The organism is Streptomyces sp. RKAG290, from assembly GCF_023701695.1.
Taxonomy (GTDB): Bacteria; Actinomycetota; Actinomycetes; order Streptomycetales; family Streptomycetaceae; genus Streptomyces.
In genome coordinates, this window is sequence record NZ_JAJOZC010000001.1 from 2,698,078 (window position 1) to 2,926,293 (window position 228,216).

Genomic DNA, 228,216 nt, shown 5'->3' on the forward strand with positions numbered 1-228,216 from the left:
CTCACCGCGGCGGCTGTCGCCGCGGTCGGTTTCCTGGCCTACCAGGCATCGGCGAACGTCCCCGACACACTCAACCCCAGGGCGACGTCGTCGAGCAGCGCCTCGGTCGCGGGCGGCCATGCCAAGCCGGAGGCCAAGAGGGACCCGCTCGCGGTTCCGGCGGCCTCGGGCATGGGCGTGCGGGTGGTGTACGCGCTGAGTGACCGGCGGGTCTGGCTGGTCGACGCCAAGGGCAGGTCGAAGCGGACCTTCAAGGTCATGCCCAGTGCGGTGCGCGCGCTGCCGGGTACGTACCAGGTGACTTCGCGCTCCGGCACGGTCACGGGCTCCGACGGGGTGCCGATCGAGCACGTGGTCCGGTTCGCGACGACGAACGACATCGCCATCGGCTTCAGCGCCGCGCAGGACGGCTCCATGCAGAGCCCGGACCCGACGGCGAAGGCGGGCGGCGTACGGATGGCCCGTGCGGACGGCAACGCGGTCTGGACGTTCGCGACGGTGGGCGTGAAGGTGGTCGTGGTCCCGTAGCCCGGGGGCCCCGAGATCAAGCCCGTCCGGCGATTGAGGACGTCCGTGACCCGAGCCCGGATCGGGCACACAGAGGCCACATCAAGCCCGTCCGGCGATTGAGGGCGGCGGGCAGGCCACCGCCGCGGCTCAGGCGCGGCGGGGGCCGGACGGTGCGCTGCCTCGTGGGGGAGCCGCGGCGGAGCCGGGTCGCGCGGCACCCGGCGGTGTGGACACCGCGTTCGCCGCCGCACCCGCCGCCAGCAGGTCGCTCATCGATACCGCCCGCGGCGGCCGCACTTCACTCTCGGATGTAGGCATGGACGCCTCCTGGGACTCCGGTGGAAGGCACGGTTAGGTACACCTAACCTGTTCTCGCCCTCCATGTCACCACGCCCGCACCGCCCCGCGCAACAATTTGCCGACACCATGTCGGAAACGAGGCGGGTATCAGGCCCCGGCCACCGCCCACGGCCCCCAGGACTCCGCACCCAGTCCGGCCCACCTCTCCCCCAGGCCCACCAGCGTCACCGCGCGCCGCTCGTCGTCCGTGTCGCCGACCGCGCGGTGGATGAGCACCCGGAGCCGGTCGTCCGCCAGCTCCTCGACCTTGCCGTCGCCCCACTCGACGACCACCACCGACTCCGGCAGCGACACGTCGAGGTCCAGGTCCTCCATCTCGTCGAGCCCGCCGCCCAGGCGGTACGCGTCGACATGGACCAGCGCCGGGCCGTCGCCGAGCGGCGGATGGACGCGGGCGATCACGAAGGTGGGGGACGTGACGGCGCCGCGCACCCCCAGGCCCTCGCCGAGGCCGCGGGTCAGGGTCGTCTTTCCGGCGCCGAGCTCGCCGGTGAGCATCACCAGGTCGCCGGGGCGCAGCACGCCGGCGAGCCGACGGCCCAGGGCCTGCATCTGTTCGGGGGACTCGACGGCCAGGTTCACGGTGACGGCGCCGGGTGTGGTCCCCTGCGCGGCGCCTTCGGCGACCTCAGCCGCCGGGCTGTTGTGCGGTGCTTCCATGCCCGCCAACGTTAGAGGATTCCGGTACGGCTCCCGCCCTCACCAACAGGTCCGCCAGCCGGTCCGTCACCGTCTCCGGGTGCTCCAGCATCACCAGGTGGCCGGCGTCGGGGACGATGACCAGCTCCGCGTCGGGCAGCTGGTCCGCGATCGCCTCGCTGTGCGAACTGGGCGTCACCAGGTCCTTGTCGCCCGCCAGGATCAGCACCGGGAGGTCCCGGAACGCGGGCAGCGCGGCGCTCTTGTCGTGGTCGGTGAACGCCGGGTAGAACTCGGCGACCACGTCGATCGGCGTGGACTCGATGAGCCGTTCGGCGAACCGTTCGACCGCCGGGTCCACGTCACGCGAACCGAACGAGTACCGCTTGATCAGCCCGGCGAACAGGTCCGCGGTCGCCCGCCGCCCCCGCTCCACCAGTTCCGCCTGCGAGCCCAGCGCCTTCAGCACGCCGGGCAGCACCCGCCGTACCGCGTTCACGCCCGCCACCGGCAGCCCGAAGTTGACCTCGCCGAGCTTCCCGCTCGACGTACCGACGAAGGCGACGGCCGCGACCCGGTCGCGGATCAGCTCCGGGTACTGGTCGGCGAGCGCCATGATCGTCATACCGCCCATGGAGTGCCCGACCAGCACCACCGGGCCCTGTGGCGCGGCCGCGTCGATCACGGCGGCGAGGTCACGGCCGAGCTGGTCGATGCCGACGTGGACCCCCTTCGCCTGCGCCCGGCCGCGCTCCGAGCGGCCGTGGCTGCGCTGGTCCCAGTGGACCGTGCGCACCAGGCCGCGCAGGGCCGCGCGCTGGAAGTGCCAGGAGTCCTGGCTGAGGCAGTAGCCGTGGCTGAAGATCACCGTCACCGGGGCCGGGGCCTTGCGCCCGAACAGGCGGCGCCTGCGCGGGCCGGCCGCGGCTCCGGGGGGCGTACCGCCGGCGCCCGCGCCGCTGCCGGGTTCGACCTCGTCGATCTCGTAGTACAGCTCGGTGCCGTCGTCGGCCGTGGCCCGGCCCGGCAGCCCGCGCAGCGAGCCGTACGGTCCGGTGGCGTCCAGCGCCAGCCTGGCCCGCTTGCGCATGCCCCGGCCGACCGTCAGCCGCTCGACGGCGACCCCGGCCGCCGCGCCTGCGGCGATCACACCTATGGCGGCCCCGGCGACCCCCGCCCGGCGCCAGCCGGCCGCCGAAGCGGCCGCCGCCATCGCGTCCCCCGCGCTGATCTCGCTCACCGTGCCGCGCTCCTCGTGGGTCGTGTCCTTCAGGTCAGGGCTGGTCTGATCTCAAGTGAACTCGACCGATCAGATTCGGTCTCATTCGGTCAACTCGGAACATGTTCAGATCGTGCCTGGTCAAGGTTGCTTCCTCGGTCAGGACTCGGCCGGTTCGCCGTCCGCGGTTGCGCCGGGCGCTTCGTCGTCCCGGTAGACGCGCGGCACCCGGCCGCCGATCCGGGTGACGATCTCGTACGCGATCGTGTCGGCCGCCTGCGCCCAGTCCTCGGCGCTCGGTTCGCCCCGGTCCCCCGGGCCGAACAGCACGGCGTCGCTGCCCTCCTCGACCACGTCCCCGTCGAGGTCGACGACGAACTGGTCCATGGCCACCCGGCCGGCGACCGTCCGCCGGACCCCGCCGACCAGGACCGGACCGCGGCCCGAGGCGTGGCGCGGGATGCCGTCCGCGTAGCCCAGGGGCACCAGGCCGAGCGTGGTCTCGCGGGACGTCGTGTAGTGGTGCCCGTAGCTGACGCCGTGGCCGGCCGGGACCTGCTTGACCAGGGCGACCGACGCCGCGAGCGTCATGACCGGCCGCAGGCCGAAATCGGCCGGGGTGCCGAGCTCGGGGCTGGGCGAGATGCCGTACATGGCGATCCCGGTGCGCACCAGGTCGAAGTGCGACTCGGGGACGGTCAGCGTCGCCGGGGAATTGGCGATGTGGCGCACCTCGGGCTCGATGCCGGCCTTCCGCGCGTGCGCCAGCATGTCGTCGAACAGGTCCAGCTGGGCGGCGATGGAGGGGTGTCCGGGCTCGTCCGCGCAGGCGAAGTGGGACCAGAGGCCGGTGATCCGGACGGTGCCCGCCTCCTCGGCGGTGCGGGCGGCGGCGACGAGTGCGGGCCAGTCGGCGGGCTGGCAGCCGTTGCGGCCGAGGCCGGTGTCGGCCTTGAGCTGCACGCGGGCCGGGCGGCCGGCCGCCGCGGCTGCCGCGGTCACCTCGCGCAGCGCCCACATCCCGCTCACCGACACGTCGATGTCGGCCTCGATCGCCTCGCGCCAGGGCCCGCCCGGCGTCCACAGCCAGCACATCATCCGGCCGCCGAGCCCCGCCGCGCGCAGGGCGAGCGCCTCCTGCGGCGTGGCGGTGCCGAGCCAGGTGGCGCCCGCTTCGAGCGCGGCGCGGGCACAGGGCACCGCGCCGTGCCCGTACGCGTCGGACTTGACCACGGCCATCAGCTGCGCACCGGTCGCCCGGGCACGCAGCGCACGCACGTTGGCGCGGAGTGCGGCGAGGTCGATCTCGGCACGGGCTCGCAAGGACGCTGTCTCGTTCATCGCGCCCAGTGTCTCAGAGCCGTACGACACGGCCCCCGGGTACCGGTCGTGGCAGGGCGCGCCGCTCCGGCGCGCGGGAGCGGCGGGGGTCACCGGCGCCGCCCGTCCGGATCATGCCGGGCTCGCTCGCGCACCCGGCGTGGTCCGGACGGAGGATCCTCAGCCGTGGCGCAGCTCGTGTGCCAGATGGTCGACGAGGACCGGCACATGGCTGTGCGGGACGTCCTTGACGGCCGTGACCAGCGTCACCGGGCCGCCGTCGCGGACCAGCGCCACCAGTTCGCCGACCGCGGCGGCGTGCACGGGGTCGGCCAGCTCGGCGCGGTAGCGGTCGACGAAGTCGTCGTAGCGGGTGTCCGAGCGGTCCTCGTGGTACCAGGTACGCAGCTCGTTCGACGGGGTCAGCTCCTTGAGCCACCTGTCGATCGCGGCACGTTCCTTGGCGACGCCGCGCGGCCAGAGGCGGTCGACCAGGACGCGGGTGCCGTCACCGTCCTCCTGCGGGTCGTACACCCGGCGTACGCGCACGTCATCGTTGCTGCCCACGACCGATCACTTCCTCGCTGCCGCCGCCCGCGCCTGCGCTCCCAGCATCACTCAGGCCCGTACGTCCCGCCATGCCGCCCCGATCGCCTCCGCCACGTCCTGCGCGGCGACCGGGGAGCCCTGCGAGGCGTGCCGGGCCGCGAGGCCGTGGAGGTAGGCGCCGGCCGACGCGGCGTCGCGCGGTGCGAGGCCCGCGGCGAGCAGGGAGCCGGTCAGCCCGGAGAGGACGTCGCCGCTGCCCGCGGTGGCCAGCCAGGACGTGCCGGTCGGGTTGACCCGCACGGGGGTGTGCGGGTCGTCGGTGGCGATCAGGGTCGTCGACCCCTTGAGCAGGACGGTGGCCCGGAACCGGGTGGCGAGTTCGCGCACGGCCGCGAGCCGCCCCGCCTCGACCTCCTCGCGCGGGACGCCGAGCAGCGCGGCGGCCTCGCCGGCGTGCGGGGTGAGGACGGTGGGTGCGGTGCGCGCCCGTACGACGGCGGCGTCCAGCAGCCGCAGCCCGTCCGCGTCGACCAGCACCGCGACATCGGCGGCCAGCACGTCGGAGACCGCCTCGACGGCCTCCGTACCGTCGCCGAGCCCCGGCCCGACGACCCACGCCTGCACGCGCCCGGCCTTCGACGGCGGGCCGGCGTGCACCAGGGTCTCCGGATGCCGCGCGATGACGGCGTCGGCGCCCGGTCCGACGTACCGCACCGCGCCCGCCCCGCCGCGCAACGCCCCGGCGACGGCCAGCACCGCAGCACCCGGGTAGCGCGCCGACCCGGCGACGATGCCGACGACACCGCGCCGGTACTTGTCGCTCTCGGCGCCCGGCACGGGCAGCAGCGCCGCCACGTCCGCGTACTGCAGCGCCTCCAGGTCGGGCACGTCCGGCAGTTCGGCGCCGAGCCCGATGTCGACGAGGTGCAGCGCGCCGGCCCGTTCAGCCGCGGGGTCGACGAGCAGGCCCGGCTTGTACGCCCCGAAGGTGACGGTCGCGTCCGCGCGCACCGCGGCGCCCCGCACCTCGCCGGTGTCCGCCTCGACGCCGCTGGGCAGGTCGACGGCGACGACGGGCGCCCCGCGCTCCGCGTAGTGCTCCACCAGTTCGGCCGCCTCCGGCCGCAGTCCGCCGAGTCCGCCGATGCCGGTGATGCCGTCGACGACGAGGTCGATCCGCCCGCCCCAGTCGCGGTGCCGGCCCCCTGCCGGGGTCTCACCGGCGTCCACCACCCGGCCGCCCGCCGCGCGCAGCGCCGCGCTCCCGCCCTCGTGGGCCCGGCCGGGCGAGACCCGCACGGCCACCACACCGGCGCCGCGCCGGGCCAGCCGGGCGCCCGCGTAGAGGGCGTCGCCGCCGTTGTCGCCGCTGCCGACGAGCAGGACGACCCGGGAGCCGTACACCCGGCCGGCGCGGCGCAGCAGGTCGGCGCAGGCCGCCGCGAGTCCGGCGGCGGCGCGCTGCATCAGCGCGCCCTCCGGCAGCCGTGCCATGAGGGCCTGTTCGGCGGCCCGTACGGTCTCAACGCTGTACGCAGTACGCATGGCTCCAACGTACGCAGGGGAACGCGCCCTCGGCACGCGGACGTGCTCAGCCCTCCGCGATCACCACCGCCGACGCCACCCCCGCGTCGTGGCTCAGCGACACGTGCCACTGCCGGACGCCCAGCTCGGCCGCGCGCGCGGCGACCGTGCCGCGGACCCGCAGCCGGGGCTGCCCGGTCTCCTCGACGTACACCTCGGCGTCCGTCCACAGCAGCCCGGCGGGCGCGCCGAGCGCCTTGGCCAGGGCCTCCTTCGCGGCGAACCGGGCGGCCAGCGAGGCGATCCCGCGCCGCTCACCGCCGGGCAGCAGCAACTCCTGCTCCACAAAGAGGCGTTGGGCCATCTGCGGCGTGCGTTCCAGCGCCGCGTCGAACCGCTCGATCTCCGCCACATCGATCCCGACCCCGATGATCACGTACGTACCCTCACTGCTCGCTCACGGCTTACTCCACGGTGACGGACTTCGCCAGGTTGCGCGGCTGGTCCACCTCGTTGCCGCGGGCCGTCGCCAGCTCGCAGGCGAAGACCTGCAACGGCACGGTCGCGACCAGCGGCTGAAGCAGCGTAGGCGTTGCGGGGATCCGGATCAGGTGGTCGGCGTACGGGACGACGTCCTCGTCACCCTCCTCCGCGATGACGACGGTGAGGGCGCCGCGGGCCCGGATCTCCTGGATGTTCGACACGATCTTGCCGTGCAGCACCGAGCGCCCGGCGGGCGAGGGCACCACGACGACGACCGGCAGACCGTCCTCGATCAGCGCGATCGGACCGTGCTTGAGCTCCCCGGCGGCGAACCCCTCGGCGTGCATGTACGCGAGTTCCTTGAGCTTCAACGCGCCTTCCAGCGCCACCGGGTAGCCGACGTGCCGGCCGAGGAAGAGCACGGTGTCGTGCCCGGCCAGCGAACGCGCCAGCGCCCGCACCGGCTCCATGGTCTCCAGGACCCGTTCGACCGAGGCGGAGATCTCCGAGAGCTGGCGGATGACGGTACGGATCTCGTCGCCCCACTTGGTCCCGCGGATCTGGCCGAGGTACAGGGCCACGAGATAGCAGGCGACGAGCTGGGTCAGGAACGCCTTGGTCGAGGCGACGGCGACCTCGGGCCCGGCGTGCGTGTAGAGCACCGCGTCGGACTCCCGCGGGATGGTCGACCCGTTCGTGTTGCAGATGGCCAGCACCTTCGCGCCCTGCTCGCGGGCGTGCCGCAGCGCCATCAGGGTGTCCATCGTCTCGCCGGACTGCGAGATGGCGATGACGAGGGTCCGCTGGTCCAGGATCGGGTCCCGGTAGCGGAACTCGCTGGCGAGCTCGGTCTCGCAGGGGATGCGGGTCCAGTGCTCGATGGCGTACTTGGCGATCATCCCGGCGTGGAACGCGGTCCCGCAGGCGACGATCACCACCTTGTCGACCTCGCGGAGTTCGCCGGGCGTGATCCGCACCTCGTCGAGGTGGAGCGTGCCCTCCGGGTCGATCCGGCCGAGGAGGGTGTCCGTGACGGCCTTGGGCTGTTCGGCGATCTCCTTGAGCATGAAGGAGGCGTAGCCGCCCTTCTCGGCGGCGGATGCGTCCCAGTCCACGTGGTACGGCCGGACCTCGGCGGGCAGCCCGTCGAACCCGGTGACGACCACCCCTTCCCGGCGCAGCTCGACCACCTGGTCCTGGCCCAGTTCGATCGCGGACCGGGTGTGCGCGATGAACGCGGCGACGTCGGAGGCGAGGAACGCCTCGCCCTCCCCCACGCCCACCACGAGGGGCGAGTTCCGCCGGGCCCCGACCACCACGTCGGGCGCGTCCGCGAACACGGCCACCAGCGTGAACGCCCCTTCGAGCCGCCGGCAGACCTGGCGCATCGCGTCGGCCGGGTCCGGGTTGCCCGAGTACGCCTCGGCGAGGAGGTGGGCGACGACCTCGGTGTCGGTCTCGGACACCAGGTCGTGGCCGCGCCTGCCCAGTTCGGAGCGCAGGGCGGCGAAGTTCTCGATGATCCCGTTGTGCACGACGGCGACGCGTCCCGCGTTGTCCAGGTGCGGATGGGCGTTGACGTCGGTGGGCCCGCCGTGGGTCGCCCAGCGGGTGTGCCCGATCCCGGCGCTCCCGGCCGGCAGCGGTCGCTCGACCAGCACCTTCTCCAGATTGACGAGCTTCCCGGCCTTCTTGGCAGCGGCCAGCCCGCCGTCCACGAGGACGGCGATCCCGGCGGAGTCGTAACCCCGGTACTCCAGACGCTTGAGGCCCGCGACGACGACGTCCTGCGCCGACTGCCCACCGACGTACCCGACGATTCCGCACATAACGGTCCCTTCGTGTTCACCTACCCCTGTTCTTCGCATATTCGCAGAAGGTGCACCCAAATCAAGGCCCCGAACCGAGCCCGCTCTACAATCCGCCCGACCCGCCAAGCCCGTCCGGCGCCTCCTTCAAGCCCGTCCGGCGCCTTCCTTCAAGCCCGCCCGGCGCCTTCCTTCAAGCCCGTCCGGCGATTGAGGACACAGCGCCGCCGAAGGCGGCGCCATCCCGCCCCCGCGCCCGCCCGACTCGCCCCGCCTACCCCACCCGCACCGCCGCCTGCGGGACCGGCACCTCGGCGACCGGACGGGCCCGACCGGGTCCCCGTACCAGCACCAGCACCGCGACCCCCGCGACGACACCCACCACGCCGGCCACCACGGCCGCCGTGTTCAGACCGGAGGCGAACGCCGCCCGCAGCGCGTGCTCGGGCACGCCCGCAGCGCGCAGGGCCGGTGCCCCGCCGCCCGCGAGGGCGTGGGACCGGCCCTCGGTCAGCGTCTGACCCATCCGCGAGGTCAGCACCGTCCCGAACACGGCCACCCCGAAGGCGTATCCGAGCTGACGGAAGGTGTTGACCGCGCCGCCCGCCATGCCCGCCCGCTCCGGCGGAACGGCGGCGAGTGCGGCGCCCGCGAGAGCCGGGGAGACCAGGCCCGTGCCGATACCGGCGACGATCAGGCCGGGCAGCAGCGCCGGCCACGAGGAACCAGCCCCGAGCACCGCCTGGCCCAGCGTGCCGACGCCGATCAGTGCGAGCCCGACGCCGATGGTCAGCCTCGGCTGCACCCCGTGCAGCAGCCGGCCGCCGACGGCCGCCACCACGAACGCCGTCGCGGCCAGCGGAAGCACCGCCAGGCCGCCCTGGACCGGGCTCAGTCCGAGCACGGTCTGCAGCCAGATCGAGGTATACGGCAGGACGGCGAAGGCCGCCATGTTGTACGCGAGCGCCCCGGCCATCACGCCGACGAACCCCGACTTGCGGAACAACGACAGCTCCAGCAGCGGGTGTTCGACCCGCCGCTCCACCAGCACGAAGCAGAGCAGGGCCACCGCCCCGATCCCGAACGTGGCGAGCGTGCTCCCCGACGTCCACCCCTGGCTCCCGGCCCGTACGACCCCGTACGTCGCCGCCCCCGCGAACACCGCGAAGGCCGCGGTCCCCGCCCAGTCGATCCGCCGGCCCTGCGCCCCGCGCGACTCGGGCACGGTCCTGGCCGTCAGCCAGATCGCGGCCACGCTGACCGGCAGGTTCACGAAGAAGATCCAGCGCCATCCCGGCCCCTCGGTCAGCAGCCCGCCGACCACCGGCCCGATCGCCGCCGCGCCTCCGCTCACCGCGCCCCACAGTCCGAGCGCGACGGACCGCTCCTTGCCCTGGTAGACCGAGGCGAGCAGCGGCAGCGTGGTCGCGAACATCGCGGCGGCGCCCACCCCCTGCACCCCGCGCGCGGCCACCAGCGCCATCGGCGACGACGCGAGCCCGCAGGCCAGCGAGGCGACGGCGAAGAGCACGACGCCCGCGACATGGACCCGGCGCCTGCCCAGCCGGTCCGCGGCGGCGCCGATGCCGAGCAGCAGCGCGGCCAGCGCGAGCGCGTAGCCGTCGATGACCCACTGCAGGTCGGAGAGCGATGCGTCCAGCGCGCGTGCCATGTCGGGCAGCGCCACGATGACGATCGTGACGTCGAGCAGCAGCATGAACGTCCCGAGACAGACCGCGGTGAGCGGCCCCCACTTACGCATGTTTTTCTCCCTGTACGGCTTCGGCGTGGCCGGCGACCACTCCCGTACGATCGAACGCGTGCGACCGGAAAGCCCAGCCAGGAATCCCTGAGCGCCGGAATCCGACACGGAAGGGGCCTGTGGCCATGGAATCCAACGCGGGATACGACGCCCTCGACCTCCAGCTGCTGCACGCGCTGGAGGTGGACGCCCGCGCCCCCTTCAGCCGGATCGCCACCGTGCTCGGCGTCTCCGACCAGACGGTGGCGCGCCGGTTCCGCAGGCTGCAGACCGAGGCGGACCTGCGGGTGGTCGGCGTCCGCTGCGCCGCGGCCGAGGACTCGCTCGACCACTGGCTGCTGCGGGTGCGCTGCGCGCCCGAGGGTGCGATGGCCATCGCCGAAGCCCTGGCCAGACGCCCCGACACGTCCTGGATCGGTCTCACCTCGGGCGGTACGGAGGTGACGTGCACGGCCAACGCGCGCACCCGGGGCCACGCCGACGACCTGCTCATCGGCAAGCTGCCGCGCACCCCGCACATCGTCGACATCCGCGCGCACCAGCTGCTGCACCGCTTCTACGGCGGCCCGTCCGGCTGGCTCTCCAAGAGCGGCGCGCTCTCCCCCGGCCAGGCCGCCGCCCTCGCGCCCGCCCCGGCCCGGGAGAACCCGGGCCCGGCCGTGATCACCGCCGAGGACGAACCCCTGGTCGCCGCGCTGGAACAGGACGGCCGGGCCACCTACCCGGAGCTCCAGAAGGCGACCGGCCGCTCCGAGTCGGCGGTCAAGCGCCGCCTGGCCCAGCTCGTCGCCACGGGCGCGCTCTACGTCGACGTCGAGTTCGACTCGGACCAGCTCGGCTACCGCAACGTGAGCATGCTCTGCATCACCACGGCCCCCCGCGCCCTGCACACCGTGGGCGAGGAGCTCGCCACCCACCCGGAGGTCGCCTACGCGGCGGCCACCACCGGCCCGTCCAACCTGATGACGGTCGTGGTCACCCGCGACACGAGCCACCTGTACCGCTACCTGAGCGACCGCCTCGGCCGGCTGGACGGCGTCGAGCACGTGGAGACGATGCCGTTCCTGCGCCGCGTCAAGCAGCTGACGTACCGGCCGTTCCGGGGGTAGCGGGACGCGCCGATCGGTAAAGTAGGAATCGCTCATACTTTGAGCGGTTCCTACTTCAGGAGATCCCGTGGCCTTCACCGGACGGACTCGCGAATTGAGCATCCTCGGATCGTGGCTGGAGCGTGTGGTCTCGGGGACCGGTGGCAGCGCCGGGCAGGCGCTGGTGATCAAGGGCCGACGCCGGATCGGCAAGACCCGGCTGGTGCAGGAGTTCTGTGCCCGGTCGGGTCGCCCGTACGTCTTCTTCCAGGCGACCCGCAGCCAGCCCGCTCCCCTCGCGCGGCGCGCGCTGTTCGACGCGGTCGCCGGTGGTCAGGGAATGCGGGACCACGGGGCAGCGCTGGAACACGCGGCCGCCCCCGAAGAGTGGGTCCGCACGCTGGCCGCCGTGGCGGCCACCCTGCCCGCGCACGAGCCGGTGATCCTGGTGCTGGATGAAGTCCCCTGGCTGTCGGAGGCGGATCCGGGCTTCGACGCGGCGCTCAAAACGGCGTGGGACATGCATCTGTCCGCGAAGCCGGTGCTCCTGCTGCTGCTCGGCTCCGACCTGGCGATGATGAACCGGCTCACGTCCTACGACCATCCGTTCCACGGCCGGGCAGGCCAGTACACCGTAGGACCGCTCAGCCCTGCGGACGTGCAGGACTCCACCGGACTGGACGCCGGGGCGGCGCTCGACGCCTACCTCGTCACCGGGGGCTTCCCCGAAGTGGTCACCGGCTGGCGAACCGGCGAATCGGTCGCCGGCTACCTGGACCGTCAGGTCGAGGACCCGTCATCGGTCCTGCTCACGACGGGCGAGCGCTCTCTGGCGGCGGAGTTCCCTGCCCGCCTCCAGGCAGGCAGGGTGCTCAGGGCCATCGGTTCGGGCGAGCGGGCGTTCTCCGGCATCGCGGCAAGCACGGGAGGGGCGGACGGGCGTGCCCTGGCGCACGGCACGCTCGCCCCGATACTGACCGAACTCACCGAGGCGAAGCGGATCGTGGCTGCCGACCTCCCCCTGTCCACGCAGGCGGCTCCCAAGCTGAAGCGCTACCGCATTGCCGACACCTACCTGCGCTTCTGGCTGGCGCATCTGGAGGACGCCGTCGCGCAGGCGGAGAGAGGAAGGGGCGAGGTCTCGGCCGCACGCATTCAGCGCTCCTGGCCGTCGTGGCGGGGACGCGCCGTGGAACCGGTGATCAGGGAATCGCTGGCCCGCCAGGTCCCGGACGGCCTCTTCCCGCAGGTCACCGAGGTCGGCGGCTGGTGGAAACGGCAGAACAATCCGGAAGTCGACCTCATCGGCGCGGACGCGCAGCCGGTGGCGCGTCACGTCGCCTTCGTGGGATCGGTGAAATGGCGTGACGAGACACCCTTCGGAACGCGTGACCTCGCCGAACTCGTCGCGTCCGCACAGCAGGTACCGGGGGCGCAGGATGCGGCTCTGGTCGCCGTCAGCAGGCGCCCCCCGACGGGTGCGGCCACCGAGGGACTGACCGCTCACTGGGGCCCGGACGACATCATCGCCGCGTGGCGATGACCCGCGCGAAGGGCTCCGGGTACCCGCTCCCGGCGCCGGTCTCCCCCGAACCGTCGGAACCACCGCGACGCCCCTGATCATCTATGGCGGTACATGCGAGTCGCAGGGGGGCGCAGCCATGCGGAGTGACGACACGGGTGCCGAACGCAGGGGCAGGGGCGGGCCGTGGACCGCCGCCGGGGCCAATCTCCTGCTCGGGGTCTTCGCGATCTTTCCCGCCGTGTGCATCCACTGGCTGGTGACCCACTACCTGGCGAAGGACTGCGCGGCCACCGGCGGGGCCGGGTGCGACCAGGAGCCGGACATGCTCGGCTCCTTCTACCTGGAGGCCGCCGCGGCGAGCGGCCTCGCCGTCCTGGCCATGACAGTCGTGGTCGACTTCCTCATGCCGCGCCAGGAGGGCTGGCCCCTGCACACCTGGCTCGGGATGACGGTACTGATCCCCGTCCCCTTCTTCGCCGGTCTGGCGCTAGGCCGATTCTGAACGGACGGCCGGACGGACCGCCGGAAGGACCGCCGGAAAAACTTCGCGGACGATGTAGAGAACCGCTCGGCGGCCCCGTTCATGGGGTGAGAGCGTCGCAACGGCGCCGGAGAAACGACCGAGGAGTCCCCATGCCGAAGTTCATGCTGATGGTCAACCACGACGGCGGAGTGTTCGAGGAGCCGATGGACAAGTGGGCGCCCGGCGATGTGGCAGCGCACTTCAACTACTACGAGGCGCTCTCGAAGGAGCTGACCGAGAGCGGCGAGATGGTCTCCTTCACCGCCCTCGCCGACCCGAGCCAGGCCAAGATCGTACGGGCGGACGGCACCGCGGCCCCGATGGTGACGGACGGCCCGTTCGCCGAGTTCAAGGAGTTCCTGGCCGGGTTCAACGTCTTCGACGTCGAGTCCGAGGAGCGCGCCCTGGAGATCGCCGCCCGCATCTCCGCGGTCCCCGGTCCGGGCGGCGTACCGACCCAGCAGCCCGTCGAGGTCCGCCAGGTGATGACCGAGTCCGAGAGCGAACTCTGACCCGGCCCCGCCCCGTCATGCATCGAGGGCCTGCGGCGCGGATGCGCGCGGCAGGCCCTCGACGGCGGTGGGCGCGGTGGCCCGGCGGTCAGTTGGCCGACGCGTACGAGACGAAGTCGGCCCAGGCACCCGGGGTGAAGCCGAGTTCGGGACCGGGGATGTTCTTGGAGTCGCGGACGTGGATGGTGGTGGGGGCGGTGGCCACCTCTACGCACGAGGGGCCGTCGTTAGAGCTGTAGCTGCTCTTGAACCAAGTCAGCCCGGACAGGCCGCCGGCCATGGACGTGGCACTCATGTCTCTCCCAGCATTTTCTCGATGAAGGTCCGTGAGAGCCGAGGCGTGAGTGCCTGGGCCCGGATCATGCCGTAGCGCATCTCAAGGATCTGGACTTCCTTGGGGTCGCTGATCAGTCGGCTGGTGAGCTGGACCTCGTTGAGCCCAACAGCCGTGCCGTCACTCAGCTTAAGCACCCGGTGCGAACCTGCCAGTCCTGCGTGTTCTTCTGTCTCCGTGGGCATGACCTGGATTTCGATGTGGCGTAAAGCCCCCAGTTCCAGAAGGCGTTCGAGCTGACCGCGCAACACACTTCTGCCGCCGATCGGCCGCCTGAGCGTCGTCTCTTCCTGGACGAAGGTCAGCAGTGGAGCGGGACAGCGTTCGAGCGCTGCTTGCCTGGCCATACGAGCAGCCACCAGACGCTCGACCTGGTCCTCGGTATAGGCGGGACGTCGCTCCCTGTACAGAGCACGGGCGAAATCCTCGGTCTGAAGGAGGCCGTCGATCACATCGGTGTCGTACGCGCCCAGCTCCACCGCATCGGCCTCCAGCTTGGCCAGGTCACGGACCTTCTTCGGGTACCGCGCCTCCGCCACGTCCCGTTTCATCGCGGCGAGCTTGCCGCCCGCGCCCACGGCCTCGTCCGCGCGGTCCAGGAACTCCGGCTTCGGAATCCGCTTCCCGGCCTCCACCTTGTAGACCTGGTTCTCGCCGTACCCGATCGCCCCACCGAGCTCCGCCGCGCGTAAGCCCGCCGCCTCCCGCCAGAGCCGGATCTGCCGGCCCACCGCCGCGATCACCGCCCCTGACTCGTCCTCCGGTTCGACGTCCCATTCCGGGCCGTCCGTACCGTCGTTGACACCCATACGCCACCTGCCTCCGCCCGCCTCCGGCACCTCACCGCTGTACGCGTTGGACGCGTCCGTACAACCGCTGGACAGTCACCGTCCGTACACGCGTCGCTCCTGTTCAGCGTAGGCACGGGCGGCCACGCTGAGTGACGTGAATCGAGAAATCACCCAACCGCGTGCCCGCAGCGGCCAGTTCGCCGTCCAGCTCTCCGCGACCCGTCGGGGCGCCCGGCTCGCCCGGCTGCTGGCGACGGAGCAGCTCCGTTCGTGGGGGCTTCCGCTGGACGACGCGAGTCACGTCGTGGCCGAACTGGCGGCGAACGCCGCGCTGCACGGGTACGTGCCGGGGCGGGACTTCCGCGTCCTGCTGACGGTCTCCGGGGACACGCTCCGTATCGAGGTGACCGATGCCCGCGGTGACCGACTGCCCCGGCTCCAGGAGCGGACCGACGCGTCCGAGTGCGGGCGTGGGCTGCTGCTCGTCGAGGCGCTGGCCACCCGCTGGGGCGTCGCACAGGGGCCGTTCCCCCGGAAGACGGTCTGGGCGGAGATCGCGCTCACCGGATCGTGACAGGCGCGACCCGGCTGGGCGCGACCCGGTTGAGCGAGACCCGGCGGCGTGAGTCGCGGCCGACCGCGACGCGGCGGCCCACGACGTAAAAGGCTTTTAAGTCCTTCGGGAAGAAGAAACTTTCAAACCAGACCAAACCCCACCGGGGTGGACCTCAGCAGGCCCCCGCGCGCCGCGTGGGTGCCCGTCACTCACACGGGTGAGCTTGGCCAACTGGGCTGGATTTCGCCCCGGTTGCCTGGCATATGCTCACGAAACCAACTTCAGACATGAGACGGCCCCCGCCGGGACGGGAATCCCGAGCGAGGGCCTGACCAACGAGGAAGAAAGAACCTTCCCGATGGGTACCCAGAAGATTATCGCGCCCTCGCGCGCCCCGTCCGGCGGTGTGGTGCACGCCAACGCCCGCCACACCAGCCACTTCACCGTCGTGGGAAACCACCTCGCCCAGCACCGCGAGCTCTCGCTCGTGGCGATCGGGCTCGCCACGCACATCCAGTCGCTGCCCGCCGGGGCCAGGATCGGCATCAAGTGCATGGTCGAGCGCTTTCCGGAGAGCGAGGCCCGTATCGCGGGTGCCCTGCGCGAGCTGGAAGCCCACGGCTACCTGAAGCGCACCCGCGAACGCCTCCCGAACGGCCGCGTCGTCACGCACACCACGTCGTACAACCAGCCGTGCGCCACCCGAGCAGCACGCCCGACGCCAACTCCCGCCCCGGCAAAGGCCCCCGCTCCCGCCGCCATCCCGGCAGCCGCACCGGCACCGCCACCGGCACTCGCATCCGCACCCGCATCGGCTGCGAAACCGCCGTCACCTCCGTCACCTCCGGCTCCCCCGGCGCCGCCCCTCCCCCGGCCGCGGACCCCCGATCCTGAACTGCACCGGGCGGCCACCGCGCTCCTGCTCGGCCTGCGTCGGGAGGCGGCCGAGCTCGTGCTCTCCGAGGGGGACGTACGGATGCTGACCCCGGCCGTCGCCACCTGGCTGGAACGCGGAGCGGCCCCCGGGGCCGTCAGCCGGGCCCTCACGGCCGATCTCCCGGTCCCCCTGAAGTACCCGGGGAAACTCCTCGCGCACCGGCTGACCGTGCTGCTCCCGGCCGCCGTACCCGTCCACCGGGCGGTCCCCATGCAGAACTGCGACGACTGCGACCGTGCGTTCAGAGCGCCCGAGCCCGGCCGGTGCGGCGAGTGCCGTGCGGAGGCACCCGAGACACGGACCCTCGCCGTCATGGCCCGGTGACCGACCTCAGCCAGCCACCCGCGCGGGCCGTCTCGGTCACCGTGCGCAGGAGTTGGGCGACGGCAGGGCGTGCGGTGCGGCCCCTCGTCAGCAGGTGCAGTTCGATGGCCGCGCCCCCGGCCAGGGGCTTCCAGACCAGACCGGCGGGCAGGCTGGACGCGGCCGACTGGCCGACCACGGAGACCGCTTCCCCCCGCACCACCGGGGTGTGACCGGCATCGAACGACAGCGTGCGCAGCATCAGCTTCGGGCTGACGCCGGCGCGGCCGAGGATGTCGATGACCGCGTCGTAGTGCCCGGGGTTGGCCTCGCGCGGGTGGACCAGCAGGGTTTCGTCCGCCAGGTCGGCGGTGTCGACGACGGGCCGGGCGGCCAGCCGGTGGTCCGCCGCCATCAGCACGCCTTGCGGCTCCAGCCTCACGAGGGTCCGCACGAGCTCAGGCGTGGGTGGCGGACAGCGCACCAGGCCCGCATCGAGCGTGCCGTCGGCTACACCGGCCAGGATCTCCGCGGTGGACAGCAGATGTGTGGTGGCCGTCAGGCCCGGCAGGCGCTCGGCCAGGGCGGTGAGGAGCGCGGGGGCCGTCTCGTAACTCGTACTCATGCTGTACCCGAGGGCCAGCGTGCCGTGCTCGCCGCCCGCGAAGCCCCGCACATCGCGCCAGAGCCGGTCGGCGTCCTCGCACAGGGCGGTGCCCCGCTCGATCAGCACCCGGCCCGCCTCGGTGGGTTCGACGGAGTGGGTGTTCCGGTCGAGCAGCCGGACACCGAGGTCCTTCTCCAGTTCGCGGATCTGGCGGCTCAGCGCAGGCTGCGCGATGTGCAGCCGCTCGGCGGCGCGGGTGAAGTTACGTTCCTCGGCCACGGCCAAGAAGTAGCGCAGACGCCGGAGTTCTGACATGCGCAGCAGCTTACGAGCTGCTCCCACCAGCGGTGATGCCGGTCGGTTCTGGGCCGATCCAGAACAGGTCTTTCCCTCCCGGTACCGCCCCTTCATAGCCTTCAGGTGTCGGAGGAAAACCCCTCAGGAAAGGCCACCGGAGTCATGAACGACACCACCGCAACCACTACTGCCACTGCCACTGCCACTGCCAGGGAAGTCGTCTTCGACTACATGGACGCTCTCGCCTGGGGTGACTTGGACCGGCTGCGCTCCTTCTTCGACCCCGAGGCCACCTGGACGCTCGCCGGTGACCTGGCGGTCTCGGGCACCTGGACCGGGCCGGACGAGATCTTCGGAACCTTCGTGGCCGCGATGGTCGCCCGGCTGGTGCCGGAGTCGGTCGAGTTCGAGTTCGTGGGCCTGATCGCGGAGGGCGAGCGCGTCCTGGCGGAGTGGAAGACGCGGGCACTGGCCCGGTCGGGCGGCCGGTACGACCAGCACTGCCTGGCGGTGTTCACCGTACGCAACGGGCGGATCGCCACGGTCCGGGAGCACTTCGACACCCTGCACGCGCAGACCGTCGTCTTCGCCTGAACCCACCTGCCAGAAGTGCCGGAGCTTTCCCACCTGCCAGACCAGGAGACGCACGATGCGAGCCGTACTTCCCCACACCGACACAGGCACCGGCACCGGATCCGCCGGAACGGTCCGGCTCGGCGAGGCGCCCGATCCCGAACCCGCCGAGGACGAAGCGCTGATCTCGGTCGAGGCCTACTCCGTGAACCGCGGGGAGACGTTCCAGCTCGACGGCCGACTCGACCGGCGTTGGCCGGGCTGGCGTCCCGGCAAGGACGTCGCCGGGACGGTCGTCCGGGCCGCCGCCGACGGCACCGGCCCGGCGGCCGGAACCCGTGTGGTCGCCCATCCGCCCGCCTACGGATGGGCGGAGCGCGTCGCGGTCCCCGTGCACAGCGTCGCCGCACTCCCGGACAGCATCGACGCGGTGACCGCCGCCGCCCTCCCCCTCGCGGGAATCACCGCGCTCCGGCTGCTCCGGGCGGCGGGCCCGGTGGCCGGCCGACGGCTGCTGGTGACGGGGGCGAGCGGCGGGGTCGGCCACTACGTCACCGAGCTGGCGGCGTCCTCGGGCGCGGCGGTGACAGCGGTCAGCTCGACGCCGGAACGCGGCGCGCGGCTGCTGGACCTGGGCGCGGCCGACGTCGTGACGTCGCCGGCCGACGCCGAGGGCCCGTACGACATCGTCCTGGAATCCGTGGGCGGCACCTCGCTGCCCGCCGCCCTGGCCCGACTCGCACCGGGCGGCCTCCTGGTCTGGTTCGGCCAGGCGAGCCGTACCCCGGTCACGCTCGACTTCTTCGACTTCTTCAAGGGCCCGGTCCAGGCCCGCATCGCCCACTTCGACTACACCCGCGCGGACACGACGTACGCCGCCGACCTCGTCTCGCTGGTCCGCCTGGTGGCCGGGGGGCGCCTGCACCCGGAGATCGGCTCGGTGCGCGACTGGTCCCGCACGGCCGAGGTGATCGCGGACATCCGGGGGCGGCGGGTGCGGGGGAACGCCGTACTGACCGTGGGGTGAGGCACTGGCCGTGGGGTGAGGCGGCTGGCGATCGCCACGCGTGCCGACGGCCTGCCACAGGCCATGGCCGTCGGCACGCTCCGCTCAGTCCCCGTCGGCTCAGTTCACGTCGACGAAGTCGACGGAGGAGGTGGCGGCGCCCGTGGTGGACCACCCGCCGAAGCTCCAGCGCCAGTAGCCGTCGGCGGAAGCCGTCACGGTGGTCTTCAGCGCACCGGTGGCGCTCGACTTCACCGTCTTGACGGTGGAGTAGGCGGCGGCGCCCTTCTTGCGGAACTGCAGCTTGACCGACGCGTCGGCGACGCCGGTGTACGTGTGCTTCACCCAGTCGGCCCGCGTGAGGCTGCCGGTCACGGTGATCGGCTTGCCCTTCTTCACCGGCTCGGGCGCGGCGTTGACCGTGGCCTTCGCCCAGCGCCTGATCTGGGACCGGCCGGAGGTGGCCAGGTACTCCTCGGCCTTGAGCTGGCCGTTGGTCTTGAAGAGCCTCGCCGCGATACCGATCTTCCAGGTCGTCGCGTCGCTGTTCGAGTCCAGGCGGTAGCGCGGCTCGACGTACAGGTCGCCCTCGCAGTCCGCGACCCGGGCGCTCTTCTCGTAACAGGTGTAACTCGGGAAGAGCGCGTCGCTCTGCGCACCTTTCGCCGCCGTGCTGGTGCCGTGGTAGAGGAACGGCTCCGCGTCGTAGGCGAAGGGGTCGGCGGTGCTGTATCCGGCGGGGAGCGTGATCCGGAAGGTGACCGACGGCCTCTTCACCTCCGAGGTGCCGACGACGATGGGCTTGCCTCCGTTGACGACGATTCCGGACACCGTGATGCCCGTATCGGCGGCCTGCGCCGCCGGAGCCGTGAACGCCGAGAGGGCGAGTGCCCCCGCGAGTACGGTCACGGCGCCGGTTCTGCCTGTCTTCATGCGCACCTCGTTGCTGCGTAAGGGCTGTGGGACCCGCCGGCCCGGACCATGATCGGCCGATCGGCGGGGCGGCAGGCTACCACTGGCGGCCGGGCGGGCCGGCCGGCGGGCCCGGCCGTCCGGCACGTGACCGACCCCACCCCCCACTCCGTTCAAACTCCCGCAACAATGAACGTGTGATCACTTCGCCGACACGGAGCACGAACCGACGCGCCGAGCACGCCGCGACGCCGTACGTCGACCTCTCCCGAGCGGAGTGGAGCGCCCTGCGCGACAAGACGCCGCTGCCGCTGACCGCCGAAGAGGTGGAGCGGCTGCGCGGGCTCGGGGACGTCATCGACCTGGACGAGGTGCGGGACGTCTACCTGCCGCTCTCGCGGCTCCTCAATCTGTACGTGCAGGCCACGTCCGGGCTGCGGGGCGCCCTGAACACCTTCCTCGGGGACGCGGGCAACGGCCACGGCGCACAGCGCGGCACCCCGTTCGTCATAGGGGTCGCGGGCAGTGTCGCGGTCGGCAAGTCCACCAGCGCCCGCATCCTCCAGGCGCTGCTGGCCCGCTGGCCCGAGCACCCGCGGGTGGAGCTGGTGACCACGGACGGGTTCCTGCTGCCGATGAAGGAGCTCCACGCGCGCGGGCTGATGTCGCGCAAGGGCTTCCCCGAGTCCTACGACCGGCGCGCCCTCACCCGCTTCGTCGCCGACATCAAGGCCGGCAAGGACGAGGTCACGGCACCCGTCTACTCCCACCTGATCTACGACATCGTGCCCGGCGAGCGGCTCACCGTGCGGCGCCCCGACATCCTCATCGTCGAGGGGCTGAACGTGCTGCAGCCCGCACTGCCGGGCAAGGACGGCCGGACCAGGGTCGGGCTCGCCGACTACTTCGACTTCAGCGTGTACGTGGACGCGCGGCCCGAGGACATCGAGACCTGGTACCTCAACCGCTTCCGCAAGCTGCGCGCGACGGCGTTCCAGGACCCGTCCTCGTACTTCCGCAAGTACACCCAGGTCTCCGAGGCGGAGGCGATGGAGTACGCGGCGACGATGTGGCGGACCATCAACAAGCCCAATCTGGTGGAGAACGTCGCGCCGACCCGCGGCCGTGCCACGCTGGTGCTCCGCAAGGGCCGTGACCACAAGGTCCAGCGGCTGTCCCTGCGCAAGCTCTGAGGCTCGCAGGACCCCACCCCGAGGAGTGTCGTGCTGCATCTGCGCCTGATCGTCCCCACCGGCCGTACGGACGAGGTGGTGGACCTGGTGGAGCGGACCGTCGGCACCACCCACCTCGTCGTGATGCCCGGGGTGGCCCGCGACCCGGTGGGCGACGTGGTGCTGTGCGACGTGGCACGCGAGGCGGGTGACGAGCTGATCGGGTCCCTGCGGGGGCTCGGTATCGACGAGCACGGGTCGATCACCGTCGAGAACTCGGATCTGACGCTCTCCGCGCGCGCGGACCAGGCTGAGGAGGACGCACCGGGCGACGGCGCGGACGCGGTGCTGTGGGAGGAGCTGACGGAGGCGACCCACGAGGAGTCGACGTTCAGCGTCACCTACGTGTCATTCCTCGCGGTCGCGACGATGCTCGCGGCCTGCGGTGTGATGCTCGACAACGCGATCCTGATCGTGGGCGCGATGGCGGTGGGCCCGGAGTTCGGACCGCTGGCCGGGATCTCCACGGCCCTGGTGCAGCGCGCCCCGCGGCTGGTGTGGCGGTCGCTGTGGGCGCTGATCGGCGGGTTCGCCGTCGCGATGGTGCTGACGGCCGGTTTCGCCTGGCTGATGGACGTGCTCGGGCTGTTCACGGAGGCGATGATCGAGGCGGACCGGCCCAATACGGCGTTCGTCTGGCAGCCGGACTGGATGTCGTTCGTGGTGGCGTTCCTGGCGGGTATCGCCGGGACGCTCTCCCTCACCTCGGCGAAGTCCGGGGCGCTGATCGGTGTCGCGATCTCGGTGACGACCGTGCCGGCCGCGGCCAACGCGGCGGTGGCCTTCAGCTACAGCGACTACAGCCAGATGGTGGGCTCCACGCAGCAGCTGCTGGCGAACCTCGGCGGGATCGTGCTCGCGGGAACGCTGACCCTGCTGGCGCAGAAGGGGCTGTGGCGGCTGGCCCGGCGCCGGGGGACGCGCGTGCGGCCGCCTCGGGTGCCCGCGGACACCGGACGGGCCTGACGCGGGTGAGGGGGCGCGGCTTCACACCCGCGCCCCCTCACTTGCGTCAACGACTCACCTGCGACATCGGTTCACCTGCGTCAACGGTTCACCTGCGACACCGGCTCACCGGCGTCACCGCTCAGCCGAGCGCGGACTTCACGACGTCGGCCAGCCGTCCGGCGACCGCACGCGCCTGGTCGATGTCGGCAGCCTCGACCATGACCCGCACCAGCGGCTCCGTACCCGACTGGCGCAGCAGTACGCGACCGGTGGCGCCCAGCTCGCGCTCGGCCTCGGCGACGGCCGTGGCCAGCTCCGGTGAGGTCTGCACCCGGGACTTGTCGACGTCCGGCACGTTGATGAGCACCTGCGGCAGGCGCTGCATCACCCCGGCCAGATCGGCGAGCGTGCGGCCGGTGGCGGCGATCCGGGCCGCCAGCATCAGGCCGGTCAGCGTGCCGTCGCCGGTCGTGGCGTGGTCCAGGACGATGACGTGGCCGGACTGCTCGCCGCCCAGGGCGTAGCCCTCGGCCTTCATCGACTCCAGGACGTAGCGGTCGCCGACAGCGGTCTGGACGAGCGCGATGCCCTCCCGCTCCATGGCGATCTTGAAGCCGAGGTTCGACATCACGGTGCCGACCACGGTGTCCTTGCGCAGCTGGCCGGCGTCCCGCATGGCGAGGGCGAGGACGGCCAGGATCTGGTCGCCGTCGATCTCCTCGCCCGCGGCGTCCACGGCCAGGCAGCGGTCGGCGTCGCCGTCGTGCGCGATGCCGAGATCGGCGCCGTGCTCGACGACGGCGGCGCGGAGCAGCTCCAGGTGCGTGGAACCGCAGCCGTCGTTGATGTTCAGACCGTTCGGTTCGGCGCCGATCGTGACGATCTCGGCCCCGGCGCGGGCGAACGCCTCGGGCGAGACCCGGGCCGCGGCACCGTGCGCCTCGTCGAGGACGACCTTCAGGCCGTCGAGCCGGTTGGGGAGTACGCCGATGAGGTGAGCGACGTAGCGGTCGAAGCCCTCGGCGTAGTCACTGATCCGGCCCACCCCGGCACCCGTCGGACGGGCCCACGGCGCACCCGTGCGGTGCTGCTCGTAGACCGTCTCGATGCGGTCCTCCAGCTCGTCGGCGAGCTTGTGGCCGCCGCGGGCGAAGAACTTGACACCGTTGTCCGGCATGGCGTTGTGGCTGGCGGAGAGCATCACGCCGATGTCGGCGCCCAGGGCTCCGGTGAGGTAGGCCACGGCGGGCGTCGGCAGCACGCCGACGCGCAGGACGTCCACGCCCGCGCTGGCGAGGCCGGCCACCACGGCGGCCTCCAGGAACTCTCCGGAGGCGCGGGGGTCCCGGCCCACCACGGCCGTCGGCCGATGGCCCTCGAACGTGCCCGCCTCGGCCAGTACGTGCGCCGCTGCGACCGACAGTCCGAGCGCGAGCTCGGCCGTCAGGTCCGCATTGGCGACGCCGCGCACGCCGTCCGTGCCGAAGAGTCGTCCCACTGTTGTCCTCCGAAGGTGCTCCGAAACGCAAAAAAACAGACCAGGCAGTCAACGAGCCTATGAACGTCTTATGCCGTTATATGCCCGTGGCTGTCAATAAACGAACGCCCCGGCAGCACGAGGTGTGCCGCCGGGGCGAACGTGTAACGCGGATGAGCAGGCGGTTTAGCGCTTGCTGTACTGCGGGGCCTTACGGGCCTTCTTGAGACCGGCCTTCTTGCGCTCGACCGCACGGTCGTCACGGCAGAGGAAGCCGGCCTTCTTCAGCGTGGCGCGGTTGTTGTCCACGTCCGCCTCGTTGAGCGAGCGGGCCACGCCGAGGCGCAGGGCGCCGGCCTGACCGGAGACGCCGCCACCCGAGATGCGGGCGATGACGTCGTAGCGGCCGTCGAGCTCGAGCACCTTGAAGGGCTCGTTGACTTCCTGCTGGTGCACCTTGTTGGGGAAGTAGTCCTCAAGGGTGCGACCGTTGATCTTCCACTTGCCGGTGCCCGGAACGATCCGGACGCGGGCGATGGCGTTCTTGCGGCGGCCCAGGCCGGCCGCCGGCTGCGGGTCGCCGAAGCGGCCCGCGAGCGACTCGGAGGTGTACTCGCCCTCGACGGGCACCTCCGACTCGAAGGTGGTCACCTCGGCGAAGGTCTCTTCGCCCTCGGTGCCCTCGGTGCCCTCGACGGGCGTCTCAACAGTGGTCTCGGCCACGATTCTCCTCAGATCTTTCTTTACGTCTTTGGGGGGAGGCCGGAACTACTGCGCGACCTGGGTGATCTCGAACGGGACCGGCTGCTGCGCAGCGTGCGGGTGCTGGTCGCCCGCGTAGACCTTGAGCTTCGAGATCATCTGGCGACCCAGGGTGTTCTTGGGGATCATGCCCTTGATGGCCTTCTCGACAGCCTTCTCGGGGTTCTTCGCGAGCAGCTCGTCGTAACGAACCGAACGCAGACCGCCCGGGAACCCGGAGTGGCGGTACGCCATCTTCTGGGTCTTCTTGTTGCCGGAGAGGTGAACCTTCTCGGCGTTGATGATGATGACGAAGTCGCCCATGTCCATGTGGGGGCGTAGATCGCCTTGTGCTTGCCTCGGAGGAGGTTCGCAGCCGTGGTGGCAAGACGGCCCAGGACGATGTCCTCGGCGTCAATGATGTGCCACTGGCGAGTGACATCGCCGGGCTTGGGGCTGTACGTACGCACTTCGTAGCCTTCGCTTCTTCAGTGGATGGGGTCCAGACACACGGCACCCCTGAAGCGATATGCAGCTGGGGCTCACAATGCCGGGGACGCTGCCCGTATGCGAGCCACTGGTAACTGCTCCAGGGAACCTACGTAAGGGCCCTTCGCGTGAGAACGACGAAGCCAATACGTATAACAATCGTCGAGACTACCCGGCCCGCCCCGGACGGGTCAAAACGGGGCCCTTGGGCGGGCGGCAACGGGGTCCTGGCTCTGGCCCGGGCCCCCGGGCTGGGGGTTCCGTCCTCAATCGCCGGACGGGCTTGATGTGGTGCGGGTGCCCCGTGCGGGGTGCGCTGCCCGGGTGGTGGTGGTCCGGTGCCCCTCCGGGGCGTCTCCTCAAACGACGAACGTTCCGCCGCAACGCAAGGGGACCCGGGTATCTGTTCGTCGTCCTGCGGGGACTCCCCTGCACGGCCCCGAACCGGCCGTCCCGCGTCTGCGACGGTCATTGGGGCCGGTGTGCAGACGCGACCGATGCAGGGGTGGGGACGTGCAGGGGAGTCCCCGCAGGAAATGGCGTAGGACCCGGGTCCCTCGCGGACCCGGGTGAACACGCCATTTCTGAGGAGACGCCCCGGAGGGGCACCACCCCCACCCACCGGGCACAGCGCACCCCACGGGGGCACCCGCACCACTCAAGCCCGTCCGGCGATTGAGGACGGAACCCCGCGCAACGGGGACCCGGAACCCAAGGGCCCCGAACAACGGACCGCCAGGTCACCGCGCGCGTGACACCCGCCGCTCGTCCCACACCGGCTCCGCCGTCTCCCGGACGATTCCGTCCGAGCCGAAGACCAGATACCGGTCGAAGGACTTCGCGAACCAGCGGTCGTGCGTGACGGCCATCACCGTCCCGTCGTACACCTCAAGGCCGTCCTGGAGCGCCTCGGCCGACTCCAGGTCCAGGTTGTCGGTCGGCTCGTCCAGCAGCAGCGCGGTCGTGCCGGCCAGCTCCAGGAGCAGGATCTGGAAGCGGGCCTGCTGCCCGCCGGACAGCTTCTCGAAGGGCTGGTCGCCCTGCCGCTCCAGCTCGTACCGGCGCAGCACGGACATCGCACCGCCCCGGTCCTTGGCGTGCTCCGTCCACAGGATCTCGACGAGCGTCTTGCCGAGCAGCTCCGGATGGGCGTGGGTCTGCGCGAAGTGGCCGGCGACCACCCTCGCCCCCAGCTTCCACTCCCCCGTGTGCGCCACCGGCTCGCCCGCCAGCAGCCGCAGGAAGTGCGACTTGCCCGACCCGTTCGAACCGAGGACGGCGACCCGTTCCCCGTAGTAGATCTCCAGGTCGAACGGCTTCATCAGGCCGGTCAGCTCCAGGTTCTTGCAGGTCACCGCCCGCACCCCGGTCCGGCCACCGCTCAGCCGCATCCTGATGTCCTGCTCACGTGGCGGCTCCGGCGGCGCCCCCGCGTCCTCGAACTTCTTGAAGCGGGTTTGCATCGCGTGGTAGCGGTTGGCCATGTCGGGGCTGTTCGCCGCCTGCTGCCGCAGCCGCAGGACGAGCGCCTTCAGCCGGGCGTGCTCCTCCTGCCAGCGGCGCAGCAGCTCCTCGAAGCGTGCGAACCGCTCCTTGCGGGCTTCGTGATACGTGGCGAAGCCGCCACCGTGCACCCACACGTCGCTGCCGGCCGGGCTGGGCTCCACGCTGACGATCTTCTCGGCGGCCCGGGAGAGCAGCTCCCGGTCGTGGGAGACGAAGAGGACCGTCTTACGGGTCTCCTTCAGCTTCTCCTCCAGCCACCGCTTGCCGGGGACGTCCAGATAGTTGTCCGGCTCGTCGAGCAGCAGGACCTCGTCGGGCCCGCGCAGCAGCGCCTCCAGCACCAGCCGCTTCTGCTCACCGCCGGACAGCGTGCGTACCTCGCGGTACTGCGCCTTCTCGTACGGGATGCCGAGCGCGGCCGTGGTGCACATGTCCCAGACCGTCTCGGCCTCGTACCCGCGCACCTCCGCCCAGTCGCTGAGCGCCTGCGCGTACGCCATCTGCGCGGCCTCGTCGTCGACGGTGAGGATCAGCTCCTCGGCCCGGTCCACCGCCTGCGCGGCCTCACGGATACGGGGCTGGGCGACGGAGACGAGCAGGTCACGCACCGTGCGCTCGTCGCGCACCGAGCCGACGAACTGCTGCATCACGCCGAGCCCGCCGCTCACCGACACGGAGCCGCCGTGCGGCTGGAGCTCCCCGGCGATCAACCGCAGCAGCGTGGTCTTCCCGGCGCCGTTCGCCCCGACGAGGGCGACCACGGCACCGTCCGCGACGCGGAACGAAGCATCGCCGAGCAGCACCCGCCCGTCCGGTAGGTAGTACTCCAGATGGCCTGCTTCAAGATGTCCCATGCACAGCATTGTCACGGCCAGCGAAGCCCTGGCCCAACCGGATTAGGTTGCGTCTAGGATTCGCGGCATGAGCTTTGGGCAAGGGGGCCCTCCTGGGGGCCAGGGGACAGCGGGACTCCGGACTGGGCGGCGATGGCCGAGGAGTCCGCGGCACGGGCCAGGCGCAAGAAGTGGCTGATGATCGGCGGGGGCGCGCTGGCCACCGCCGCCGTCGCCGCGATCGTGGCGATCGCGGTCATCGTGACGAACAAGGACGACAACGCCGCCACCGCCGGGAAGAACGCGAGCGAGCTGCCGTCGGCGAGCGACCTGCCGAGCGAGACCGCCCAGCCGGAGCCGTCGTTCTCCTCGGTCGCGCCGCCGCCCCGCCGGACCCGAAGGACTACATATCCGACGTGAAGAAGGACCGGGCGCCCGTCACGGTCGACTCCTTCTTCCCCGGCAAGCAGCTGAAGATGGGCGACCGCGTCTACGCCAAGGCCGCGACGCACCGCACCACGAAGTGCGCCACGACCACGCAGGGCGCGCTCGGCTCGATCCTCGCGAACAACGGCTGCGACCAGGTCATCCGTGCCACGTACAGCCGCAGCGGCGTGGCGGTGACCGTCGGACTCGCGGTGTTCGAGACCGAGGCCCAGGCCAAGAAGGCGGCGCAGCAGGCCAGCGGCGGCCTGGCGTCGCTGAGCGGTTCGGGTGTGCCGACCTTCTGCCGCAACGGGACCTTCTGCCGCCGCACGGCCAACTCCTACGGCCGGTACGCCTACTTCACGGTCGGCGGCTTCACCAGCGGCAAGGACGTCACCAAGGCCGACAGGAACGTGTTCGCCGTCGGCGACGACCTGACGAACTTCACGTTCCGGCAGATCCGCCACCGCGGCGAGGTCCAGGCCTCGGCGGCAGCCACCGCGCCCGCCGCCTGACCCCGGACCGCAACCGCCGTCCCGCACCCGCTCGTCCCTCCGTTCAGACACTTCTTCCGGATGCGGAGGACCTGCCGCTGTGCGTCTTTCCTTCCTGGTCGCGTTCCTGCGCATCCTGCGCCACCGCGAGGCCATCGGCACCGACCTCGCGCCCGACGAGGCCGTGGTCCTGGACCCGCCGGACGCCTCGCTGCGCGCCGCCGTCGCCGCGGCGGTGGCCGGTGACCACGTCCCGGCCCGCGAGCTCCTCGCCGCCACCCGGGCGCACGCCCAGTGGGAGCGCAGGGACGCGTACGTGAGCCGGCTGGCCCGGACCGCGCTGCACCACGACGGCTGGCTGGACACCTGGCTGCAGGAGACTCCCGGGGACCCCGACGCGACCCTCGTCGTGGCCGACTTCCACGTCCACCAGGCCTGGAGGATACGGACGGACGCGCGGGCCAAGGACGTGGAACGCGACCAGTTCCAGGCCTTCTTCGCGCTGCTGGACGACGCCGTACCGGTGATCGGCGCCGCGGCCGACCTCAATCCCGCCGACCCGGTCCCCTGGCGCATCGCCCTCACCCAGGCCCGCGGCATCCAGGCCCCGCGCGAGGTCTTCGACACCTACCTCGCCGAGGCACAGGCCCGCGACCCGCACCACTTCGGCTGTCACGCCCAGGCCCTGCAGTACCTGTGCGCCAAGTGGCACGGCTCGCACGAGGAGATGTTCCGGTACGCGGAACGGGCGGCGGAGTCGGCACCGCCCGGCTCGATGCTGCACGCGCTGCCGCTCCAGGCGGCGCTGGAGTACCGGCTGTCCGAGCGGGACGAACCCGACCGCCCCGACCCGTACGGCCCCGAGGCCGAGGCGGCGATCAGCCGGGCGCTGGCCCTCTCCGACACCTACGGTGCGGGCGACCGCGAGGCGGCCGGCTTCCGCAACGAGCTGGCTCTGATGCTGATCATGGCGGAGCGGCCGGCGGAGGCGCTCGACGTGTTCCGCGCCATCGGTGTGCACGCCACCGAGTACCCGTGGAGCCGGCTCGGCGACCCCCGCACCGAATTCCTCGAAGCCCGCTCGGACGTCCGGCTCGACCTCGCCTCGCAGATCCCGTTCTTCGGCCGTCCGCCCGAGCAGCCGGCCACCGCCCCGGACTGGGCGGAGCTGGCCCCCGGGCCGTCGCCGTCGTTCCCGCACCGCAGGCCGAGGTCGCCCAGGCCGCCCTGATCTGCGGGTACTCCCTGCGGACGGCCCCGGCCGGGGAGGGCTGCAGCTATGTCGAGGTGGTCCCGGAGGCCGCTCACGGCCGGCGCTCGGTGCTGCTCCCGGAGGAGCCGCTGACCGCCGCGGCCGAGAACTTCACGACCGGCGAGAGCTGGCCGGCCCTGGTCCTGCACCGCACCCCCGAGCACAGCAGCGTCACCGCCCTGCACCAGGGCCGGCAGCTCGCGACGCACACCTGGGACACCGAGTCCCCCGCCCCCGACCACGCCGAGGTCCGGGCCACCGCCGCGAGGCTGGCGCACCTCTACGGGCTGGCGGACCCGCGCCCGCTGGCCCACATCCTGCGCTCCACCGGCGCCCCGGCCAGGCACCAGAGCGACCTGGTGACGGCCTTGGGCCTGCCGCCCGTCCCGCCGGGCTTCGGCGGGGACACCGAGATCCTCGCCTCGCTTCCAGGCGCCAGGGTGCAGGCCCGGCGCGGACTGCTGGCGGGGTTGCGCGACACTCTGTCGGCGGGCGGCGGCGACCATCCGGCCGAGCCCCGCGCCCCGCTCCCGCGCCGCTGGTGGCTGATCCGGATACTGTCGCTGCTGGTCCTCGCCCCGGCCACGGCTCTCGCCTGGTGGAGCCCGCAGGTCGGCTGGCTCCGCTCCTCGATGCTGAGCGCCGCGGCGCTGTACCTGGTGGCGGAGCTCACGGCCGCGGTGCGGCGACGGGGACACCCCGCGACCTGACCCGCCGTCCGGGCCCGCCAGGTCAGCAGCAGCCGGCCCCCGGCAGGGTCCGCACATTGCGGGCCTCCACGGCCCGTGCGGCCAGCAACTCATCGGCCGGGTACGCGACTTCCTCCAGCGTCAGCCCGTGCGGCCGCACCACGTGCACCCCGGGATCCCGTACCCGGGCCGCAAGCACCTCGGCCGGCCACGCCGCCGGACGCCGCCCGTCCCCCACGAACAGCGCGGCGCCGATCAGCGCCCGCACCATGTTGTGGCAGAACGCGTCGGCCTGCACGGTCGCCGTCATGATCCCGGAGGCTTCGTCCCGCACCCAACTCAGCTTCTGCAGCGTGCGGATGGTCGTCGCGCCCTCGCGCTTCTTGCAGTACGCGGCGAAGTCGTGCTCCCCGGTCATCCGCGCCGCCGCCTCGTTCATCGCGCCGACGTCCAACGGCCGGTCGTGCCAGAGCACATGACCGCGGATCAGCGGATCCACCCCACCGGGCCGGTCCGCCACCCGGTACGCGTACCTGCGCCACAGCGCCGAGAAGCGGGCGTTGAACCCTGCCGGTGCCTCCTCGATCCGCCGGATCCGTACATCGGGCGCCATCCGGCCGGCCATCCGCCGCAGCAGCTTCTCCGCGTGCTCGGCCCACACCTCGGCCGGCAGATCGACGTGCGCGACCTGACCACGGGCGTGCACTCCGGCATCGGTGCGCCCGGCCACGGCCAGGTCGTACGTGCGCGTGGACCTGGTCACGGTCCTCAGCGCATCCTCGATCTCCCCCTGGACGGTCCGCCGGCTGGTCTGCTTCGCCCAGCCCGAGAAGTCCTTGCCGTCGTACGCCAGGTCCAGCCGCACCCGTACGAAGCCGGGCTCCACCACGTCACTCACCAGCGAATCCTCTCAAGATCCCGCACAGCAGAACGGGCCCGCACCGCCCCGAAGGGTGATGCGGGCCCGTCCAGTGGTCTCAGAACGCTCAGGCGTCCTTGGACTCCGCGTCGGCGTCGGCCGGCTTGGCGTCCTCGACGGACTCGACCGGGGTCTCGTCCTTCTTCTGGGCGTCTTCCTTGACCGCGCGCTTCGTGGCGGCCTCGGCCTCACCGGTGGCAGCCTGCGCCACGGTCAGGGCCTCGACCAGCTCGATGACGGCCATCGGGGCGTTGTCGCCACGACGGTTGCCGATCTTGGTGATGCGGGTGTAACCACCGGGGCGGTTCTCGTACCGCGGGGCGATCTCGGTGAAGAGCGTGTGCACGATGCCCTTGTCCGTGATCGACTGCAGCACCAGGCGACGGTTGTGGATGTCGCCCTTCTTCGCCTTGGTGATGAAACGCTCGGCGACCGGACGCAGGCGGCGAGCCTTGGCCTCGGTCGTGGTGATGCGGCCGTGCTCGAACAGCGACTTCGCAAGGTTGTTGAGAAGAAGCTTCTCGTGCGCAGCGCTGCCGCCCAGACGGGCACCCTTGGCGGGCTGAGGCATGGTTTTTCTCCTTGTGTGCTGCACCGGCCGTATCAGGTACCGGTGTCAGTTCCCGTGCAGCGGTCGCCACACGGAAGTCCAGATGCCGGAAGACTTCTCCAGCCCGTCCGAGCCCAAATTCAAGCCCGCCCGAGCCAAAACCAAGCCCGCCCGAGCCGAAAATCAAGCCCGTCCGGCGATTGAGGACAATCCCCTCACGCCCGAGCCGAATATCAAGCCCGTCCGGCGATTGAGGACACCCCCTCGCGCACGAGCCGATCTCAAGCCCGTCCGGCGATTGAGGACAAAGCCCTCGCCCGGCCCGGGGCACCCAGCAGAACCGGGCACCCCAGCCGGAGGCGTACTAGTACTGCTCGGTCTCCACGAACCCGGCATCCGCATCGTCATCCGCACCAAAGGCGTCGGCGGCGGCGGTCGGGTCGAAGCCGGGAGGCGAGTCCTTCAGCGCCAGGCCCATACCGGCCAGCTTCGCCTTGACCTCGTCGATCGACTTCGCACCGAAGTTGCGGATGTCGAGCAGGTCGGCCTCGGAACGCGCCACGAGCTCACCCACGGAGTGGATGCCCTCGCGCTTGAGGCAGTTGTACGAGCGGACCGTGAGCTCCAGCTCCTCGATCGGCAGCGCCAGATCGGCAGCGAGCGCGGCGTCCGTCGGCGACGGGCCCATGTCGATGCCCTCGGCGTCGATGTTGAGCTCGCGCGCCAGACCGAACAGCTCGACCAGGGTCTTACCGGCCGACGCCATGGCGTCACGCGGACGCATGGCCTGCTTGGTCTCGACGTCGACGATCAGCTTGTCGAAGTCGGTGCGCTGCTCGACACGGGTCGCCTCGACCTTGTACGTGACCTTGAGCACCGGCGAGTAGATGGAGTCGACCGGAATACGGCCGATCTCCTGGCCCACCTGCTTGTTCTGGACGGCGGAGACGTAGCCGCGACCGCGCTCGACGGTCAGCTCCATCTCCAGCTTGCCCTTGCCGTTCAGCGTGGCCATGACGAGGTCCGGGTTGTGGACCTCGACACCGGCCGGCGGGGCGATGTCAGCAGCGGTGACCAGGCCGGGACCCTGCTTGCGCAGGTACATCACGACCGGCTCGTCGTGCTCCGAGGAGACGACCAGCTGCTTGATGTTGAGGATGAGGTCGGTGACGTCCTCCTTGACGCCCGGCACGGTGGTGAACTCGTGCAGGACACCGTCGATCCGGATGCTGGTGACAGCGGCACCGGGGATCGAGGAGAGGAGCGTACGGCGAAGAGAGTTGCCGAGCGTGTAGCCGAAGCCCGGCTCCAGCGGCTCGATGACGAACCGCGAGCGGAACTCGTCAACGACCTCTTCGGTCAGCGACGGACGCTGAGCGATAAGCATGTGTGAATCCTTCAGTCGTGGGCGACCACTATTTGACGCCCGACAGATGAAACAAGGATACGGGCGGCACACCCCCGTAGGGGGCATACCGCCCGTACCCACGCTACTGACGCACGGCCGTCACCGGCCGTGGCGAATCAGACGCGGCGACGCTTCGGCGGACGGCAGCCGTTGTGCGGCGTCGGGGTGACGTCCTGGATCGAACCGACCTCGAGGCCAGTGGCCTGGAGGGAGCGGATCGCGGTCTCGCGGCCGGAGCCCGGACCCTTCACGAAGACGTCGACCTTGCGCATGCCGTGCTCCTGCGCGCGGCGGGCGGCCGACTCGGCGGCCATCTGCGCGGCGAAGGGGGTGGACTTGCGCGAGCCCTTGAAGCCGACGTGGCCGGCGGAGGCCCAGGAGATCACGTTGCCCGAGGGGTCCGTGATCGAGACGATGGTGTTGTTGAACGTGCTCTTGATGTGCGCGTGGCCGTGAGCGACGTTCTTCTTTTCCTTGCGACGCACCTTCTTGGCTGCGCCCTGACGACCCTTGGGGGGCATGTCTTTACTCCAGATGGAGAGGGGAGGTGATCGGTCCTACAGCGAAGACCGCTGGATGCTGCGGATGCCCGGGGACCCGGACGTTCGCAGTGCGTCCGCTGAGGACTACTTCTTGCCCGGCTTCTTCTTACCGGCGATCGCGCGACGCGGACCCTTGCGGGTACGAGCGTTGGTGCTGGTGCGCTGGCCGTGGACCGGCAGACCGCGGCGGTGACGAATGCCCTGGTAGCAGCCGATCTCGATCTTGCGGCGGATGTCGCCCTGGATCTCGCGGCGGAGGTCACCCTCGGTGCGCAGGTTGGCGTCGACGTACTCGCGGATCTTGACGAGGTCCTCTTCGGCCAGGTCACGAACGCGGGTGTTCGGGTTCACGCCGGTGGTGGCGAGGATCTCCTTGGACCGGGTGCGCCCGATGCCGAAGACGTAGGTGAGGGCAACCTCCACGCGCTTTTCGCGCGGGATGTCAACACCTGAAACGCGTGCCATTCAATGGCTCCAGTTGTTATTTCGGGGGTCTTCCGCAGCGCCACTCCCGACCGCCGACCTCTCACTGGGAGAGGTGGTACGTCCGGGTCTCCGGCCCCGCCGGAGGTGTCGTCAGCCGTGGCTTGGACGGGCACTGCGTATGTACGTTTTCGTGCGTCGCGCGAAGTACTGCGAGATGCAGGGGGTCGTGCGTCAGCCCTGGCGCTGCTTGTGGCGCAGGTTGTCGCAGATGACCATGACCCGACCGTGACGGCGGATCACCTTGCACTTGTCGCAGATCTTCTTGACGCTCGGCTTGACCTTCATGGGATGTCAGGTTCTCCGGGTCAGTGCCAGCACCCCGCCGCAGCGGAATGTGGGCAAGATCTACTTGTAGCGGTAGACGATCCGGCCACGCGTCAGGTCGTACGGGGAGAGCTCCACGACGACCCGGTCGTCCGGGAGGATACGGATGTAGTGCATCCGCATCTTGCCGGAGATGTGCGCGAGGACCTTGTGACCGTTCTGGAGTTCCACCTTGAACATGGCGTTCGGGAGGGACTCGATCACGGTGCCCTCAATTTCGATGGCACCTTGCTTCTTGGCCACGCTTCGCCTTTCGAATCGGCTACCTTGATCGACTTTCGTCACTCGTATGCGGACACACGGATGCACGAGAGCCGACGAGTCAGTCTACGTCAGCGGACTCCAAAAGACGAATCCGTCAAGTTTGCCCACCGCGGGAGATCCTTAGACCTCCGGGCCCCTGCGAATCACCCCAAGGGGTCGGGAGCCGCCTCCACGCCATACTCCGCCAGCTTCGCGCGGCCGCAGTCCGGAGCGGTCAGCACCAGCGGTCCCTGCTCCGTGAGGGCGATGGAGTGCTCCCAGTGGGAGGACCAGCTGCCGTCGGTCGTGATGACCGTCCACTCGTCGGCCAGCACCTCGGTGCGGGCCGTGCCGAGGGAGACCATCGGCTCGATGGCGAGGCAGAGGCCCGGCACCAGCTTGATGCCCTTGCCGCGCTTGCGTGCGACGTAGTTCAGCACGTGCGGGTCCATGTGCATCTCGGTGCCGATGCCGTGGCCGCCGTAGTCCTCCACGATCCCGTACTTGCCGGTCGACGGGCGGGGCTGGCGGCGGATGTAGGACTCGATCGCCTTCGAGATGTCGACCAGGCGGTTGTTCACCTTCATGGCCGCGATGCCGGCCCACATCGACTCCTCGGTCACCCTGGAGAGCTCGACGAGCTCCGGAGCGTGACCGGTGCCGACGAAGGCCGTGTACGCGGCGTCGCCGTGCCAGCCGTCGATGATCGCGCCGGCGTCGATGGAGATGATGTCGCCGTCCTTGAGGACGGTCTTGTCGTCCGGGATGCCGTGCACGACGACCTCGTTGACCGAGGTGCAGATCGTCGCCGGGAACCCGCCGTAGCCGAGGAAGTTCGACTTGGCGCCGTGGTCGTCGATCACCTTGCGCGCGACCTGGTCCAGGTCCTGCGTGGTGGCGCCGGGCACCGCCGCCTCACGGGTGGCGGCGTGAATGGCAGCGACCACCAGCCCCGCCTCACGCATCTTCGCGATCTGCTCGGGGGTCTTGATCTGCACCATTGCGCGGCGCCTCTCTGCATGGACGGTGATGGGTGCGGCCGGACCCGCTACTCCACGATACGGCGCAAACAGTCGGCCGCGGCGCCCATGGGCGCCGCGGCCGACTGCACGACAAGTACTGCGGGTGTTCTCTCTCAGCCCTCGTCGGACTTCAGAGCCTCCATGGCCCGCTCGGTCACCTCGGTGACCTTGCCGAGCGCCGAGATGGTGACCACCAGGTCCTGCGCCCTGTAGTAGTCGATGATCGGCTCGGTCTGCGTGTGGTAGACCTCGAGCCGGGTACGGACCGTCTCTTCGCTGTCGTCGTCGCGCTGGTACAGCTCGCCGCCGCAGGTGTCGCAGACACCCTCGGTCTTCGGCGGGTTGTACGTCACGTGGAAGACGTGCGCGCTCTCGTTGCGGCAGATGCGGCGGCCCGCGATCCGCTTCACGACCTCGTCCTCGGGGACTTCGAGGTCGAGAACCGCGTCCAGCTTTACGCCCTCGTCCTTGAGCATCACATCGAGCGCGGCGGCCTGGCCCACGTTGCGCGGGAAGCCGTCGAGCAGGAAGCCGTTGACCGCGTCCGCCTGGGACATCCGGTCCTTGGCCATCCCGATCGTGACCTCGTCCGGCACCAGCTGCCCCGCGTCCATGTAGGCGCGGGCCTGCTTGCCAAGGTCAGTGCCCTGGCTGATGTTGGCGCGGAAGAGGTCGCCCGTGGAGATGTGCGGAATCGACAGGTTCTTGGCAAGGTACGCAGCCTGCGTTCCCTTGCCGGCACCCGGCGGGCCGACGAGGACGATTCGCATCAGCGGAGGAACCCTTCGTAATTGCGCTGCTGGAGCTGACTCTCGATCTGCTTCACGGTCTCCAGACCCACACCCACGATGATCAGGATGCTTGTCCCGCCGAACGGGAAGTTCTGGTTAGCGCCACCGAAGCCTGCCAACGCCATCGTCGGCACAAGAGCGATCAGACCCAGGTACAGCGAGCCCGGCCAAGTGATCCTGTTGAGCACGTAGCTCAGGTACTCGGCAGTAGGTCGACCAGCCCGGATACCCGGGACGAAGCCACCATACTTCTTCATGTTGTCGGCGACTTCCTCGGGGTTGAACGAGATCGCCACGTAGAAGAACGCGAAGAACACGATCAGCAGGAAGTACGCCGTCATGTAGTACGGGTGGTCACCCTTGACGAAGTGGCCCTGGATCCAGGTCGCCCAGCCCGCAGTGGAGTTGGAGAACTGGACGATCAGCGCCGGGATGTAGAGCAGCGAAGAAGCGAAGATGACGGGAATCACACCCGCCTGGTTGACCTTCAGCGGGATGTATGTGGACGTACCGCCATAAGACTTCCGGCCGATCATGCGCTTCGCGTACTGCACCGGGATGCGGCGCTGGGCCTGCTCCACGAAGACGACCAGGGCCACCATCACGAAACCGATCAGGATGACGGTGGCGAACTCGATCCAGCCGTCCGCGAGCTTGCCGCTGGTCTTGATGGCCCACAGGGCCCCGGGGAAGCTGGCGGCGATCGAGATGAACATCAGGATCGACATGCCGTTGCCGATGCCGCGGTCGGTGATGAGCTCACCGAGCCACATGACGGCGGCGGTGCCGGCGGTCATCGTGACGACCATCACGATCGTTGTGAAGATCGAGTGGTTGGGCACGATCTGGTCGGCGACGGGGCAGCCGCTGAACAGCGCGCCGCTGGTGGCCGTGGCCACCAGGCCGGTTCCCTGCAGGATGGCGAGTGCGACCGTCAGATAACGCGTGTACTGCGTGATCTTGGCCTGGCCGGACTGCCCCTCCTTCTTGAGTGCCTCGAGTCGGGGGATCACCACGGTCAGCAGCTGAAGAATGATGCTGGCCGTGATGTACGGCATGATGCCGAGCGCGAAGATCGTGATCTGCAGCAGTGCACCACCGCTGAACATGTTCACCAGGCCGAAGAGGCTGTTGTTGCCCTTGCTTGCCTGGTCAACACAGGTCTGGACGTTCTCGTAGCTCACACCGGGCACCGGGACGTGTGCCCCGAGCCGGTAGAGCACGATGATGCCGAGCGTGAAGAGCAGCTTCTTGCGCAGGTCGGGCGTCTTGAACGCCCGGGCGAACGCGGTGAGCACGGTGCCTCCTGCGACCCCCGCGCAATGCGTAGAGGTGACGGTCTTGAGGATCGACGAATACGTAACAGTCAAAGGTCCCCGGACGCATGCGCCCAGGGGTTACCACAGCAACGGACGCCACCTTACCGGCGTACATGCCCCCCTAGGAACGACCAACCGGGGATGCCCCATATGAGAGGCATCCCCGGTCGGATGTTCAGGCCACCGAATGGTCCGAGTTGTCTCAGACGAGCTCGGTGACGGTGCCGCCAGCGGCGGCAATCTTCTCCTTGGCGGAGCCGGAGACGGCGTCAACCGAAACCTGCAGTGCCACGGAGATCTCGCCCTGTCCGAGGACCTTGACGAGGTGGTTGTTGCGCACAGCGCCCTTGGCGACCAGACCGGCCACCGTGACCTCTCCACCCTCGGGGTAGAGCGTCGCGAGCTTGTCCAGGTTCACGACCTGGTACTCGGTGCGGAACGGGTTCTTGAAGCCCTTGAGCTTCGGGAGACGCATGTGGAGGGGCATCTGCCCACCCTCGAAGCGCTCCGGAACCTGGTAACGGGCCTTGGTGCCCTTGGTGCCACGTCCGGCGGTCTTACCCTTGGACGCCTCACCACGACCCACACGGGTCTTGGCGGTCTTGGCGCCCGGGGCAGGCCGGAGGTCGTGGGCCTTCAGCGGCTTGTTCTCCGCCATGTCAGTCGACCTCCTCAACCGTCACGAGGTGGCGGACGGTGTTAGCCATTCCGCGGAACTCGGGGCGGTCCTCCTTGACAACCACGTCGTGCAGGCGCTTGAGCCCGAGCGAACGCAGGGTGTCGCGGTGGTTCTGCTTGCTGCCGATGTACGACTTGGTCTGTGTGATCTTGAGGCGAGCCATCACATACCTGCCGCTCGAGCACGGAGCAGAGCGGCCGGGGCCACGTCCTCGAGGGGCAGACCGCGGCGAGCCGCGATCTCCTCGGGACGCTGCAGACCCTGAAGGGCCGCCACCGTCGCGTGCACAATGTTGATCGGGTTCGAAGAACCGAGCGACTTCGACAGGATGTCGTGAACGCCGGCGCACTCCAGAACGGCGCGCACCGGGCCACCCGCGATCACACCGGTACCGGGGGAAGCAGGCTTGAGCAGGACAACGCCCGCAGCCTTCTCGCCCTGGATCGGGTGAGGAATGGTGCCCTGGATACGCGGAACCTTGAAGAAGCTCTTCTTGGCCTCTTCAACGCCCTTGGCGATGGCCGCGGGAACTTCCTTGGCCTTGCCGTATCCGACACCGACGCTGCCGTCACCATCGCCCACCACGACCAGCGCGGTGAAGCTGAAGCGACGACCACCCTTCACGACCTTGGCGACGCGGTTGATCGCGACGACACGCTCGACGTACGCGGTCTTCTCGGCGGCGCTGGCGCCACCGTCACGGCCCTTCCGGTCCCGCCGCTCGCCGCCACCGGCACCGCTTCCGCGGCGCTGGGGTCCAGCCATTGGAATTACCTCTCTCTGTTACGTCCGCTGTGCGTAGGAACCGGGGCTTAGAACTTCAGCCCGGCTTCACGGGCGGCGTCAGCCAGAGCGGCAATCCGCCCGGCGTACTGGTTACCACCGCGGTCAAACACGACGGCCTCGACGCCTGCGGCCTTGGCGCGCTCGGCGACCAGGGCCCCGACCTGCTTGGCGAGGGCACTCTTGTCACCCTCGACGCCGCGGATGGAAGCGTCAAGCGTCGATGCCGACGCGAGCGTGTGGCCCGCGATGTCGTCGATGACCTGAGCAACCATGTGACGGTTCGAACGCGTCACAACCAAGCGCGGACGCTCGGGCGAACCGGAGATGTGCTTCCGGACGCGGATGTGGCGGCGCTTGAGGGCGGCACGCTTGTAGGCGTCGCCCTTGGCGATCTTTACACCGTATGCCATGGCTTACTTACCCGCCTTTCCGACCTTGCGGCGGATAACCTCGCCGGCGTACTTGACGCCCTTGGCCTTGTACGGGTCAGGCTTCCGCAGCTTGCGGATCTTCGCCGAGACCTCGCCGACCTTCTGCTTGTCGATGCCCTCGACACTGAACTTCGTGGGCGACTCGACCTTGAAGGTGATGCCTTCGGGGGCCTCGATCAGGATCGGGTGGCTGTAGCCCAGGGCGAACTCCAGATTGGAGCCCTTCGCCTGGACGCGGTAACCGACACCGCTGATCTCGAGCGCCTTGATGTATCCCTGGGTCACACCGGTGATCATGTTCGCCACCAGCGTGCGGGACAGGCCGTGAAGGGCCTTGTTCTGACGCTCGTCGTTCGGGCGGACGACGTTCAGAACGCCGTCCTCACCCTTGGTGACCTCGATCGGCGCGGCAACGGTGTGCGAGAGGGAACCCTTGGGGCCCTTCACCGCGACCGTACGGCCATCGATGGTGACGTCCACACCGGCGGGAACCTGGATGGGGAGCTTGCCGATTCGCGACATGAGCTTTTCCTCCGTTCCCGACTACCAGACGTAGGCGAGGACTTCCCCACCTACGCCCTTCTTGCTGGCCTGCTGGCCGGTCAGGAGACCGTGGGACGTGGAGATGATCGCCACGCCCAGGCCGCCGAGAACCTTCGGCAGATTGGTGGACTTTGCGTATACACGCAGACCCGGCTTCGAAATACGCTTGATGCCGGCAATCGAACGCTCGCGGTTCGGCCCGAACTTCAGGTCGAGAACGAGGCTCTTACCGACCTCGGCGTCCTCGACCTTCCAGCCGGTGATGAAGCCCTCCTGCTGGAGGATCTCCGCGATGTGCGACTTGATCTTGCTGTGCGGCATCTTGACGTCGTCGTGATACGCCGAGTTCGCGTTACGCAGACGCGTGAGCATGTCTGCGATGGGATCAGTCATGGTCATGAGTTGGCCTTCGGCCTCTCTCGCCGGGGTTTCCTGTATGCGCCATCCCTCTCCCCACTCAGTGGCGGGACGGGTGCGGTGCGGGGACCTACGGCGTAGTAAGTCGGTCTAGGGCGGCAGGCGCCCAACCCCACAAGCCTACGGCATGTGAGGACGGGCTCCTGCCGACCAGATACTTACCGAGAGTCTCCGGGTAATCCCAACGCCCAAGGGGCGAAGGAGAATTACCAGGAGCTCTTGGTCACGCCCGGCAGCTCGCCACGGTGAGCCATCTCACGAAGGCACACGCGGCACAGGCCGAACTTGCGGTAGACGGAGTGGGGCCGGCCGCAGCGCTGGCAGCGGGTGTACCCGCGGACGCCGAACTTCGGCTTGCGGGCGGCCTTAGCGATCAGGGACTTCTTCGCCACGGTCAGTTCTCCTTGAACGGGAAGCCGAGGTGACGAAGGAGGGCACGACCCTCGTCGTCATTGGTCGCCGTGGTGACCACGGTGATGTCCATGCCCCGGACCCGGTCGATCTTGTCCTGGTCGATCTCGTGGAACATGACCTGCTCCGTGAGACCGAAGGTGTAGTTGCCACGGCCGTCGAACTGCTTCGGCGACAGGCCACGGAAGTCACGGATACGCGGAAGCGCGAGCGACAGCGTACGGTCCAGGAACTCCCACATGCGGTCACCACGGAGGGTGACGTGGCAGCCGATCGGCTGCCCCTCGCGCAGCTTGAACTGCGCGATCGACTTGCGGGCCTTGGTGACGGCCGGCTTCTGGCCCGTGATCGTGGTGAGGTCGCGCACGGCGCCATCGATCAGCTTGGAGTCGCGGGCGGCGTCGCCCACACCCATGTTGACCACGATCTTGACCAGACCGGGGATCTGCATGACGTTCTCGTAGGAGAACTCCTCACGCAGCTTGCCGGCGATTTCCTCGCGGTAGCGCGTCTTGAGACGCGGCGCTGTGGTGGTAGTCATCAGATGTCCTCACCGGTGCGCTTGGCAACGCGGATCTTGTTGCCCTCGTCGTCAAAGCGGTAGCCGACGCGAGTAACGACCTTGTTGCCGTCCTTCTCAACAACCAGCTGCACGTTGCTGACGTGGACGGGCGCCTCGGTCGTCACAATGCCACCGGTCTGCGAACCGCGAGCGGTCTGACCGGCCTTCGTGTGCTTCTTGACCCGGTTGACACCCTCGACGAGGACGCGGTCCTGAGCAGGGTAGGCAACGATGACCTTGCCCTGCTTGCCCTTGTCCTTACCGGTGATGACCTGAACCAGGTCGCCCTTCTTGATCTTCATGCTTACAGCACCTCCGGCGCGAGCGAGATGATCTTCATGAACTTCTTCTCGCGCAGCTCACGGCCCACCGGGCCGAAGATACGGGTGCCGCGGGGGTCGCCGTCGTTCTTCAGAATGACGGCGGCGTTCTCGTCGAAGCGGATGTACGAGCCATCCTGACGGCGACGCTCCTTGACGGTGCGAACGATGACGGCCTTGACGACGTCACCCTTCTTCACGTTGCCACCGGGGATCGCGTCCTTGACGGTGGCGACGATGACGTCACCGATGCCCGCGTAGCGGCGACCCGAGCCACCGAGAACACGGATGGTGAGAATTTCCTTCGCACCCGTGTTGTCGGCGACGCGAAGTCGCGACTCCTGCTGGATCACGTCTATCTCCTGATCGTCTGCCGGTTCCCGGTGGGGAGCTCCGTAAGTGACTTACGAAGGCTCCCCACCGAGCCTGGCGGAACCTGCCTGAGGGGAATGCCCCTCAGGAATTACTTGGCCTTCTCGAGGATCTCGACGACGCGCCAACGCTTCGTGGCGGACAGCGGCCGGGTCTCCATGAGGATGACACGGTCGCCGACGCCGGCGGCGTTCTGCTCGTCGTGAGCCTTGAGCTTGTTCGTACGGCGGATGACCTTGCCGTACAGCGCGTGCTTGACGCGGTCCTCGACAGCGACGACGACGGTCTTGTCCATCTTGTCGCTGACGACCAGACCCTCACGGGTCTTACGGAAACCGCGGTCAGTGTTGGTCTCAGTCACAGTCTTCTCGCTCATCAGACGCTCTCCACCGTCTCGATACCGAGCTCGCGCTCACGCATCAGGGTGTAGATCCGGGCGATGTCCTTACGGACGGACTTGAGCCGGCCGTGGTTCTCGAGCTGTCCGGTCGCCGCCTGGAAACGGAGGTTGAACAGCTCTTCCTTGGCCTCGCGGAGCTTGTTGAGGAGCTCCTCGTTGCCCAGCTCGCGCAGCTCGGACGCCTTGGTACCGGCCGACATCACGACTCACCTGCCTCGCGCCGAACGATCCGGCACTTCATCGGAAGCTTGTGAGCAGCGCGGGTGAGCGCCTCACGAGCAATCTTCTCGTTCGGGTAGGACAGCTCGAACATCACCCGACCCGGCTTGACGTTCGCGATCCACCACTCGGGAGAACCCTTACCGGAACCCATGCGGGTCTCGGCAGGCTTCTTCGTCAGGGGCGGTCCGGGTAGATGTTGATCCAGACCTTGCCGCCACGCTTGATGTGACGGGTCATCGCGATACGAGCGGACTCGATCTGACGGTTCGTCACGTACGCCGGGGTCAGCGCCTGGATGCCGTACTCGCCGAACGCAACCTGCGTGCCACCCTTGGACATACCGCTGCGCTTCGGGTGGTGCTGCTTGCGGTGCTTGACCCTACGGGGGATCAGCATTTCGGTCAGGCCTCCGTTCCGGTGCTCTCAGCAGCCGGAGCAGCGGCGGGCGCCTCGGCCTTGGGGGCCTCGGCGGCCGGAGCCGACTGCTGCGGCTTGCGGCCGCGACCGCCACGCTCGCCACCACGGCCACCGCGGCCGGCCGGACGGTCAGCGCCGCCACGGGCCGGGCGGTTGCCCGCACGGGCAGCAGCGTTCTCGGCGCGGACCTCGGCGATGTTCTTGACGTCGCCCTTGTAGATCCAGACCTTCACACCGATGCGGCCGAAGGTCGTCTTGGCCTCGAAGAAGCCGTAGTCGACGTTCGCACGGAGGGTGTGCAGGGGCACGCGGCCCTCGCGGTAGAACTCCGAGCGGGACATCTCGGCGCCGCCGAGGCGACCGCCGCACTGGATCTTGATGCCCTTGGCGCCGGCCTTCATCGTGCTCTGCATGCTCTTACGCATGGCACGACGGAAGGAGACGCGGGAGGAGAGCTGCTCGGCGACGGCCTGGGCCACCAGCTGAGCGTCCACCTCGGGGTTCTTGACCTCGAGGATGTTCAGCTGGACCTGCTTGCCGGTCAGCTTCTCCAGCTCGCCACGGATGCGGTCGGCCTCGGCGCCGCGGCGGCCGATGACGATGCCCGGGCGGGCGGTGTGGATGTCAACGCGGACGCGGTCACGGGTGCGCTCGATCTCGACCTTCGAGATGCCGGCCCGCTCCATGCCCTTCGTCATCATGCGACGAATGGCAACGTCTTCCTTGACGTAGTCCTTGTACAGCTTGTCGGCGTACCAACGGGACTTGAAGTCCGTGGTAATGCCGAGCCGGAACCCATGCGGGTTAACCTTCTGGCCCATTACCGGGTTCCTTCCTTGCTGCTGACGACCACGGTGATGTGGCTGGTCCGCTTACGGATCCGGTAGGCACGGCCCTGAGCACGCGGACGGAACCGCTTCAGGGTCGGACCCTCGTCCACAAACGCCTCGCTGATGACCAGCGAAGAGGCGTCGGGGTGGTCGTAGTTGTGTGCAGCGTTGGCAATGGCGCTGTCAAGCACCTTGCCAACCGGCACGCTCGCGGCCTGCGGGGCGAAACGCAGGACCGCCTGAGCCTCCGTGGCATCCATGCCACGGATGAGGTCCACCACTCGGCGGGCCTTCATGGGCGTGACGCGGATGTACCGCGCCTGGGCCCTGGCTTCCATGGTTGTCCCTTCGGTGTGAGTCATAGTCGTTTCCACCCCGCGCTAGCGGCGCTTCGACTTCCGGTCGTCCTTGACGTGGCCGCGGAAGGTGCGAGTCGGCGAGAACTCGCCGAGCTTGTGGCCGACCATCGACTCGGTGACGAACACCGGGACGTGGATCTTGCCGTTGTGCACCGCGATGGTGTGACCCAGCATGGCCGGGATGATCATCGAGCGACGGGACCAGGTCTTGATGACGTTCTTGGTGCCGGCTTCGTTCTGTACGTCCACCTTCTTGACGAGGTGGCCGTCGACGAAGGGCCCCTTCTTGAGACTGCGCGGCATCTAAACCCGCTCCTAGCGCTTCTTGTTCGTCTTGCGGCGGCGGACGATGTACTTGCTCGATGCCTTCTTCGGCGAGCGAGTACGACCCTCCTTCTGACCCCACGGCGAGACCGGGTGACGTCCACCGGAGGTCTTGCCTTCACCACCACCGTGCGGGTGGTCGACCGGGTTCATCGCAACACCGCGGACGGACGGGCGAACGCCCTTCCAGCGCATGCGACCGGCCTTGCCCCAGTTGATGTTCGACTGCTCGGCGTTACCGACCTCACCGATCGTCGCGCGGCAGCGCGCGTCGACCAGGCGGATCTCACCCGACGGCATACGAAGGTGGGCCATGGTGCCCTCCTTCGCCAGCAGCTGCACGGAGGCACCCGCGGAACGGGCGAACTTCGCGCCGCCGCCGGGCCGCAGCTCGATGGCGTGGATGGTCGTACCGACCGGGATGTTGCGCAGCGCCAGGTTGTTACCGGGCTTGATGTCGGCGGCCGGGCCGTTCTCGACACGGTCGCCCTGCGTCAGGCCACGCGGCGCGATGATGTAGCGCTTCTCGCCGTCGGCGTAGTGCAGGAGCGCGATGCGCGCGGTGCGGTTCGGGTCGTACTCGATGTGCGCGACCTTGGCCGGCACGCCGTCCTTGTCGTGACGACGGAAGTCGATCACGCGGTAGGCGCGCTTGTGGCCACCACCCTGGTGGCGAACGGTCACACGACCGGTGTTGTTACGGCCGCCCTTGCTGTGCAGGGGGCGGACCAGCGACTTCTCCGGCGTGGACCGCGTGATCTCGACAAAGTCGGCGACGCTGGAGCCACGACGGCCCGGGGTCGTCGGCTTGTACTTGCGGATACCCATTTCTCAGTCCTCGTCCGATTCCGGACGACTCGACCTCCGTTAGGAGGTCGGGCCGCCGAAGATGTCGATTCGGTCGCCCTCAGCGAGGGTCACGATGGCGCGCTTGGTGTCAGCGCGCTTGCCGAAACCGGTCTTGGTGCGCTTGCGCTTACCCTGACGGTTGATCGTGTTGACCCCGGTGACCTTGACCGAGAAGACCGCTTCCACGGCCTGCTTGATCTGGGTCTTGTTGGAGCCGGGCGCGACGATGAACGTGTACTTGTTCTCGTCGAGCAGCGCGTAGCTCTTCTCCGAAACAACCGGCTTGACGAGAACGTCACGCGGGTCGGAGTAGGTCTTGCTGGTAACGGTCGCCTCACTCATCAGGCGTCGCTCCCTTCGGTCTCAGCGGTCTGGGGGCCAGACACGAAGGACTCGAAAGCGGCCTGGGTGAAGACCACGTCGTCAGAGACGATCACGTCGTACGTGTTCAGCTGGCCCGGGTCCAGGATGTGCACCTGGGGCAGGTTGCGAGCGGAGAGCCACGCGGCCTCGTCGCTGCGGTCGACGACCAGGAGCACGTTCTTGCGCTCCGAGATCTTGCCGAACAGCGTCTTGGCGGCCTTCGTGGAAACCGCAGCACCCTCGACCACGCCGGTGACGACGTGGATGCGGGAGTGACGCGCCCGGTCGGAGAGGGCACCGCGCAGGGCGGCGGCCTTCATCTTCTTCGGGGTGCGCTGCGAGTAGTCACGCGGCTGCGGGCCGTGGACGACGCCACCGCCGACGAACTGCGGCGCGCGGGTCGAACCCTGGCGCGCACGGCCGGTGCCCTTCTGGCGGTAAGGCTTGCGCCCACCACCGCGGACCTCGCCGCGACGCTTGGTCTTGTGCGTGCCCTGACGGGCAGCTGCCAGCTGAGCGACAACGACCTGGTGGATCAGCGGAACGCTGGTCTTCGCGTCGAAGATCTCCGCGGGGAGCTCGACGGTACCGGCCTTGTCGCCTGCCGGCGAAAGGATGTCAATGGTGCTCATTACCTCAAGCCCCCTTGGCCGCGGTACGGACCAGGACGAGGCCGCCGTTCGGACCGGGGACCGCGCCCTTGATGAGGAGCAGACCCTTCTCCGCGTCAACCGCGTGGATGGTCAGGTTCTGGGTGGTGACGCGCTCGTTGCCCATCCGGCCGGCCATGCGCATGCCCTTGAAGACACGCCCAGGGGTGGCGCAGCCACCGATCGAACCGGGGGAACGGTGCTTGCGCTGGACGCCGTGGCCGGCGCCGAGGCCCTTGAAGTTGTGACGCTTCATGACACCGGCGAAGCCCTTGCCCTTGCTCTTGCCCGTGACGTCAACCTTGACGCCGGACTCGAACACCTCGGCAGTGACCTCCTGGCCCAGCGTGTACTCGCTGGCGTCAGGGGTGCGGAGCTCCACCAGGTGGCGGCGCGGAGTCACGTCGGCCTTGGCGAAGTGGCCCTTGAGGGGCTTGTTCACCTTGCGCGGGTCGATCTCGCCGAAGGCGATCTGGACCGACTCGTAGCCGTCGCTGTCGTTCGTGCGGACCTGCGTCACGACGCACGGACCGGCCTTGACGACGGTCACCGGGACAACCCGGTTGTTCTCGTCCCAGACCTGGGTCATGCCGAGCTTCTCGCCCAGGACGCCCTTGATGTTCTTGCTCATCTCGGCCCGTCCCCTCAGAGCTTGATCTCGATGTCGACGCCAGCCGGCAGGTCGAGGCGCATCAGCGAGTCAACCGTCTTCGGCGTGGGGTCGAGAATGTCGATGAGGCGCTTGTGCGTGCGCATCTCGAAGTGCTCGCGAGAGTCCTTGTACTTGTGCGGCGACTTGATGACGCAGTACACGTTCTTCTCAGTGGGCAGCGGCACCGGGCCTGCGACCGACGCACCAGTGCGGGTCACCGTCTCGACGATCTTCTTCGCCGAGGAGTCGATGACCTCGTGGTCGTAGGCCTTGAGCCGGATGCGGATCTTCTGTCCCGCCATGGCTACTAGTAGTCCTGTCTCTCGTAACGCTCTGGAACCCGGGGTTCTGTTTACTCCGCCTCCGACCCACGCGGTCGGGCGTGTCGCATCCCCTCTACGAAAATCTCCCGAAGAAGATCCCAACCAAGGGGGTGCGGGCCTGAGACCGCGGATGCCGGGGGAGGAACCCCACCGGGTGCCTGGCCGGTGCCACACATACGCTTCCCGAAAGATTCCCGTACGTCCGGCCCGCATGGGGCCGACGAGTACTGTGGGACTCGCTTCCGGTCCTCCCGGCGGGAGGCGCGCAGCATTGACACTCAACCGAGCAACCTGGTCAGTGTGCCATACCGGGTGTGAGCCTGGCCAATCGGGCCGAGGATCCTACCCCCGGGGTGCGAGGGTCAAACGCGGGCGCGCATCCGCGGACCGTACCCCCCTCCCCCACCGGTAAATCCGGTCGTGTGCCGCTCGCCGCCGCCCCTAAAGTGACCGGCCGGGCACGGCATCGTCAGCGGGGGCAGACATCATGCGTACGCACTATCCGCGGACACCGCACCTTCCCTGGTCACCCGGGGCCACCTCGGACGACGTACGCCTCGCCGACCTCGCCGGACTGACCGGCACGGAGGTCGTGGTCACCGAGAAGCTGGACGGCGAGAACACCACCCTGTACGCCGACGGCCTGCACGCCCGCTCGCTCGACTCGGCGCACCACCCCTCCCGGGCGTGGGTGAAGGCGCTCCAGGGACGCGTCGGGCCCCGCATCCCGGCGGGCCGGCGGATCTGCGGCGAGAACGTGTTCGCCCGCCATTCGATCCCGTACGAGGACCTGGCGGGCCACTTCTACGGCTTCTCCGTCTGGGACGGGGACCGCTGCCTCGGCTGGGACCCGACCGTTGACTTCCTGCGGGACCTGGGCATTCCGACGCCACCGGTGCTGTGGCGCGGCGTGTTCGACAGGCGTGCGGAGCGGACGCTGCGGGCGCTGCGGCTGGACACCGGCCGCCAGGAGGGTTACGTCGTACGTCCCGCCGAGGACTTCCCGGCTGCCGCGTTCGGGCGGCGGGTGGCCAAGTGGGTGCGGCCCGGCCATGTCCGCACGGACACGCACTGGATGCACGCGGCCGTCGTCGAGAACGCGCTCGGGCCGTCCGCCGCCCTGTGGGCCGTGCGCTCGGGCGCCCCGGTCGACCCCGCCGCACTCGCCGCCGCCGTGGGGACCGGGCCGGGCGACGCGTCGGCCGCCCTCGCGACGGGCGACGCGCTGGACGCGCTCGGCCTGACCGGCGACGACCGGCTGACCGGCGCACTGGCAGCCCTGCTGCACCGCACCCCGCGGGCCGGGCTCGCACCCGCGCTGGCGGGGCCGCTCGGCATGCCGCTCGCCCGCCGGACCGCGGATCTCGTGGGGCTGGCCCCCCTGCTGCACCGCCCGTACCCGGACGAGGACCGGCGCGGCGGCCTGGCCCGGATGTCGCTCGCCGCCGGTCTGCCGGTGCTGCACGCGCTGGCCGGCGGGCTGGCCGACAGCCCCGGGGCCCGCGAACAGGTGGAGTGGTCGCAGCTGCACGCCCAGGAGGTGCGCGAACCGGACGGGCTGCGGGAGGGCTTCGCCGGCCTGGAGCCGGCCGCCGCCGACCGCTGCCTGGCGCAGGCCCGCGAGGCGTACGCCCTGGGCCGCGTCGGCACGGCCGAGGAAGCGGTCGCCGCGACCTGGCGGTGGCGGTCCGGTGACTACCCGCACCTGGTCCACCTGGTCGGCCCCTCGGGCAGCGGCAAGAGCACCTTCGGCCGCGGGCTGCCGGGCACCGACACCTACATCTCCCTGGACGACCTGCGCCTGGCCCGCGGCTCACGCGCCGACCAGAGCGCCAACCAGGAGGTCCTGCGCGAGGGGCTGCGCCGGCTGGAGGCCGCGCTCGTACCCGGCGCCACCGTGGTCTGGGACGCCACCTCGCTCAACGTGCACCAGCGCTCCCTGGTCCACGCGGCCGCCCACCGCGCCAACGCGCTGGTCACCCATGCCGTGGCCTGGGTCGGCGAGGACGAGCTGACCGCACGCAACGGCACGCGCAGCCACCCGGTGCCCCCGGAGGTGCTGACCGCCCAGCTGCGCCGGTTCGTGCCGCCCTACCCCGGCCAGGCGCACCGCACCTGGTACATCGGCACCAGCGGAACCGTGGAGGACCGGGCCTGATGCGCACGAGCGAGGAGATCTACCACCGGGTCCGTTGGGACGCGCGGTTCGACCCGGCGCGCTTCGTCCTGGGCGTGGCCCAGCGCGGCACCGACCCCAAGCGCGTGCCGCTGGACCGGTTCACCCCCGGCGGGGACATCCCCTGGCACCGGGTGCTGTTCTTCGAGGCGGACGGCGAGACGGTGTGGGACCGCTCCTCGGGCGTCGACCGGATCGACGCGACGGAGGCCGGCCGGGCCCGGACCCCGCGCCGGCTGCCGTCCCCGTACTTCACCTCCCGCACACCGCACGCCTTCTCCCCGGCGACAGGCACCTGGGAACCGGCCCCCACCGGGTCGCCGGGGACGTCCGCCGCGCTGACCGTGCTCACCTGGAACACCCTCTGGGACCGCTACGACAGCGACCGGATCGACACCGCCCGGCGCCGCCCCCTGCTCGTCGACGCCCTGTGTGCGGCGGACGCGGACGTCATCGCGCTCCAGGAGGTGGAACCCGCGCTCCTGGAGCTGCTGCTGCGGTCCGACCGGGTGCGCAGCCGGTACACGCTCGCCACCGACCCGGCCGGCCGGGACGTGCCGGACTGCGGTCTGCTGCTGCTCAGCAGGCTCCCCGTGCGCGAGGCGGGTCTGTACTCCCTCGGCCCGCACAAGGCGGTGACCGCGGCCGTCGTGGAGACGGCCGGGGGCCCTGTCACGGTGGCCGTGACCCATCTCAGCAGCGACCACTCCCCCGCATGCGCCGCCCGTCGGGACGCCGAACTCACGTCCCTGGCAACGGTGTTGGCCGGCGTCGAGGGCGAGCTGCTGCTCGTCGGCGATTTCAACGACGGCAGCGACCGGCCGCAGGAACGGCTGGCGATGACGGACGCGTGGCACGAGGTGCACGGCCCCGCCGACCGGACGCCGACCTTCGACCCGTCCGCCAACCCGCTGGCCGCCGTCTCCTCCCTGGCGGGCCGCGTCTCCCGGCTGGACCGGGTGCTGCTGCGCACGGACCGGCTGCGGGCCCGGACAGCGGCCCTGACCGGCGATGTGCCCGCGCCGGACGGTCTGTACATCTCCGACCACTACGGCGTACGGGTCGAGCTCGCCGCAGCCCCGGCCACCGCGTACGTCGACCTGGCCGCCGCCGGGCGCCTCGCGGACCAGGTCGCCGCAGCCCTCCCCGGCGCCCGGGTCCATGTCGTCGGCTCCCGGCGGACGGGGTGTGCGCTGCCCGATGCGGACCTGGACCTGGTGGCGGCGGTGCCCGGCCCGCCCGACCCGGCCCTGCTGCGGCAACGGCTGGCCGCCGCGCTGCCGGAGGTGCGGGAGTTCCGCGAGGTCACCGGCGCCCGGGTGCCGGGCCTGCGGTGGAGCGTGGACGGCCTCCGGGTGGACCTGGTCACCGTGGCGACCGGGGCGCTCCCCCCCCGCCGACGCGGTCTCCCGCCGCACCGCGCTGGGCGAGGCGGCGGCCGTCGCACTGAGCGCGGTGAGCGACGCCGACGCGGTGCTCACGGCGGCGGAGCCGCACCGGGACGCCTTCACGGCGCTCGCCCGGGACGTCAAGGCGTGGGCGCGGGCGCGGGGCATCGACTCCGCCCCGTGCGGCGGGCTGCCGGGACTGGCCTGGACCGTCCTCGCGGCCCGCACCGCGCACGAGGCGGGCCACCTGCCCCCGCTCGCACTGCTCCGGCACTTCTTCGCGACCTGGGCGGCGTGGGACTGGCGCGAGCCCGTGGGCCCGGTCCGGGCGGCCGCTCCCGATTCGGGCGGCTACGGCAAATCCGGAGATCACACGGCCGCCACCCGCCCCCTCACCGTGCTGACCCCGACCGCCCCGGTGCGTTCCTGCACCTCGCAGGTCACGCCCGCGGGCCGCGATCTCGTCAGCGCCGAGCTCTTCCGCGCCTGGGAGATCCTGGAGTCGGCGGGGGACGACACCGCGGTGCGCACCCAGCTGTGCGCACCGCCTGTGCTGCGCGAACGCCATGCGGCCTGGGCCCTTGCCGCCGTCGGCCCCGGCCCGGACGAGGGCCGGCTGCGCGGCCGCCTCCTGGCCCTGCTCGCCACCCTCACCGAGGCGGGCGCACCCGACGCCCACATCTGGCCGGGCCCGGTCACGGTCGGCGGCCGCACGGGTTACGCGATCGGCCTGGGTGCGACGCCGCCGGACGGGCCGCGGCTGGCGGAGATCGGGGCGGAGATCCTGCGGGGCATCCGGGACGCCTCACTCACCCCGGTGGGCCTGCCCGCGCTCCGGTCGGGCGGGGATTTGGCGTTCGCGGGCTGAGGGGGCGGCTTCGATCGCCGGGGACGGGGCGGAAGCGTGAGTGCTGGCTATTCAGCAGTGGCGTGGGCCACGAAGTCCGTCCACGTGTCCTCGCCGAAGGCGAGCTGCGGCCCTGGCGCGTTCTTGGAGTCGCGCACGCGCACCGTGCCGGAGACAGTCGCAACCTCGACGCAGTCGCCTTCGTTGCCGTTGCTGCTGTAGCTGCTCTTGAACCAGGCCGGCTCAGAAACGTCCTGCGCGGAAGTCCTGCGGATCATGTCTCTCCCAGCACTTGGTCGATGAGGGCCAGAGTCTCCCGAGGCGTGAGAGCCTCGGCCCGGATGATGCCGTACCGCAGTTCAAGGATACGGAGTTGCTTCGCATCGGTCACCCGGCGCCCGTTGAACGCCCCGTGCGAACGCCCCACTGCCGTGCCGTCCTTGAACTTGAGTACGTTGATGTCGCCGTCCATCCCCGGATGCGCCTCGCGGTGCGTGGGCATCACCTGGAGCGTCACGTTTCGCAACTGACCGACCTCCAGGAGCCTTTCGAGCTGTCGCCGCCACTCCGGTGTGCCACCGATCGGCCGCCTGAGTGCCGACTCCTCCTGCACGAAACTGAGAGCGGGTGCGGGCGTCCGTCCGAAGATCGACTGCCTGGCCATGCGCGCGGCCACCATCCGTCCCACTTCATCCTGCGAGTACGGCGGCTGGCGAGCCTCGAACAGCGCCCGCGCGTGGCCCGGAGTCTGCAACAGACCGTGCAGGCCGTGCGCCACATAGGCCGCAAGCTCGACCGCCCTCGCCTCCACCCCTGCCAGGTCCCGGACCTTCTTCGGGTACCGCACCTCCGCGACATCCCGCTTCATCGCGGCCAGCTTGCCGCCCGCGCCGAGCACCTCGTCCGCCCTGTCCAGGAACTCGGGCCGAGGGATACGCCGCCCGCCCTCGACCTTGTAGACCAGGTCCTCCCCGTAACCGATCGCGGCCCCGAACTCGCCGGCCCGCATCCCGGCCGCCTCCCGCCACGCCTTGATCTGGCGGCCCACCGCAGCCACCACCGCAACCCCCGACTCGTCATCAGGATCGACATCCCAGCCGGGCTCGTCCGCCCCGCCGTCACCCTGCTCCGTACCGACCCCGTCCACACTCATCCGTGCCCCACTTCCGACGTGCGTGCCCGTACTTCCTCAACCGCCCCCGTTCCCCGCACGTCACTCCGGACAGCCAGGACAGCACTGGACAAGCCCGGGACAAGTGACCGCGCGCGACGGCTCGGTCACCGGGTCGCGGGCGCCCGCGGCCCTCTCGGCCACGACCCGGTGAGCCGCGACGCGGCGGCCCACGACGTCTGAAGGCCTTTAAAGAACCTGGGGAAATTACCTAACCCGACCCCACCCGACCCGTCCTGACCTGCGTCACTCGCGCGGGTGAATTACGACAACTGGGCTGGATTTGAGGCGGGTTGGCTGGCATATGCTCGCCGCGACAACCACAGACAGGAGACGGCCCCCGGCGAGACGGCAAATCTCCACCGGGGGCCTGACCACGAGGAAGAGAACAGCTTCCTGATGGATACCCCGCAGATTACCGCGCCCCCGTGCGCCCAGCCCGGCTCCCCCGGCTCCCCGCCTGACGCCACACCGACATCCGGTGTCATCCACGTCAACGCCCGCCACACCTCCGGCTTCACGGTCATCGGCAACCACCTCGCCCAGCACCGCGACCTCTCCCTCGTCGCGATCGGGCTGGCCGCGCACATCCAGTCGCTGCCCACCGGGGCGAAGGTCGGCATCAAGACCCTCACCGCCCGCTTCCCAGAGAGCGAAGCCCGCATCGCGGCCGCACTGCGCGAACTGGAGGCCACGGGCTACCTGCACCGCAGTCGCGTACGCCTCCCGGACGGCCGGGTCGTCACCCGCACGGTCTCGTACAACCAGCCCGGCACCGACGCATCGACGACCACCACGGCAAAGCCCCGGCCCCAGCACCGCCGCAGTAGGCCGACAACCGCGCCACCCGCCAAACCGGCGCCGACGCCGACGCGCGCTCCAACCGCTCAGGCCCTCGCGCCCGAGCCCACCCCGGCACCGGAACCCACGGCACCTGAACCCTCACCCGTACCGACGCCCACGGCCCCCAGAGCAACACCCCCGCCACTCCCCCAGCCATACGCACCCACCCCGCCCCTCCACCGCACGGCCGCCGCTCTCCTCGCCGACCTCCGCCGCCATGCGCCCCAACTCACCCTCTCCGAGGGAGACATCAGCACCCTCACCCCCGGCGTCGCCGCCTGGTTGGAACGGGACGCGCACCCCGACACCATCCGCCACGCCCTCACCGCCGACCTCCCCGTCCCGCTGAAACACCCGGCGAGACTGCTCCGGCACCGGATCACGACCCGCCTGCCCCCACCACTGCCCGGCACCGAAGCCCTGGCACCACCACCGCGCCGCAAGATCGTCGTCATCCCGCTCCAGAACTGCGACACCTGCGAACGCGCCTTCCGCGCCACCGCCCCCGGACACTGCCGCGACTGCCGAACCGATCTTCTGGAGGCCGCCTAGCATGAACGTGACGACCCTTGCCTCCGGGCACAGACGAGGAGCGCGCGCGATGGCCTTCGCCCCAGACGACACAGGGCGGAACTCGGCCCGTTACCGGGCCATGCGCGAGATCGTGGCGCAGATGCAGGACAGCGTTCCCGGCAAGCTTGAGATCACCGGGGAAGGGATCGTGCACGACATGACGGCCCCGGGGCGTCCCCACGAGCTGACCACGGCCCGGGTGAGCCGTCGCCTGGAGAAACTGATGCCGGACGAGATCGTGGCGCACACGGGAACCCCGGACGTCGAGGAGGAACCGGCGGGCATCCTGCGCCACCCGGACGTCATGGTGATCGCCGAGGCCGACATGGAGGGGCAGGGGTCCTTCGATCCCCGCACACTCATCGCCGCCGTCGAGGTCGTGTCCCAGTCCAACCCGGACAACGACTGGGTGAGCAAGGTGCGTGATTACCCGCTCCTCGGCATCCCCGTCTACGCCATCTTCGACCCACGCTCGGGCACGGGCGCCGTCCTGTCCGACATCCACCCGACGCCGCAGGGTCCCCGCTACGCCACCCGCAAGGACTTCGTGTACGGCGAGGACGTCACCATCGCCGAGTGGACGATCCCCACAACCGACCTGCCCCGCTACGCGTAGCGCGGGCACCGGGCCCGAATCCCGGTTCTGGCAGACTCCCGTCATGCCTGTACGTACCACTCAAGCGTGGTCCCTGCGCCCCGCCACCCCCGCGGACCTTGAGGCCACGGCCGAGCTCCGGGCCGTCGTGATGCGCCCGGACCTGGTCCGCCTCGGCCGCTACGACGAGCACCGGGTGCGGCAGCGGCTGCGCGACTCCTACCTGCCCGAGCACACCTCGGTGATCGTCGTCGACGGCCGCTTCGGCGGCAGTGTCACGCTGCGGCCCTTCGAAAACGGCTGGTGCCTGGAGAGCTTCTTCGTCGACGAGGAACTCCAGGGCGGGGCATCGGCTCGGCCGTACTGGGCGCCCTGCTGGCCCGTACCGACGGCGAAGGCGTACCCGTCCGCCTCAACGTGCTCCAGGGCAGCTCGGCCCGGCGGCTGTACGAGCGGCACGGGTTCACCCTGGAGCGCGAGGACGCGGTCGACGTGTTCATGGTGCGCCGGCCGCCCCTAAGGGCTGTCCCGTAGCCACCACCTGAAACGAGAAGAAGGGCCCCCTCCCACCGCTTGCGCGATGGGAGGGGCCCTTCTCGGTGCTCTGTGCGGAGCTACCAGGTCAGACGATCAAGTAATTACTTGATGATCTTGGTGACCTGGCCGGCGCCCACGGTCCGGCCACCCTCACGGATGGCGAACTTCAGGCCCTCTTCCATGGCGACCGGCTGGATCAGCGCGACGTTCATGAGGGTGTTGTCACCCGGCATGACCATCTCGGTGCCCTCGGGGAGGGTCACAACGCCCGTAACGTCCGTGGTACGGAAGTAGAACTGCGGGCGGTAGTTGTTGAAGAAGGGGGTGTGACGGCCACCCTCGTCCTTCGACAGGATGTAGGACTGCGCCTGGAACTCGGTGTGCGGCGTGACCGAACCCGGCTTGATGATGACCTGGCCGCGCTCGACGTCCTCGCGCTTGATGCCACGGAGGAGCAGACCGACGTTCTCACCGGCCTGGCCCTCGTCGAGCAGCTTGCGGAACATCTCGATGCCGGTGACCGTGGTGGTGGTCTTCTCGGTCTTGATACCGACGATGTCGACGGTCTCGTTGACCTTCAGGACACCACGCTCGATACGACCGGTGACGACGGTGCCACGACCGGTGATCGTGAAGACGTCCTCGATCGGCATGAGGAACGGCTTCTCGACGTCACGCTCGGGCTGCGGGATGGACTCGTCGACGGCCTTCATCAGGTCGAGGACGGTCTGGCCCCACTCCTTGTCACCCTCAAGAGCCTTGAGCGCCGAGACCTTGACGACCGGAAGGTCGTCGCCCGGGAACTCGTACTCGGAGAGGAGCTCACGAACCTCGAGCTCGACGAGCTCCAGGATCTCCTCGTCGTCCACCATGTCGGCCTTGTTCAGCGCGACGACGATGTACGGAACGCCGACCTGGCGGGCCAGGAGCACGTGCTCCTTGGTCTGCGGCATCGGGCCGTCGGTCGCGGCGACGACGAGGATGGCGCCGTCCATCTGCGCCGCACCCGTGATCATGTTCTTGATGTAGTCGGCGTGACCCGGGCAGTCGACGTGCGCGTAGTGACGCGACTCCGTCTGGTACTCGACGTGCGCGATCGAGATGGTGATACCGCGCTGGCGCTCCTCAGGAGCCTTGTCGATCTGGTCGAAGGCCGAGGCCTCGTTCAGGTCCGGGTACGCGTCGTGCAGCACCTTGGTAATGGCGGCCGTGAGGGTCGTCTTACCGTGGTCGATGTGACCGATGGTGCCGATGTTGACGTGCGGCTTAGTCCGCTCGAACTTTGCCTTCGCCACTGGGTCCTCCTGCGGAGTGGTTCTGTACGCCTTGCTTCATCGGCGCCAGGTGATCTTTGCTGGGATGCCGGGGCCCGGGGGCATTCGGCGCATTGCTTGCGCGCTGCGTCAAATGCCCCACCGGGCTCCGGTGACAAGCCTAAAGCGTGAGCTCGGGAGAGTTACTCGCCCTTGGCCTTCGCGATGATCTCCTCGGCGACGTTCCGCGGAACCTCGGCGTAGGAGTCGAACTGCATCGAGTAGCTTGCGCGACCCGAGGTCTTGCTGCGGAGGTCTCCGACGTAGCCGAACATCTCCGAGAGGGGCACGAGGCCCTTCACGACGCGAGCGCCGCTGCGCTCCTCCATGGCCTGGATCTGGCCACGGCGGGAGTTGAGGTCGCCGATGACATCGCCCATGTAGTCCTCGGGCGTGGTGACCTCGACGGCCATCATCGGCTCAAGGAGCACGGGGGACGCCTTGCGGGCACCCTCCTTGAACGCCTGCGAACCGGCGATCTTGAAGGCGAGCTCCGAGGAGTCGACCTCGTGGTAACCACCGTCGAGAAGGGTGACGCGGACGCCGACCATCTCGTAACCGGCCAGGATGCCGAACTGCATGGCTTCCTGAGCACCCGCGTCCACCGAGGGGATGTACTCACGGGGGATGCGGCCACCGGTGACCTTGTTGACGAACTCGTAGGAGGCGTCGCCACCCTCGATGGGCTCAAGGGCGATCTGCACCTTCGCGAACTGGCCGGTACCACCAGTCTGCTTCTTGTGCGTGTAGTCGATACGCTCGACGGTCTTGCGGATCGTCTCGCGGTACGCGACCTGCGGCTTGCCGACGTTCGCCTCGACGCGGAACTCGCGCTTCATGCGGTCGACGAGCACCTCGAGGTGAAGCTCGCCCATACCACCGATGATGGTCTGGCCGGTCTCCTCGTCGGAGTGCACCTGGAAGGACGGGTCCTCCTCGGAGAGGCGCTGGATGGCTACACCCAGCTTCTCCTGGTCACCCTTGGACTTGGGCTCGATGGCGACCTGAATGACCGGCGCCGGGAAGTCCATGGACTCCAGGATGACCGGCTTCTTGTCGTCACACAGCGTCTCACCGGTGGTGGTCTGCTTCAGGCCCATGACGGCGATGATGTCACCGGCGCCCACCGACGCGATCTCCTCACGCTTGTTCGCGTGCATGCGGTAGATCTTGCCGATGCGCTCCTTCTTGCCCTTGACCGAGTTCAGCACCGCGGTGCCGGCCTCGAGGCGACCGGAGTAGATCCGGACGAAGGTGAGCTTGCCGAGGTGCGGGTCGCTGGCGATCTTGAACGCGAGACCGGAGAACGGCTCGTCGTCCGAGGGCCGGCGCTTGATGACGACCTCGGGGTCCTTGACGTCGTGGCCTTCGATGGCCTCGACGTCCAGGGGGAAGGCAGGTAGCGGACGACCGCGTCGAGCAGGGGCTGAACGCCCTTGTTCTTGAACGCGGTGCCACAGAACACCGGGGTGACCGTGACGGAGTCGGCGGTCCCCTTCGACGCGAGGGTGATCCGACGGATCGCCTCGTGCAGCTGGTCCTGGGTGGGCTCGACGCCCTCCAGGTACAGCTCCATCATCTCGTCGTCGTTCTCGGAGACGGCCTCAAGGAGCTTGCCGCGCCATTCCTCGGCAGCCTCGATGTGGGTGTCCGGGATGTCGACGGTGTCGTACATCTCGCCCTTGACGGCCTCTTCGGGCCACACGAAGGCCTTCATCGACACGAGGTCGACGACGCCCTTGAAGTCGGCCTCGGCGCCGATGGGGAGCTGCATGACGAGCGGGACCGCACCAAGGCGGTCGACGATCATGTCGACACAACGGTGGAACTCGGCGCCGGTGCGGTCGAGCTTGTTGACGAAGCAGATACGCGGAACGCCGTAGCGGTCCGCCTGACGCCAGACGGTCTCGGACTGCGGCTCGACGCCGGCCACACCGTCGAACACGGTGACGGCACCGTCGAGGACGCGGAGCGAACGCTCCACCTCGACGGTGAAGTCGACGTGACCCGGGGTGTCGATGATGTTGATGGTGTGGTCAACATCATTGAGCGGCCAGTGACAGGTCGTCGCGGCCGACGTGATCGTGATGCCGCGCTCCTGCTCCTGCTCCATCCAGTCCATCGTGGCTGCGCCGTCGTGGACTTCACCGATCTTGTAGCTCACACCGGTGTAGAAGAGGATCCGCTCGGTGGTGGTCGTCTTCCCCGCGTCGATGTGGGCCATGATCCCGATGTTGCGGACCTTGGCCAGGTCAAGCGAAGTGGTGGCCATAAGGCTCAATCTTCTCTCGGTCTCGATGGGGTGAGCGACTACCAGCGGTAGTGCGCGAAGGCCTTGTTCGACTCGGCCATCTTGTGGGTGTCCTCGCGCTTCTTGACAGCAGCGCCAAGACCGTTGGAGGCGTCGAGCAGCTCGTTCATGAGCCGCTCGGTCATCGTCTTCTCACGACGGGCACGGGAGTAACCGACGACCCAGCGCAGCGCGAGGGTGGCGGCACGACCGGGCTTGACCTCGATCGGCACCTGGTAGGTGGCGCCACCGACACGGCGGGACTTGACCTCGAGCGAGGGCTTGACGTTCTCAAGCGCGCGCTTCAGCGTGATGACCGGGTCAGCGCCGGTCTTCTCGCGGAGGCCTTCCATGGCGCCGTACACGATCCGCTCGGCGGTGGAACGCTTGCCGTTGAGCAGGATCTTGTTGATCAGCGAGGTGACAAGAGGAGAACCATAGACCGGGTCAATGATGACCGGGCGCTTCGGGGCGGGGCCCTTACGAGGCATTCTTACTTCTCCTTCTTGGCGCCGTAGCGGCTGCGGGCCTGCTTGCGGTTCTTGACACCCTGGGTGTCAAGGGAGCCGCGGATGATCTTGTAACGAACACCCGGCAGGTCCTTCACACGGCCACCACGCACGAGCACGATGGAGTGCTCCTGCAGGTTGTGTCCCTCACCCGGGATGTAGGCCGTGACCTCGATGCCGGAAGTCAGGCGCACACGTGCGACCTTCCGGAGCGCGGAGTTCGGCTTCTTCGGGGTGGTCGTGAACACACGCGTGCAGACGCCGCGGCGCTGGGGAGAACCCTCGAGCGCGGGCGTCTTGTTCTTCTCGACCTTGTCCTGCCGGCCCTTCCGGACCAGCTGCTGAATCGTAGGCACTACTTCTCCGGTTTCTGTGTGCCGTCGGTGAAACTAACCTGGAACATCGCCGACCCACGCGGTCGGGTGTGTCGAATGCTGCGGGCCACTGCCCTGAAGCGGTGGAAGCGCAGATCACGGTGGCCAAAGACGGACTCGCCGTGCGGTTGAGGACACGCACACGAGCCCAGGCACACCCCAGGCACAAGGTCTGAGCGTACCTACCTCATCGACTCCGGTCAAAACAAATGCTGTCCGCCGCGACACGCCGGGCCCGGCGCCCGGCTTGTCCTGACCCGTACGGGATGCCTCGGAGCCCCGTACAGGGCTCTCAGCGCCCTCAGGCGGTGCTTCACCACCGTACGCCTCACCCGGCCGGAGTGACGCATCGCACGCCGGAGGGCGGCCACCCCATGTACGGGATGACCGCCCTCCGGTCGTATCAAGCGACTCGCTTACTGGTTGTACGGACCGTAGTCGTAGTCCTCCAGCGGGACGGCCTGGCCGGAGCCGGTGCCGAACGGCGAGTAGTCGATGTCGTCGTAGCCGACGGCCGAGTACATCGCGGCCTTGGCCTCCTCGGTCGGCTCGACCCGGATGTTGCGGTAGCGGGACAGACCCGTACCGGCCGGGATGAGCTTACCGATGATGACGTTCTCCTTGAGGCCGATCAGGGAGTCGGACTTGGCGTTGATCGCCGCGTCCGTCAGGACCCTGGTCGTCTCCTGGAAGGAAGCCGCGGACAGCCACGACTCCGTCGCCAGCGAGGCCTTGGTGATACCCATCAGCTGCGGTCGGCCGGAGGCGGGGTGACCGCTCTCCTGGACCACACGACGGTTCTCGGTCTCGAACTTCGAGCGCTCGACGAGCTCGCCCGGCAGCAGCTCCGCGTCGCCGGACTCGATGATCGTCACACGGCGCAGCATCTGCCGGATGATGATCTCGATGTGCTTGTCGTGGATCGACACACCCTGCGAGTTGTAGACCTTCTGGACCTCGCCGACCAGGTGGACCTGGACCGCGCGCTGACCGAGGATCCGCAGCACGTCGTGCGGGTTGGTGGCACCCACGGTGAGCTTCTGGCCCACCTCGACGCGGTCGCCCTCGCCGACCAGCAGACGGGCGCGCTTGGAGATCGGGAAGGGGATCTCGTCGCTCCCGTCGTCCGGGGTGACGACGAGCTTCTTGGTCTTCTCGGTCTCCTCGATCCGGACCCGGCCTGCGGACTCCGAGATCGGGGCGACACCCTTGGGCGTACGGGCTTCGAAGAGCTCGACGACTCGGGGCAGACCCTGGGTGATGTCGTCACCGGCCACACCACCGGTGTGGAAGGTACGCATCGTCAGCTGGGTACCGGGCTCACCGATGGACTGGGCGGCGATGATGCCGACCGCCTCACCGATGTCGACCAGCTTGCCGGTGGCGAGCGAGCGTCCGTAGCAGAAGGCACAGGTGCCGACCGCGGACTCACAGGTCAGGACCGAGCGGGTCTTGACCTCCTCGACGCCGGCGCCCACCAGGGCGTCGATCAGGACGTCACCGAGGTCGACGTTGGCAGGCGCGATGACCTTGCCGTCGATGACGACGTCCTCGGCGAGCATGCGGGCGTAGACCGAGGTCTCGACGTCCTCCGTCTTGCGGAGCACGCCGTCGGCGCCCTTGACCGCGATCTTCAGCTTGAGGCCGCGGTCTGTGCCGCAGTCCTCCTCGCGAATGATCACGTCCTGCGAGACGTCCACCAGACGACGGGTCAGGTAACCCGAGTCGGCGGTACGCAGGGCGGTGTCCGCCAGACCCTTACGGGCACCGTGCGTGGAGATGAAGTACTCCAGGACGGTGAGGCCCTCACGGAAGGACGCCTTGATGGGACGAGGAATCGTCTCGTTCTTGGCGTTGGACACCAGACCACGCATACCGGCGATCTGACGCATCTGCATCATGTTTCCTCGGGCACCCGAGTCAACCATCATGAAGATGGGGTTCGTCTTGGGGAAGTTCGCGTTCATCGCCTCGGCAACCTCGTTGGTCGCCTTGGTCCAGATCGCGATGAGCTCCTGCGTGCGCTCGTCCTTGGTGATCAGACCGCGCTCGTACTGCTTCTGGACCTTCTCGTCCTGGTCCTCGTAGCCCTTGACGATGGCCTTCTTGGCCTCGGGCACGACGATGTCCGAAACGGCGACGGTGACGCCGGAACGGGTGGCCCAGTGGAAGCCCGCCGCCTTCAGGTTGTCGAGCGTCGCCGCCACGATGACCTTGGGGTAGCGCTCGGCGAGGTCGTTGACGATCTCGGAGAGCTGCTTCTTGCCGACCGAGTAGTCGACGAACGGGTAGTCCTCGGGCAGCAGCTCGTTGAAGAGCGCGCGGCCCAGGCTGGTGCGCAGCCGGAAAGTGTCACCCGGCTGGTACTCGGGCTCGCCCTCCTCGGCGACCGGCGGCACCCAGCCACGCGGCGGGATGGTGCCCACCGGGAAGCGGATGTCGACGGGCGACTGGAGCGCCAGCTCGCCGGCGTCGAACGCCATGATCGCCTCGGCCGTGGAGCCGAACGCGCGGCCCTCGCCCTTGGTGTCACGGAGCTCGCCGTCGGTGGTCAGGAAGAACAGACCCAGCACCATGTCCTGGGTCGGCATGGTGACGGGACGACCGTCGGCCGGCTTCAGGATGTTGTTCGAGGACAGCATCAGGATGCGGGCCTCGGCCTGCGCCTCCGCGGAGAGCGGCAGGTGCACGGCCATCTGGTCACCGTCGAAGTCCGCGTTGAACGCGGTGCAGACGAGCGGGTGGATCTGGATGGCCTTGCCCTCGACCAGCTGCGGCTCGAAGGCCTGGATGCCCAGGCGGTGCAGGGTGGGTGCACGGTTCAGCAGCACCGGGTGCTCGGCGATGACCTCTTCGAGGACGTCGTACACGACGGTGCGGCCACGCTCGACCATGCGCTTGGCCGACTTGATGTTCTGCGCGTGGTTCAGGTCCACCAGGCGCTTCATCACGAACGGCTTGAAGAGCTCCAGCGCCATGGCCTTCGGCAGACCGCACTGGTGCAGCTTGAGCTGCGGGCCGACGACGATCACGGAACGCGCGGAGTAGTCCACACGCTTGCCGAGAAGGTTCTGACGGAATCGACCCTGCTTGCCCTTCAGCATGTCGCTGAGGGACTTGAGCGGGCGGTTACCGGGACCGGTGACCGGGCGACCGCGGCGGCCGTTGTCGAACAGCGCGTCGACGGCCTCCTGCAGCATCCGCTTCTCGTTGTTCACGATGATCTCGGGGGCACCGAGGTCAAGGAGACGCTTGAGGCGGTTGTTGCGGTTGATCACGCGGCGGTACAGGTCGTTCAGGTCGGAGGTCGCGAAGCGGCCACCGTCCAGCTGCACCATCGGACGCAGGTCCGGCGGGATGACCGGCACGCAGTCGAGCACCATGCCCTTGGGCTTGTTGCTGGTCTGCAGGAACGCGGAGACGACCTTGAGGCGCTTGAGCGCACGGGTCTTCTTCTGGCCCTTGCCGGTACGGATGATCTCGCGGAGGCGCTCGGCCTCCTCGTCGAGGTCGAACGACTCGAGGCGCTTCTGCAGAGCAGCGGCACCCATGCAGCCGTCGAAGTACGTGCCGAAGCGGTCACGCAGCTCGCGGTAGAGCAGCTCGTCGCCCTCGAGGTCCTGGACCTTGAGGTTCTTGAAGCGGCTCCACACCTCGTCGAGGCGGTCGATCTCGCGCTGCGCACGGTCGCGCAGCTGCTTCATCTCGCGCTCGGCACCTTCGCGCACCTTGCGGCGCACGTCGGCCTTGGCGCCCTCGGCCTCGAGCTCGCCGAGGTCGGTCTCGAGCTTCTTGGCGCGGTTCTCGAGGTCCGAGTCACGACGGTTCTCGACCTGCTGGCGCTCGACGGAGACGTGCGCCTCCAGCGACGGGAGGTCGCGGGTACGGCGCTCCTCGTCGACGAACGTGATCATGTACGCGGCGAAGTAGATGACCTTCTCGAGGTCCTTCGGCGCGAGGTCCAGCAGGTAGCCCAGTCGCGACGGGACGCCCTTGAAGTACCAGATGTGGGTGACGGGAGCGGCAAGCTCGATGTGGCCCATGCGCTCACGGCGCACCTTGGCGCGAGTTACCTCGACGCCACAGCGCTCACAGATGATGCCCTTGAATCGGACACGCTTGTACTTGCCGCAGTAGCACTCCCAGTCCCGGGTCGGACCGAAGATCTTCTCGCAGAAGAGTCCGTCCTTTTCGGGCTTGAGCGTGCGGTAGTTGATGGTCTCCGGCTTCTTCACTTCGCCGTGGGACCAGGTCCGGATGTCGTCCGCGGTGGCAAGGCCGATCCGCAGCTCGTCGAAGAAGTTGACGTCGAGCACTTGTCGTCAATCCCTCTTTCGGGGGTTCGAGCCCCCTCGCTTCACGCGAGAAATCGGGGCACTTCAGCAATGGTCTGAACGGGTCCGGGGAGAGCCGGCCGGATCACAGGGATCCGGCCGGCCAACCCGTCAGACCTCTTCGACGCTGCTCGGCTCGCGCCGGGACAGGTCGATTCCGAGCTCCTCCGCCGCGCGGAAGACGTCCTCGTCCGTGTCGCGCATCTCGATGGACATGCCGTCCGAGGACAGCACCTCCACGTTGAGGCAGAGCGACTGCATTTCCTTGATGAGCACCTTGAAGGACTCGGGAATGCCGGGCTCGGGGATGTTCTCGCCCTTGACGATGGCCTCGTAGACCTTCACGCGGCCGGTCACGTCGTCGGACTTGATCGTCAGCAGCTCCTGGAGGGCGTAAGCGGCGCCATAAGCTTCAAGGGCCCACACCTCCATTTCACCGAAGCGCTGTCCACCGAACTGTGCCTTACCACCCAGCGGCTGCTGGGTGATCATGGAGTACGGACCCGTCGAACGAGCGTGGAGCTTGTCGTCGACGAGGTGGTGGAGCTTGAGGATGTACATGAAGCCGACCGAGACCGGCTCGGGGAACGGCTCGCCGGAGCGGCCGTCGAACAGGTTGGCCTTGCCCGAGGGCTGGACCAGCCGGTCGCCGTCGCGGTTCGGGATCGTGGCCTGGAAGAGGCCGGTGATCTCGTCCTCGCGGGCACCGTCGAAGACCGGGGTCGCGACGTTGGTGCCGGGGGCGACCTGGTCGGCGCCGATGGCCTGCAGGCGCTTGGCCCACTCGTCACCGAGGCCGGAGACGTCCCAGCCGCGGCTGGCGAGCCAGCCGAGGTGGATCTCCAGGACCTGTCCCGGGTTCATTCGGGACGGGACACCCAGCGGGTTGAGGATGATGTCGACCGGGGTGCCGTCCTCCAGGAACGGCATGTCCTCGATCGGCAGGATCTTCGAGATGACGCCCTTGTTGCCGTGACGGCCGGCGAGCTTGTCACCATCGGTGATCTTGCGCTTCTGCGCGACGTAGACGCGGACCAGCTGGTTCACGCCCGGCGGCAGCTCGTCGCCCTCTTCGCGGTCGAAGACGCGGACGCCGATGATCTTGCCGATCTCGCCGTGCGGCACCTTCAGCGAGGTGTCGCGCACCTCGCGCGCCTTCTCACCGAAGATCGCGCGGAGCAGGCGCTCCTCGGGGGTCAGCTCGGTCTCGCCCTTGGGCGTGACCTTGCCGACGAGGATGTCACCGGCCGTGACCTCGGCACCGATACGGATGATGCCGCGCTCGTCGAGGTCCGCGAGGACCTCTTCGGAGACGTTCGGGATGTCCCGGGTGATCTCCTCCGGGCCGAGCTTGGTGTCACGGGCGTCGACCTCGTGCTCCTCGATGTGGATCGAGGAGAGGACGTCGTCCTGCACGAGGCGCTGCGAAAGAATGATCGCGTCCTCGTAGTTGTGACCCTCCCACGGCATGAACGCCACGAGCAGGTTCTTACCGAGGGCCATCTCACCGTTCTCGGTGGCCGGACCGTCGGCGAGCACCTGCTCGGCGACCACCCGGTCGCCTTCGGCGACGACGACCTTCTGGTTGACCGAGGTGCCCTGGTTGGAGCGCATGAACTTCGCGATCCGGTACGTGGTGTACGTGCCGTCGTCGTTGGTCACGGTGATGTAGTCCGCGGAGACCTCCTGGACCACACCGTCCTTCTCGGCCTTCAGCACGTCACCGGCGTCGGTGGCGCAGCGGTACTCCATGCCGGTGCCGACGAGCGGGGCCTCCGACTTGATCAGCGGCACCGCCTGACGCATCATGTTCGCGCCCATGAGGGCACGGTTGGCGTCGTCGTGCTCCAGGAACGGGATCATCGCGGTGGCGACGGACACCATCTGGCGCGGCGAGACGTCCATGTAGTCGACTTCGGTGCCGGGCACGTAGTCGACCTCTCCGCCACGACGGCGGACCAGGACGCGGGGCTCGGTGAAGCGCAGTTCCTCGGAGAGCGTCGCGTTCGCCTGGGCGATGACGTAACGGTCTTCCTCGTCGGCCGTGATGTAGTCGACCTCGTCGGTGACCTGGCCGTCGACGACCTTGCGGTACGGCGTCTCGATGAAACCGAACGCGTTGACGCGTCCGTACGAGGCGAGCGAACCGATCAGACCGATGTTCGGGCCTTCAGGGGTCTCGATCGGGCACATGCGTCCGTAGTGGGACGGGTGCACGTCACGGACCTCGAAGCCGGCCCGCTCACGGGAGAGACCACCCGGGCCAAGCGCCGACAGGCGGCGCTTGTGGGTGAGACCCGACAGCGGGTTGTTCTGGTCCATGAACTGCGACAGCTGGCTGGTGCCGAAGAACTCCTTGATGGAGGCGACGACCGGCCGGATGTTGATCAGGGTCTGCGGCGTGATCGCCTCGACGTCCTGGGTCGTCATGCGCTCACGCACGACGCGCTCCATACGAGCCAGACCCGTACGGACCTGGTTCTGGATGAGCTCGCCGACGTTACGCAGACGACGGTTGCCGAAGTGGTCGATGTCGTCGGTCTCGACGACGATCGAACGGCCGGACTCGCCGACGGTCTCGGTCTCCCCGGCGTGCAGCTTCACCAGGTACTTGATGGTCGCGATGATGTCGTCGCTGGTGAGGACACCGGCGTCGAGCGGCTCATCCGCGCCGAGCTTCTTGTTCACCTTGTAGCGGCCGACCTTCGCGAGGTCGTAGCGCTTCGGGTTGAAGTAGAGGTTCTCGAGCAGCGTCTGAGCAGCCTCGCGCGTCGGCGGCTCGCCGGGACGCAGCTTGCGGTAGATGTCGAGCAGCGCGTCGTCCTGGCCCTGGGTGTGGTCCTTCTCCAGGGTGGCGCGCATGGACTCGTACTCGCCGAACTCCTCGAGGATCTGCTCGGTCGTCCAACCGAGAGCCTTCAGGAGAACAGTGACGGACTGCTTGCGCTTGCGGTCGATGCGGACACCGACCATGTCGCGCTTGTCGATCTCCATCTCCAGCCAGGCACCCCGGGAAGGGATGATCTTGGAGGAGAAGATGTCCTTGTCGGACGTCTTGTCGATCGACGAGTCGAAGTAGACACCCGGCGAGCGGACCAGCTGCGACACCACGACACGCTCGGTGCCGTTGATGACGAAGGTGCCCTTGTTGGTCATGAGCGGGAAATCGCCCATGAAGACCGTCTGGGACTTGATCTCGCCGGTCTCGTTGTTGGTGAACTCGGCCGTGACGAAGAGCGGGGCGGCGAACGTGAAGTCGCGCTCCTTGCACTCGTCGATCGAGTTCTTCGAGGGCTCGAAGCGGTGGTCGCGGAACGTAAGCGACATCGACCCGGAGAAGTCCTCGATCGGTGAAATCTCCTCGAAGATCTCCTCCAGGCCGGACTTGGTGGGGACGTCTTGTCCACTGTCCAGAGCAGCCTCGACGCGAGCCTTCCAGGCGGCATTACCGAGGAGCCAGTCAAAGCTCTCGGTCTGCAGCGCGAGGAGGTTCGGAACCTCGAGGGGCTCCTTGATCTTTGCAAAAGAGATGCGCAGCGGGGCGGTGCTGGCGCCGTTGTTCGTATTCGCGGTCGAGGCGTTGCGCGAGGCGGCCAAGAGGGGGTCCTTCCGAGGGCTCGGACTCACTACGCGCGTACCGGTCCCAAACTGGACACATGGGGAGTAGCCCTTCTCAGGGATGCTCGGTCCACGGCGTACAAGATTGGGTATGCCCCTGGTGACGGGCAGGAGGCAGCTAACAGGCAGCGCAAAGGGTCAGTGTAGCCAAGCGGCACACTGATGTCCAGTCGGGGTTCTCAGAGACCCACGTTGCTTGCAACAGCTGTTCTCAACACCTATGTCTAGCCCTGCATAGCCCTGCATGAGCTGCGCTCTTCTTTACTGCCCTCTTCGCCGTCGATCCATGCCTCGGATCCGGATCGATGTGGCGACGCGCTTTGAGAATTGCGCGCCTCGTGCGGTTCGTCAAGGCCCCCCAGCCGGGTCAAGGCCCCGGGACCCGGATACGCCGCCCCCGCACGCCTGTCCGCACTCCTTACGAGAGGCGCACGGCGAAGATCACCATACTCGTCGGCACGGGAAGAGCAAGGCACCCGCCACGGGTACGCCGAAAGGCGACCACCCGAACGGGTGATCGCCTTTCGCGATGTGACGTCCGTGCCTCGCGGCACGGGGTCCAGACGAGTCAGAAGACTCGCAGGGTCACTTGACCTCGACGGAGGCGCCGGCGGCCTTGAGGGACTCGGCAGCCTTGTCAGCGGCCTCCTTGGCGACCTTCTCGAGGACGGGCTTCGGGGCGCCGTCCACGAGGTCCTTGGCCTCCTTGAGGCCCAGCGAGGTCAGCTCACGCACGACCTTGATGACCTGGATCTTCTTCTCGCCGGCACCCGTGAGGACGACGTCGAACTCGTCCTGCTCCTCGGGAGCGTCAGCGACGGCACCCGGGCCGGCCGGGCCGGCAACGGCGACCGCGGCGGCGGCGGTGACGTCGAACTTCTCCTCGAACGCCTTGACGAACTCGGAGAGCTCGATGAGGGTGAGCTCCTCGAACTGGGCGAGCAGGTCTTCCTGGCTGAGCTTCGCCATGATGGGCGATCCTTCCACTAATTCGGCTGGTGCCGGGTGTATATGAAGGCGGGCGTACGTTCGACCCGCTGCGACCGTCGCCCTAGCGGGCGGCGATCAATGTGCGAGCCGAATTACTCGGCACCGCCCTGCTCGGCCTTCTTGGCACGAAGCGCCTCCGCGGTGCGGACGAACTTCGACGGCAGAGCCTGGAAGAGCTGCGCAGTCTGCGTCTGCTTGCCCTTCATGGCACCGGCCAGCTTGGCGAGCAGAACCTCGCGGGACTCGAGGTCCGCGAGCTTCTTGATCTCATCGGCGGACAGCGCCTTACCGTCAAGGACACCGCCCTTGATGATGAGGTTGGGGTTGTCCTTGGCGAAGTCACGAAGACCCTTCGCCGACTCCACCGGGTCACCGGTGACGAAGGCAACCGCCGTCGGACCTGCGAACAGGTCGTCCAGCGTGTCGATCCCGGCCTCGTTGGCCGCAATCTTGGTCAGCGTGTTCTTCACCACGGCGTACTGGGCGTTCTCACCGAGCGAACGGCGCAGCTGCTTGAGCTGTGCCACGGTGAGACCCCGGTACTCGGTCAGCACGGCGGCGTTCGAGCTGCGGAACTGCTCCGCGAGCTCGGCTACCGCGGCAGCCTTGTCGGGCCTTGCCATGAGCGTCGGCCTCCTTCCGGGTGATGAGGACCGCTCAGAAGGGGCCGGGAAAGACGAAACGCCCCGGCACAGGTGCCAGGGCGTAGCTCGACCGCACGAAGTCCGGGAGCTTTCCACAGTCACCTGCGCAGGTCGTCCGTATTTTACGGATCCTTCGGTTGCCGTTCCCCCTTGCGGGAGTGCGACAACGACCAGCGGTCTTTGGCTTCTGCAGAAGAGTACGCGACCGGGGTCGCGCCGAGCAAATCCGTCCCTCTTCGTGCGCTGCGGGAGGTTTAGGACGCGCCCGCGGTCGCACCCTGCTGCTGCTTCAGCAGCTCCTTGAACTCGATCGTCTCGCCGGCCGGCGGCCGCTCGACCGAGACCTTGGTCCCGTAGTCGCTGTAGAACATGGTCGAGTTGAGCTCGCCGGTCTTCATCTGTCCGCGCTCGGTCTTCTTGACCAGCAGGTCGTTCCCGTCGACCCAGATGTCGATCTTCTCGGTCGTGATCCCGGCGTCGCCGAGCTGCTTCTTGAGCGCGGTGAGCTGCTCGGCGTCGAGCTTGGAGTTCTTGGCGGTCAGCTCAGCGACGTCGACCGTGCCGGAGTAGTGGGTGGCGGTGACTCCCCGGACGTTCTCCTTGCCGACCTTCTTCACGTCGCCGGAGGCCAGCAGCCCCTTCACGCCCTCGCCGGGGCTGGTGTTCTGCATCTGCTCCTGCATGGCGGCGCCCGAGGCTCCCCCGAGGGCGGCCAGCTCCTCGTAGGAGTAGCTGATCCAGTGCTTGCCGCCGGTCTGCTTGGCCAGGGCCGCGCCCATGTCCGCCGCGTAGCCGTCCTTGAAGTAGCGGGCCTGCATCGAGCCGTCGCTGCCGAGCTGCTTCATCGAGTCGGCCATGTCGCCGCCCGTGTACGTGATCTTCATGGCGCCGGTGATGCCGTCGGACCAGTCCAGGGCCCCCGACTGCTTCATGGCCATCGTCGAGCCCATGGTGGTGGTGCCCTCCACCTTGGCCGAGCTCGCCGCGCCGGTCTTCTTCTGCACGGTGAGCAGTGCGGCGACCGGGTCGGCGTTCACCACCGAGCCGCCGTGGCCGGCGCCCTTGCCGCTGTCGTCCTTGTCCGGTCCGCCGCAGGCCGCGACCGACGTCAACGCCGCGGCCACCGCCACACACAGACCCACGCGCCGTACGGTACTGGTCCTCATGTCCGCTCCCCACCCCTGATTCCGACTGCCGGAGCCCTCACGCTAGCCGACGGCTCCGACAGCCACTGGTCCGTACATACGAGGACGGGCCCCGCACCTCGAAAGGTTGCGGGGCCCGTCAATGTCACACGTGACGCGGCGTTCCGGTGAGCGCGAGGGCTCAGACGGAGGCCGGGTCCTCCTCGACGAGGAGGTTACGGGTGCGGTTGGAGTCCAGCGGGATGCCGGGGCCCATCGTGGTGGCCAGCGTGGCCTTCTTGATGTAGCGGCCCTTGGCGGCGGACGGCTTCAGACGGAGGATCTCGTCCAGCGCCGCTGCGTAGTTCTCCACCAGCTTGGTCTCGTCGAACGAGGTCTTGCCGATGATGAAGTGCAGGTTCGAGTGCTTGTCGACGCGGAACTCGATCTTGCCGCCCTTGATGTCGTTGACAGCCTTCACGACATCGGGGGTGACGGTGCCGGTCTTCGGGTTCGGCATCAGACCACGCGGACCGAGCACGCGGCCGAGGCGGCCGACCTTGCCCATGAGGTCCGGGGTCGCGACGACGGCGTCGAAGTCCAGACGGCCCTTCGCCACCTCGTCGATGAGCTCGTCGGCGCCGACGATGTCGGCGCCCGCGGCTTCCGCGGCCGCAGCACGGTCACCGGTCGCGAAGACCAGGACCCGGGCGGTCTTGCCGGTGCCGTGCGGGAGGTTCACGGTGCCACGGACCATCTGGTCGGCCTTGCGAGGGTCAACACCCAGGGCAAACGCGACCTCGACGGTGCTGTCGAACTTCGTGGAGGCGGTGTCCTTGGCGATACGGACGGCCTCGAGCGGGGCGTAGTTGCGCGCCCGGTCGATCTTGGCGTCCGCAGCGCGGAGGTTCTTGCTGCGCTTCACTTCTACTCCTGTGGTTTCAGAGTGTGGAGTCGTGGTGCGGACCAGCGCTTGGTCCTACCACTGAGGGGGTGGGGCTGAATCAGCCTTCGACCGTGATGCCCATGGAACGGGCGGTGCCGGCGATGATCTTCGACGCGGCGTCGAGGTCATTGGCGTTCAGGTCGGGGAGCTTCGTCGTGGCGATCTCGCGGACCTGGGCAGCCGTCAGCTTGGCAACCTTGGTCTTGTGCGGCTCGCCGGAGCCCTTGTCCACACCCGCGGCCTTGAGGATCAGCTTGGCGGCCGGCGGAGTCTTGGTGATGAAGGTGAAGGAACGGTCGTCGTAGACCGTGATCTCCACCGGCACGACCATGCCACGCTGCGACTCGGTCGCGGCGTTGTAGGCCTTGCAGAACTCCATGATGTTGACGCCGTGCTGGCCCAGTGCGGGGCCGACCGGCGGTGCCGGGTTGGCCGCACCGGCGTTGATCTGGAGCTTGATAAGCCCCGTGACCTTCTTCTTCTTGGGAGGCATGTGCTCTCTCCGGGTCCTAGTGAGAGTTTTCGCCGTCATCCGGTCATCCGGATGCAGGCATACCGCACAACGATAACGGGTATAGCTGCGCGACCAAAAACCGAGCAGGTCAGACCGGCTTTGACAGCCGTTCTGACCTGCTCGGTAGGCATGTGTCCAGAAGCTGGTGGGCGCCCGCTCGGGGCAGCCGCTAGTTCTTCTGGATCTGGTCGAAGCTGAGCTCGACCGGCGTCTCGCGGCCGAAGATCTCGACGAGGCCCTTGACCTTCTTCGAGTCGGCGTTGATCTCGTTGATCGTCGCCTGCAGCGTCGCGAACGGGCCGTCGGTGACGGTGACGGAGTCGCCCACCTCGAAGTCCAGCACCTGGACCTCGACCTTGCGGGACGGAGCCGGCTTGCCCTCGGCCTCGGCGGCCTCACGGGCGGCCTTCTCCTCGGCCTCCGGCGCGAGCATCTTGACGATCTCGTCCAGGGTCAGCGGGTACGGGTCGTAGGCGTTGCCCACGAAGCCGGTGACACCGGGGGTGTTGCGCACGACGCCCCAGGACTCGTTCGTCAGGTCCATGCGCACCAGGACGTAACCCGGGAGCTTGTTCTGCCGGACGTTCTTGCGCTCGCCGTTCTTGATCTGGACGATTTCCTCCTCAGGCACCTCGGCCTGATAGATGAACTCCTCCACGTTCAGCGAGACGGCGCGCTGCTCCAGGTTGGCCTTCACACGCTTCTCGTAGCCGGCGTACGTGTGGATGACGTACCACTCGCCCGGCAGGCCGCGCAGTTCCTCGCGCAGCGCCGTGACGGCGTCGACGGGGGCGGCCGGCTCGGCCTCTTCCTCGGCCTCGTCGGCGGACGCGTCCGCCTCGGCGGCCTCGTCGTCGGCGGTCTCGATCTCGGCCTCGACCTCGGCGTCGTCGGCGGCTGCGATCTCGGCCTCGACCTCGGCGTCATCGGTAGCCACGGCCTCGTCGGCGGACTCGGTGTGCACTGCGGCCTGCTCGGCGGGCTCGCCCGCGGCGGCGTCGGCAGCTTCAGCCTGGTCCGGCTCCACAGCGTCCGCCGCCTCGACGATGTCGAGCTCGTCCTCGGCGGACTCGAAGGCGCCCGCCGTCGGCTCGACGGCGTCGTTCAGGTTCGGGTCAGACACGGTGGCTGCTTCTTCCTGGATACAAATGGGTGGAACATGCGAAAGGGGCGCCCATGAGGCGCCCTCCGCGGGATCAGCCGAAGACGTACTTGATGACCCGCTGGAATCCGAAGTCAATCACGGTAACAAGACCGATCATGACAACTACGAACACAATCACCACGGAGGTGTATGTCGTCAGCTGGTTGCGAGTCGGCCAGACCACCTTGCGGAGCTCGGCCACGATCTGGCGGTAGAAGAGCGCGAGACGGCCCAGAGGGCCCTTCTTGCCGCGCTTACCGCCCTTCCGGGTCTTCTTCTTCGACTCGGGGACTTCATCCTCGGCATCAGGCATGTCGATGGAGCCCACGGCGTCCGTCACGCTTCTCACCTGATTCCGGGTCATGGCCGTGCCGCGCCCGGTGGAGCCGCACGGCGATGCATTGAAGTACGTACATGCGCACACATCCTGGCGAAGGAGTGTGTAGCAGGGCCGGAGGGACTTGAACCCCCAACCGCTGGTTTTGGAGACCAGTGCTCTACCAATTGAGCTACGACCCTTTGTGGTTTCCACCAACCTACCGCATGTTCCCGGATGCCCCGGGTGCAGGAACGGTGCGGCTGGTGAAGGCCAACGACAGGTGAGTGTACGTGCTCAGCGGCCCGGCGTCGAACAGATAGCTCCCGACCGTTCTTGTCGGATGCTGTCCGGTTGTCTGTCCGCATGCTGTCCAAGTGCTGTCCGGTCCCTGAAACCCCTGTGCCGCCGGGGAATACGGTCTGGGAGCATGGGGGGCATGAGCGCTGCTACTTCTCCCTCCGAGCGCCGGGTCTCCGCCCGCATCGGTGCAATCTCCGAGTCCGCCACCCTCGCCGTCGACGCCAAGGCCAAGGCCCTCAAGGCCGCCGGCCGTCCGGTGATCGGCTTCGGTGCCGGCGAACCCGACTTCCCGACCCCCGGCTACGTCGTCGATGCCGCGGTCGAGGCCTGCCGCAACCCGAAGTACCACCGCTACACCCCGGCAGGCGGGCTCCCCGAGCTCAAGGCCGCCATTGCAGAGAAGACGCTGCGCGACTCCGGCTACGAGGTCGACGCCTCCCAGATCCTGGTGACCAACGGCGGCAAGCAGGCCATCTACGAGGCCTTCGCCGCGATCCTCGACCCGGGCGACGAGGTCATCGTCCCGGCGCCGTACTGGACCACCTACCCCGAGTCGATCCGCCTCGCCGGCGGCGTCCCGGTGGACGTCGTCGCCGACGAGACCACCGGCTACCGCGTCTCCGTGGAGCAGCTGGAGGCGGCCCGTACCGAGCGTACGAAGGTCGTCCTCTTCGTCTCCCCGTCCAACCCGACGGGTGCGGTCTACAGCGAGGCCGACGCCGAGGCGATCGGCCGCTGGGCCGTCGAGCACGGCCTGTGGGTGATGACCGACGAGATCTACGAGCACCTGGTCTACGGGGACGCGAAGTTCACCTCGCTCCCCGCGATCGTGCCCGAGCTGCGGGACAAGTGCATCGTGGTCAACGGAGTCGCCAAGACGTATGCGATGACCGGCTGGCGCGTGGGCTGGATCGTCGGCCCCAAGGACGTCGTGAAGGCCGCGACCAACCTGCAGTCGCACGCCACGTCCAACGTCTCCAACGTCGCCCAGATCGCCGCGCTGGCCGCCGTCTCCGGGAACCTGGACGCGGTCGCCGAGATGCGCACCGCCTTCGACCGGCGCCGGCAGACCATCGTGCGGATGCTCAACGAGATCGACGGCGTGCTGTGCCCGGTGCCCGAGGGCGCGTTCTACGCGTACCCCTCGGTGAAGGACCTGCTCGGCAAGGAGATCCGCGGCAAGCGTCCGGCCACCTCGGTCGAGCTGGCCGCGCTGATCCTGGACGAGGCCGAGGTCGCGGTCGTACCGGGCGAGGCCTTCGGTACGCCGGGCTACCTGCGCCTGTCCTACGCGCTGGGCGACGACGACCTCGTCGAGGGCGTCTCGCGGCTCCAGAAGCTGCTGGGCGAGGCCAAGGCGTAGTCGTACCCGCCGACCAGTGAGCGACCCCCGGCTTCGGCCGGGGGTCGCTTTCTCGTTCGCTTTCCTGTTCGGTGGGCAACTCGATGGGGAAAGCGGCTACCGCGACACCCGGTCGGTGCGGCAGGATCTTGGAATGGAGCGTGATGTACGGCTGTTGCCCAAGGCCCACCTGCACTTGCATTTCACCGGGTCGATGCGGCCCACGACGCTGCTCGAACTCGCCGACAAGTACGGTGTGCGGCTGCCGGAGGCGCTGACCGGCGGCGAGCCTCCGCAGCTGCGCGCGACGGACGAGCGCGGCTGGTTCCGCTTCCAGCGGCTCTACGACATCGCCAGATCCTGCCTGCGGTCGCCGGAGGACATCCAGCGGCTGGTGCGCGAGGCCGCCCAGGAGGACGTGTCGGACGGCTCGGGCTGGCTGGAGATCCAGGTCGACCCCACCTCGTACGCGCCGCTGCTCGGCGGCTCATCCCGGCGATCGAGATCATCCTGGACGCGGTGGACAGCGCGTCGCGCGAGACCGGGCTGCCGATCCGGCTGGTCATCGCGGCGAACCGGATGAAGCACCCGCTGGACGCCAGGACCCTGGCGCGGCTCGCGGTGCGGTACGCGGACCGGGGCGTCGTCGGATTCGGCCTCTCCAACGACGAGCGGCGCGGCATGGCCCGCGACTTCGACCGTGCCTTCGCCATCGCCAGGGAGGGCGGCCTGCTGGCGGCCCCGCACGGCGGTGAGCTGTCCGGGCCTTCGAGTGTCCGCGACTGCCTGGACGACCTGGACGCGTCCCGGGTCGGGCACGGCGTACGGGCCGCCGAGGACCCGCGGCTGCTGCGCATGCTGGCGGAGCGCGGGATCACGTGCGAGGTGTGCCCGGCGTCGAACGTGGCGCTCGGCGTCTACGAGAAGCCGTCCGACGTACCGTTGCGCACCCTGTTCGAGGCCGGTGTGCCGATGGCGCTCGGCGCGGACGACCCGCTGCTCTTCGGCTCCCGGCTGGCCGCGCAGTACGACCTGGTGCGGCGCCATCACGCGTTCACGGACGAGGAGCTGGCGGAGCTGGCGCGCCAGTCGGTGCGGGGTTCGGCGGCGCCGGACGCGGTGCGGGCGGAGCTCCTGGCGGGCGTGGACGACTGGCTGGCCAAGCCGGTGGACTGACGTCGCCGGTCCGGTGGACGCCGAGGCGGACCGGGTCGGGTGACCGCCGGCCGGGCCCGGCCCGCTATCCGATCCCGCGCAGCAGCGCCCGGGCCACTGACGCGGCGAACTCGTCGAGCGACTGCGGCGGCCGCCCGTCCTCGGTGGCCTCGTAGGCGAATGCCCGCTGTGCGCACGCCCCCAGCAGCAGGGAAGCGGCCGCGTACGTGTCGGCGTCGGCCCGCACCCGGCCTGCGGACTGCTCGGCGCGCAGATACGCGTCCACGCCACGGATCGGCTGGTGGGGGCCGGTGCCCAGCTCCCGCATCACCGCGTTGTGACGGCTCTTGAGCCTCGGCTCGGCATACAGGGATGCCGCGATCGGGAAGCTCTGCTCGTAGAACAGGGCTGCCTCGTGGGCGATCTCGGTGAGGTTCTGCTCAACCGTCCGCTCCCCCTCCCCCGGGTGGGCGATCAGCCGCTTCAGGATTCCGTCGACCTTGGGGAGCCGTTCCTTCAGCACCACCACGAACAGTTCCTCCTTGCTCGGGAAGTGCTTGTAGAGCGCGGCCTCCGAGCAGCCGGCGGCCTTGGCGATCTCCTTGGTGGTGGCCCGGGCCAGGCCGATGGTGAGCATCAGCTGGTGGGCGGCGTCGATGATGCGGGCGCGGGCCGGCTTCTGCTCCATGTGCACTCCAACGAAGCTTGACGAGAGGTGAGTATCCGCTCACTCTAGAGGTGAGTGAATACTTACCCACCAGAGGAGGGTGCCGCAATGAGACTCACAGTGTTCGGCGCGACAGGCGGTATCGGGCAGGAGATCGTCCGCCAGGCAGTGGCGGCGGGTCACGACGTGACGGCGGTGGTGCGTGATCCGGCGCGGCTGCCGGTCCCGCTCTCCGACGTGACGGTCCACACGGCGGCCCGGATCGATGACCCGGAGGCGCTGCGCGAGGCGGTCGCGGGCAGGGACGCGGTGCTCTCGGGCCTGGGCTCACGGGGCCGGAAGGCCGGCGGGGTCGCCGAGCGGCTGACCCGCGGCGTGCTGGCGGCGATGGAGGCCGAAGGGGCCCGGCGGCTGCTCGTGGTGAGCGCGGCCCCGGTCGCGCCGAAGCCGGCGGACGACCCGCTGCTCGACCGCATGATGCTTTCGGCGATCGGCGCGATCCTCAAGGAGGTCTACGCGGACCTCACCGCGATGGAGGCCGCACTCGCCGCATCCGCGACGGACTGGACGTCCGTACGGCCCCCGAAGCTCACCAACGGGCCGCTGACCGGTACGTACCGGACGGTCCACGGCAGCAATCCGCGCAGCGGCCGGTCCATCTCCCGGGCCGATGTGGCGCACGCGATGCTGGCGCTGATCGACGACCCTGCGGCGGTGAAGCAGGGCGTGGGTGTGGCGTACTGAGGGGCGGCCCCGTGCCGGCTCCCCTACAGGGCCACGCCCACGGTCACCGGTTCGTTGACGAGGGTGACACCGAAGGCCTCGTGGACCCCGGCGACGACCTCGCGGGCCAGGGCCAGCAGGTCCTCGGTGCTCGCGGCGCCCCGGTTGGTGAGGGCGAGGGTGTGCTTGGTGGAGATGCGGGCCGGACCGGTGCCGTACCCCTTGGTGAATCCGGCCCGGTCGATGAGCCAGGCCGCCGAGGTCTTGGTGCCTCCCTCGCCCGAAGGGAAGGCGGGGGGCGTCACGTCAGGTCCGAGCCGGTCCGTCACCCGGGCGAGGAACGCCTCGAACTGCTCCCGGTCCAGGATCGGGTTGGTGAAGAACGAGCCGGCCGACCAGGTGTCGTGGTCCTCCGGGTCGAGGACCATGCCCTTGCCGGCCCGCAGCCTCAGCACGGTCTCGCGAGCGGCCGCGGCGCGCACGCGCTCGCCCTCCTGGACGCCCATGGCGTGGGCCGTTTCGGGGTACTTGAGGGGCGCGGACAGACCGCCCGCCTCTTCCAGCTCGAAGCGGACACGCAGCACCACGAACCGGTCGGGCTCGGCCTTGAAGCGGCTGTGCCGGTAGGAGAAGGCGCACTCGGAGTTCGGGATGGTGACCGTCTCGTGGGTGTGCCGGTCGTAGGCGACGACCTCCGTGATGGTGGACGACACCTCCTGCCCGTACGCCCCGACGTTCTGGATCGGTGTCGCGCCGGCGGAGCCCGGAATCCCGGCCAGGCATTCGAGCCCGGCCAGGCCGGCCTCCACGCTGCGGGTGACGGCGTCCGTCCACACCTCTCCGGCGGCCAGTTCGAGCGTCGTGCCGTCGAGCACGAAGCCCTTGGTCGCGATGCGCAGGGCGGTGCCGTCGAAGCCCTTGTCGCCGATGACCAGATTGCTGCCGCCGCCGATGACCAGCAGCGGGGTGCCGCTGTCGTCGGCCGCGCGCACGGCCTCGACCACTTCGGCGTCGGTCGTCGCGGTGAGGAGGCGGGTGGCGGGGCCGCCGAGCCGGAAGGTGGTCAGGGGGGCGAGGGGCGCGTCGTGGAGTTCCTGCACGGGGACAAGAGTACGGTCCGCTCCCCCGCCGTCATGGCGGGGCCGCGGACCGTATCGGCGTGACATTCCCTCAGGCGGATACAGGGACCCGCACCTCGGCCAGGTCGGCCTCCTGCGCCGGCGTGCTGCGGCGGCGCGGGATCAGCAGCGCGACCAGCGCGGCGAGCGCCACCACTCCGGCGCCGATCCAGACCGCGGGAACGGTCCCGTCCGTGAAGGACTGCGCGGTGCGGTACCCGCCCTGCGAGGAGAAGACCGTGGCCAGCACGGCGACCCCGAGGGCGCCGCCGACCTCGCGGAGCGCGTTGTTGGCGCCGGAGGCGATGCCCTGTTCGCCGGGGCGGACGCTGGACATCACCAGGCTGGCCGCGGGGGCGAAGTACAGGGCCATGCCGACGCCGCCGACGATCAGGCCGGGCAGCTGCGAGGCGTAGGAGGCGTCGGGCGCGAGGGCCATGGCGAACAGGCCGAGACCGGCGGCCTGGAGGGCGAGCCCGGTCACGACCACCGGGCGGCCGCCGAAGCGGTCGGCGAGTATCCCGGCGATGGGCGCCACCAGCATCGGCATCCCCGTCCAGGGCAGCATCCGCAGACCGGCCTCGGTGGGCGAGTAGCCCAGGACACCCTGGAGGTACTGACTGAGCAGGAAGATCGAACCGAACATCCCGAAGAACATCAGCAGGCTGGCCATGTTGATCCCGAAGAACGCCCGGTCCTTGAACAGGCGCATGGGCAGCATCGGGTTCTTGGCGTGGAAGCCGTGGTGGACGAACCCGCCGATGAGGGCGCTGCCGGCGATCAGGGCCGTCAGGATGGTGGGGCTGGTCCAGCCGTCGGAGTTGGCGTTGACCAGGCCGTAGACGATCCCGAAGAGCCCGCCGCTGACCAGGAGGGTGCCGGGCACGTCGAGCCGGGAGTCGGGTGCGTACGACTCGGCCAGGCGCAGTCGGGCGAGCGGGAGCAGGAGCAGACCGATCGGGACGTTCAGCCAGAAGATCCACTGCCAGGACAGGTGCTCGGTGAGGCTCCCGCCGATCAGCGGGCCGCTGGCCACCGCCAGTCCGGTCGCGGCCCCGAAGATGCCCAGCGCGGCGCCCCGGCGGGCGGGCGGCACGGCGGCCGTGAGCAGGGTGAGCGTCAGCGGCATCATGATCGCCGCGCCCACACCCTGGACCGCGCGGAAGGCGATGAGTTCGTTGATCCCGGGCGAGAGGGCGGCCGCGGCGGACGCGCCGGTGAAGACGCCGAGCCCGATGGTGAAGAGCCGGCGCCGGCCGAACCTGTCACCGAGGGAGGCGCCGAACATCAGCAGCACGGCGAAGGTGAGGGTGTACGCGTTCACCGTCCACACGAGCTCTTCCGGTTCGCCGCCCAGGCTCTCGCGGATGGACGGCAGGGCGGTGGTGACGACGAGGTTGTCGAGCGCCGCCATGAAGCCGGCCACGCTGGTGATGACTAGGGCCCAGACCGCTCCCGAGCGGCCTTTCGTGTGCTGGTCCACTGCTCCCCCTGGGGGTTAGTTATTGATGACTAACTTTTCTGGGCAGAAAACTGGGCCGAACCCGGCCCGGGTGGCGCCGGTCAGACGGGCGGCCTGGCCGAGTCGTAGAACCTGGACCAGATCCGGTGTTCCGCCGGGTAGCCGAGCGAGGTCAGGGTGTTGACGAGCATGCCGTAGGCGAGGAACGTGGTCGCCTCGTTGGGATCGGCACCGAGCGTGAGGGCGATGTCGTCGAACATCTGCAACCAGCCGGCCCGCAGCGTCTCACCGAACTCGTGATCCCCGGCCGCCTCCGCCGCCGCGACGGCCGCGTACATCTGCATCTGCATCAGCAGCCGGTCGGGGTCGTCAATGATCAGGCGCTGATAAGCCGCGGCCATCGCATGCAGCGCCTCATCACCTTCGAGCCCTTCCGCGGCATCCGCGAAGACCTTGCGGGTGTCCACCAGGCAGCGCTCGGCGGCAGCCAGGAACATGGCCTGCTTGTTGGAGAAGAGACGGAAGAGATAGGGCTGCGAGACACCCACCCGCCTGGCGATCGCCTCGGTGGACGTGGCGTTGTACCCGCCACGGGCGAATTCGGTGATCGCCGCACGGATGACGCTCTCGCGCCGCTCGTCTGCACTCATCCTTGCCATGCGGCTAAGTTAGTACTCAATCACTAACTTAGCAAGCGGTGTGCTGCCACTGCCCAGGAGTACGACCTCCGGGGGCATGCCGACCGTCCAGAAGCACGACCCCCGGGGGACGTAACCCCGCCCCCCGGGGCCTGCTCCCGCCGACGCGTAAGGGGCACAGCCCCATGGACCATGCCCCTTACGCGAGTACTCCACGGCGTCAGCCGAGCTGCACCACGGCGCGGGACATGCCCAGCACCTTCTTGTCGTCGCTCATCACCGTCAGGTCGACCCGCACCCGCTTGTCGTCCAGCAGGACGGCCACCTTGCCGCTGACCTCGATCAGCGTGCCCTTGTCGTCGTTGGGCACGACGACCGGCTTGGTGAACCGCACGCCGTACTCGACGACCGCGCCCGGATCGCCGGCCCAGTCGGTGACCACCCGGATCGCCTCGGCCATCGTGAACATGCCGTGCGCGATCACGTCCGGCAGTCCGACCTCGCGGGCGAACTTCTCGTTCCAGTGGATCGGGTTGAAGTCACCGGAGGCGCCGGCGTACTGCACCAGCGTCGCCCGGGTGACCGGGAAGGACTGCGCCGGCAGCTCCGTACCGACCTCGACCGACTCGTAAGACACCTTCGCCGTCATCACGCCTCCTCGGCGCCGCGCGCCACCAGCTTCGTCCACGCCGTCACGACATGCTCGCCGGACTCGTCGTGGACCTCGCCGCGGACGTCCAGGATGTCGTTGCCCGCCATGGACTTGACGGCCTCGATCGTCGAGGTGACCGTCAGCCGGTCCCCCGCCCGCACCGGACGGACGTACTCGAACCGCTGGTCGCCGTGCACGACCCGGCTGTAGTCCAGGCCCAGCTGGGGGTCCTGCACGACCTGCCCCGCGGCCTTGAAGGTGATCGAGAAGACGAACGTGGGCGGCGCGATCACATCGCTGTGACCGAGGGCCCTGGCCGCCTCGGGGTCGACGTACGCGGGATTGGCGTCGCCCACCGCCTCGGCGAACTCTCGGATCTTCTCCCGGCCGACCTCGTACGGCGGGGTGGGCGGATAGGTCCGCCCCACGAAGGACTGGTCGAGCGCCATGAGCTCGCAACCTCCTGATGAAAGACGAATGGGCCGACGTGCAGCCCCAATACAACGACACGAGGCCGCCCCCAATGGGGACGGCCTCGTGTACGAGCCTGATTCAGCGCGTTTCGCGGTGCGCAGTGTGCGAGTTGCAGCGCGGGCAATGCTTCTTCATCTCAAGACGGTCCGGGTTGTTACGCCGGTTCTTCTTGGTGATGTAGTTCCGCTCCTTGCACTCCACGCAGGCCAGCGTGATCTTCGGGCGGACGTCGGTGGCAGCCACGTGAGTGCTCCTTGGACGGACGGTGGACGGATGAACGCAAAAAAAGAGTAGCCGATCGGAGGACCGACCCCACAATCGGCTACTGTTAGTAGCGGTGACCGGACTTGAACCGGTGACACAGCGATTATGAGCCGCTTGCTCTACCGACTGAGCTACACCGCTTTGATGATGAGTCTCCCCGCCGAAGCGGGGATTCCCGATCACCAGAGCCCCAATGCGGAATCGAACCGCAGACCTTCTCCTTACCATGGAGACGCTCTACCGACTGAGCTATTGGGGCGAGCGATGAAGACATTACACGGTCGGTCGCCGATCGCCCAAATCCGTTTCGGGGCCCCGTCCCGAGCCCTTGATCGGGACCGCTCGGAACCCTTGATCAACCGCCCACCCGGGCCTTGATCAGCGGTTCGGCAACACCTCGGCCACCTCCTGTCCCAGCCGTGCACCCGACTCCCTCACACCCCATCGGACCGCACCGATATGACTATTCGGCTCCTCCTCGAACCGGACAGGGCGCACCCATAGGCTCGACTCACTCTGCGTGATCTTGCCCCCCTCCCTGGAGCGCGATGCCCGACAGCCAGCCGCGGCAGCCAGACGACCACGCCGCCGACGCGGCCAGCAGCCCGGAGAGCTCCGCGCTGACGCTGTGCGGCGCCCGTCTCACCGACGGCCGCATCGTGGACGTACGGCTCGGCGGCGTCCGCATCGAGGCCGTCGGTACGGCGGGCAGCCTCGTCGCACCCGGCGCCCGCGTCGACCTGCGCGGCCATCTCCTGCTCCCCGCACCGGCCGAGCCGCACGCCCACAGCGACACCGCGCTCACCGCCGACGGCGCCGGACCCGGCGCCCCGGGACCGGCCTCACAACGCCCCGAGGACATCCAGCGACGCGCCACAGAGGCCGCGTTGCTGCAGCTCGGCCACGGCGCGACCGCGCTGCGCTCGCACGTACGGATCGGCGACGTCCAGGGCCTCACCGCCCTCGAAGCCGTCCTGCAGGCCCGCCGCTCGCTGCGCGGGCTGGCCGATCTGACCCCGGTCGCCGTCCCCCGGCTGCTCACCGGCGTCGCGGGCGCCGACGGCCTGGCCATGCTCCGCGACGCGGTGAAGATGGGGGCCGGGGCGGTCGGCGGCTGTCCCGACCTGGATCCGGACCCGACGGGATACGCCGAAGCCGTCCTGGAGATCGCCGCCGAGCACGGCTGCCCCGTCGATCTGCACACGGACAGTGACGACCCCGCCCGGCTGGCCCGGCTCGCGGCCATGGCGGGCGGGCTGCGGCAAGGAGTCTCCCTGGGCCCCTGCGCCGGCCTCTCGCGGCTCTCCGGGGAAGCCGCCGGTCGCGCGGCCGACCAGCTCGCCGCGGCCGGGGTGACGGTGATCTGCCTGCCCCAGGGCGGCTGCTGCGGGGTGGAGCGCCGGGGCACCGCCCCCGTACGGCTGCTGCGCGCGGCCGGGGTGCGGGTCGCGGCGGGCAGCGGGGCGTTGCGCGATCTCGCCAATCCGGTGGGACGCGGCGACCCGCTGGAAGCGGCCTTCCTGCTGGCCTCGCAGAGCGGGTTGCGGCCCGAGCACGCCTACGAAGCGGTGTCCGCGGAGGCCAGGCGCGCGATGGGGCTGCCCGAGGTGCGGGTCGAGGCGGGGTTCCCGGCCGAGCTGCTCGCCGTGCGCGGCGAACAGCTCGCGGGGGTGCTCTCGCTCGCGTACAGCCGGATCGTGGTGCACCGCGGCCGGGTGGTCGCCCGGACCAGCGCGGTGCGGGAGTACTGCGACTCGGAGACCGGCGGCGGGCCCGGGCTGCCCCGCCAGGGTCGGCCGGATCCCGGCCCCGGCGGCGGGCCCTGAGCGCGCCGCGGGGCGCTCCGGCGTACCGTCGTGACCATGCGCATTGTCATCGCAGGTGGACATGGTCAGATCGCGCTGCGGCTGGAGCGGCTGCTCGCTGCACGCGGGGATGAAGCGGCGGGCATCATCCGCAATCCCGAACAGAGCGACGATCTCCGGGCAGTAGGTGCCGAACCCGTGGTCCTGGACCTCGAATCGGCCACCGTGGAGGAGACCGCGGAGGTCCTGCGCGGCGCCACCGCGGCGGTCTTCGCGGCCGGCGCCGGCCCCAACAGCGGCACGGGCCGCAAGGACACGGTGGACCGTGGGGCCGCGGTGCTCTTCGCGGACGCGGCGGAACGGGCCGGGGTACGGCGCTATGTCGTGGTCTCGTCCATGGGAGCCGACCCGGACCACCCCGGCGACGAAGTGTTCGACGTGTACCTGCGGGCCAAGGGCGCGGCGGACGCGTACGTGCGCTCCCGGACGGCGCTCGACTGGACGATCCTGCGCCCCGGCATGCTGACCAACGACGCGGGCACCGGCCAGGTGCTGCTCGCCGCGTCGACCGGCCGAGGCCCGGTGCCGCGCGACGACGTGGCGGCGGTACTCCTGGAGCTGCTGGACACCCCGGCGACGGCGGGGCTGACCCTGGAGCTCATCTCGGGCAACGTCCCGGTGATGGTCGCGGTGAAGGACGTCGCGGGGAACTGAACCGAACTCGTGCCGCGCGACGTGCCGGGCGCCCGGCACGTCGCGGCACACCAGAGAAGGCCCCCTGAGACGGGGGCCTTGCCATGTGGCGGCGCCTGGGTTCGAAGCCGGGGTGACCCCGCGAAGGGTCCCCGCGAGCCGCGATGAGTCCTGCCGTGTCCGGCGGTCATACCGTCGAGCCCGTATCCGAGGAGGACTTCTGATGCGCAGCGTGACCTATTCGATGAACGTCTCACTCGACGGCTACATCGTCGGCCCGGACGGCAGCTTCGACTGGTCGGCCCCGACGACGGGGTCTTTCGCTTCTGGATCGACGATATGCGGAAGATCGGCGTCCACCTGTTGGGACGACGGCTGTACGAGACGATGCTGTACTGGGAGACCGCCGACCAGAATCCAGAACTCGACGACGCAGATCGCGAGTGGATCGCACTCTGGAACCCGCTCCCGAAGGTGGTGTTCTCCACCACGCTGTCGGCGGTGCAGGGCAATGCCCGCCTGGCCTCCGGCGGCCTGGCGGAGGAGATCGAGCGGTTGCGGGCCGAGCCGGGCGAGGGCGACATCGCGATCGGCGGCGCGACTCTCGCCGCCGAGGCCGCCGCACTGGGCCTGATCGACGAGTACCAGGCCATGGTCTACCCGGTACTGGTCGGCGGCGGCATCCCGTTCTTCCCCCAGAACGAGAGCCGGGTGGATCTCGAACTCGTCGAGACCCGCGCCTTCAGCTCGAAGTTCGTCCACCTCCGCTACCGCGTGGTGCGTTAGCCGCTACCTCGCTACCGCGTGGCGCGATAGCCGGCCCTCGCGCCGAGTCCGGGGAAGCTCCCACACCCGCGTCGCCTCCATGTGGAGCCGATTGGATTCCGGACCAATCCTTGATCTACAGTCCGTAGCTGCACGTCACTTTATGTAGCTACGACACGCGGGGGGAAACGTATATGCCAGAGACGCAAGTCCTGCGTGCATACCGGTTCGCCCTGGATCCCACCGATGCCGAGCGAGCCACGCTGAGCCGCTATGCCGGCGCCTGTCGGTGGGCCTACAACTACGCACTGGCGAAGAAAACGGAGTCACACCAGGCCTGGATGGCCCGCCGGGCCCGCTACCTCGACGCGGGGCTGAGCGAGGCCGAGGCGAAGTCCCGGATCAAGGCCGACGGCGCCGGGCTCACCGACCGCATCAAGGTGTGGGACCACCACCGCAGGTCCCTCATGGCCACCACCTCCGGCAAACAGCACCTGGCCATGTTCCAGCCCCCGGCAGGGCAGGAGGTGCTGGACCGTCGGCTGGCCGCGGCCCGGGCGGACGCCGTCGCCACCGGGCGCGAGAGCCTGCTGCTCGCCGAGGCCCGCACCGCGGTCAACAGCCTGAAAGCCGAAGCGTTCAGGGCGGGATTCCGCACCCCCTCCGCCATGGACACCAGCGCATTGTGGCGCATGGACCGAGACCGGCCCGCAGAGGCGGGTGGCAGCCCGTGGTGGGGCGAGGTCAATGTCTACTGCTTCACCTCAGGCTTCGACCGAGCGCAGGCCGCCTGGAAGAACTGGCTGGAGTCACTCTCCGGCCGTCGTGCCGGACGACGTGCCGGCTATCCCCGGTTCAAGACGAAGGGCCGTGCCGCAGAATCGTTCGCTCTCTTTCACGACGTGAAGCGGCCGATCATCCGGCTGGACGGCTACCGGCGTCTGGTGATGCCGGGCCTGGGCAGCATCCGCATCCACGGCACGGGCAAGACGCTCGCGCGGCTCGTCGGCCGGGGCCGGGCCGTCATCCAGTCCGTGACCCTCACCCGAGGCGGACACCGCTGGTATGCCTGCGTCCTCGCCAAGGTGCTCCAGGACATCCCCCTGCTCTGGGAACACATCGACGACGACGGCGTCCGCACCCCGTACCTGACCCGCGCCCAGGCCGACACGGCCGCCGAACGCACCGGCCGCGTCAAGCAGGTCGGCCGCCCGACCGCCCGACAACGCTCCGGTGGGCCGGTCGGTGTCGACCTCGGCTCCCGCTACCTCGCCCTGTCCAGCCCCCTCCGCCCGGGCGACCCCTCCTCCACGCTGGTGGAGCACCCACGGTTGCTCACGAACCACCTGGCCGAGCTGACGAAGAGACAGCGCGCACTGGCCCGCACGGCCAAGGGATCGCGACGGCGGGCGAAGGCCGCGGACCGGCTCGTCCGCGTACATCACCAGATCGCAGTCCGACGTGCGTCGTCCCTGCACGGCGTCTCCAAGCAGCTCGCCACCGGGTTCACGCATGTGGTGATCGAAGACCTCGACCTCGTTGCCCTGAGCGCCTCGGACACGGGTGTCCCCGGCGACCCCGGCAGGGATGTGAAGATCAAGGCCCGGTGGAACCGGAACCTCCTGGACGCCGGTCTGGGCGAGCTTCGCAGGCAGCTCGCCTACAAAACCATCTGGTACGGCTCGCAGCTCGTCGTTCTCGACAAGGGCGAACCGGTTGCCGGAACCTGTGCGAAGTGCGCGGAGCGAAACCCAAGCTCCGCCCCTTCCCGCAGCGGCTCCAACTGCCCGTCGTGCGGTGCCGTTCCGCACCGTCACGACCACAGCACCGCGAACATCGTGCACGCGGCGCGCAGGCAGCTCAAGACGGTCGCCTCCGATAGGGGGGAGACCTTAAACGCTCGCAGAGCTTCCGTAAGCCCCGGCGCCCACAAGGGTTCCAGGCAGGCGGTGTCGAAGCGAGAAGGCACCGGCTAGCACCGGTGTCACCCCCGGGGAGCGATCCCCGGGCATCCCGTACCCGACCCGCCGCGACGGCCACCCCAGGCCGCCGCGCATCCTCCATGATCCGCGGTGGGCAGGAACCACCGCAGAAGCGGCACGTCGCCGCACGGGTACAGACGGGATGATCTGTCTTCTGGCAGACGTCATACGGTCCGAGACCGTCCACGTACAACTGCGCCGGCCGCCGACGGACTGACCACGGGGGAACATCGGGCCTGGACCCCATGGAGTGCGCGCGGGCTCACTCCGGCTCGTTCCACTCCCGCAGGGCTGCGTCGATCCGGTCGTTGGCCCGCTGCCGCGTCTGCGCGAGCACCTTCGCGTAGACGCGGAAGCAGGACGGCGATGGTGTGGCCGGCCCCGGGGACGGCTGGGGACACGCCCTGATCAGGGGTGGGATTCAGGTGAGACAGCGTGAGATACGGGGGCCGGTCGGCGCGCTCACCGGTCACACTTGCACACATGCAGAAACCCCGCCTGACCTGTGGTTAAGCAGGTCGGACGGGGTTTCACTTCCAGTGGCGGCGCCAGGGTTCGAACCTGGGTAGGCTGAGCCGGCAGATTTACAGTCTGCTCCCTTTGGCCACTCGGGCACACCGCCAAGGGATGCTGCCCTGAGACCCGCCTCGCGGCGGCGCTCTGTGGCAACGACGTAAACGATACCTGATGCCCAGGGGTGCTACGCCACTGGATTGACCAGCGGCCCCACCGGGCTCAGGTGGCTAGGCTTGGTCGGCGGCGTGGTGCCAGCCGGCCCCGCGGTCGCCCTATAGGTACTCCGTATAGGCACTCCCTTTTCCAGCACCCCCGATACAAGGAGCCACACGTCATGGCCGACTCCAGTTTCGACATCGTCTCGAAGGTCGAGCGGCAGGAGGTCGACAACGCCCTCAACCAGGCCGCCAAGGAGATCTCGCAGCGTTACGACTTCAAGGGCACCGGCGCCTCGATCTCCTGGTCCGGTGAGAAGATCCTCATGGAGGCGAGCGGCGAGGAGCGGGTGAAGGCGATCCTCGACATCTTCCAGAGCAAGCTGATCAAGCGCGGCATCTCGCTGAAGTCGCTGGACGCGGGTGAGCCGCAGCTGTCCGGCAAGGAGTACAAGCTCTTCGCGACCATCGAGGAAGGCATCTCCCAGGAGAACGCCAAGAAGGTCGCCAAGCTCATCCGCGACGAGGGCCCCAAGGGCGTCAAGGCGCTGGTCCAGGGTGACGAGCTGCGGGTCAGCTCGAAGAGCCGGGACGATCTGCAGGCCGTACAGGCGCTGCTGAAGGGCCAGGACTTCGACTTCGACGTCCAGTTCGCGAACTACCGGTAGTTCGTGGACCACCGGTGGTCCACGGACCGCCGGCCGGGAACGACCGTCCGGGCGCGGGGCGGAATGCGTCGCTCCGCCCCGGACGTCATGTCCGAAAACCGCCGGTCGCGGCGGAGCGGGCGACGCAGACTGGTCCGTGACGGCCGAAGCTGCGGCCGCCTGCCGGACGAGGAGAGGGACGAGTCATGACCATGTACGCGACGGTCGACAGCCCGCTGGGTGAACTGCTGCTGGTCGGCGAGGAAGCCACGGCGCCGGCCGGTGCCGGAGTCGCGCTCGTCTCGCTCTCCCTGCCGGGCCAGAAGGGCGCGGCGGTCGTCCAGGACGGCTGGGTCCGTGAGCCCGGCGCGTTCACCGGGGTCGCCGGCCAGCTGCGGGAGTACTTCGAGGGGCGGCGGACCCGCTTCGACATCCGGTACGCGGACGGCCGGGGTACGGACTTCCAGCGCCGGGTCTGGGCCGCGCTGGACGAAGTGCCCTACGGGGAGACGGTGTCGTACGGGCAGATCGCCGGCCGGGTCGGTGCCTCCGGGGCGGGGGTACGGGCCGTGGGTACGGCGATCGGGCGCAATCCGCTGCTCGTCGTGCGGCCGTGCCACCGGGTGATCGGCGCCGACGGGGCGCTGCGCGGCTACGCGGGCGGGCTGGAGAGCAAGCAGCGGCTCCTGGGGCTTGAGGGCGCCCTGGCGGTGCGCTGATGACCGGGCTGTTCCCCAGACCGCGGGCCGTGGTCGCGCCGGGTGCCGTGCATGTCCCCGAGTGGCTGTCCGTCGAGCAGCAGCGGGAGTTGGTGGCGGCGTGCCGGGAGTGGGCGCGCGGGCCCGTTCCGCTGAGGCACACGGCGCTTCCGGGCGGCGGGGTGATGTCCGTACGGAGTGTGTGCCTGGGGTGGCACTGGCAGCCGTACCGCTATACGCGCACCGCGGACGACGTGAACGGCGCCCCGGTGGCCCCGTTTCCGGACTGGCTCGCGGAGTTGGGGCGGGCGGCGGTGGCGGAGGCGTACGGGCAGGAGAGCCCGGAGCGGACGTTCGCACCGGACACCGCGCTGATCAACTTCTACGACGACACAGCGCGGATGGGCATGCACCAGGACAAGGAGGAGCGGTCCGGTGCCCCCGTGGTGTCACTCAGCCTCGGTGACACGTGCGTCTTCCGCTTCGGCAACACGGAGACGCGGGGAAGGCCCTACACGGATGTGGAGCTGGCCTCGGGGGACCTGTTCGTGTTCGGCGGGCCGTCGCGCTTCGCGTTCCACGGGGTGCCGCGGATCCGGCCGGGTACGGCCGGTCCCGCGACGGGGATGAGCGGTGGCCGGCTCAATCTGACCCTGCGCGAGACCGGCCTCGGCGGCTGAGGGAGCGGCAGGTCTCAGCGGCGTTCGCGGGAGTTGCCGAAGAGCAGCCGGTAGATGATCAGCAGGACGAGGGAACCACCGATGGCCGCGACCCAGGTCGCCGCGTCGAAGAAGTCGTTGGAGATCGGGCGGTCCAGGAACCGCGACGATATCCAGCCACCCAGGAAGGCGCCCACGATCCCGGTCAGGGTGGTGCCCACCAGGCCACCGGGGTCGCGGCCCGGCAGCAGGATCTTGGCGATGACGCCGGCGACCAGTCCAAGAACGATCCAGCCAATAACAGTGCTCATGCGTGCCCATCTACCCGTCACTCGGTCCTGGAATCCAAGACGTTGGTCACGGTCGAACGGTTGCACGCAGGGGCGTCGGACGGGGTGCGGACGGCTGAGTCCCGTTCGCCACTCCTTCGCCGCCCCGGAGCCCTACCAGCCGGCGAACTCCTCGTCGGTGCTGACGATCTCCTTGCCGAAGGGCATCAGCGAGACCGGGATCAACTTGAAGTTCGCGATGCCCAGCGGGATGCCGATGATCGTGATGCAGAGGACGATCCCGGTGGTGATGTGGCCCAGTGCCAGCCACCAGCCCGCGAGAACCAGCCAGAGCACGTTGCCCACGCAGGAGGGTGAGCCCGCGTCCCGGCGCTCGACGACACGGTGGCCGAAGGGCCACAGCGCGTAGATGCCGATACGGAAGGCCGCGAGGCCGAACGGGATGCCGATGATCGTGATGCACAGCAGGAGGCCCGCGGCCAGGTAGCCGAGGAACATCCAGAAGCCGCACAGGACCAGCCAAACGACGTTCAGAATGGTTTTCATGGGCGGTGACCTGCCATCTGCTCGAGTCGGGCAATGCGCTCCGCCATCGGCGGGTGGGTCGAGAACATCTTGGACATGCCCTGTCCGGGGCGGAAGGGATTCGCGATCATCATGTGACTCGCGGTCTCGATCCTGGGCTCCGGCGGCAGAGGAAGCTGTTTCGTGCCCGCGTCGAGCTTCCGCAGCGCGCTGGCCAGGGCCAGCGGGTCACCGGTCAGCTGAGCCCCCGAGGCGTCCGCCTGGTACTCGCGGGAGCGGCTGACGGCCAGCTGGATGACAGAGGCGGCGAGCGGGCCCAGGATCATTATCAGCAGCATGCCGAGGATGCCGGGGCCCTCGTCGTCGTTGGAGCGTCCGATCGGGATCAGCCAGGCGAAGTTGACCAGGAACATGACGACGGAGGCGAGGGCTCCGGCGACGGACGAGATCAGGATGTCGCGGTTGTAGACATGGCTGAGCTCGTGGCCGAGGACGCCGCGCAGCTCCCGTTCGTCCAGGATCTGGAGGATGCCGTCGGTGCAGCAGACCGCGGCGTTGCGCGGGTTGCGGCCGGTCGCGAAGGCGTTGGGGGCCTGCGTCGGGGAGATGTAGAGCCGGGGCATGGGCTGGCGGGCGGCGGTGGAGAGCTCTCGGACCATGCGGTAGAGCTGGGGCGCCTCGAACTCGCTCACCGGGCGGGCGCGCATGGCCCGAAGGGCCAGCTTGTCGCTGTTCCAGTACGCGTAGGCGTTGGTGCCGACGGCCACCACGAGCGCGACGATCAAGCCGGTACGCCCGAAGAAGCTGCCGATGAGGATGATGAGTGCGGACAGGCCCCCGAGGAGTACGGCGGTTCTCAGCCCGTTGTGCCGGCGGTGCACGGTACGCCCTCCAAATGGTGCAAGCAGGGGAACCCTTTGCTTGGTGGTGCTCCACTCCCCAGTGGAGCCTCCCGTACTGGTCAACGCCAGGCGAGGAGAGCTAGTTCCCTTGTGCTTACGGCCGCGGGGCCCGGCTGCTCCGGCGGTTCGTGCCGGAACGGGCCGTAGGCCGTACGGGTGGAGGCGTGCGGCGGGTCAGCGCTGGACCGGGAGCTTCGCGAGCTCCAGGGCCGCGGGGTCGGGCTCGACCTCGCTGGTGCAGTGGGCGCAGCGGGAGGCGACGGCGGGGATCTCGGTGTAGCAGCGGGGGCAGTCGCGGAGGGCGGCCTTGATGTCGGCCTTCTCCTGGTCCTTCTTGGCCGTGAAACGGTTCTGGACCTTGTTCATCGGCACGACGACGCAGAAGTAGAGGACCGCGGCGGTGATGAGGAAGGCGATCGCGGCGCTGACGAAGAGCCCGTAGGGGAACGTCACGTCGTCGAACTTGAAGTGGGCCTTGCTGAAGTCGCCGGTTCCGCGGGTGATGAGGCCGATCAGCGGCACGATGAACGCGTTGCTGAACCCGGTGACGACTGCGGTGAACGCGGCTCCGACGGCGAGGCCGATCGCCATGGAGATCACGTTTCCGCGCAGAATGAATTCCTTGAATCCGTTCAGCACTGCCCTTGCTCCTCTGTGATGTCATCGCTGTGTGCGTGGTATGCGGGCATGACCCTGCCCTGTGCGGGCCGCTGTGGGCAAGCCGATCTTGAAGGTCAGAACAGGTTGACTGCGGCGAACCTGAGGACCGTCTGCGGGGCGCCCGAGAGGGCGAGGCCGGCTACGGCGGTGAGGACGATCGCGGCCGTGAGCGGCGCCGGGGTCCGGTGCGGGGTGGTGGCCTGCGGCTGCTCCGTACCGTCCTGCGCGGGTCCGCGGAACAGCGCCGCGGTCCACTGGAGGTAGTAGTAGAGCGCGATCACGACGTTGACGGCCATGACGACCGCGAGCCAGCCGAGCCCGGCGTCGACGGCCGACGAGAAGACGGTGACCTTGGCGAAGAGGCCGATGATCCCCGGCGGCAGCCCGGCCAGGCAGAGCAGGAAGAAGCCCATCGCCAGGGCAGCCAGGGGGCGGGTGGCGTACAGGCCGCGGTAGTCGGTGATGCGGTTGCCGGGGTGGGTACGGGCGACCAGGGCGGCCACCGCGAACGCGCCGAGGTTCACTACGCCGTACATCAGGGCGTACGCGACGGTGGAGCCGATCTGCCGGTCGCCGGCGTACGCGGCTGCCGCGATCGGCACCAGCAGGTAGCCGGCCTGGGCGACGGACGACCAGGCGAGGAGGCGTACGGCGCTGCGGGCGCGGGTGGCGCTCTGCCGCAGTGCGGCGACGTTGCCGACGGTCATGGTGAGCGCGGCGAGGACGGCGAGGGCGGGGCCCCAGACGTCCGCGTAGGAGGGGAACGCGATCACGGTGACGAGGATGAGTCCGGAGAAGCCGACCGCCTTGCCGACCACCGAGAGGTAGGCGGCGATCGGCAGGGGCGCGCCGACGTAGGTGTCGGGGACCCAGAAGTGGAAGGGTGCGGCGGCCGTCTTGAAGGCGAAGCCCACGAGGGTGAGGGCGACACCTGCCTGGGCGAGGGTGCCGAGCTGTCCGGGGACGTCGTCGAGGCGGGTGGCGATCTCCGTGAGGTGGAGGGTGCCGGTCGCCGCGTACACGAAGCTGACGCCGAGGAGCATCACGGCGGTCGCGACGACGGAGGACAGGAAGAACTTAAGCGCGGCCTCGGAGGAGCGCCGGTCGCCGCGCTTGATGCCGACGAGCGCGAAGGCGGGCAGTGAGGCGGCTTCGAGGGCGACGACCAGGGTGGCGAGGTCCCGGGCGGCGGGCAGGAGTGCTGCTCCGGCGGCGGAGGACAGCAGCAGGAACCAGAACTCACCTGCCGGGAGCTTGCGGGTGTCGCCGATGGACAGCAGCGCGGTGAGCAGGGCTCCGCCGAGTACGAGGACCTGGATGATCAGGGCGAAGTGGTCGGCGGTGTAGCTGCAGGCGTGGGTGCCGGTGGTGAGGCAGAAGGTGGAGCGGTCGCCGTCGCGCAGCGGGATGAGGAGGGCGAGCGCGGCGACGAGTCCGGCGACGGCCCCGTAGCCGAGGAGCGGTTTGCGTTCCTGCGCCACGAAGAGGTCGGCGACCAGGACGACCAGCGCGACGGCCGCGACGACGACCGGGGGTGCGATCGCGAGCCAGTCGACGGACTGGACGAGGCTGGTGGTGCTCTCGGCCGCTGTGGTCACGACTTGCCTCCTGCGAGGAGCTTCTGCACGGCCGGGTCGGTGAGGCCGAGGAGGACGGCGGGCCACAGGCCGGCAAGGACGGTGAGGGCGGCGAGCGGGGTCCAGGCGGCGAACTCGTAGCCCTGGATGTCGGCGATCAGGTGCGGTTCCTCGCGCTTCGCGCCCATGCAGACGCGGCGCACCAGGATGAGCATGTACGCGGCGGTGAGCAGGGTGCCGAACGCGGCGACGGACATGAAGGTCAGGAAGGCGGGGCGGCTCAGGCCCGCGGCGGGATCGAAGGCGCCGAACAGGGCGAGCATCTCGCCCCAGAATCCGGCGAGGCCGGGCAGGCCCAGCGAGGCGACCGCGGTGAAGGCGAGGAGGCCGCCGAGGCGGGGGGCACGGCCGTAGAGCGCGGCGCCGGTGGCACCGGAGAGCGTGTCGAGGTCGGCGGTGCCGTACCGGTCCTTGACGGCGCCGACCAGGAAGAACAGCAGGCCGGTGATGAGTCCGTGGGCGATGTTGGCGAAGAGTGCGCCGTTGACGCCGGTGGGGGTCATGCTCGCGATGCCGAGGAGCACGAAGCCCATGTGGCCGACGGAGGAGTACGCGATCAGGCGCTTCAGGTCGCCCTTGGCGCCCGGCCTGGCGAGGGCGAGGCAGGCGAGCGACCCGTAGATGATGCCGGCGACCGCGAAGGCCGCGAGGTAGGGCGCGAAGGTGTGCAGGCCGTCGGGGGCGATGGGGAGCAGGATCCGGACGAAGCCGTACGTGCCCATCTTCAGCAGGACGCCGGCGAGCAGGACCGAGCCGACGGTCGGGGCGGCCGTGTGGGCGTCCGGCAGCCAGCTGTGCAGCGGCCACATCGGGGTCTTCACCGCGAGTCCGATGCCGATCGCGAGAACCGCGGTGACCTGCACCGACGAGGTGAGCCCGCGGCCGTTGTCAGTGGCGAGTGCCACCATGTCGAAGGTGCCGCTCTTCAGTCCGATGAGGAGCAGGCCCAGCAGCATGACGACCGAGCCGAGCAGTGTGTAGAGGATGAATTTCCAGGCGGCTGCCTGCTTCTGCGCACCGCCCCAGCGGGCGATGAGGAAGTACATCGGGATAAGCACCATCTCGAACGCCAGGAAGAACAGCAGCAGGTCGAGGACGGCGAAGGTCGCCAGGGTGCCGGACTCGAGGACGAGGATCAGTGCGACGAAGCCCTTGGGGGAGGGCCCCGAAGGCATCTTGAAGTAGCTGTGGAGCGCGCAGAGGAAGGTCAGCAGCGCGGTCAGTACGAGAAGGGGGAGCGAGATGCCGTCGATGCCGAGATGGATGCGGACGTCGAGCGCCGGGATCCAGCTGATGTCGGTGGTGGCCTGCATCTTCGACGGGTGGTCGTGGTCGAAGCCGACTGCCAGCACGATCGCGGCGATGAGGATCGCGCCGGTGACGGTGACTCCGTGGCGCAGGACCGCCTGGTCGGGGCTCTTGCCCCGCAGTCCGGGCGGGGCCGGGAGCAGCGCGGCCACGGCCCCGACGAGCGGGCCGGCGACGATGAACGCGAGAAGGAACTGCATCACGGATTCGCTGATATCGATCACAACTCACGACCCGGCGTTGACGTTGGCGAAGACGACGGCGGCGACCGCCAGGACCAGGGAACCGGCGAGCAGTGCGCTGAGGTAGGTCTGCACGTTGCCGGTCTGGGCGCGGCGGACGGCCGTGCCGAGCCAGCGTGCGCCGGTGGCGGAGCCGCGTACGTAGGTGTCGACGACCTCGCGGTCCAGGAAGCGGACGAGGCTCGCCGCGGCCTGGACGGGGCGGACGAACAGCACCGCGTACAGGGCGTCCAGGTGGAAGCCGGTGGCCGCGTGGCGGTGGAGCGGGCCGAGCAGCAGGCGGCCGGGGTCGGCCGGGTCGGGGGCATCGCCGACGTCTCCGTAGGCGGCGGTGTGTGCCTCGATGGCCTCGATCTCGACGAGGGCCGGTTCCTCGTCGGGGTGGGCGACGACCGCTCCCATGGGGGTGCGGGCGGCCAGCGCCGTGGTGTGGCGCCAGGCCCCGTAGGTGACGAGCCCGCCGACGAGGCCGACGCCGGTGGAGAGGACGGCGGTGGCCAGGGACGGGGTGAGGCTGTGGCCGTCGAACCAGTCGGTGATGACGCCCACGGTGAGGCCGAAGGCCATGGTGGGGACGGCCAGTACCCAGAGGACCGAGGTCATGGCGACGGGCTGCCTGCCGTGGTCCGGGGCCTCGGCGCCACGGCCCCGGAAGGCCAGGAGCCAGAGGCGGGTGGCGTACGCGGCGGTGAGGACGGCGGCCAGGAGACCGGCGACGAGGACGGTCCAGCCGGCGGCGGCCGGGGCGACGTGCCGGTCACCGAGGGCGGTGTGCTCGGCGGCGACGAGGACGGCTTCCTTGGAGAAGAAGCCGGCGAACGGCGGGATGGCGGCCAGGGCGAGGAGGGCGAGCGTCATCGTCCAGTAGGCGTCCGGGATGCGCTTGGCCAGGCCGCCCATGCGGGACATCGCAGCCAGTGAGTTGGTGCCGGCTGCGTGGATGACGACGCCCGCGGCGAGGAAGAGGACGGCTTTGAACGCACCGTGCGAGATGAGGTGGAACACGGCGGCCCCGCGGTCGCCGACGGCCAGGGCCCGGACATGTAGCCGAGCTGGCCGATCGTGGAGTAGGCGAGGACGCGCTTGATGTCGTCCTGGGCGAGGGCGGCGAGTCCGGAGCCGATCATCGTGACGGCGGCCATCACGGCGAGGACGACGAGGGCTGCGCCGGAGGCGGCGAAGACGGGGAGCAGCCGGGCCACGAAGTAGATGCCGGCGGCGACCATCGTCGCGGCGTGGATCAGCGCGGAGACGGGGTGGGACCGGCCATCGCGTCGGGCAGCCAGGTGTGCAGGGGGAACTGCGCGGACTTGCCCGCGACTCCGGCGAGGAGCAGCAGGGCGATGACGGTGGGGTGGTCGAGGCCGTTGTGTGCGACGGCGCCGAGGATGCCGGTGATGCGGAAGGTCCCGGTGTCCGCGGCGAGGGCGAACAGCCCGATGAGGAAGGGGACGTCGCCGAGTTTGGTGACCAGGAAGGCCTTGAGGGAGGCGGCGCGGGCCTCGGGCGTCTCCCAGTAGTGGCCGACCAGGAAGTACGAGCAGATGCCCATGATCTCCCAGCCGACCAGGAGCACCATCAGGTCGCCGGAGTAGACGACGAGCAGCATCGCGGAGGTGAACAGGGAGACGAGGGCCGCGTACGAGGGGTAGCGCGGGTCGTCGCGCAGGTACGCGGTCGAGTAGATCTGGACACAGCTCGCGACGAGGGCGACCAGGAGGGCGACGAGGACCGCGAAGCCGTCGAGGTGCAGCGCCAGGTCGATCGGGACCGAGCCGGTGGGGGTGAGCTGGGTCGCGGCGTCGATGGCCGGGCCGCCGCCCTGGCGGGCGGCGACGACGGCCGCGATGACGAGGGAGGCGAGGGAGGGCAGCACCGCGAGCGGGCGCACGAATTCCGGGGCGCCGCGTCCGAGCAGGAGGCCGGCCGCGGCTCCCAGGAACGGGAGGAGGGGGACGAGGACGGCGAGGGTCGTGGTGGTCACGGGGTGGCCTCTGCCTTCTTCCCTGCCGGAGCAGTGGCCCGGTCGTCGGTGGCGTCGCCCCGGCCCGTGCCGGGCTCGTCGCCCTCACCTTCGGGGAGGGTCTCGGCCTCGTCGGTCTCGGCGGTGTCGCGCAGGCGGTCGATGTCGGAGCTGCCGCGGTTGCGGTAGACGGCGAGGACGATCGCCAGCCCGATGCCGATCTCCGCCGCCGCGATGGCGATGGTGAACAGGGTCAGGGCCTGACCGGAGTGCAGGGCGTCGCGGAGCCAGACGTCGAAGGCGACGAGGTTGAGGTTGACGGCGTTGAGCATCAGCTCGACGGACATCAGGACCAGGATCGCGTTGCGGCGTGCGAGCACTCCGTACAGCCCGGTGCAGAAGAGGAGGACGGCGAGCACGGCGGGATAGGCGAGGTGCATCAGCTCTTGTCCTCTCGGCCCTTGCGGGACAGGACGATCGCGCCGACGAGGGCGGCGAGCAGCAGAACGGAGAGCGCTTCGAAGGGGAGCACCCAGTGCCGGAAGAGGAAGGCGCCGGTGGCTTCCGTGGATCCCTGGACCGGCCCGTCCACCTTGATCCAGGTGGTGCGGAAGGCGTCCACGACGACCCAGACGAGTGCGGCAGCCGCGGCGACGGCCACGGCGAGCGCGGCCCAGCGGTGCTCCGAATCGGCGTCCGGGGAGCGGCCGATGGGGGCTCTGGTGAGCATCAGTCCGAACAGCAGGAGGACGACCACGGAACCGACGTAGATCAGTACCTGCACCCAGGCGATGAACTCGGCCGTGAGCAGGAGGTATTCAACGGCGAGGCCGCCGAGCGCCACGATCAGCCACAGGGCGGCGTGCACCAGTTGTCTGGTCGTGACGGTGACGAGGGCTGCGCCGAGGGTGGCGACGGCGACCAGGACGAAGGCGATCTCGACACCGGTCGGGGAGAGGAAGCCGGGATGGCTCGCGGCGGCGAGGAGGTGGCCGGAGGCGGCACCGGGGATGGTGGCGGGGCCGGTGGCGGTGATCACGCCTGTCCCTCCTGGTCCGTGGGGGCGGGCGGAGCGGCCGCGGCCGCGGCTTCCTCCTCGCGCTGGGTACGGACCTTCTCCGCGGACTTGCGGGCGGCGGCGATCTCCTTCGGTTCCTCGGCGGCCGGGTCGAGCGCCGGCGGTTCCGGAACCGTCCACATCCACTCACGGAGCTTGTCGCGCTCATGGGTGAGTTCGAGGATGTCCGTCTCCGCGTACTCGAACTCCGGCGACCAGAAGAGCGCGTCGAACGGGCACACCTCGATGCAGATGCCGCAGTACATGCAGAGCGAGAAGTCGATGGCGAAGCGGTCGAGCACATTGCGGCTGCGCTCCCGCCCGCCCGGGGCGGCGGCGGGCACCGTCTCCTTGTGGGAGTCGATGTAGATGCACCAGTCGGGGCACTCACGGGCGCAGAGCATGCAGACCGTGCAGTTCTCCTCGAACAGCGCGATGACGCCGCGGGAACGGGCGGGAGCTCGGGCTGCGCGTCGGGGTACTGGGCGGTGACGGTCTTCTTCGTCATCGTCCGCAGGGTGACGGCGAGGCCCTTGGCCAGGCCTGCGCCGGGGATCGGGGCACTAGTTGATCGCCACCTTCACGATGCCGGTGAGCGCGATCTGCGCCAGGGCGAGCGGGATGAGCGTGGTCCAGGCGAGCTTCTGGAGCTGGTCCTCGCGGAGCCGGGGGTAACTCACGCGCAGCCAGATGACGACGAACGCGAGGAGGCCGGTCTTCAGGAGCGTCCAGACCCAGCCGAGTCCGTCGGCGCCCAGCGGGCCGTGCCAGCCGCCGAGGAACAGGACGGTGGTCAGTCCGCACAGCACGACGATGCCCGCGTACTCGGCGAGCAGGAACAGCGCGAAGCGCAGACCGGTGTATTCGGTGTACGCACCGAAGATGATCTCCGAGTCGGCGACCGGCATGTCGAAGGGCGGGCGCTGGAGTTCGGCGAGCCCGGCCACGAAGAAGACCAGTGCGCCGATGATCTGCCAGGGCAGCCACCACCACTCGAAGGCGTCGAGGATGCCGGGGAGGGAGACGGTGCCGGCCGCCATCGCCACGGAGGCGGCGGCGAGCAGCATCGGCAGCTCGTACGCGAGCAGTTGCGCGGCGGTACGCAGGCCGCCGAGCAGCGAGAACTTGTTGGCCGATGCCCAGCCCGCCATGAGCGAGCCGAGCACGCCGATGCCCATCACGGCGAGTACGAAGAAGATGCCCGCGTCGACGACCTGGCCGACCGCGCCCTCACCGGGCCCGATCGGGATCGCGACGAGGACGAGCAGGTACGGGAGCAGCGCGACGGCGGGCGCGAGCTGGAAGACCCGTCGGTCGGCCTCGGCCGGGACGATGTCCTCCTTCTGCGCGAACTTCACGCCGTCCGCGACGAGCTGGGCCCAGCCGTGGAAGCCTCCGGCGTACATGGGGCCCAGGCGGCCCTGCATGTGGGCCATCACCTTGTGTTCGGCCTGGCCCACGATGAGGGGGACAACCATGAACACCGCGAAGACGATGACCAGGCGGAGGGCGACGTCCAGTACGTCGTTCACTCGGTATCGCCTCCGGCGGGGTGTCGGGGGTACGGGGGTGCGGGGGTGTCTCGTGTGCCGTGGGTATCGCGGGTTTCGTGGGCCTCGCGGGTGGCTTCGGTTTCGGATGCGGCCGGGGTGTCCGGGGCCTCGGGGGCGTCCGGGGCCTCGGATGCGGCCGGGGTGTCCGGGGTGCCCTGGGCCTCGGGGGCCTGCTCCGTGGGGTGGGGGTGGGGTGGGGTGGGGTGGGGGTGGCTTCTCCCCTACCCGCCCCTTCCCGAACCGGGGGCTCCGCCCCCGGACCCCCGCTCCTCAAACGCCGGAGGGGCTGAGATGGGGCGTCCGGGTCCCCGGGCGTGTCCGAAGCCGGATCGGAAGCGGGGTCCGAAGCGGGATCTGCGGCCGGGGTCGGGGCCGCGTCCGGGGTCGGGGCGTCCGCCTGCGTCGGGGCCGGGGCGTCCGCCTGGGCCGGGGCGCCCTCCGGAGTGGTGACGTCCGCCGGGGTCGCGACGTCCGCCGTGGTGGCGTCCGGGTTCGGCTCGGCGTCGAAGGCCGGGCGGGGGTTGTGCCACGGCGCGTCCGCGGTCGACATCGCACCCGAAGGGGCCTCGCCCCCGGGCGTCCCGTCTGAAGGCTGTTCGCCGGGCGTCCCGCCTGAAGGCCCCTCGCCCCCCGGCGTCTCCGCCGAAGTAGTGACGCCCGCACGAGGCTCGTCCCCATGGGCGGCCTCCGCCGGAGCCGCGACGTCCGCCGGAGCACTGGCTTCCGCACGCCCCTCGTCCACCGTCGGCTGCTGGCTCGCCGAGCCCTGGGAGGCGGTTCGGGTGCGGCGCGGAGGCGCGGTCCTGGGGGCGGGATTCGTAGCGGCTTCCGTGTCTGCGGGCGTACCTGCTGCGGCCGTCCCCTCCCCCGCGGCACCGGTACCGGCATCCGCCGAGGGCGCCGCCGGCGGCTGCTGGCCCGCCGAGCCGTCGCTCGCGCTGCGGGTGCGACGGGCCGGTCGGTCGCCCGCGGGCCTTGCCGCGCGGGCCGGGCGGGCGGGGGCCGGGGGGAGCTGCCCCTTCAGGGGCCCCATTCGTTCGGGTCGGGCACGCCGGGCGGCAGCATCGTGCGGCGCTTCGGGCCGCCGTGCTCCGACTCGCCCGGCTCCTTGGCGCCCGGCCAGGCCTTGGCCACGCGGGCCGCCAGGACGAAGTCCTTGCGCAGCGGGTGGCCCTCGAAGCCTTCGGGCAGCAGCAGCGGGACCAGGTGCGGGTGGCCGTCGAAGCCGATGCCGAACATCTCGTGCGTCTCACGCTCGTGCCACGCCGCGCCCGCGTAGACGTCGATCGCACTGGGCAGCACGGCCGCCTCGTGCGGAACGGTCGTCCGGACCAGCAGCCGTCGCACCTTCCCGCCGGTTCCGGCCGGCTCGGGCAGCGCGGCGAGATGGGCGCACACCCGGAAGCCCGTGCCCGGTTCGTCCACGGCACTCAGCCAGTCGAAATAGCTGCAGCCCAGCGCGTCGCGCGCCGTCTGCAGTGCGGCGATCCAGGAGGCGGGCGGCACATCGACGGTCAGGAGGTCGTACGCCTGCTCCGCCGTGGCGTCCTCGCCGAAGATCTCGGTGACGGCGTCCGGCAGCCGGTCGTAGCTCGCGGCGGCGGTCACTTCCGCTCCTCCCCGGACGCGTCGGGTGCGGTGGGTGCATCTGGTGCGGCCGGCGCGTCCGGTGCCGTCGGCGCCGTCGGTGTATCCGGCGCATCCGGTGCGGTCGGTGCATCCGGCGCCGTCGGCCCATCCGGTGCAGCCGTCGCATCCGGTGCAGCCGGCGCGGACACCAGTCCGCTGCGCAGCGCCGCAGCGGAGGGGCGGGCGGCGGTGCCCGTCGCGTAGCGCTCGCCCAGCGACTCGCGCGCGATCTTCTCCTGCAGCTTGAGGATGCCCTGGAGCAGGGCCTCCGGCCGGGGCGGGCAGCCGGGTACGTAGACGTCGACCGGGATGATCTGGTCGACGCCTTTCGTCACGGAGTACGAATCCCAGTACGGGCCGCCGCAGTTGGAGCAGGCTCCGAAGGAGATGACGTACTTGGGCTCGGGCATCTGCTCGTAGAGTCGCTTCACCGCCGGGGCCATCTTGTCCGTCACCGTGCCGGAAACGATCATCAGGTCGGCCTGGCGGGGGCCGGGCGCGAACGGGATCACGCCGAGCCGGATGAAGTCGTGGCGCGCCATGGAGGCGGCAATGAATTCGATGGCACAGCAGGCGAGTCCGAAGTTGAAGACCCAGAGGCTGTAGCGGCGGCCCCAGTTGAGGACCACCTTCATCGGCTCGGGAGCGAGCCGGGACAGCACTCCCAGGCGCTTCGGCTCGGGGAGGAACGTGGGCACGGGTTCGGGTGCGGGTGCGGCGTCGGGACCCGGCTCGCGTCCTGGCTGCGGGTGGCCGGAGGACGACGGGCTCGTCACGTCCATTCGAGGACGCCCTTCTTCCATGCGTAGAGCAGTCCCACGGCCAGGAAACCGAGGAAGATGAACATTTCCACCAGCGTCGTCGCGCCGTATCCGGGCGCGGCGAAGACGGTCGCCCACGGGAACAGGAAGATCGAGTCGACGGCGAAGATCACGTACAGGAAGGCGTACACGTAGTAACGGACCTGGGTGTGTGCCCAGCCGTCCCCCACGGGGTCCACGCCGCACTCGTACGTGAGGAGTTTCTCCGGCGTCGGGACCACGGGACGCAGCAGCCGGCCGGCTCCGAAGGCGACGGCGACGAACAGCACGCCGATCACCGCGAGCAGTCCGACGACCGAGTAGCTGTGGAAGTAGTCCGACGCGAGCACGGTCGGTCCCGGCAGGTCCGCCACGTCGCCCCCTCGCTCCCTCAAAACTGTTCGACGATCTGTACGCACGGGAGTCTAGGCCCTGTAAAGGGAGGGTAAGCAGCCGCGTCGGGCAACTGGTGGGGATATCCCTACTTCACGCCACCCACAAGCCCCATGGCGTGCGGAGGTCCCACCCGGCAGGCTGGGGACATGACCATGAGCCCCCAAGTGCCCGACGACGACCGGCCGCCGCCCGCCCGCTTCGCCCTCGACCCGTGGACCTGGAAGGAGATCTCGCATCTCCTCGCCAACCTCCCCATGGCGATCGCCGGGTTTGTCTACACCGTTGTCATGATTGCCGTCGGCGTGGGGCTCGCGGTCACGGTGGTCGGCCTGCCCCTGCTGGCGGCCGGATTGCAGGGTGCGCGGCTGCTGGGCCGGGCCGAGCGGGGCCGGGCACGGGCTCTGCTCGGGCTGCGCATCGACGAGCCGAGCGCGATGGCTCCGGTGCACCGGAAGCAGGGGTTCTTCACCTGGCTCTGGTCGAGCCTGAAGGACCCGGTGGGCTGGCGCGCGGTGCTGTACTCCTTCATCCGGCTGCCGTGGGGCGTACTCACCTTCGCGGTGACGCTGGTGAGCCTGTTCGTGCTGTGGCCGGTGCTCCCCTTCACCGCAAGGCTCTTGACCAACGCCGACCGGGGCATGGTGCGCGGGCTGCTCTCCCCGTCCGACGAACTGGAACGCCGGATCGCGGAGCTGGAGTCGGACCGGGGTGTGGTCGTCGACACGGCCGCCGCCGACCTGCGCCGCATCGAGCGCGACCTGCACGACGGCGCCCAGGCCCGCCTCGTCGCCCTCGCCATGGGGCTCGGCCTGGCCAAGGAGAAGCTCACCGACGACCCCGAGGCCGCGGCCCGGATGGTCGACGAGGCGCACGGCGAGGTCAAGGTCGCCCTCCAGGAACTGCGCGACCTCGCCCGCGGCATCCACCCCGCCGTCCTCACCGACCGCGGACTGGACGCCGCACTCTCCGCCATCGCCTCCCGCTGCACCGTCCCCGTCACGGTGGGCGTGGAGCTGCCGGGGCGGCCCGCGCAGGCCATCGAGGGAATCGCCTACTTCACCGTGTCCGAGCTGCTGCAGAACGTCAGCAAGCACAGCGGGGCCCGTTCGGCGTCCGTCGATGTGTGGCGGACCGCGGACCGGCTGCTGATCCAGGTGACCGACGACGGGCGGGGCGGGGCCTCGATGGACGGCGGTACGGGAATGTCGGGGCTGGCGGAGCGGCTGGGCGCCGTGGACGGGCTGTTCGTCCTCGACTCGCCGGCCGGCGGACCGACGACGGTCACCGCGGAGCTGCCCTGGCGCGACCGGGAGGAAGACAAGGGCGCTGCCGGGGACCGTTCCGGCCGCGCGGGTGCGGGCGAGCGGCGCTGAGGGTGGGGAAAACCCCCGGCCGAAGAGGGATACCGCCCTCATGGTGCGCGGCCGGGCCGGAGACCACCCTGGAAGTACACCGCAAGTACGCACAGCAGACAGCCGCAGACAGCCGACGCAGACGCGGACGCAGAGAAATGGACGGGGACCCCCATGGCCACGGCATACGGACCGGACACACTGGACCCCCAGCGGCCGCGAACCGGCTCCGGGGACGATCGGCCCGCCAGGAAGCACTTCCTGCCGGCCGGACTGCGTGCCCCCTTCGAGGCCCGGACCTGGCGTGAGTTCGGCTATCTGATGCTGAGCCTGCCGATCAGCATCGTGCTGTTCTGCTTCGCGATCACCATGACGTCGCTGAGCGCCGGCCTGCTCATCACCTTCCTGGGGTTCCCCTCCTGGCCTCCACGCTGGCCATGTGCCGCGGCTTCGGCGCGATGGAGCGGGCCAGGGCCCGGGGCCTGCTGAAGCTGGACGTGCCCGCGCCCGCACCGGTGCGGGGGCGGACCGGCGGCCTGATGTCCTGGGTCGGGGCGGTCCTGAAGAGCGGGGTGTCCTGGCGCCACCTGCTCTACGCGGTGCTGCACTTCCCGTGGGCGGTCTTCGCCTTCTGCGTCTCACTGACGTTCTGGGCGTACGGGTGGGCGGCGCTCAGTTACCCGTTGTGGAAGTGGGTCTTCCCGACGCACGTGGGGGTAAGCGGCGTTCAGCTGTACGGGGACTCCACCCACGAGGTCTACCTGGACTCGTCCTTCGACCTGACCGTGACCAGCGCGGTGGGGCTGGCGATCGTCCTGGTCACCCCGTGGATCATCCGCGGTCTCACCTCCGTGGACCGGCTGATGGTGGCCGGGCTGCTCGGTCCGTCCCGGCTGGCCACCCGCGTCACGGAGCTGGAGTCGGACCGCGGTGTCGTCGTCGACACGGCCGCCGCCGACCTGCGCCGCATCGAGCGCGACCTGCACGACGGCGCCCAGGCCCGCCTCGTCGCCCTCGCCATGGACCTGGGGCTGGCCAAGGAGAAGCTGACCGCGGATCCCGAGGCCGCGGCCCGGATGGTCGACGAGGCGCACGGCGAGGTCAAGGTCGCCCTCCAGGAACTGCGCGACCTCGCCCGCGGCATCCACCCCGCCGTCCTCACCGACCGCGGACTGGACGCCGCACTCTCCGCCATCGCCTCCCGCTGCACCGTCCCCGTCACGGTCGAGGTCGACCTGGCGTCCCGGCCGGCGCAGGCCATAGAAGGCATCGCCTACTACACGGTGTCCGAACTGCTGCAGAACGTCAGCAAGCACGCCCGCGCCACCCGCGCCTCGGTCGACGTGTGGCGGACGGCGGACCGGCTGATGCTCCAGGTCACCGACAACGGGCGCGGCGGCGCCGACCTGACGTCGGGCAGCGGGCTGGCCGGGCTGACCGAGCGGCTGGACGCGGTGGACGGTGTCCTGGTCGTGGAGTCACCGGTGGGCGGACCGACCAGGGTCACGGCCGAGCTCCCCTGGCGTGGCTGACCCGCTTTCCGTACCCGGTCGCCGGGCGGGCCCCCTGCCGGGCCCGTCCGGCGGCCGGGCGTTCCGTGCCGGGAGCACCCTGCGCGGAAGTGACGCAACCCTTCGAATGCCCGCTACGTCACTGCCGGTACTGAGATGCTGAACGGCATACGGGTGGCAACAGCGAGCAGTGGGGGAATCAGCTTCGTGGTGGAGGACAGGGTGCGCGTGGTCATCGCCGAGGATTCGGTACTGCTCCGGGAGGGACTCACCCGGCTGCTGACGGATCTCGGGCATGACGTCGTGGCAGGGGTCGGGGACGCGGAGGCGCTGATCAGGACGGTGGGCGAGCTCGCCACGCAGGACGCGCTGCCGGATGTGGTGGTGGCCGACGTACGGATGCCGCCGACGCACACCGACGAGGGCGTGCGGGCAGCGGTGCGGCTGCGCAAGGAGTACCCGGGGATCGGGGTGCTGGTCCTTTCGCAGTACGTCGAGGAGCAGTACGCCACCGAGCTGCTGGCCGGGTCCAGCCGGGGTGTGGGGTATCTGCTGAAGGACCGGGTCGCCGAGGTCCGGGAGTTCGTGGACGCGGTGGTCCGGGTGGCGCAGGGCGGTACGGCGCTGGACCCGGAAGTGGTGGCGCAGCTGCTGGGCCGGAGCCGTAAGCAGGACGTACTGGCCGGGCTGACGCCCCGTGAGCGTGAGGTCCTCGGCCTGATGGCGGAGGGGCGGACGAATTCGGCGGTGGCCAAACAGCTGGTGGTGAGCGACGGCGCGGTGGAGAAGCACGTCAGCAACATCTTCCTGAAGCTGGGGCTGTCCCCCAGCGTCGGCGACCACCGGCGGGTGCTGGCCGTGCTGACCTATCTGAACTCCTGATGCCGCGCTGACCTGTCCGGACTCCGGATGCCGCGCCCGACTGTCTGACACTCTGTCAGGTGGTCGTCCGGATGCTCCCGGGCGGCGTCCGGACGGGAGCCCGCGACTCGCTCCACGCCCTCTCCAGCGAGGGTCCAACGAGGAACCGGGTGGCTGATGAATCATGACGGAACAGCGCCGAAAAGCGTCTCAAAATGCCGTCCACCATGTGATCGGCCAGAGGAAGGCGACCCTTACAGACGTAGGGTGGGGCGCGGGACCGCCGGCGGGCCGGATGGTTCCGAGCCGCCGCGCCGAGGGAGGTCCAGTAAGTGACCAGCCAGGTCAGTAGCCCAGCCGAACAGGCCGATGAGGCCAGTGACGCGCTCGTAGGGGGACAGCGTGCCCCCCAGTCCGCAGCAGGCACCGGTGAGAAGGAAGTCCGTCGTCTGGACCGGGTCATCATCCGTTTCGCGGGTGACTCGGGAGACGGGATGCAGCTCACGGGTGACAGGTTCACCTCGGAGACCGCGTCCTTCGGGAACGACCTCTCCACCCTGCCGAACTTCCCCGCCGAGATCCGGGCCCCCGCAGGCACTCTGCCGGGCGTCTCCAGCTTCCAGCTGCACTTCGCCGACCACGACATCCTGACCCCCGGCGACGCACCCAACGTCCTGGTCGCGATGAACCCGGCCGCACTGCGGGCGAACATCGAGGACGTGCCGCGCGGCGCCGAAATCATCGTCAACACCGACGAGTTCACCAAGCGGCCGATGGCGAAGGTCGGCTACGACACCTCGCCGCTGGAGGACGGTTCACTGGAGGCGTACAACGTCCATCCGGTGCCGCTGACCACGCTCACGATCGAGGCGCTGAAGGAGTTCGGGCTCTCCCGCAAGGAGGCCGAGCGCTCCAAGAACATGTTCGCGCTCGGGCTGCTCTCCTGGATGTACCACCGTCCGACCGAGGGAACCGAGACGTTCCTGCGGGCCAAGTTCGCGAAGAAGCCGCAGATCGCCGAGGCGAACGTGGCCGCGTTCCGGGCCGGCTGGAACTTCGGGGAGACCACGGAGGACTTCGCCGTCTCCTACGAGGTCGCCCCGGCGTCGCAGGCCTTCCCGACGGGTACGTACCGCAACATCTCGGGGAACCTCGCGCTGTCCTACGGACTGATCGCCGCGGGCCGGCAGGCCGACCTCCCGGTCTACCTGGGCTCCTACCCGATCACCCCGGCCTCCGACATCCTGCACGAGCTCAGCAAGCACAAGAACTTCGGTGTGCGCACCTTCCAGGCGGAGGACGAGATCGCGGGCATCGGGGCGGCGCTGGGCGCGGCGTTCGGCGGTGCGCTCGGGGTGACGACCACGTCCGGGCCCGGGGTGGCCCTGAAGTCGGAGACCATCGGCCTGGCCGTCTCCCTCGAACTGCCGCTGCTGATCATCGACATCCAGCGCGGCGGCCCCTCCACCGGGCTGCCCACCAAGACCGAGCAGGCCGACCTGCTCCAGGCGATGTACGGGCGCAACGGCGAGGCACCCGTCCCGATCGTGGCCCCGAAGACCCCGGCGGACTGCTTCGACGCCGCACTGGACGCCGCCCGGATCGCGCTGACCTACCGCACCCCGGTCTTCCTCCTCTCCGACGGCTACCTCGCCAACGGCTCCGAGCCCTGGCGCATCCCCGAGGTCGACCAGCTCCCCGACCTGCGGGTCCAGTTCGCCGGCGGCCCCAATCACGAACTGGCCGACGGCACCGAGGTCTTCTGGCCCTACAAGCGCGACCCGCAGACCCTGGCCCGCCCGTGGGCGGTGCCCGGCACGCCCGGTCTCGAACACCGCATCGGCGGCATCGAGAAGCAGGACGGCACCGGCAACATCTCCTACGACCCCGCCAACCACGACTTCATGGTCCGCACCCGCCAGGCCAAGGTCGACAACATCGAGGTCCCGGACGTGGAGGTCGACGACCCCGCGGAGGCGAAGACCCTGGTGCTGGGCTGGGGCTCCACCTACGGCCCCATCACCGCCGCCGTCCGCAGGCTCCGCGCGGCCGGGCAGCCCATCGCCCAGGCCCACCTGCGCCACCTCAACCCGTTCCCGCGGAATCTCGGCGAGGTGCTGAAGCGTTACGACAAGGTGGTCGTCCCGGAGATGAACCTCGGGCAGCTGGCCACCCTCATCCGGGCCAAGTACCTGGTGGACGCGCACAGTTACAACCAGGTCAACGGCATGCCGTTCAAGGCCGAGCAGCTCGCGACGGCCCTCAAGGAGGCCATCGATGCCTGACACCAACGAACTGCTGCACCTGGTGCCCAAGACCGAAGCCAAGCAGTCCATGAAGGACTTCAAGTCCGACCAGGAAGTGCGCTGGTGCCCCGGCTGCGGCGACTACGCGGTCCTCGCCGCCGTGCAGGGGTTCATGCCGGAGCTCGGTCTGGCGAAGGAGAACATCGTCTTCGTCTCCGGGATCGGCTGCTCCTCCCGCTTCCCGTACTACATGAACACCTACGGGATGCACTCCATCCACGGCCGCGCCCCGGCGATCGCCACGGGACTCGCCTCGTCCCGCCGGGACCTGTCCGTCTGGGTCGTCACCGGTGACGGCGACGCGCTGTCCATCGGCGGCAACCACCTCATCCACGCGCTGCGCCGCAACGTGAACCTGAAGATCCTGCTCTTCAACAACCGGATCTACGGCCTCACCAAGGGCCAGTACTCCCCCACCTCCGAGGTCGGCAAGATCACCAAGTCGACGCCGATGGGTTCGCTCGACTCCCCCTTCAACCCGGTGTCGCTGGCCATCGGCGCGGAGGCGTCCTTCGTCGCCCGCACCGTCGACTCCGACCGCAAGCACCTCACCGGCGTGCTGCGTGCGGCGGCCGACCACCCGGGTACCGCCCTGGTGGAGATCTACCAGAACTGCAACATCTTCAACGACGGCGCGTTCGAGGTGCTCAAGGACCGCGAACAGGCCCAGGAAGCCGTCATCCGGCTGGAGCACGGGCAGCCCATCCTGTTCGGCACCGACAACACCAAGGGTGTCGTGCGGGACTCCCTGACCGGCGATCTGTCGGTGGTCGCGGTCACCGAGGACAACCGCTCGCAGATCCTCGTCCACGACGCGCACGCCTCCAGCCCGAACACCGCGTTCGCGCTCTCCCGGCTCGCCGACCCGGACACCCTCCACCACACCCCGATCGGGGTGCTGCGCAGTGTCGAGCGGCCGGTCTACGACACGAAGATGGCCGAGCAGCTGGAAACCGCCGTGGAGCGGGACGGCAAGGGCGACCTCGGCGCCCTGCTGGCCGGCAACGACAACTGGACGGTGGTCGGTTAGGGCCTTCGGTCCCCTGACCGGCTGACGACGCGGCGCGGCCCCCGGGAGCGATTCCGGGGGCCGCGCCGCGTCGTCACCCCGCGCGCGCCTCAGCCCGTCCGGCGCTCCTGGCCCTCGTCGTACGCCGTGCGTGCCGCGTCCACCGCGTCCAGGTGCCGCTCCGACCAGCGGGCCAGGGCCCACACCTGCTCGGCGGCCTCCCGGCCCATGCCGGTGAGCGTGTAGTCCACCCGGGGCGGGATGACCGGCTTGGCGTCCCGGTCCACGAAGCCGTCGCGCTCCAGCGTCCGGAGCGTCTGCGCCAGCATCTTCTCGCTGACCCCGCCGACCTCGCGGCGCAGCTCGCTGAAGCGGTACGAGCGCTCCAGCAGGGCGGCGAGCACGAGCACTCCCCAGCGGCTGGTGACGTGTTCGAGCACCAGGCGGGAAGGGCACATCGGCTCCCGCACGTCCGGCCGCCGCACCGGTTCTCGTTCCACGTTCCTTACGCTCATGCCAGTACCTTACTTCAAAGTGGGTACTTTCTTCTGGTTAGCGCCACCCTTAGAGTAAGTCTCAGAGCACACGAACAGGAACATGCGCACCTGAAGAGGAGAAAAACCCCATGAGCATCGTCGTCACCGGAGCAACCGGAGAGCTCGGCCGTCTCGTCGTCGACCAGCTGCTGGCCACCGTGCCCGCGGACCGGATCGCCGCCGTCGTCCGCAACAAGGAGAAGGCGGCCGGCCTCGCCGCCCTCGGCGTCGAGCTGCGGATCGCCGACTACGACCGGCCGGAGACCCTGACCGACGCCTTCCGGCCCGGTGACCGGGTGCTGCTGATCTCCGGCAGCGAGGTCGGCAGCCGGGTGCGCCAGCACGGCGCGGTCATCGACGCGGCCAAGGCGGCGGGCGTGGCGCAGCTCGCGTACACCGGCATCCTGGGCGGACCCGACGCGGACTTCCGGCTGGCCGCCGAGCACAAGGTGACCGAGCAGCTGATCCTGGACTCCGGGCTGCCGTACACCTTCCTGCGCAACGGCTGGTACACCGAGAACTACACCGCGAACCTGGCACCCGTCCTGGCCCACGGCGCCGTCGTGGCCAACGCGGGCGAGGGCAGGGTCGCCTCCGCCGCCCGCGCCGACTACGCCGCCGCGGCAGCCGCCGTACTGACCGGCGAGGGCCACCTGGGCAAGACCTACGAGCTGAGCGGCGACGTCGCCTGGTCGTTCGCCGAGTACGCCGCCGAGGTCGCCAGGGCCTCCGGCCAGGAGATCGTCCACAAGGACGTGCCGGCTGCGGTGCACCAGGAGATCCTGGTCGGCGCCGGCCTGCCCGAGGAGTTCGCGGCGATCCTGACGGACGTGGACGAGGGCATACGCCGCGGGCTGCTGGCCGGCACCGGCGGGGACCTGGCCCGGCTGATCGGCCGCCCGACGACCCCGCTCGCCGAGACCGTCGCGGCCGCGGTCGCCGCCCGGTAGGCGCACCCGCTCGGGGCAGGGGTGCGCGGGGCCGCGGGCACGGTGTCATGACCGTCAGGCGATACAGGTATGACACCTGGCCCGGTCGGCGCTACCTTCGTCTGGCCGACGAAGCGTCGACGCACATCCGCCGGGAGGGCCCGTGAAGGGGACGAATGAACAGCGGGCCGGACTGCTGGCCGGCTTCGGCGCCTACGGGCTGTGGGGCCTGGTCCCGCTCTTCTGGCCGTTGCTGAAGCCGTCCGGCGCCGTGGAGATCCTCGCGCACCGCATGGCGTGGTCCCTCGTCGTCGTGGGCGTCGCGCTGCTGGCGCTGCGCCGCTGGTCCTGGATCGGCGAGCTGCTCCGGCAACCGCGGAAGCTGGCGCTGATCACCGTCGCCGCGGTCGTGATCAGCGTCAACTGGGGCCTGTACATCTGGTCCGTCAACCACGGCCACGTCGTCGAGGCGTCCCTCGGCTACTTCATCAATCCGCTGGTCACCATCGCGATGGGCGTCCTGCTGCTGGGCGAACGACTGCGCCCCGTGCAGTGGGTGGCGGTCGGCACCGGCGTCGCGTCGGTGCTCGTCCTGGCCATCGGCTACGGGCAACCGCCGTGGATCTCACTGGTCCTGGCGTTCTCGTTCGCGACGTACGGCCTGATGAAGAAGAAGGTCAACATGGGCGGCCTGGAGTCGCTCGCGGCCGAGACCGCGGTGGTGTTCGTGCCCGCGCTCGGCTACCTGCTGTGGCTGGCCGCGCGGGGCGAGTCGACCTTCACCTCCGGGGGCGCCGGTCACGCGGCCCTGCTCGCCTCGACCGGGGTGGTCACGGCCGGTCCGCTGATCCTGTTCGGGGCCGCGGCGATCCGCGTACCGCTCTCCACGCTCGGACTGCTGCAGTATCTGGCGCCGGTCTTCCAGTTCATCCTCGGGATCGTGTACTTCCACGAGGCGATGCCGCCGGAGCGGTGGGCCGGTTTCGGCCTGGTCTGGCTGGCGCTGGCGCTGCTGACCTGGGACGCGCTGCGCACCTCGCGGCGCACCAGGATGCGGGCACTGGCCGCGCGACGGGCCGCGGCGCAACCGGCCCCGGCCGACGCGGAGGATTCCGCTTCCCCCGTCCGCCGCGACGGATCCGACGCCGTGACCCGGATCCCGTAATAATTACCTAGTTGCTTTTTTAACTCGGTTGCGTTTCCCTGGAGGTCCACGGAAACGGCAACCGAGGAGTACGCATGACCACGACCCCGACCACCGTCCTGATCGTCGGTTCCGGGCCGACCGGCCTGACCCTGGCCATCGATCTCGCCCGGCGGGGCGTCGGCGTGCGGATCATCGACAAGTCCCCGCAGTTCCCGCGCAGCTCCCGGGCCAAGGGCCCCAACCAGCGCTCCCTGGAGGTCCTGGAGGACCTGGGCGTGGTCGGGGAGGTGCTGGCGGCCGGCTGCGCGCCGCTGCCGATGCGCAAGTACCGCGGCGGACTGCCGATCGCCGACGCCGACCCGTTCGCGGCGTCGCGCCCGACGCCGGACGCCCCCTACGACCGGCCCTGGATGATCGCGCAGTGGCGGCTGGAGGAGATCCTGCGCACCCGGCTCGCGGAGCACGGCGTCCGGGTCGAACTCGGCGCCGAACTCGTCGGGCTGGCCGAGGACGACGACACCGTGACGGCGGCCCTGGCCGGCGGCACGGAGATCCGGGCCCGGTACGTGGTGGGCTGCGACGGCGGACACAGCGCGGTGCGCAAGCTCCTCGGCATCCCCTTCGAGGGGAAGACGAACGAGGAGCAGATGATGGTCTGCGGCGACGTCGAGGCCGAGGGGCCGGACCGCGGCATCTGGCACCAGTGGTTCGACGAGGACGGCGCCGTGATGCTCTGCCCGATCCCCGGCACCCCGTCGGGCTGGTGGTTCCAGGCCGGCCCCGAGACCGACGCCGCCGGCACCCCCGTCCCCCCGTCCCTGGAGAGCTTCCGGCGGCTCTTCGCCAAGCACACCGGGCTGCCGGGCGAGCTGCTGTCGCGGGCCACCCTGCTCTCCACCTACCGGGTCAACGAGCGCATGGTGGACCGCTACCGGGTGGGCCGGGTGCTCCTGGCCGGTGACGCCGCGCACGTGCACTCCATCGCGGGCGGGCTCGGCATGAACACCGGCATCCAGGACGCGTTCAACCTGGGCTGGAAGCTCGCCCGGGTCGCCGCCGGCCGGGCGGCACCGGCCCTGCTCGACACGTACGAGGAGGAGCGGCTGCCGGTCGCCGCCCAGACCCTCGACATCACCGCGGAGCGGCTGCGGGCCACCCTGGAGGCGATCAAGAAGCCGGGCGGTGGGCTGGACTCGGCGATGACCCCGCAGACGGATGGCCCCGGACAGGGCTACCGCTGGAGTTCGCTGGCGCCCCTGGGCGGCACCGCCCGGCTGCGCGCGGGCGACCGCGCGCCGGACGCACCCTGCCGCGACGCGGTGACCGGCGCACCCCGCCGGCTGTTCGAGACCTTCGCCGGACCGCACTTCACCCTGCTCGGCTTCGGCGCGGGCACCGCACAGGCGCTGCGGGAGGCGGCCGCGGCGCACGGCGACGAGCTGCGGGCGTACGCGGTGGACGGGGACGCACCGCACGGCCTGGCCGACCAGGGCGGCAAGGCCCGTTCCGCGTACGGCATCGGGCCGGACGAGGACGTCCTGGTGCTGGTCCGCCCGGACAACCACGTGGGCCTGATCGCCCCGGGCGGCGACCGGCGGGCCGTCGGGGAGTACCTGCGGGGTGCGGCATTGGAGCGAGCTTGAGCGCGTCACAGTGGGTAATCCCCGCACTGACGCGCTGCTTATATTTTCCTCACACTTATGACCCGACCCTTGCGCACGTCCGGGACCTCCCGCACCCTTCTGCGCACCGCGACCGCCACCGCAGCCCTGTCCGCACTGTCCGTACTCGCTTGCGGGTTCGCTCCCGTCGCGGGCGCGGACGACAGCGTGCAGACCGTCCATCAGGACGGGCTCGGCCCCGGCGGCCCCTGGCTCCGCCTCCAGGAAACGACCCCCGACCGGGACCCGGGGGTCCACGAAGTCTCCCCGAAGCCCGACCCGGTCCATCTGAACGGCAGCCTGCACCTGGCCATCGCGGCCGGACAACAGGCCCAGGCCGCGCACTACTTCCACCCGACCTGGACGCCGGATCCACTGCAGCCGCTCCTGGACGCGGGCGTCTCGTACTGGGCCTACACGGCGACGGAGGGCTCCAGCGTCACGAACATCGGCGCCAATCTGCAACTCCCGGCGTCCTGCGGCGGCTTCACCACCCTGTCGTTCGAGCCGGGCAGCAACACGGATGTGCAGGGCGCGGCGCTGAAGCCGGACACCTGGCAGAAGTACCGGCTCACCGGCGACTCCGTGATGCGGACCTCGCGCGCGGCGGCGGGCATCCCGGCGGGCGGGGACGCCCCGCTGTCGCACTTCGTCGCGGAGTGCGAGGGGGCGTACGGGGTGATCGCCAACATCGGCCGGCTCGGCGATGCGAACGGCACGCTCAACACCTACGTCGACAACATCACCGCCAAGGGCATCGTCTGGGACTTCGCCGTCACCGGCCGGGCCTCGGCGGCGCTCACCGTCCCCGAGAAGATCGAGGCGGGTGCCGGCCCCCGTCCGGCCGACGCCTCCTACACCAACCCCTCGGACGGCCCCGAGTACCAGGGCATCGGCACGCATCTGACGCTCAAGGGGCCGGCCGGCCTGGGAGCGGACGACCTGACCGTCGTGTCCGAAGGCTCCGAAGTCCCCCTGACCCAGCAGCCGGACGGATCGCTCACCGGCGAACTGCGGACCAACCTCCGGGCGGGAGGCAACCTGGAGCCCGGCGGGAAGGCAGGGGCCGCGTTCTCCCTGGCCGCCGCCGAGGGCGCGCCGGCCGGCCGGCTCGACGTGACGACCGAACTGACCGTCACCGTCGACGGCACCGACGGCCCGGTCCGCACGGGCGTGCGCGCGACGGACCGCAGCCGGATCACCGCCGGCGACACGGGCCCCAGCCCCTCGCCCTCACCCACGCACAGCCACCACCCCAAGCCCACCCCGCCCGGACACGGCAACGGACACGGCAATGGGCACGGCAACTGGGGCGGCGGCCACGGCAACGGCGGCGCGCCCGTGCCGAACGGCCCGGTCGACGCCGGCGACGGCTCCACCGCGACCGGCTCCACCGGCCTGACCGGCAGTGGCCTGGCGGCCGGCGCGGCGGGTCTGCTGGCGGTGGCGGCCGCCGCGCTCGGCGGGCTCCGCACGGTGCGGCGCCGGCGCGGTTGAGCTCCCGCACCGCGCGGGAACGCCCGCCCCGGCGGCTGTTCGCGCGCCTGACCGTGGCGGCCGGGCTGGTCCCGGCCGCCACGGCGGCGCTGGTCCTGGTCCTCGGCTCCCCCCTGGCCGAGCCCTTGGCCGAGCCCCGCACCGGCGCCGCCGCCCGCTCGGGCCCCGCGTCCACGGCGGCGGCCGCGCTCCCCGCCGCCCGCCCCGTCCGCATCGGCATCCCCGGACTCCGCGTGAGTGCGCCCCTGGTGGACCTGACGCTGGACAGCACGGGCAAGCTCGGCGTGCCCGACCCGGCGGAACGCAACCTGGCGGGCTGGTACCGGGACGGGGTGACACCCGGCTCCCCCGGCAACGCGATCGTGGTGGCCCACGTCGACACCCCCACCGGCCCGGCCGCCTTCGCCGGACTCGACACGCTGCGGCCCGGCGCCACCGTCGAGGTCCGCCGCGCGGACCGCAGGGTCGCGGTCTTCCGCGTCTACGCGATCGAGGAGTACGAGAAGAGCGACTTCCCCAGCACCCTCGTCTACGGCCCGACCAAGGACGCCCAGCTGCGCCTGCTCACCTGCGGCGGCGCCTACGACCGCAGCGCCGGCGGCTACCAGGCCAACGTGGTCGCCTTCGCCCGGCTGGCATCGGTGCGGGCGCAGTGAGAGTTCCGCCGCGCTCCGGGCCGGGATTCCGCCCCGGAGCGCGGTCCGCGTGGGAAGAATGGACACCATGACCCTTGAGTGGAAAGTCGTCATCGACGCCGCCGACCCGCACGCCCAGGCGGGCTTCTGGTCCGCGGCACTCGGCTACGAGATCGAGGACAACAGCGGCCTGGTCGAACGCCTCCTGAGGCTCGGAGCCGTACCGGAGGCGATCACGACGACCGCCCACGGCCGCCGGGCCTGGCTCGACCTGGCGGCGGTCCGGCACCCGGACGACCCGTACGACCAGGAGAGCGGGGCAGGGCACGGGCGGCGGCTGCTCTTCCAGCGCGTCCCCGAGCCCAAGACCGTGAAGAACCGCCTCCACCTCGACCTGCACGCCGGCCCGGACCGGCGCGACGCGGAGGTGGCCCGGCTGGAGGGCCTGGGCGCGAACGTGCTCCGCAAGGTCGAGGAGCCGGGCGGGACCTGGACCGTCCTCACCGACCCCGAGGGCAACGAGTTCTGCGTCTCGTAGCCGGATCGGCCGGGGCGCTTCCTCCGGATATGCGCCCACCGGGCGGGCGTGCCCCGGCACACCGAACCGTCGCCGCAGGTCAGGGCCGCACGGCGGGAAACGTGGATCTCTAGGCTTGGCCCATGGCCATCCCACCCGCATATGCCCTCGTCGCCACGGACCTGGACGGCACCCTGCTGCGCCGCGACTACACCGTGAGCCCCCGCTCCCGCGCCGCGCTCGGCCTCGCCGCCGCGGCCGGCGCCCGGCATCTGGTGGTCACCGGCCGGCCGGTGCCGGGCGTGCGGGACCTGCTCGCGGACCTGGGCTACCGGGGACTCGCGGTCTGCGGGCAGGGGACGCAGCTGTACGACGCCGGGGCGCGGCGGATGGTCGGTGCGGTCACGCTGGACCGGGAGCTCGCCGATGCCGCGCTCGGCAAGATAGAGGCGCAGGTGGGGCAGGTCTTCGCGGCCGTGGACCAGGACGGCGCCGACGGCCGGACGCTGATCGAGCCGGGCTACCTGATGCCGCACCCCACGCTGCCGGCCCACCGGACGCGCCACCGCGACGAGTTGTGGGCCGCTCCGGTCATCAAGGTGCTGATCCGCCACCCGGACCTCGACGACGACGCGCTGGCCGCGGCCGCGCACGCGGCGGTCGGGGATCTGGCCACCGTCACGCTGTCCGGGCCCGGCACGGTGGAGCTCCAGCCGTACGGGGTGGACAAGGGCGCCGGGATCGCCCTGGCGGCCGAGCACCTGGGGCTGGACCCGGCGACCGCGATCGCCTTCGGGGACATGCCCAACGACCTGCCGATGTTCCGCAGTTGCGGATACGGGGTGGCGATGGCCAACGCCCATCCGCTCCTTCGGGCCGCCGCGGACGAGGTGACCCTGTCCCATGAGGAGGACGGGGTCGCGGTGGTCCTGGAGCGCGTCTTCGGCGGCTGACCGACGACAGCGCCCCCGCTTCCGTCGCGCCCGCGGGTGCCGGCGGTCAGCCCTCCGCGGCACCCAGTGACCGCAGCACATGCCCGACCAGTTCGGCCACCGTCTCCGCGTCCTGCATCGGCTTGCGCAGGACGTGGCGGTAGTAGACCGGGCCGTAGAGCATCTCCACCGCCAGCCGCACGTTCGCGTCCGGCGGGATCTGGCCCTGTTCCTGGGCCCTGCGCAGCCGGGACACGGCGGCTTCGAAGCGGGGCTCGATCAGCTGGGTCCTGACCGTTTCGGCCAGTGCGTCGTCGTGGTGGATCTCGGAGAGTATGCCGGCGTACGCGGGGCCGAAGGGCGGCACGGCCAGTACGTTCACCGCGCCGGTCACATGGGTGCGCAGGTCCGTGGCGATGTCGCCGGTGTCGGCGAACGGGGTGGCCAGGGTCAGCGCCTCCGTGAACGCCTCCAGCAGCACCGCGCTCTTCGACGGCCACCAGCGGTAGATCGTCTTCTTGCTGACACCCGCCCGGGCCGCGATCGCCTCGACGGTGACCCGGCCGTACCCCTTCTCCGTGCACAGGTCGAGGGCGGCTTCCAGAGTCGCCCTGCGTGAGCTCTCGCTGCGACGCAGTGGACTCGGCGATGTGATCATTCGGTGAGCATAGGGCTGATCGAGCCAATCTTTGTTGACAGTCCGTCGTCAGAAGTCGAACAATGCTCTAGCGGAAACGGAACGTACCGTGTCGTGTCGTTCCTGTCATCCGCCCGTTCGTGCCGTTCGTGCCGCGACGAGCCGATCGGGGGACGGCTCGCCCGGCCGACGGTACGGGTGCGGGCCGGTTCCGGATCAGGCGGTGATGTCCTTCGCCGTGAAGCGCGCCCAGGCCGCCGAGCCGAACACCGCCGCGTACAGCCCCTGCAACTCCAGGTTCTTCAGCACCTCGTCCCAGTAGACGGGTGCGCGCAGCAGGTCCGCGAAGGACAGCCAGTAGTGCGGGAAGAGATACGGGTGGATGCCGTCGAGCTGCGGGATCGTGTCCAGGATCTGCACCGTGATCAGGACCCCGACCGTCGCCGCCATCGCGGCGATGCCGCTGTTGGTGAGTGTCGAGACGAACAGTCCGAGCGCCGCGAATCCGATCAGTGACGCCGCGACCGCCACCGCGATGAGCCCCGCTCTCCACAGCCCCTCGCCGAAGCCGATCCGGGTGCCGGAGATCGTCGTGACCTCACCGAGGGGGAACAGCAGCGCGCCCACGGCCAGTGCGGACGCCGCCACGACCAGGGTCGCGACCAGGCAGAAGGCCAGCGTGGTGGCGTACTTGGTGAGCAGCAGCCGGGTCCGGCCGGCCGGGGCGACCAGCAGGTAGCGCAGCGTTCCCGCGTCGGCCTCGCCGGCGACACAGTCGCCCGCGATGACGCCCACCGCCATCGGGAGGAAGACCGGGAGCGTGGCGGCGAGGGAGGCGAAGACCAGGAAGAGGCCGTTGTTGGTCACCTGGGAGAGGAAGGCGGGCCCGGCCCCGCCTTCGCCGGGACCGGTCGACGAACCGTCGGCCGTCTCGATCCGTACCGCGATCCCGATCAGTACGGGGACGGCGGCCAGCACGCCGAGCAGGGCGACGGTGCGCCAGCGGCGCAGGGTCGTGGTCAGTTCGGAGCGCAGGATGCCGAGCGTCCACAGCGGGTTGCGCCGCAGCGGACGGGCCTCGTCGCGTTCGAGCTCAGCCTGCGACATCGAATCCCTCTCCGGTGAGTGCGACGAAGGCGTCCTCCAGCGAGGCCCGTTCGACGCCGAAGGACCGGACCCGGACGCCGCCGCGCACCAAGGCGGCGCTCAGGTCGGCGAGTTCGACCGAGCCCGGCGGTGCGTCGGCCCGCACCCGGTCGCCGTCGACGGTGAGTCCGCCGACTCCGTGCTCGCCGAGGATGCGGACGGCGTCGGCCGGGTCCGGAGTGGTGACGGCGAGACGGCCGCGGGCGCCCGCCGCGAGATCGGCGACCGGGCCCTGGGTGATCAGCCGGCCCCGTGCCATGACGGCCGCGTGCGTGCACACCTGCTCGATCTCGTCGAGGAGGTGGGACGAGAGGAAGACCGTGGTGCCCTCGGCCGCCAGCTCCCGCACCAGGGTGCGGATCTCCCGCATGCCCTGCGGGTCCAGGCCGTTGGTGGGCTCGTCCAGGACGAGCAGCCGGCGGGGCCGGAGCAGGGCGGCGGCGAGGCCGAGCCGCTGTTTCATGCCGAGCGAGTACGCCCGGGCCTTCTTGCCGGCCGCGGCCGCCAGGCCGACCCGGTCCAGGGCGTGGCCGACGCGGGCGCCGCGGGTGCGCGGGTCGGCGGTCGGGTCGGCGCGGTCGTAGCGCAGGAGGTTGTCCCGCCCGTTCAGGAAGCCGTACAGCGCCGGCCCCTCGATCAGCGCCCCGACCTGCGGAAGCACGCTGCGTGCCGAGCCCGGCATCGGCCGGCCCAGGACGCTCGCGGTACCGGAAGTCGGCTCGATCAGGCCCATCAGCATCCGGATGGTGGTGGTCTTCCCGGAGCCGTTGGGCCCGAGGAACCCGAAGACGCTGCCGCCCGGGACATCGAGGTCGAGCCCGTCCACAGCGAGCTGACCGCCCCGGTACCGCTTGGTCAGGCCCCGGGTCTCGATCACGGGCGCGGCTTCGGCCCCTGTCATGTCTGCTCCCCATGGGTTCGGCGGAACGGATTCACCGGGGCCGCCGCGGATCGCGCCCGCCCCGCCGTATGGAGGCTACGGCGGGGCGGGTGCGTGGTGCGCGGGACGCTGCGGGTGTCAGCCGGCGTTGTCGGCCGCCTTCACCAGCGCGTCCTTCGTGACCGCGCCGACGTACACCCTGCCGTCGTCCGTCATCAGCGCGTTGACCAGGCGGGTCTTGAAGACCGTGCCCGAACCGAACTTGCCGGTGACCTTGTCGCCGAGCGCGTCCAGGAACTGCTGCGCCTCGGCCGGTACGTCACCCGAGGCCTTCGAGGGGAGACCGGTGCCGCCGGGGGTCTTGATCTCGGCGATCGTGTTCCAGCCCTTGCCGATCACGTTCAGGCCCTCGAGCGCGCTCAGGTCGCCCGGCGCCTTCTCGGCCTTCTTGTGGGTGCCCGTCTCGTCCGCCTCGGTCACCTTGGCGCCCTTGGGCGGGGTGAAGGAGAACGTGGACGCGGCCGGCTTGCCGAAGTCGACCGAGGTGAATCCGGCGTCGACCGCCGCCTTGCCGCCCGCGCTGGGCTGCAGGGTGAACTTGAGCGGTACGCCGCTCTTCGCGTCCACCGCGACGGTGATCGAACCGACCGTCGAACCGCTCTGCTCCGGCTTGATGACCAGCTTGTACGCATCGCGCCCGGCGACCTGCGCGGTGCCGTCGACCGTCACGGACGTGGTGCCGTCGGCGGCCTTCAGGGCCTGTTCGGCCAGTGCCTTCGGCGTGGTCGGTACGCCCTCGGGAGCCTTGTGCTCGCCGCGCTTCGCACCGCCCTGTGCCTTGTCCTTCGCGTGGTAGACCTCGTTGGACTTGCTGTCGTACGCCCAGACCTGGTCACCGTTGTGGACGACGCTGTACTCGGACGCCTTGTCCAGGACGGACACCCGCTGCTTCTCGGGGCCGTCGGCGGCCACCCGGAGGGTGTGCGTGCCGGATGCCAGCTCCGTCAGCTTCGCCTGCGGATCGGCGCCCGACCCGTCCTTGCCCGCGGCGTCCGGGGCGAGGGAACCGGTCAGCCCGCCCATCGACGGGATGCCGAGGTCGGTGGTGATCTTCACCGTGCCGGAGAGCTGCTGCGTGTCCGATGCGGCGATCTTCTCGATGAGTTCCTGCGCGGTGATCTCCGGCAGATCGGGGTCACCCGAGCTTGCGAGCGCCGGGACCAGCCCGATCGTCGCGGCCGCCACTCCCGCCACCGCGACCGGGACGATGTAGCGCACCGCCTTGCCGCGGCGTACGACGGTGCCTCCGGTCCCGTCCGCTGCCGTGCCGTTGGTCGCTGCGCTGTCGTTCGGTGCCATGTGTGCCCTACCTCCGTGGTCGGCGGCTTCCGTCCGGATGCACTCGTCCACTCCCTGCCGCCATTCTCATGCGTCTTGGTCAGGAGTGGTTGTTATCCATCTGACCAAATCGGCCGGGTTCAGGCGTCACCCCGCGGGAGCAACTCCGTATACCTCTTCGGTATGACACCGCGGGGCCGTTGCGCCGCCGACCCGTAGGGGCCGGCGAGCAGCCGGTCTCAGCCCGCGCGGTGCACCACGGCGTCGCACATCTCTTCCAGGGCGGCCTTGGCGTAGCACTCCGGCAGCGGGGCCAGCGTGGCCCGCGCCTCCTCGGCGTAGCGGACCGTGTCGCGCCTGGCCTGGCCGAGCGCCGGGTGGGCGCGCAGCCGGCGCAGCGCCTCGTCGAGCCGTGCGCCGTCGCTGAGGTCGCCGTCCAGCAGCTCGACGAGCTCCAGGTCGTCCGGCTTCCCGTCGGCCGCCGCCTGCGCCCTCAGGTGGAGTACGGGCAGCGTCGGGATGCCTTCGAGGAGGTCGGTGCCGGGGGTCTTGCCGGACTCGTGGGAGTCGGAGGCGATGTCGAGCACGTCGTCGGCGAGCTGGAAGGCGACGCCGAGGCGCTCGCCGTACTGGGTGAGGATGTCGGTCACCGACTCGTCGGCACCGGCCATCATCGCGCCGAACCGGCACGCCACGGCGACCAGCGACCCGGTCTTGCCGCGCAGCACGTCCAGGTAGTGGTCGACCGGGTCGCGGCCGTCGCGCGGGCCCGCGGTCTCCAGGATCTGGCCGGTGACCAGCCGCTCGAACGCCTCCGCCTGGATGCGCACGGCCTCGGGGCCGAGGTCGGCCAGGATGTGCGAGGCGCGGGCGAAGAGGAAGTCGCCGGTCAGCACGGCCACCGAGTTGCCCCAGCGGGAATTGGCGCTGTCGACGCCGCGGCGTACGTCGGCCTCGTCCATCACGTCGTCGTGGTACAGCGTCGCGAGGTGCGTCAGCTCGACGACCACGGCGGCGGGCACCACGCCGGGGGCGTCGGCGTCACCGAACTGCGCCGTGAGCATCGCGAGCAGCGGCCGGAACCGCTTGCCCCCTGCGAGTACCAGGTGCTGCGCGGCCTCCGTGATGAAGGGCACCTCGCTCTTGGTGGCATCGAGCAGCCCCGACTCGACAGCAGCCAAACCGGCCTGGACACCGGCCTCAAGAGCCTGGTCCCGCACGCTCAGTCCGAACGGCCCGACGACGGTCACGAGGGGATCTCCTGTCTGCTGACGATCACACGGAATGTCGATGTGTCGCTGTCCTCACTCAAGTCAGCGTATCCGGTCCCCTTTGGATCACCGTGGGCGCCTTCCCGCCACCGCCGGTATGTTCGGGATCAGCTCATACGATCAGGAGTTGTCGCTTTGTCCCACACCGCTACCGACACCGAATCCGCCCAGCCCCCGCCCGGTGACGACCACGCCTTCTTCGGCCACCCACGGGGTCTGATGACCCTGTCCGGCCTGGAGGTCTGGGAGCGGTTCTCGTTCCTCGGCATGCAGGCGATCCTGGTCCTCTACTTCGCCGACTCCGTCAGCAACGGCGGCCTGGGCATGGAGGCGGGTACCGCCGCGTCCGTCTCCGCGGCCTACGGCACCCTCGTCTACCTGGTCTCCGTGGCCGGCGGCTGGCTGGCCGACCGGATCCTCGGCTCCTACCGGGCCGTGCTGTACGGCGGCATCCTCATCGCTCTCGGGCATTACGCCATGGCGGTGCCCGCCAACGTCATGACCTGGGTCGGCCTCGGCCTGATCAGCGCCGGGACGGGCCTGCTCAAGCCCAACGTGGCCACCATGGTCGGCAAGCTCTACCGCACCGACGACGAGCGCCGCGACGCCGGCTTCGCCCTGTACTACATGGGCATCAACATCGGTGCGTTCCTCGGCCCGCTGATCACCGGCTGGCTCGGTGACCACGCGAGCTGGCACTGGGGTTTCTCGGCCGCCGCGTTCGGCATGACACTCGGCCTGATCCAGTACGTGCTGGGCCGCCGTCACCTGGCCGGGCGTAAGAACGCCGCCGAGTTCGCGCTGGCCCCGGAACCGATGCGCCGGGCGGTCCGGCTGATCATCGTCGGCACCCTCGCGATCGCCGCCCTCGCCACCGTTCTGGCCCTGGCGGGCTGGCTGACCATGGACCGCTTCGTCGACGTGCTCACCGTCATCTCGGTGATCGCGCCGGTGGTGTACTTCGTGGTGATGTTCCGCAGCCCCCGGGTCACCGCGGAGGAGCGCGGCAGGCTGCGCCCGTACGTGGTGCTGTTCCTGGCCTCCGTCGTCTTCAACTTCATCCTCTTCCAGGCGTACTCGACGATGATGCTGCTGGCGTCGACCAACGCCCGCACCGAGATCTTCGGCTTCCACTTCCCGGCCAGCTGGTACGCCTCCGCGCTCGGCGCCTTCGAGGTGGCGCTGGCCCCGGTGGTCGCCGCCGTCTGGGCGAAGATGGGGCCCCGCCAGCCGCACGCCTCCAACAAGATCGCGATGGGGGTGATCCTCGGCGGGCTCTCGTTCCTGCTGATGGTCCTGCCCACCTCCGGGCACGCCGGGGACAGCTACAAGATGGCCGCCTGGTGGATCGTCGGCTCGTATCTGCTGCTCGGCCTCGGCGACATCCTGCTGGAGACCTCCGGCATGTCCGCGACCACGAAGCTCGCCCCCAAGGCGTTCGCCAGCCAGACGATGGCGCTCTGGTTCCTCTCACTGGCCCTCGCCAACGGCATCCAGGCACAGATCGTGAAGCTGTACGGCGAGGTCTCCAACCCCGCCTACTTCGGTGTCAATGGCGCTATCGCGGTGGCGGCCGGTCTGGCCGTCATCGCCGCCGCCCCCTGGCTGAAGCGCACCATGCACCCCGTCCACTGAGGTAGCCCCATGCACATCCGCACCGAGTTCCCGTACGAGACGACCCACGAGGACATCCGCATCCCGCTGCCGGACGGCACCCGGCTGTACGCCCGGATCTGGCGGCCGGTCACGGACGAACCCGTACCCGCGCTGCTGGAGTACCTCCCGTACCGGCTGAGCGACTGGACGGCGCCGCGCGACTGGCAGCGCCACCCCTGGTACGCGGGCCACGGCTACGCCTCGGTGCGGGTCGACGTGCGGGGCCACGGCAACAGCGAGGGGCTGCCGGGCGACGAGTACGACGCGACGGAGCTCGCCGACGGCGTCGCCGTCGTGCACTGGCTGGCCCAGCAGGAGTGGTGCTCGGGCCGGGTCGGCATGTTCGGCATCTCCTGGGGCGGTTTCAACTCGCTCCAGATCGCCGCGCTCGCCCCCGAGCCGCTGAAGGCGATCGTCACCGTGTGCTCGGCCGACGACCGCTACGACAACGACGTCCACTACATGGGCGGATCGGTCCTGGCCGTGGACATGCACGCCTGGGCCGCGACCATGCTGGCCTTCGTCTGCCGGCCGCCCGACCCGGCGCAGGTCGGCGACGCGTGGAAGGACATGTGGCTGGAGCGGCTGGAGGCCGTCGATCCCTTCATCCACACCTGGCTGGCGCACCAGACGCGCGACGACTACTGGAAGCACGGCAGTGTCTGCGAGGACTACTCCGCCATCGAGGCGAACGTCCTCGCGGTCGGCGGCTGGCACGACCCCTACCGCGACACCGTGCTCCGGCTGGTCGAGCACCTGGACCCTGCGAAGGTCCGCGGGCTGATCGGGCCCTGGTCGCACCAGTACCCCGACCGCGGTCTGCCGCCGGGGCCCGGCATCGGCTTCCTCCAGGAGACGCTGCGCTGGTGGGACCAGCACCTGAAGGGCAAGGACACCGGCGTCATGGCGGAGCCGCTGCTGCGGTCCTGGATCAGCGAGTCGCACCGGCCCGCCACGGTGTACGAGACGCTGCCCGGCCGCTGGGTCGGGGACACCAGCTGGCCGTCGGAGAACGTCTCGCCGGTCGCGTACGCCCTGCAGGGCGGGCCGCAGACCGTCGACTCGCCGCAGCAGACCGGGGTGGACGCCGGCCGGTTCTTCCCGTTCGGCAACGACGCGGACCTGCCGCCCGACCAGCGCGACGAGGACGCCAAGTCGGTGTCCTTCGAGTTCCCCGTCGAGGCCGCCCCGATCGAGATCCTGGGCCGCCCCCGGGTACGGCTGCGCATCCGGATGGACGTGCCGCGGGGCCAGGCGATCGCCCGGCTCTGCGACGTCGCCCCGGACGGCTCCTCCACCCTCGTCACCCGCGGCGTCCTCAACCTCTCCGCCCGGCACGGCCGGGACCGGGCCGAGGACTGGCCGGCCGGGGCGACCGAGGACGTGACGTTCGACCTGAACGGCATCGGGCACACCTTCCCGCCCGGCCACCGGATCAGGCTCGCGGTCTCCTCCTCGTACTGGCCGTGGATCTGGCCGCAGGCCGGTTCGGCGGGCTTCACCCTGGACGCCGAAGGCAGCTTCGTCGAGCTGCCGGTGCGCCGGCACACCGAGGACCCCTCGATCCACTTCGAGGAGCCGGAGCAGTCGGAGCCGCTCGGCGTCGTCTACCCGGCCACGCTCGACGAGCAGCGCCCCGAGCGCCTGGTGATCCGCGACGTCGCCAAGGGCGAGTGGCGGATGGAGGTGGACCCGCGCTACGGCGGCACCCGGGTCTACCCGGACGGCCTCGAATTCACCGAGGACGCGGTGGAGACGTACACCGTCCAGGAGAGCGACCCGCTCTCCGCGCGCACCCGGTCCGACTGGACGGTCCGGCTGCACCGGCCGGAGCTGGGCTGGAACGTGCTGGTCGAGACGCGTTCCGAGATCACCGCCGACGCCGCCGACTTCATCACCTCCAACGAGGTGGTGTGCAAGGACGGCGACGAGGTCGTCTTCCACCGGACCTGGGAGAAGCGCATCCCGCGCACGGCCGGCTGAACGGGACCGCCGTGCCCCCGCGTACCAGTCCGTGCGCGGGGATACGGTGGAACTTTCCGGGCATTGGGGATGGTTGGGGCACTGCCGCCGGGTAGTACCTCCGACGTAACGTGTCCCTCAAGCGACCTGGAAAGCGAGGCAGCAACAGATGCCCGAGCAGAGCAGCCCGCTCGAACTGGCCGAGGGCGATCCCTTCGGTCCGCACAACCTTCCGTACGGCGTGTTCTCCACCCCCGACCGCCCCGACGAGCGACGGGTCGGCGTCCGCATCGGCCGCCATGTGCTGGACGCCGGGGCGGCCGCGCTCGCCCTCGGCTCGCCCTATGCGCAACTGCTGGCCCATCCGGACCTGATGCCGCTGCTCGCGGCCGGCCGCACCGCCTGGAGCGATGTGCGCCGGGCGCTGACCGCGTGGGTGACGGTCCCGGCCCACCGCGCGGACATCGAACCGCTGCTGCACCCGGTGGACTCCGTGACGCTCCATCTGCCCTACCGGGTGGCCGACTACGTCGACTTCTACGCCAGTGAGCACCACGCCACCAACGTCGGCCGGATCTTCCGCCCGGACGGCGACGCCCTGACCCCCAACTGGAAGCACCTGCCGATCGGTTACCACGGCCGGGCGGGCACGGTCGTGGTCTCCGGTACGGATGTGGCGCGCCCGTCGGGACAGCGCAAGGCACCGGCCGACCCGGCTCCCGTCTTCGGCCCGTCCGTCAAGCTGGACATCGAGGCCGAGGTCGGCTTCGTCGTCGGCGTCGGCTCGGAGCAGGGCCGGTCCGTCGCGCTCGCCGACTTCCGCGAGCACGTCTTCGGTCTGTCGCTGCTCAACGACTGGTCGGCGCGCGACATCCAGGCGTGGGAGTACGTGCCGCTGGGCCCCTTCCTCGGCAAGTCGTTCGCCACGTCCGTCTCGGCGTGGGTGACACCGCTGGAGGCCCTGGAGGCGGCCCGCACCGGCCCGCCCGCCCGCGACTTCCCGCTGCTGCCCTACCTCGACGACGCGGACGAGGAGGAGCCGGGCGGCTTCGACCTGCGGCTCTCCGTCGCGATCAACGACCAGGTCGTCGCCGAGCCGCCGTTCTCCACCATGTACTGGACAGCGGCCCAGCAGCTGGCCCAGATGACGGTGAACGGCGCCTCGCTGCGCACCGGTGACCTCTACGGTTCCGGCACCATCAGCGGAGCCGAGCCGGCCCAGCGCGGCTCGCTGCTCGAACTCACCTGGAACGGGCGCGACCCGCTCGAACTCCGTGAGGGCAAGCGGACGTTCCTGGAGGACGGCGACACGGTGACGATCACGGCCTGGGCACCGGGTCCTGACGGCACCCGGGTCGGCCTCGGCGAAGTGACCGGACGGATCGTGTCCGCGCCATGAGCCTGCCGCCCGGACCCGCGCTGCCCGAGGAACTCCTGCTGCTCGCGCTGGACCCGCAGCGCGGGAAGCCGTACTGCCGCAACCGCTTCCTCGAGTACGCGATGGCCGGGGCGGCCCTGGCCGAACTGGAGCTCCAGGGCCGGATCGCCGAACAGCGCGGCCAGGTGCAGGTGGTCAACCCGCTGGAGCCGCCGGACCCGCTGCTCGCCGCGCTGATGCGGAGCCTGCCCGCGCCGGGGAAGAGCAGGTCCGGCTCCGGCGTGGCCGCCCGGCGCTGGGTGCGGCACACCGCGCGGCAGGTCGAGGGGATGTATCTGGACGCCCTGGTGCAGCGCGGCCTGCTGCGCCGGGAGACCCGCCGCTTCCTCGGCCTGCTGCCGTACCACCGCCACCCGGTGGTCGCGAAGGACCTGGCCGCCCAGGCCCGGCAGCGGTTCGCCGCCGCGGAGCAGGCCGGCTTCCCCGACCACCGCAGCCGGGCACTCGCCGCCCTCGTGTCGGCGGCCGGCCTCACCCGCTTCGTCGCCACCGGCCGCGGCAGCCGGGGCGCGATGCGCCACCTGATCCGCGAACAGTGGCCGGCGCACGCGGTGCACCGCAACGTCCGCCAGGACAGGTCCAACCAGTCGGGCGGCGGCGGGTAGGGTCCGCCCACCCCGGGGCGCCGGTGGCAGATCTTCCCGCCACCGGCCACATCGCCGCAGGTCACAGCCGTACGCCGGGGGCGCCCAGGTGGCGCAACACTGCGGCAACACCAACTCCCGTACGGCGTCGGTATGGTCCACCGCATGCCAGCCGAACGCATCCGCGAGCACACCGTGCCGGTCGCCGCCGCCCGCCGGCGCCGGCTGCGCGCGGACGGTGCCCGGCTCCTCGCCGACCTGCTGCGCCACCAGGTGCGCACGGGTGCGTTCCCGGGTGGCGTGCTGCCGTACGAGGACACCATCGGCACCGACTACCGCGTCTCCCGCAACACCGTCCGCCAGGCCCTGGACCTGCTCCGCGGCGAGGGCCTGGTCGAGCGGCAGCCCGGGTCGGCACCGTCGTCGTCAGCGAGAAGTACCCGCACGCCCTGGACCGGCTCCAGGGGCTCGCCGAGATCCTGCGCGAACACGGCAGGGTCACCAACGAGGTCCGTACCGTCGGGCCCGTCCCCGCACCCGCTCCCGTCGCCCGGCGGCTCGGCGTCGCCGAGCACACCGACGTGCTCTACATCGAGCGCCGCCGGCTGCTGAACGGGCTGCCGCTCTCCCTCGACCTCACCTACGTACCCATGGACATCGGGACCGGGCTGCTGGGCGCCGACCTGGAGAACACCGATGTGTTCCGGCTGCTGGAGTCCCTGACCGGGCAGCCGCTGGGCACCGCCGAGATCACCCTGGAGGCCGTCAACGCCGACGCGCACTCCGCCGCCGTCCTGGAGACCCCGCGCGGCTCCGCCGTGCTGATGCTGGAGCGCCTCACCCATCTCGCCGACGGGCGCCCGGTCGACCTGGAGTTCATCCGCTTCCGCGGCGACCGCATCAGCATGAGCGCCCTGCTGCACCGGTCCGGCTGACCGCTCCCTTCCCGCCTCATCACCACCTACCTGGAGACCGCCATGCCTCTGGCGCCCCAGCGGGCCGACGTGCCCGTGACCATCGACGAGTCGAAGTGCATCGACGGCTGCACGCTCTGCGTCGACATGTGCCCGCTCGACTCCCTCGCCATCAACCCGGAGAGCGGCAAGGCGTACATGCACGTGGACGAGTGCTGGTACTGCGGCCCGTGCGCGGCCCGGTGCCCCACCGACGCGGTCACCGTCAACATGCCCTACCTACTCCGCTGAAAGGCCCGGTTCCCCATGCGACGCAAGGCATTCGGCGCCCTGCTCGGAGCCGCCCTGCTGGTCCCGCTGACGGCGGGCTGCGGCAGCTCGGCGAGCGCGGGCGACAGCGGCACGGTCACGGTGACCGTCGGCTACCAGTCCCGGACGATCAACACCGTCACGGCGGGCACCCTGCTGCGCTCCCTCGGCTACTTCGAGGACGAGCTGCGCAGCCGCGGTGAGCGGGACGGCATCACGTACAAGGTGAAGTGGCAGGACTACGCCACCGGCGCCCCGATCACCGCGCAGATGACCGCCGGGAAGATCGACATCGGCTCGATGGGCGACTTCCCGCTCCTGATCAACGCGGCCCGCGGCAAGCAGCTGAACCGCCCCACCCGGCTCGTCTCGGTCACCGGGTACAACCTGGCGGGCGGCCTCAACACCGTGGTCACCGGGCCGGACTCGGAGCTCCGCTCACTCACCGACCTGCGCGGCAAGAAGGTCTCCACGAGCGTCGGCTCGGCGGCCGACGGCACTCTGGTCCGCGCCCTCCAGCAGGCCGGCCTCGACCCGGAGAAGGACATCCGCAAGCTCAACCAGCAGCCCGCGGTGGGTGCTTCGGCGCTCCAGGCGGGCAGCGCGGACGCCCTCTCGCAGTTCGTCGCCTGGCCGGGGCTGCTCGCCTTCCAGGGCCGCGCCAAGGCGCTGTACGACGGCGCCGAGCTGAAGCTGCCGACCTTCCACGGGGTCACGGTCGGCCAGGACTTCGCGAAGAAGCGGCCCGCCGTCGTGGCGGACTTCCTCCGCGCCCAGGGCCGGGCGACCGACTACCTCCACCAGCACCCGGTGGCGGCCTCCGAGTCGGTCGCGAAGGCCACCGGGCTGCCGGCCGAGGTCGTCCACCTCTACAACGGCGCCCAGGGCATCGCCACCTTCGACACCACACTGAAGCCCGCACTGATCGCGGCGCTGAAGAAGGACGTCCCGGTGCTGCGCTCGGCGAAGCTCGTCGGCGACGTCGACGTCGACGCCTTCGTCGACGACAGCTACCTGAAGCGGGTGTACGGCGCCGGCTACGCGAAGGCCCTCGCCGCCGGTCCGCCCGCCCGGCGCGGCGGCGAGGTGTGGCTCAAGGGGAAGGACACCACGACCGCGTATCCCACCCCCACCGCACTGCTGCGGTACGTGGCCACGCACCGCGACGCGGTCCGGGTGGCGTACGTCCCCGACGCGGGCACCGGCACGCTCTGGTTCGCGGACCGGGCGGTGTGGGTCTCGGACGGGGCCGAACTGCGGCCCTTCGTCACCGGGTCCGCGGCCCGGGCCTACGTGTCGGCCCACCCCGGCTCCCGGACCGTCCCGTACGCCACCGCCCTGGACAAGGCCCGGTCCGCCTCATGAGCGGCCGGTGGTCGCTCGTGCGCCGGGCGCTCTCGCTGGTCGCGGTCCTCGGCCTCTGGCAGGCGCTGACCTCCTACGACATCAATCTGTGGCTGCGCTTCGAGCAGTTCCCGACCGTGACGGAGGTCGGCCGCGCCTTCGGTGACCGGATCTCCGGCGACGCGTACTGGCAGGACCTGACCGACAGCCTGACCAGGATCGTCACCGGTTTCGCGCTGGCCGCCGTGCTCGGCGTCACCGTCGGCACGGCCGTGGCCCGCTCGCGCATCGCCGCCGATCTGCTCGGCCCGGTCCTCGAAGTGCTGCGCCCGGTCCCGGCGATCGCGCTCGTCCCGGTGGCGATCCTGCTCTTCCCCAGCAACGAGCAGGGCATCGTCTTCATCACCTGCACCGCGGCGTTCTTCCCCGTCATGGTCTCCACCCGGCACGCGGTGCGGGCGCTGACGCCGGTGTGGGAGGAGGCCGTCCTGACGATGGGCGGCGGACGGTGGCGCGTCCTGCGGTCCGTCGTCCTGCCCGGGGCGCTCCCCGGCATCCTGGGCGGCCTGTCCGTCGGGATCGGGGTGTCGTGGATCTGTGTGATCTCGGCCGAGATGATCTCCGGCGAGTACGGGGTCGGCTACCGCACCTGGCAGGACTACACCGTCGTCGACTACCCGGGCGTCTTCGTCGGCATGGCCACCATCGGTCTGCTCGGCTGGCTGACCTCGACGGCGGTCGAGCTGCTGGGCCGCAGGCTGACCCGCTGGCTGCCGCGCACGGAGAGCCGCCCGACAACTCCCGTACGCCGCCGGCCCGCCCCGGCCGTCCCCCGGCGGCGACCGCCGTCCCACTGGTCCGTACGGCAAAGGAGCGGGTGCGCCCATGACCACCGACACCTCCACGCCCGCCCCCCGGGGCGTGCGGCTCACCCTGCGGGGCGTCACCCTCGGCCGGGGCGGGGTGCCCGTCCTGGACGGGCTCGACCTCGACGTCGTACCCGGCGAGATCCTCACCGTCGTCGGCCCGTCCGGCTGCGGGAAGTCGACTCTGCTGCGCACCCTTGCCGGGCTGCTCCCGGCGCTCGGCGGCGAGGTGAGCCAGGACGGCGAACCCATCACCGCACCCCGCGCCGAGCGGGCCCTCGTCTTCCAGGACGACGCACTGCTCCCGTGGCGCACGGTCCGCGCCAACGTCGAACTGCCCCTCGCCATCCAGGGGGTGGGGCGCGCCGAACGCCGCGCACGCGCCGGGTCCTGGCTGGCCCGGGTCGGCCTGGAGGAGCACGGCACCAAGCTTCCGCACCGGATCTCCGGCGGCCAGCGCCAGCGCGTCCAGCTGGCCCGCGCGCTGGCCGCCGGGCCGCGCGCGGTCCTGATGGACGAGCCGTTCGGCGCGCTGGACGCCCAGACCAGGGCCGGGATGCAGCAGCTGCTGGTGGACGTGCTGCAGGGGACCGGCGCCACCGTCGTCTTCGTCACGCACGACGTGGACGAGGCGCTGTTCCTCGGCGACCGCGTCGCGCTGCTCTCCACCGGCCGGGTGCTGCCCGTGCCACGCCCGCGCGAACGCGCCGCCCACACCGATCCGGCCACGGTCGCGCTGCGCCGCGAGGTCCTCGAATCGCTCGCCCCCGCCCCCGCTGCCTGAACTCCCCTCTTCCGAAAGGCACCCCCGTGCAGATCCCCGCCCTCGCCGACGCCGAGGAAATCTCCTGCGACGTACTGGTCGTCGGCGGCGGTACGGCCGGCACGATGGCGGCCCTCACCGCCGCCGAGCACGGCGCCTCCGTCCTCCTGCTGGAGAAGGCGCACGTCCGCCACTCGGGCGCCCTCGCCATGGGCATGGACGGCGTGAACAACGCGGTGATCCCGGGCCGCGCCGAACCCGACGACTACGTCGCCGAGATCACCCGTGCCAACGACGGCATCGTCGACCAGTCCACCGTCCGCCAGACCGCCACACGCGGCTTCGCGATGGTGCAGCGGCTGGAGTCGTACGGCGTGAAGTTCGAGAAGGACGAGCACGGCGAGTACGCGGTCCGCCAGGTGCACCGCTCCGGCTCGTACGTGCTGCCGATGCCCGAGGGCAAGGACGTGAAGAAGGTCCTCTACCGGCAGCTGCGCCGCCGCGAGATGCGCGAGCTCATCCGGATCGAGAACCGCGTCATGCCCGTGCGCATCCTCACCGGCGACGACGGCCGGGCGATCGGGGCGGCCGGCTTCAACACCCGGTCGGGGCAGTTCGTCACCGTCCGGGCGGGCGCCGTCATCCTGGCCACCGGCGCCTGCGGACGGCTCGGGCTGCCCGCCTCCGGATACCTCTACGGCACGTACGAGAACCCCACCAACGCCGGTGACGGCTACGCCATGGCCTACCACGCGGGCGCCGAGCTGACCGGCATCGAGTGCTTCCAGATCAACCCACTGATCAAGGACTACAACGGCCCGGCCTGCGCCTACGTCGCCAACCCCTTCGGCGGCTACCAGGTCAACCGGCACGGCGAACGCTTCGTGGACTCCGACTACTGGTCCGGGCAGATGATGGCCGAGTTCGCGGCGGAAGTGGCCTCCGACCGCGGCCCGGTGTACCTGAAGCTGAGCCATCTCCCCGAGGAGTCGGTCAGCGCGCTGGAGTCCATCCTGCACACCACCGAGCGGCCCACCCGCGGCACCTTCCACGCGGGGCGCGGCCACGACTACCGCACCCACGACATCGAGATGCACATCTCCGAGATCGGCCTGTGCGGCGGTCATTCGGCCTCCGGCGTCCGGGTCGACGACCGGGCCCGCACCACCGTGGACCGGCTCTACGCGGCCGGGGACCTGGCCTGCGTCCCGCACAACTACATGATCGGTGCGTTCGTCTTCGGCGACCTGGCGGGCGCGGATGCCGCCCGGTTCACCCCGTACGAGGGCGAGTTGCCCGCCGATCAGCTCGCCGCCGCCCACGAACTGGTCTACCGGCCGCTGCGCAACCCGGAAGGTCCCCCGCAGCCGCAGGTCGAGTACAAGCTGCGCCGCTTCGTGAACGACTACGTGGCACCGCCCAAGTCCGGTGCCCGGCTCTCGATCGCCCTGGAGTCGTTCGAGCGGATGCGCGCGGACATCGCGGAGATGGGCGCGAAGACCCCGCACGAGCTGATGCGGTGCGCCGAGGTGTCGTTCATCCGGGACTGCGCGGAGATGGCGGCCCGCTCCTCGCTGGCCCGCACGGAGTCCCGCTGGGGCCTCTACCACGAGCGCACGGACCATCCGGAGCGGGACGACACGGACTGGTTCCACCACCTGGACCTGTACAAGTCGGCTTCCGGCGCGATGGAGTTCACGGCCCGGCCGGTGGCGCCGTACCTGGTGCCGGTGGAGGGGTTCGCCCCGGCGGGCGGCCCGGTGCGGCGGATCGGCGAGGTGGAGCCGGAAGGGGTGGGGACGGCGGGTCCGCGTGACGCGGCGCCGGCTTCTGCCTCGGCTCGTACGCCTTCGCCTTCGCTCGACTCCCCCGTTGCTGTCAGCGCCACTTCCCCGCGCATCCTGGAGTTGCTGGCCCTCACGGACGGCGAGCCCGATCTGGCGGACCTGGCCCCCTACCTGGCCGATCCCGACCCGGGCGTCCGCCGCGCCGCCGTCGCCGCGCTCACCGAGTCCACCCCACGGGGCGCCGGGCCCGCCCTGGCCACCGCGCTCGCCGATGCGGCCCCCACCGTCCGCGCGGCCGTCGCCGCATCCCTGCGCGAACTGGTCGAGGTACTGGAGCCCGAACCGGCGCTGCGGACGCCCCTGGTCACCGCGCTCGCCTCGGCCGACCCGGTGGTGCGGGCCGCCGCGCTGGACACCCTGCGGGCGCTGCGGCTGGGCAACGCGGAGCTGTACGCCCGCACACTCACCGACCCGGATCTCGATGTGCGGGTAGAGACCGTCCGGGCCCTGGTGTCCGTGGACGCGGTGGACGGACTGGTCCGGGCCGCCGCCGACGCGTCCCGTGAGGTCCGGGTGGCCGTGGCGAAGGGGCTGGCCGCGGTCCGCTCCCCCGCCCCCGGCCCGCTCGCCCCACTGCTGGACGACCCGGACGCGCTGGTGCGGGCCGCCGCCTTGGCCGCGCTGGCGGAGACGGGGTGCCCGGCCCCGTACGCCGCGCGGGCAACCGCCGCGCTGGCGGACCCGGCCTGGCAGGTCCGGGCGGGCGCGGCGGCGGCGCTGTCCTCGGCGGACCCGGGGCAGGCGGTCACCCCGCTGGCCGGTGCGCTGGCCGACCCGAACGCGGACGTGCGCAAGGCGGCGGTGCTGGCCCTGCTGCGTCACCCGGGCGACTCGGCGGCGCGGGAGGCTCTTGCGGGGCGGTCGCGGACCCGGACGCGGATGTACGGGCCTATGCGGCCAGGGGATGGCGGTCAACGGCGCGTGACTCGTTCACACGTTCAGGCAGGCCCGTGCCGGTTCCGGGCGGATACGCTGGACGGACCCGCCAGACTCCGGCCCATGGGAGCACTGATGAGCGTCGAACCCGAGGCCCCCGAGCCGCGGTGGGCGGTCCCGCCCGTGGGCGGCTGGACCGCCGATGACCTGGACACACTCCCGAATCTGCCTCCGCACACGGAGCTGATCGACGGGAGCCTGGTTTTCGTGAGTCCGCAGACCCTTTTCCATTCGCGGGCGGTCGACTTCTTCAATTGGCAGTTGCAGTCGCTGGCTCCGCGGGACCTTGAAGTCGTGCGGGAATTCACCATCGACGTCGACTTCCAGAACCGGCCCGAACCCGATGTGGTCGTCGTCCGCGCGGAAGCGGTCGAGAGTCTGCGGCAGACGCGGTTCCCCGCGAGCAGCGTGCTGCTCGCGATCGAGGTCGTGTCCGACGAGTCCGTCACCCGGGACCGGGAGACCAAGCCCGTGAAGTACGCGCGGGCGAGGATCCCGCACTACTGGCGGGTGGAGAACCAGGACGGCCGCGCGGTCGTCTACGTGTTCGAGCTGGAGCCGGCCACCGGGGCGTACACCTCCACCGGGATCTTCCACGACCGGATGAAGGTCTCCGCGCCCTTCCCCCTCGATCTCGACCTCACCGCGATCGTCTCGCGGCGCCGGGCGGCGGACCCGCAGTAGCCCCGCCGCACCCCGGCACCCCGCTCACTCGTACTCCGGCGGCTCCTCGTCCCAGCCGAACTCCGGATCGGCGTCCGGACCGGACTCCCGGACCGGGGCCGGGGTGGGCTCAGGCGCGGTGGTCCGAGCCGGGGCAGGCGATGCTTCCGCGGCCGGGGCGGGCGCGGTGTCCCTGTCCGGAGCAGGCGCTGCTTCCGCGGCCGGGGCGGGTCCGGCGGGCTGTGCCGCGCCCGGGTCGCCCGGCAGCTCCGCCAGCACCTCCAGCACGCCCTCGCCGTACGTCGCCAGCTTCTTCTCGCCCAGTCCGCTGATCCCGCCCAGCTCGCCGAGCGAGGCCGGGCGCAGCGCGGCGATCTCCCGCAGCGTCGCGTCGTGGAAGATCACGTACGCCGGGAGGCCGAGCTCCTTGGCCTGGGCGCCGCGCCAGGCGCGCAGGGCCTCGAAGACCGGGACGGCCGACTCCGGGAGGTCGGCGACCGCGGCCGCCTTGCCCTTGCCGCCCTTCGACGCGGATCGGGCCGACGTGACCTTCTTGGGCTCCTTGCGCAGCAGCACCTCGCGCTCCCGGCCGAGCACCGAACCGCTCTCCTCGGTCAGCACGAGCGTGCCGTACTCGCCCTCGACCGCGATCAGGCCCTGGGCCAGGAGCTGCCGGACCACGCCCCGCCATTCCGCCTCGGCCAGCTCCTCGCCGATGCCGAACACCGAGAGCTGGTCGTGGTCGAACTGGATGACCTTCGCCGTCTTGCGGCCCAGCAGGATGTCGATGATCTGGCCCGCGCCGAACTTCTGTCCGCGCTCCCGCTTCAGACGTACCACCGTGGACAGCAGCTTCTGGGAGACCACCGTGCCGTCCCAGGTCTCCGGCGGGGCCAGGCAGGTGTCGCAGTTGCCGCAGGAGGCCGTGCTGGGCTCCTGGCCGAAGTACTTCAGGAGCTGGGCCCGGCGGCACTGCACGGTCTCGCACAGCGCGAGCATCGAGTCCAGGTGCGAGGCGGCCCGGCGGCGGAACGCCTCGTCACCCTCGCCGCCCTGGATGAGCTTGCGCTGCTGGACGACGTCCTGGAGCCCGTAGGCCATCCAGGCCGTGGACGGGGCGCCGTCCCGGCCGGCCCGGCCGGTCTCCTGGTAGTAGCCCTCGACGGACTTCGGCAGGTCGAGGTGGGCGACGAAGCGCACGTCGGGCTTGTCGATGCCCATGCCGAAGGCGATCGTCGCGACGACGACCAGGCCCTCCTCGCGCAGGAAGCGGGACTGGTGGACCGCGCGGGTGCCCGCGTCCAGACCCGCGTGGTACGGGACGGCCTCGATGCCGTTGCGGCAGAGGTACTCGGCGGTCTTCTCGGTGGAGTTGCGCGAGAGGCAGTAGACGATGCCCGCGTCCCCGGCGTGCTCCTCCTTGAGGAAGGACAGCAGCTGCTTCTTCGGATCGGCCTTGGGCACGATCCGGTACTGGATGTTGGGCCGGTCGAAGCCGGCGACGAAGTGCTTGGCGTCGGGCATGCCCAGGCGCTGGGTGATCTCCTGGTGCGTGGCCTCGGTCGCCGTCGCCGTCAGTGCGATGCGGGGGACGTCGGGCCAGCGCTCGCCCAGCACGGACAGAGCCAGGTAGTCGGGCCGGAAGTCGTGGCCCCACTGGGCCACGCAGTGTGCCTCGTCGATGGCGAAGACGGAGATCCTGCCGCGGGAGAGCAGCCCGAGGGTGGAGTCCAGCCGGAGCCGCTCCGGGGCCAGGTAGAGCAGGTCGAGCTCACCGGCGAGGAACTGCGCCTCCATGGAGCGCCGCTCGTCGAAGTCCTGTGTGGAGTTGACGAATCCGGCCCGCACGCCCAGCGCGCGCAGGGCATCCACCTGGTCCTGCATCAGCGCGATCAGCGGCGAGATGACGATGCCCGTACCGGACCTGACCAGGGACGGGATCTGGTAGCAGAGCGACTTGCCGCCGCCGGTGGGCATGAGTACGACGGCGTCCCCGCCCGCGACCACGTGGTCGACGACGGCTTCCTGCTCCCCGCGGAACGTCTCGTACCCGAAGACCCGGTGCAGCGTCTGCCGCGCATCGCTCTCGGTCGCATCCATGGTCACGTCCGTCACGCCCGTCCCGCCCATTGCTCTGTCCCCCGGTGTCTGTCCTGTTCCGTTCCGCACTCCCCTGCCACGATAGGCGCCACGTACGACAACGCCGGACGGGCTTGACTTCCAAGCCCGTCCGGCGCCGTCGCAGCGGTGGTACGCCTGTGCCCTACCTCACGAAGACTCCCGCCTGGCTCGCCAGGTCGAGGAAGTACTGCGGGGCCAGACCCAGCACCAGGGTGACCGCGACACCGACCGCGATCGTGGTCATCGTCAGCGGGGACGGGACGGCGACCGTGGGGCCGTCCGCCTTGGGCTCACTGAAGAACATCAGCACGATGACCCGGATGTAGAAGAACGCGGCGATCGCCGAGGAGATCACACCGACGACGACCAGTCCGCCCGCACCGCCGTCGGCCGCGGCCTTGAACACCGCGAACTTCCCGGAGAAGCCCGAGGTGAGCGGGATGCCGGCGAAGGCCAGCAGGAACACCGCGAAGACCGCGGCGACCAGCGGCGAGCGCCGGCCGAGCCCGGCCCACTTCGACAGGTGCGTCGCCTCGCCGCCCGCGTCGCGCACCAGGGTGACGACGGCGAAGGCGCCGACCGTCACGAAGGAGTACGTGCCCAGGTAGAAGAGGACCGAGGAGACGCCCTCGGGCGTGGCGGCGATGACACCGGCGAGAATGAAGCCGGCGTGCGCGATCGAGGAGTAGGCCAGCAGCCGCTTGATGTCGGTCTGGGTGATGGCGACGATGGCGCCGCCCAGCATCGTCAGGATCGCGACACCCCACATGACCGGGCGCAGGTCCCAGGTCAGGCCGGGCAGCACCACGTACAGCAGGCGCAGCAGGGCGCCGAAGGCGGCGACCTTCGTGGCCGCGGCCATGAAGCCGGTGACCGGGGTCGGGGCGCCCTGGTAGACGTCCGGGGTCCACATGTGGAACGGGACGGCGCCGACCTTGAAGAGCAGGCCGGTCAGGATCATCGCGCCGCCGATGAGCAGCAGCGCGTCGTTGCCCATGGTGTCGGCGAGCGCCGGGTCGATCTGCTGGATCGAACCGTCGACGACCGTGGCGATCTTGGCGTACGAGACGGAGCCCGCGTAGCCGTAGAGCAGGGCGATCCCGAAGAGCAGGAACGCCGAGGAGAAGGCGCCGAGCAGGAAGTACTTCACCGCGGCCTCCTGCGACATCAGCCGCTTGCGACGGGCGACGGCGCACAGGAGGTAGAGCGGGAGGGAGAAGACCTCAAGCGCCACGAAGAGCGTCAGCAGGTCGTTGGCCGCGGGGAAGACCAGCATGCCCGCCACCGAGAAGAGGATCAGCGGGAAGACCTCGGTGGTGGTGAACCCGGCCTTGACGGCGGCCTTCTCGCTGTCGCTGCCGGGGACCGACGCGGCCTGCGCGGCGAACGAGTCGATGCGGTTGCCGTGGGACGCGGGGTCGAGCCTGCGCTCGGCGAAGGTGAAGACGGCGACCAGCGACGTCAGCAGGATGGTGCCCTGCAGGAACAGGGCGGGCCCGTCGACGGCGACGGCCCCCATCGCGGCGATGTGCGCCTTTGTCGTACCGTATCCGCCGGCCGCCAGGACGATCACCGAGGCGAACGCGGCGACCAGGGCGGCGACCGTGAGGAAGACCTGCGTGTAGTAGCGGGCCCGGCGCGGCACGAAGGCCTCGACGAGCACGCCCAGGACGGCGACGCCGATCACGATCAGGACCGGGGTCAGCTGGGCGTACTCGATGACCGGTGCCTTGAACTTCTCGGGGGCGGCCGACGTCACCCCGCCCGCCGTTGTCCACAGGCTGTGGACAGCTGTTGCGCTCACTTGGCGGCCTCCACCTCGGGCTGGGGGTCCTTCTTCTGTACGTCCGACATGGTGTGCTGCACCGCCGGGTTGACGATGTCCGTCAGCGGCTTCGGGTAGACGCCCAGGAAGATCAGCAGTGCGATCAGCGGGACGACCACCACCAGCTCACGGACCCTGAGGTCCGCCATGCCCTGGACCTCGGCCTTGACCGGTCCCGTCATCGTCCGCTGGTAGAGGACCAGGACGTAGATCGCGGCGAGCACGATGCCGGTGGTGGCGATGATGCCGATCACCGGATATGCGGAGAACACGCCGACCAGGACCAGGAATTCACTGACGAACGGGGCGAGCCCCGGCAGCGACAGGGTGGCCAGGCCGCCGATCAGGAAGGTGCCCGCCAGGATCGGGGCCACCTTCTGCACTCCGCCGTAGTCCGCGATGAGCCGCGAGCCGCGCCGCGTGATCAGGAAGCCCGCCACCAGCATCAGCGCGGCTGTCGAGATGCCGTGGTTGATCATGTAGAGCGTCGCGCCCGACTGGCCCTGGCTCGTCATCGCGAAGATGCCGAGGACGATGAAGCCGAAGTGCGAGATCGACGCGTAGGCGATCAGCCGCTTGATGTCGCGCTGGCCGACGGCGAGCAGCGCCCCGTACACGATGCTGATCAGTGCCAGGACCAGGATCACCGGCGTGGCCCACTTGCTGGCCTCCGGGAAGAGCTGGAGGCAGAAGCGCAGCATCGCGAAGGTGCCGACCTTGTCGACGACCGCGGTGAGCAGCACGGCGACCGGGGAGGTCGCCTCTCCCATGGCGTTGGGCAGCCAGGTGTGCAGCGGCCACAGCGGGGCCTTCACCGCGAAGGCGAAGAAGAACCCGAGGAAGAGCCAGCGCTCGGTGCTGGTCGCCATGGAGAACGAGCCGTTGGCGCGGGCCTCGGCGATCTCGGAGAGCGAGAACGTCCCCGCGACCGAGTAGAGCCCGATCACCGCGGCCAGCATGATGAGGCCGCCGACCAGGTTGTAGAGGAGGAACTTCACCGCGGCGTACGAGCGTTGCGCCGCCGCGTTCTCGTCCCCGCCACCCGCCGCGGCGGCGGCCGCGGAGGAGGTGGCCCGGTCGCCGAAGCCGCCGATGAGGAAGTACATCGGGATGAGCATGGCTTCGAACAGGATGTAGAAGACGAAGACGTCGGTGGCCTCGAAGGAGAGGATCACCATCGCCTCGGTCATCAGCATCAGGGCGAAGAAGCCCTGGGTGGGGCGCCAGCGGCGGCTCTGGTTCTCCAGCGGGTCGGCGTCGTGCCAGCCCGCCAGGATGATGAAGGGCATGAGCAGGGCGGTGAGCGCCATGAGCGCCACGCCGATGCCGTCCACCCCCAGCTCGTACCGCACGCCGAAGTCCTTGATCCAGGCGTGCGATTCGGTGAGCTGGAAGCGGCTGCCGCCCGGTTCGAAGCGGGCGAGCACGACGCCCGCCAGGACGAGGGTGGCCAGCGAGAAGAGCAGCGCCAGCCACTTGGCGAACGTGCGTCGCGCGGCCGGGACGGCGGCGGTGGCGACCGCGCCGATCGCCGGGAGCGCCGCCGTCGCTGTCAGGAGGGGAAAGGACATGTGATCAGACCGCCCTCATCAGCAGGGTCGCGGCGATGAGAACCGCCGTACCGCCGAACATCGAGACCGCGTAGGAGCGGGCGTAGCCGTTCTGCAGTTTGCGCAGCCGGCCGGAGAGCCCGCCCATGGAGGCGGCCGTGCCGTTGACGACGCCGTCGACCAGGGTGTGGTCGACGTAGACCAGAGAGCGGGTGAGGTGCTCGCCGCCTCGGACCAGGACCACGTGGTTGAAGTCGTCCTGGAGGAGATCGCGGCGGGCCGCCCGGGTGAGCAGCGAGCCGCGCGGGGCGACCGCGGGCACCGGCTTGCGCCCGTACATCGCCCAGGCGATGCCGACACCGATGACGAGCACCACCATGGTGGCGGCGGTGACGGTGGTCGCGCTCACCGGGGAGTCTCCGTGGCTGTGGCCGGTGACGGGCTCCAGCCAGTGCAGGAAGCGGTCGCCGATGGAGAAGAAGCCGCCGGCGAAGACCGAACCGAACGCGAGGACGATCATGGGGATGGTCATCGACTTCGGGGACTCGTGCGGATGCGGCTCATGGCCTTCCGCGTCCGGCTGCCAGCGCTTCTCACCGAAGAACGTCAGCAGCATCACGCGCGTCATGTAGAACGCGGTGATCGCGGCGCCCAGCAGCGTGACCGCGCCGAGGATCCAGCCCTCGGTGCCGCCCTTGGCGAAGGCCGCCTCGATGATCTTGTCCTTGGAGAAGAAGCCGGACAGTCCGGGGAAGCCGATGATCGCGAGGTAGCCGAGCCCGAAGGTGACGAAGGTGACCGGCATGTACTTCCGCAGGCCGCCGAACCTCCTCATGTCGACCTCGTCGTTCATGCCGTGCATGACCGAACCGGCGCCGAGGAAGAGCCCGGCCTTGAAGAAGCCGTGCGTGACCAGGTGCATGATCGCGAAGACGTAGCCGATCGGGCCGAGCCCGGCGGCCAGGATCATGTAGCCGATCTGCGACATCGTCGACCCGGCGAGGGCCTTCTTGATGTCGTCCTTCGCGCAACCGACGATCGCCCCGAAGATCAGCGTGACCGCACCGACGACCACCACGACCAGCTGTGCGTCCGGGGCGGCGTTGAAGATCGCGCCGGACCGAACGATGAGGTAGACGCCCGCGGTGACCATGGTGGCGGCGTGGATAAGGGCCGAGACCGGGGTCGGGCCCTCCATCGCGTCACCCAGCCAGGACTGCAGCGGCACCTGGGCGGACTTGCCGCACGCGGCGAGCAGCAGCATCAGGCCGATCGCCGTCAGCTTGCCCTCGCTCGTGTCACCGGTCGCCTCCAGGACGGGGCCGAAGGCGAAGGTGCCGAAGGTGGTGAACATCAGCATGATCGCGATCGACAGGCCCATGTCGCCGACCCGGTTGACCAGGAACGCCTTCTTGGCCGCGGTGGCCGCGCTGGGCTTGTGCTGCCAGAAGCCGATGAGCAGGTAGGACGCCAGACCGACGCCCTCCCACCCGACGTACAGCAGCAGGTAGTTGTCGGCGATGACCAGGATCAGCATCGCCGCGAGGAACAGGTTCAGATAGCCGAAGAAACGGCGCCGGCGCTCGTCGTGCTCCATGTAGCCGATCGAGTAGATGTGGATCAGCGTGCCCACACCGGTGATCAGCAGAACGAAGGTCATCGACAGCTGGTCGAGCTGGAAGGCCACATCGGCCTGGAAGCCCTCGACCGGAATCCAGCTGAACAGGTACTGGTGCAGCGAACGGTCCTCGGCACTCTTCCCCAGCATGTCGAGGAAGAGCACGACACCGATGACGAACGAGGCGGCGGCGAACAGGGTGCCGAGCCAGTGGCCCACGCGATCCAGCCGCCGGCCGCCGCAGAGCAGCACCGCCGCTCCGAGCAGGGGCGCCGCTACGAGCAGCGCAATCAGGTTCTCTGCGTTCATTGGGTCCAGCGCCCCTCTACAGCTTCATCAGGCTGGCGTCGTCGACCGAGGCCGAGTGGCGGGAACGGAACAGCGACACGATGATCGCGAGCCCGACCACGACCTCCGCGGCGGCGACGACCATCGTGAAGAAGGCGATGACCTGGCCGTCGAGGTTGCCGTGCATGCGGGAGAAGGTCACGAACGCGAGGTTGCAGGCGTTGAGCATCAGCTCCACGCACATGAACACCACGATCGCGTTCCGCCTGATCAGCACCCCGGACGCGCCGATGGTGAACAACAGAGCGGCGAGATAGAGGTAGTTGACCGGATTCACTTGGCGACCTCCTCTTCTTCGGCGTTGTCCCGGCCGAGCCGCTCACCGGAGCGCTGCTCCAGTGCCTTGAGGCCGGCCAGCGACTCGTTGGACACATCGCGCATCTGGCCGCGCTTGCGCAGCGTCTGCATCACGGTGAGTTCGGACGGTGTTCCGTCGGGGAGCAGTCCGGCGATGTCCACGGCGTTGTGCCGGGCGTAGACACCGGGGGCGGGCAGCGGCGGCAGGTGGCTGCTGCGTACGCGGTCCTCGGACATCTCCCGCTGGGTCTTGGCCCGTTCGGTGCGCTCGCGGTGGGTGAGCACCATCGCGCCGACGGTCGCGGTGATCAGCAGCGCGCCGGTGATCTCGAAGGCGAAGACGTACTTCGTGAAGATGAGGCTGGCGAGCCCCTCCACGTTTCCGCCGTGCTCGGCGTTGGCGGTGCCGAGACCGCTGAAGCTGTGCAGCGAGGCGTTGCCGATGCCGGCGATCATGAGGATGCCGAAGCCGAGCCCACAGGCGAGGGCCAGCCAGCGCTGGCCCTTGAGGGTCTCCTTCAGCGAGTCCGCCGCCGTGACACCGACGAGCATGACCACGAAGAGGAACAGCATCATGATCGCGCCGGTGTAGACGATGATCTGGACGACGCCGAGGAAGTAGGCGCCGTTGGCGAGGTAGAAGACCGCCAGGATGATCATGGTCCCGGCGAGGCTCAGCGCACTGTGCACCGCCTTCTTCATGAGTACGGTCGACAGCGCGCCGAGCACGGCGACGGTGCCGAGCACCCAGAACTGGAAGGCCTCGCCGGTCGAGGTCTGGGAGGCCGCAGCGGCCAGGCCGGTCATGCGTCCACCTCCTGCTCCGAGCCGTTGTTCTCATGGGCGTCGCCGGCCGGCTTCTCGCCCTTGGAGACGGCGACCTGGCGTTCCGTACCGGGGGCGGCCTCGGTGACCAGGCCCCGGTAGTAGTCCTGGTCGTCCGTGCCGGGGAAGATCGCGTGCGGGCTCTCGACCATGCCTTCCTCCAGGCCCGCGAGCAGCTCGTCCTTGGTGTAGATGAGGCTCTCGCGGGTGGTGTTGGCGAGCTCGAACTCGTTGGTCATCGTCAGCGCCCGGGTCGGGCAGGCCTCGATGCACAGTCCGCACAGGATGCAGCGCGCGTAGTTGATCTGGTAGACGCGGCCGTAGCGCTCCCCCGGGGAGTAGCGCTCCTCCTCGGTGTTGTCCGCACCCTCGACGTAGATCGCGTCCGCCGGACAGGCCCAGGCGCACAGCTCGCAGCCGATGCACTTCTCCAGGCCGTCCGGATGGCGGTTGAGCTGGTGCCGGCCGTGGAAGCGCGGCGCCGTCACCTTCGGCGTCTCCGGGTACTGCTCGGTCAGCCGCTTCTTGAACATGGCCTTGAAGGTCACGCCGAAGCCGGCCACCGGATTCTGGAACTTGTCCTCCGAGGACTGCGGGGACTGCGCGGACCCGCCGGCCCCCGAGGTCCCCGAGGCCGCGGTCGACCCCGTCGGCCCGGCAGTCTTCGGCGGCCTCTTGGGCCCCGGCGACTCAGACAGTTCAGACATGGTCGGCCTCCTTTCCGTCACTCGGACTTCCATCACTCTGAGTATCCGCGCCGCCACTGGCAACGAGCTCCCGCTCACGGCGCGGCCTGCGCCGCGGCACGGGCGGCAGGGTCTGTCCTGGCAGTGGTGGCACCGGGAATCCGCCCGCCATCGGGTCGAACGCCGGCTCCGGTTCCGCGTCCGCCGCGGCCGCCCGGCCCTTCTTGTCGCGGAAGATGTCCACGACGAAGGAGATCAGCAGGACCGCGATCACGGCCCCGGCCACGTAGAGCAGGATCTTCGAGTAGTCGTAGCCCTCGTTGCGCAGCGCCCGCACCGTGGCGACCAGCATCAGCCAGACCACGGAGACCGGGATCAGGACCTTCCACCCCAGCTTCATCAGCTGGTCGTAGCGGACCCGGGGCAGCGTGCCGCGCAGCCAGATGAAGAAGAACAGCAGCAGCTGGACCTTGATGACGAACCAGAGCATCGGCCACCAGCCGTGGTTCGCGCCCTCCCAGAAGGTGCTGATCGGCCACGGAGCCCGCCAGCCGCCCAGGAACAGGGTGATGGAGACCGCGGAGACGGTGACCATGTTGACGTACTCGGCGAGCATGAACATCGCGAACTTGATCGACGAGTACTCGGTGTTGAAGCCGCCGACCAGGTCGCCCTCGGACTCCGGCATGTCGAACGGGGCGCGGTTGGTCTCACCGACCATCGTGACGATGTAGATGATGAAGGAGACCGGCAGCAGGATGATGAACCAGCGGTCCTGCTGCGCCTCCACGATCTTCGAGGTCGACATCGACCCGGAGTAGAGGAACACCGAGGCGAACGCCGCGCCCATCGCGATCTCGTAGCTGATCATCTGTGCGCACGAGCGCAGTCCGCCGAGCAGCGGGTACGTCGATCCGGAGGACCAGCCCGCCAGCACGATGCCGTAGATCCCGACCGAGGCGACCGCGAGGACGTAGAGCATCGCGATCGGCAGGTCGGTGAGCTGCATCGCCGTACGGTGCCCGAAGATCGAGACCTCGTTGCCGGACGGGCCGAACGGGATCACCGCGATCGCCATGAACGCCGGCACGGCGGCGACGATCGGGGCGAGGACGTAGACGAACTTGTCCGCCCGCTTGACGATGAGGTCTTCCTTCAGCATCAGCTTGATGCCGTCGGCGAGCGACTGGAGCATGCCCCAGGGGCCGTGCCGGTTGGGGCCGATGCGCAGCTGCATCCAGGCGACGACCTTGCGCTCCCACACGATGGAGAAGAGCACGGTCACCATCAGGAACGCGAAGCAGAAGACGGCCTTGATGACGACGAGCCACCAGGGGTCGGTGCCGAACATCGACAGGTCCTCGGCGGCGAGCACGCCGCCGTGCGGGGCCGCGGCCAGTTGAGCGAAGGCAGTCACGCTCGTACCTCCGGTGTGACGTCGGGAGTGCCCGGTGCGGCGGGGCCGATCCGGACCAGACCGCCGGGCTGGGCGCCGGTGCCGGCCGGTACGCCCCGTCCGACGGAGTTCAGCGGCACCCAGACCACCCGGTCCGGCATGTCGGTGACCTGCAGCGGGAGTTCGACGCTGCCCGCCGGGCCGGTGACGGCCAGCAGGTCGCCGTCCTTGACGCCGGTCTCGGCGGCGGTGACGGCGGAGAGCCGGGCGACCGCGGCGTGCCGGGTCCCGGCCAGCGCCGTGTCGCCCTCCTGGAGCCGGCCCTGGTCGAGCAGCAGCCGGTGGCCCGCGAGAACCGCCTCGCCGTCGCCGGGCCTGGGCAGCGGCTGGGCCGACTCGCGCGGGTCGTCCGCGTGCGTGCCCTGCCAGCCGCCCAGCCGGTCCAGCTCCCGGCGTACGGACTTCAGGTCCGGCAGCGCGAAGTGGACGTCGAGCGCGTCGGCGAGCATGTGCAGCACCCGGGCGTCACCCGGTGCGAGCGTCCGCGTCATGTGCTCCGGCTTCAGCGCGGCCTCGAACATCCGCGCCCGGCCCTCCCAGTTGAGGAAGGTGCCGGACTTCTCGGCGACCGCCGCGACCGGGAACACCACATCGGCCCGGTCGGTGACCTCGCTGGGGCGCAGCTCCAGCGAGACCAGGAAACCGACCCGGTCCAGGGCCTCCAGGGCCCGCTGCGGATCGGGCAGGTCCGTGGTCTCGACCCCGGCGACGAGCAGCGCGCCCAGTTCGCCGGTGGCCGCGGCCTCGATGATCTGGCCGGTGTCGCGGCCGAAGCGGGAGGGAAGTGCGGCGACGCCCCACAGGGCCGCCACCTCGTCCCTGGCTCCCGGGTCGGTGGACGGGCGGCCGCCGGGCAGCAGCGACGGGAGTGCGCCCGCCTCCACCGCACCGCGCTCGCCGGCCCGGCGCGGGATCCACACCAGGGTGGCGCCGGTGGCGGTCGCGGCCCGTACCGCGGCGGTCGGGCCGCCCGGCACACCGGCCAGCCGCTCACCCACCACGATCAGGGCGCCCGCACCGCGCAGCGCCTCGGCCGCCGCGGCACCGTCGCCGTCCAGGCCGACTCCGCCCGCGATCGCGTCCAGCCACTCGGTCTCGGTGCCCGGGGCGGCGGGCAGCAGCGTGCCGCCCGCCTTCGTGAGGCCTCGGGTGGCGTGCGAGGCGACCGCGAAGGTGCGCTGGCCGTGCTTGCGGTGCGCCTTGCGCAGCCGCAGGAAGACGCCGGGCGCCTCCTCCTCGGACTCGAAGCCGACCAGCAGCACGGCCGGGGCCTTCTCCAGCGAGGTGTAGGTGACACCCGCGCCGTCCAGGTCCCGGCCGCGGCCGGCCACCCGGGCGGCCAGGAAGTCGGCCTCCTCGCTGCTGTGCACCCGGGCCCGGAAGTCGATGTCGTTGGTGTCCAGGGCGATCCGGGCGAACTTGCTGTAGGCGTACGCGTCCTCGACGGTCAGCCGGCCGCCCGTGAGGACTCCGGCCCGGCCGCGTGCGGCGGACAGTCCGGCGGCGGCCGCCGCCAGCGCCTCGGGCCAGCTCGCCGGTTCCAGCTCGCCGGCCTCGTTGCGCACCAGCGGAGTGGTGAGCCGGTCACGCTGCTGCGCGTAGCGGAAGCCGAAGCGGCCCTTGTCGCAGAGCCACTCCTCGTTGACCTCGGGGTCGTTGGAGGCGAGCCGCCGCATGACCTTGCCGCGCCGGTGGTCGGTACGGGTGGCGCAGCCGCCCGCACAGTGCTCGCACACCGAGGGCGAGGACACCAGGTCGAAGGGGCGGGAGCGGAACCGGTACGCCGCCGAGGTCAGCGCCCCGACGGGGCAGATCTGGATGGTGTTGCCGGAGAAGTACGACTCGAACGGGTCGCCCTCGCCGGTGCCGACCTGCTGGAGCGCGCCGCGCTCGATCAGCTCGATCATCGGGTCGCCCGCCACCTGGTTGGAGAACCGGGTGCAGCGTGCGCAGAGCACGCACCGCTCACGGTCCAGCAGCACCTGGGTGGAGATCGGGACGGGCTTCTCGAACGTCCGCTTCTTCCCGTCGAAGCGGGAGGTCGCGTCGCCGTGCGACATCGCCTGGTTCTGCAGCGGGCACTCGCCGCCCTTGTCGCAGACCGGGCAGTCCAGCGGGTGGTTGATGAGCAGCAGCTCCATCACGCCGCGCTGCGCCTTGTCGGCGACCGGCGAGGTGACCTGCGACTTGACGACCATGCCGTCGGTGCAGGTGATGGTGCAGGACGCCATCGGCTTGCGCTGGCCCTCGACCTCGACGATGCACTGGCGGCAGGCGCCGGCCGGGTCGAGGAGCGGGTGGTCGCAGAAGCGCGGGATCTCGATGCCGAGCAGTTCGGCGGCCCGGATGACCAGGGTGCCCTTGGGCACGCTGATCTCGATGCCGTCGATGGTCAGCGTGACCAGGTCCTCGGGCGGGAGAGCCGCCTCGCCGCCCCCGGAGGGCGCACTCGTGGTGACTGTCATGCGTTCACCCCCTGGGATGCGTTCTTGTCGTCGGCCCAGACGGTCGACCTGGCGGGATCGAAGGGACAGCCCTTGCCGGTGATGTGCTGCTCGTACTCCTCGCGGAAGTACTTCAGCGAGGAGAAGATCGGCGAGGCGGCGCCGTCGCCGAGGGCGCAGAACGACTTGCCGTTGATGTTGTCGGCGATGTCGTTCAGCTTGTCCAGGTCGGACATCTGGCCCTTGCCGGCCTCGATGTCGCGGAGCAACTGGACCAGCCAGTACGTACCTTCACGGCATGGCGTGCACTTGCCGCAGGACTCGTGGGCGTAGAACTCGGTCCAGCGGGTGACGGCACGCACGACGCAGGTCGTCTCGTCGAAGCACTGGAGTGCCTTGGTGCCGAGCATGGAACCGGCGGCGCCGACGCCCTCGTAGTCGAGGGGCACGTCGAGGTGCTCGTCGGTGAACATCGGGGTGGAGGAGCCGCCCGGGGTCCAGAACTTGAGCTGGTGGCCGGGGCGCATGCCGCCGCTGATGTCGAGGAGCTGGCGCAGCGTGACGCCGAGCGGGGCCTCGTACTGGCCGGGGCCGGCGACGTGTCCGCTGAGCGAGTAGAGCGTGAAGCCCGGGGACTTCTCGCTGCCCATGGACTTGAACCAGTCCTTGCCCTTGTTCAGGATCGCGGGAACGGACGCGATGGACTCCACGTTGTTCACCACAGTGGGGCAGGCGTACAGACCGGCGACCGCGGGGAAGGGCGGCCGCAGCCGGGGCTGGCCGCGCCGTCCTTCGAGCGAGTCGAGCAGTGCGGTCTCCTCACCGCAGATGTACGCGCCGGCGCCCGCGTGCACGGTGAGTTCCAGATCGAGTCCGGATCCCATGACGTTCGTGCCGAGGTAGCCCGCCTCGTACGCCTCGCGCACGGCCTCGTGCAACCGCCGCAGTACGGGGACGACTTCGCCGCGCAGGTAGATGAAGGCGTGCGAGGAGCGGATCGCGTAGCAGGCGATCACGATGCCTTCGATGAGGCTGTGCGGGTTGGCGAAGAGGAGCGGGATGTCCTTGCAGGTCCCGGGCTCCGACTCGTCGGCGTTGACCACCAGGTAGTGCGGCTTGCCGTCACCCTGCGGGATGAACTGCCACTTCATCCCGGTGGGGAAGCCGGCGCCGCCGCGGCCGCGCAGACCGGAGTCCTTGACGTAGGCGATGAGGTCGTCCGGGGACATGGTGAGGGCCTTGCGCAGCCCCTCGTACCCCTCGTGCCGGCGGTAGGTCTCCAGGGTCCAGGATTCGGGCTGGTCCCAGAAGGCGGACAGGACCGGTGCCAGAAGCTTCTCGGGACTGGTCCCGTTCTTGTCGATTTCGGCGGCCAACGTCATCACTCCCCCTCCTCGGCGGCGGGACCGGCCGGGTGGTCCGGGTCGGATGCCGAGGTCTGCTGTGGTGCGTCATGGGAGCTGAGGTGCTCGGCGCCCTTCTGCGGTTCGTCACGGGGCGCTTCACCGCGCGGCGCTTCGCCGCCCGGGGTCTCGCCGCGCGGCGAGACCACCCGCGGCTGCGGTGCGGCCTCGCCCTTGGCCAGCTTCAGGCCGATCAGGGAGGCGGGTCCGGCGCCGCCGGAGGCCCCGACCGCGCCGGGGCGCTCGTCGGGGAAACCGGCCAGGATCCGGGCGGTGTCCTTGTACGAGCACAGCGGGGCGCCGCGGGTCGGCTCGACGGTGCGGCCGGCGATCAGGTCGTCGACGAGCTGTGTCGCGCTCTGGGGGTCTGGTTGTCGAAGAACTCCCAGTTGACCATCACGACGGGCGCGAAGTCGCAGGCGGCGTTGCACTCGATGTGTTCGAGGGTGACCTTGCCGTCCTCGGTCGTCTCGTCGTTGCCGACGCCGAGGTGCTCCTTGAGCCGGTCGAAGATCTCGTCGCCGCCCATCACCGCACAGAGCGTGTTGGTGCAGACGCCGACCTGGTATTCGCCGCCCGGCCTGCGCCGGTACATCGTGTAGAAGGTGGCGACCGCGGTGACCTCGGCGGTGGTGAGGCCGAGCAGTTCGGCGCAGAACGCCATGCCCGTACGGGAGACGTGCCCCTCCTCGGACTGCACGAGGTGCAGCAGCGGCAGCAGCGCGGAGCGGCTGCCGGGGTAGCGGGCGATCACCTCCTTCGCATCCGCTTCGAGCCTGGCGCGCACCTCGGCCGGGTAGGCGGGGGCGGGGAGCTGCGGCATCCCCAGACTGACTTCCTGACGTGCTTCGGTCACCGGTCGACGCCTCCCATCACGGGGTCGATGGACGCTACGGCGACGATGACGTCAGCGACCTGGCCGCCCTCGCACATCGCTGCCATGGCCTGCAGATTGGTGAAGGACGGGTCACGGAAGTGGACCCGGTAGGGGCGGGTGCCGCCGTCCGAGACGACGTGCACGCCCAGTTCGCCCTTGGGCGACTCGACCGCGCTGTACGCCTGCCCGGCCGGGACCCGGAAGCCCTCGGTCACCAGCTTGAAGTGGTGGATCAGGGCCTCCATGGAGGTGCCCATGATCTTCCTGATGTGGTCGAGCGAGTTGCCGAGACCGTCCGGTCCGAGCGCGAGCTGCGCGGGCCAGGCGATCTTCTTGTCGGCGACCATGACCGGTCCCGGGGCGAGCCGGTCGATGCACTGCTCGACGATCCGCAGCGACTGGCGCATCTCCTCCAGACGGATGAGGAAGCGGCCGTAGGAGTCGCAGCTGTCCGCCGTGGGGACGTCGAACTCGTAGTTCTCGTACCCGCAGTAGGGATCGGTCTTGCGCAGGTCGTGCGGGAGTCCGGCGGAGCGCAGGACGGGACCGGTGGCGCCGAGCGCCATGCAGCCGGACAGGTCGAGGTAGCCGACGTCCTGCATGCGGGCCTTGAAGATGGGGTTGCCGGTGGCGAGCGCGTCGTACTCCGGCAGGTTCTTCTTCATGGTCTTCACGAACTCGCGCAGCTGGTCGACCGCGCCCGGGGCAGGTCCTGGGCGAGTCCGCCGGGCCGGACGAACGCGTGGTTCATCCGCAGGCCGGTGATCAGCTCGAAGAGATCGAGAACGAGTTCACGATCGCGGAAGCCGTAGATCATGATCGTGGTGGCGCCGAGTTCCATGCCGCCGGTGGCGATGCACACCAGGTGCGAGGAGATCCGGTTGAGCTCCATCAGCAGCACGCGCAGGACGCTGGCCCGGTCGGGGATCTGGTCCTCGATGCCGAGGAGCTTCTCCACCCCCAGGCAGTACGCCGTCTCGTTGAAGAACGGCGTCAGGTAGTCCATGCGCGTGACGAAGGTGGTGCCCTGCGTCCAGTTCCGGAATTCGAGGTTCTTCTCGATGCCGGTGTGGAGGTAGCCGATGCCGCAGCGGGCCTCGGTGACGGTCTCGCCGTCGATCTCCAGGATCAGCCGGAGCACGCCGTGCGTCGACGGGTGCTGGGGACCCATGTTGACGATGATGCGCTCGTCGTCGGAGGCGGCCGCCGATTCGACGACCTCGTCCCAGTCGCCGCCGGTGACTGTATATACAGTCCCCTCGGTCGTGGCTCGGGGCGTTGCATGGGGAGTGGTCATCAGGAGTACGACCTCCGCTGGTCCGGAGCCGGGATCTGGGCGCCCTTGTACTCGACGGCGATGCCGCCGAGCGGGTAGTCCTTGCGCTGCGGGAAGCCCTGCCAGTCGTCCGGCATCATGATCCGGGTCAGGGCGGGGTGCCCGTCGAAGATGAGCCCGAAGAAGTCGTAGGTCTCGCGCTCGTGCCAGTCGTTGGTCGGGTAGACCGCGACGAGGGACGGGACGTGCGGGTCGCTGTCCGGTGCGGACACCTCCAGCCGGATGAGCCGGCCGTGGGTGAGGGACCGCAGGTGGTAGACGGCGTGCAGCTCACGTCCCTTGTCACCGAGGAAGTGGACGCCGCTCACCCCCGTACAGAGCTCGAAGCGCAGCGCCGGGTCGTCGCGCAGGGTCCTGGCGACGGTGGGCAGGTGCTCACGGGCGATGTGGAAGGTGAGCTCGTCGCGGTCCACGACGGTCTTCTCGATGGCGTTGTCGGGAAGCAGACCCTGTTCCTCCAGGGCCCCTTCGAGCTCGTCGGCCACCTCGTCGAACCAGCCGCCGTACGGACGCGAGGTGGCGCCCGGCAGGGTGACCGTGCGGATGAGCCCGCCGTAGCCGGAGGTGTCGCCGCCGCTGTTCGCGCCGAACATGCCCCTGCGTACGCCGATGACCTCGCCGGTCTCGTCGCGCGCGGAGGGGACGCGGTCGGCGCTCTGCTCGCTGTGGTTGTCGCTCACCGGAGCAGCCCCTTCATCTCGATCAGGGGCAGTGCGTTGAGTGCCGCTTCCTCCGCCTCGCGGGCGGCCTCCTCCGCGTTGACCCCGAGCTTGGAGCCCTGGATCTTCTGGTGGAGCTTGAGGATCGCGTCGATCAGCATCTCAGGACGCGGCGGGCAGCCCGGCAAATAGATGTCAACCGGGACAATATGATCAACACCCTGAACAATGGCGTAATTGTTGAACATTCCGCCCGACGATGCGCAAACCCCCATGGAGATGACCCACTTGGGGTTCGGCATCTGGTCGTAGACCTGCCGCAGGACGGGCGCCATCTTCTGGCTGACCCGCCCCGCCACGATCATCAGGTCCGCCTGCCGCGGCGATCCGCGGAAGACCTCCATCCCGAACCGGGCCAGGTCGTAGCGCCCGGCCCCGGTCGTCATCATCTCGATGGCGCAGCAGGCGAGGCCGAAGGTGGCCGGGAATACGGAGGACTTCCGTACCCAGCCGGCCGCCTGCTCGACAGTGGTCAGCACGAAGCCGCTGGGCAGCTTCTCTTCGAGTCCCATGGTGTGCCCCTCAGCCCCTCAGTCCCATTCCAGGCCGCCTCGACGCCACACATACGCGTAGGCGACGAAGACGGTGAGCACGAAGAGCAGCATCTCGACGAGCCCGAAGATCCCCAGGGCGTCGAAGGTGACCGCCCAGGGATAGAGGAAGACGATCTCGATGTCGAAGACGATGAAGAGCATCGCCGTCAGGTAGTACTTGATGGGGAAGCGGCCGCCGCCGGCTGGAGTGGGGGTGGGTTCGATCCCGCACTCATACGCTTCGAGCTTTGCTCGGTTGTACCGCTTAGGGCCGATAAGCGTGGCCATGACCACGGAAAAGATCGCAAACCCTGCCCCGAGGGCGCCGAGCACGAGGATGGGCGCGTAGGCATTCACGCTCCTCGCTCCTTCCAGTCGTCCTTGACCGTTGGACCGCATCGGGCAATCTGGCTCGCCACCTCACCAAGATCGTGCACATGTGAGGCAGTTCACAAGCCCGACTGCCCCGCATCCTATGCCCGCCGTCCTGTGATCTGCGACACGGGGTACGACAACGCCTTTGTGATCTCCACCACCTGACGAACGATCATGAAGTCGGATGAGCGGTGATCTTCGTACACGAAGCGGCCGAGTGATCACGAGACGTGACATCCGGTACGGTTACCGCTGGTCAAAGGGGTGTCGCTCTATCAAGCCGTGGCGTGAACCGCCAAATTGGCGATGGACGCGATGCGGTGATAAAGGGATCTGCCCCACTCTGGGACGAGCTGACGGCCTTCCCGGGGTCACCCGGGCGACGGACCCCGAAGGAGCGAAGTGGACGCAACGCGACATCGCTCCCCTTCCGGGGCGAAAGGGCTGCCGCACACCGCCAGTTCCCGTCCGGTCCCGAGCTCCTCGCGCGAGGCCCTCGTATGCCCGTCACATAGAGACCATGCTGTGACCTGCGTCACGCCATCAGCCCCGCCATATAAGCGGGCTTGGCCAACGGTGTGAACGGATGGTAAGTGACGGGCAATTCGGGCGTATTGCAGAAAGTGCGTGATCACAGCCGTGATCGCGTCCGTCCGATTTGCCCGTTACGGCGTCAATAAAGGCCCTCAGAAAGCGGATTCACAGATTCCGGACGTAACTGTGTCGCAACACACGTTTCTTGATGGGACCCCTGAGGCCCTGATAGCGCTAGTACCCATGTCCCACACCGCTCTCATACCCAGCCACCGGAAGCCCCGCCGAAACGCCTCGAAGACGGCGCTGCGGGCCGGAGTTGCCGGTGGCGTCCTCAGCACCATCGCGGTCGCAGGCGCTGCCGGTCCGGCCCAGGCCGAGCCGGTGACCCAGACCATCGAGATGCCCACGATCACCGCCGGGCTCTCCACCTCCGTCGCGGCGTCCGCCGAGGCCACCCAGCAGGTCGCCCTGGACCTGGAGACGCAGGCCCACGAGGACGCCGCAGCCACGACCGCCGCCAAGGCCGCCAAGAAGGCCAAGGCCGAGGCCGTGCGCAAGGCAGAGGCCAAGAAGAAGGCCGAAGCGGCCGCCAAGGCCAAGGCGGAGGCCGCCGAGCGCGCCTCCCGCTCCACCGAGCGCACGACGCTCGCCACCACCTCGGGCTCCTCCTCGTCCGGTTCCTCGTCGTCCTCGACGGTGTCCTCCTCCGCCACGGGCTCCGCGGCCTCCGTCGTCTCCTTCGTGCAGATGCAGATCGGCGACGCGTACGTGTCCGGCGGCACCGGCCCCAACTCGTGGGACTGTTCCGGCCTCGTCCAGGCCGCGTTCCGCACGGTGGGCGTCGACCTGCCGCGCGTCTCCCAGGGCCAGTCCACCGCGGGCACCCAGGTCTCGCTCAGCAGCCTCCAGCCGGGCGACATCCTGTACTGGGGCAGCGCGGGCAGCGCGTACCACGTCGGGGTCTACGTGGGCGGCGGCCAGTTCGTCGGAGCGCAGAACTCCTCCACCGGTGTGGTGCAGAAGTCCCTGGACTACGACCCGCCGTCGGGCGCGGTCCGCGTCCTCTGAGTTCTCGGATTCACAAGCGCCTCGGCGCAACGGCGAAGAGCCGTCACTCCCCGCTCGGGAGTGACGGCTCTTCGCCGTTGCGGGTGCGCCGGACGCGCGCCGCGGTCAGGACCGCGGCGCCACCTTCGTCAGGCCGTTGATGATGCGGTCCATCGCGTCGCCGCCCGTCGGGTCGGTGAGGTTGGCGAGCATCTTCAGGGTGAACTTCATCAGCAGCGGGTGCGTCAGGCCGCGCTGGGTGGCCACCTTCATGACCTTCGGGTTGCCGATCAGCTTCACGAAGGCGCGGCCCATCGTGTAGTAGCCGCCGTAGGTCTCCTTGAGCACCTTCGGGTAGTTGTTCAGCGCCAGTTCGCGCTGGGCCGGGGTGGCGCGGGCGTGGGCCTGCACGATGACGTCGGCGGCGATCTGGCCCGACTCCATCGCGTACGCGATGCCCTCGCCGTTGAACGGGTTGACCATGCCGCCGGCGTCGCCGACGAGCAGCAGGCCCTTGGTGTAGTGCGGCTGCCGGTTGAAGGCCATCGGGAGGGCCGCGCCGCGGATCGGCATCGTCATGTTCTCGGGGGTGTAGCCCCAGTCCTCGGGCATGGACGCGCACCACGCCTTGAGGACCTCGCGCCAGTCCAGCTCCTTGAAGGCGGAGGAGGAGTTCAGGATGCCGAGCCCGACGTTGGAGGTGCCGTCACCCATGCCGAAGATCCAGCCGTAGCCGGGCAGCAGCCGGTCCTCGACGCCCCGGCGGTCCCAGAGTTCCAGCCAGGACTCCAGGTAGTCGTCGTCGTGGCGGGGCGAGGTGAAGTACGTACGGACCGCGACACCCATCGGGCGGTCCTCGCGGCGGTGCAGGCCCATCGCGAGGGAGAGCCGGGTGGAGTTGCCGTCGGCGGCGACGACGAGGGGGGCGTGGAAGGTGACCGGGGTCTTCTCCTCGCCGAGCTTCGCGTGCACGCCGGTGATCCGGCCGGTGCGGGCGTCGGTGATCGGGGCGCCGACGTTGCAGCGCTCGTAGAGCCGCGCGCCGCCCTTCTGCGCCTGGCGGGCCAGCTGCTCGTCGAAGTCGTCGCGCTTGCGGACCAGGCCGTAGTCCGGGTACGAGGCGAGATCCGGCCAGTCGAGCTGGAGCCGGACGCCGCCGCCGATGATGCGCAGGCCCTTGTTGCGCAGCCAGCCGGCCTCTTCGGAGATGTCGATGCCCATGGAGACGAGCTGCTTGGTGGCGCGCGGCGTGAGGCCGTCGCCGCAGACCTTCTCGCGGGGGAAGGCGGTCTTCTCCAGGAGCAGGACGTCGAGTCCGGCCTTGGCGAGGTAGTACGCGGTCGTGGAGCCGGCTGGGCCTGCCCCGACGACGATCACATCCGCGCTGTGTTCGGACAGGGGCTCGGTCACGGTCGGATCTCCCGAAGACTCGAAATCGAGTGCCGCGCGGCACATGGCCAGGGCAGTCTATGGGGGCCTGTTGTCCGACCCTCCGAAGGGCTCCCCGATGTCGATCGCGCCTCCCGCACTCCCCGTCGTACAGCTGCGTGTCCCCACGGACGAGGACGCGGTGGCCTGGCATCGCGCCTTCGCCGACCCGGAGGTGATGGAGTTCTTCGGCGGCCGTCCGGCCGAGCTGTCCATGTACGAGGAGTGGACCGCACGCCAGCGCAGACATGACGCGGAACTCGGCTACTGCCTGTGGACCGTGCTGGACGCGAACGGCGAGGTGGTCGGCTTCACCGGCGCGCAGCCGTGGCCGCAGAGCGCGTACGGCCCGGTGGGCGAGACCGAGATCGGCTGGCGGCTCACCCGTTCGGCCTGGGGCCACGGCTACGTGACCGCGGCCGCGCGCCTGACGCTGGAGCGGCTGCGCGCGGCCGGGGTGGAGCGGGTGGTGGCGGCGATCGACGTGCGCAACGCACGTTCGATCGCGGTCGCCCGGCGCCTGGGCATGGAGCAGGCGGAGACCTTCACGACTCCGCGGCCGGGTCAGCAGGTGCGGTGCTTCCGGCTGGAACTGGACCGGTGAGCGCCCGGCTCAGTCGGTGTCGTTGAGGCTCCAGGTGGACAGGGCCGTGTCGAAGACCTTCCGCGCGTCCGGCCAGTAGGCGTCGCGCTCGGTGGTGTAGACGGCGTACTCGGTGCCGTCGTCGGCGATGTAGCTCTGGTCGATCGCGTGGATCGTCTCGCCGCTCTCCCGGTCCTCGTAGGTGTACTCCCAGATGGCGCCCTGCAGCCCCTGGAAGGTGTTGGCCGCCAGCTGGATCCGCCGGTAGTCCTTCTGGTTGGCGTCGGCGGTCTTCTCCAGCGTCCGGAAGTTCTCGTACGAGGTGTAGGGCGCGTTGCCGATGACGCCGACCTTCAGCTCGGCCCGGCCGGTGGAGCCCGCGTAGGTGATCTGGTGGTTCTTCTCGCCCTGCCGGTCCCAGAGCGAGGGCACGGCGAAGGTGAACCCGGCGCTGTCGACGACCATCGAGTACCCGTCGGGGACCGTGGGGGCCGTGGGGGCCGTGGGGGCCGTGGGCGAGCCGGTGTCCGACGGTGCCGGGGACCCGGTGCCCGTCGGCTCCGGCGAGGGATCCGCCGCCGGGGCCTCGCTGCTCCCGGCCGGGGCGGGCCTGTCGTCCTCGGACACCGCGGCCTTGCCGGTGTCCTTGTCCGTCAGGACCAGGACACCGGCGGTCGCGCCCGCGCCGACGAGGAGCGCGGCGGTGAGCGTGGCGCTCCAGATGACGACGGTCCGCCTGCGGCCGGCCGCCGCGGGGGCGGCCACGTCGTGCGGGCCCGGGGCCGGCGGGAGGGGCGCCGGTACGGACACGTAGGTCGGCGTGGGCACGGTCACCGGCTCGGGCGCGGCAGCCGGTCCGGGGGCGGTGCCCGGCGCGTGGTCGTACAGCCCCGGCTCGGGCGCGGCCACCGGACCGGGCGCGGGTCCGTACGGGGCCGGTGTCGCCGGGTACGCCGGGGCAACCGCCCCCGGGGCGCCGCCCGTCGGGGCGCCGGCCGCGAGGCCCACCGCCCCCGCCCGGCCCGTCAGCCGCAGCAGGTGAGGCGCGACGAACACCGCGGCCCCCACCCACAGCAGCCCGAACAGCAGCGCGTCCGACAGGCTCGGCGCGAGCTCCGCCGTGCCCTGGCCGCCCACGTCCGCGACGCCGCCGGTGAACTCCGCGGACAGCCCGCTCATCGCGGTCAGCACCAGGACGAACAGCAGGAACAGCGCGCCCGCGGTGGCCTGTTCGCGCCGGTCCGCCGAGCGGCGCGCGGCCAGCAGCCCGACGGCGAGCGCGCAGACGGCGCCGGTGACCAGTGCGCCGGTCACCGCCCAGCCGCTGAGCTCCTCGCCCAGTTCGGGCAGGCCGAAGCCGCCGTGCTCCATGCCGGAGCCGAGGTAGCTGAACTGCCCCTTCACGTCGTACTCGACGGGGGCGCCCCAGCTCACCCCGAGCACCATCAGCCCGATGTTGGGCAGCAACGGCAACGCGATGAGCAGGGCTTCGCCGTCCACGCCGTCCACATTGGCGTACGAGACGAACCCGATCAGCGAGCAGAGCAGCAGCACGGCGCCCAGCGCCCGTACGGCCGTGCCGGTGGCCCGGACCAGGCTCAGCGCGGCGGGCCGCCGGGACAGCCACTGGGCCGCCGCGTCGCGTTGCAGCACGCCACCGGTGACCAGCAGCGCGATGACGAGCGCGCCGAGCGTCGCGAGGACCGGGGAGGACTCGACCGAGACCCCCGCGACCTCGGGCTGTGCGAACAGCCCGAGGAGCAGCACAGCGGCGGCGGCCACCAGGCTGATCCGTACCGCGGCCTCCAGGCCGCCGCCCTGTCTGCGGGCCGCACGGGCGCCGAGGAACAGCGCGCCGACCCAGAGCACCGTGACGGTGAGCGGGACCAGCGAGAGCGTGGCACCGCCCTGGGCGCCCGCATCGAACCCTCCGGAGCCCGAACCGTCGAACCCCGACCCGTCGAAGCCCGAACCCCCGGACTCGTCACCGCTGCCGCCCAGGCCGCCTCCCGGCCCGGCCGCCCGCACCTCGAAGCCGCCGCCGAACGCCTGGAGCAGCATCGCCAGCGCGATCCGCAGCCGGTCGCTCCAGCCGACGACGACCTCGTCGCCCTGCCCGTACGAGGGAACGGAGAGCGCCACCGCGAGGGCGACGATCAGTCCGGTCGGCCAGGCGGCGGCCTTCACCGAGCCCGCCCAGTCACCCCGGAACGCACGGCCGAGGAAGGCACCCAGCGGCGACGGTCCGGCCGGCGCGGCGAGCGGCATCGGGGCGTGGCCGGGCGGCGGGGGCGAGCCGGGCCCGGCAGCGGCGGACGGGACCGTGGCGGGCGGCGGGGGCGAGGCGGGCGGCGGGGGCGCGGCCGGGGTCTGCGGGCGCTCGCGCCCGCACTTCATGCAGAAGCGCGCCTCGTCCGGCGCCGGGGTTCCACAGAAGGGGCAGTACGACGGCATGAGGACTCCGCAGCGAGGACAGGGACGACCGAGACGGTGACACACAGGAACGGGGAAGACGCGTGCCGTATCAACGGACACATCTTCCCCGACACCCGGTTCCCGTCAACCGGTATTGCCCGCCGCCGCATTGGCCCCGGTGCGGCCGCCCGCCGTCACGCGGCCCCGGATGGATGCGGGACGGCGCCCGGCGGCGCCCCGCACGCGGGCGGCGCCGGACGTCAGGCGCGCACGCCCCGGTGCAGCGCGACCACACCGCCGGTGAGGTTGCGCCAGGCGACCTTCGACCAGCCGGCCCGCTGGAGCTTGGCCGCGAGCCCGGCCTGGTCGGGCCAGGCGCGGATCGACTCGGCGAGATAGACGTACGCGTCGGGGTTGGACGACACCGCGCGCGCGACCGGCGGCAGCGCCCGCATCAGGTACTCGGTGTAGACGGTCCGGAAAGGTGCCCAGACCGGCTGGGAGAACTCGCAGATGACCACCCGGCCGCCCGGCTTGGTCACCCGGTACAGCTCGCGCAGGGCCGCGTCGGTGTCCTGGACGTTGCGCAGTCCGAAGGAGATGGTCACCGCGTCGAAGGTCTCGTCGCGGAACGGCAGCTTCGTGGCGTCGCCCGCGGTGAACGGCAGCCAGGAGTTGCGCTTCTTGCCCTCGCGCAGCATGCCGATGGAGAAGTCGCACGGCACGACGTACGCACCGGTCGCGGCGAACGGCAGCGAGGACGTCGCCGTCCCGGCGGCCAGGTCGAGGACCTTCTCGGCGGGGCGGGCGTGCACCGCCTTCGCGACCTCCTTGCGCCACAGCCGGGCCTGGCCGAGCGAGAGCACGTCGTTGGTCAGGTCGTAGTTCGCCGCCACGTCGTCGAACATCGAGGCGACTTCGTGCGGCTGCTTGTCCAGGGAGGCTCGGGTCACGTGTCCCATTCAAGCAGCCCGGCCCCGGACGGACGGCGGCGGACGCCCGTGAACGATTGGACTGAACCAACCGGCCCGGGCAGCGGTCATTACGGAGGGGAGTACGGACCACCGAGTACTGGGGAGGGGCACGGATGTCCGGATGGGGTGTGCGTCGGGGGCAGCGGGAAGGCGGCCGGAACCGGCTGCTGGTCGTGGCGGTCGTTCCGGTGGTGCTGGCCGCGGCCGCCGTCGTGGGCGTCCGGTGGCACGGCGCGGGCGCGCGCGATCCGGATGTCCCGTCCGCCTCAAACTCCTTCACCGTCGCCCGCGCGGGCGCCTCGGACACCGGCAGGGGCGACGCCTACCGGGTCGAGGTGGAGGACGGCTCGGGTCTCGACCCGGACCGGGCCGCCGCCGAGGTCGCCCGCATCCTGGCGGCGCCGCGCGGCTGGGCGCACCACGGCGCGCACACCTTCCGCCAGGTCGCCGAGGGGCCCGCCGGGCTGGTCATCCGCATCGCTACCCCCGAGACCACCGACCGCATCTGCGGGAAGAGCGGGCTCGACACCCACGGCGAGGTCAACTGCCGGGTCGGCGCCGACGTCATGGTCAACCTGAAGCGCTGGCGGCAGGGTTCACCGGAGTTCCACGGACCGCTCGCCGACTACCGCGCGCTGATCATCAACCACGAGGTCGGCCACTGGCTCGGCCACGGTCACGAGACCTGCCCCGGCAAGGGCCGCCCCGCCCCCGCGATGATGCAGCAGATCTACGGCCTCAAGGGGTGCCTCTCCAACGCCTGGCCGTACGCCGCGGACGGGCAGTACCTCGGCGGCCCGTCGGTGCCCTGAGACGGGGCCCGCCGCGCCGCTCAGCGCCGGCGGTACACCAGCCGGCCCGCCAGGACGGTGACGACACAGGAGGCCGCCCCCGTCGCGACGAGCGCCGCCTCGTCGGGTACGTCGAAGACGGCGAGGTCGGCGCGGGCGCCGACGAGAAGCGGGGCGTGCACGGAGCCGGCCAGGTCGCGGCCCTCCCCGAACGGGTCCAGGCCCGGTTCGCCGGGCGGGACTCCGGGAACGGCGGCGGCCGAAACCTCCACGAGGCCCGCGCGGGCCACGGCGGTGCGCACGGCCGGATCGCGGAACGGGCCGTCGATGTGTGTCGTGCCGAACCGCAGCATCTGCTGCAGCCCCCGCCGCACGCTGCCGGCCCACCGGGGCGCGTCCAGCTCCTGCGCCAGCCGGGCGAACTCCGCACCCCGCAGCGGCAGGCCGCCGAGTTCGTCCGCCTCGCGCGGGTCGGGGTGGTAGCAGCGGGTCAGCAGCCATTCGGCATGCCGCTGCCGCAGGCCCGGGGTGATGACACCGGGCCACCGGCGCACGCGCGCCGCCGGATGGGCGGCGGTGACCTCGTCGTACGGCCCGAGGGCGACGATCCGGTCGCCCTCCACCGCCACCGCACCCTGCTCAACGGCAGCCGCGCCGACCGGAAGGACCAGCGGCGCGGCGTGAACGGTCAGCACGGCGGTGTCAGTTGGCGTTCAGGAGCTTCAGCTCCGGGTGGGCCGTGCCGCCCTCGATCGCGGTGGAGGAGATGTGCGAGACGACGCGCTCGTCGACCGGGTCGTTCGCCGGGTCGTCGTGGACGACGAGGTGCTCGTAGGTGGTGGCGCGCTGGGCCGGGACCCGGTCCGCCTTGCGGATCAGGTCGATGATCTCCAGGCGGTTGGAGCGGTGCTTGGCACCGGCGGAGGAGACGACGTTCTCCTCCAGCATGATCGAGCCGAGGTCGTCCGCGCCGTAGTGCAGCGACAGCTGGCCGACCTCCTTGCCGGTGGTGAGCCAGGAGCCCTGGATGTGGGCGACGTTGTCCAGGAACAGCCGGGCGATGGCGATGATCCGCAGGTACTCGAAGAGCGTGGCCTGCGTCTGGCCCTTCAGCTTGTTGTTCTCCGGCTGGTACGTGTACGGGATGAACGCCCGGAAGCCGCCGGTGCGGTCCTGCACGTCGCGGATCATGCTCAGGTGCTCGATGCGCTCGGCGTTGGTCTCGCCGGTGCCCATCAGCATGGTGGAGGTGGACTCGACGCCGAGGCCGTGGGCGATCTCCATGATCTCCAGCCAGCGCTCGCCGGACTCCTTGAGCGGGGCGATCGCGGTGCGCGGCCGGGCCGGCAGCAGCTCGGCGCCCGCGCCCGCGAAGGAGTCGAGGCCGGCGGCGTGGATGCGGCTGATGGCCTCCTCGGCGGAGACCTTCGAGATCCGGGCCATGTGCTCGATCTCGGACGCGCCGAGCGAGTGGATGACCAGCTGCGGGAACGCCTTCTTGATGGCGGAGAAGTGCTCCTCGTAGTACTCCACGCCGTAGTCCGGGTGGTGCCCGCCCTGGAACATGATCTGCGTGCCGCCGAGCTCGACGGTCTCCGCGCAGCGGCGCAGGATGTCGTCGAGATCGCGGGACCAGCCCTTGGCCGTGTCCTTCGGTGCGGCGTAGAAGGCGCAGAACTTGCAGGCCGTCACGCACACGTTGGTGTAGTTGATGTTGCGCTCGATGATGTACGTCGCGATGTGCTCCGTACCGGCGTACCGGCGCCGGCGTACGGCGTCGGCGGCCGCGCCCAGCGCGTGCAGCGGTGCCGAGCGGTAGAGGTCGAGTGCCTCTGCCGGAGTGATCCGACCGCCCTCGGCGGCGCGGTCGAGGATGGGCTGAAGGTCGGCCTTCTCGGTCACCGGGCTGTCACCTTTCGGCGGTTTTTCTACGGATCCACGGACCGGGCCAGCGTACGCCAGCCCGCCCCGGGGTCAGCCGCCGGACCGGGTCAGCGTGCCGTACGGAAGTCCGGCGCCCCGCTCGTCGGACCGGAAGCGCAGGGTGCCGTCGGCGGCGCGGCCGAAGTGGACGTCGTCCACGTTGGTCGTGCACAGGCCCGCGGTGCTGGGGCGGTCCGGGTCGGCACGCTCCCGCAGCGTCAGCTCCTTGTCGGTGCCCGAGGTGAGGGACGCGATGCTGTTGCAGCTGACCTCGACGCCGAGGGTGGAGATCGTCGTGTTCATGCGGACCACGTCGGCGCCCTTCTTCCCCTCCTCGAACACCGCGGTGAGCGTGCCGTGCGGCTGACCGTTCGTCTTCTCGGTGAGCGGCCCCTTCCACGTGCCGAGGAAGCCCTTGGGGACCTCGGTGACCTGTTCCGGGCTGCCGGTGGCGGAGTCCGCCGGGGAGGACGGCTCGGCCGAAGAGGTGGCGGCCGGGGGCGTGGCGGCGCCGTGGTCGGCGTTGTCCTTGGCGCCGCCCCCCGGCATCAGGTCGAGGAGGAAGGCGCTGCCCACGGTCACCGCGGCGAGCGCACCGGCCACCGCGAGCGCGACGGTGCAGCTCAGCCGCCGCCCCCGGTGCTCCCCCGGCCGGGAGTCGGCGCTCATCGTGACCGCGAACCGCGAGTCGGGGCCGCGCTGCTCCGGCACCCCGCCCGCCCCGGTGGTGGGCGGGTAGGGCGGCGGGGTCGGCGCAGCGGTCGGGGGCGGGTCCACCGGTGGGCCGAACACCCCGAGGGCGGCGGCCCCGTTGAACCCGAAGGAGGCGTTGCTGAACGGCACCGGCCCCGACTGCGGCGGCGCCTCCTGCGGTTCCAGGTCCAGCAGCGCGACGGCCGACCGGCTGACCTCGCGCACCAGCGGACCGGGCAGCCAGCCCGCCGCCACCGAGGCCGCCGCGCCGCCGGGTGCCAACTGCCTGGCGAGCTCCGCCGGGGTGGGCCGGTGGGCCGGGTTCTTCGCGAGGCAGGAGGCGATGACCTCGCGCAGTCCGCCCTCCAGGTCGCCCAGTTCGGGCTCCTCGTGCACCACCTTGTAGAGGAGTACGGCGGACGAGTCGCCGAGGAAGGGGGCGGCGCCGGTCGCCGCGTACGCGAGCACCGCGCCCAGCGAGAAGACGTCGGCCGCGCCCGAGATCTCCAGGCCGCGGATCTGCTCCGGCGCCATGTATCCGGGCGAGCCGACCGAGACGCCGGTGGAGGTGAGCGAGGCGGTGGCGTCGATGGCCCTGGCGATGCCGAAGTCGATGAGCCGGGGGCCGTCGAGGGCGAGCAGGACGTTGGAGGGCTTCACGTCCCGGTGGATCAGACCCTGTCCGTGGACGGCGGCCAGCGCCTCGGCGAGCCCGGCGCCCAGGGTGCGTACCGCCTGTTCGGGCAGCGGCCCGTGTTCGGTGACCGCGGCCGAGAGCGGGGGCCCGGCCACATAGCCGGTGGCCACCCACGGAACGGGCGCGTCCGGGTCCGCGTCCAGGACGGGCGCGGTCCACTGCGCGCCGATCCGCCGCGCCGCGTCCACCTCGCGCCGGAACCGGGCGCGGAACTGCTCGTCGAGCGCGAAGTGCGGATGGACGACCTTGACCGCGACGGTGCGGCCGCCCGCGCTGCGCCCCAGATAGACGCGGCCCATGCCGCCGGCACCGAGCCTGCCGAGCAGCCGGTAGGCACCGATGCGCAGCGGTTCGCCGGCTTCCAGCGGCTGCATATATGGACTCCCCCTGTGGACCGGCCGGACCTCCGACCGAAGCCTAGGTGCGAAGGTCATCGGGTCACAGGGGAAACCATCCGCCGATTTCGTCCCCAAGGGAACGAACAGCGTCATTCAGCGCAGCAAAAGGGCGCGAATGTGCCGTTCCCGGGTTGACAGCCCGATTGGCGGGAGCCGTCGGGTACGTACTCCCGACACCTCCCGCCAATCGGCCATTCCGCGCGAATTCACCCGAATCGATATCCCGGCAAGACACGCAAGGCCGGAAGGGGCGCCGGGGAACGGGGAAAGGGGGAACGGCAAAAGGGCGGGCCATTCCGCGCGCGTGGCGGATGACCGCCCGAAGCCGTTCCCTCAGCCGCCGAGCAGTTCGACGTTCACGTCCGCCGCGAACCCCGTCGAGGGACCGGTCCGGCGCGCGAACTCCTGGACGCCCGCCAGCTGCGCGGGCCCGAAGCGGAAGTCGAGCGTCGTGAAGTAGCGCTCCAGCACCTCCGCGTCGAAGGCCTCCCAGCGCGCCGCCTGTTCCGCGACCTTGGTGATCTCCTCCAGGGAGACGTCCCGCGAGGCCAGGAACGCCTCGTGCACCTTCTGCACGGCGGTGGGCTCGGCCGCCAGGTAGTCCTTGCGCGCGGCCCAGACGGCGAAGACGAACGGCAGCCCCGTCCACTCCTTCCACATCGCACCCAGGTCGTGGACCTGGAGGCCGAGCCTGGGGGCGTCGTGCAGGTTGGCGCGCAGCGCGGCGTCACCGATGAGGACGGCGGCGTCCGCCTCCTGCATCATCACGCCGAGATCGGGCGGGCAGGTGTAGTAGTCGGGGCTGACCCCGTACCGCTCGGCGAGCAGCAGCTGCGCCAGCCGTACGGAGGTGCGCGAGGTCGAACCGAGCGCGACACGGGCCCGGTCGAGGTCCTCCAGGGGCCGCTGCGACACGATCACGCACGACATGACGGGCCCGTCGCAGCCGACCGCGATGTCGGGGAAGGCGACCAGGTCGTCGGCGTTGCGCAGGAACTCCACCAGAGTGACGGGGCCGATGTCCAGATCGCCCCTGATCAGCTGCTCGCTGAGCTTCTCCGGGGTGTCCTTCGAGAGCTCCAGGTCGAGCAGGGTCCCGGTCCGTGCCAGCCCCCAGTAGAGGGGCAGGCAGTTGAGGAACTGGATGTGGCCGACGCGCGGCCGGCTGCGACGGTCGTCGCCTGCGACGGTTGAGACGGTTGAATTGTCCACATCGCGAGGCTAGACCCGTCACCCGCGGGCGGCCCCACCGGGGGCGCGCGGCGCCGCACGATCCCTCTTCCGGGGCTGCCCGCAATGGCCGCCGAAGGGCGCTCCGCAAGGGCTCCCCGGCCCCTCCCCAAGGGCTCTCGGAGCGCTCGTCCGCACGGCAATCAAACATCCGGGTGAAGTGATCTTTCCCTCTACCCTTCCGCACATGCTGCGTGCTAGGCTCACCGCCAAGTTGCAGTTTGGTTTCCCTTGCAGTACAGAGCCTGCGGAGCATGTAACCCGCAGGCTTTTGTAGTTTTCAGACTTCTTTGCAGGTTCTGGAGCAGGGCAACCCTTTGGCCCAAGGAGGGCTTATGGCTACCGGAACCGTCAAGTGGTTCAACGCTGAAAAGGGCTTCGGCTTCATCGCCCAGGACGGCGGCGGCCCGGATGTCTTCGTCCATTACTCCGCGATCAACGCGTCCGGGTTCCGCTCCCTCGAGGAGAACCAGGTCGTGAACTTCGACGTCACTCAGGGACCCAAGGGTCCGCAGGCTGAGAACGTCACCCCGGCCTAGTTGCCCGGGTCGGCCGATCGCGGCCGGTAACGCAGTACCCAAGGAGCCCCGCTCCCCCGCCTCGGCGGGGGAGCGGGGCTCCTGCCTGTCGGGGCCACCCGCCCACCGGACCGGGGCGCGGCCGGCGTCCCGCGGCTCCGCACGAGCCCGCCTTGACCCTGACACCGTGTGAAGGCGTGCACTGGGAGACATCATGTTCACCATCGGAGACTTCGCCCGGTACGGACGGGTGTCGGCCCGGATGCTGCGCCACTACGACGCGGTCGGGCTGCTGCACCCCGACCGCACCGACCCCGCGACCGGCTACCGCTACTACGGCGCCGGGCTGCTCGCCCGGCTCAACCGGATCATCGCCCTCAAGGACCTCGGCTTCACGCTCCAGCAGGTGCGGGCCGTCCTCGACGAGGAGGTGGGCTCCGAGGAGCTGCGCGGGATGCTGCGGCTGCGCCGGTCGGAGCTGGAGGCGGCGATGGCCGCGGCGGCGGCCCGGCTGGTCCAGGTCGAGGCGAGGCTCCGGTCGATCGAGAGTGAGGGACACATGTCCGCGGACGACGTAGTGATCAAGAGCGTGCCGGCGGTACGGGTCGCGGAGCTGACCGGGGTCGCCGAGGGATACGAACCGGAGAACATCACGCCGGTGATCCGCCCGCTGTACGAGCGGCTGTTCCCGCTGCTGGGCAAGGCCGGGATCTCCCCGACGGGCCCCGGGATCGCCCGTTACCAGGACGCTCCTGGCGGGGGCGGCGCGGTCGTCGTGCATGCCGGGGTGACGGTGTCGGCCCCGGTGGGGCCGGTGGGTGACACCGGCGTCACGGTGGTCGAACTGCCCCCGTTCGAGGCGGCGACCATCGTCCACCGGGGCTCGATGGAAAACATCCTGACGACGGCCCAGACCCTGGCCCGCTGGATCGACGCCAGTGACCACCGGTCGGCCGGGTACGCCCGCGAGGTCAATCTGGAGTGCCCCGAGGACGAGGAGAACTGGGTGACGGAGCTCCAGGAGCCCCTCACCCGGCGCTGACGGAGCAGGGGCGGGCGCGGCTGCGCACCCGCCCCCTTCCCGTTCAGGCTCCTGCGCCGGGCCCCGCCCAGAGTCCGTCGGCGGTCAGCCCGAGGAGGTCGATCGCGTTGCCGCGCACGATGCGGTCCACCACGTCGGCCTCCAGGTGGCCCATCTGCGCCTCGCCGACCTCACGGGACTTGGGCCAGGTGGAGTCGGAGTGCGGGTAGTCCGTCTCGTAGAGCACGTTCCCCACGCCGATGGCGTCCAGGTTCTTCAGCCCGAAGGCGTCGTCGAAGAAGCAGCCGTAGACGTGCTCGGTGAACAGCTCCGACGGCGGGCGGTGGACCTTGTCCGCCACTCCGCCCCAGCCGCGGTTCTCCTCCCAGACGACGTCGGCGCGCTCCAGGATGTACGGGATCCAGCCGATCTGGCCCTCCGCGTACATGATCCGCAGGTTCGGAAAGCGCTCGAACTTGCCGCTCATCAGCCAGTCGACCATCGAGAAGCAGCAGTTGGCGAAGGTGATGGTGGAGCCGACGGCCGGCGGGGCGTCGGCGGAGGTCGAGGGCATCTTCGAGGACGAGCCGATGTGCATGGCGATCACCGTCCCCGTCTCGTCGCAGGCCCGGAGGAACGGATCCCACTCGTCCGTATGGATGGAAGGCAGTCCGAGATGGGGAGGTATCTCGGAGAAGGCCACCGCACGCACCCCGCGCGCGGCGTTGCGCCTGACCTCGTCGGCGGCCAGCCGCGCGTCCCAGAGCGGGACCAGGGTGAGCGGGATGAGCCGGCCGTGCGCCTGGGGGCCGCACCACTCGTCGACCATCCAGTCGTTGTACGCCCGCACCCCGAGCAGGCCGAGTTCGCGGTCCTTCGCTTCGGTGAACGTCTGGCCGCAGAAGCGCGGGAAGGTCGGGAAGCAGAGCGCGGACTGCACGTGGTTGACGTCCATGTCGGCGAGCCGGTCGGGCACCGAGAACGAACCGGGACGCATCTGCTCGTAGGTGATGACTTCGAGCTTGATCTCGTCCCGGTCGTAGCCGACGGAGGTGTCGAGCCGGGTGAGCGGGCGGTGCAGGTCCTCGTACACCCACCAGTCGCCGATCGGGCCGTCGTCGCCCTTCGCGCCCATCACGGGCGCGAACTTCCCGCCCAGGAACGTCATTTCCTTGAGCGGCGCCCGGACGATGCGCGGGCCCGAGTCCGCGTACTTGGACGGGAGCCGGTCCCGCCAGACATGAGGGGGCTCCACCGTGTGGTCGTCCACCGAGATGATCTTCGGGAAGGTCTCCATACGCCCCACGGTAGCGCCGATCTGACGAACCGTCAGCTATCTGTACGGGGCTCCGTTCCACAATCGTTGTCGAGGGCTTGTGCAGAGAGTCACCCACTGCTGACGTCTCCGCCCTTCACAAGGCAGACTGTTGACGGCGATACCAACGGTATGGAGCAATCCGGATCTCCCTGGCGGTGTCCGGACAAGTGCGGAGCGGTACTGGCAGTGCGCAGGGCAGGACAGGGGGCAGCAATGGACCGTGACAACGGGCCGCGCATGCGTGTTCCGGAGCAGCGAGCTCCGCAGCGGCAGCCGACCGACGACGCCGGCCTGCGCTTTTCCGTACTCGGCCCGGTACGGGCCTGGCGGGGCGGCGAGGTGCTCCCCTCGGGCTCACCGATGCAGCGCGCCCTGCTCGCCGCGCTCCTGCTGCGGGACGGCCGCACCGCCACCGCCGCCGAGCTCATCGACGCCCTCTGGGGCGACGAGCCGCCCTCCCAGGCGCTGGCCGCCGTACGGACGTACGCCTCCCGGCTCCGCAAGGTCCTGGACCCGCAGACGCTGGCGAGCGACTCCGGCGGCTACGCGATCCGCACCCGGCACGACGCCCTCGACGTGACCGTGGCCCAGGAGCTGGCGGCCGACGCCGAGAAGGCACGTGCGGCCGGCGACCGCGGCCGGGCCCGGACGCTGCTGAACCAGGCGCTCGGCCTGTGGGACGGCGAGGTGCTGGCCTCCGTGCCCGGCCCGTACGCCGAGAACCAGCGCACCCGGCTGGAGGAGTGGCGGCTCCAGCTCACCGAGACGCGTCTGGACCTGGACCTGGAGGTCGGCTGCCACGCGGAGGCCGTCTCCGAACTGACCGCGCTCACCGCCGCGCACCCGTTGCGCGAACGGCTGCGCGAGCTGCTGATGGTGGCCCTGTACCGCAGCGGCCGGCAGGCCGAGGCCCTCGCCGTGTACGCCGACACCCGCCGGCTGCTCGCCGAGGAACTGGGCGTCGACCCGCGCCCCGAACTCGCCCAGCTCCAGGCCCGCATCCTGCGGGCCGACGAGGAACTCGCCCGTCCGCCCGACGAGCCCGCCCCGGCGGCCGCACCGGTGCGTCCCGCGCAACTCCCCGCGACCGTGCCCGACTTCACCGGACGCGCCGCCTTCGTACGGGAGCTGAGCGACCGCCTCGTCACCTCCGACGGCTCCGTCATGGCGGTCTCCGCGCTGGCCGGCATCGGCGGCGTCGGCAAGACGACCCTGGCCGTGCACGTCGCCCACCAGGCCCGCAAGCACTTCCCGGACGGGCAGCTGTACGTCGACCTCCAGGGCGCCGGCTCCCGCGCCGCCGAGCCGGAGACGGTCCTCGGCGCCTTCCTGCGCGCCCTGGGCGCGGCGGACTCCTCGATCCCCGACTCCCTCGACGAACGCGCCGCGCTCTACCGCTCCACGCTCGACGGCCGCCGCATCCTGGTCCTGCTGGACAACGCCCACGACGCGGCCCAGATCCGCCCGCTGCTCCCCGGCACCGCGGGCTGCGCGGCGCTGATCACCAGCCGGGTCCGGATGGTCGACCTGGCCGCCGCGCACCTGGTCGACCTGGACGTGATGTCCCCCGAGGAGGCGCTCCAGCTCTTCACCCGCATCGTGGGCGAGGAACGCATCAACTCCGAGCGCAAGGCCGCCCTGGACGTGGTCGCCGCCTGCGGCTTCCTGCCGCTGGCCATCCGCATCGCCGCCTCCCGGCTGGCCGCCCGCCGCACCTGGACGGTCTCGGTGCTGGCCGCCAAGCTCGCCGACGAGCGCCGCCGCCTGGACGAACTCCAGGCCGGCGACCTCGCGGTGAAGGCCACCTTCGAACTCGGCTACGGCCAGCTGGAACCCGCGCAGGCCCGCGCCTTCCGCCTCCTGGGCCTCGCCGACGGCCCGGACATCTCCCTGGCCGCGGCGGCCGCCCTGCTGAACCTGGACCCGCACACGGCGGAGGACCTGCTGGAGGCCCTGGTCGACACGTCGCTCCTGGAGTCCGCAGCGCCCGGCCGCTACCGCTACCACGACCTGGTCCGGCTCTACGCGCGCTCCTGCGCGGAGCGGGACGAGCAGCCGCCGGTGGAGCGCGAGATGGCGTTGTCGCGGCTGCTGGACTTCTATCTGGCGACGGCCGCGGGGGTGTACGCGCTGGAGCGGCCGGGGGACCGGCTGGTGGATCACCTGGAGCCGACGGAGCACGCGGGGCTGTCGTTCGGGAACCGGCACGCCGCCCTGGACTGGCTCTACGCGGAGGCGACCAATCTGCTCGCGTGCGTCTGCCAGGCCTCCCGCCCCGCGACTCTGCGCCGCGCCGTCGATCTTCTCTACGCCGCACTCGATCTGGGTGAGTCGGGGGCGAACTCGAAGCAGTACGAGGCAGCGGCACTCACGGTCAGGGAGGCTTCGCGGGCCTGTGGTGACCCCCGGGCCGAGGGCCGGGCGGTCATGTCACTGGCCAATGTGCACCAGCTGGCCGGACGCTTCGACCGCGCCGACCGAGAGGCGCAGGAGGCCATGCGGCTGGCGGACACGGTCAAGGACCTGCTCCCCATCTGCTGGGCAGCCAACGCCCGGGGCATCATCGCCCTCTACCAGAACCGTCACGCCGACGGCGAGGCCTTCCTGACGCAGGCCATCGAGGCGTTCCGCAGCGACGGAAACCGCCCGGGCGAGGCCAGCGCCCTGTGCAACCTCTCGCGCATTCACCTGGCCACCGGCCGGACGCCGAGCGCCATCACGCTCGCGCGGTCGGGTATCGAGATCTACGACTCCCTGCGGCACGCGCTCCGCGGCGCGAACGCACGCTACGCCCTGGGGATGGCCCTGACGCAGAGCATGCAGCTCGCCTCCGCCACGGCCCAGTTGAACGAGGCACTGGAGGTCTTCCGGGACAGCCGGCAGAGACTCTGGGAAGGCATGACGCTGTTCCGGCTGGCGGAGGTCGACATCGCCGCCGGGCACTTCGCCCAGGCGGCCCAGTACTCCGAGTCGGCACTCACCGTCCTGCGGGGCATCGGCGGCGAGTGGCGGCGCGGAAACGTACTGACCGTCCTGGGGCGGGCACTCGACGGAATCGGTCAGACCGGACGGGCCCGGGTCTGCTGGCGTGAGGCCCTCGGCATCTACGAGGAACTCGACTCCCCCGAGGCCGAGGCCGTCCGGTCCCTGCTCGCTCCGGCCGCGGCCGCCTGACGCACGGCGCGTTCATCGTTCGTTTATCGCGGGACGCCATTGTCGTACCTGTCGATCCGTCGCGTCGGGGGGCAGACGGGGGCGACAGCGGCCGCAGGATTAATGTGAGCGGCCCGAGAGGCCCGTCCGGCAGTCCACGGGGGAACAGCCGGACGGGCCTCGTCAAGTCAGTGCGCAGTGCACCCAGAGAGGGAGAGTTGACCATCATGGCCGACGCGAAGAAGCAGGACCCGATCACCAAGCCCGCTGACCAGCACGCGACCGGTGAGCCGGCGGCCCCGGTCACGACGCAGGATCAGCACGCGACGGGCGAAGAGGTAACCACTCTGGACCAGCACGCCACGTCGGAGCCGTTCAAGCCGGCCAAGTAGACCAAACCAGCACGGGGAACGGCCGCGGCGGCGCGGAGGGGGAGCCGTCGCGGCCGCTGTGCGTCCGCGTGGCCGGGAACGGGGGAGCCGGGGTTATCCCCGCCCCCGCAGCTCCCCCTTCACCACCTTGCCGCTGGCGTTGCGCGGCAGTTCGCTGACGAACTCCACCGCCCTGGGCACCTTGTAGTTCGCCATCTCCCGCCGCGACCAGGCGATCAGGTCGTCCGCCGTCACGGTCGCGCCCCGGCGGCGCACCGCGTAGGCCTTGCCGACCTCGCCGAGGCGGGGGTCGGGGATGCCGATCACGGCCACATCGGCCACGTCCGGGTGCAGGCCCAGCAGCTGTTCGATCTCCGCGGGGTAGGCGTTGAAGCCGCCGACGATGAACATGTCCTTGATCCGGTCCGTGATCCGGAGGCTGCCGTCCTCCTCCAGGACGCCCACGTCGCCGGTGTGCAGCCAGCCGTCGGACGTGATGGTGGCGGCCGTGGTCTCCGGGTCCTCGAAGTAGCCCCGCATCACGTGGAAGCCGCGGACCAGGATCTCGCCGGGCTCACCGGGGGCGGCCAGGACCCGGACCTCCGTGCCGGGGATCGGCCGGCCCGAGGTCGAGGCGATCGTGGCGGGCGGGTCGCCGCGACGGCACATGGTGACGATGCCGCTCGCCTCGGAGAGGCCGTAGGCGGTCAGGACCGTGTCGATGCCGAGTTCGGTGCGCAGGCGCTCCACCAGTTGCAGCGGCACTACCGCCGCTCCCGTGACCACCAGGCGCAGGGCCGAGAGGTCGTGGGAGGCGCGGGCCGGGTGGTCGAGGAGGGACTGGTGGAGGGTGGGCGGGCCGGGGAGGACCGAGATGCGCTCGGCGGCGATGTTGGCGAGCACCGTGTCCACGTTGAAGACCGGCTGCGGGATCATCGTGGCCCCCCGCATCAGGCACGCGATGACGCCCGCCTTGTAGCCGAAGGTGTGGAAGAAGGGGTTCACGATCAGATAGCGGTCGCCCTCGCGCAGGCCGGCCAGGTCGCTCCAGATCGCGTAGCAGCGCAGGGTCTGGGCATGGCTGATGACCGCCCCCTTGGGGCGGCCCGTGGTGCCGGAGGTGTAGATGATGTCGGAAGGGTTCGAAGGCGCGATGGTGGCGGCCCGGGTGCGGACCGCCTCGGGCGCGACCCGCTCCCCGGAGGCCAGGAAGTCCTTCCAGGTGACGTAGTCGTCGGGCGCGGTGTCGGCGAGCACCACCACCTTCTCCAGGTGCGGCAGTGCGGTCGCCGCCCGGCGCAGGGACGCCACGTAGGACGTGCCGAGGAAGGTGCCCGTGATGAAGAGCAGCTTGGCGCGGCTCCGTTCCAGGACGTACGCCGCCTCCGTGCCCTTGAAGCGGGTGTTGAGCGGGACCAGGACCGCGCCGGCCGTCACCGCCCCCAGCGCGGAGACGATCCAGTCCGCCGTGTTGGGCGCCCAGACCGCGACCCGGTCCCCCGGCTCCACGCCCGAGGCCATGCACGCGGCGGCTGCCCGCTCCACGCGTTCGCCCAGCTCCGTGTACGTGATCCTGGTGCGGCCCTCGACCACCGCCTCCCGGTCGCCGTACCGTCGCGCCGCCGCCCGTACCAGATTCGGGACGGTGGACCATTCCTCGTCGCCGCGCATCGCATGCCCTCCCGCCGAACAGAACCGCAATAGCTGACTATCCGTCAGATTAGCTGTAGCCTCCTCCGCTGTCAGCAGTCATGACGGCCTCGGAGGTGGCGGTGGCGACGCTCAAGGACAAGGCAGCGATAGCCGGCATAGGGCAGACGCGGTTCGCGAAACACCTGCCCGAGTCGGAGAAGACCCTGGCCTGCCGGGCCATCGTCGCGGCGCTCGACGACGCGGGGATCGCCGCGTCGGAGGTGGACGCGTTCGCCTCGTACACGATGGAGGAGACCGACGAGGTCGAGGTCGCCAAGGCCATCGGGGCAGGTGACGTCACCTTCTTCAGCAAGGTGGGGTTCGGCGGCGGCGGCTCCTGCGCGACGCTCGCGCACCTGGCCGCGGCCGTCGCGACCGGGCAGGCGAGCGTGGGAGTCGCCTGGCGGTCACGCAAGCGCGGGTCGGGGCCGCGCCCCTGGAAGAACACCGCGGTGCAGTTGCCGACGCCCGCCCAGTGGACCCGGCCGTACGGGCTGCTGCGGCCCGCCGACGAGATCGGGATGCTGGCACGGCGGTACATGCACGAGTACGGGGCGACCCGCGACCACCTCTTCAACGTCGCGCTGGCCTGCCGCAACCGGGCCAACCAGAACCCCGAGGCGGTGATGTTCGACCGGCCGCTGACCCGCGACATGTATATGACCTCGCGCTGGATCAGCGAGCCGCTCTGCCTCTTCGACAACTGCCTGGAGACGGACGGGGCGCTGGCCTGCGTCGTCGTCTCCGCGGAGCGGGCCCGCGACTGCCGGCAGAAGCCCGTCTACCTGCACTCCGTCGCCCAGGGGCTGCCCGCCCAGCACCACGGGATGGTCAACTACTGGAACGACGACCCGCTCACCGGACCGGCCTGGGCGGCCGCCCGACAGCTCTGGAAGCAGGCCGACTTCGGGCCCGACGACGTCGATGTGGCCCAGATCTACGACGCGTTCACCCCGCTCATCCCGCTCTCCCTGGAGGGGTACGGATTCTGCGGGCGCGGCGAGGGCGCCGCGTTCACCGAGGGCGGGGCGCTGGAGAGCGGCGGGCGGCTGCCGGTCAACACCGGGGGCGGCGGGCTCAGCGAGGGCTACGTGCACGGCTTCAACCTCATCAACGAGGGCGTGAAGCAACTGCGCGGCACCTCCACCGCCCAGGTCCCGGACGCCTCGACCTGCCTGGTCACCGCCGGGGAGGGCGTGCCCACATCCGCCGTACTGCTGAGGAGCTGACCGAGATGGACGGACTGCTGCTGCCCGTCGTGGACGAGGACGGCGCACCTTTCTGGGAGTACGCCGCCCGCGGAGAACTGCGCGTCCAGGCGTGCGCCGACCCGGACTGCGGACGGCTCCGCTTCCCGCCGCGGCCGTGCTGCCCGCACTGCCGGTCGTTCGAGAGCGAGTGGCGGGTGATGAGCGGACGCGGCCGCATCTGGTCGTACGTGCTGCCGCATCCGCCGCTGCTGCCCGCCTACGCGGCGCAGGCCCCGTACAACGCCGTGGTGGTCGAGCTGGCCGATGCCCCGGAGATCCGGCTGGTCGGCAACGTGGTGAGCGGGCCGGACGCGCCGCTCGACTCGGTCGACCCGGCACGCCTGCGGATCGGGGCCGCGGTGAAGGCGGTCTTCTGCCCCGTCTCCCCCGAAGTGACCCTGGTCCGCTGGCTGCTGGAGCGGTGAGCGGCGATGGCGCTGCGCACGGAGACGGACAAGGAGACCGGGGTCGCGCTGCTCACCCTGGACCGGCCGGCGAGACACAACGCGATCGACCTCACGACGGCCGCCGAACTCGCCGCTGCCTGGCGGGCTTTCCGGTACGACGAGGAGGTACGGGCCGTCGTGCTGACCGGCGCGGGCGGCCGGGCGTTCTGCACCGGGATCGACCGGGGCGTGGAGATCCCGCAGCCTCCGTCCCCGTACACGATCGACGATCCGCTGCTGTCGATCGGGCCGAAGGCGAACGACCTGTGGAAGCCGGTGATCGCGGCCGTGGAGGGGATGGCCTGCGGCGGGGCGTTCTACCTGCTGGGTGAGGCGGAGTTCGTCATCGCGTCCGAGGAGGCGACGTTCTTCGACCCGCACACCACGTACGGCATGGTCAGCGCGTACGAGGCGATCTCGATGGCCCAGCGGATGCCGTTCGGCGAGGTCGCCCGGATGTCGCTGATGGGGACGGCCGAACGGGTCACGGCCCGCCGGGCCTACGAGACCGGGCTGGTCAGCGAGGTCACCCCGCCCGGTGGCGCGGTGGCGGCGGCACTGCGGGCGGCGGCGGTCATCGCCTCGTACCCGACGGGGGCGGTCCAGGGGACGGTCCGGGCCGTCTGGTCCGCGAAGGAGGCGGCGAGGACGCAGGCACTGGCCCATGCCCCGCACCTGATCGCACTCGGCAACCTGGCGCCGGAGCGGCAGGCGGAGCTGTTCGGGAGACGGGGCAGGGGTGGCGGCGAGCCGCGGCTCAGGTGAGCGCGGGGCGGGTTCCTGGGCCCGTCAGTAGCTGAGCTCGGCCGTGACCGAGCACTTCCTCACGCGGGACACCTTGCTCGGGCTGTCCATCCGGACGGCGACGGTCTTGGTCTCGCCGCCGTCCGCGTCCACGCTCAGCCTGCCGGTGTCGACGGTGTTGCCGAGCGCGTCGAGGAAGGTCACGTCCACCTGGTAGTTGTGGCTGCCGGCCGCGGTCGCGGTGAGCCGCACGGTGGAGGTGGTGACGGCCTTGCGCTTGCCCTTGCGGGGCTGCGCGCAGCGGAAGACGTAGGCGCGGGGCGCGTCGGTCGCGGTGGCGCTGGGGGTCGCGGTCCCGTAGGTGGAGCCGCTGGACGAGCTGCTCGACGAGCTGTAGTCGTCATCGTCGTCGTAGTCGGTGTCGTGGTAGGTGCCGTTGCTCTTCTTCGAGTTGGAACATCCGCCGCCACTGCTGCTGCTGGACTTCCTGCTCTTGCTGCCGTGGCCGTGGCTGGAGCTGGAGAAGCCGGTGAGCGCGAGCACCACCGCGACCAGTACCACCGTCAGTTTCATGTGCTGCCGCATCATCGATGCCGCCCCCCTTGTGTTGTCGCTCGTGTTCCCGTGGCCCGGCCCCTGCTGGGGACGGCCGCGCGACACCGTAACGCACAGCATGGGCCGTGCAGACCGGCGGCCCGGTCATGGCCCTGTCACGGTCTCGTCATCGTCTGGTGGCGTGGGTCATGCCCCCGGCGTAGCGTCGAGGCGAGAGCGGGACTGACCCGCGTCGCCGGCCGGCGGCGCACGGCACGACCGCAGGAGGCCGGAGATGATCCGTAACGTCCTCGGTTCGATCGTCGCTCTCGCAGGAGCGGCGGCCGCCGTGCTGAGCCCCTTCCGTGACTGGTACGACGGCCGCCTCGGGCGGCACTACCGGATCGGTGACCTGTTCACCGGCGTCACCGGGGCGCATCCCGGCCTGTTCGGTTCGATTTGGCTGCCCTTCCTCTTCGCCGCGGTCGTGACGGTCGTCGGCGTGATCCTGCGGTCCCGGCTGCTGGTGGCCCTCGCGGGCCTGGTGGTGCTCGGGTTCACGGTGCTGTGGATGGTCCGGCAGGGCCAGGCGGCCGGGGAGCTCACGATCGCGGGTGACGGTTCCGGGCTGCAGCAGGGCGCGGCGGGCGCGGCGGCCGGCGGGGTGCTGCTCCTGCTGGGGGCGGCGCTGATGTCGGGGCGGCCCGGCCGGCGGCTCGGCGCGCGGGCGGACCGCAGCAGGCCGTACGTGGCGCCGGGGTCGGCGGATCCCGACACGTGGCCGCCGACGCGGGAGCCGGGCCCGTCGGTGCAGACCAGCCCCTGGCCCGAGCCGGAGGCGGAGCCGTATGTGGGGCCGTCCGCGGGGCCGCCGCGTGATGCGGATGAGCAGGAGACGGCGCCGTACCCGACCCAGGACCCGAACGGCCCCTGGCCTCCGAACAACCCCCGCCCCCGCGCTAGCAGCGGTCTCCAGCCCCGTCTGCCCTCGCCGGCTCGTCCGGCCCTTTCCAGCCCGTCCGGCTCTTTCCAGCCCGTCCGGCGATTGAGGACAAGCGGCCCCGCCGGACGCACCCGGCACTTTTCCGCACCGGCCCCCAACCCCCAGGTTCCCTCAAACGCCGGACGGCTGGGGGTGTCGGCGGGAAGCCCTACGTGCGGGCCCTGTTGCCCGTGCCGGTGCCCTTCAGCGCGTCCAGCGCGTACACGCAGCGGTCCTTGCTGCACGCGTAGACCACTCCGCCCTGCGCCACCGGCGACCCCGTGATCTCCCCGCCCGTGGCGAGCTTCCAGCGGAGCTGGCCACCCGCCGCGTCCAGGGTGTACAGGACGTGGTCGGCGGAGCCGAAGTGGACCCGGCCGTCGGCGACGACCGGCGCGCCCACCACCTCGCCCCCCGCGGCGAACCGCCACTTCGGCGTGCCGGTCACCGCGTCCAGCGTGTACAGCGCGCTGCCGCTGCCGACATGGACGTTCCCGGCCACGACCAGCACCGGTTCGATGGACTGGCGGGCCTCCGTGGCGATGCGCCAGCGGTCCTTGCCGGTCGAGGCGTCCAGCGCGTACACCGTGCCGAGGTAGTCCGCGAGGTACACCCCGCCGCCGGTGACCGCCGGGCCGGGCGCGAAGGCGGGCGCCGAGAGGAAGACCGCGGGCGACTCGAAGTGCCAGCGCACCCGGCCGGAACCGATGTCCAGCGCGAGGACCCGGGTGCCCGCGGAGACGTACACATAGCCGTCCGGCGCCGGGGTCACCCGGACCGGCACCCCGCCGCAGGAGGCCGCGTCGCCGACCGGGTACGACCAGCGCTCGGAGCCCGTACGGGCGTCCACGGCCCGCAGCCGGGCGTCCTGCCAGAGGTAGACCGTGCCGTCGTGCACGGCCGGCCCGGCCTCCGCGGTCTCGAAGTCCGTCTGCGCTCCGGTGGTCTCCCAGAGCTTCTCGCCGGAGGACGCCTCCCAGGCCTGGACGCCGCCGCCCCGGGTGCCGGTGACGACCGTGCCGCGGTCGGCCTTCAGCGAGTACACCCACGCATCGGTCTGCAGCCGCCACCGCTCGGCGCCGGTGGCCGCGTCCAGGGCGTAGAGCGACGGGCCGTCGGAGGCGTGGATACGGCCGCCCTCCACGGCCATCGCCCAGGCCACGTCACGGGTCTTGAACTGGCGCCGCCCGTTGCCGACGTCCAGCGCGTGCACCTCGAAGGAGGTGACGTACAGCAGGTCACCGACGACGACCGGGGTCCCCCACACGTCGTTGGACATCCGGAACCGCCACGGGCGCCAGCGTTCCGGACCGGAGGGCGCGCTGTCGGGCGCGTGCGCCGGAGCGGGCACCGGGGCGACCGGAGCAGCGACCGCGCCGTTCACACCGGCGGGCGGGCGGATCCAGCCGGTCGCCGGGGCGGCCTCGGCGGATGCGGCCGTGGCCCGTACGTCCTTGGCACGTGGACCGGGGCCGATCGGCACCTGCGCACCGGGCAGCCGTACCGGACCGCCCGCGTCGGGTGCCTGCGCGGGGGCCGCATCCGGGGTGCGCAGGTCCGCACCGCTGCGCCAGGCGGTGTCCCAGTCCGCGCCCGGCGCCTGCTTGGGCGGGGGCGGCGCGGGCGCCGGCGTGACAGGCGGCGCGGGGGCGACCGAGCGTCCGCCGCCGCGGCGCTGCTCGATCATCTCGGTGGCCAAGGTCGGCAGCCAGGCCGACGCCGTACCGCTGTCGTCTCCGCCGGAGGCGAAGAGGTGCGGGGCGAGCTCGGACTGCAGCTCGGCGGGGGTGGGCCGGCGCGCCGCGTCCATCTGCATGCAGGACTCGATCAGCGGTCTCAGGTCGTCGGGCAGCCCACTGACGTCGGGGCCCTCACGCAGCAGCATGAAGACCGTCTCGACCGGGTTGGCCCCGTGGAACGGGGCATGTCCGGTCGCGGCGAAGACGAGCGTCGAGCCGAGCGAGAAGATGTCGCTGGCGCCCGTGACACTGCGCGAGTCGCGCGCCTGCTCCGGAGACATGTACGCGGGCGTGCCCACGGCCACGTTCGTCATGGTGAGCCGCGTGTTGGAGACACCCGACGCGATCCCGAAGTCGATCACCCGGGGACCGTCCTCGACGACGAGCACGTTCGACGGCTTCATGTCGCGGTGGACGAGCTTCGCACCGTGAATGGACTGCAGGGCCTCGGCGATGCCCGCGGCCAGCCAGCGCACCGCCTGGGTCGGCATCGGCCCGCACTCATTCACTATCTCTTCGAGCGAGGGCGCGGGCACGTAGGCGGTGGCGAGCCAGGGCACGGCGGCGCGCGGATCGGCGTCCACCACGGCCGCCGTGTAGAAACCGCTGACCGCGCGGGCGGCCTCCACCTCACGCGTGAAGCGGACCCGGAACAGCTGGTCCTCGGCCAGTTCCGTACGTACCGTCTTGATCGCCACCCGCCGGCCCGAAGCCGAGCGTGCGAGATAGACCAGCCCCATGCCGCCGGCCCCGAGCCGTCCCAGCACCTCGAACGGGCCGATCCGCCTCGGGTCGTGCTGCGTCAGCTGCTCCACCACTTGCCTGCCACCTCCCCGTACGGAACCTCAGTCGACAGAGGCCCGCGAAAACCCGCCCTGTGCAGCGTCTCACCACTGAGCACCACCTGGCGGTGCGCACCCCGATTGTTCCTGGCCGAGGCGCCGGTTGCGAACCCGGGGGCGGATCGGGGTGTCATAGGTCACTATGGGCGGTATCAGGACAGCGGTGGCTGAAGTACGGCGAACACGGCGCCCTGATTGTCCTGGAGGACCGCCATCCGCCCGTACGGGATGTCGAAGGGCGGTTCCAGGACCCGGCCGCCCAGCCGGACGGTGGTCTCGGCCGACGCGTCGCAGTCCGCCACGGCGAAGTAGTTGAGGAAGTAGCTCGGCAGCACGGCCGGGAACGCGTCGGTGATGACACTGCGGCCGCCGACCGCGGTGTCCGGCCCGGGTTCCGTGCCGGCCGGCGACCACATGCGGAAGTCGATGCGCGCCTCGTCCGTGCCCGGAGCGCCGGAGCCCACCTCGTCCGGGTCGGTGGAGCGGAAGCCGAAGACCTTCTCGTAGAAGGGGTCCACGCGGTCCTTCTGCCGGGTGTAGACCTCGGTCCAGCAGAAGGAGCCCGGCTCGTTCTGCTTCTGGAAACCCTTGCGCTCACCGGCCTGCCAGAGGCCGAAGACCGCGCCGCCGGGGTCGGCGGCCTGGGCGAGCGCCCCGGACCGGCCGGCCCGGACCGGGTCGGTGATCACCTGACCGCCGCACTCGCGGATCCGGGCGACGGACGCGGTGATGTCTTCGGTGGCGAAGTAGATGCCCCAGGCGGTCGGCATCCGGCCGTCCTGCTTGGCGGCGAGTGCGGCGACGAGCTTTCCGTCGCTGAGGGCGTCGGCGTAGGGCCCGTCGCCCGCCCGGAAGGTCCAGCCGAAGAGCTCACCGTAGAAGCGCTTGCCCGCTTCGAGGTCGGGGAGCTGCACATCCACCCAGCACGGCGCGGACTGCGCGAATGCGGCCATGAGCCCGGATCCTTCCCTCGCGGTGACGCTCGTCACACCCAACGTAGCCGTGGGCCGCGGTGGCCGCGCCCCGACCTTCCCGATGCGAACACGCATTCGATACAGACGTTCCAGGGCGCTGTCGTCACGGAAAGTTATCCACGGAAGTTGTCCACAGGCTGTTGATAACATTAATCAAGCTGTGGGAACCGCCTGGCGATCCCGGGGCACATCACCGGAAACCGTCCACTCCCCCCACCACGCCTGCGCCCCTCCCCATTTGCAGTCGGCCGAATCGCGCTCCGATCACCCGTCGGTAAGCTGACGGCATGACAGGACAAGTACGCACCGTCGACGGCCGCGTGGCCGGTCGACGCGGACAGGCGACGCGGCAGAAGCTGCTCGACTGCCTCAGCGAGATGCTCAGCTCCTCGCCGTACCGGGACGTCAAAGTCATCGACGTCGCCCGGAAGGCGGGGACTTCACCCGCGACCTTCTACCAGTACTTCCCCGACGTCGAGGGCGCCGTCCTCGAAATCGCCGAAGAAATGGCCAAGGAGGGCGCCGGACTGACCGAACTGGTCGCCGGACGCTCCTGGGTCGGCAAGTCGGGCTGGCAGACAGCCGAAGAACTCGTCGAGGGATTCCTCGACTTCTGGCGGCGCAACGACGCCATCCTGCGCGTGGTCGACCTCGGCGCGGCCGAGGGCGACAAGCGGTTCTACAAGATCCGCATGAAGATCCTGAACTCCGTCACCAACTCCCTTACGGACTCGGTGAAGGACCTCCAGGCCAAGGGCAAGGTCGACAAGGACATCAGCGCCGCCGCGATGGCCGGCTCCCTGGTGGCGATGCTGGCCGCGGTCGCCTCGCACCAGAAGGGCTTCACCACCTGGGGCGTCAAGCAGGCCGAACTCAAGCCGAATCTCGCGCTGTTGGTACACCTGGGCATCACCGGCAAGAAGCCGACGAAGTAGCGCCCGCGCCGGATTCCCGTACTGGGCGACGCGTGGTGATCCCGGGCGCCCCAGGTCCTGTCTCACCGACGGCGGACCACGCAGGTGGTCCGCCGTCGGCGTACCCGGACACCGGTGGGCCGGAGCGAACCGCCCCGGCGGCCACCCCGACCGGCCCAGCCCTCACCCGGAACGGCGCAGACTTCCCCCGGAACGGCGCACCCTCCACCTCGGACCGTCGCAGCCCGCACCCCGAACGGCGCACCCTCCACCTCGGACCGTCGCAGCCCGCACCCCGGTCCACCGCACTCCTCACGCCTGACCGTCGCGCCGCTCCAGCCGGAACAGCCGGATCTCCCGGTCGATCCGCGCCTGGTACGCCGCGTAGGGCGGCCAGAACTTCAGCGCCGCCTCCCACACCACCGCCCGCTCGTCGCCCGTCAGCAGCCGGGCCCGCACTGGGATGTCGTGCCCCTTCCAGCTGATGACGGCCCCGTCCGGATGCGCCAGCAGATTCGCCGTCCAGGCCGGATGCCCCGCACGGCCGAAGTTGCTGCCGACCAGGATCCAGCTGCCACCCCCCTCACCGCTGCCATGCCCGTCGCCACTGCCGCTGCCGCGTCCCTTCTCCGGCATGCAGGCCAGCGGGGTGGTCCTGAGCTGCCCGCTCCGCGCCCCCGGCACGGTCAGGACGACGCCCGGCAGCATCTGCGCGCTGAGCAGCACCCGGCCGCGGGTGAGCCGGTGGACCGTGCGGTCCATCGCGGGCACGACATGGGGTGCGATCCGGGCGAAGGCCCGGGTGGACGAGACCTTCTGGACGAGACGGACGCCGGGCGCCATCAGACCGCCACCCGATCGGCCGGTCCCAGGTCGACGGGCCCCTGGTCGGCCGGTCCCTGATCGGCCGGTCCCTGATCGGCCGGTCCCTGATCGGCCGGTCCCTGATCGGCCGGTCCCTGATCGGCCGGCCCCCGGTCGGCCGGCTCGTGATCGGCCGGCCCCCGTGCGCCCGGCCCCCGTGCGCCCGGCTCCGGTCCGAAGAGACCGGCCTGCTGCGCCGCGTGGTCGCGGAGCCGGTGGACGGGGCCGAGGAGCAGCTCGTCGGCGGCGGCCCGCTTGAAGTACAGGTGTGCCTCGTGCTCCCAGGTGAAGCCGATACCCCCGTGCAGCTGCACGGCCTCCGCGGTGGTGATCCGCAGCGCCTCCAGCGCCTGGGCGAGTGCGAGCCCGCCGGCCTCCGGGTCCCAGGCCGCGTAGTACGCCGCGGAGCGGGCCGACTGCACCCGTACGTACAGGTCCGCGAGGCGGTGCTGCACAGCCTGGAAGGAGCCGATCGCGCGGCCGAACTGTTCGCGTTCCCCGACGTATTCGACCGTCCGGTCCAACGCGCTCGCCGCCGCCCCCACCGCCTCGGCGGCGAGTGCGGCGGCCGCGGCACGGCCGACCACGGCGAGGACGGCCGTCGCGTCCAGGGTGTCGTCGGCGCCGAGGAGTTCGGCCGCCGCCTCGCGCAGCTGGATCCGGGCGAGCGGCCTGGTCTCGTCCAGCGAGGTCTGCCGGGTGCGGACGACTCCGGCGGGAGGCTGCGGCCCGTCCGTCCGGACCAGGAACAGCAGGGTGCGGCTGCGCGGGAAGCCGCCCGCGTGCGCGGCGACCAGGAGCAGTCCGGCGCTGTGACCGTCCAGCACCCGAGCGGCTTCCCCGTACAGCCGCCACCCCCCGTCCCCGGCCGGCCGGGCCTGCACGCCGCCCGCGCGGCCGCCGCCCGCCCAGGTGCCGCCGGTGGGGTCGCCGGTGAGGCCGAGGGCGGTGGCGAGCGAGCCGCCGGGGACGGCCAGGGCCGCGGTGAGCTCGCCCGCCGCGACGGGCGGCAGCAGGGCGGCGCTCTGCTCCGCGGTGCCGAGGGCGAGGATCAGGGGTGCGGCGAGCACGGCGGTGGCGAGCAGCGGGGAGGGCAGCAGTGCGCGGCCGGTCTCCTCGCAGACGACGGCGAGCTCGGCGGGGCCGCAGCCGACGCCTCCGTACTCCTGCGGGAGGGCGAGTCCGGGCAGTCCGAGGTCCCGGGCGAGCCGGTGCCACAGCCGGGCGTCGTACCCGTCCTGCGTGGCCACGGCGTTCCTGACGTCGTCGGGGCCGCTGTGTTTGGCCAGCAGTTCGCGCAAGGTGCGGCGGATCTCGTCCTGTTCCGCGGTCAAGGCGGCATCCATCGTCGGACTCCTTCCCCTCAGAGGCCGACGGCCTCTGATCTGACGGGCCGTCATGCTAGGGGTGATTCTGCGAGATGCCCAGAGCCGCGCACCGTGACGGAGTCGCAAGATCCCTCCCCTGTAGCCCGGCTCACCTCCCCCCGATCTGATGTACCGTCAGATTTATGCCTTCCTTCCCCCGCAAGGTCGCTGTCGTCGGCATATCCCTCGCGGACTGCGGTCGCGTCGAGACGGCCACGCCGTACGCCCTGCACGCCCAGGCCGCCCGCCGGGCACTCGCCGACTCGGGTCTGGACCGGTCGGTCGTCGACGGTTTCGCCTCCGCCGGACTCGGCACGCTCGCCCCCGTCGAGGTCGCGGAGTACCTGGGGCTGGGGCCCACCTGGGTGGACTCCACCTCGGTCGGCGGATCGACCTGGGAGGTGATGGCGGCCCATGCGGCGGACGCCATCGCGGCGGGCCGCGCCAATGCCGTTCTGCTGGTCTACGGGTCGACAGCGCGGGCGGACATCAAGGCGGGCCGCCGCACGTCGAACCTCTCCTTCGGGGCCCGCGGCCCCCTCCAGTTCGAGGTGCCGTACGGGCACTCACTGATCGCCAAGTACGCGATGGCCGCCAGGCGTCACATGCACGAGTACGGCACCACCCTGGAGCAGCTCGCCGAGGTGGCGGTGCAGGCCCGCGCGAACGCGGCGGCCAATCCCGACGCGATGTTCCGCGAACCGGTCACCGTGGACGAGGTGCTGTCCGGCCCGATGATCGCCGACCCGTTCACCAAGCTGCACTGCTGCATCCGCAGCGACGGCGGCTGTGCGGTGCTGCTGGCGGCCGAGGAGTACGTACCGGACACCGCGAAGGCGCCCGTCTGGATCCTCGGCACCGGCGAGCACGTCTCGCACTCCACCATGTCCGAATGGGACGACTTCACGGTCTCCCCCGCCGCGGTGTCGGGCCGGCTGGCCTTCGAGCGGGCGGGGGTGCGGCCCGCCGACATCGACCTGGCCGAGATCTACGACGCGTTCACCTACATGACGCTGGTGACGCTGGAGGACCTGGGGTTCTGCGCGAAGGGCGAGGGCGGCGCGTACGTGGAGAAGGGCCGCACCGGCCTGACCGGCGAGCTCCCGGTCAACACGGACGGCGGCGGCCTGTCCGCCTGCCACCCCGGGATGCGCGGGCTGTTCCTGCTGGTGGAGGCGGTACGTCAACTGCGCGGCGAGGCCGGGGCACGGCAGGTGCGCAAGGCGGGCGGGCGGCTTCCGGAACTGGCGGTGGCGTCCGGCACGGGCGGCTGGTTCTGCTCGTCCGGGACGGTGGTGCTGGGGAGGGGGTGAGGGTGTTGGGGTGAGGAGTCAGTCGGCCTGACCTCAGCCCGGCCCGGCATGTTCACACGGCAACGACGATGAGTGCGCCTTCCAGCCCCTTGAAGTCGCCCGCATTGCGGGTGAAGAGTGGCAGCCCCCGGGCAGAAGCAATGGCAGCGATCATGAGGCCCATACGTCGGGGGCGGGGGTTACGGCCGGCAGCCACAACAAGGGACACCAGACTCCCGTATCGGGCAGCTGCCTCTCCATCGAAGGGGAGCGGCTCGAAGTCGGCCACGGCAGCGCCCAGCTTCTCCATCCGCGCCGCCCGTCCGGCCGGGTCACCGGCCATCGCCACACCTTGCTGGAGCTCGGCCATCGTCACGGCGGTGAGCGCCGGAAAGGCGGGAAGATCCTCGGCACTCAACAGGTCGAGGTCGATGTACGTGCAGGTGTCGAGCACGCCCGCACCGTAGCGCTCAGCCACGCGCGCGCTCCCAGGGATCGTCATCGCCTGCCCGGTCCTCGTCGCCGAAGAACTCATCCGCTTCGCGGCGCATCAGCGCACCGTCCACACGGGGAAGCCGCCGATGCCGGGCCACCAGCTCCTCCGCGCTCAGCCTCCGCTTGCGCGTGAGTGGCCGGAGTTCCGCGACCTCTATCCCGTTGCGAGTGATGTGGAAGATCTCGCCCGCCTCCACGGCGTTCATGACATCCGCGGACCGGTTCCGGAACTCTCTCTGTGTAATGGTCTTCATGCCTTCAGCGTAGCGCTGCGTGTCTCATCGTGCTACGCCGTTCGATGCCGACTGGGTTCATGAGATGCAATGGCCGCATGACCGATGCATCCCTCACCACCTCACGGCGCACCTTCCTCGACCTGCTCCACGCCCAGCGCGTCTGGGACATCGCACTCCCCGCCTTCGACCCGGCCACCGCACCGCCGACGCCCCTCCCCCTCTTCCACTCCTGGTTCGCCGAGGCGGTGGCCGCCGGGCAGGCCGAGCCGCACGCCATGACCCTGGCCACGGTCGACGCGCAGGGACTGCCCGACGTGCGGACGCTGCTGCTGCACGACGCGGACGAGCGCGGCTGGCACTTCGCCACGCACGCCACCAGCGCGAAGGGCCGCCAGCTCGCCGGCCTCCCGTACGCCGCGCTCGGCTTCTACTGGCCCGCGCAGGGGCGGCAGGTGCGGGTCCGCGGGCCGGTCACCGCGGCCGGGGCCGCCGAGAGCCGGGCCGATCTGCACGTCCGCTCGACCGGGGCGCTGGCATCGGCGCTGGTGGGGCGGCAGAGCGAGGTGCTGGGCTCGTCCGAGGAACTGGCCCGGGCATCCGATGCCGCCTGGGAGCGGGCCCGGACCGAGCCCGACGCGGACGTGCCGAGCTGGACGCGGTATGTGGTCGATCCGCACGAGGTCGAGTTCTTCCAGGGCGATGCCCGGCGGCGGCACGTACGGCTGCGCTACCGCCGGGAGCCGGGGGCAGGGTCGGGGGCGGGGCCCGACGCCGGACCCGGGGGCTGGCAGCGGGAACTGCTCTGGCCCTGACGCACGGGCGCCTGTGCCCTTCTCCGTCCGCCCGCTGCCCGCTGCCCGCCAGGTCAGCTGACGCTGATCGCCTGTACGGGGCAGGCGCGGGCGGCCTCACCGACCATGGGGCCGGTGCGGGCGGCTCCGGACTCGGGCAGGAGTTCACTGAGCCCGTCGTCGTCCTGGGTGAACACCTTCGGGGCGGCGAGCGCGCACTGGCCCGCGCCGATACATACGTCCCTGTCGATGTCGATCTGCATCTCAGCAGGACCTTCCGCTCGGATTCCGGTCACCACGTCACGGGCAGTTCAAGGAGTCCCTGGACCGTGTCCCCCGGTTTGAAAGGGATCTCCTCGGCGGGTGCCGCCAGCCGCAGGCCGGGAAGGCGGCTGAAGAGCGCGGGCAGCGCGATCTCGAGTTCGGCCCGTGCCAGGTTCTGGCCCAGACACTGGTGGATCCCGAACCCGAACGCGACGTGGTTGCGCGCGCTGCGGCCGAGGTCCAGCTCGTCAGGCGACGGATACACGGCCTCGTCCCGGTTGATCACCGCCGTGGACAGGATGACGCCGTCCCCGGCCCGGACCGTCACCCCGCTGACGTCGATGTCCTCGACGGCCACCCGGGAGAGCCCGTCGGCGATGGACAGGAAGCGGAGCAGTTCCTCCACCGCGGCAGGCACCCCGCTCCCGCCCCCGCCGCCCCAGTCCCGTACCAGGGCCAGCTGCTCCGGGTGCTGGAGAAGGGTGAAGGTGCCGAGGGAGATCATGTTCGCGGTGGTCTCATGGCCCGCCACCAGCAGGATCTCGGCCAGCCGCACCAGCTCGTCGCGGTCCAGCGCCCCGGTCTCCAGCTGCTTGGCGATGAGCTCGTCGAGCAGTCCTTCGCCGGGGTCGCGCCGCTTCCGCTCGATCAGCTCGCGGAAGTACTCGTCCAGGGCGTCCCGCGCCGCCTCGACATCACCGGCCGCGGGGCCGCGGAGCAGCTTGCGGGACTGGGCCTCGAAGAACTCGTGGTCCGTGTAGGGCACCCCGAGCAGCGCGCAGATGACCATGGACGGCACGGGCAGCGCGAAGGCGTCGACCAGATCGGCCGGCGGCCCCTGCGCGACCATCGCGTCGAGCAGGCTGTCCACGGTCTCCTGGATCTGCGGCCGGAGGGCCGCCGTCCGCTTCAGCGTGAAGCTCGGGATCAGCATCCGGCGCTGCACGTTGTGCGCCGGATCGTCGAGGCCGAGCAGCTCGACGCGCCGCTGGGTCGTCTCGGCCAGCCGCCGGGCGAACAGGGGGAACGCGGGATTCTCCCGGTCGGACGACAGCCTCGGGTCCACCAGGAGCGCACGCGCCTCGGCGTGCCCGGTCACCAGCCAGGCCGTGCGGCCGTTGAACAGCTCGACGCGGGACACCGCCCGCTGCCCTCGGCTCTCACTCGGATATCCCGTCGGCGGGTGGTAGGGACAGGTGCGGTTCTGCGGAAAGGCGACGGTCTCGGTCTCTGCCATGGCGGGCCTCGCAATGAGAGGGGGAGTCCTACCGATCACTGTCCACTAGATGCCCCAGGCACCTAATCTGCTAGGCAGAGTTCGGCCAAATGCCCGAACCGCCGCCCGCGGCCCGGCCGAGCGGTGGCTGCCCCGCCATGTCCCACCGTCGCCCGGCCGTGCCGGCCGCCTGCCGGGCGTGCCGTTCGTGCGCCATGCCTGCCGGGCGGCCTTATCCACTTTCTACGGTGGAGGAGCACTATGGGAGACAGGCGAGGACTGGAGGTCACCCATGGCCCGAACCCGTAGCCGGTACGCCCCGGACCGCGGTCTGACCACACGCATGGTCACCACGATGTTCCTGATCGGTCTGCTGTACGTGGTCCTGGTCGGCGTACTGCTCGCCGTGCTGCGTGGCGCCTGGCCGATCATCCTGATCATCACCGGGGGCCTGTTCATCGCCCAGTTCTGGTTCAGCGACCGCATCGCGGCCTTCAGCATGGGCGCCCGCGAGGTCACGCCCGAGCAGGCGCCGGAACTGCACGGCACCGTCGACCGGATCTGCGCCCTTGCCGACATGCCCAAACCCCGGGTGGCCATCGCCGAGAGCGACGTGCCGAACGCCTTCGCCACCGGCCGGAGCGAGAAGACCGCCCTGGTCTGCGCGACCACCGGCCTGCTGCGCAGGCTGGAGCCGGAGGAGCTGGAAGGCGTCCTCGCCCACGAGATGTCGCACGTCGCGCACCGCGACGTCGCCGTCATGACGATCGCCTCGTTCCTCGGTGTACTCGCGGGCATCATCACCCGCGTCGCCCTGTGGGGCGGGTTCGCCCGCAACAGCCGGAGCAATGACCCCATGGGCATCGCGATCATGCTCATCCCGCTGATCAGCGCGGTCGTCTACGCCCTGAGCTTCCTGCTGACCCGGCTGCTCTCGCGCTACCGGGAACTGTCCGCCGACCGCACCGCCGCCCTGCTCACCGGCCGGCCCTCCGCCCTCGCCTCCGCCCTCACCAAGGTGAGCGGCCAGATGGCCCGGATCCCGACCGAGGACCTGCGGAAGGCGGAGCCGTACAACGCCTTCTACTTCGTCCCCGCCTTCTCCGCCAAGGAGAGCCTGGGCCGGCTGCTCTCCTCGCACCCGACGCTGGAACAGCGCCTCGACCAGCTGGCCCGCATCTCCGCCGACCTCGCCCGCCCGTAAGGAGCCCCCGTGGGCCTGCTCGACACGATCCTGGGCCGCAGCAAGCCGGTCCGCCCGGACCTCGACCAGCTCTTCGCCGTCCCGTCCGCCGCCCTGACCCTCCAGGCGGCCACGGGCTTCGTCCCGACCGGTCTCGGCTCGGTGTGCTTCGCGGGCGTGGAGGGCGGCACCTTCGCCCGTATCCAGCAGGACGTACGGGAGCTGCTGGACGCGGACACCGGGCGCGGCGGTGTCCCGGTGGAGTTCAGCCAGGACTCGTACGGCTACACCTGGCTGCTCGCCCGGCAGCCGGCCGAGGACACCGCCGCACTGGTCAACGACCTGCACGCGGTCAACACCCTGCTCCAGGACGGCGGCTTCGGCCCGCAGCTGCTCTGCTCGCTGATCGGCTTCCGGGACGCGCGGGACCGTCCGCTGGCGCTCGTCTACCTCTACAAGCGCGGCACGTTCTATCCGTTCGCCCCGGTGCCGGGCAGCGGCGAGAAGCGCGACAACCCGCTCGAACTGGAGGTCCGGGCCGCTCTCGGGGACGACTTGCGGGTGGAGAAGGACCTGGCCCGGTGGTTCCCGGTGTGGGGGGCGCCGGGGCTGTGAGGCCGCCGCCCGCCCCCGCGTCCACGGGAGTTTCGGTCAGCCGTTCGCCGCGTGGCCCAGGAACGCGGTCCAGGCGGCGGGGGCCACGGCGAAGGTGGGGCCGTCGGTGATTTTGGAGTCGCGGACGTGCACGGTGTGCGGGCAGGCGGCTACCTCGACGCAGGCCGCTTCCTCGCCGGCGCTGTGGCTGGACTTGTGCCAGGCGTAGGCGACCTCGATGCAGGCCCCGCCCTCGTTGTTGCTGTAGCTGGACTTGAACCAGGTCAGCCCGGGTCCGTGGCTCACAGTTGCCCCACCTTCGTCTCGATGATCTCCGCGGACTTCCACGGGTTGAGCGCCTGCGCCCGCAGGATGCCGAAGAGGTCGAACATGTCACCCACCTGTTCAGGCTTCGAGATCAACCTATCGCCGCCCTGCCCCTCCGCGAACAGCAAAGTGCGCCCTTCCGACGTGGACATCAACTGCATGGGCCCGTTCAACCCCGCGTGGGTGTGCTGGGTCGACGGCATCACCTGCACCGTCAGGTGGTTGAACCGCTTCATGCAGTCGAGTACGTGCCGCAGTTGCTCCTTCAGCACCTCGGGCCCGCCCAGCATCCGGTCCAGGACCGACTCCTCGATGACGTATCCGATGCGCGGCGGAGTCGTGCGCGCGAGCACCGCCTGCCGCTCCAGCCTCGCTTCGACGTGACGGACGATCTGAGCCTCGGAGTACGCCGGTACGCGCGACCGGTACAGCGCGTACGCGTAGTTCTCCGTCTGGAGCAGGCCCGGGATCAGCATCGTCTCGTAGGCGCTGATGACCCGCGCGGTGCGCTCCAGCTTCGCCCAGTCCAGGAACTTCGCCGGGTACTTCTCCTCGTCCACCAGCTCGCAGCACGCCTTCAGCGCACCGTCCGCCCCGAACGACTCGTCGGCATCGACCAGCAGGTCCCGCGAGGGGATGCGCTCCGCGCGCTCGACCGCGCCCATCAGCGACTCGGAGATCAGCAGCTGCTCCGCCGCCTCCTTCTGCGTGAGCCCCGCCCGCGACCGGTGGATGCGGATCAACTCCCCCACCAGTCGCCGCCCGTGTGTGGTCTCACCACTCGTCCCCACAGCCGCCTCCGCCCTCCCCACATCGCCCCGATGTGGACCGCGTCCTCCTGGTCACGCTACGCAACCACGGGAATGCTCGTAGCCATGACGCAGAAGAAACTCCCCGAATGGGTACCCGCCTCGGGGCTTCAACTCCACCTCACCGGGATCCACTTCGACGCCATCCGGCTGCGCGGCGTGCGGGGCGAGGCGGTCCTGCACCATCTGGCGACCCTGACCGACGGCGAACCGGGGCCCGTGGTGCGGGAGATCGCGGGTGCGCGGTGGACGTACTTCCTGCTCGCGCCCGGTGCGAGCCAGGACTTCGACTGGCCGCCCGGCGCGACGTGCTTCGGCCCGGCCGCCCGCGACCAGTACGTGGGCATCCCGGCGCCGCACGGCAACACCTATCCGCTGAGCTGGCGGTGCGGGGCTCCGGAGGCGGGGGACTTCGTGGACGCGGAGCTGCTGCACGGGGTGGTGACGGCCCAGCTCGTACCCGAGGAGTAGCCGGACGCGCGGCCTGCCCTCACGTCACCGCGCCTCTGTTATCGGCTGCATGACTGCAGAGCCCGCGCGATCCGCCGGACGCATGCGCGCCTCCGACGCCGACCGCGAAGAAGTCGTGGAACAGCTTCGGGAGGCGGCGGCCGAGGGCCGGATCGACCTCGACGAGCTGGATACCCGCCTCGGGCACGAGTTCGCCGCCAAGACCTGCGGCGAACTCGTGCCGCTCACCGACGATCTCGGGCCGGCGGTGTTCGACTCGGGCGAGCCGCTGACGCTGCAGGGCGGCGTGCACGGCGCGACACGGACGGGCCGCTGGAAGGTGCCGCCGCGGATTCTCGCGTACGGAGGCATGGGCGGCGTACGCCTCGACTTCACCCAGGCCGAGTGCCGGCTGCGCGAGATCGAGGTGGAGGTCGACGCGCAGATGGCGGGGGTGCGGATCGCGGTCCCGGTGGGGTGGAAGGCGGAAACCGACGCGCTCGATCTCGGGCTCGGCGGCCTGAAGGACAAGACCTCGGGCGAACGGCTGCCCGGCACACCGGTGCTCCGGATCACGGGTACGTGCGGCATGGGCGGTGTGGTCGTCCGCCACCCCAACCTCCGGGAACGCCGCAAGCAGCGCAAGGAACTGTCGCACTGAACGGCCGCCCCGGCCGCGTCCTGGCCAGGACCTCTCGTTTGGATCATGCCGGTCTCGCGTGCCCCGGCACCGGACCCCGCTCCCTGACCCGGCCTGTTCCGAACGAAAGTCCCTAGACCGGCCGGACGGTGAGGATCTGCTGGGCCTGGCCTACGGGTCCGTTGATGTCGTGCAGGACGGTGCTGGTGATGCCCTGGCCGGTGGGGCCGAAGACGACGGTGGTGTCGAGCCCGGTCCAGCGGCCCTCGGGCCGGCGGTGCAGGTGGACGGTCAGGTCGACGTTGGGGAACATCCAGGCGGTGGGCTGCTCGCGTACGGCAATGCCGTTGGCGGTGTCGACGAGTGCGAGGTAGGACGCGAGCGCACTGGCCGGCTCGCCCGCGACGAGGTCGAGGGGCGTGGAGATCCAGGCGGTCGCGCGGCCCGGCAGCGGAGGTGCGAGGGGGCGTACGTCGAGGGAGGCGATGTAGCCGCCGGGCCAGACGTCGCCCATGGCCCAGGACGCGAGCGTCCCAGGATGCGTGAGCCTGTCGGCCTCGCCTCCGGCGACGGCGGCGGTGTCGCCGGAGGCGAGGCACCAGGCCCTGGCGCGTACGACGGGGCGGTCGGCGATGAGGACGACGGCTTCGACCAACTCGATGGTGCGGCCGGGCCGCACGGTCTCGACCCGGATCTCGCACTCGTCCAGAGCGAGGCGCCCGAGGATGTCGAAGCTGATCCGGGACAGCACAAGGCCGTCTCCCGGCCGGTCGGCCAAGTGGCCTTCGATGGCGTGGGCGATGAGGCCGCCGAGCGGACTGAAGTGCACTTCGTCCGTGCTCCACGCGCCGCTCGCGTGGGCGGTGGGCTTGTAGCGGTGCTCATCGATGCGCTCGTAGTAGCTGCCGGTGTCCATTGCCTGTTTCCCTCGCGGCCGGGCGGATCAAGGAAGACCAGCGTGACACCGCAGGAATGCCGACCGGCGCCCGGGTCACCGGAGACCTCTAAGGCCGGAACACCGCCACCGCCTCACACCCCTCCTCCCGCCGGAACGCCACCCGCAGCTCCATCCCGATGGCGAGCGCACCCTCCTCGCACTCCACGACCTGCGTCATCATCCGCGGCCCCTCGGCCAGGTCGACGACGGCGGCGACGTACGGCACCCGGGCGCCGAACGGGGGCAGGTCGTTGCGGTGGACGACGGACCAGGTGTAGAGCGTGGCCCGGCCGCTCGCCCGTTCCCAGCCGACGTCCTCGCTCCAGCAGTGCGGGCAGAACTCGCGCGGGTAGTGGTGCGACCGGCCGCAGGCCCGGCAGTGTCGCAGCAGCAGGTGCCCTCAGCAGCGGCGTCCCAGTAGGGGCGGGTGAACGCGTCGGGTTCCGGCAGGTCGTAGCGGGGGGCCGGCGTGGGGGGCGGTGTGGTGGGCGGGGCCGATGCAGGGGCCGGATGGGAAGCCGGGGCCGGGGTGGGGGCCGTCACAGGAAGAGTCCGGTCGCGTGGTCGAGGGACCACGCCTGCCAGGACATCGCGAACAACGCGACAAGCGATATCAGCGCCATCATCGCGTTCTGGCCCTGCTCCGCCCAGTCGTGGATCATCAGCACCAGGTAGAGCAGGTTGAGCAGGAGCCCGGCGACAAGGGCGACCGGTGTCAGGAATCCGGTGACCAGGCCCAGCCCCAGGGCGAGTTCCGCGTACACGACCACGTACGCCATGGTCTTCGGGCGCGGCGCGACGATCCGCTCGAAACCGCTCCCCACTGCCGCCCAGCGGTGCTTCCCCGCCACGTCCGCCGCCCAGGCGATGCCGGTACCGCGCTGGAACCAGCCCTTCTTGTCCTTGTGCCGCCAGCTCTCCAGCCACCACAGACCGAGGCCTATTCGGAGCACGGCGAGCCACTCGGCGCCGTCGAGCCAGATCGTCCGCATGGGGCCCTCCCGTTCACCTAATCTGACGGTACGTCAGTTCACCTGATGGCGACGGCCCGCGCAAGGGTGCGCACTCTTGATCAATTCCCAGGTGTGCACCCGTGATCAATTCGCAATCGATTCCGGTCTTGACCGAGACCCATCAAGGAGTCGCGCGATTACGCTCCGAAGCATGTCCGACAGCACATCTACCGCCGGTAGCCCACCCCAGCCCCCACCGACATCACCGAGGACCGCCCCGTTTACGTCATCGGCGGCGGCCCGGGCGGTCTCGCCGCCGCGGCGGCCCTGCGCGAGCAAGGGGTACGGGCCGTCGTCCTTGAGAAGTCCGCAGACGTGGGCGCGTCCTGGCGGCGCCACTACGACCGGCTGCACCTGCACACCACCCGCCGCTGGTCCGCCCTCCCGGGGCTGGCGATGCCCCGCAAGTTCGGCCGCTGGGTCTCCCGCGACAACGTGGTGCGCTACCTGGAGAAGTACGCCGAGCACCACGAGCTGGAAGTGGTGACGGGTGTCGAGGTCTCCCGCATCGACCGGGCGCCGGACGGCACCGGCTGGCGGCTGACCGCGACCGGCGGCCGTGAGCTGACCGGGCGGGCCGTGGTCGTGGCCACCGGCTTCAACCACACCCCGCGGGTCCCGGACTGGCCCGGGCGCGACACCTTCACCGGCGAACTGGCGCACGCCTCGGACTACCGCAACGCGACGCCCTACGCGGGCAAGGACGTCCTCGTCGTGGGCGTCGGCAACACGGGGGCGGAGATCGCCGTCGACCTGGTGGAGGGCGGCGCCTCGCGAGTGCGGCTCGCGGTGCGCACCGTTCCGCACATCCTGCGCCGCTCCACGGCGGGCTGGCCTGCGCAGGCCACCGGCATCCTCGTACGCCGGCTGCCGGTCGCACTCGTCGACCGCGCCGCGGGCCTGATGGCCCGCGCCACCATGCCCGACCTCACCGAGAAGGGGCTCCCCCGCCCGGACACCGGCCTGTACTCACGGGTCAAGGACGGTGCGATCCCGATCCAGGACGTCGGGCTGATCGACGCGGTGAAGAGCGGCGGCGTGGTGCCGGTCGCGGCCGTCGAGTCGTTCGACAAGGACGCCGTGGTGCTGGCCGACGGGACCCGGATCACCCCGGACGCGGTGATCGCCGCGACCGGCTACCTGCGAGCCCTGGAGGGGCTGGTCGGCCACCTCGGAGTGCTGGACGCCCGGGGCCGGCCGGTGGTGCACGGCGGCCGTACGCCGAAGCAGGCACCCGGCCTGTACTTCACCGGGTTCACGAACCCGATCAGCGGCATGTTCCGCGAAATGGCCCTGGACGCGCGGAAGATCGCGAAGAGGGTGGGCCGCGCGGGGTGATCCGTGGGTGACGGGTTCCCGTGGGGGCCCTTTGCCCTCAATCGCCGGGCGGGCTTGAAGTGGTCGCCCGGCGGGGTGCGGGGCCCCGTGGTGCGGGCCCCCGTGGTGCGGGCCCCCGTGGTGCGGGCCCCCGTGACGCGCGGGCCCCCGTGACGCGCGGGCCCCCGTGACGCGCGGGCCCCCGTGGAGCCCGCCTTGCCCTCAATCGCCGGGCGGGCTTGAAGTGGCCACCGGCCCCGCGGGAGCACCCGTGGGGGGTGACCCGGGGCCCCTCCGGGGCGTCTCCTCGGGCGCCGAACGTTCTGCGGGTACGCGGGATGGGCCGGGTATCCGTTCGGCGCCCTGCGGGGACTCCCCTGCACGTCCCCGGGTCGGTCGTCGGGACAGTGCGGGTGGGTGGGTGGGTGAGTGGGTGCGGGTGAGCGTGGGTTGGGGGAGGGTGCACAGGGGGAGGGGCTCGGGGGGTGTCGGTCGAGGGGGTTGTGGGTTCTGCTGGTGGTCGTTGAGGGCGGGCGGAAGCGTCACTCTCAGCCTTTGCCTGCACGACCATTCCTGACGGGGCGTCAGTTCAGTAACCTGACACTGCGTCAGCTCATGACGCCGGCCGGGCAGCACGAGGGCCGACGGACCTTCGAGCAGGAGTGGGCGGAACGATGCTTGGATCGACTCACGGCACCCTCACCACCGACTTCCGCGCCAGGGTGGTGGCCTGCGGCGAGGAGCCGCATGCCGCCGTCCACAGCATGGCGGCCGCGGCCGCGGAAGGCGATCTCGATGTCAGCGGCCGGCCGCTGCACGCCACCGTGCCGGACCTGGACCGGTTCTTCCGGCCCGAGTCCGTGGCCGTCATCGGCGCCTCGGACACCGAGGGGCGGCCCAACACCGGGATCACCCGGCAGCTGATCGCCTGGGCCGAGCGGGTCGGGGCGCGGCTGTATCCCGTACATCCCACGCGCGAGTCCGTCTTCGGGCGGTCGTGCTCCCCTTCCGTCGCGGCGTTGCCCGAGCAGGTGGACCTGGCGGTGCTACTGGTCGGCGACCCGCTCCCGGTGATCGAGGAGCTCGCGCAGGCCAAGGTGAAGTTCGCCGTCGCCTTCGCCTCCGGCTTCGCCGAGACGGGGGCCGAGGGCGCCGCCGCGCAGGCCAGGCTGGCCGCCGCGGTGGAACGCTCGGGGCTGCGGCTGCTCGGGCCGAACACCAACCTCAACGCTTTCGAGGAGTTCCGCGACGACCTGGACGGGCCGGCGATCGCGCTGATCACCCAGTCCGGCCACCAGGGACGCCCCGTCTACACCCTCCAGGAGCTGGGCGTGCGGCTCTCGCACTGGGCTCCCACGGGCAACGAGGCGGACCTGGAGACCGCCGACTTCATCGGGTACTTCTCCCAGCGCCCCGAGGTCGGGGCCATCGCCTGTTACGTGGAGGGGCTCAAGGACGGACGCGCCTTCCTGCTCGCCGCCGACCGGGCCGCACGGGCCGGTGTCCCGGTGGTGGCCGTCAAGGTGGGTCGTACGGAGACGGGGGCCAGGATGGCCGCGTCACACACCGGCAAGCTGACCGGCGCCGACCAGGTCGTCGACGCGGCGATGCGGCAGTTCGGCGTGATCCGGGTGGACGGTCTCGACGAGCTCCAGGACACCGCGGCCCTGCTGGCGCGGGCACGGAAGCCGCTGGCCGACGGGGTCGTGGTGTATTCGATCTCGGGCGGCACGGGCGCGCACTTCTCGGACCTGGCGACCGCCGCGGGCCTGGAGATCCCAGTCCTGTCCGAGGCGAAGCAAGCCGAGCTGCACACCTGGATACCCGGCTACCTGAACGTGGCGAACCCGGTCGACAACGGCGGGCACCCGGTGGGCGACTGGCGCGGCCGGAAGATCATCGACGCGATTCTCGCCGACCCCGGGGTCGGGGTGCTGATCTGTCCGATCACCGGCCCCTTCCCGCCGATGAGCGACAAGCTCGCGCAGGACCTGGTGGACGCGGCGGAGGCCACGGACAAGCTGGTGTGCGTGGTGTGGGGTTCGCCGGTCGGCACGGAGGACGCCTACCGCACGACGCTGCTCGGCTCGTCCCGCGTGGCCACCTTCCGTACGTTCGGCAACTGCATCAGCGCGGTGAAGGCCTATCTGGACCACCACCGGTTCGCCGCCTCCTACCGCTCCCCCTTCGACGAGGCACCGCGCACGCCTTCGCCCTCCTTCCGCAAGGCGCAGGCCCTGATGCGCCCGGGTCACCAGCTGAGCGAGCACGCGGCGAAGCAGCTGCTGCGGGCGTACGGAATCCGGGTGCCCAGGGAGCAGTTGGTGACCAGCGCCGCGGCTGCGGTCCGGGGGGCGGGCCTGGTCGGCTACCCCGTCGTCATGAAGGCGTCCGGCGCGCGACTGGCCCACAAGACCGAACTGGGCCTGGTCAAGGTCGGCCTCACCTCCGCGAGCCAGGTGCGCGACGCCTATCGGGAGCTCACCGACATCGCGCGTTACGAGGACGTCGAGCTGGACGGCATCCTGGTCTGCCAGATGGTCGAGCGGGGCGTCGAGATGATGGTCGGCGTCACCCACGACGCCCTGTTCGGCCCGACCGTGACCGTCGGGCTCGGTGGCGTGCTGGTCGAGGTGCTGCACGATGCGGCGGTGCGGGTGCCGCCGTTCGGCGAGGACCAGGCGCGGGCGATGCTCGGGGAACTGCGCGGCCGCGCCCTGCTCGAAGGGGTGCGCGGCGGCCCGCCGGTCGACGTGGACGCACTCGTCGAAGTCGTGCTGCGCGTGCAGCGGATGGCGCTGGAACTGGGCGACGACCTCAGCGAACTGGACATCAATCCGCTGATGGTGCTGGGCCGCGGGCAGGGCGCGGTGGCGCTGGACGCGCTCGCCGTCTGCCGCTGACCGGCCCCCGCCGCCGACCGCCGCCCTCCCTGGCCACCGGCCCCGCCGTCCGACCCGCCACCTGCGCAGGAGCTGCCTCATGCCGTCCTCCCCCGAAGACACCACCGACCACGCCGACCCGTCCGGATCGCCTGAGTCATTGATACTCCACGCCACTGACAACGGCGTCTCGTGGATCACCCTCAACCGTCCCGAGGCGATGAACGCCGTCACCTGGGACCAGCGCGAACGCGTCATCGCCCTGCTCGCCGAGGCCTCCGCCGACCCCGGGGTCCGGGCCGTCGTCCTGACCGCGACCGGTCGCGGCTTCTGCGCGGGCGCCGACCTGCGGGGCGCCCCGGCGACCGGCGACCGGGTGCCGGGCGATGTCGCCCGGACGATCCGGCTCGGCGCGCAGCGCCTGATCGCCGCGGTCCTGGACTGCGAGAAACCCGTCATCGCGGCCGTCAACGGCACGGCGGCCGGTATCGGCGCCCACCTCGCGTTCGCCTGCGATCTGGTGCTGGCCGCCGAATCGGCCAGGTTCATCGAGGTGTTCGTACGCCGTGGCCTCGTACCGGACGGCGGTGGCGCATACCTGTTGCCGCGACTGGTCGGACCGCAGCGCGCGAAGGAGCTGATGTTCTTCGGGGACTCGCTCCCGGCGGCGGACGCCGAGCGCCTTGGGCTGGTCAACCGGACGGTGCCGGACGCGGAATTGGCGGCGACGGCACGGTCGTGGGCCCAGCGGCTGGCCGAGGGCCCGACCCGCTCGATCGCTCTGACCAAGCAGCTGGTCAACGCGTCGTTGGACGCCGACCGGGCCACGGCGTTCGCCGCCGAGGCCATGGCCCAGGAGATCAACATGACGACGCGGGACGCCAACGAGGGCGTGGCGAGCTTCGTGGAGCGCCGGGCCCCGAAGTACCGGGGTGTCTAGGGTCCTTCGTCCGGACGATCCGAACGAAGGACACCGGGGTCGGCCCCCCTTTCACCCCGGCGCCAGGCGGCTGAGGGTCTCCCAGGCCCGGTACTGCTCGGCGCGGGCCCGGTCCATCTCCTGGACGAGGTCGAAGGACCGGTCACCGAGGATCAGGCGCCTCGGCGGGTCCGGAAGGCCGGCCAGTTCCATGAGGGCCGGCGCCGCCGTGCTGGGGTCCGGGCCTGCGTCCTCGCCCCACATCTCGGCCAGCCGGGCGCGCAGTTCGTCGTACGCGGGGTCCGGGGCGGTGGCCGTGGTGCCCGCCGTGAACAGCCCGGTGGAGTAGCCGCCCATCTGCACGACGGTGACCTTGACCCCGAACTGCTCGACCTCCATCGCCAGCGCCTCGCTGACCGAGTCGAGCGCCGCCTTCCCCGCCCCGTAGAACCCGACGGAGGCCATGCCCCCGCCGGTCCCCATCGACGTGATCTGCAGCAGGCGTCCGGTGCCCCGCGCACGCAGGTGGGGGAGCACGGCCTGGGCCACCCAGACCGCACCGAAGAAGTTGACGTCGAGATGGTCCCGGATCTGTTCCTCCGTGGCCTCCTCCACCATCCCGTACAGCAGACCGCCCGCATTGTTGACCACCACATCGAGGCCCCGGCCGCCGAAGGCCACCGCCCGCTCCACCGTCTCGAACACAGCTCGGCGGTCGGCGACGTCCAGGGACAGTCGCAGCAGGTCGTCCGGGTACTTCTCCGCCAGGTCACCCAGCGGCGCGACGTCGCGGGAGGCCGCCACGACCCGCTCCCCGGCGGAAAGCGCGGCCTCGGTGAAAGCCCGGCCCAGGCCGCGGGAGGCGCCGGTGATGAACCAGGTCCTGGTGCTCGGCACGTCGTCACACTCCTTCGTTCACGCGGTCGCCGTCACCCGTCTCGAACGAGACGATACGGCCCGTCTCGTTCGAGGTTAGACGATGCCGGAATCCCGCGCCAGCGGGTTGGCAACAGTGACTCTCCCGGTGCGGGCTTCGGTCCGGGTTCCGGTGCGGCCTTCCAGCCGGTTTCCTGCCGGGCTTCCTGCCGGGGTTCTCGTCTCATGAGGAGCGAACCTAGGAGCGGCGTGAACACAAGACCCGGCCCGAACGTCAGGGGCGGCCCCTGACGAAGGTCGGGGGTTCTCCCGCCCTTCCAATCTGACGCTCCGTCAGCTCTAATCGAAGAGTGATGGGACACGAAGAATGATGGGACACGCAGGCATGGCCGCAACGGCCATCCGCTACCTCAGGTCCGTCGGCGCCGCGACGACCGCGGCCCCGGTGCCGGTCGATCCGCTGCCGCGCCCGATGCTGCGAGCCGTCGCCGACGACGAGCGGCCGCCTGTCGAACCGGGTGAATTCCGTCGCGTGCTGGGCCACTTCGCCAGCGGGGTCACCATCGTCACCGCGCACGACCCGGACGACGAGGCCGGGCCGGCCGGTTTCGCCTGCCAGTCCTTCGCGTCGCTGTCCCTCGATCCGCCGCTGGTCACCTTCATGGTCGCCCGCACCTCGACGACCTGGCCGCGCATCGCCCGCGCCGGCGCCTTCTGCGTCAACATCCTGGGGGCGGACCAGGGCGCGCTGTGCCGGGGCTTCGCGGTCAGCGGGGCCGACAAGTTCGCCGGGGTGGCCCACTCCCCCGCCCCCGCGACCGGGTCGCCGCTGCTGGACGCCGTGCCCGCCTGGATCGACTGCCGCATCCAGGCCGTCCACACCGGCGGCGACCATCTGATCGTGGTCGGCCGGGTGGAGGCGCTGGGGGCGGCGGACGGGGCCGGGGGTGGTCCGCTGCTCTTCCACCAGGGGGCGTTCGGGCGCTTCAGCGGCTGAGCCGCGCGTGGGCGGGCTCCGCTCACGCGACGGCGACGTCCCGCGGGCCCCGGGCCCGCCGGACCATCAGCGCCATCAGTGCCGCCACCGCGCACAGCGCCCCCGCCGCGTACCAGACCACGTCGTACGAGCCGAAGCGGTCACGCGCCACCCCGCCCAGGAACGCCACCAGCGCCGCACCCACCTGGTGGGAAGCGAGGACCCAGCCGAAGACGACCGCACTGTCCTGGCCGTACTGCTCCCGGCACAGGGCCAGCGTCGGCGGGACCGTGGCGACCCAGTCGAGGCCGTAGAACACGATGAAGAAGACCATCGGGGGATGCACGGCCGGTGCCATCAGGATCGGCAGGAACAGCAGCGAGACCCCGCGCAGCGCGTAGTAGACGGCCAGCAGCCGGCGGGCGTCGAAGCGGTCGGTGAGCCAGCCCGAGAAGACCGTGCCGATGATGTCGAAGACCCCGATGACGGCGAGCAGTGACGCCGCGGCGGTGATGGGCATGTGGTGGTCGTGCGCCGAGGGCACGAAGTGCGTGCGGATCAGGCCGTTGGTCGAGGCTCCGCAGATGGCGAAGGACCCGGCCAGCAGCCAGAACGGTCCGGTGCGGGCGGCGTCGAGCAGCACGCGTACGGTCCGCCTCGCCGCTCCCCGTGCGGGCGCGGGCTTGTCCGCGTACTCCCCGCCGTACGGGGCCAGGCCCACATCGGCCGGATGGTCGCGCATCAGGAACCAGACGAACGGGACGACGGCCAGGGCGGCAAGCGCGACGGTCACCGAGGCCGGGCGCCAGCCGTGTCTGTCGACGATCCAGGCGCAGAGCGGGAGGAACACCAGCTGGCCCGACGCGCCGGCCGCGGTGAGGATGCCGGTGACCAGGCCACGGCGGGCGACGAACCAGCGGTTGGTGACCGTGGCGGAGAACGCCATCGCCATCGACCCGGTGCCGAGGCCGACGAGCAGCCCCCAGTAGAGCATCAGCTGCCAGGCCGCCGTCATCCAGACGCTGGCCAGCGCCCCGGCCGCGACCGCGCTGAGGGCGACGACCACGACCCGGCGGATGCCGAACCGGTCCATCAGCGCGGCGGCGAACGGCGCGGTGAGCCCGTACAGCGCCATGTCGAGGGAGACGGCGAGGCCGATCTCCCCGCGCGACCAGTCGAACTCCGTGTGGAGGGGGTCGATCAGCAGGCCGGGAAGGGAGTTGAAGGCGGCGCCGCCGATGATCGTCACAAAGGTGACGGCGGCGACGATCCAGGCACGGTGGATACGCGGTCGCTGCCGCACCCCGGGGGTGCTCGGTCGGCGCCGCGCCCCGGGGAGGCGCGGCCGGTGCCGCGTCTCGGGAACGCGCGGCCGGCTCCGCACCTCGGGGGCGGTCCGTCGGCGGCCGTCCCGGGCGGAACTCTCGCTCGTCTGTGTCACGTCGCCCAGCATCCGGTCAGCGCCGTTCCCCCACGAGTGGCCCGAGGGACATGGTTCGCAGGGATCGGGCCATGAGGGGTGCTACCTGGCCCCTCCGCTCCCGACCCGTCTTCCGGTGGCGCGTACGATTTCCGTCCACCGGCGGCCGGAAGCGCGCGTGAGTGCTCGCGCATCCGTGCGCCGGCAGACCAGCGCACACGTCCTCCAGGTCATCCAGATGCAGCGGGCCGAGGACCGGGCGCGGGCGAAGCAGCCCGGGCGGCCCGGGCGGTCACGCGCGCCGCCGCCGCGTGCACACCCCAGGCGGCGGCCGCACCCACCGCGTACCAGAACAGGTCGGGCGCGTTGAACGTCGAGCCGAGCACCAGCCGCGCCACCGCACTGTGCCGGGAGAGGTCCGCGGGCACCCCGGTCAGCTGGAACAGCTCGACCGCCCAGCTGAGCACCAGCCCCGCTGCTGCCACGGCGAACGGACGGGCGCGGGGCGCGCACAGCGCGAAGAGGGCGCAGATCAGGACCGTATAGAGCGCGTCCCCGGCGTACTTGGCGGGGGCGCCGTCCGCCACGGTACGTACCCCGAGGCCGGCCGCGACCGTCAGCGCGGCCGCACCCGCCGCCGCGAACCGGGCCCGGCAGGCGCGTCGCCCCGTCATCGGATCCGTTCCAGCCGCCGGATCGGCCGGGCAGCCAGCAGCACGCCCACGGCCAGTATGTTGATCACCGCTCCGGCGAGCAGCACCTGCGGTGCGCCCACCCGGTCCGCGACCGGCCCGGCCAGCGCCCGGCCCGCCGCCAGCATCAGCAAGGATCCGGCCACGTCGTAGGCGTGCAGCCGGTTCAGCGCCTCCGGGGGCACCTGCGTCTGGACGGTCGTCGACCACATGACCAGCCAGAACGCGAACGCCGCGCCCGCCACGAACTGCCCGGCCCCCAGGGCGGGCACGGGCAGTCCCAGCCCCAGCACCAGCAGGTTCACGCAGACCCCGGTCAGCGCCACGGCGCCGGCCGCCAGCGGGCGGCGCGGCCGCAGCCGCAGGGCGAGGAGGCCGCCGACGACGCTGCCCGCGCCGTTCACCGCCATCATCGCGCCGTACGTCCCCGAGCCGTGCGCCTCGGTGATCTCGACGGCGGTCAGCGGGAGCATCGGCCCGAGCACGCTGAAGCCGTACACCGTCCAGATCGCGATCACTCCCCACAGCCAGCTGCGCGCCCTGAACTCACGCCAGCCGTCCACGAGTTCGGCGACGAACGTACCGCGCGGCGCCTCGTCCGACGGGGCCGGGGCGAGCCGCAGCAGGAAGAGGCAGGCACCGGAGACCAGGAACGTCGAGGCGTTCGCCGCGTAGACCGCACCGGCACTCGCCAGCCCGACGAGGAGGCCCGCGAACGCCGGGCCGGCCATGGTCATCAGCGCCTCGGACACCCGCAGCACCGCGTTGGCGCGCTGCACGTCCGAGGCCACCCGCGGCACCGTCGAGGCGACTCCCGGCTGGAAGAGGGCCGCCCCACCCCGGCCACCGCGCTCAGCGCGTACACCGCCCACAGCGGCGGGTTGCCGGTCGCGAACGAGACCGCGAGCGCCGAGGCCCCGATCAGCCGCAGCGCGTCGGCGATGATCATCATCCGGCGCGGGGTGAACCGGTCGGCCAGCACGCCGCCGAAGAGCACGAACAGCGCCAGCGGGCCCATCCAGGCGGCCAGCGCGTACCCCACCGAGGAGTGCGGGCGCCCGGCACCCAGCAGACCGGCGGTGAGCGCCACCGGGATCATCCCGTCGCCGAAGAGTGCCGCGGTACGGGCCACGAAGAAGAGCCGGAAGTTTCGGTTCCAGAGCCGGTCGGACCCGGCGGACAGGGACGACAGCGGGGACAGCGGGAGCAAGGGGGGCGAATCGCACAAAGCGCTCTCGCGGTCCACGGCGGGAATGAGTGCGTGGTCTGCTGACTTTTCCTTCACACCGATGACATGTATCAGCTTATGGTCTATACCAGCTAGAGGTGAAGGGAGTCCGCCGTGCCGCACCGCGTCGTCGTCCTGGCCCTCGATGGGCTGCTCCCCTTCGAACTGGGCATCCCCCAAAGGATCTTCGGCCTCTCGCGCGCTGCCGAGCCGTCGGGCCGCCGGGGTCCGAAGCTGTACGAAGTCGTGACCTGTTCGGTCCGCCCGCCGGGCCCCGTCCGCACCGACGCGGACTTCACGATCACCGTCGAGCACGGCCCGGAGATCCTCGCCACCGCCGACACCGTGGTGATCCCCGCCAGTTACGAGCTCGGCCCCGTCCACACGGAGGGCCGGCTGACCGACGAGCTCGTCGCGGCGTTCGCGTACATCAGACCCGGCACCCGGATGGTCTCCATCTGCACCGGCAGCTACGTGCTGGCCGCGGCCGGATACCTGGACGGGCGCCCCGCCACCACGCACTGGGCGTCCGCCGACCACTTCCAGGAGCTGTTCCCCGCCGTCCGGGTCGATCCCGACGTCCTGTTCATCGACGACGGGGACGTCCTGACCTCGGCCGGGGTCGCCGCCGGCATCGACCTCTGCCTGCACATCGTGCGCCGGGACCACGGCACGGCCGTCGCCAACGACGTCGCCCGCCGCACCGTCGTACCGCCGCACCGCGACGGCGGTCAGGCCCAGTACATCCAGCGCCCGGTCCCCGACGCCCAGCTCGCCGGCACGACCACCGCACGGGCCTGGGCGCTCGGGCGGCTGGAGCGGCCGATCCTGCTGCGCGACATGGCGCAGCAGGAGTCGATGAGCGTACGGACGTTCACCCGCCGGTTCCGTGAGGAGGTCGGGGTCAGCCCCGTCCAGTGGCTGACCCAGCAGCGGGTGGAGCTGGCCCGCCGGCTGCTGGAGTCCACCGACCTGTCGATCGACCGCGTCGCACGCGATGCCGGTTTCGGGACACCCACCTCGCTCCGGCAGCATCTGCAGGCGGCGCTGGGGGTGTCGCCGACGGTGTACCGGCGGACGTTCCGCTCGACGGCCGGCAACCGCGCCTGACGCGCCCGGCTCCTTCAGAAGACCAGCACGCCGCGCGCCACCCGCCCGTGGTGCGCGTCGTCCGCCGCCTTGGCGAAGTCCTCCACCGGGTAGGTCTCGGTGACCAGTTCGTCCAGCAGCAGCCGGCCCTCCCGGTACAGGTCCGCGTACAGGGCGATGTCCCGCTGCGGGCGCGAGGAGCCGTAGCGGCAGCCCAGGATCGACTTGTCCAGGTACATCGACGAGACGAGGAAGGACGCCTCCGCCGTCGCCGCCGGCACCCCCAGCAGGACGGCCTGGCCGTGCCGGTCGAGCAGGTCGATCGCGGTGCGGATGAGCTCGGTGCGGCCCACGCACTCGAAGGCGTGGTCGGCGCCGCTCGGCAGGATCTCCCGGACGCCGTCCGCCGAGGTCAGGAAGTGCGTGGCGCCGAACTGCCGCGCCACCGCCTCCTTTTCCGGGTTGGAGTCGACCGCGACGATGGTCAGCGCGCCGGCGATCCGCGCCCCCTGGATCACGTTGAGCCCGATGCCGCCGGTGCCGATCACGACGACGCTCTCGCCGCGGTCGACCTTGGCCCGGTTCAGTACGGCTCCGACTCCCGTGAGCACCCCGCAGCCGATCAGCGCCGCCGAGGTGAGCGGCAGGTCCACCGGGATCCTCACCGCCTGCACGGCCTTGACCAGGGTCCGTTCGGCGAAGGCCGAGTTGGACGCGAACTGGTACAGCGGCTTCCCGCCCCGCGAGAACGGCTGCCCCGGCATCCCGATCGCCTTGCGGCACATCGTCGGCCGGCCCCGGTCGCACTGTGCGCACGCCCCGCAGCTGGCCAGGGTGGACAGCGACACGTGGTCGCCGGGCGCCACATGGCTCACGCCCGCGCCGACCGCCTCGACCACGCCGGCGCCCTCGTGCCCGAGCACCACCGGCAGCGGGAAGGGGATCGTCCCGTCGATCACCGACAGATCGCTGTGGCAGAGCCCGGCCGCGGCGACCGCCACCAGCACCTCGCCGGGTCCCGGATCACGTATCTCCAGGTCGTCGACGACCTCGGTCCGTTTGCCGTCGAAGACGACGCCTCTCATCTCGGCTCCCTCGGTAGGCCGAGCACGCGCTCGGCGATGATGTTCCGCTGGATCTCGTCCGAGCCGCCGTAGATGGTGTCGGACCGGGTGAACAGGAACAGGCGCTGTGCCTCGCTGAGTTCGTACGGTGCGCCGGATGACCAGTCGTACGGGCCGACGGCTGCGGCCGCGCCCCTGACCTCCACGGCGAGTTCGCCCAGGCGCTTGTGCCAGCCGCCCCAGAGCAGCTTCGCGACGCTGGGGGCGCCGGGGTCGCCTTCGGTGCCGAGGGTGCGCAGGGCGTTCCAGCGCATCGTGCGCAGTTCCGCCCACTGGCGCACGAGCCGCTCGCGCAGGACCGGGTCGGTGACCGCGCCGGTGGCCACGGCGGCCTTGACCACCCGGTCGAGTTCGGCGGCGAACCCGATCTGCTGGACGAGCGTGGAGACCCCGCGCTCCAGGGCCAGCAGGCCCATGGCGACGGACCAGCCGTTGCCCTCCCCGCCGACCACCTCCTCGGCGTACGCCCCGTCGAAGAAGACCTCGTTGAACTCGCTGGTCCCCGACATCTGGCGGATCGGCCGCACCTCGACCCGGCCCGGCTGGTCCATCGGCACCAGCAGGAACGACAGCCCGTGGTGGCGCCGCGAACCGGGCTCGGTGCGGGCCAGCACGAAGCACCAGTCGGCGTCCCGGGCGAGCGACGTCCAGATCTTCTGACCCGTCACACGGTGTCCGCCGCGCTCCGTGTCCCGTACCGCCGCCGTGCGCACCCCGGCCAGGTCCGAACCGGCGCCAGGCTCGCTGTACCCCTGGCACCACAGGGTCTCGCCGCGTGCGACGGGCGGCAGGAAGCGGCGCTGCTGCTCCCTGCTGCCGTACGCGATGAGGGTGGGGGCGAGCAGGTTCTCGCCGATGTGGCCGGCCCGGGCCGGGGCGCGCAGCCGGGCGTACTCCTCCGCCCACACGACCTGTTGGGTGAGGGTGGCCCGGCGGTTGCCGTGCGGTTCGGTGCCCGCGCCGCCGTCCTCCCAGCCGAGGCCGATCCAGCCGCCGCCGCCGAGCTCCCGCTCCCAGGCGCGGCGGATCGCGGCACCCTCGCGCTCACCGCCCGCGCCGTCGCCGCCTTCCGCCGCGTACTCGCCGACGAGGTGGGCCTCCAGCCAGCTGCGGGCTTCCGCGCGGAACGCGGCGTCGTCGGGGCCGAAGCTGAAGTCCACGCTGCCTCCTGTCTGCCAGGGGCTCCGCCCCCGGAACCCCGCGCCTCGATCGCCGGCGGGGCTGGATGGTGTGCCTGTGCTCAAGCCCGTCCGGCGATTGAGGACCGCGGGGGCGAAATCAAGCCCGTCCGGCGATTGAGGACCGGGGTCCGGGGCAGCGCCCCGGCGACGCCGCCGCGCACCCGGCAACCGGGGGCTCCGCCCCGGACCCCCGCTCCTCAATCGCCGGAGGGGCTGGATGTGCGGCGCGCGGCCTTCGCCGCGGCTGCCATTTCCTCCAGCTGCGCCAGCATCGGCATCGGGTCGGTCCCCACCGTCCCCGGCAGGAAGTCCGCGATGCGCTCCGGCGTCCACGGCGCCCCCTCCGCGTACCCGGCGCGCAGCTCCCTCGGCTGGGCCCAGACCGCGATCTTCGGGCCCGCGATCGTGTACACCTGGCCCGTGATGCCCTCCGCACGGGCGCGCTCACTGAGCAGGTAGACGACGAGTGCCGCCACGTCCTCCGGCTCGCCGATCTCCTTGAGCTCCATGGGAACGTTCGCGGACATCCGGGTGCGCGCCACCGGCGCGACCGCGTTCGCCGTGACGCCGTACTTGTGCAGGCCCAGCGCCGCGCTGCGGACCAGCGAGATGATCCCGCCCTTCGCCGCGCTGTAGTTCGCCTGGGCCACGCTGCCCTGGTGGTTGCCGCTGGTGAAGCCGATCAGCGTGCCGGCGCCCTCCTGCTTGCGCATCACCGCCGAAGCGGCCCGGAAGACGGTGAACGTGCCCTTGAGGTGGGTGGCGACCACCGGGTCCCACTCCTCCTCGGACATGTTGAACAGCATCCGTTCCCGCAGGATCCCGGCCACGCAGACGACCCCGTCGATCCGGCCGAACCGCGCGAGCGCCGTGTCCACCACCCGCTGCCCGCCGGCCATGGTGGAGATGTCGTCCGCCACCGCGACCGCCTCGCCGCCCGCCGCGACGATCTCCTTGACGACGGACTCGGCTATCTCACTGGCGGGTTCGCCGCCCTCGACGGAGACGCCGTAGTCGTTGACCACGACTCTCGCCCCCTCCGCCGCCGCGGCGAGCGCGACGGCGCGCCCGATGCCACGCCCGGCACCCGTGACGGCCACGACTTTGCCTGCCAAGAAGTTCCCCATGCCCGGCCCCTTCCCGCGGTTTCTGACGGACCGTTAGATTCTATGGGTCATCAGGTCCACCGGCACAAGCCCCAGGAGGCTCCATGTCACTGCCGGCCGAGTTCCACGACATCGCCAAGCGCGTGAACAACTGGGGCCGTTGGGGCGCGGACGACGAGATCGGGACGCTCAACCTCGTCACCGACGAGGTCGTACGGGAGGCGGCGGCCACCGTCCGCACCGGGCAGCGGATCCCGCTCGCGCTGCCGCTCCAGCAGGACGGCGTACAGAACGGGCTCATCCCGGGGCGGATCAATCCGCTGCACACCATGGTCCAGATCAACCAGGAGCTGTTCGGTCCGGGCACCGTCGCCACCAGCGACGACACCGCGGTCCTGAGCCTGCAGACCGCCACCCACTGGGACGCCCTCACCCACGCCTCGCACTCGGGGAAGATCTACAACGGCCGGCCGGCCGACACCATCACCGCGCACGGCGGCGCCCGGTTCAGCGGCATCGACAAGGCCCCGCACATCGTCTCGCGCGGGGTGCTGCTGGATGTGGCCCGCGCCCACGGCGTGGACCGGCTGCCCGGCGGCCACGCCGTCACCCCCGAGGACCTGGACGCGGCCGAGGAGCTGGCCGGGGTCCGGGTGAGGGCCGGAGACATCGTGCTCGTGCGGACCGGGCAGGTGCAGGTGTATCTGACCGGCGACAAGAACGCGTACGGCTATCCGTCACCGGGTCTGTCGATCCGGACACCGGAGTGGTTCCGGGCCCGCGACGTGGCCGCGGTCGCCAACGACACGCTGACCTTCGAGATCTTCCCGCCGGAGATCGAGGATCTGTGGCTGGGGGTGCACGCGCTGGACCTCGTCGAGATGGGCATGCTCCAGGGCCAGAACTGGAATCTGGAGAAGTTGTCCACAGCCTGTGCGGAGTCGAACCGCTACGGCTTTCTGCTCTCCGCCATGCCGGAGCCCTTCATCGGCGCCACCGGTACACCGGTCGCGCCGGTCGCGATCCTCTGAGCGGCAGCCCCGGCCCCACCCCGGCCGCTACCGCGGACGTGGGCCCGCACGCGACGGGCCCCTGTGCGCGCGGCGGGGGCACGACGAAAGACTCAGGCCCGGTGGGTGACCGCGCGCGGCGGCTCGTACGCGCCGCCCGCCTCGCGCCCGGCGGCGTCACAGCCGCCGGTGTCGCACTCCGCTGCACCCGGCGCGCCCAGCCCGAGGGCGCCGGGCTGCATCTGTACCTGGATCAGCGGGATGCCCCGGTCCACCTCGCACCAGATGCGCTTGCCCGCACCCTCCGGCTGCCAGCCCCAGCGGTCGGCCAGGCCGTCCACCAGCTCCAGGCCCCGGCCGCCGGTGTCCTCGCCCTCCGCGTGCCGCTGCTGCGGCGGGCGGCAGCTGGTGTCGGCGACCTCGACCCGGACGGTCCCGGCGTTCCCCGGGGCTCCCGTCGAGCCGAACAGCATGCGCAGCACGGCCGGACAGCCGGTGTGCACGACCGCGTTGGTGACCAGCTCCGAGATCAGCAGGATGAGCGTCTCGGCCAGCGGCTCGTCGTCCCTTATCCCGGACCCGACCAGCCTGGACCGGGCCCATCTGCGGGCCCGCCCGACCTCCGCGGGGTCGGCCCCGACCTCCAACTGAACCTGAAGCACCTGCACCGCTCACACCATCCGAACCGGCGGACACATCGCCTCGCGCCTCCTCAGGGTCACGGAACGTGATTCCCTTACGAGACAGCATGGTTGACGTACAGTCACCGCAACAAGCGCTTCGGGCATATTCCAGCGCGAAGGAGTACGCGTGGTGCATACTGTGCGACGCGCGCTGCGGGAAGTCGAACAGAGGCGCATCGGAACCGCGGAATTCGATTCCCCGGCAGGCCCGGCGCTTCTGCGTGGATCGCGAGCAGGGCACCCCTGGCGGACCGGAGTCGCCGCGCAGGCCACATCCGGATCACCCGGTTCCAGAACCACTCGCATCCAACGGAGCGTACCTGAGCCCAGCCCCGACTCCGGCCCGTGACGAATCACGCAAAGGACACAAGCCGGTATCAGTGCTTACCGACTGCACTGCGTCACTCCGCAGCGTGACGCTCAGGGGTCCGTCGCGTCACCTGCGCGCACCGGACACCCGGCCGCTCCGGATCAGGCCAGATCGGCGGCCAGCGCCTCCTCCGCGTCCGCCGCGGTCAGCCACTGGCCGGCCCGCACCCAGGCCCGCTTGAGGTGCAGATGGACATCCGCCTCCCAGGTGAAGCCCATGCCGCCGTGCACCTGGAGGCAGTCGCGGGCATTGCCGACAGCCGCGTCGTCGGCGAGGAGCTTGGCCCCGGCGATCTCCACCGGGTCCGCGGTCACGGCGGCGGCGTAGACGGCCGTACGGGCCAGCTCGGCGCGCACCAGCATTCCGGCGCACAGATGCTTGACCGCCTGGAAGGACCCGATCGGCGCCCCGAACTGTTCGCGCTCACGGGCGTGCTGGACCGCCGCCTGCACGCTGCGGGCTGCGCTGCCGAGCTGCTCGGCGGCGGTCAGCAGGGCGCCCTCGCGGCGCAGTCGCGCCCCGTCCGGCAGCGGTTCGCCGCCGTACGCGGCAAGGTCCGGGACCCGCCACAGGGGCGTGCCCGGATCGAGCGACCGTACGGGCCGGGCCGCCCGCACGACCTGCCGCAGCGCCCCGCCGGTCAGCACCCGCGCCCGGTCCCCGTCCAGGACCAGCAGCGCGTCGGCATCCGCCAGGTGCCCCACCGGCCGCCCCGCCTCCGCCACCGCGACGACCGCCTCACCCTCCGCCGCCCCCGCACGGCGCCTGCGGCCAGCTGGGTGGCGGCCAGCGGTCCGGGCAGCAGCGCCCGGCCGATCTCGTCGAACACGAGTACGGATTCGGGCAGGCCGAGGCCGACCCCGCCCGCCGCCTCGGGCAGCCGCAGCGCGAAGAGCCCGGCCCCGCCGAGCTCCCGCCACAGCGCGCGGCCGACACCTCCGCCGCCGTCCAGCACCTCCCGCATCCGGTCCCTGCCGAACCGGCCGGCCAGCAGGTCGCGGACCCCCGCCCGCAGGGCCCGCTGGTCCTCCGAGAGCCGGAAGTCCACTGTCCGCTCACCGCCCCTTCGGCAGGCCGAGAATCCGCTCGGCGACGATGTTGCGCTGGATCTGCGAGGTACCGGCGGCGATCGTGTACGAGAGGGAGGAGAGCCGGTCGAGCACCCACTCCCGGTCCAGGTCGAGGGCGTCACCGGCGCCCAGCACCTCGGCCGCCGCCTCGTACAGCTCCTGGCGGGCGTGCGAGTAGCGCAGCTTGAAGACCGAGCCGCCGGTCCCGGGGACGCCGCCGCTGCTCTGCGCCTCGCTGACGTTCCACTGGGTGAGCCGCCACAGCGCCCGGAACTCCGCGTTGAGCCTGCCCAGCCGCCGCCGCAGGACCGCGTCGTCCCACCGTCCGCTGCGCCGGGCCTCGGCCGCCAGCGCGTCCAGGGTGCGGCGACAGGCCACGACCTCACCGACGAAGGCCGTGCCGCGCTCGAAGGAGAGCGTGACCATGGTGACCCGCCAGCCGTCGTTCTCGGCGCCCACCCGGTGTGCGACGGGCACCCGCACCTCGTCCAGGAACATCTCGGCGAACTCGGTGGACCCGGCGAGCGTGCGCAGCGGCCGCACGGTGACGCCGGGGTCGTCCATCCGCATGGCGAGCCAGCTGATCCCGCGGTGCTTGGGCGCCGCCGGGTCGGTGCGCACCAGCAGCTCGCACCAGTCGGCGACCTCGGCGTGCGAGGTCCAGATCTTCTGCCCGCTCACCACGTAGTCGTCGCCGTCGCGCACCGCACGGGTCCGCAGGGCGGCCAGGTCGGAGCCCGCCCCGGGCTCGCTGAACCCCTGGCACCAGATCTCGTCGCCGCGCAGCACCGGCGGCAGCCAGCGGGCCCGCTGCTGCGCGGTGCCCTCGGCGGCGACGGTGGGCCCGGCGTGCAGCAGCCCGACGAAGTTCGCCCCGACGTAGGGCGCCCCGGCCCGCTCCGTCTCCTCCAGGAAGATCAGGTGCTGGGTGGGGGTGGCGCCCCGGCCGCCCGCGTCGACGGGCCAGTGCAGGCCCGCGTAGCCGGCCTCGTACAGCAGCCGCTGCCAGCCGGAGTCGTAGGCCCGCCGTCCCGGCCAGTCGCCGGGGTCCGGCCTCGCGGGCAGCCCGGGGAGCACGGAGGCCAGCCACTCCCGCAGCCGCGCCCGGAACTCCTGCTCCTCCTGCGTGTATGAGAGGTCCACCGCGCGCCTACTTGTCGAGGTCCAGGCCGAGCATCCGGATCGCGTTCCCGCGCATCAGTTTGTAGACGGTCTCCTCGTCCAGCCCCTTGACGTGGTCGAGGGCGACCTCCTTGGTGTGCGGGAAGGTCGAGTCGACGTGCGGGTAGTCGGTCTCGAACGTCGCGTTGTCACGCCCCACGACATCGAGCGAGGCGATGCCGTGCTTGTCCCGGAAGAAGCAGCAGAACATCTGCCGGTAGTAGTACGTGGACGGCGGCTCGGGGATCAGGTCACGCACCCCGCCCCAGGCCCGGTGCTCCTCCCAGACGTCGTCGGCGCGCTCCAGGGCGTACGGGATCCAGCCCATCTGGCCCTCGCTGTAGGCGAGCTTGAGCTGCGGGAACTTCACCAGCACTCCGCTGAACAGGAAGTCCATCATCGAGGCCATGGCGTTGTTGAAGGAGAGCGAGGCCTGCACGGCGGGCGGGGCGTCGGGGGAGGCGGCGGGCATCTGCGAACTGGACCCGATGTGCATGTTCACGACCGTGCCGGTCTCCTGGCAGACGGCGAAGAACGGGTCCCAGTACCCCGTGTGGATCGACGGCAGCCCCAGATAGGTCGGGATCTCCGAGAAGGTGACCGCCCGCACCCCGCGCGCCGCGTTCCGCCTGATCTCCGCGACAGCGAGATCGATGTCCCAGAGCGGGATGATGCAGAGCGGGATCAGCCGGCCGCCGCTGTCCCCGCACCACTCCTCGACCATCCAGTCGTTGTAGGCGCGCACGCACGCCAGCGCGACCTCCTTGTCATGGGCTTCCGCGAAGGTCTGCCCGCAGAACCGCGGGAAGGTGGGGAAGCAGAGGCTCGCCTCCACGTGGTTGAGGTCCATGTCCTTCAGCCGCTCGGCCGGGTCCCAGCAGCCGGGCCGCATCTCCGCCCGGGTGATCCCCTCCAGCGTCATGTCGTCGCGGTCGAAGCCCACGGCGGCGATGTTCCGCTTGTACGGGAACTTGAGGTCCTCGTAGATCCACCAGTCGGTGGGCGGCCCGTCCGGGTCCATCGTGATCACGTACTTGCCGGCGGTGTAGGCCAGCTCACCGATGCCCGCGGTCAGCGGCTGCGGCCCGCGCTCGCGGTACTTGGCGGGCAGCCAGGCCGAGAAGAGGTGCGGCGGCTCGATCACATGGTCGTCGACGCTGACGATCCGAGGCAGTTCCGTCATGGTGTCCCCTTCGGCGCACGTTTTTCTGATGGCCCGTCAGATTGACGTCGCCCACAGGCTAGCCCCGCACCCCTGGACCGACAAGGCACAGCGCTCTACGCTCTGCGCACGATCTGACTACCCGTCAGCTGTGAGGGGTTCGCCGTGAACGAGACCGCACACTCCCTGGGTGCATCGGGCACCTTCTGGGAGCTCATCGAACGCCGTGCCGCGCTGACACCGGACCGGCCCTTCCTGATCCAGGACGACCGCACGCTCACCTTCGGCGAGCTGCGGGCCCGCGGCGAGCGGGTGGCGGCCGGGCTGTACGCCATGGGGGTGCGGCCGGGAAGTGTGGTCGCCTGGCAGCTGCCGACCCGGCTGGAGACGGCACTGCTGTCCTTCGCGCTGACCAGGATCGGCGCGGTACAGACGCCCCTCATCCCCTTCTACCGCGACCGGGAGATCGGCTTCGCGCTGCGCGAGTCGAAGGCCGAGTTCTTCGCCGTCCCCGGCACCTGGCGCGGCTTCGACCACGCGGCGATGGCCGGCCGCCTGGCGGTGGAGCTCGAACACCCGCCGCAGGTCTTCGAGGCGTACGGGACGCTCCCGGACGGCGACCCGGCGATCCTGCCCCCGCCGCCGGCCGACGGCACGCCGGTGCGCTGGATCTACTGGACCTCGGGCACCACATCCGACCCGAAGGGCGTCCTGCACACCGACCGCAGCCTGATCGCGGGCGGCTCCTGCCTCGCCCACGCGCTGCACCTGTCGGCCGACGACACCGGCTCGATGGCCTTCCCGTTCGCCCATGTCGCCGGGCCGGACTACTCGGTGATGCTGCTGCTGTACGGCTTCCCCGCGGTGCTGTTCGAGCACTTCGCGATGCCGGACGCCTTGGCGGGCTACTGGCGCCACGGGGTCACTGTCGCGGGCGGCTCCACGGCGTTCTACTCGATGTTCCTGACCGAGCAGCGCAAGGCCCCGGACGTCCGGCTGATCCCCACACTCCGCCTGCTGGCGGGGGGCGGCGCACCCAAACCCCCGAGATCTACCACTCGGTGGTGCGCGAGATGGGCGTCCAGCTCACCCACGGGTACGGCATGACCGAGGTCCCCATGATCACGATGGGCTCCCCGGACGACACGCCGGCACAGCTCGCCGAGACGGAGGGGCGGCCCCCCGAGGGCATGGAGATACGGATCACCGACGAGGAGGGCAAGCCGCTGCCGTACGGGACGGACGGCGAGGTACGGCTACGGGGCGAGGCCGTCTGCCGGGGCTACCTGAACCCGGCCGCGTCCGACACGGCCTTCGACGCGGAGGGGTTCCTGATCACCGGCGATGTCGGGCACCTCAGGCCGAGCGGGCACCTGGTGCTCACCGGCCGGCTGAAGGACATCATCATCCGCAAGGGCGAGAACATCTCGGCGAAGGAGATAGAGGACCTCCTGGCCCGCCACCCCGGCATCGGCGACGCGGCGGTGATAGGCCTCCCGGACGAGGAGCGCGGCGAACGCGTCTGCGCGGTGGTGGAACAGCCCGCGGGCGCCGCGCCACTGTCCCTGCCCGAGCTCACGGCCTACCTGCGCGGGGAGGGCCTCTCCGTCCACAAACTCCCGGAACAACTGGAGGTGGTGGACGCGCTCCCCCGCAACGAGGCCCTGCGGAAGGTACTGAAGTACCGGCTACGGGAGCGGTTCGCGGGGCGTTCGTGAGCTTGCCCGGCCCCGGGCTCGGGGTTCCGTCCTCAATCGCCGGACGGGCTTGGAGTGGCGTCGGGTGCCCCGTGGGGGGTGCGCTGTGTTCGGTGGGTGGTGGTCCGGTGCCCCTCCGGGGCGTCTCCTCAAACGACGAACGTTCCGCCGCAACGCAAGGGGACCCGGGTATCTGTTCGTCGTCCTGCGGGGACTCCCCTGCACGGCCCCGAACCGGCCGTCCCGCGTCTGCGACGGTCATTGGGGCCGGTGTGCAGACGCGACCGATACAGGGGGTGGGGACGTGCAGGGGAGTCCCCGCAGGAAATGGCGTAGGACCCGGGTCCCTCGCGGACCCGGGCGAACACGCCATTTCTGAGGAGACGCCCCGGAGGGGCACCCCCCCACCCACCGGGCACAGCGCACCCCACGGGGCAACCCGCGCAACTCAAGCCCGTCCGGCGATTGAGGACGGAACCCCGAACCAAGGGGACCCCGCAGCCACGGCACCCACCCCGCCCGCCCGGCCGAGGGCTACGCGTCGGGCTCGATCACAGTGAAGTACGCGGCGAACGCCGCCACCGCGTCCGCCTCCGCGATCCGCCCGTCCCGGTCCGCGTCCAGGCTCTGCGCAGCGAACGCCGCCGCGTCCGGGCTCGCGCCCAGGACGCCCAGCGCCCGTTCCACGGCCGGCACCGCGGCCGCCCCGTCGTTCTCCTGGTCGGCCACGGCGATCGCGGCGCGCAGGAAGGGGCGGGCGATCTCCGCGAAGCGCTCGGGGTTGTCACGCAGCCGTTTCACCGCGCTGCCCACGAACTCCTCGCGGGTGACGCGCTGGTCCCCGTCGACGTCGGCGATGCCCGCCATGCCCTGCCAGAATGCCTCGGCCCCGCTGTAGAGAGCCTGGCCCTTGTCGCAACGGGCCGTCGTACCGAACTCGGTGAGCAGACGGGCCGCGGCGGCGTTGAAATCCGCGCGATCGATGTACCCGTTGCCGTCCTGGTCGAAGGCGGCGAAACGGAAGGCGATCTTGCGCTCATACTCTGCGCTGTCCATGCGGGGAGCGTACGACGCCCACAGGGGTCCCGTGTCACTTACGTGCTTCACCGGTGTGACAACCCGGTATTAACGACAGCACCGACCGGCCTCCGAGCAGGCGTTTCAGGCCGAGAGCGGCTGGGCCTCGTCGTCCACGGCGGAATCCCAGTCGGGGTACACCTCGAACAGCCGACGCACGCCGAGCGCCGCGAGCACCCGGTTGACGTGAGAGCCCTCCTCCGCGCCCCGGGCGGGCAGGATCAGCCGCAGCCGGCCCCCGCAGGAGCGCATCAGCCGGCGCGAGGCGATCAGCACACCGACACCGCTGGAGTCGCAGAACAGGACCTCGGAGAGATCGAGCACGACATCGTGGCAGCCGACGGCGACCGCGTCGTGGACGGACTGGCGGACAACAGGCGCGGTCACCAGGTCCAGTTCGCCGCAAATATGCAGAACGGTCCATACGCCCCGTTCGGTCTCGGCCACTTTCAGTGTCACGCGACTGGGCCTCTCGTTCCGGGGATCCCGGCGGATTCCAGCGATCCGGAAGTTTGCGTTCCTCCTCGCGGCTGCCCAGGGCCAACCACCATGAAACACCGCCTTCCCCAGGAAGGCCCAGAAGGGTTTACGGCAGAAATGATCACTTCAGGTCCGATTCGGCCGTCGAGGTGCGCCGCATTCCCTACCATCCAGGGCGTTCCCGGGGACGTACTTGCCGCAAAAGGGCGTGCGTGGTCAGTGCATCCGACTACATTCGATGTGACGAGGGGTACAGGTCGAGGGGCACAGGCTGGGGGTCTCATGGCTAAAAACGCACCACCCCGCTGGGACCGCAAGATGCAGCAGCGGCTCGCACGCGGTGAGGCGGCCGCCCTCGGCGAGCTCTACGACCGGTTCGCCGCGCTCGTGCACAGCCAGGCCCACCGGATGCTCGACGACGAGAGCGCCGCGGACCTGGTGACCCGCGAGGTCTTCGGGTTCGTGTGGGAGAACCCCGACGCCTACGACCCCAAGCAGGGCTCCATGCGCTCCTGGGTGGCCCGGCTCACCCATCGCCAGTCCGTGCAGCGGCTGCGCAGTACCGCCGTCACGACGCCGGACGGGGACGAGGAGGACGGCGGGGCCCGCGCGGACCCGGCCGAGCTGGAGGAGCGGGTGCGCCGCGCCACCGCAGCGGCCCGCGCCGACTACATCGTCGCCTCCATGCCCGCGCCGCTGCGGGCCGCGCTGGAGCTCGCGTACATCCAGCGCCGGGACTACCGGCAGACCGCGGCCGACCTCGGCGTCACCGAGGACGAGGCCCGGCGCAGGCTGCGGCTGGGGCTGCAGCTGCTGTCCACCGCCCACACCCGGCCGCTGGAGGGCTCCTCGCCGCCCGGATACGGACGGCCGCTGTGAACGACGACGCGGACGGGTGCGAGGGAGACGGGCGGGACGACGAGGTGCGGGGCGCCCGTCGCATACCGGGCCCGCGGGCCGCCGCGGACGACCTCGACATGGGTCACGTCACCCTGCCGCCACCACCCGCACCCCAGCAGCCGGAAGCCGTACCGCCGCAGCCGGAAGCGACCGTTGACCATCCGGGGCGGTCCGAGCAGTCCGATCCGCCCGGCCACCCGGGCCCGCCGGCCCTGGTGCTGCCGCACCGCGTCCTGAAGGCCCTGCTCGGCGCCTGGGCGCTGGCCGCCTGCTCCGCCGAGGAGACCGAGGCCGTCGAGGCGCACCTCACGGAGTGCGCCCCCTGCGCGGACGAGGCCCTGCGGCTGCGCGACGCGGTCGGCCTGCTGCACGCCGACGGCAGCCTGGACCTCGATCCGCTGCTCAGGACCCGGGTGCTGGAGAACTGCCTGAGCCGCCGGCCGGCGAAGATCCCGGTACCGGACTGGGCGTCCCCGTACGACGCGGAGACGGCCCGGCTCGATGCGCTGCTGCGGGACATCGGCTCCTCGGAGTGGCACGCGCCGGTGCGGCTGAAGTGGTTCGAGGGCGAGCGCGCGGTGAACCGCAAGACGACGGTCGCCGGGGTCATCGGTCACCTCATGACCGTCGACGGTCTGATCAGCAGCGCCCTCGGCCTCGACGACCCGCTCGCCGACAGCGTCCCGGGCACCCCGCGCCGCTCCCCGGGGCTGCCGCTCACCCCCACCGCGCGCACCGAGACGTACTGGTCGTCCGCCCGGCGGCCGCCCACCCGTACCGTCCGCGAACCGTGGCGCGACCAGAGCCACGCCCTCATCCGCACCGTGTCCTTCGCCGGCCGCGGCGTCGCTGATCTCTCCGTCTCCTACGGCGACTTCGCACTGCCGCTGCGGGACGCCCTGCTGGACCGGGCCTTCGAGTGCTGGGTGCACGGCGGCGACATCGCGGACGCGGTCGACTACCCGTACGAGGCGCCTTCGGCGGCCCACCTCAACCGGATGATCGACCTGGCGGCCCGGCTGCTGCCGGCCGCGCTGGCCGAGCGGCGGCGGGCCGGGCTCGCCGGGCCGGCCCGCCATCTGGTGACGGCCGGCTCCCCGGGCCGCTCGCTCCATCTGGAGGTCGAGGGCTCGGGCGGCGGCAACTGGTACATCGCGCTGGACTCCCCCGCCGCGCTCGGCTCCCCCGACCACACGGTGGCGCAGGTCGCCCTGGACGGCACGGAGTTCTGCCAGCTGGTGGCCGGCCATGTGCCGCCCGTGGAAGCGGCGGCCGGTCAGCGCGGGGACCGCGAGGCCATCCGGGACGTGCTCTTCGCGGCGGCCTCGCTCAGCCGGCTCTGAGCCGACCGCGCCTCACTCCGTCCCGCTCGTGAGGATGACGAGCTTCTGGGTCGCCCGGGTCATCGCGACATAGCGGTCGACCGCTCCTTCGATCCCGTTGCCGAAGGCCTCCGGGTCGACGAGGACGACCAGGTCGAATTCGAGCCCCTTCGACAGCTCCGGGGTCAGCGACCGGACGCGGGACGTCGCCCGGAACGCGGGATCGCCGATGACGCAGGCGATGCCGTCGGCGTGCGTGGCGAGCCAGGTGTCCAGGACGGAGTCCAGCTCCGAGACGGATCCGTGCACGACGGGGATGTCGCTGCTGCGGATGGAGGTCGGCACGTTGGCGTCCGGGAGCACGGCCCGGATGACCGGCTCGGCTTGTGCCATGACCTCTTCCGGCGTCCGGTAGTTGATGCTCAGCGAGGCCAGGCTGATCCGGTCGAACCCGACCCGTTCCAGCCGCTCCTGCCACGACTCCGTGAATCCGTGCCTGGCCTGGGCGCGGTCCCCGACGATGGTGAAACTGCGGGACGGGCACCGGAGCAGCAGCATCTGCCACTGGGCGTCGGTCAGCTCCTGCGCCTCGTCCACGACGACGTGCGCGAACGGCCCGGCGAGCAGGTCCGGTTCGGCGCCGGGCAGCGCGGACGCGTCGACCAGGGTTCCCTGCAGGTCCTGTCCGTGCAGCATCCCGAGTGCGCCCTCGCTCTCGTCGATCACGGTGTTCTCCAGCAGGCTCTCGATGGCTTCGGCCCTGCGCGCGCGTTCGGCGGCCGCGGCGGCCTCGTTCCGGCGCCGCCGCCGCGACGCCTCCGGGTCGCCGAGCCGCTGCCGTGCCGCGTCCAGGAGCGGCAGGTCGAAGACCGTCCAGGCCTGCGCGTCGCGGCGCTGCAGCCGCGCCACCTCGTCCGGGGCGAGCCAGGGGGCGCACTTGCGCAGGTAGGCGGGCACCGACCACAGGTCCCCGACGAGTTCGGCCGCTTCGAGCAGCGGCCACGCGCGGTCGAAGGCCGCGAGCAGTTCCCTGTCCTGCAGCAGCGACTTGCGCAGCAGCTCCGGCGGGACGTCACCGTCGTACTTCTCCACCAGGAGCGTGAGCAGCTCCTCCAGGACCTGGTCGCGCGCCTCGTTGTGCGCGACACCGGGCGCCCCGTCGAACGCCACGGCCCAGTCGTCCGCGCTCAGCCGGATGTCGGACCACTGCGTCGTGACCGTCATCCCCTTGGTGGGGGGCGCCTCGTAGAACCTGACGGCCGTCTCGATCGCCTTCACCAGCTCCGCGGACGACTTCAGCCGCGCCACCTCCGGGTCGGCCTCGGGCGAGGCCGCCGCTCCCTCGGTGACGAGGTCCCGCAGGGTGCAGGTCTGCACGCCCTCCTCACCGAGGCTGGGCAGGACGTCGGCGACATACCCCAGGTAGGGCTCGTGCGGGCCGACGAAGAGCACGCCGCCGCGGTGGTGCCCGAGGCGCGGGTCGGAGTAGAGCAGGTAGGCGGAGCGGTGCAGGGCGACGACGGTCTTGCCCGTGCCGGGACCGCCGTCGACGACGAGTGCGCCGCGGGAGCCCGCCCGGATGATGGCGTCCTGGTCGGCCTGGATGGTGCCGAGCACGTCCCGCATGCGTGCCGAGCGGTTGCTGCCCAGGCTCGCGATGAAGGCGGACTGGTCGTCGAGCGCGGCGTGCCCGGCATACCCGTCCGGGGTGAACACCTCGTCCCAGTAGTCGCTGATCCGGCCGCGGGTCCAGCGGTATCTGCGTCGGCTGGCCAGCCCCATGGGGCTGGCGTGGGTGGCTCCGAAGAACGGCTCGGCCGCGGGGGAACGCCAGTCGATCAGCAGCCGGGTTCCCGCGCTGTCCGTGAGGCCGAGCCGTCCGACGTACACGGGCTCGGGGCTGTCCTCGCCGACCATGTGCCCGAGGCACAGGTCGAGGCCGAAGCGGCGCAGCGTGCGCAGCCGGGCGCTCAGCCGGTAGATCTCCGCGTCCCGGTCCATCGCCTGGCGGCCCTTGCCGCCGGGCGCCCTGCGCTCGGCCTCCAGCTGGCCGGACAGTTCGGCGATCGACTGGTCGAGGCGCTCCGCGACGGCCGCGAAGTGCCGCTCGTCGCCGGAGATCAGCGCCGGGTCGGCCTTGGGGGCGAGGTGGGCGGGAAGATCGAACGCACTGGTGGTCAGGGGGTCGGTGTCATGCACTTCGTGCTCTCCCGGTTCCGCGGAATCTGGCCTTCGGCGCATGATTCTGCGGCAGGACGGGGGCCTTGCGGCAAGCCCCCCTGTGCGCTATAAGTTGAAAGTGGCAAGAGGTGGGCCCGCACTCAGCTGCGGGAGGGGATCCGGCCGGATCCCCGCGAACCCGGCCCGATCCAGGTGAGATGTCCCTGGTGACCAGGGCCCCTCACGCCGGGCTGATCCGAACGAAAGCCCCTAGGCGAAGACCACCGTGCGCCGGCCGTTCAGCAGGATGCGCCGCTCCGCGTGCCACTTCACCGCACGCGCCAGCGCCTGGCACTCCACATCACGTCCGATGGCGACGAGCTGGTCCGGAGTCACGCCGTGACCCACCCGCTCGACCTCCTGCTCGATGATCGGCCCCTCGTCGAGGTCGGCCGTCACGTAGTGGGCCGTCGCACCGATCAGCTTCACGCCGCGTGCGTGCGCCTGGTGGTACGGCTTGGCGCCCTTGAAGCTCGGCAGGAACGAGTGGTGGATGTTGATGATCCGGCCGCTGAGCTGCTTGCACAGATCGTCCGAGAGGACCTGCATGTAGCGGGCCAGCACGACCAGCTCCACATCCTCCTCGCGGACCAGCTCCAGCAGCTGCGCCTCCGCGTCCGCCTTGTTCTCCCTGGTCACCGGGATGTGCCGGAAGGGAACGTCGTACGAGGCGACGAGTTCGGCGAAGTCCGTGTGGTTGGAGACGACCGCCGCGATCTCCACCGGCAGCGCCCCGATCCGGGAACGGAACAGCAGGTCGTTGAGGCAGTGGCCGAACTTGCTGACCATCAGCACGATCCGCATGCGCTCCGAGGAGCGGTGGATCTGCCAGTCCATCCGGAAGGCGTCCCCGATGGCGGCGAAACTGGCCCGCAGCTTCTCCGCGGTGACCGTGGCGTCCGCCGAGAAGTGGACGCGCATGAAGAAGAGACCCGTGTCGTGGTCCCCGAACTGCTGACTGTCCTCGATGTTGCAGCCGGTCATGAAGAGGTAGCTCGACACGGCGTGCACGATGCCCTGTTTGTCGGGGCAGGAGAGCGTGAGGACGTACTGCTCGGACATGGTGTCCGGGACAGCGGAGGCAACGGAATCGGCAGGCTGCGGCGCGGTCATCCCCGTAGGGTGCCACACCGCCCGGACATCAGGCCGATCTGGTCATGATGCGGAGCACGTCCAGGGAGCGCGGCGGGACGTCCGGGTCCTCGCCGTCGTTCGTGGCGAGCAGCACATGGGCCTCGCGGGCGGCCCGGATGGCCTCCGGCCAGCCGTGATGCTCCAGATAGGCGGACACGGGGGCGTCCGCGCCGACCTGGTGCATGATGCGCAGCACCCGCAGCACGGCGACGTCGACCAGGGCGGCCTCGCCGGAGTCCCGGAAGACCGTGCCGACGTACTTCTCGGCGGACCAGTTGTCGAGCCAGGTGTCCTCGACCAGGCGGTACACGGCGTCGGTGACGTCGCCGTATCCCTCCCGGCCGGCCAGCCAGCACTCGTGATGGAAGACGGGGTCGGAGAGCATGTGCAGCGCCGAGCGCACGTTGCTGCGCCAGCGCCACCACGGAATGTCATTGAGCGGCATGCCGCCCATGGTGGAGGAGCGACGGCCGCGACGGGAAGTGTTCTCGGAACCTTGCTGCACGGTTGTCGATCGTACGTTCCCTTTCCGGCCTTCCGTACGGGCCCCTGCCATTCACCTGGATGTCACCGAGCGTTGAACGGGGCACACTGCGGTGTTACCCCTGGGCGGGAAAGGTCTGTCCCCATGACCGGACGGCAACGCCCCATCCCTTCCCGCTCCTCAAGGCTGCTCACCGGCGCGGTGGCGGCGGGGGCCTTGCTGCTGTCCGGCTGCGGCGCGCTCCCTGGGGCCTCGGGGGACTCCAGGGAGACCGTCACCGTCGTCACCTGGGCTCCCAGCGGCACCTCCGGTCCGGACGCCGTCAACATGGCGGGCATGACCGCGATGGCTCAGACGTACGCCCGCTGGATCAACGGCGCCGGCGGGATCGACGGGCACCGGCTGCGGGTGGTCACCTGCGACGAGCAGGACACCTCGATCGGCGCGGGGAACTGTGCCCGGCGGGCCGTCAAGGAGAAGGCGGTCGCGGTCCTCGGTTCCTACAGCCGCTACGGACGGGCCTTCACGGTGCCGCTGGAGGTCGCCGGAATCCCGTACATCGGCGGTTACGGCGCCTCCGACGAGGAGTTCAGGAGCTATACCTCCTATCCGGTCGCCGGCGGACAGTCCGCCCTGCTGGCGGGCAACGCCGAGCAGCTGGCGCGCAGTTGCGACCGGGTCTCGCTGGTGCGGCCCGACACACTGGGCGGCGACGGGCAGTCCTGGCTCCTGCGGACCGGCCTCACGGCGGCCCACCGGCCCGCGCCGGTCGACATCCGGACGGCGGAGGAGACCACTTCGTACGACGACGCGGCCGGACGGGCACTCGCCGGCGCCGGACCGGACGGCGGGTGCGTGACGGCCGTGCTCGGCGACCGCACCGAGACGTTCTTCGACTCGTTCCGGCGGCTGGAGCCGACGGCCGGCGCGGTCCGGATCTCCTCCGTGCTCGGCAGCATCGGGCAACCGCTCATCGACCGCAGCGGCGGCCGCAGCAGCCCGTTCGAAGGCGCGTACGTCACCGGCTGGTACCCGGACTCGGGCGACGCCCGCTGGAACCGGATGCGGCAGGTGATCCGCAAGCACGCCTTCGGCGACAACCGGATCGACCCGGACGACACGGGCGTGCAGACCACCTGGATCGCCTACACCGCCCTGAAGTCGATCGTCGAGACGCTGCACGAGTCGCAGATCACCGCCCGGAAGGTCATCAAGGCCCTCAACCAGGGCATCCGGGTCGACACCGGCGGGCTCACCCCCGTGCTGCGCTGGCGCTACGAGGACATGATCGGCTCGGGCTCGTATCCCCGGATCGTGAACAGCAAGGTGACGTTCCAGGTGGTGCGCCACGGCAGGCTGGTCGCCGACCGGAAGGGCTTCGTGGACGTGACGAAGACCCTGGCGGACGCGAGCGCGACC

Annotated in this window: 201 protein-coding genes, 4 tRNA genes and 22 pseudogenes (2 of these 227 cut by a window edge); 80 read left to right on the plus strand and 147 right to left on the minus strand. The window is 70.7% G+C overall.

Annotated elements, in window-relative coordinates; genetic code table 11:
* Positions 1-528: the 3' portion of a hypothetical protein gene (locus LNW71_RS11425; protein ID WP_250971971.1), read on the plus strand. The gene continues 9 nt to the left of window position 1, outside the view; the window shows 528 of its 537 coding nt (coding positions 10-537); its start codon lies beyond the left edge, outside the window; the stop codon is at positions 526-528.
* A 429-nt stretch (positions 529-957) separates the two neighbouring features.
* On the opposite strand, the gene tsaE is transcribed toward LNW71_RS11425, so the two are convergent.
* From tsaE to LNW71_RS11465, 8 genes are all read right to left on the minus strand, one after another.
* Entirely contained in the window at positions 958-1,530 is a 573-nt protein-coding gene (tsaE, locus tag LNW71_RS11430) for a tRNA (adenosine(37)-N6)-threonylcarbamoyltransferase complex ATPase subunit type 1 TsaE (RefSeq protein WP_250968158.1), read from the minus strand.
* Positions 1,499-2,749, minus strand: coding sequence for an alpha/beta hydrolase (locus LNW71_RS11435; RefSeq protein ID WP_250968159.1), 1,251 nt, complete (start codon positions 2,747-2,749; stop codon positions 1,499-1,501). The genes tsaE and LNW71_RS11435 overlap by 32 nt, the downstream gene beginning before the upstream one ends.
* 138 nt (positions 2,750-2,887) lie before the next feature.
* On the minus strand, positions 2,888-4,069 hold the full coding sequence (alr, locus tag LNW71_RS11440; protein WP_250968160.1) for an alanine racemase: 1,182 nt from the start codon (positions 4,067-4,069) through the stop codon (positions 2,888-2,890).
* 159 nt (positions 4,070-4,228) lie between these two features.
* Entirely contained in the window at positions 4,229-4,615 is a 387-nt protein-coding gene (locus tag LNW71_RS11445) for a DUF488 domain-containing protein (RefSeq protein WP_250968161.1), read from the minus strand.
* Between the two features lie 51 nt (positions 4,616-4,666).
* On the minus strand, positions 4,667-6,142 hold the full coding sequence (locus LNW71_RS11450; protein ID WP_250968162.1) for an NAD(P)H-hydrate dehydratase: 1,476 nt from the start codon (positions 6,140-6,142) through the stop codon (positions 4,667-4,669).
* 46 nt (positions 6,143-6,188) lie between these two features.
* Entirely contained in the window at positions 6,189-6,557 is a 369-nt protein-coding gene (locus LNW71_RS11455) for a holo-ACP synthase (RefSeq protein WP_250968163.1), read from the minus strand.
* A 28-nt stretch (positions 6,558-6,585) separates the two neighbouring features.
* Positions 6,586-8,433: a glutamine--fructose-6-phosphate transaminase (isomerizing) gene (gene glmS / locus LNW71_RS11460; protein WP_250968164.1), complete on the minus strand. Its 1,848-nt coding sequence runs from the start codon at positions 8,431-8,433 to the stop codon at positions 6,586-6,588.
* A 253-nt stretch (positions 8,434-8,686) separates the two neighbouring features.
* On the minus strand, positions 8,687-10,174 hold the full coding sequence (locus LNW71_RS11465; protein ID WP_250968165.1) for an MFS transporter: 1,488 nt from the start codon (positions 10,172-10,174) through the stop codon (positions 8,687-8,689).
* A 125-nt stretch (positions 10,175-10,299) separates the two neighbouring features.
* Between LNW71_RS11465 and LNW71_RS11470 the strand changes: the two genes are divergently transcribed.
* From LNW71_RS11470 to LNW71_RS11485, 4 genes are all read left to right on the plus strand, one after another.
* The gene (locus tag LNW71_RS11470; RefSeq protein WP_250968166.1) at positions 10,300-11,283 is read left to right on the plus strand and encodes an Lrp/AsnC family transcriptional regulator; all 984 of its coding nucleotides are present in this window, start codon (positions 10,300-10,302) and stop codon (positions 11,281-11,283) included.
* Positions 11,284-11,350: 67 nt separating this feature from the next.
* Positions 11,351-12,805 carry an ATP-binding protein gene (locus tag LNW71_RS11475; protein ID WP_308294477.1) on the plus strand — a complete coding sequence of 485 codons (1,455 nt, stop codon included), beginning with the start codon at positions 11,351-11,353 and terminating at the stop codon, positions 12,803-12,805.
* Between the two features lie 118 nt (positions 12,806-12,923).
* The gene (locus tag LNW71_RS11480; protein ID WP_250968168.1) at positions 12,924-13,289 is read left to right on the plus strand and encodes a hypothetical protein; all 366 of its coding nucleotides are present in this window, start codon (positions 12,924-12,926) and stop codon (positions 13,287-13,289) included.
* 131 nt (positions 13,290-13,420) lie between these two features.
* Positions 13,421-13,822 (plus strand): YciI family protein, encoded by a 402-nt coding sequence (locus tag LNW71_RS11485; protein ID WP_250968169.1) that lies wholly within the window; start codon positions 13,421-13,423, stop codon positions 13,820-13,822.
* Positions 13,823-13,910: 88 nt separating this feature from the next.
* Here the strand turns inward: LNW71_RS11485 and LNW71_RS11490 are convergent, their stop codons facing one another.
* Together LNW71_RS11490 and LNW71_RS11495 are read right to left on the minus strand one after the other, a co-directional pair.
* Positions 13,911-14,117 (minus strand): DUF397 domain-containing protein, encoded by a 207-nt coding sequence (locus LNW71_RS11490; protein WP_250968170.1) that lies wholly within the window; start codon positions 14,115-14,117, stop codon positions 13,911-13,913.
* Positions 14,114-14,965, minus strand: coding sequence for a helix-turn-helix transcriptional regulator (locus LNW71_RS11495; protein ID WP_250968171.1), 852 nt, complete (start codon positions 14,963-14,965; stop codon positions 14,114-14,116). The genes LNW71_RS11490 and LNW71_RS11495 overlap by 4 nt, the downstream gene beginning before the upstream one ends.
* A 136-nt stretch (positions 14,966-15,101) precedes the next feature.
* Between LNW71_RS11495 and LNW71_RS11500 the strand changes: the two genes are divergently transcribed.
* Positions 15,102-15,521, plus strand: a complete 420-nt coding sequence (locus LNW71_RS11500; protein ID WP_250968172.1) for an ATP-binding protein — start codon at positions 15,102-15,104, stop codon at positions 15,519-15,521.
* 340 nt (positions 15,522-15,861) lie between these two features.
* Positions 15,862-16,764 carry a helix-turn-helix domain-containing protein gene (locus LNW71_RS11505; RefSeq protein ID WP_250968173.1) on the plus strand — a complete coding sequence of 301 codons (903 nt, stop codon included), beginning with the start codon at positions 15,862-15,864 and terminating at the stop codon, positions 16,762-16,764.
* Here the strand turns inward: LNW71_RS11505 and LNW71_RS11510 are convergent.
* A complete protein-coding gene (locus LNW71_RS11510) occupies positions 16,751-17,665 on the minus strand; it encodes a LysR family transcriptional regulator (protein ID WP_250968174.1) in 915 nt (304 codons plus the stop codon). The two genes, LNW71_RS11505 and LNW71_RS11510, sit on opposite strands and share 14 nt — an antisense overlap.
* A 144-nt stretch (positions 17,666-17,809) precedes the next feature.
* On the opposite strand from LNW71_RS11510, the gene LNW71_RS11515 reads away from it, so the two are divergent.
* On the plus strand, positions 17,810-18,241 hold the full coding sequence (locus LNW71_RS11515) for a nuclear transport factor 2 family protein (RefSeq protein WP_250968175.1): 432 nt from the start codon (positions 17,810-17,812) through the stop codon (positions 18,239-18,241).
* Between the two features lie 55 nt (positions 18,242-18,296).
* Positions 18,297-19,247 (plus strand): zinc-binding dehydrogenase, encoded by a 951-nt coding sequence (locus LNW71_RS11520; protein WP_250968176.1) that lies wholly within the window; start codon positions 18,297-18,299, stop codon positions 19,245-19,247.
* Between the two features lie 99 nt (positions 19,248-19,346).
* Here the strand turns inward: LNW71_RS11520 and LNW71_RS11525 are convergent, their stop codons facing one another.
* Positions 19,347-20,159 (minus strand): hypothetical protein, encoded by an 813-nt coding sequence (locus LNW71_RS11525; protein ID WP_250968177.1) that lies wholly within the window; start codon positions 20,157-20,159, stop codon positions 19,347-19,349.
* A gap of 176 nt (positions 20,160-20,335) precedes the next feature.
* Between LNW71_RS11525 and coaA the strand changes: the two genes are divergently transcribed.
* Together coaA and LNW71_RS11535 are read left to right on the plus strand one after the other, a co-directional pair.
* The gene (coaA, locus tag LNW71_RS11530; RefSeq protein ID WP_250968178.1) at positions 20,336-21,331 is read left to right on the plus strand and encodes a type I pantothenate kinase; all 996 of its coding nucleotides are present in this window, start codon (positions 20,336-20,338) and stop codon (positions 21,329-21,331) included.
* A 30-nt stretch (positions 21,332-21,361) separates the two neighbouring features.
* On the plus strand, positions 21,362-22,336 hold the full coding sequence (locus LNW71_RS11535; protein WP_250968179.1) for a DUF389 domain-containing protein: 975 nt from the start codon (positions 21,362-21,364) through the stop codon (positions 22,334-22,336).
* A gap of 121 nt (positions 22,337-22,457) precedes the next feature.
* Here LNW71_RS11535 and glmM read toward each other — a convergent pair whose 3' ends face one another.
* From glmM to LNW71_RS11555, 4 genes and pseudogenes are all read right to left on the minus strand, one after another.
* Positions 22,458-23,816 (minus strand): phosphoglucosamine mutase, encoded by a 1,359-nt coding sequence (gene glmM, locus LNW71_RS11540; RefSeq protein WP_250968180.1) that lies wholly within the window; start codon positions 23,814-23,816, stop codon positions 22,458-22,460.
* 165 nt (positions 23,817-23,981) lie between these two features.
* Positions 23,982-24,518: a 30S ribosomal protein S9 gene (gene rpsI, locus LNW71_RS11545; protein WP_250968181.1), complete on the minus strand. Its 537-nt coding sequence runs from the start codon at positions 24,516-24,518 to the stop codon at positions 23,982-23,984.
* A 45-nt stretch (positions 24,519-24,563) separates the two neighbouring features.
* Positions 24,564-25,006, minus strand: a pseudogene (gene rplM / locus LNW71_RS11550) (50S ribosomal protein L13).
* Between the two features lie 759 nt (positions 25,007-25,765).
* Positions 25,766-27,385, minus strand: coding sequence for an ABC-F family ATP-binding cassette domain-containing protein (locus LNW71_RS11555; RefSeq protein ID WP_250968182.1), 1,620 nt, complete (start codon positions 27,383-27,385; stop codon positions 25,766-25,768).
* A 177-nt stretch (positions 27,386-27,562) separates the two neighbouring features.
* On the opposite strand from LNW71_RS11555, the pseudogene LNW71_RS11560 reads away from it, so the two are divergent.
* From LNW71_RS11560 to LNW71_RS11570, 3 genes and pseudogenes are all read left to right on the plus strand, one after another.
* Positions 27,563-28,305 (plus strand): annotated as a pseudogene (locus LNW71_RS11560) (hypothetical protein).
* Between the two features lie 79 nt (positions 28,306-28,384).
* Entirely contained in the window at positions 28,385-29,515 is a 1,131-nt protein-coding gene (locus tag LNW71_RS11565; RefSeq protein WP_250968183.1) for a DUF4034 domain-containing protein, read from the plus strand.
* 56 nt (positions 29,516-29,571) lie between these two features.
* A complete protein-coding gene (locus LNW71_RS11570; protein WP_250968184.1) occupies positions 29,572-30,246 on the plus strand; it encodes a hypothetical protein in 675 nt (224 codons plus the stop codon).
* 22 nt (positions 30,247-30,268) lie between these two features.
* Here the strand turns inward: LNW71_RS11570 and truA are convergent, their stop codons facing one another.
* The 31 genes and pseudogenes from truA to rpsJ form a co-directional block, all read right to left on the minus strand.
* Entirely contained in the window at positions 30,269-31,123 is an 855-nt protein-coding gene (gene truA / locus LNW71_RS11575) for a tRNA pseudouridine(38-40) synthase TruA (RefSeq protein ID WP_250968185.1), read from the minus strand.
* A gap of 88 nt (positions 31,124-31,211) precedes the next feature.
* A complete protein-coding gene (gene rplQ, locus LNW71_RS11580; RefSeq protein ID WP_123524181.1) occupies positions 31,212-31,715 on the minus strand; it encodes a 50S ribosomal protein L17 in 504 nt (167 codons plus the stop codon).
* A gap of 343 nt (positions 31,716-32,058) precedes the next feature.
* Complete coding sequence (locus tag LNW71_RS11585) at positions 32,059-33,081, minus strand: DNA-directed RNA polymerase subunit alpha (RefSeq protein WP_024491600.1); 1,023 nt, start codon at positions 33,079-33,081, stop codon at positions 32,059-32,061.
* Positions 33,082-33,218: 137 nt separating this feature from the next.
* Positions 33,219-33,623 (minus strand): 30S ribosomal protein S11, encoded by a 405-nt coding sequence (gene rpsK, locus LNW71_RS11590; protein WP_003956432.1) that lies wholly within the window; start codon positions 33,621-33,623, stop codon positions 33,219-33,221.
* A 105-nt stretch (positions 33,624-33,728) separates the two neighbouring features.
* A complete protein-coding gene (gene rpsM, locus LNW71_RS11595; protein WP_014047799.1) occupies positions 33,729-34,109 on the minus strand; it encodes a 30S ribosomal protein S13 in 381 nt (126 codons plus the stop codon).
* A gap of 192 nt (positions 34,110-34,301) precedes the next feature.
* Positions 34,302-34,415 carry a 50S ribosomal protein L36 gene (gene rpmJ / locus LNW71_RS11600; RefSeq protein WP_003956441.1) on the minus strand — a complete coding sequence of 38 codons (114 nt, stop codon included), beginning with the start codon at positions 34,413-34,415 and terminating at the stop codon, positions 34,302-34,304.
* 60 nt (positions 34,416-34,475) lie between these two features.
* Positions 34,476-34,697, minus strand: coding sequence for a translation initiation factor IF-1 (gene infA, locus LNW71_RS11605; protein ID WP_003956442.1), 222 nt, complete (start codon positions 34,695-34,697; stop codon positions 34,476-34,478).
* A gap of 164 nt (positions 34,698-34,861) precedes the next feature.
* Entirely contained in the window at positions 34,862-35,698 is an 837-nt protein-coding gene (gene map / locus LNW71_RS11610) for a type I methionyl aminopeptidase (protein ID WP_250968186.1), read from the minus strand.
* Positions 35,699-35,832: 134 nt separating this feature from the next.
* Positions 35,833-36,489 (minus strand): adenylate kinase, encoded by a 657-nt coding sequence (locus LNW71_RS11615; protein WP_250968187.1) that lies wholly within the window; start codon positions 36,487-36,489, stop codon positions 35,833-35,835.
* Entirely contained in the window at positions 36,489-37,808 is a 1,320-nt protein-coding gene (secY, locus tag LNW71_RS11620) for a preprotein translocase subunit SecY (RefSeq protein WP_250968188.1), read from the minus strand. The genes LNW71_RS11615 and secY overlap by 1 nt, the downstream gene beginning before the upstream one ends.
* A gap of 223 nt (positions 37,809-38,031) precedes the next feature.
* On the minus strand, positions 38,032-38,487 hold the full coding sequence (rplO, locus tag LNW71_RS11625; RefSeq protein ID WP_250968189.1) for a 50S ribosomal protein L15: 456 nt from the start codon (positions 38,485-38,487) through the stop codon (positions 38,032-38,034).
* A 1-nt stretch (position 38,488) separates the two neighbouring features.
* Positions 38,489-38,671, minus strand: coding sequence for a 50S ribosomal protein L30 (rpmD, locus tag LNW71_RS11630; protein ID WP_024491595.1), 183 nt, complete (start codon positions 38,669-38,671; stop codon positions 38,489-38,491).
* Positions 38,671-39,273, minus strand: a complete 603-nt coding sequence (rpsE, locus tag LNW71_RS11635; RefSeq protein WP_123461068.1) for a 30S ribosomal protein S5 — start codon at positions 39,271-39,273, stop codon at positions 38,671-38,673. Before rpsE ends, rpmD begins: the two co-directional genes overlap by 1 nt.
* 47 nt (positions 39,274-39,320) lie before the next feature.
* Positions 39,321-39,704, minus strand: coding sequence for a 50S ribosomal protein L18 (gene rplR / locus LNW71_RS11640; protein ID WP_024491593.1), 384 nt, complete (start codon positions 39,702-39,704; stop codon positions 39,321-39,323).
* Between the two features lie 3 nt (positions 39,705-39,707).
* Complete coding sequence (rplF, locus tag LNW71_RS11645; protein ID WP_024491592.1) at positions 39,708-40,247, minus strand: 50S ribosomal protein L6; 540 nt, start codon at positions 40,245-40,247, stop codon at positions 39,708-39,710.
* Between the two features lie 21 nt (positions 40,248-40,268).
* Complete coding sequence (rpsH, locus tag LNW71_RS11650; protein ID WP_024491591.1) at positions 40,269-40,667, minus strand: 30S ribosomal protein S8; 399 nt, start codon at positions 40,665-40,667, stop codon at positions 40,269-40,271.
* Positions 40,668-40,891: 224 nt separating this feature from the next.
* The gene (locus LNW71_RS11655) at positions 40,892-41,077 is read right to left on the minus strand and encodes a type Z 30S ribosomal protein S14 (RefSeq protein ID WP_024491590.1); all 186 of its coding nucleotides are present in this window, start codon (positions 41,075-41,077) and stop codon (positions 40,892-40,894) included.
* Between the two features lie 2 nt (positions 41,078-41,079).
* A complete protein-coding gene (gene rplE / locus LNW71_RS11660; RefSeq protein ID WP_018550615.1) occupies positions 41,080-41,637 on the minus strand; it encodes a 50S ribosomal protein L5 in 558 nt (185 codons plus the stop codon).
* Positions 41,637-41,960: a 50S ribosomal protein L24 gene (gene rplX, locus LNW71_RS11665; protein WP_018550616.1), complete on the minus strand. Its 324-nt coding sequence runs from the start codon at positions 41,958-41,960 to the stop codon at positions 41,637-41,639. Before rplX ends, rplE begins: the two co-directional genes overlap by 1 nt.
* A gap of 2 nt (positions 41,961-41,962) precedes the next feature.
* Entirely contained in the window at positions 41,963-42,331 is a 369-nt protein-coding gene (gene rplN, locus LNW71_RS11670; RefSeq protein ID WP_003966950.1) for a 50S ribosomal protein L14, read from the minus strand.
* A 110-nt stretch (positions 42,332-42,441) separates the two neighbouring features.
* Positions 42,442-42,726, minus strand: coding sequence for a 30S ribosomal protein S17 (rpsQ, locus tag LNW71_RS11675; RefSeq protein WP_024494977.1), 285 nt, complete (start codon positions 42,724-42,726; stop codon positions 42,442-42,444).
* Positions 42,726-42,950, minus strand: a complete 225-nt coding sequence (rpmC, locus tag LNW71_RS11680; protein WP_014047786.1) for a 50S ribosomal protein L29 — start codon at positions 42,948-42,950, stop codon at positions 42,726-42,728. Before rpmC ends, rpsQ begins: the two co-directional genes overlap by 1 nt.
* Positions 42,950-43,368 (minus strand): annotated as a pseudogene (gene rplP / locus LNW71_RS11685) (50S ribosomal protein L16). Before rplP ends, rpmC begins: the two are co-directional and overlap by 1 nt.
* Positions 43,369-43,373: 5 nt before the next feature.
* Positions 43,374-44,210: a 30S ribosomal protein S3 gene (rpsC, locus tag LNW71_RS11690; protein ID WP_250968190.1), complete on the minus strand. Its 837-nt coding sequence runs from the start codon at positions 44,208-44,210 to the stop codon at positions 43,374-43,376.
* Positions 44,210-44,557, minus strand: coding sequence for a 50S ribosomal protein L22 (gene rplV, locus LNW71_RS11695; RefSeq protein WP_073733141.1), 348 nt, complete (start codon positions 44,555-44,557; stop codon positions 44,210-44,212). The genes rpsC and rplV overlap by 1 nt, the downstream gene beginning before the upstream one ends.
* Positions 44,558-44,599: 42 nt before the next feature.
* The gene (gene rpsS / locus LNW71_RS11700) at positions 44,600-44,881 is read right to left on the minus strand and encodes a 30S ribosomal protein S19 (RefSeq protein WP_015610726.1); all 282 of its coding nucleotides are present in this window, start codon (positions 44,879-44,881) and stop codon (positions 44,600-44,602) included.
* A gap of 12 nt (positions 44,882-44,893) precedes the next feature.
* Entirely contained in the window at positions 44,894-45,730 is an 837-nt protein-coding gene (gene rplB / locus LNW71_RS11705) for a 50S ribosomal protein L2 (RefSeq protein WP_145765090.1), read from the minus strand.
* Between the two features lie 39 nt (positions 45,731-45,769).
* A complete protein-coding gene (gene rplW / locus LNW71_RS11710; protein WP_014154589.1) occupies positions 45,770-46,093 on the minus strand; it encodes a 50S ribosomal protein L23 in 324 nt (107 codons plus the stop codon).
* Positions 46,093-46,746 (minus strand): 50S ribosomal protein L4, encoded by a 654-nt coding sequence (gene rplD / locus LNW71_RS11715; protein ID WP_250968191.1) that lies wholly within the window; start codon positions 46,744-46,746, stop codon positions 46,093-46,095. Before rplD ends, rplW begins: the two co-directional genes overlap by 1 nt.
* A 4-nt stretch (positions 46,747-46,750) precedes the next feature.
* Positions 46,751-47,395: a 50S ribosomal protein L3 gene (rplC, locus tag LNW71_RS11720; protein WP_014154591.1), complete on the minus strand. Its 645-nt coding sequence runs from the start codon at positions 47,393-47,395 to the stop codon at positions 46,751-46,753.
* A 14-nt stretch (positions 47,396-47,409) separates the two neighbouring features.
* The gene (gene rpsJ, locus LNW71_RS11725) at positions 47,410-47,718 is read right to left on the minus strand and encodes a 30S ribosomal protein S10 (RefSeq protein ID WP_003948644.1); all 309 of its coding nucleotides are present in this window, start codon (positions 47,716-47,718) and stop codon (positions 47,410-47,412) included.
* Between the two features lie 508 nt (positions 47,719-48,226).
* Here rpsJ and LNW71_RS11730 point away from each other — a divergent pair.
* Both LNW71_RS11730 and LNW71_RS11735 read left to right on the plus strand, forming a co-directional pair.
* On the plus strand, positions 48,227-49,897 hold the full coding sequence (locus LNW71_RS11730) for an RNA ligase family protein (protein WP_250968192.1): 1,671 nt from the start codon (positions 48,227-48,229) through the stop codon (positions 49,895-49,897).
* Positions 49,897-52,171 (plus strand): annotated as a pseudogene (locus LNW71_RS11735) (poly(A) polymerase). The gene LNW71_RS11730 and the pseudogene LNW71_RS11735 overlap by 1 nt, the downstream one beginning before the upstream one ends.
* 47 nt (positions 52,172-52,218) lie before the next feature.
* Here LNW71_RS11735 and LNW71_RS11740 read toward each other — a convergent pair.
* Complete coding sequence (locus tag LNW71_RS11740; RefSeq protein WP_250968193.1) at positions 52,219-52,428, minus strand: DUF397 domain-containing protein; 210 nt, start codon at positions 52,426-52,428, stop codon at positions 52,219-52,221.
* A complete protein-coding gene (locus LNW71_RS11745) occupies positions 52,425-53,303 on the minus strand; it encodes a helix-turn-helix transcriptional regulator (protein ID WP_250968194.1) in 879 nt (292 codons plus the stop codon). Before LNW71_RS11745 ends, LNW71_RS11740 begins: the two co-directional genes overlap by 4 nt.
* Positions 53,304-53,720: 417 nt before the next feature.
* Between LNW71_RS11745 and LNW71_RS11750 the strand changes: the two genes are divergently transcribed.
* The 3 genes and pseudogenes from LNW71_RS11750 (at position 53,721) to LNW71_RS11760 (ending at position 55,866) form a co-directional block, all read left to right on the plus strand.
* Positions 53,721-54,716 (plus strand): helix-turn-helix domain-containing protein, encoded by a 996-nt coding sequence (locus tag LNW71_RS11750; RefSeq protein WP_250968195.1) that lies wholly within the window; start codon positions 53,721-53,723, stop codon positions 54,714-54,716.
* A 49-nt stretch (positions 54,717-54,765) separates the two neighbouring features.
* Complete coding sequence (locus LNW71_RS11755) at positions 54,766-55,353, plus strand: Uma2 family endonuclease (RefSeq protein WP_250968196.1); 588 nt, start codon at positions 54,766-54,768, stop codon at positions 55,351-55,353.
* Between the two features lie 43 nt (positions 55,354-55,396).
* Positions 55,397-55,866, plus strand: a pseudogene (locus LNW71_RS11760) (GNAT family N-acetyltransferase).
* A 104-nt stretch (positions 55,867-55,970) separates the two neighbouring features.
* Here the strand turns inward: LNW71_RS11760 and tuf are convergent.
* From tuf to LNW71_RS11830, 14 genes and pseudogenes are all read right to left on the minus strand, one after another.
* Positions 55,971-57,164 carry an elongation factor Tu gene (gene tuf / locus LNW71_RS11765; RefSeq protein WP_250968197.1) on the minus strand — a complete coding sequence of 398 codons (1,194 nt, stop codon included), beginning with the start codon at positions 57,162-57,164 and terminating at the stop codon, positions 55,971-55,973.
* A 161-nt stretch (positions 57,165-57,325) separates the two neighbouring features.
* Positions 57,326-59,454, minus strand: a pseudogene (fusA, locus tag LNW71_RS11770) (elongation factor G).
* 38 nt (positions 59,455-59,492) lie between these two features.
* Positions 59,493-59,963 (minus strand): 30S ribosomal protein S7, encoded by a 471-nt coding sequence (gene rpsG / locus LNW71_RS11775; protein ID WP_014047773.1) that lies wholly within the window; start codon positions 59,961-59,963, stop codon positions 59,493-59,495.
* A 2-nt stretch (positions 59,964-59,965) separates the two neighbouring features.
* Positions 59,966-60,337, minus strand: coding sequence for a 30S ribosomal protein S12 (rpsL, locus tag LNW71_RS11780; RefSeq protein WP_003948652.1), 372 nt, complete (start codon positions 60,335-60,337; stop codon positions 59,966-59,968).
* A 434-nt stretch (positions 60,338-60,771) separates the two neighbouring features.
* Entirely contained in the window at positions 60,772-64,671 is a 3,900-nt protein-coding gene (locus LNW71_RS11785) for a DNA-directed RNA polymerase subunit beta' (protein WP_250968198.1), read from the minus strand.
* A gap of 129 nt (positions 64,672-64,800) precedes the next feature.
* A complete protein-coding gene (rpoB, locus tag LNW71_RS11790; RefSeq protein ID WP_250968199.1) occupies positions 64,801-68,286 on the minus strand; it encodes a DNA-directed RNA polymerase subunit beta in 3,486 nt (1,161 codons plus the stop codon).
* A gap of 606 nt (positions 68,287-68,892) precedes the next feature.
* Complete coding sequence (rplL, locus tag LNW71_RS11795; protein ID WP_250968200.1) at positions 68,893-69,276, minus strand: 50S ribosomal protein L7/L12; 384 nt, start codon at positions 69,274-69,276, stop codon at positions 68,893-68,895.
* A gap of 113 nt (positions 69,277-69,389) precedes the next feature.
* Entirely contained in the window at positions 69,390-69,920 is a 531-nt protein-coding gene (gene rplJ / locus LNW71_RS11800; RefSeq protein WP_250968201.1) for a 50S ribosomal protein L10, read from the minus strand.
* Positions 69,921-70,195: 275 nt separating this feature from the next.
* Positions 70,196-71,107, minus strand: coding sequence for a hypothetical protein (locus LNW71_RS11805; RefSeq protein ID WP_250968202.1), 912 nt, complete (start codon positions 71,105-71,107; stop codon positions 70,196-70,198).
* A gap of 160 nt (positions 71,108-71,267) precedes the next feature.
* Positions 71,268-71,990 (minus strand): 50S ribosomal protein L1, encoded by a 723-nt coding sequence (gene rplA / locus LNW71_RS11810; protein WP_123461041.1) that lies wholly within the window; start codon positions 71,988-71,990, stop codon positions 71,268-71,270.
* 79 nt (positions 71,991-72,069) lie between these two features.
* Complete coding sequence (gene rplK / locus LNW71_RS11815) at positions 72,070-72,504, minus strand: 50S ribosomal protein L11 (RefSeq protein WP_024494105.1); 435 nt, start codon at positions 72,502-72,504, stop codon at positions 72,070-72,072.
* A 190-nt stretch (positions 72,505-72,694) separates the two neighbouring features.
* The gene (nusG, locus tag LNW71_RS11820; protein WP_250968203.1) at positions 72,695-73,648 is read right to left on the minus strand and encodes a transcription termination/antitermination protein NusG; all 954 of its coding nucleotides are present in this window, start codon (positions 73,646-73,648) and stop codon (positions 72,695-72,697) included.
* Between the two features lie 73 nt (positions 73,649-73,721).
* On the minus strand, positions 73,722-74,009 hold the full coding sequence (secE, locus tag LNW71_RS11825; RefSeq protein WP_073732696.1) for a preprotein translocase subunit SecE: 288 nt from the start codon (positions 74,007-74,009) through the stop codon (positions 73,722-73,724).
* 106 nt (positions 74,010-74,115) lie between these two features.
* Positions 74,116-74,188: transfer RNA gene (locus LNW71_RS11830), tRNA-Trp, on the minus strand.
* Between the two features lie 236 nt (positions 74,189-74,424).
* On the opposite strand from LNW71_RS11830, the gene LNW71_RS11835 reads away from it, so the two are divergent.
* Together LNW71_RS11835 and LNW71_RS11840 are read left to right on the plus strand one after the other, a co-directional pair.
* Positions 74,425-75,651 (plus strand): pyridoxal phosphate-dependent aminotransferase, encoded by a 1,227-nt coding sequence (locus tag LNW71_RS11835; protein WP_250968204.1) that lies wholly within the window; start codon positions 74,425-74,427, stop codon positions 75,649-75,651.
* 133 nt (positions 75,652-75,784) lie between these two features.
* Positions 75,785-76,806, plus strand: a pseudogene (locus tag LNW71_RS11840) (adenosine deaminase).
* A 64-nt stretch (positions 76,807-76,870) separates the two neighbouring features.
* Here the strand turns inward: LNW71_RS11840 and LNW71_RS11845 are convergent.
* Entirely contained in the window at positions 76,871-77,473 is a 603-nt protein-coding gene (locus LNW71_RS11845; RefSeq protein WP_250968205.1) for a TetR/AcrR family transcriptional regulator, read from the minus strand.
* An 87-nt stretch (positions 77,474-77,560) separates the two neighbouring features.
* Here LNW71_RS11845 and LNW71_RS11850 point away from each other — a divergent pair, with 87 nt between their 5' ends.
* Positions 77,561-78,196: an NAD(P)H-binding protein gene (locus tag LNW71_RS11850; RefSeq protein WP_250968206.1), complete on the plus strand. Its 636-nt coding sequence runs from the start codon at positions 77,561-77,563 to the stop codon at positions 78,194-78,196.
* A 23-nt stretch (positions 78,197-78,219) separates the two neighbouring features.
* Here LNW71_RS11850 and LNW71_RS11855 read toward each other — a convergent pair whose 3' ends face one another.
* The 8 genes from LNW71_RS11855 to LNW71_RS11890 all read right to left on the minus strand — a co-directional run bounded on the left by LNW71_RS11855 (position 78,220) and on the right by LNW71_RS11890 (position 83,042).
* A complete protein-coding gene (locus LNW71_RS11855) occupies positions 78,220-79,275 on the minus strand; it encodes a UDP-N-acetylmuramate dehydrogenase (protein ID WP_250968207.1) in 1,056 nt (351 codons plus the stop codon).
* A gap of 70 nt (positions 79,276-79,345) precedes the next feature.
* Positions 79,346-80,776, minus strand: a complete 1,431-nt coding sequence (locus tag LNW71_RS11860) for an MFS transporter (protein WP_250968208.1) — start codon at positions 80,774-80,776, stop codon at positions 79,346-79,348.
* Positions 80,777-80,856: 80 nt separating this feature from the next.
* Complete coding sequence (locus LNW71_RS11865) at positions 80,857-81,405, minus strand: TetR/AcrR family transcriptional regulator (protein ID WP_250971972.1); 549 nt, start codon at positions 81,403-81,405, stop codon at positions 80,857-80,859.
* A gap of 208 nt (positions 81,406-81,613) precedes the next feature.
* Positions 81,614-82,042 carry a MaoC family dehydratase gene (locus LNW71_RS11870; protein WP_250968209.1) on the minus strand — a complete coding sequence of 143 codons (429 nt, stop codon included), beginning with the start codon at positions 82,040-82,042 and terminating at the stop codon, positions 81,614-81,616.
* Positions 82,042-82,494, minus strand: a complete 453-nt coding sequence (locus tag LNW71_RS11875) for a MaoC family dehydratase N-terminal domain-containing protein (protein ID WP_250968210.1) — start codon at positions 82,492-82,494, stop codon at positions 82,042-82,044. The genes LNW71_RS11870 and LNW71_RS11875 overlap by 1 nt, the downstream gene beginning before the upstream one ends.
* 103 nt (positions 82,495-82,597) lie before the next feature.
* On the minus strand, positions 82,598-82,762 hold the full coding sequence (gene rpmG, locus LNW71_RS11880; RefSeq protein ID WP_003956487.1) for a 50S ribosomal protein L33: 165 nt from the start codon (positions 82,760-82,762) through the stop codon (positions 82,598-82,600).
* An 89-nt stretch (positions 82,763-82,851) separates the two neighbouring features.
* Positions 82,852-82,924, minus strand: a tRNA-Met gene (locus LNW71_RS11885).
* Positions 82,925-82,969: 45 nt separating this feature from the next.
* Positions 82,970-83,042, minus strand: a tRNA-Thr gene (locus LNW71_RS11890).
* A gap of 289 nt (positions 83,043-83,331) precedes the next feature.
* Between LNW71_RS11890 and LNW71_RS11895 the strand changes: the two genes are divergently transcribed.
* From LNW71_RS11895 to LNW71_RS11910, 4 genes and pseudogenes are all read left to right on the plus strand, one after another.
* Positions 83,332-84,609, plus strand: coding sequence for an amidohydrolase family protein (locus tag LNW71_RS11895; RefSeq protein ID WP_250968211.1), 1,278 nt, complete (start codon positions 83,332-83,334; stop codon positions 84,607-84,609).
* 36 nt (positions 84,610-84,645) lie between these two features.
* Positions 84,646-85,302: an SDR family oxidoreductase gene (locus LNW71_RS11900; protein ID WP_250968212.1), complete on the plus strand. Its 657-nt coding sequence runs from the start codon at positions 84,646-84,648 to the stop codon at positions 85,300-85,302.
* Positions 85,303-85,504: 202 nt separating this feature from the next.
* Positions 85,505-86,067: pseudogene (locus LNW71_RS11905) on the plus strand (dihydrofolate reductase family protein).
* Positions 86,068-86,240: 173 nt separating this feature from the next.
* Positions 86,241-88,022: a transposase gene (locus LNW71_RS11910; protein WP_250968213.1), complete on the plus strand. Its 1,782-nt coding sequence runs from the start codon at positions 86,241-86,243 to the stop codon at positions 88,020-88,022.
* Between the two features lie 546 nt (positions 88,023-88,568).
* On the opposite strand, the gene LNW71_RS11915 is transcribed toward LNW71_RS11910, so the two are convergent.
* Positions 88,569-88,650 (minus strand) — tRNA-Tyr (locus LNW71_RS11915).
* Positions 88,651-88,878: 228 nt separating this feature from the next.
* Here LNW71_RS11915 and LNW71_RS11920 point away from each other — a divergent pair.
* The 3 genes from LNW71_RS11920 (at position 88,879) to LNW71_RS11930 (ending at position 90,724) form a co-directional block, all read left to right on the plus strand.
* A complete protein-coding gene (locus LNW71_RS11920) occupies positions 88,879-89,367 on the plus strand; it encodes a YajQ family cyclic di-GMP-binding protein (protein WP_250968214.1) in 489 nt (162 codons plus the stop codon).
* A 185-nt stretch (positions 89,368-89,552) separates the two neighbouring features.
* Positions 89,553-90,065, plus strand: coding sequence for a methylated-DNA--[protein]-cysteine S-methyltransferase (locus LNW71_RS11925; RefSeq protein WP_250968215.1), 513 nt, complete (start codon positions 89,553-89,555; stop codon positions 90,063-90,065).
* Positions 90,065-90,724, plus strand: coding sequence for an alpha-ketoglutarate-dependent dioxygenase AlkB (locus LNW71_RS11930; RefSeq protein WP_250968216.1), 660 nt, complete (start codon positions 90,065-90,067; stop codon positions 90,722-90,724). Before LNW71_RS11925 ends, LNW71_RS11930 begins: the two co-directional genes overlap by 1 nt.
* 14 nt (positions 90,725-90,738) lie before the next feature.
* On the opposite strand, the gene LNW71_RS11935 is transcribed toward LNW71_RS11930, so the two are convergent.
* The 14 genes and pseudogenes from LNW71_RS11935 to LNW71_RS12000 form a co-directional block, all read right to left on the minus strand.
* Positions 90,739-91,014 (minus strand): GlsB/YeaQ/YmgE family stress response membrane protein, encoded by a 276-nt coding sequence (locus LNW71_RS11935; RefSeq protein WP_250968217.1) that lies wholly within the window; start codon positions 91,012-91,014, stop codon positions 90,739-90,741.
* Between the two features lie 132 nt (positions 91,015-91,146).
* The gene (locus LNW71_RS11940; protein WP_250968218.1) at positions 91,147-91,539 is read right to left on the minus strand and encodes a YccF domain-containing protein; all 393 of its coding nucleotides are present in this window, start codon (positions 91,537-91,539) and stop codon (positions 91,147-91,149) included.
* Positions 91,536-92,399 (minus strand): zinc metalloprotease HtpX, encoded by an 864-nt coding sequence (gene htpX, locus LNW71_RS11945; protein WP_250968219.1) that lies wholly within the window; start codon positions 92,397-92,399, stop codon positions 91,536-91,538. Before htpX (LNW71_RS11945) ends, LNW71_RS11940 begins: the two co-directional genes overlap by 4 nt.
* Before the next feature lie 195 nt (positions 92,400-92,594).
* Positions 92,595-93,059 (minus strand): large conductance mechanosensitive channel protein MscL, encoded by a 465-nt coding sequence (gene mscL, locus LNW71_RS11950; protein WP_250968220.1) that lies wholly within the window; start codon positions 93,057-93,059, stop codon positions 92,595-92,597.
* Between the two features lie 95 nt (positions 93,060-93,154).
* A complete protein-coding gene (locus LNW71_RS11955) occupies positions 93,155-94,678 on the minus strand; it encodes an NADH-quinone oxidoreductase subunit N (RefSeq protein ID WP_250968221.1) in 1,524 nt (507 codons plus the stop codon).
* Positions 94,675-96,249, minus strand: coding sequence for an NADH-quinone oxidoreductase subunit M (locus LNW71_RS11960; RefSeq protein WP_250968222.1), 1,575 nt, complete (start codon positions 96,247-96,249; stop codon positions 94,675-94,677). Before LNW71_RS11960 ends, LNW71_RS11955 begins: the two co-directional genes overlap by 4 nt.
* A gap of 3 nt (positions 96,250-96,252) precedes the next feature.
* Positions 96,253-98,251: pseudogene (locus LNW71_RS11965) on the minus strand (NADH-quinone oxidoreductase subunit L).
* The gene (gene nuoK, locus LNW71_RS11970) at positions 98,248-98,670 is read right to left on the minus strand and encodes an NADH-quinone oxidoreductase subunit NuoK (RefSeq protein ID WP_250968223.1); all 423 of its coding nucleotides are present in this window, start codon (positions 98,668-98,670) and stop codon (positions 98,248-98,250) included. Before nuoK (LNW71_RS11970) ends, LNW71_RS11965 begins: the two are co-directional and overlap by 4 nt.
* Positions 98,670-99,269: an NADH-quinone oxidoreductase subunit J gene (locus LNW71_RS11975; RefSeq protein ID WP_374119389.1), complete on the minus strand. Its 600-nt coding sequence runs from the start codon at positions 99,267-99,269 to the stop codon at positions 98,670-98,672. Before LNW71_RS11975 ends, nuoK (LNW71_RS11970) begins: the two co-directional genes overlap by 1 nt.
* Positions 99,266-99,795, minus strand: a pseudogene (locus tag LNW71_RS11980) (4Fe-4S binding protein). Before LNW71_RS11980 ends, LNW71_RS11975 begins: the two are co-directional and overlap by 4 nt.
* A 55-nt stretch (positions 99,796-99,850) precedes the next feature.
* Positions 99,851-100,819 (minus strand): complex I subunit 1 family protein, encoded by a 969-nt coding sequence (locus tag LNW71_RS11985; protein ID WP_250968224.1) that lies wholly within the window; start codon positions 100,817-100,819, stop codon positions 99,851-99,853.
* A gap of 478 nt (positions 100,820-101,297) precedes the next feature.
* Positions 101,298-102,448, minus strand: a pseudogene (locus tag LNW71_RS11990) (NADH-quinone oxidoreductase subunit C); the annotation flags it as partial.
* Positions 102,445-103,251, minus strand: coding sequence for an NADH-quinone oxidoreductase subunit B family protein (locus LNW71_RS11995; RefSeq protein WP_250968225.1), 807 nt, complete (start codon positions 103,249-103,251; stop codon positions 102,445-102,447). The pseudogene LNW71_RS11990 and the gene LNW71_RS11995, both read right to left, overlap by 4 nt.
* Positions 103,242-103,643, minus strand: a complete 402-nt coding sequence (locus LNW71_RS12000; protein ID WP_250968226.1) for an NADH-quinone oxidoreductase subunit A — start codon at positions 103,641-103,643, stop codon at positions 103,242-103,244. The genes LNW71_RS11995 and LNW71_RS12000 overlap by 10 nt, the downstream gene beginning before the upstream one ends.
* Positions 103,644-103,811: 168 nt before the next feature.
* Here LNW71_RS12000 and LNW71_RS12005 point away from each other — a divergent pair, with 168 nt between their 5' ends.
* The 5 genes and pseudogenes from LNW71_RS12005 (at position 103,812) to LNW71_RS12025 (ending at position 110,725) form a co-directional block, all read left to right on the plus strand.
* Positions 103,812-105,038 carry a sensor histidine kinase gene (locus LNW71_RS12005; protein ID WP_250968227.1) on the plus strand — a complete coding sequence of 409 codons (1,227 nt, stop codon included), beginning with the start codon at positions 103,812-103,814 and terminating at the stop codon, positions 105,036-105,038.
* A gap of 153 nt (positions 105,039-105,191) precedes the next feature.
* Positions 105,192-106,549: pseudogene (locus LNW71_RS12010) on the plus strand (sensor histidine kinase).
* A gap of 201 nt (positions 106,550-106,750) precedes the next feature.
* Positions 106,751-107,410, plus strand: a complete 660-nt coding sequence (locus LNW71_RS12015; RefSeq protein WP_250971974.1) for a response regulator transcription factor — start codon at positions 106,751-106,753, stop codon at positions 107,408-107,410.
* A gap of 311 nt (positions 107,411-107,721) precedes the next feature.
* Positions 107,722-109,674: a 2-oxoacid:acceptor oxidoreductase subunit alpha gene (locus LNW71_RS12020; protein ID WP_250968228.1), complete on the plus strand. Its 1,953-nt coding sequence runs from the start codon at positions 107,722-107,724 to the stop codon at positions 109,672-109,674.
* On the plus strand, positions 109,667-110,725 hold the full coding sequence (locus LNW71_RS12025) for a 2-oxoacid:ferredoxin oxidoreductase subunit beta (protein ID WP_250968229.1): 1,059 nt from the start codon (positions 109,667-109,669) through the stop codon (positions 110,723-110,725). Before LNW71_RS12020 ends, LNW71_RS12025 begins: the two co-directional genes overlap by 8 nt.
* 89 nt (positions 110,726-110,814) lie before the next feature.
* Here the strand turns inward: LNW71_RS12025 and LNW71_RS12030 are convergent, their stop codons facing one another.
* Positions 110,815-111,219: a helix-turn-helix domain-containing protein gene (locus tag LNW71_RS12030; protein WP_250968230.1), complete on the minus strand. Its 405-nt coding sequence runs from the start codon at positions 111,217-111,219 to the stop codon at positions 110,815-110,817.
* Between the two features lie 110 nt (positions 111,220-111,329).
* Between LNW71_RS12030 and LNW71_RS12035 the strand changes: the two genes are divergently transcribed.
* The 7 genes from LNW71_RS12035 to LNW71_RS12065 all read left to right on the plus strand — a co-directional run bounded on the left by LNW71_RS12035 (position 111,330) and on the right by LNW71_RS12065 (position 118,579).
* Positions 111,330-112,190, plus strand: a complete 861-nt coding sequence (locus tag LNW71_RS12035; protein ID WP_250968231.1) for an SDR family oxidoreductase — start codon at positions 111,330-111,332, stop codon at positions 112,188-112,190.
* 142 nt (positions 112,191-112,332) lie between these two features.
* Complete coding sequence (gene rarD / locus LNW71_RS12040; protein ID WP_250968232.1) at positions 112,333-113,334, plus strand: EamA family transporter RarD; 1,002 nt, start codon at positions 112,333-112,335, stop codon at positions 113,332-113,334.
* 74 nt (positions 113,335-113,408) lie between these two features.
* Positions 113,409-114,959 (plus strand): FAD-dependent monooxygenase, encoded by a 1,551-nt coding sequence (locus LNW71_RS12045; protein WP_250968233.1) that lies wholly within the window; start codon positions 113,409-113,411, stop codon positions 114,957-114,959.
* A 69-nt stretch (positions 114,960-115,028) separates the two neighbouring features.
* Positions 115,029-116,474: a hypothetical protein gene (locus tag LNW71_RS12050; RefSeq protein ID WP_250968234.1), complete on the plus strand. Its 1,446-nt coding sequence runs from the start codon at positions 115,029-115,031 to the stop codon at positions 116,472-116,474.
* Positions 116,471-117,130, plus strand: coding sequence for a class F sortase (locus LNW71_RS12055; RefSeq protein ID WP_250968235.1), 660 nt, complete (start codon positions 116,471-116,473; stop codon positions 117,128-117,130). Before LNW71_RS12050 ends, LNW71_RS12055 begins: the two co-directional genes overlap by 4 nt.
* Before the next feature lie 58 nt (positions 117,131-117,188).
* Positions 117,189-117,647, plus strand: coding sequence for a VOC family protein (locus LNW71_RS12060; protein ID WP_250968236.1), 459 nt, complete (start codon positions 117,189-117,191; stop codon positions 117,645-117,647).
* A 122-nt stretch (positions 117,648-117,769) separates the two neighbouring features.
* Positions 117,770-118,579, plus strand: a complete 810-nt coding sequence (locus tag LNW71_RS12065) for an HAD family hydrolase (RefSeq protein ID WP_250968237.1) — start codon at positions 117,770-117,772, stop codon at positions 118,577-118,579.
* A gap of 46 nt (positions 118,580-118,625) precedes the next feature.
* Here LNW71_RS12065 and LNW71_RS12070 read toward each other — a convergent pair whose 3' ends face one another.
* From LNW71_RS12070 to LNW71_RS12090, 5 genes are all read right to left on the minus strand, one after another.
* Positions 118,626-119,216 carry a TetR/AcrR family transcriptional regulator gene (locus tag LNW71_RS12070; protein ID WP_250968238.1) on the minus strand — a complete coding sequence of 197 codons (591 nt, stop codon included), beginning with the start codon at positions 119,214-119,216 and terminating at the stop codon, positions 118,626-118,628.
* A 195-nt stretch (positions 119,217-119,411) separates the two neighbouring features.
* Entirely contained in the window at positions 119,412-120,302 is an 891-nt protein-coding gene (locus tag LNW71_RS12075) for an ABC transporter permease (RefSeq protein ID WP_250968239.1), read from the minus strand.
* Entirely contained in the window at positions 120,289-121,242 is a 954-nt protein-coding gene (locus tag LNW71_RS12080; RefSeq protein ID WP_250968240.1) for an ABC transporter ATP-binding protein, read from the minus strand. Before LNW71_RS12080 ends, LNW71_RS12075 begins: the two co-directional genes overlap by 14 nt.
* A gap of 117 nt (positions 121,243-121,359) precedes the next feature.
* Positions 121,360-122,580 carry a DUF2092 domain-containing protein gene (locus tag LNW71_RS12085; RefSeq protein WP_250968241.1) on the minus strand — a complete coding sequence of 407 codons (1,221 nt, stop codon included), beginning with the start codon at positions 122,578-122,580 and terminating at the stop codon, positions 121,360-121,362.
* 218 nt (positions 122,581-122,798) lie between these two features.
* Complete coding sequence (locus LNW71_RS12090) at positions 122,799-123,809, minus strand: polyprenyl synthetase family protein (RefSeq protein ID WP_250968242.1); 1,011 nt, start codon at positions 123,807-123,809, stop codon at positions 122,799-122,801.
* Positions 123,810-123,965: 156 nt separating this feature from the next.
* On the opposite strand from LNW71_RS12090, the gene LNW71_RS12095 reads away from it, so the two are divergent.
* From LNW71_RS12095 to LNW71_RS12145, 11 genes and pseudogenes are all read left to right on the plus strand, one after another.
* On the plus strand, positions 123,966-125,465 hold the full coding sequence (locus LNW71_RS12095; RefSeq protein ID WP_250968243.1) for a peptide MFS transporter: 1,500 nt from the start codon (positions 123,966-123,968) through the stop codon (positions 125,463-125,465).
* A gap of 9 nt (positions 125,466-125,474) precedes the next feature.
* Complete coding sequence (locus LNW71_RS12100; protein WP_250968244.1) at positions 125,475-127,469, plus strand: CocE/NonD family hydrolase; 1,995 nt, start codon at positions 125,475-125,477, stop codon at positions 127,467-127,469.
* A gap of 148 nt (positions 127,470-127,617) precedes the next feature.
* On the plus strand, positions 127,618-128,847 hold the full coding sequence (gene fahA, locus LNW71_RS12105) for a fumarylacetoacetase (RefSeq protein ID WP_250968245.1): 1,230 nt from the start codon (positions 127,618-127,620) through the stop codon (positions 128,845-128,847).
* Positions 128,844-129,491, plus strand: a complete 648-nt coding sequence (locus tag LNW71_RS12110; protein WP_250968246.1) for a GPP34 family phosphoprotein — start codon at positions 128,844-128,846, stop codon at positions 129,489-129,491. Before fahA ends, LNW71_RS12110 begins: the two co-directional genes overlap by 4 nt.
* Before the next feature lie 144 nt (positions 129,492-129,635).
* Positions 129,636-130,405, plus strand: a pseudogene (locus LNW71_RS12115) (GntR family transcriptional regulator).
* 42 nt (positions 130,406-130,447) lie between these two features.
* A complete protein-coding gene (locus tag LNW71_RS12120) occupies positions 130,448-130,675 on the plus strand; it encodes a ferredoxin family protein (protein ID WP_250968247.1) in 228 nt (75 codons plus the stop codon).
* Positions 130,676-130,690: 15 nt separating this feature from the next.
* Positions 130,691-132,058, plus strand: a complete 1,368-nt coding sequence (locus LNW71_RS12125; protein ID WP_250968248.1) for an ABC transporter substrate-binding protein — start codon at positions 130,691-130,693, stop codon at positions 132,056-132,058.
* Positions 132,055-132,885 (plus strand): annotated as a pseudogene (locus LNW71_RS12130) (ABC transporter permease); the annotation flags it as partial. The gene LNW71_RS12125 and the pseudogene LNW71_RS12130, both read left to right, overlap by 4 nt.
* A 37-nt stretch (positions 132,886-132,922) precedes the next feature.
* On the plus strand, positions 132,923-133,687 hold the full coding sequence (locus LNW71_RS12135; RefSeq protein WP_250971975.1) for an ABC transporter ATP-binding protein: 765 nt from the start codon (positions 132,923-132,925) through the stop codon (positions 133,685-133,687).
* A gap of 26 nt (positions 133,688-133,713) precedes the next feature.
* Positions 133,714-136,418: pseudogene (locus LNW71_RS12140) on the plus strand (fumarate reductase/succinate dehydrogenase flavoprotein subunit); the annotation flags it as partial.
* Between the two features lie 106 nt (positions 136,419-136,524).
* On the plus strand, positions 136,525-137,133 hold the full coding sequence (locus LNW71_RS12145; RefSeq protein WP_250968249.1) for a Uma2 family endonuclease: 609 nt from the start codon (positions 136,525-136,527) through the stop codon (positions 137,131-137,133).
* Between the two features lie 24 nt (positions 137,134-137,157).
* Here the strand turns inward: LNW71_RS12145 and recQ are convergent, their stop codons facing one another.
* The 15 genes and pseudogenes from recQ to LNW71_RS12220 all read right to left on the minus strand — a co-directional run bounded on the left by recQ (position 137,158) and on the right by LNW71_RS12220 (position 155,507).
* Positions 137,158-139,212 (minus strand): DNA helicase RecQ, encoded by a 2,055-nt coding sequence (gene recQ / locus LNW71_RS12150; protein WP_250968250.1) that lies wholly within the window; start codon positions 139,210-139,212, stop codon positions 137,158-137,160.
* 163 nt (positions 139,213-139,375) lie between these two features.
* Positions 139,376-141,037 (minus strand): NADH-quinone oxidoreductase subunit NuoN, encoded by a 1,662-nt coding sequence (nuoN, locus tag LNW71_RS12155; RefSeq protein ID WP_250968251.1) that lies wholly within the window; start codon positions 141,035-141,037, stop codon positions 139,376-139,378.
* The gene (locus LNW71_RS12160; RefSeq protein ID WP_250968252.1) at positions 141,034-142,629 is read right to left on the minus strand and encodes an NADH-quinone oxidoreductase subunit M; all 1,596 of its coding nucleotides are present in this window, start codon (positions 142,627-142,629) and stop codon (positions 141,034-141,036) included. Before LNW71_RS12160 ends, nuoN begins: the two co-directional genes overlap by 4 nt.
* Positions 142,630-142,633: 4 nt before the next feature.
* A complete protein-coding gene (nuoL, locus tag LNW71_RS12165; protein ID WP_250968253.1) occupies positions 142,634-144,535 on the minus strand; it encodes an NADH-quinone oxidoreductase subunit L in 1,902 nt (633 codons plus the stop codon).
* Positions 144,536-144,551: 16 nt separating this feature from the next.
* Entirely contained in the window at positions 144,552-144,851 is a 300-nt protein-coding gene (nuoK, locus tag LNW71_RS12170; protein WP_250968254.1) for an NADH-quinone oxidoreductase subunit NuoK, read from the minus strand.
* Positions 144,848-145,678: an NADH-quinone oxidoreductase subunit J gene (locus LNW71_RS12175; RefSeq protein WP_250968255.1), complete on the minus strand. Its 831-nt coding sequence runs from the start codon at positions 145,676-145,678 to the stop codon at positions 144,848-144,850. Before LNW71_RS12175 ends, nuoK (LNW71_RS12170) begins: the two co-directional genes overlap by 4 nt.
* Positions 145,675-146,403 carry an NADH-quinone oxidoreductase subunit NuoI gene (gene nuoI, locus LNW71_RS12180; RefSeq protein ID WP_250968256.1) on the minus strand — a complete coding sequence of 243 codons (729 nt, stop codon included), beginning with the start codon at positions 146,401-146,403 and terminating at the stop codon, positions 145,675-145,677. Before nuoI ends, LNW71_RS12175 begins: the two co-directional genes overlap by 4 nt.
* The gene (gene nuoH, locus LNW71_RS12185; RefSeq protein WP_250968257.1) at positions 146,396-147,799 is read right to left on the minus strand and encodes an NADH-quinone oxidoreductase subunit NuoH; all 1,404 of its coding nucleotides are present in this window, start codon (positions 147,797-147,799) and stop codon (positions 146,396-146,398) included. The genes nuoI and nuoH overlap by 8 nt, the downstream gene beginning before the upstream one ends.
* A complete protein-coding gene (locus tag LNW71_RS12190) occupies positions 147,796-150,303 on the minus strand; it encodes an NADH-quinone oxidoreductase subunit G (RefSeq protein WP_250968258.1) in 2,508 nt (835 codons plus the stop codon). The genes nuoH and LNW71_RS12190 overlap by 4 nt, the downstream gene beginning before the upstream one ends.
* On the minus strand, positions 150,300-151,667 hold the full coding sequence (gene nuoF / locus LNW71_RS12195; protein WP_250968259.1) for an NADH-quinone oxidoreductase subunit NuoF: 1,368 nt from the start codon (positions 151,665-151,667) through the stop codon (positions 150,300-150,302). Before nuoF ends, LNW71_RS12190 begins: the two co-directional genes overlap by 4 nt.
* Positions 151,664-152,508: pseudogene (nuoE, locus tag LNW71_RS12200) on the minus strand (NADH-quinone oxidoreductase subunit NuoE). The gene nuoF and the pseudogene nuoE overlap by 4 nt, the downstream one beginning before the upstream one ends.
* 29 nt (positions 152,509-152,537) lie before the next feature.
* Positions 152,538-153,859: pseudogene (locus LNW71_RS12205) on the minus strand (NADH-quinone oxidoreductase subunit D).
* Positions 153,859-154,578: an NADH-quinone oxidoreductase subunit C gene (locus LNW71_RS12210; protein WP_250968260.1), complete on the minus strand. Its 720-nt coding sequence runs from the start codon at positions 154,576-154,578 to the stop codon at positions 153,859-153,861. The pseudogene LNW71_RS12205 and the gene LNW71_RS12210 overlap by 1 nt, the downstream one beginning before the upstream one ends.
* Positions 154,575-155,129, minus strand: a complete 555-nt coding sequence (locus LNW71_RS12215; protein ID WP_024491742.1) for an NADH-quinone oxidoreductase subunit B family protein — start codon at positions 155,127-155,129, stop codon at positions 154,575-154,577. The genes LNW71_RS12210 and LNW71_RS12215 overlap by 4 nt, the downstream gene beginning before the upstream one ends.
* Positions 155,130-155,147: 18 nt before the next feature.
* Entirely contained in the window at positions 155,148-155,507 is a 360-nt protein-coding gene (locus tag LNW71_RS12220) for an NADH-quinone oxidoreductase subunit A (protein ID WP_003992243.1), read from the minus strand.
* A 795-nt stretch (positions 155,508-156,302) separates the two neighbouring features.
* On the opposite strand from LNW71_RS12220, the gene LNW71_RS12225 reads away from it, so the two are divergent.
* Positions 156,303-157,130: a C40 family peptidase gene (locus LNW71_RS12225; RefSeq protein ID WP_250968261.1), complete on the plus strand. Its 828-nt coding sequence runs from the start codon at positions 156,303-156,305 to the stop codon at positions 157,128-157,130.
* Positions 157,131-157,235: 105 nt separating this feature from the next.
* On the opposite strand, the gene LNW71_RS12230 is transcribed toward LNW71_RS12225, so the two are convergent.
* Entirely contained in the window at positions 157,236-158,519 is a 1,284-nt protein-coding gene (locus LNW71_RS12230) for a geranylgeranyl reductase family protein (RefSeq protein ID WP_250968262.1), read from the minus strand.
* Positions 158,520-158,616: 97 nt separating this feature from the next.
* Between LNW71_RS12230 and LNW71_RS12235 the strand changes: the two genes are divergently transcribed.
* On the plus strand, positions 158,617-159,141 hold the full coding sequence (locus LNW71_RS12235; protein ID WP_250968263.1) for a GNAT family N-acetyltransferase: 525 nt from the start codon (positions 158,617-158,619) through the stop codon (positions 159,139-159,141).
* 9 nt (positions 159,142-159,150) lie between these two features.
* Here the strand turns inward: LNW71_RS12235 and LNW71_RS12240 are convergent, their stop codons facing one another.
* Positions 159,151-161,574, minus strand: a complete 2,424-nt coding sequence (locus tag LNW71_RS12240) for a zinc ribbon domain-containing protein (protein ID WP_250968264.1) — start codon at positions 161,572-161,574, stop codon at positions 159,151-159,153.
* A 221-nt stretch (positions 161,575-161,795) separates the two neighbouring features.
* On the minus strand, positions 161,796-162,488 hold the full coding sequence (locus LNW71_RS12245; protein WP_250968265.1) for a demethylmenaquinone methyltransferase: 693 nt from the start codon (positions 162,486-162,488) through the stop codon (positions 161,796-161,798).
* A 134-nt stretch (positions 162,489-162,622) separates the two neighbouring features.
* Between LNW71_RS12245 and LNW71_RS12250 the strand changes: the two genes are divergently transcribed.
* Positions 162,623-163,321 carry a DUF3152 domain-containing protein gene (locus LNW71_RS12250; RefSeq protein ID WP_250968266.1) on the plus strand — a complete coding sequence of 233 codons (699 nt, stop codon included), beginning with the start codon at positions 162,623-162,625 and terminating at the stop codon, positions 163,319-163,321.
* Positions 163,322-163,341: 20 nt separating this feature from the next.
* Here the strand turns inward: LNW71_RS12250 and LNW71_RS12255 are convergent, their stop codons facing one another.
* The 4 genes from LNW71_RS12255 to LNW71_RS12270 all read right to left on the minus strand — a co-directional run bounded on the left by LNW71_RS12255 (position 163,342) and on the right by LNW71_RS12270 (position 168,223).
* Positions 163,342-163,995 carry a hypothetical protein gene (locus LNW71_RS12255; protein WP_250968267.1) on the minus strand — a complete coding sequence of 218 codons (654 nt, stop codon included), beginning with the start codon at positions 163,993-163,995 and terminating at the stop codon, positions 163,342-163,344.
* Between the two features lie 7 nt (positions 163,996-164,002).
* The gene (mqnC, locus tag LNW71_RS12260; protein WP_073732770.1) at positions 164,003-165,202 is read right to left on the minus strand and encodes a cyclic dehypoxanthinyl futalosine synthase; all 1,200 of its coding nucleotides are present in this window, start codon (positions 165,200-165,202) and stop codon (positions 164,003-164,005) included.
* A gap of 72 nt (positions 165,203-165,274) precedes the next feature.
* Complete coding sequence (locus LNW71_RS12265; RefSeq protein ID WP_250968268.1) at positions 165,275-166,987, minus strand: serine/threonine-protein kinase; 1,713 nt, start codon at positions 166,985-166,987, stop codon at positions 165,275-165,277.
* A 357-nt stretch (positions 166,988-167,344) separates the two neighbouring features.
* A complete protein-coding gene (locus tag LNW71_RS12270; RefSeq protein WP_250968269.1) occupies positions 167,345-168,223 on the minus strand; it encodes a menaquinone biosynthesis protein in 879 nt (292 codons plus the stop codon).
* Positions 168,224-168,576: 353 nt separating this feature from the next.
* Here LNW71_RS12270 and LNW71_RS12275 point away from each other — a divergent pair, with 353 nt between their 5' ends.
* A complete protein-coding gene (locus LNW71_RS12275; RefSeq protein WP_003967102.1) occupies positions 168,577-168,780 on the plus strand; it encodes a cold-shock protein in 204 nt (67 codons plus the stop codon).
* A 193-nt stretch (positions 168,781-168,973) separates the two neighbouring features.
* Positions 168,974-169,801, plus strand: a complete 828-nt coding sequence (locus LNW71_RS12280) for a MerR family transcriptional regulator (protein ID WP_250968270.1) — start codon at positions 168,974-168,976, stop codon at positions 169,799-169,801.
* Between the two features lie 43 nt (positions 169,802-169,844).
* On the opposite strand, the gene LNW71_RS12285 is transcribed toward LNW71_RS12280, so the two are convergent.
* Complete coding sequence (locus tag LNW71_RS12285) at positions 169,845-171,077, minus strand: amidohydrolase family protein (protein ID WP_250968271.1); 1,233 nt, start codon at positions 171,075-171,077, stop codon at positions 169,845-169,847.
* A 234-nt stretch (positions 171,078-171,311) separates the two neighbouring features.
* Here LNW71_RS12285 and LNW71_RS12290 point away from each other — a divergent pair, with 234 nt between their 5' ends.
* Both LNW71_RS12290 and LNW71_RS12295 read left to right on the plus strand, forming a co-directional pair.
* Positions 171,312-174,272, plus strand: a complete 2,961-nt coding sequence (locus LNW71_RS12290) for an AfsR/SARP family transcriptional regulator (protein WP_250968272.1) — start codon at positions 171,312-171,314, stop codon at positions 174,270-174,272.
* Positions 174,273-174,478: 206 nt separating this feature from the next.
* Positions 174,479-174,643: a hypothetical protein gene (locus LNW71_RS12295; RefSeq protein WP_250968273.1), complete on the plus strand. Its 165-nt coding sequence runs from the start codon at positions 174,479-174,481 to the stop codon at positions 174,641-174,643.
* 93 nt (positions 174,644-174,736) lie between these two features.
* Here the strand turns inward: LNW71_RS12295 and LNW71_RS12300 are convergent, their stop codons facing one another.
* A complete protein-coding gene (locus tag LNW71_RS12300) occupies positions 174,737-176,293 on the minus strand; it encodes a FadD3 family acyl-CoA ligase (RefSeq protein WP_250968274.1) in 1,557 nt (518 codons plus the stop codon).
* A gap of 101 nt (positions 176,294-176,394) precedes the next feature.
* On the opposite strand from LNW71_RS12300, the gene LNW71_RS12305 reads away from it, so the two are divergent.
* Genes LNW71_RS12305 through LNW71_RS12315 form a run of 3 tightly spaced genes read left to right on the plus strand, consistent with a single transcriptional unit; the run spans position 176,395 to position 178,775 of the window.
* Positions 176,395-177,543 carry a lipid-transfer protein gene (locus LNW71_RS12305; RefSeq protein ID WP_250971976.1) on the plus strand — a complete coding sequence of 383 codons (1,149 nt, stop codon included), beginning with the start codon at positions 176,395-176,397 and terminating at the stop codon, positions 177,541-177,543.
* Positions 177,544-177,548: 5 nt separating this feature from the next.
* Positions 177,549-177,989, plus strand: coding sequence for an OB-fold domain-containing protein (locus LNW71_RS12310; protein WP_250968275.1), 441 nt, complete (start codon positions 177,549-177,551; stop codon positions 177,987-177,989).
* A gap of 6 nt (positions 177,990-177,995) precedes the next feature.
* On the plus strand, positions 177,996-178,775 hold the full coding sequence (locus tag LNW71_RS12315) for an enoyl-CoA hydratase/isomerase family protein (protein ID WP_250968276.1): 780 nt from the start codon (positions 177,996-177,998) through the stop codon (positions 178,773-178,775).
* Positions 178,776-178,799: 24 nt separating this feature from the next.
* Here LNW71_RS12315 and LNW71_RS12320 read toward each other — a convergent pair whose 3' ends face one another.
* Positions 178,800-179,342: a hypothetical protein gene (locus LNW71_RS12320; RefSeq protein WP_250968277.1), complete on the minus strand. Its 543-nt coding sequence runs from the start codon at positions 179,340-179,342 to the stop codon at positions 178,800-178,802.
* A gap of 241 nt (positions 179,343-179,583) precedes the next feature.
* Here LNW71_RS12320 and LNW71_RS12325 point away from each other — a divergent pair.
* Positions 179,584-180,246, plus strand: a pseudogene (locus LNW71_RS12325) (hypothetical protein); the annotation flags it as partial.
* 193 nt (positions 180,247-180,439) lie between these two features.
* On the opposite strand, the gene LNW71_RS12330 reads toward LNW71_RS12325, so the two are convergent.
* Complete coding sequence (locus LNW71_RS12330) at positions 180,440-182,824, minus strand: PQQ-binding-like beta-propeller repeat protein (protein ID WP_250971977.1); 2,385 nt, start codon at positions 182,822-182,824, stop codon at positions 180,440-180,442.
* A gap of 179 nt (positions 182,825-183,003) precedes the next feature.
* A complete protein-coding gene (locus LNW71_RS12335; RefSeq protein WP_250968278.1) occupies positions 183,004-183,804 on the minus strand; it encodes a VOC family protein in 801 nt (266 codons plus the stop codon).
* A 308-nt stretch (positions 183,805-184,112) separates the two neighbouring features.
* Between LNW71_RS12335 and LNW71_RS12340 the strand changes: the two genes are divergently transcribed.
* Positions 184,113-184,760, plus strand: coding sequence for a TetR family transcriptional regulator (locus LNW71_RS12340; RefSeq protein WP_250968279.1), 648 nt, complete (start codon positions 184,113-184,115; stop codon positions 184,758-184,760).
* Between the two features lie 291 nt (positions 184,761-185,051).
* Here the strand turns inward: LNW71_RS12340 and LNW71_RS12345 are convergent, their stop codons facing one another.
* Positions 185,052-185,582 carry a nitroreductase family deazaflavin-dependent oxidoreductase gene (locus LNW71_RS12345; RefSeq protein ID WP_250968280.1) on the minus strand — a complete coding sequence of 177 codons (531 nt, stop codon included), beginning with the start codon at positions 185,580-185,582 and terminating at the stop codon, positions 185,052-185,054.
* Positions 185,582-186,949, minus strand: coding sequence for an acyl-CoA dehydrogenase family protein (locus LNW71_RS12350; RefSeq protein WP_250968281.1), 1,368 nt, complete (start codon positions 186,947-186,949; stop codon positions 185,582-185,584). Before LNW71_RS12350 ends, LNW71_RS12345 begins: the two co-directional genes overlap by 1 nt.
* A gap of 164 nt (positions 186,950-187,113) precedes the next feature.
* On the opposite strand from LNW71_RS12350, the gene LNW71_RS12355 reads away from it, so the two are divergent.
* Positions 187,114-188,283, plus strand: a complete 1,170-nt coding sequence (locus tag LNW71_RS12355) for an acetyl-CoA acetyltransferase (protein WP_250968282.1) — start codon at positions 187,114-187,116, stop codon at positions 188,281-188,283.
* Positions 188,284-188,335: 52 nt separating this feature from the next.
* Here LNW71_RS12355 and LNW71_RS12360 read toward each other — a convergent pair whose 3' ends face one another.
* Entirely contained in the window at positions 188,336-188,740 is a 405-nt protein-coding gene (locus LNW71_RS12360) for a type II toxin-antitoxin system VapC family toxin (RefSeq protein WP_250968283.1), read from the minus strand.
* Positions 188,733-189,011, minus strand: a complete 279-nt coding sequence (locus tag LNW71_RS12365) for a type II toxin-antitoxin system prevent-host-death family antitoxin (RefSeq protein ID WP_250968284.1) — start codon at positions 189,009-189,011, stop codon at positions 188,733-188,735. The genes LNW71_RS12360 and LNW71_RS12365 overlap by 8 nt, the downstream gene beginning before the upstream one ends.
* Before the next feature lie 77 nt (positions 189,012-189,088).
* Between LNW71_RS12365 and LNW71_RS12370 the strand changes: the two genes are divergently transcribed.
* On the plus strand, positions 189,089-189,805 hold the full coding sequence (locus LNW71_RS12370; RefSeq protein ID WP_250968285.1) for a pyridoxal 5'-phosphate synthase: 717 nt from the start codon (positions 189,089-189,091) through the stop codon (positions 189,803-189,805).
* A gap of 53 nt (positions 189,806-189,858) precedes the next feature.
* On the opposite strand, the gene LNW71_RS12375 is transcribed toward LNW71_RS12370, so the two are convergent.
* Positions 189,859-190,047 (minus strand): ferredoxin, encoded by a 189-nt coding sequence (locus LNW71_RS12375; protein ID WP_250968286.1) that lies wholly within the window; start codon positions 190,045-190,047, stop codon positions 189,859-189,861.
* Positions 190,048-190,076: 29 nt separating this feature from the next.
* Positions 190,077-191,285 carry a cytochrome P450 gene (locus LNW71_RS12380; RefSeq protein ID WP_250968287.1) on the minus strand — a complete coding sequence of 403 codons (1,209 nt, stop codon included), beginning with the start codon at positions 191,283-191,285 and terminating at the stop codon, positions 190,077-190,079.
* Positions 191,286-191,556: 271 nt separating this feature from the next.
* On the opposite strand from LNW71_RS12380, the gene htpX (LNW71_RS12385) reads away from it, so the two are divergent.
* On the plus strand, positions 191,557-192,468 hold the full coding sequence (htpX, locus tag LNW71_RS12385) for a zinc metalloprotease HtpX (RefSeq protein ID WP_250968288.1): 912 nt from the start codon (positions 191,557-191,559) through the stop codon (positions 192,466-192,468).
* 9 nt (positions 192,469-192,477) lie between these two features.
* Complete coding sequence (locus LNW71_RS12390) at positions 192,478-193,062, plus strand: hypothetical protein (RefSeq protein ID WP_250968289.1); 585 nt, start codon at positions 192,478-192,480, stop codon at positions 193,060-193,062.
* 36 nt (positions 193,063-193,098) lie between these two features.
* On the opposite strand, the gene LNW71_RS12395 is transcribed toward LNW71_RS12390, so the two are convergent.
* Both LNW71_RS12395 and LNW71_RS12400 read right to left on the minus strand, forming a co-directional pair.
* Complete coding sequence (locus LNW71_RS12395; protein WP_250968290.1) at positions 193,099-193,347, minus strand: DUF397 domain-containing protein; 249 nt, start codon at positions 193,345-193,347, stop codon at positions 193,099-193,101.
* Positions 193,344-194,120 (minus strand): helix-turn-helix transcriptional regulator, encoded by a 777-nt coding sequence (locus LNW71_RS12400; RefSeq protein WP_250968291.1) that lies wholly within the window; start codon positions 194,118-194,120, stop codon positions 193,344-193,346. Before LNW71_RS12400 ends, LNW71_RS12395 begins: the two co-directional genes overlap by 4 nt.
* A 123-nt stretch (positions 194,121-194,243) precedes the next feature.
* On the opposite strand from LNW71_RS12400, the gene LNW71_RS12405 reads away from it, so the two are divergent.
* Both LNW71_RS12405 and LNW71_RS12410 read left to right on the plus strand, forming a co-directional pair.
* Positions 194,244-194,648 (plus strand): hypothetical protein, encoded by a 405-nt coding sequence (locus LNW71_RS12405; RefSeq protein WP_250968292.1) that lies wholly within the window; start codon positions 194,244-194,246, stop codon positions 194,646-194,648.
* Between the two features lie 49 nt (positions 194,649-194,697).
* Positions 194,698-195,288 (plus strand): DUF1707 domain-containing protein, encoded by a 591-nt coding sequence (locus LNW71_RS12410; RefSeq protein ID WP_250968293.1) that lies wholly within the window; start codon positions 194,698-194,700, stop codon positions 195,286-195,288.
* Between the two features lie 112 nt (positions 195,289-195,400).
* Here the strand turns inward: LNW71_RS12410 and LNW71_RS12415 are convergent, their stop codons facing one another.
* The 3 genes and pseudogenes from LNW71_RS12415 to LNW71_RS12425 all read right to left on the minus strand — a co-directional run bounded on the left by LNW71_RS12415 (position 195,401) and on the right by LNW71_RS12425 (position 197,196).
* Positions 195,401-196,183, minus strand: a complete 783-nt coding sequence (locus LNW71_RS12415; protein ID WP_250968294.1) for a thioesterase family protein — start codon at positions 196,181-196,183, stop codon at positions 195,401-195,403.
* 88 nt (positions 196,184-196,271) lie between these two features.
* A pseudogene (locus LNW71_RS12420) lies at positions 196,272-196,654 on the minus strand (Zn-ribbon domain-containing OB-fold protein).
* An 89-nt stretch (positions 196,655-196,743) separates the two neighbouring features.
* Positions 196,744-197,196 carry a DoxX family protein gene (locus LNW71_RS12425; protein ID WP_250968295.1) on the minus strand — a complete coding sequence of 151 codons (453 nt, stop codon included), beginning with the start codon at positions 197,194-197,196 and terminating at the stop codon, positions 196,744-196,746.
* Between the two features lie 222 nt (positions 197,197-197,418).
* Here LNW71_RS12425 and LNW71_RS12430 point away from each other — a divergent pair, with 222 nt between their 5' ends.
* The 3 genes from LNW71_RS12430 (at position 197,419) to LNW71_RS12440 (ending at position 202,356) form a co-directional block, all read left to right on the plus strand.
* Positions 197,419-198,555 carry an NAD(P)/FAD-dependent oxidoreductase gene (locus tag LNW71_RS12430; RefSeq protein WP_250971978.1) on the plus strand — a complete coding sequence of 379 codons (1,137 nt, stop codon included), beginning with the start codon at positions 197,419-197,421 and terminating at the stop codon, positions 198,553-198,555.
* A 653-nt stretch (positions 198,556-199,208) separates the two neighbouring features.
* The gene (locus LNW71_RS12435) at positions 199,209-201,437 is read left to right on the plus strand and encodes an acetate--CoA ligase family protein (protein WP_250968296.1); all 2,229 of its coding nucleotides are present in this window, start codon (positions 199,209-199,211) and stop codon (positions 201,435-201,437) included.
* Between the two features lie 79 nt (positions 201,438-201,516).
* On the plus strand, positions 201,517-202,356 hold the full coding sequence (locus tag LNW71_RS12440) for an enoyl-CoA hydratase/isomerase family protein (RefSeq protein ID WP_250968297.1): 840 nt from the start codon (positions 201,517-201,519) through the stop codon (positions 202,354-202,356).
* A gap of 51 nt (positions 202,357-202,407) precedes the next feature.
* Here LNW71_RS12440 and LNW71_RS12445 read toward each other — a convergent pair whose 3' ends face one another.
* Complete coding sequence (locus LNW71_RS12445; RefSeq protein ID WP_250968298.1) at positions 202,408-203,232, minus strand: SDR family NAD(P)-dependent oxidoreductase; 825 nt, start codon at positions 203,230-203,232, stop codon at positions 202,408-202,410.
* A 364-nt stretch (positions 203,233-203,596) separates the two neighbouring features.
* Between LNW71_RS12445 and LNW71_RS12450 the strand changes: the two genes are divergently transcribed.
* Positions 203,597-204,208 (plus strand): flavin reductase family protein, encoded by a 612-nt coding sequence (locus LNW71_RS12450; RefSeq protein ID WP_250968299.1) that lies wholly within the window; start codon positions 203,597-203,599, stop codon positions 204,206-204,208.
* 22 nt (positions 204,209-204,230) lie between these two features.
* Here LNW71_RS12450 and LNW71_RS12455 read toward each other — a convergent pair whose 3' ends face one another.
* The 3 genes and pseudogenes from LNW71_RS12455 to LNW71_RS12465 all read right to left on the minus strand — a co-directional run bounded on the left by LNW71_RS12455 (position 204,231) and on the right by LNW71_RS12465 (position 207,554).
* Positions 204,231-205,628 carry an MFS transporter gene (locus LNW71_RS12455; RefSeq protein ID WP_374119391.1) on the minus strand — a complete coding sequence of 466 codons (1,398 nt, stop codon included), beginning with the start codon at positions 205,626-205,628 and terminating at the stop codon, positions 204,231-204,233.
* Positions 205,629-205,837: 209 nt separating this feature from the next.
* Complete coding sequence (locus LNW71_RS12460; RefSeq protein WP_250968301.1) at positions 205,838-206,281, minus strand: DUF2809 domain-containing protein; 444 nt, start codon at positions 206,279-206,281, stop codon at positions 205,838-205,840.
* Positions 206,278-207,554, minus strand: a pseudogene (locus tag LNW71_RS12465) (MFS transporter). Before LNW71_RS12465 ends, LNW71_RS12460 begins: the two are co-directional and overlap by 4 nt.
* 87 nt (positions 207,555-207,641) lie before the next feature.
* Between LNW71_RS12465 and LNW71_RS12470 the strand changes: the two are divergent.
* Complete coding sequence (locus LNW71_RS12470; protein ID WP_250968302.1) at positions 207,642-208,637, plus strand: GlxA family transcriptional regulator; 996 nt, start codon at positions 207,642-207,644, stop codon at positions 208,635-208,637.
* 14 nt (positions 208,638-208,651) lie between these two features.
* Here the strand turns inward: LNW71_RS12470 and LNW71_RS12475 are convergent, their stop codons facing one another.
* The 3 genes from LNW71_RS12475 to LNW71_RS12485 all read right to left on the minus strand — a co-directional run bounded on the left by LNW71_RS12475 (position 208,652) and on the right by LNW71_RS12485 (position 212,048).
* Positions 208,652-209,701, minus strand: a complete 1,050-nt coding sequence (locus LNW71_RS12475; RefSeq protein ID WP_250968303.1) for a Zn-dependent alcohol dehydrogenase — start codon at positions 209,699-209,701, stop codon at positions 208,652-208,654.
* On the minus strand, positions 209,698-210,900 hold the full coding sequence (locus LNW71_RS12480; RefSeq protein ID WP_250968304.1) for an acyl-CoA dehydrogenase family protein: 1,203 nt from the start codon (positions 210,898-210,900) through the stop codon (positions 209,698-209,700). The genes LNW71_RS12475 and LNW71_RS12480 overlap by 4 nt, the downstream gene beginning before the upstream one ends.
* A 218-nt stretch (positions 210,901-211,118) precedes the next feature.
* Entirely contained in the window at positions 211,119-212,048 is a 930-nt protein-coding gene (locus LNW71_RS12485; RefSeq protein WP_250968305.1) for an SDR family oxidoreductase, read from the minus strand.
* A gap of 83 nt (positions 212,049-212,131) precedes the next feature.
* Between LNW71_RS12485 and LNW71_RS12490 the strand changes: the two genes are divergently transcribed.
* Complete coding sequence (locus LNW71_RS12490) at positions 212,132-213,058, plus strand: cyclase family protein (RefSeq protein WP_250968306.1); 927 nt, start codon at positions 212,132-212,134, stop codon at positions 213,056-213,058.
* Positions 213,059-213,150: 92 nt separating this feature from the next.
* Here LNW71_RS12490 and LNW71_RS12495 read toward each other — a convergent pair whose 3' ends face one another.
* From LNW71_RS12495 to LNW71_RS12510, 4 genes and pseudogenes are all read right to left on the minus strand, one after another.
* Positions 213,151-213,705: an ATP-binding protein gene (locus tag LNW71_RS12495; protein WP_250968307.1), complete on the minus strand. Its 555-nt coding sequence runs from the start codon at positions 213,703-213,705 to the stop codon at positions 213,151-213,153.
* A 486-nt stretch (positions 213,706-214,191) separates the two neighbouring features.
* Positions 214,192-215,138 (minus strand): annotated as a pseudogene (locus LNW71_RS12500) (acyl-CoA dehydrogenase family protein).
* A gap of 7 nt (positions 215,139-215,145) precedes the next feature.
* Complete coding sequence (locus LNW71_RS12505) at positions 215,146-216,303, minus strand: acyl-CoA dehydrogenase (protein ID WP_250968308.1); 1,158 nt, start codon at positions 216,301-216,303, stop codon at positions 215,146-215,148.
* 7 nt (positions 216,304-216,310) lie between these two features.
* The gene (locus tag LNW71_RS12510; protein WP_250968309.1) at positions 216,311-217,504 is read right to left on the minus strand and encodes an amidohydrolase family protein; all 1,194 of its coding nucleotides are present in this window, start codon (positions 217,502-217,504) and stop codon (positions 216,311-216,313) included.
* A 144-nt stretch (positions 217,505-217,648) separates the two neighbouring features.
* On the opposite strand from LNW71_RS12510, the pseudogene LNW71_RS12515 reads away from it, so the two are divergent.
* Positions 217,649-219,201 (plus strand): annotated as a pseudogene (locus LNW71_RS12515) (class I adenylate-forming enzyme family protein).
* Between the two features lie 513 nt (positions 219,202-219,714).
* On the opposite strand, the gene LNW71_RS12520 reads toward LNW71_RS12515, so the two are convergent.
* Both LNW71_RS12520 and LNW71_RS12525 read right to left on the minus strand, forming a co-directional pair.
* Positions 219,715-220,236, minus strand: a complete 522-nt coding sequence (locus LNW71_RS12520; RefSeq protein WP_250968310.1) for an EF-hand domain-containing protein — start codon at positions 220,234-220,236, stop codon at positions 219,715-219,717.
* 105 nt (positions 220,237-220,341) lie between these two features.
* The gene (locus LNW71_RS12525) at positions 220,342-220,716 is read right to left on the minus strand and encodes an STAS domain-containing protein (protein ID WP_250968311.1); all 375 of its coding nucleotides are present in this window, start codon (positions 220,714-220,716) and stop codon (positions 220,342-220,344) included.
* 303 nt (positions 220,717-221,019) lie between these two features.
* Here LNW71_RS12525 and LNW71_RS12530 point away from each other — a divergent pair, with 303 nt between their 5' ends.
* Both LNW71_RS12530 and LNW71_RS12535 read left to right on the plus strand, forming a co-directional pair.
* Complete coding sequence (locus tag LNW71_RS12530) at positions 221,020-221,616, plus strand: sigma-70 family RNA polymerase sigma factor (RefSeq protein WP_250968312.1); 597 nt, start codon at positions 221,020-221,022, stop codon at positions 221,614-221,616.
* Entirely contained in the window at positions 221,613-222,980 is a 1,368-nt protein-coding gene (locus LNW71_RS12535; RefSeq protein WP_250968313.1) for a zf-HC2 domain-containing protein, read from the plus strand. Before LNW71_RS12530 ends, LNW71_RS12535 begins: the two co-directional genes overlap by 4 nt.
* A 12-nt stretch (positions 222,981-222,992) precedes the next feature.
* Here LNW71_RS12535 and helR read toward each other — a convergent pair whose 3' ends face one another.
* The 3 genes from helR to LNW71_RS12550 form a co-directional block, all read right to left on the minus strand.
* Positions 222,993-225,158, minus strand: a complete 2,166-nt coding sequence (helR, locus tag LNW71_RS12540) for an RNA polymerase recycling motor ATPase HelR (protein ID WP_250968314.1) — start codon at positions 225,156-225,158, stop codon at positions 222,993-222,995.
* Positions 225,159-225,389: 231 nt separating this feature from the next.
* Complete coding sequence (gene purU, locus LNW71_RS12545) at positions 225,390-226,292, minus strand: formyltetrahydrofolate deformylase (RefSeq protein WP_250968315.1); 903 nt, start codon at positions 226,290-226,292, stop codon at positions 225,390-225,392.
* Positions 226,293-226,320: 28 nt separating this feature from the next.
* Positions 226,321-226,767 (minus strand): hypothetical protein, encoded by a 447-nt coding sequence (locus LNW71_RS12550; protein ID WP_250971979.1) that lies wholly within the window; start codon positions 226,765-226,767, stop codon positions 226,321-226,323.
* Between the two features lie 174 nt (positions 226,768-226,941).
* On the opposite strand from LNW71_RS12550, the gene LNW71_RS12555 reads away from it, so the two are divergent.
* Positions 226,942-228,216 carry the 5' portion of an ABC transporter substrate-binding protein gene (locus LNW71_RS12555; RefSeq protein ID WP_250968316.1) on the plus strand. It continues 6 nt past the right edge of the window, so 1,275 of the gene's 1,281 nt are visible here — the first part of the coding sequence; it begins with the start codon at positions 226,942-226,944; its stop codon lies beyond the right edge, outside the window.

Excerpts from the sequence above, each read along its gene's own strand:
- tsaE (WP_250968158.1), bottom strand. The coding sequence starts at position 1,530 with ATGGAAGCACCGCACAACAGCCCGGCGGCTGAGGTCGCCGAAGGCGCC.
- alr (WP_250968160.1), bottom strand. The coding sequence starts at position 4,069 with ATGAACGAGACAGCGTCCTTGCGAGCCCGTGCCGAGATCGACCTCGCC.
- LNW71_RS11450 (WP_250968162.1), bottom strand. The coding sequence starts at position 6,142 with ATGCGTACTGCGTACAGCGTTGAGACCGTACGGGCCGCCGAACAGGCC.
- glmS (WP_250968164.1), bottom strand. The coding sequence starts at position 8,433 with ATGTGCGGAATCGTCGGGTACGTCGGTGGGCAGTCGGCGCAGGACGTC.
- LNW71_RS11465 (WP_250968165.1), bottom strand. The coding sequence starts at position 10,174 with ATGCGTAAGTGGGGGCCGCTCACCGCGGTCTGTCTCGGGACGTTCATG.
- LNW71_RS11470 (WP_250968166.1), top strand. The coding sequence starts at position 10,300 with ATGGAATCCAACGCGGGATACGACGCCCTCGACCTCCAGCTGCTGCAC.
- LNW71_RS11480 (WP_250968168.1), top strand. The coding sequence starts at position 12,924 with ATGCGGAGTGACGACACGGGTGCCGAACGCAGGGGCAGGGGCGGGCCG.
- LNW71_RS11485 (WP_250968169.1), top strand. The coding sequence starts at position 13,421 with ATGCCGAAGTTCATGCTGATGGTCAACCACGACGGCGGAGTGTTCGAG.
- LNW71_RS11490 (WP_250968170.1), bottom strand. The coding sequence starts at position 14,117 with ATGAGTGCCACGTCCATGGCCGGCGGCCTGTCCGGGCTGACTTGGTTC.
- LNW71_RS11495 (WP_250968171.1), bottom strand. The coding sequence starts at position 14,965 with ATGGGTGTCAACGACGGTACGGACGGCCCGGAATGGGACGTCGAACCG.
- LNW71_RS11505 (WP_250968173.1), top strand. The coding sequence starts at position 15,862 with ATGGGTACCCAGAAGATTATCGCGCCCTCGCGCGCCCCGTCCGGCGGT.
- LNW71_RS11510 (WP_250968174.1), bottom strand. The coding sequence starts at position 17,665 with ATGTCAGAACTCCGGCGTCTGCGCTACTTCTTGGCCGTGGCCGAGGAA.
- LNW71_RS11515 (WP_250968175.1), top strand. The coding sequence starts at position 17,810 with ATGAACGACACCACCGCAACCACTACTGCCACTGCCACTGCCACTGCC.
- LNW71_RS11520 (WP_250968176.1), top strand. The coding sequence starts at position 18,297 with ATGCGAGCCGTACTTCCCCACACCGACACAGGCACCGGCACCGGATCC.
- LNW71_RS11525 (WP_250968177.1), bottom strand. The coding sequence starts at position 20,159 with ATGAAGACAGGCAGAACCGGCGCCGTGACCGTACTCGCGGGGGCACTC.
- LNW71_RS11555 (WP_250968182.1), bottom strand. The coding sequence starts at position 27,385 with ATGGGACATCTTGAAGCAGGCCATCTGGAGTACTACCTACCGGACGGG.
- rplQ (WP_123524181.1), bottom strand. The coding sequence starts at position 31,715 with ATGCCTCAGCCCGCCAAGGGTGCCCGTCTGGGCGGCAGCGCTGCGCAC.
- LNW71_RS11585 (WP_024491600.1), bottom strand. The coding sequence starts at position 33,081 with ATGCTTATCGCTCAGCGTCCGTCGCTGACCGAAGAGGTCGTTGACGAG.
- rpsK (WP_003956432.1), bottom strand. The coding sequence starts at position 33,623 with ATGCCCCCCAAGGGTCGTCAGGGCGCAGCCAAGAAGGTGCGTCGCAAG.
- rpsM (WP_014047799.1), bottom strand. The coding sequence starts at position 34,109 with ATGGCACGCGTTTCAGGTGTTGACATCCCGCGCGAAAAGCGCGTGGAG.
- rpmJ (WP_003956441.1), bottom strand. The coding sequence starts at position 34,415 with ATGAAGGTCAAGCCGAGCGTCAAGAAGATCTGCGACAAGTGCAAGGTG.
- map (WP_250968186.1), bottom strand. The coding sequence starts at position 35,698 with ATGGTGCAGATCAAGACCCCCGAGCAGATCGCGAAGATGCGTGAGGCG.
- LNW71_RS11615 (WP_250968187.1), bottom strand. The coding sequence starts at position 36,489 with ATGCGAATCGTCCTCGTCGGCCCGCCGGGTGCCGGCAAGGGAACGCAG.
- rplO (WP_250968189.1), bottom strand. The coding sequence starts at position 38,487 with ATGGCGGAGAACAAGCCGCTGAAGGCCCACGACCTCCGGCCTGCCCCG.
- rpmD (WP_024491595.1), bottom strand. The coding sequence starts at position 38,671 with ATGGCTCGCCTCAAGATCACACAGACCAAGTCGTACATCGGCAGCAAG.
- rpsE (WP_123461068.1), bottom strand. The coding sequence starts at position 39,273 with ATGGCTGGACCCCAGCGCCGCGGAAGCGGTGCCGGTGGCGGCGAGCGG.
- rplR (WP_024491593.1), bottom strand. The coding sequence starts at position 39,704 with ATGGCATACGGTGTAAAGATCGCCAAGGGCGACGCCTACAAGCGTGCC.
- rplF (WP_024491592.1), bottom strand. The coding sequence starts at position 40,247 with ATGTCGCGAATCGGCAAGCTCCCCATCCAGGTTCCCGCCGGTGTGGAC.
- rpsH (WP_024491591.1), bottom strand. The coding sequence starts at position 40,667 with ATGACCATGACTGATCCCATCGCAGACATGCTCACGCGTCTGCGTAAC.
- rplE (WP_018550615.1), bottom strand. The coding sequence starts at position 41,637 with ATGACTACCACCACAGCGCCGCGTCTCAAGACGCGCTACCGCGAGGAA.
- rplX (WP_018550616.1), bottom strand. The coding sequence starts at position 41,960 with ATGAAGATCAAGAAGGGCGACCTGGTTCAGGTCATCACCGGTAAGGAC.
- rpsQ (WP_024494977.1), bottom strand. The coding sequence starts at position 42,726 with ATGAGCGAGAAGACTGTGACTGAGACCAACACTGACCGCGGTTTCCGT.
- rpmC (WP_014047786.1), bottom strand. The coding sequence starts at position 42,950 with ATGTCGGCCGGTACCAAGGCGTCCGAGCTGCGCGAGCTGGGCAACGAG.
- rpsC (WP_250968190.1), bottom strand. The coding sequence starts at position 44,210 with ATGGGCCAGAAGGTTAACCCGCATGGGTTCCGGCTCGGCATTACCACG.
- rplV (WP_073733141.1), bottom strand. The coding sequence starts at position 44,557 with ATGGAAGCCAGGGCCCAGGCGCGGTACATCCGCGTCACGCCCATGAAG.
- rpsS (WP_015610726.1), bottom strand. The coding sequence starts at position 44,881 with ATGCCGCGCAGTCTCAAGAAGGGGCCCTTCGTCGACGGCCACCTCGTC.
- rplB (WP_145765090.1), bottom strand. The coding sequence starts at position 45,730 with ATGGGTATCCGCAAGTACAAGCCGACGACCCCGGGCCGTCGTGGCTCC.
- rplW (WP_014154589.1), bottom strand. The coding sequence starts at position 46,093 with ATGAGTGAGGCGACCGTTACCAGCAAGACCTACTCCGACCCGCGTGAC.
- rplD (WP_250968191.1), bottom strand. The coding sequence starts at position 46,746 with ATGAGCACCATTGACATCCTTTCGCCGGCAGGCGACAAGGCCGGTACC.
- rplC (WP_014154591.1), bottom strand. The coding sequence starts at position 47,395 with ATGAGCAAGAACATCAAGGGCGTCCTGGGCGAGAAGCTCGGCATGACC.
- rpsJ (WP_003948644.1), bottom strand. The coding sequence starts at position 47,718 with ATGGCGGGACAGAAGATCCGCATCCGGCTCAAGGCCTACGACCACGAG.
- LNW71_RS11730 (WP_250968192.1), top strand. The coding sequence starts at position 48,227 with ATGCGTACGCACTATCCGCGGACACCGCACCTTCCCTGGTCACCCGGG.
- LNW71_RS11740 (WP_250968193.1), bottom strand. The coding sequence starts at position 52,428 with ATGATCCGCAGGACTTCCGCGCAGGACGTTTCTGAGCCGGCCTGGTTC.
- LNW71_RS11745 (WP_250968194.1), bottom strand. The coding sequence starts at position 53,303 with ATGAGTGTGGACGGGGTCGGTACGGAGCAGGGTGACGGCGGGGCGGAC.
- LNW71_RS11750 (WP_250968195.1), top strand. The coding sequence starts at position 53,721 with ATGGATACCCCGCAGATTACCGCGCCCCCGTGCGCCCAGCCCGGCTCC.
- LNW71_RS11755 (WP_250968196.1), top strand. The coding sequence starts at position 54,766 with ATGGCCTTCGCCCCAGACGACACAGGGCGGAACTCGGCCCGTTACCGG.
- rpsG (WP_014047773.1), bottom strand. The coding sequence starts at position 59,963 with ATGCCTCGTAAGGGCCCCGCCCCGAAGCGCCCGGTCATCATTGACCCG.
- rplL (WP_250968200.1), bottom strand. The coding sequence starts at position 69,276 with ATGGCGAAGCTCAGCCAGGAAGACCTGCTCGCCCAGTTCGAGGAGCTC.
- rplJ (WP_250968201.1), bottom strand. The coding sequence starts at position 69,920 with ATGGCAAGGCCCGACAAGGCTGCCGCGGTAGCCGAGCTCGCGGAGCAG.
- LNW71_RS11805 (WP_250968202.1), bottom strand. The coding sequence starts at position 71,107 with ATGAGGACCAGTACCGTACGGCGCGTGGGTCTGTGTGTGGCGGTGGCC.
- rplK (WP_024494105.1), bottom strand. The coding sequence starts at position 72,504 with ATGCCTCCCAAGAAGAAGAAGGTCACGGGGCTTATCAAGCTCCAGATC.
- LNW71_RS11835 (WP_250968204.1), top strand. The coding sequence starts at position 74,425 with ATGAGCGCTGCTACTTCTCCCTCCGAGCGCCGGGTCTCCGCCCGCATC.
- LNW71_RS11845 (WP_250968205.1), bottom strand. The coding sequence starts at position 77,473 with ATGGAGCAGAAGCCGGCCCGCGCCCGCATCATCGACGCCGCCCACCAG.
- LNW71_RS11850 (WP_250968206.1), top strand. The coding sequence starts at position 77,561 with ATGAGACTCACAGTGTTCGGCGCGACAGGCGGTATCGGGCAGGAGATC.
- LNW71_RS11865 (WP_250971972.1), bottom strand. The coding sequence starts at position 81,405 with ATGAGTGCAGACGAGCGGCGCGAGAGCGTCATCCGTGCGGCGATCACC.
- LNW71_RS11870 (WP_250968209.1), bottom strand. The coding sequence starts at position 82,042 with ATGACGGCGAAGGTGTCTTACGAGTCGGTCGAGGTCGGTACGGAGCTG.
- LNW71_RS11875 (WP_250968210.1), bottom strand. The coding sequence starts at position 82,494 with ATGGCGCTCGACCAGTCCTTCGTGGGGCGGACCTATCCGCCCACCCCG.
- LNW71_RS11895 (WP_250968211.1), top strand. The coding sequence starts at position 83,332 with ATGCCCGACAGCCAGCCGCGGCAGCCAGACGACCACGCCGCCGACGCG.
- LNW71_RS11900 (WP_250968212.1), top strand. The coding sequence starts at position 84,646 with ATGCGCATTGTCATCGCAGGTGGACATGGTCAGATCGCGCTGCGGCTG.
- LNW71_RS11910 (WP_250968213.1), top strand. The coding sequence starts at position 86,241 with ATGCCAGAGACGCAAGTCCTGCGTGCATACCGGTTCGCCCTGGATCCC.
- LNW71_RS11920 (WP_250968214.1), top strand. The coding sequence starts at position 88,879 with ATGGCCGACTCCAGTTTCGACATCGTCTCGAAGGTCGAGCGGCAGGAG.
- LNW71_RS11925 (WP_250968215.1), top strand. The coding sequence starts at position 89,553 with ATGACCATGTACGCGACGGTCGACAGCCCGCTGGGTGAACTGCTGCTG.
- LNW71_RS11930 (WP_250968216.1), top strand. The coding sequence starts at position 90,065 with ATGACCGGGCTGTTCCCCAGACCGCGGGCCGTGGTCGCGCCGGGTGCC.
- LNW71_RS11935 (WP_250968217.1), bottom strand. The coding sequence starts at position 91,014 with ATGAGCACTGTTATTGGCTGGATCGTTCTTGGACTGGTCGCCGGCGTC.
- LNW71_RS11940 (WP_250968218.1), bottom strand. The coding sequence starts at position 91,539 with ATGAAAACCATTCTGAACGTCGTTTGGCTGGTCCTGTGCGGCTTCTGG.
- nuoK (WP_250968223.1), bottom strand. The coding sequence starts at position 98,670 with ATGCACCTCGCCTATCCCGCCGTGCTCGCCGTCCTCCTCTTCTGCACC.
- LNW71_RS11995 (WP_250968225.1), bottom strand. The coding sequence starts at position 103,251 with ATGGACGTGACGAGCCCGTCGTCCTCCGGCCACCCGCAGCCAGGACGC.
- LNW71_RS12005 (WP_250968227.1), top strand. The coding sequence starts at position 103,812 with ATGACCATGAGCCCCCAAGTGCCCGACGACGACCGGCCGCCGCCCGCC.
- LNW71_RS12025 (WP_250968229.1), top strand. The coding sequence starts at position 109,667 with ATGCCTGACACCAACGAACTGCTGCACCTGGTGCCCAAGACCGAAGCC.
- LNW71_RS12030 (WP_250968230.1), bottom strand. The coding sequence starts at position 111,219 with ATGAGCGTAAGGAACGTGGAACGAGAACCGGTGCGGCGGCCGGACGTG.
- LNW71_RS12035 (WP_250968231.1), top strand. The coding sequence starts at position 111,330 with ATGAGCATCGTCGTCACCGGAGCAACCGGAGAGCTCGGCCGTCTCGTC.
- LNW71_RS12045 (WP_250968233.1), top strand. The coding sequence starts at position 113,409 with ATGACCACGACCCCGACCACCGTCCTGATCGTCGGTTCCGGGCCGACC.
- LNW71_RS12060 (WP_250968236.1), top strand. The coding sequence starts at position 117,189 with ATGGACACCATGACCCTTGAGTGGAAAGTCGTCATCGACGCCGCCGAC.
- LNW71_RS12065 (WP_250968237.1), top strand. The coding sequence starts at position 117,770 with ATGGCCATCCCACCCGCATATGCCCTCGTCGCCACGGACCTGGACGGC.
- LNW71_RS12070 (WP_250968238.1), bottom strand. The coding sequence starts at position 119,216 with ATGATCACATCGCCGAGTCCACTGCGTCGCAGCGAGAGCTCACGCAGG.
- LNW71_RS12075 (WP_250968239.1), bottom strand. The coding sequence starts at position 120,302 with ATGTCGCAGGCTGAGCTCGAACGCGACGAGGCCCGTCCGCTGCGGCGC.
- LNW71_RS12080 (WP_250968240.1), bottom strand. The coding sequence starts at position 121,242 with ATGACAGGGGCCGAAGCCGCGCCCGTGATCGAGACCCGGGGCCTGACC.
- LNW71_RS12085 (WP_250968241.1), bottom strand. The coding sequence starts at position 122,580 with ATGGCACCGAACGACAGCGCAGCGACCAACGGCACGGCAGCGGACGGG.
- LNW71_RS12100 (WP_250968244.1), top strand. The coding sequence starts at position 125,475 with ATGCACATCCGCACCGAGTTCCCGTACGAGACGACCCACGAGGACATC.
- fahA (WP_250968245.1), top strand. The coding sequence starts at position 127,618 with ATGCCCGAGCAGAGCAGCCCGCTCGAACTGGCCGAGGGCGATCCCTTC.
- LNW71_RS12110 (WP_250968246.1), top strand. The coding sequence starts at position 128,844 with ATGAGCCTGCCGCCCGGACCCGCGCTGCCCGAGGAACTCCTGCTGCTC.
- LNW71_RS12120 (WP_250968247.1), top strand. The coding sequence starts at position 130,448 with ATGCCTCTGGCGCCCCAGCGGGCCGACGTGCCCGTGACCATCGACGAG.
- LNW71_RS12125 (WP_250968248.1), top strand. The coding sequence starts at position 130,691 with ATGCGACGCAAGGCATTCGGCGCCCTGCTCGGAGCCGCCCTGCTGGTC.
- LNW71_RS12135 (WP_250971975.1), top strand. The coding sequence starts at position 132,923 with ATGACCACCGACACCTCCACGCCCGCCCCCCGGGGCGTGCGGCTCACC.
- LNW71_RS12145 (WP_250968249.1), top strand. The coding sequence starts at position 136,525 with ATGAGCGTCGAACCCGAGGCCCCCGAGCCGCGGTGGGCGGTCCCGCCC.
- recQ (WP_250968250.1), bottom strand. The coding sequence starts at position 139,212 with ATGGATGCGACCGAGAGCGATGCGCGGCAGACGCTGCACCGGGTCTTC.
- LNW71_RS12160 (WP_250968252.1), bottom strand. The coding sequence starts at position 142,629 with ATGTCCTTTCCCCTCCTGACAGCGACGGCGGCGCTCCCGGCGATCGGC.
- nuoL (WP_250968253.1), bottom strand. The coding sequence starts at position 144,535 with ATGAACGCAGAGAACCTGATTGCGCTGCTCGTAGCGGCGCCCCTGCTC.
- LNW71_RS12175 (WP_250968255.1), bottom strand. The coding sequence starts at position 145,678 with ATGACCGGCCTGGCCGCTGCGGCCTCCCAGACCTCGACCGGCGAGGCC.
- nuoI (WP_250968256.1), bottom strand. The coding sequence starts at position 146,403 with ATGTCTGAACTGTCTGAGTCGCCGGGGCCCAAGAGGCCGCCGAAGACT.
- LNW71_RS12190 (WP_250968258.1), bottom strand. The coding sequence starts at position 150,303 with ATGACAGTCACCACGAGTGCGCCCTCCGGGGGCGGCGAGGCGGCTCTC.
- LNW71_RS12215 (WP_024491742.1), bottom strand. The coding sequence starts at position 155,129 with ATGGGACTCGAAGAGAAGCTGCCCAGCGGCTTCGTGCTGACCACTGTC.
- LNW71_RS12225 (WP_250968261.1), top strand. The coding sequence starts at position 156,303 with ATGTCCCACACCGCTCTCATACCCAGCCACCGGAAGCCCCGCCGAAAC.
- LNW71_RS12235 (WP_250968263.1), top strand. The coding sequence starts at position 158,617 with ATGTCGATCGCGCCTCCCGCACTCCCCGTCGTACAGCTGCGTGTCCCC.
- LNW71_RS12240 (WP_250968264.1), bottom strand. The coding sequence starts at position 161,574 with ATGCCGTCGTACTGCCCCTTCTGTGGAACCCCGGCGCCGGACGAGGCG.
- LNW71_RS12250 (WP_250968266.1), top strand. The coding sequence starts at position 162,623 with ATGTCCGGATGGGGTGTGCGTCGGGGGCAGCGGGAAGGCGGCCGGAAC.
- LNW71_RS12265 (WP_250968268.1), bottom strand. The coding sequence starts at position 166,987 with ATGCAGCCGCTGGAAGCCGGCGAACCGCTGCGCATCGGTGCCTACCGG.
- LNW71_RS12275 (WP_003967102.1), top strand. The coding sequence starts at position 168,577 with ATGGCTACCGGAACCGTCAAGTGGTTCAACGCTGAAAAGGGCTTCGGC.
- LNW71_RS12280 (WP_250968270.1), top strand. The coding sequence starts at position 168,974 with ATGTTCACCATCGGAGACTTCGCCCGGTACGGACGGGTGTCGGCCCGG.
- LNW71_RS12285 (WP_250968271.1), bottom strand. The coding sequence starts at position 171,077 with ATGGAGACCTTCCCGAAGATCATCTCGGTGGACGACCACACGGTGGAG.
- LNW71_RS12290 (WP_250968272.1), top strand. The coding sequence starts at position 171,312 with ATGGACCGTGACAACGGGCCGCGCATGCGTGTTCCGGAGCAGCGAGCT.
- LNW71_RS12295 (WP_250968273.1), top strand. The coding sequence starts at position 174,479 with ATGGCCGACGCGAAGAAGCAGGACCCGATCACCAAGCCCGCTGACCAG.
- LNW71_RS12300 (WP_250968274.1), bottom strand. The coding sequence starts at position 176,293 with ATGCGCGGCGACGAGGAATGGTCCACCGTCCCGAATCTGGTACGGGCG.
- LNW71_RS12310 (WP_250968275.1), top strand. The coding sequence starts at position 177,549 with ATGGACGGACTGCTGCTGCCCGTCGTGGACGAGGACGGCGCACCTTTC.
- LNW71_RS12315 (WP_250968276.1), top strand. The coding sequence starts at position 177,996 with ATGGCGCTGCGCACGGAGACGGACAAGGAGACCGGGGTCGCGCTGCTC.
- LNW71_RS12320 (WP_250968277.1), bottom strand. The coding sequence starts at position 179,342 with ATGATGCGGCAGCACATGAAACTGACGGTGGTACTGGTCGCGGTGGTG.
- LNW71_RS12335 (WP_250968278.1), bottom strand. The coding sequence starts at position 183,804 with ATGGCCGCATTCGCGCAGTCCGCGCCGTGCTGGGTGGATGTGCAGCTC.
- LNW71_RS12340 (WP_250968279.1), top strand. The coding sequence starts at position 184,113 with ATGACAGGACAAGTACGCACCGTCGACGGCCGCGTGGCCGGTCGACGC.
- LNW71_RS12345 (WP_250968280.1), bottom strand. The coding sequence starts at position 185,582 with ATGGCGCCCGGCGTCCGTCTCGTCCAGAAGGTCTCGTCCACCCGGGCC.
- LNW71_RS12350 (WP_250968281.1), bottom strand. The coding sequence starts at position 186,949 with ATGGATGCCGCCTTGACCGCGGAACAGGACGAGATCCGCCGCACCTTG.
- LNW71_RS12355 (WP_250968282.1), top strand. The coding sequence starts at position 187,114 with ATGCCTTCCTTCCCCCGCAAGGTCGCTGTCGTCGGCATATCCCTCGCG.
- LNW71_RS12365 (WP_250968284.1), bottom strand. The coding sequence starts at position 189,011 with ATGAAGACCATTACACAGAGAGAGTTCCGGAACCGGTCCGCGGATGTC.
- LNW71_RS12370 (WP_250968285.1), top strand. The coding sequence starts at position 189,089 with ATGACCGATGCATCCCTCACCACCTCACGGCGCACCTTCCTCGACCTG.
- LNW71_RS12375 (WP_250968286.1), bottom strand. The coding sequence starts at position 190,047 with ATGCAGATCGACATCGACAGGGACGTATGTATCGGCGCGGGCCAGTGC.
- LNW71_RS12380 (WP_250968287.1), bottom strand. The coding sequence starts at position 191,285 with ATGGCAGAGACCGAGACCGTCGCCTTTCCGCAGAACCGCACCTGTCCC.
- htpX (WP_250968288.1), top strand. The coding sequence starts at position 191,557 with ATGGCCCGAACCCGTAGCCGGTACGCCCCGGACCGCGGTCTGACCACA.
- LNW71_RS12405 (WP_250968292.1), top strand. The coding sequence starts at position 194,244 with ATGACGCAGAAGAAACTCCCCGAATGGGTACCCGCCTCGGGGCTTCAA.
- LNW71_RS12410 (WP_250968293.1), top strand. The coding sequence starts at position 194,698 with ATGACTGCAGAGCCCGCGCGATCCGCCGGACGCATGCGCGCCTCCGAC.
- LNW71_RS12415 (WP_250968294.1), bottom strand. The coding sequence starts at position 196,183 with ATGGACACCGGCAGCTACTACGAGCGCATCGATGAGCACCGCTACAAG.
- LNW71_RS12425 (WP_250968295.1), bottom strand. The coding sequence starts at position 197,196 with ATGCGGACGATCTGGCTCGACGGCGCCGAGTGGCTCGCCGTGCTCCGA.
- LNW71_RS12435 (WP_250968296.1), top strand. The coding sequence starts at position 199,209 with ATGCTTGGATCGACTCACGGCACCCTCACCACCGACTTCCGCGCCAGG.
- LNW71_RS12440 (WP_250968297.1), top strand. The coding sequence starts at position 201,517 with ATGCCGTCCTCCCCCGAAGACACCACCGACCACGCCGACCCGTCCGGA.
- LNW71_RS12450 (WP_250968299.1), top strand. The coding sequence starts at position 203,597 with ATGGCCGCAACGGCCATCCGCTACCTCAGGTCCGTCGGCGCCGCGACG.
- LNW71_RS12460 (WP_250968301.1), bottom strand. The coding sequence starts at position 206,281 with ATGACGGGGCGACGCGCCTGCCGGGCCCGGTTCGCGGCGGCGGGTGCG.
- LNW71_RS12475 (WP_250968303.1), bottom strand. The coding sequence starts at position 209,701 with ATGAGAGGCGTCGTCTTCGACGGCAAACGGACCGAGGTCGTCGACGAC.
- LNW71_RS12485 (WP_250968305.1), bottom strand. The coding sequence starts at position 212,048 with ATGGGGAACTTCTTGGCAGGCAAAGTCGTGGCCGTCACGGGTGCCGGG.
- LNW71_RS12490 (WP_250968306.1), top strand. The coding sequence starts at position 212,132 with ATGTCACTGCCGGCCGAGTTCCACGACATCGCCAAGCGCGTGAACAAC.
- LNW71_RS12510 (WP_250968309.1), bottom strand. The coding sequence starts at position 217,504 with ATGACGGAACTGCCTCGGATCGTCAGCGTCGACGACCATGTGATCGAG.
- LNW71_RS12520 (WP_250968310.1), bottom strand. The coding sequence starts at position 220,236 with ATGGACAGCGCAGAGTATGAGCGCAAGATCGCCTTCCGTTTCGCCGCC.
- LNW71_RS12530 (WP_250968312.1), top strand. The coding sequence starts at position 221,020 with ATGGCTAAAAACGCACCACCCCGCTGGGACCGCAAGATGCAGCAGCGG.
- purU (WP_250968315.1), bottom strand. The coding sequence starts at position 226,292 with ATGACCGCGCCGCAGCCTGCCGATTCCGTTGCCTCCGCTGTCCCGGAC.
- LNW71_RS12550 (WP_250971979.1), bottom strand. The coding sequence starts at position 226,767 with ATGGGCGGCATGCCGCTCAATGACATTCCGTGGTGGCGCTGGCGCAGC.